This is a genomic window from Kosakonia oryzae, from assembly GCF_001658025.2.
Lineage (GTDB): Bacteria > Pseudomonadota > Gammaproteobacteria > Enterobacterales > Enterobacteriaceae > Kosakonia > Kosakonia oryzae.
Genome location: NZ_CP014007.2, coordinates 4476310 through 4706995, shown reverse-complemented (window position 1 = coordinate 4706995; position 230686 = coordinate 4476310). Strand labels below are relative to the sequence as shown.

General features: G+C 54.0%; 223 protein-coding genes, 3 tRNA genes, 2 pseudogenes, 1 riboswitch and 1 other annotated feature (2 of these 230 running past the window's edge). Of the genes and pseudogenes, 133 read left to right on the top strand and 95 right to left on the bottom strand.

Annotated elements, in window-relative coordinates; all coding sequences use genetic code 11:
- From AWR26_RS22345 to AWR26_RS22295, 11 genes are all read left to right on the top strand, one after another.
- Window positions 1–1105: the 3' portion of an aminomethyltransferase family protein gene (locus tag AWR26_RS22345; RefSeq protein ID WP_064568581.1), read on the top strand. Its footprint begins 56 nt before the window's first position; 1105 of the gene's 1161 nt are visible here — the last part of the coding sequence; the start codon falls outside the window, past its left edge; its stop codon occupies window positions 1103–1105.
- 99 nt (window positions 1106–1204) lie between these two features.
- On the top strand, window positions 1205–3763 hold the full coding sequence (locus AWR26_RS22340; protein WP_064568580.1) for a beta-ketoacyl-[acyl-carrier-protein] synthase family protein: 2559 nt from the start codon (window positions 1205–1207) through the stop codon (window positions 3761–3763).
- 4 nt (window positions 3764–3767) lie between these two features.
- A complete protein-coding gene (locus AWR26_RS22335; RefSeq protein ID WP_064568579.1) occupies window positions 3768–4982 on the top strand; it encodes a beta-ketoacyl synthase N-terminal-like domain-containing protein in 1215 nt (404 codons plus the stop codon).
- A 9-nt stretch (window positions 4983–4991) separates the two neighbouring features.
- The gene (locus AWR26_RS22330) at window positions 4992–5960 is read left to right on the top strand and encodes an ATP-binding protein (RefSeq protein ID WP_082934125.1); all 969 of its coding nucleotides are present in this window, start codon (window positions 4992–4994) and stop codon (window positions 5958–5960) included.
- Between the two features lie 10 nt (window positions 5961–5970).
- Window positions 5971–6678: an ABC transporter ATP-binding protein gene (locus tag AWR26_RS22325; RefSeq protein ID WP_064569087.1), complete on the top strand. Its 708-nt coding sequence runs from the start codon at window positions 5971–5973 to the stop codon at window positions 6676–6678.
- Complete coding sequence (locus AWR26_RS22320; protein ID WP_064568577.1) at window positions 6662–7318, top strand: hypothetical protein; 657 nt, start codon at window positions 6662–6664, stop codon at window positions 7316–7318. The genes AWR26_RS22325 and AWR26_RS22320 overlap by 17 nt, the downstream gene beginning before the upstream one ends.
- Window positions 7319–8623, top strand: coding sequence for an ABC transporter permease (locus tag AWR26_RS22315; protein ID WP_064568576.1), 1305 nt, complete (start codon window positions 7319–7321; stop codon window positions 8621–8623).
- A gap of 13 nt (window positions 8624–8636) precedes the next feature.
- Entirely contained in the window at window positions 8637–9425 is a 789-nt protein-coding gene (locus tag AWR26_RS22310; protein WP_064568575.1) for an outer membrane lipoprotein-sorting protein, read from the top strand.
- Window positions 9422–10810, top strand: a complete 1389-nt coding sequence (locus AWR26_RS22305) for a hypothetical protein (RefSeq protein WP_064568574.1) — start codon at window positions 9422–9424, stop codon at window positions 10808–10810. Before AWR26_RS22310 ends, AWR26_RS22305 begins: the two co-directional genes overlap by 4 nt.
- 13 nt (window positions 10811–10823) lie before the next feature.
- The gene (locus AWR26_RS22300; protein ID WP_064568573.1) at window positions 10824–11753 is read left to right on the top strand and encodes an ACP S-malonyltransferase; all 930 of its coding nucleotides are present in this window, start codon (window positions 10824–10826) and stop codon (window positions 11751–11753) included.
- A 10-nt stretch (window positions 11754–11763) separates the two neighbouring features.
- Window positions 11764–12765, top strand: coding sequence for a hypothetical protein (locus AWR26_RS22295; RefSeq protein WP_064569086.1), 1002 nt, complete (start codon window positions 11764–11766; stop codon window positions 12763–12765).
- A gap of 74 nt (window positions 12766–12839) precedes the next feature.
- Here the strand turns inward: AWR26_RS22295 and AWR26_RS22290 are convergent, their stop codons facing one another.
- Window positions 12840–13358 (bottom strand): hypothetical protein, encoded by a 519-nt coding sequence (locus AWR26_RS22290; RefSeq protein WP_043955215.1) that lies wholly within the window; start codon window positions 13356–13358, stop codon window positions 12840–12842.
- 5 nt (window positions 13359–13363) lie between these two features.
- Window positions 13364–14176 carry an EAL domain-containing protein gene (locus AWR26_RS22285; RefSeq protein ID WP_064568572.1) on the bottom strand — a complete coding sequence of 271 codons (813 nt, stop codon included), beginning with the start codon at window positions 14174–14176 and terminating at the stop codon, window positions 13364–13366.
- Between the two features lie 510 nt (window positions 14177–14686).
- On the opposite strand from AWR26_RS22285, the gene AWR26_RS22280 reads away from it, so the two are divergent.
- Window positions 14687–15307, top strand: coding sequence for a DapH/DapD/GlmU-related protein (locus AWR26_RS22280; RefSeq protein WP_064568571.1), 621 nt, complete (start codon window positions 14687–14689; stop codon window positions 15305–15307).
- Between the two features lie 7 nt (window positions 15308–15314).
- On the opposite strand, the gene AWR26_RS22275 is transcribed toward AWR26_RS22280, so the two are convergent.
- Complete coding sequence (locus tag AWR26_RS22275; RefSeq protein WP_064568570.1) at window positions 15315–16664, bottom strand: MFS transporter; 1350 nt, start codon at window positions 16662–16664, stop codon at window positions 15315–15317.
- Between the two features lie 130 nt (window positions 16665–16794).
- Here AWR26_RS22275 and AWR26_RS22270 point away from each other — a divergent pair, with 130 nt between their 5' ends.
- Both AWR26_RS22270 and AWR26_RS22265 read left to right on the top strand, forming a co-directional pair.
- A complete protein-coding gene (locus AWR26_RS22270) occupies window positions 16795–17703 on the top strand; it encodes a LysR substrate-binding domain-containing protein (RefSeq protein ID WP_064568569.1) in 909 nt (302 codons plus the stop codon).
- 5 nt (window positions 17704–17708) lie between these two features.
- A complete protein-coding gene (locus tag AWR26_RS22265) occupies window positions 17709–18035 on the top strand; it encodes a hypothetical protein (protein WP_064568568.1) in 327 nt (108 codons plus the stop codon).
- Window positions 18036–18097: 62 nt separating this feature from the next.
- Here the strand turns inward: AWR26_RS22265 and AWR26_RS22260 are convergent, their stop codons facing one another.
- Both AWR26_RS22260 and AWR26_RS22255 read right to left on the bottom strand, forming a co-directional pair.
- On the bottom strand, window positions 18098–18646 hold the full coding sequence (locus tag AWR26_RS22260) for a flavodoxin family protein (RefSeq protein ID WP_064568567.1): 549 nt from the start codon (window positions 18644–18646) through the stop codon (window positions 18098–18100).
- 53 nt (window positions 18647–18699) lie between these two features.
- Entirely contained in the window at window positions 18700–19131 is a 432-nt protein-coding gene (locus AWR26_RS22255) for a DoxX family protein (protein ID WP_064568566.1), read from the bottom strand.
- 167 nt (window positions 19132–19298) lie between these two features.
- Here AWR26_RS22255 and AWR26_RS22250 point away from each other — a divergent pair, with 167 nt between their 5' ends.
- Window positions 19299–19697, top strand: a complete 399-nt coding sequence (locus AWR26_RS22250) for a winged helix-turn-helix transcriptional regulator (protein WP_043955207.1) — start codon at window positions 19299–19301, stop codon at window positions 19695–19697.
- 19 nt (window positions 19698–19716) lie between these two features.
- On the opposite strand, the gene AWR26_RS22245 is transcribed toward AWR26_RS22250, so the two are convergent.
- Window positions 19717–20727: an alpha/beta hydrolase gene (locus tag AWR26_RS22245; RefSeq protein ID WP_064568565.1), complete on the bottom strand. Its 1011-nt coding sequence runs from the start codon at window positions 20725–20727 to the stop codon at window positions 19717–19719.
- Window positions 20728–20948: 221 nt separating this feature from the next.
- Here AWR26_RS22245 and AWR26_RS22240 point away from each other — a divergent pair, with 221 nt between their 5' ends.
- Entirely contained in the window at window positions 20949–21470 is a 522-nt protein-coding gene (locus AWR26_RS22240; protein ID WP_064568564.1) for a TetR/AcrR family transcriptional regulator, read from the top strand.
- Entirely contained in the window at window positions 21470–22564 is a 1095-nt protein-coding gene (locus AWR26_RS22235) for an MFS transporter (RefSeq protein ID WP_064569085.1), read from the top strand. Before AWR26_RS22240 ends, AWR26_RS22235 begins: the two co-directional genes overlap by 1 nt.
- Window positions 22565–22583: 19 nt before the next feature.
- On the opposite strand, the gene AWR26_RS22230 is transcribed toward AWR26_RS22235, so the two are convergent.
- The 9 genes from AWR26_RS22230 to AWR26_RS22190 form a co-directional block, all read right to left on the bottom strand.
- Window positions 22584–22793: a zinc ribbon domain-containing protein gene (locus tag AWR26_RS22230; protein WP_407658797.1), complete on the bottom strand. Its 210-nt coding sequence runs from the start codon at window positions 22791–22793 to the stop codon at window positions 22584–22586.
- Window positions 22794–23134: 341 nt separating this feature from the next.
- A complete protein-coding gene (locus AWR26_RS22225) occupies window positions 23135–24457 on the bottom strand; it encodes an ABC transporter substrate-binding protein (RefSeq protein ID WP_064568563.1) in 1323 nt (440 codons plus the stop codon).
- A complete protein-coding gene (locus AWR26_RS22220; protein ID WP_064568562.1) occupies window positions 24450–25523 on the bottom strand; it encodes an ABC transporter ATP-binding protein in 1074 nt (357 codons plus the stop codon). Before AWR26_RS22220 ends, AWR26_RS22225 begins: the two co-directional genes overlap by 8 nt.
- A gap of 4 nt (window positions 25524–25527) precedes the next feature.
- Window positions 25528–26352 (bottom strand): phosphodiesterase, encoded by an 825-nt coding sequence (locus AWR26_RS22215; RefSeq protein ID WP_064568561.1) that lies wholly within the window; start codon window positions 26350–26352, stop codon window positions 25528–25530.
- An 11-nt stretch (window positions 26353–26363) separates the two neighbouring features.
- Window positions 26364–27251, bottom strand: a complete 888-nt coding sequence (locus AWR26_RS22210) for a carbohydrate ABC transporter permease (RefSeq protein WP_064568560.1) — start codon at window positions 27249–27251, stop codon at window positions 26364–26366.
- Window positions 27241–28113 carry a carbohydrate ABC transporter permease gene (locus tag AWR26_RS22205; RefSeq protein WP_064568559.1) on the bottom strand — a complete coding sequence of 291 codons (873 nt, stop codon included), beginning with the start codon at window positions 28111–28113 and terminating at the stop codon, window positions 27241–27243. Before AWR26_RS22205 ends, AWR26_RS22210 begins: the two co-directional genes overlap by 11 nt.
- Window positions 28114–28314: 201 nt before the next feature.
- Window positions 28315–28581 (bottom strand): hypothetical protein, encoded by a 267-nt coding sequence (locus tag AWR26_RS22200; protein WP_139227944.1) that lies wholly within the window; start codon window positions 28579–28581, stop codon window positions 28315–28317.
- A complete protein-coding gene (locus AWR26_RS22195) occupies window positions 28562–29209 on the bottom strand; it encodes a hypothetical protein (protein ID WP_064568557.1) in 648 nt (215 codons plus the stop codon). The genes AWR26_RS22200 and AWR26_RS22195 overlap by 20 nt, the downstream gene beginning before the upstream one ends.
- A 166-nt stretch (window positions 29210–29375) precedes the next feature.
- A complete protein-coding gene (locus AWR26_RS22190; RefSeq protein WP_064568556.1) occupies window positions 29376–31532 on the bottom strand; it encodes a TonB-dependent siderophore receptor in 2157 nt (718 codons plus the stop codon).
- A gap of 433 nt (window positions 31533–31965) precedes the next feature.
- On the opposite strand from AWR26_RS22190, the gene AWR26_RS22185 reads away from it, so the two are divergent.
- Genes AWR26_RS22185 through AWR26_RS22165 form a run of 5 tightly spaced genes read left to right on the top strand, consistent with a single transcriptional unit; the run spans window position 31966 to window position 36729 of the window.
- A complete protein-coding gene (locus AWR26_RS22185; RefSeq protein ID WP_064568555.1) occupies window positions 31966–32790 on the top strand; it encodes an ABC transporter ATP-binding protein in 825 nt (274 codons plus the stop codon).
- Window positions 32787–33812 carry a FecCD family ABC transporter permease gene (locus tag AWR26_RS22180; RefSeq protein WP_064568554.1) on the top strand — a complete coding sequence of 342 codons (1026 nt, stop codon included), beginning with the start codon at window positions 32787–32789 and terminating at the stop codon, window positions 33810–33812. Before AWR26_RS22185 ends, AWR26_RS22180 begins: the two co-directional genes overlap by 4 nt.
- Entirely contained in the window at window positions 33809–34861 is a 1053-nt protein-coding gene (locus AWR26_RS22175; protein WP_064568553.1) for a FecCD family ABC transporter permease, read from the top strand. The genes AWR26_RS22180 and AWR26_RS22175 overlap by 4 nt, the downstream gene beginning before the upstream one ends.
- Window positions 34862–34875: 14 nt before the next feature.
- Complete coding sequence (locus AWR26_RS22170; protein ID WP_064568552.1) at window positions 34876–35823, top strand: iron-siderophore ABC transporter substrate-binding protein; 948 nt, start codon at window positions 34876–34878, stop codon at window positions 35821–35823.
- 12 nt (window positions 35824–35835) lie between these two features.
- Entirely contained in the window at window positions 35836–36729 is an 894-nt protein-coding gene (locus tag AWR26_RS22165) for a MurR/RpiR family transcriptional regulator (protein ID WP_064568551.1), read from the top strand.
- Here the strand turns inward: AWR26_RS22165 and AWR26_RS22160 are convergent.
- From AWR26_RS22160 to AWR26_RS22140, 5 genes are all read right to left on the bottom strand, one after another.
- On the bottom strand, window positions 36726–37163 hold the full coding sequence (locus AWR26_RS22160) for a type II toxin-antitoxin system HicB family antitoxin (protein WP_035943124.1): 438 nt from the start codon (window positions 37161–37163) through the stop codon (window positions 36726–36728). The two genes, AWR26_RS22165 and AWR26_RS22160, sit on opposite strands and share 4 nt — an antisense overlap.
- Window positions 37164–37188: 25 nt before the next feature.
- Complete coding sequence (locus tag AWR26_RS22155) at window positions 37189–37371, bottom strand: type II toxin-antitoxin system HicA family toxin (RefSeq protein ID WP_035886605.1); 183 nt, start codon at window positions 37369–37371, stop codon at window positions 37189–37191.
- Between the two features lie 70 nt (window positions 37372–37441).
- Window positions 37442–38608 carry a multidrug effflux MFS transporter gene (locus tag AWR26_RS22150; protein WP_064568550.1) on the bottom strand — a complete coding sequence of 389 codons (1167 nt, stop codon included), beginning with the start codon at window positions 38606–38608 and terminating at the stop codon, window positions 37442–37444.
- A 66-nt stretch (window positions 38609–38674) separates the two neighbouring features.
- Window positions 38675–39247 carry a TetR/AcrR family transcriptional regulator gene (locus AWR26_RS22145; RefSeq protein WP_064568549.1) on the bottom strand — a complete coding sequence of 191 codons (573 nt, stop codon included), beginning with the start codon at window positions 39245–39247 and terminating at the stop codon, window positions 38675–38677.
- Window positions 39248–39438: 191 nt separating this feature from the next.
- Complete coding sequence (locus AWR26_RS22140) at window positions 39439–40224, bottom strand: NAD(P)H-dependent oxidoreductase (protein WP_064568548.1); 786 nt, start codon at window positions 40222–40224, stop codon at window positions 39439–39441.
- Between the two features lie 86 nt (window positions 40225–40310).
- Here AWR26_RS22140 and AWR26_RS22135 point away from each other — a divergent pair, with 86 nt between their 5' ends.
- From AWR26_RS22135 to foxA, 3 genes are all read left to right on the top strand, one after another.
- Complete coding sequence (locus tag AWR26_RS22135) at window positions 40311–41216, top strand: LysR family transcriptional regulator (protein WP_064568547.1); 906 nt, start codon at window positions 40311–40313, stop codon at window positions 41214–41216.
- Window positions 41217–41334: 118 nt separating this feature from the next.
- A complete protein-coding gene (locus AWR26_RS22130) occupies window positions 41335–42288 on the top strand; it encodes a helix-turn-helix transcriptional regulator (RefSeq protein WP_064568546.1) in 954 nt (317 codons plus the stop codon).
- A gap of 139 nt (window positions 42289–42427) precedes the next feature.
- Window positions 42428–44521: a ferrioxamine B receptor FoxA gene (gene foxA / locus AWR26_RS22125; RefSeq protein ID WP_064568545.1), complete on the top strand. Its 2094-nt coding sequence runs from the start codon at window positions 42428–42430 to the stop codon at window positions 44519–44521.
- 42 nt (window positions 44522–44563) lie between these two features.
- Here the strand turns inward: foxA and murP are convergent, their stop codons facing one another.
- Window positions 44564–46003 carry a PTS N-acetylmuramic acid transporter subunit IIBC gene (gene murP / locus AWR26_RS22120; RefSeq protein ID WP_064568544.1) on the bottom strand — a complete coding sequence of 480 codons (1440 nt, stop codon included), beginning with the start codon at window positions 46001–46003 and terminating at the stop codon, window positions 44564–44566.
- Window positions 46003–46914: an N-acetylmuramic acid 6-phosphate etherase gene (gene murQ / locus AWR26_RS22115; protein ID WP_064568543.1), complete on the bottom strand. Its 912-nt coding sequence runs from the start codon at window positions 46912–46914 to the stop codon at window positions 46003–46005. The genes murP and murQ overlap by 1 nt, the downstream gene beginning before the upstream one ends.
- 489 nt (window positions 46915–47403) lie before the next feature.
- Between murQ and AWR26_RS22110 the strand changes: the two genes are divergently transcribed.
- Window positions 47404–48096 carry a FliA/WhiG family RNA polymerase sigma factor gene (locus AWR26_RS22110; RefSeq protein ID WP_064568542.1) on the top strand — a complete coding sequence of 231 codons (693 nt, stop codon included), beginning with the start codon at window positions 47404–47406 and terminating at the stop codon, window positions 48094–48096.
- An 85-nt stretch (window positions 48097–48181) separates the two neighbouring features.
- Here the strand turns inward: AWR26_RS22110 and AWR26_RS22105 are convergent, their stop codons facing one another.
- Window positions 48182–49597: an aminotransferase-like domain-containing protein gene (locus tag AWR26_RS22105; RefSeq protein WP_064568541.1), complete on the bottom strand. Its 1416-nt coding sequence runs from the start codon at window positions 49595–49597 to the stop codon at window positions 48182–48184.
- A gap of 176 nt (window positions 49598–49773) precedes the next feature.
- Between AWR26_RS22105 and AWR26_RS22100 the strand changes: the two genes are divergently transcribed.
- The 11 genes from AWR26_RS22100 (at window position 49774) to AWR26_RS22050 (ending at window position 59804) form a co-directional block, all read left to right on the top strand.
- Entirely contained in the window at window positions 49774–49938 is a 165-nt protein-coding gene (locus AWR26_RS22100) for a DUF1127 domain-containing protein (protein ID WP_064568540.1), read from the top strand.
- A 90-nt stretch (window positions 49939–50028) separates the two neighbouring features.
- A complete protein-coding gene (locus AWR26_RS22095) occupies window positions 50029–50637 on the top strand; it encodes an ATP-dependent Clp protease proteolytic subunit (protein ID WP_064568539.1) in 609 nt (202 codons plus the stop codon).
- Window positions 50638–50752: 115 nt separating this feature from the next.
- Window positions 50753–51802: a DUF1176 domain-containing protein gene (locus AWR26_RS22090; protein ID WP_064568538.1), complete on the top strand. Its 1050-nt coding sequence runs from the start codon at window positions 50753–50755 to the stop codon at window positions 51800–51802.
- A gap of 132 nt (window positions 51803–51934) precedes the next feature.
- Window positions 51935–52252 (top strand): helix-turn-helix domain-containing protein, encoded by a 318-nt coding sequence (locus tag AWR26_RS22085; RefSeq protein ID WP_175518630.1) that lies wholly within the window; start codon window positions 51935–51937, stop codon window positions 52250–52252.
- The gene (locus AWR26_RS22080; protein ID WP_407658725.1) at window positions 52249–53490 is read left to right on the top strand and encodes a type II toxin-antitoxin system HipA family toxin; all 1242 of its coding nucleotides are present in this window, start codon (window positions 52249–52251) and stop codon (window positions 53488–53490) included. Before AWR26_RS22085 ends, AWR26_RS22080 begins: the two co-directional genes overlap by 4 nt.
- A gap of 22 nt (window positions 53491–53512) precedes the next feature.
- Entirely contained in the window at window positions 53513–53929 is a 417-nt protein-coding gene (locus AWR26_RS22075; protein WP_064569083.1) for a FosA family fosfomycin resistance glutathione transferase, read from the top strand.
- Window positions 53930–53998: 69 nt separating this feature from the next.
- Window positions 53999–56347 (top strand): AAA family ATPase, encoded by a 2349-nt coding sequence (locus AWR26_RS22070; protein ID WP_064568536.1) that lies wholly within the window; start codon window positions 53999–54001, stop codon window positions 56345–56347.
- Window positions 56348–56350: 3 nt separating this feature from the next.
- Window positions 56351–57091, top strand: a complete 741-nt coding sequence (locus AWR26_RS22065; protein ID WP_064568535.1) for an HNH endonuclease — start codon at window positions 56351–56353, stop codon at window positions 57089–57091.
- 116 nt (window positions 57092–57207) lie between these two features.
- Window positions 57208–57675, top strand: coding sequence for a MarR family transcriptional regulator (locus AWR26_RS22060; RefSeq protein ID WP_064568534.1), 468 nt, complete (start codon window positions 57208–57210; stop codon window positions 57673–57675).
- 4 nt (window positions 57676–57679) lie between these two features.
- Entirely contained in the window at window positions 57680–58747 is a 1068-nt protein-coding gene (locus tag AWR26_RS22055; RefSeq protein ID WP_064568533.1) for an HlyD family secretion protein, read from the top strand.
- Window positions 58737–59804, top strand: coding sequence for a DUF2955 domain-containing protein (locus AWR26_RS22050; protein WP_064568532.1), 1068 nt, complete (start codon window positions 58737–58739; stop codon window positions 59802–59804). Before AWR26_RS22055 ends, AWR26_RS22050 begins: the two co-directional genes overlap by 11 nt.
- Before the next feature lie 42 nt (window positions 59805–59846).
- Here the strand turns inward: AWR26_RS22050 and AWR26_RS22045 are convergent, their stop codons facing one another.
- The 4 genes from AWR26_RS22045 to AWR26_RS22030 form a co-directional block, all read right to left on the bottom strand.
- A complete protein-coding gene (locus AWR26_RS22045) occupies window positions 59847–60083 on the bottom strand; it encodes a DUF3343 domain-containing protein (protein ID WP_064568531.1) in 237 nt (78 codons plus the stop codon).
- Complete coding sequence (yjiL, locus tag AWR26_RS22040; RefSeq protein ID WP_064568530.1) at window positions 60083–60847, bottom strand: putative 2-hydroxyacyl-CoA dehydratase activator YjiL; 765 nt, start codon at window positions 60845–60847, stop codon at window positions 60083–60085. The genes AWR26_RS22045 and yjiL overlap by 1 nt, the downstream gene beginning before the upstream one ends.
- 9 nt (window positions 60848–60856) lie before the next feature.
- Window positions 60857–62008, bottom strand: a complete 1152-nt coding sequence (locus tag AWR26_RS22035; protein WP_064568529.1) for a double-cubane-cluster-containing anaerobic reductase — start codon at window positions 62006–62008, stop codon at window positions 60857–60859.
- An 87-nt stretch (window positions 62009–62095) separates the two neighbouring features.
- Window positions 62096–63376, bottom strand: a complete 1281-nt coding sequence (locus AWR26_RS22030; protein WP_064568528.1) for a DUF445 domain-containing protein — start codon at window positions 63374–63376, stop codon at window positions 62096–62098.
- A gap of 85 nt (window positions 63377–63461) precedes the next feature.
- Here AWR26_RS22030 and AWR26_RS22025 point away from each other — a divergent pair, with 85 nt between their 5' ends.
- Both AWR26_RS22025 and AWR26_RS22020 read left to right on the top strand, forming a co-directional pair.
- Window positions 63462–63734: a type II toxin-antitoxin system RelB/DinJ family antitoxin gene (locus AWR26_RS22025; RefSeq protein ID WP_064568527.1), complete on the top strand. Its 273-nt coding sequence runs from the start codon at window positions 63462–63464 to the stop codon at window positions 63732–63734.
- Window positions 63735–63823: 89 nt separating this feature from the next.
- Entirely contained in the window at window positions 63824–64036 is a 213-nt protein-coding gene (locus AWR26_RS22020; protein WP_167351157.1) for a type II toxin-antitoxin system RelE/ParE family toxin, read from the top strand.
- A 5-nt stretch (window positions 64037–64041) separates the two neighbouring features.
- On the opposite strand, the gene AWR26_RS22015 is transcribed toward AWR26_RS22020, so the two are convergent.
- The 3 genes from AWR26_RS22015 to AWR26_RS22005 are packed head-to-tail and all read right to left on the bottom strand — an operon-like array spanning window position 64042 to window position 66423.
- Window positions 64042–64668 (bottom strand): LysE family translocator, encoded by a 627-nt coding sequence (locus AWR26_RS22015; RefSeq protein ID WP_064568526.1) that lies wholly within the window; start codon window positions 64666–64668, stop codon window positions 64042–64044.
- 49 nt (window positions 64669–64717) lie between these two features.
- Complete coding sequence (locus AWR26_RS22010; RefSeq protein ID WP_064568525.1) at window positions 64718–65482, bottom strand: AraC family transcriptional regulator; 765 nt, start codon at window positions 65480–65482, stop codon at window positions 64718–64720.
- A gap of 44 nt (window positions 65483–65526) precedes the next feature.
- Window positions 65527–66423, bottom strand: coding sequence for a LysR substrate-binding domain-containing protein (locus AWR26_RS22005; RefSeq protein WP_064568524.1), 897 nt, complete (start codon window positions 66421–66423; stop codon window positions 65527–65529).
- Window positions 66424–66802: 379 nt separating this feature from the next.
- On the opposite strand from AWR26_RS22005, the gene AWR26_RS22000 reads away from it, so the two are divergent.
- The 3 genes from AWR26_RS22000 to AWR26_RS21990 are packed head-to-tail and all read left to right on the top strand — an operon-like array spanning window position 66803 to window position 69074.
- Window positions 66803–67486, top strand: a complete 684-nt coding sequence (locus AWR26_RS22000) for a nucleoside recognition domain-containing protein (protein WP_064568523.1) — start codon at window positions 66803–66805, stop codon at window positions 67484–67486.
- Window positions 67479–67946: a YjiG family protein gene (locus tag AWR26_RS21995; RefSeq protein ID WP_064568522.1), complete on the top strand. Its 468-nt coding sequence runs from the start codon at window positions 67479–67481 to the stop codon at window positions 67944–67946. Before AWR26_RS22000 ends, AWR26_RS21995 begins: the two co-directional genes overlap by 8 nt.
- Window positions 67947–67970: 24 nt before the next feature.
- Window positions 67971–69074, top strand: a complete 1104-nt coding sequence (locus AWR26_RS21990; RefSeq protein ID WP_064568521.1) for a M20 peptidase aminoacylase family protein — start codon at window positions 67971–67973, stop codon at window positions 69072–69074.
- A gap of 1 nt (window position 69075) precedes the next feature.
- Here AWR26_RS21990 and AWR26_RS21985 read toward each other — a convergent pair whose 3' ends face one another.
- Entirely contained in the window at window positions 69076–69597 is a 522-nt protein-coding gene (locus tag AWR26_RS21985) for a VOC family protein (protein ID WP_064568520.1), read from the bottom strand.
- A 198-nt stretch (window positions 69598–69795) separates the two neighbouring features.
- Here AWR26_RS21985 and AWR26_RS21980 point away from each other — a divergent pair, with 198 nt between their 5' ends.
- From AWR26_RS21980 to AWR26_RS21970, 3 genes and pseudogenes are all read left to right on the top strand, one after another.
- A complete protein-coding gene (locus tag AWR26_RS21980) occupies window positions 69796–71166 on the top strand; it encodes an NAD-dependent succinate-semialdehyde dehydrogenase (protein WP_064568519.1) in 1371 nt (456 codons plus the stop codon).
- A gap of 126 nt (window positions 71167–71292) precedes the next feature.
- A pseudogene (locus AWR26_RS21975) lies at window positions 71293–71574 on the top strand (BrnT family toxin).
- The gene (locus tag AWR26_RS21970) at window positions 71561–71866 is read left to right on the top strand and encodes a BrnA antitoxin family protein (protein WP_064568517.1); all 306 of its coding nucleotides are present in this window, start codon (window positions 71561–71563) and stop codon (window positions 71864–71866) included. The pseudogene AWR26_RS21975 and the gene AWR26_RS21970 overlap by 14 nt, the downstream one beginning before the upstream one ends.
- A gap of 77 nt (window positions 71867–71943) precedes the next feature.
- Here AWR26_RS21970 and yjiA read toward each other — a convergent pair whose 3' ends face one another.
- The 3 genes from yjiA to btsT form a co-directional block, all read right to left on the bottom strand.
- Window positions 71944–72900, bottom strand: coding sequence for a GTPase (yjiA, locus tag AWR26_RS21965; protein WP_064568516.1), 957 nt, complete (start codon window positions 72898–72900; stop codon window positions 71944–71946).
- Between the two features lie 10 nt (window positions 72901–72910).
- Window positions 72911–73114, bottom strand: a complete 204-nt coding sequence (locus AWR26_RS21960) for a YbdD/YjiX family protein (protein WP_007373011.1) — start codon at window positions 73112–73114, stop codon at window positions 72911–72913.
- Window positions 73115–73237: 123 nt separating this feature from the next.
- Window positions 73238–75391 carry a pyruvate/proton symporter BtsT gene (gene btsT / locus AWR26_RS21955; RefSeq protein ID WP_064569082.1) on the bottom strand — a complete coding sequence of 718 codons (2154 nt, stop codon included), beginning with the start codon at window positions 75389–75391 and terminating at the stop codon, window positions 73238–73240.
- Between the two features lie 326 nt (window positions 75392–75717).
- On the opposite strand from btsT, the gene tsr reads away from it, so the two are divergent.
- Window positions 75718–77382, top strand: a complete 1665-nt coding sequence (gene tsr / locus AWR26_RS21950; protein WP_064568515.1) for a methyl-accepting chemotaxis protein — start codon at window positions 75718–75720, stop codon at window positions 77380–77382.
- 86 nt (window positions 77383–77468) lie between these two features.
- Window positions 77469–78281 (top strand): GNAT family N-acetyltransferase, encoded by an 813-nt coding sequence (locus tag AWR26_RS21945; RefSeq protein WP_064568514.1) that lies wholly within the window; start codon window positions 77469–77471, stop codon window positions 78279–78281.
- Window positions 78282–78298: 17 nt separating this feature from the next.
- Here the strand turns inward: AWR26_RS21945 and opgB are convergent, their stop codons facing one another.
- The 9 genes from opgB to AWR26_RS21900 all read right to left on the bottom strand — a co-directional run bounded on the left by opgB (window position 78299) and on the right by AWR26_RS21900 (window position 85801).
- On the bottom strand, window positions 78299–80590 hold the full coding sequence (gene opgB, locus AWR26_RS21940; protein ID WP_064568513.1) for a phosphatidylglycerol--membrane-oligosaccharide glycerophosphotransferase: 2292 nt from the start codon (window positions 80588–80590) through the stop codon (window positions 78299–78301).
- A 241-nt stretch (window positions 80591–80831) separates the two neighbouring features.
- Entirely contained in the window at window positions 80832–81332 is a 501-nt protein-coding gene (locus AWR26_RS21935) for a DUF2501 domain-containing protein (RefSeq protein ID WP_064568512.1), read from the bottom strand.
- 74 nt (window positions 81333–81406) lie between these two features.
- Window positions 81407–82144 carry a DNA replication protein DnaC gene (gene dnaC / locus AWR26_RS21930; protein ID WP_064568511.1) on the bottom strand — a complete coding sequence of 246 codons (738 nt, stop codon included), beginning with the start codon at window positions 82142–82144 and terminating at the stop codon, window positions 81407–81409.
- 2 nt (window positions 82145–82146) lie between these two features.
- Entirely contained in the window at window positions 82147–82686 is a 540-nt protein-coding gene (dnaT, locus tag AWR26_RS21925) for a primosomal protein DnaT (RefSeq protein ID WP_064568510.1), read from the bottom strand.
- Window positions 82687–82845: 159 nt separating this feature from the next.
- Window positions 82846–83274 carry an organic hydroperoxide resistance protein gene (locus AWR26_RS21920; RefSeq protein WP_043955142.1) on the bottom strand — a complete coding sequence of 143 codons (429 nt, stop codon included), beginning with the start codon at window positions 83272–83274 and terminating at the stop codon, window positions 82846–82848.
- Window positions 83275–83359: 85 nt separating this feature from the next.
- Window positions 83360–83809 (bottom strand): MarR family winged helix-turn-helix transcriptional regulator, encoded by a 450-nt coding sequence (locus AWR26_RS21915; protein ID WP_064568509.1) that lies wholly within the window; start codon window positions 83807–83809, stop codon window positions 83360–83362.
- A gap of 44 nt (window positions 83810–83853) precedes the next feature.
- Window positions 83854–84495 carry a TetR family transcriptional regulator gene (locus AWR26_RS21910; protein ID WP_064568508.1) on the bottom strand — a complete coding sequence of 214 codons (642 nt, stop codon included), beginning with the start codon at window positions 84493–84495 and terminating at the stop codon, window positions 83854–83856.
- A gap of 65 nt (window positions 84496–84560) precedes the next feature.
- Window positions 84561–85034: a threonine/serine exporter gene (locus tag AWR26_RS21905; RefSeq protein ID WP_064568507.1), complete on the bottom strand. Its 474-nt coding sequence runs from the start codon at window positions 85032–85034 to the stop codon at window positions 84561–84563.
- A complete protein-coding gene (locus AWR26_RS21900) occupies window positions 85025–85801 on the bottom strand; it encodes a threonine/serine exporter family protein (protein WP_064568506.1) in 777 nt (258 codons plus the stop codon). Before AWR26_RS21900 ends, AWR26_RS21905 begins: the two co-directional genes overlap by 10 nt.
- A 550-nt stretch (window positions 85802–86351) precedes the next feature.
- On the opposite strand from AWR26_RS21900, the gene AWR26_RS21895 reads away from it, so the two are divergent.
- Complete coding sequence (locus AWR26_RS21895) at window positions 86352–87089, top strand: helix-turn-helix domain-containing protein (protein ID WP_064568505.1); 738 nt, start codon at window positions 86352–86354, stop codon at window positions 87087–87089.
- Window positions 87086–87706: a DNA-binding transcriptional activator BglJ gene (gene bglJ / locus AWR26_RS21890; RefSeq protein WP_071892777.1), complete on the top strand. Its 621-nt coding sequence runs from the start codon at window positions 87086–87088 to the stop codon at window positions 87704–87706. Before AWR26_RS21895 ends, bglJ begins: the two co-directional genes overlap by 4 nt.
- A 47-nt stretch (window positions 87707–87753) precedes the next feature.
- On the opposite strand, the gene AWR26_RS21885 is transcribed toward bglJ, so the two are convergent.
- Entirely contained in the window at window positions 87754–88212 is a 459-nt protein-coding gene (locus AWR26_RS21885) for a YbaK/EbsC family protein (RefSeq protein ID WP_064568503.1), read from the bottom strand.
- A gap of 337 nt (window positions 88213–88549) precedes the next feature.
- Here AWR26_RS21885 and AWR26_RS21880 point away from each other — a divergent pair, with 337 nt between their 5' ends.
- Complete coding sequence (locus AWR26_RS21880; RefSeq protein ID WP_043955133.1) at window positions 88550–89890, top strand: PTS sugar transporter subunit IIC; 1341 nt, start codon at window positions 88550–88552, stop codon at window positions 89888–89890.
- Between the two features lie 45 nt (window positions 89891–89935).
- On the opposite strand, the gene fhuF is transcribed toward AWR26_RS21880, so the two are convergent.
- Window positions 89936–90724, bottom strand: coding sequence for a siderophore-iron reductase FhuF (fhuF, locus tag AWR26_RS21875; RefSeq protein WP_064568502.1), 789 nt, complete (start codon window positions 90722–90724; stop codon window positions 89936–89938).
- A 103-nt stretch (window positions 90725–90827) separates the two neighbouring features.
- The gene (locus AWR26_RS21870; protein WP_064568501.1) at window positions 90828–91892 is read right to left on the bottom strand and encodes a GGDEF domain-containing protein; all 1065 of its coding nucleotides are present in this window, start codon (window positions 91890–91892) and stop codon (window positions 90828–90830) included.
- Window positions 91893–92108: 216 nt separating this feature from the next.
- Between AWR26_RS21870 and AWR26_RS21865 the strand changes: the two genes are divergently transcribed.
- Window positions 92109–92387, top strand: a complete 279-nt coding sequence (locus AWR26_RS21865) for a DUF1435 domain-containing protein (RefSeq protein ID WP_064568500.1) — start codon at window positions 92109–92111, stop codon at window positions 92385–92387.
- 33 nt (window positions 92388–92420) lie between these two features.
- Here AWR26_RS21865 and AWR26_RS21860 read toward each other — a convergent pair.
- The 4 genes from AWR26_RS21860 to rsmC form a co-directional block, all read right to left on the bottom strand.
- Window positions 92421–92507: transfer RNA gene (locus tag AWR26_RS21860), tRNA-Leu, on the bottom strand.
- A 32-nt stretch (window positions 92508–92539) separates the two neighbouring features.
- Window positions 92540–92626: transfer RNA gene (locus AWR26_RS21855), tRNA-Leu, on the bottom strand.
- Window positions 92627–92654: 28 nt separating this feature from the next.
- Window positions 92655–92741 (bottom strand) — tRNA-Leu (locus AWR26_RS21850).
- Window positions 92742–92911: 170 nt separating this feature from the next.
- A complete protein-coding gene (gene rsmC, locus AWR26_RS21845; RefSeq protein WP_064568499.1) occupies window positions 92912–93940 on the bottom strand; it encodes a 16S rRNA (guanine(1207)-N(2))-methyltransferase RsmC in 1029 nt (342 codons plus the stop codon).
- Window positions 93941–94080: 140 nt separating this feature from the next.
- Here rsmC and AWR26_RS21840 point away from each other — a divergent pair, with 140 nt between their 5' ends.
- The 8 genes from AWR26_RS21840 (at window position 94081) to AWR26_RS21805 (ending at window position 100576) form a co-directional block, all read left to right on the top strand.
- Entirely contained in the window at window positions 94081–94494 is a 414-nt protein-coding gene (locus tag AWR26_RS21840) for a DNA polymerase III subunit psi (RefSeq protein ID WP_064568498.1), read from the top strand.
- Entirely contained in the window at window positions 94463–94903 is a 441-nt protein-coding gene (gene rimI / locus AWR26_RS21835; protein WP_064568497.1) for a ribosomal protein S18-alanine N-acetyltransferase, read from the top strand. The genes AWR26_RS21840 and rimI overlap by 32 nt, the downstream gene beginning before the upstream one ends.
- A 12-nt stretch (window positions 94904–94915) precedes the next feature.
- The gene (yjjG, locus tag AWR26_RS21830) at window positions 94916–95593 is read left to right on the top strand and encodes a pyrimidine 5'-nucleotidase (protein ID WP_064568496.1); all 678 of its coding nucleotides are present in this window, start codon (window positions 94916–94918) and stop codon (window positions 95591–95593) included.
- A 92-nt stretch (window positions 95594–95685) separates the two neighbouring features.
- On the top strand, window positions 95686–97275 hold the full coding sequence (gene prfC / locus AWR26_RS21825; protein WP_007373035.1) for a peptide chain release factor 3: 1590 nt from the start codon (window positions 95686–95688) through the stop codon (window positions 97273–97275).
- Between the two features lie 385 nt (window positions 97276–97660).
- On the top strand, window positions 97661–98278 hold the full coding sequence (gene osmY, locus AWR26_RS21820) for a molecular chaperone OsmY (protein WP_043955124.1): 618 nt from the start codon (window positions 97661–97663) through the stop codon (window positions 98276–98278).
- A 127-nt stretch (window positions 98279–98405) separates the two neighbouring features.
- Window positions 98406–98567 (top strand): DUF1328 domain-containing protein, encoded by a 162-nt coding sequence (locus tag AWR26_RS21815; RefSeq protein WP_007373037.1) that lies wholly within the window; start codon window positions 98406–98408, stop codon window positions 98565–98567.
- 120 nt (window positions 98568–98687) lie between these two features.
- Window positions 98688–99797, top strand: coding sequence for a patatin-like phospholipase family protein (locus AWR26_RS21810; protein ID WP_064568495.1), 1110 nt, complete (start codon window positions 98688–98690; stop codon window positions 99795–99797).
- Window positions 99794–100576: a TatD family hydrolase gene (locus AWR26_RS21805; RefSeq protein WP_064568494.1), complete on the top strand. Its 783-nt coding sequence runs from the start codon at window positions 99794–99796 to the stop codon at window positions 100574–100576. Before AWR26_RS21810 ends, AWR26_RS21805 begins: the two co-directional genes overlap by 4 nt.
- Here the strand turns inward: AWR26_RS21805 and AWR26_RS21800 are convergent.
- Together AWR26_RS21800 and AWR26_RS21795 are read right to left on the bottom strand one after the other, a co-directional pair.
- Window positions 100565–101428: a YjjW family glycine radical enzyme activase gene (locus AWR26_RS21800; RefSeq protein WP_064568493.1), complete on the bottom strand. Its 864-nt coding sequence runs from the start codon at window positions 101426–101428 to the stop codon at window positions 100565–100567. The two genes, AWR26_RS21805 and AWR26_RS21800, sit on opposite strands and share 12 nt — an antisense overlap.
- The gene (locus AWR26_RS21795) at window positions 101400–102950 is read right to left on the bottom strand and encodes a YjjI family glycine radical enzyme (RefSeq protein WP_064568492.1); all 1551 of its coding nucleotides are present in this window, start codon (window positions 102948–102950) and stop codon (window positions 101400–101402) included. Before AWR26_RS21795 ends, AWR26_RS21800 begins: the two co-directional genes overlap by 29 nt.
- 256 nt (window positions 102951–103206) lie before the next feature.
- Between AWR26_RS21795 and deoC the strand changes: the two genes are divergently transcribed.
- The 4 genes from deoC (at window position 103207) to deoD (ending at window position 107501) form a co-directional block, all read left to right on the top strand.
- Window positions 103207–103986 carry a deoxyribose-phosphate aldolase gene (gene deoC, locus AWR26_RS21790; protein WP_064568491.1) on the top strand — a complete coding sequence of 260 codons (780 nt, stop codon included), beginning with the start codon at window positions 103207–103209 and terminating at the stop codon, window positions 103984–103986.
- 140 nt (window positions 103987–104126) lie between these two features.
- Window positions 104127–105449, top strand: a complete 1323-nt coding sequence (gene deoA, locus AWR26_RS21785; protein ID WP_064568490.1) for a thymidine phosphorylase — start codon at window positions 104127–104129, stop codon at window positions 105447–105449.
- 51 nt (window positions 105450–105500) lie between these two features.
- A complete protein-coding gene (gene deoB / locus AWR26_RS21780; protein WP_064568489.1) occupies window positions 105501–106724 on the top strand; it encodes a phosphopentomutase in 1224 nt (407 codons plus the stop codon).
- A gap of 57 nt (window positions 106725–106781) precedes the next feature.
- Window positions 106782–107501, top strand: a complete 720-nt coding sequence (gene deoD, locus AWR26_RS21775; RefSeq protein ID WP_043955113.1) for a purine-nucleoside phosphorylase — start codon at window positions 106782–106784, stop codon at window positions 107499–107501.
- A gap of 86 nt (window positions 107502–107587) precedes the next feature.
- Here deoD and lplA read toward each other — a convergent pair whose 3' ends face one another.
- A complete protein-coding gene (gene lplA, locus AWR26_RS21770) occupies window positions 107588–108604 on the bottom strand; it encodes a lipoate--protein ligase LplA (RefSeq protein ID WP_064568488.1) in 1017 nt (338 codons plus the stop codon).
- 51 nt (window positions 108605–108655) lie between these two features.
- Window positions 108656–109300, bottom strand: coding sequence for a YtjB family periplasmic protein (locus AWR26_RS21765; RefSeq protein ID WP_043955110.1), 645 nt, complete (start codon window positions 109298–109300; stop codon window positions 108656–108658).
- A 118-nt stretch (window positions 109301–109418) separates the two neighbouring features.
- Here AWR26_RS21765 and serB point away from each other — a divergent pair, with 118 nt between their 5' ends.
- The 3 genes from serB to nadR are packed head-to-tail and all read left to right on the top strand — an operon-like array spanning window position 109419 to window position 113037.
- Window positions 109419–110390, top strand: coding sequence for a phosphoserine phosphatase (gene serB / locus AWR26_RS21760; RefSeq protein WP_007373048.1), 972 nt, complete (start codon window positions 109419–109421; stop codon window positions 110388–110390).
- 8 nt (window positions 110391–110398) lie between these two features.
- Entirely contained in the window at window positions 110399–111781 is a 1383-nt protein-coding gene (radA, locus tag AWR26_RS21755; RefSeq protein ID WP_043956954.1) for a DNA repair protein RadA, read from the top strand.
- A gap of 29 nt (window positions 111782–111810) precedes the next feature.
- Window positions 111811–113037, top strand: coding sequence for a multifunctional transcriptional regulator/nicotinamide-nucleotide adenylyltransferase/ribosylnicotinamide kinase NadR (gene nadR / locus AWR26_RS21750; protein WP_064568487.1), 1227 nt, complete (start codon window positions 111811–111813; stop codon window positions 113035–113037).
- 28 nt (window positions 113038–113065) lie between these two features.
- Here nadR and AWR26_RS21745 read toward each other — a convergent pair whose 3' ends face one another.
- Window positions 113066–113575, bottom strand: a complete 510-nt coding sequence (locus AWR26_RS21745) for a response regulator transcription factor (RefSeq protein WP_064568486.1) — start codon at window positions 113573–113575, stop codon at window positions 113066–113068.
- A 343-nt stretch (window positions 113576–113918) separates the two neighbouring features.
- Window positions 113919–115586: an energy-dependent translational throttle protein EttA gene (gene ettA, locus AWR26_RS21740; RefSeq protein WP_064569081.1), complete on the bottom strand. Its 1668-nt coding sequence runs from the start codon at window positions 115584–115586 to the stop codon at window positions 113919–113921.
- A gap of 214 nt (window positions 115587–115800) precedes the next feature.
- Between ettA and sltY the strand changes: the two genes are divergently transcribed.
- Window positions 115801–117741, top strand: a complete 1941-nt coding sequence (sltY, locus tag AWR26_RS21735) for a murein transglycosylase (protein ID WP_064568485.1) — start codon at window positions 115801–115803, stop codon at window positions 117739–117741.
- Between the two features lie 98 nt (window positions 117742–117839).
- Entirely contained in the window at window positions 117840–118169 is a 330-nt protein-coding gene (trpR, locus tag AWR26_RS21730; RefSeq protein WP_007373056.1) for a trp operon repressor, read from the top strand.
- Here trpR and yjjX read toward each other — a convergent pair.
- On the bottom strand, window positions 118160–118675 hold the full coding sequence (gene yjjX, locus AWR26_RS21725; protein ID WP_043955101.1) for an inosine/xanthosine triphosphatase: 516 nt from the start codon (window positions 118673–118675) through the stop codon (window positions 118160–118162). The two genes, trpR and yjjX, sit on opposite strands and share 10 nt — an antisense overlap.
- Window positions 118676–118774: 99 nt before the next feature.
- On the opposite strand from yjjX, the gene gpmB reads away from it, so the two are divergent.
- Entirely contained in the window at window positions 118775–119422 is a 648-nt protein-coding gene (gpmB, locus tag AWR26_RS21720; protein WP_043955099.1) for a 2,3-diphosphoglycerate-dependent phosphoglycerate mutase GpmB, read from the top strand.
- Here the strand turns inward: gpmB and robA are convergent.
- Window positions 119419–120291, bottom strand: coding sequence for an MDR efflux pump AcrAB transcriptional activator RobA (gene robA / locus AWR26_RS21715; RefSeq protein ID WP_043955098.1), 873 nt, complete (start codon window positions 120289–120291; stop codon window positions 119419–119421). The genes gpmB and robA overlap by 4 nt on opposite strands.
- A gap of 216 nt (window positions 120292–120507) precedes the next feature.
- Here robA and creA point away from each other — a divergent pair, with 216 nt between their 5' ends.
- On the top strand, window positions 120508–120981 hold the full coding sequence (gene creA, locus AWR26_RS21710; RefSeq protein WP_064568484.1) for a protein CreA: 474 nt from the start codon (window positions 120508–120510) through the stop codon (window positions 120979–120981).
- Between the two features lie 50 nt (window positions 120982–121031).
- Here the strand turns inward: creA and arcA are convergent, their stop codons facing one another.
- Window positions 121032–121748: a two-component system response regulator ArcA gene (arcA, locus tag AWR26_RS21705; protein WP_003856501.1), complete on the bottom strand. Its 717-nt coding sequence runs from the start codon at window positions 121746–121748 to the stop codon at window positions 121032–121034.
- Between the two features lie 94 nt (window positions 121749–121842).
- Here arcA and yjjY point away from each other — a divergent pair, with 94 nt between their 5' ends.
- The 7 genes from yjjY to AWR26_RS21670 all read left to right on the top strand — a co-directional run bounded on the left by yjjY (window position 121843) and on the right by AWR26_RS21670 (window position 128594).
- Window positions 121843–121983, top strand: coding sequence for a YjjY family protein (gene yjjY, locus AWR26_RS21700; protein ID WP_086870418.1), 141 nt, complete (start codon window positions 121843–121845; stop codon window positions 121981–121983).
- A gap of 398 nt (window positions 121984–122381) precedes the next feature.
- Entirely contained in the window at window positions 122382–123068 is a 687-nt protein-coding gene (locus AWR26_RS21695) for a tRNA/rRNA methyltransferase (protein WP_064568483.1), read from the top strand.
- A gap of 210 nt (window positions 123069–123278) precedes the next feature.
- On the top strand, window positions 123279–123347 hold the full coding sequence (gene thrL, locus AWR26_RS21690; RefSeq protein ID WP_071532065.1) for a thr operon leader peptide: 69 nt from the start codon (window positions 123279–123281) through the stop codon (window positions 123345–123347).
- Window positions 123286–123403: a sequence feature (Thr leader region), on the top strand. Its footprint overlaps the gene before it by 62 nt.
- 24 nt (window positions 123404–123427) lie before the next feature.
- On the top strand, window positions 123428–125890 hold the full coding sequence (gene thrA, locus AWR26_RS21685) for a bifunctional aspartate kinase/homoserine dehydrogenase I (protein ID WP_064568482.1): 2463 nt from the start codon (window positions 123428–123430) through the stop codon (window positions 125888–125890).
- Between the two features lies 1 nt (window position 125891).
- Window positions 125892–126821, top strand: coding sequence for a homoserine kinase (gene thrB, locus AWR26_RS21680; RefSeq protein WP_064568481.1), 930 nt, complete (start codon window positions 125892–125894; stop codon window positions 126819–126821).
- Window positions 126822–126824: 3 nt separating this feature from the next.
- Entirely contained in the window at window positions 126825–128111 is a 1287-nt protein-coding gene (thrC, locus tag AWR26_RS21675; RefSeq protein WP_064568480.1) for a threonine synthase, read from the top strand.
- A gap of 195 nt (window positions 128112–128306) precedes the next feature.
- Window positions 128307–128594, top strand: coding sequence for a DUF2502 domain-containing protein (locus tag AWR26_RS21670; protein WP_064568479.1), 288 nt, complete (start codon window positions 128307–128309; stop codon window positions 128592–128594).
- Between the two features lie 37 nt (window positions 128595–128631).
- Here AWR26_RS21670 and yaaA read toward each other — a convergent pair whose 3' ends face one another.
- Together yaaA and AWR26_RS21660 are read right to left on the bottom strand one after the other, a co-directional pair.
- Complete coding sequence (yaaA, locus tag AWR26_RS21665) at window positions 128632–129405, bottom strand: peroxide stress protein YaaA (protein ID WP_007373067.1); 774 nt, start codon at window positions 129403–129405, stop codon at window positions 128632–128634.
- A gap of 80 nt (window positions 129406–129485) precedes the next feature.
- Window positions 129486–130916, bottom strand: a complete 1431-nt coding sequence (locus AWR26_RS21660; protein WP_064568478.1) for an alanine/glycine:cation symporter family protein — start codon at window positions 130914–130916, stop codon at window positions 129486–129488.
- Between AWR26_RS21660 and AWR26_RS21655 the strand changes: the two genes are divergently transcribed.
- The 4 genes from AWR26_RS21655 to AWR26_RS21640 all read left to right on the top strand — a co-directional run bounded on the left by AWR26_RS21655 (window position 130867) and on the right by AWR26_RS21640 (window position 134294).
- Complete coding sequence (locus AWR26_RS21655) at window positions 130867–131223, top strand: hypothetical protein (RefSeq protein ID WP_167351133.1); 357 nt, start codon at window positions 130867–130869, stop codon at window positions 131221–131223. The two genes, AWR26_RS21660 and AWR26_RS21655, sit on opposite strands and share 50 nt — an antisense overlap.
- Window positions 131213–132166, top strand: a complete 954-nt coding sequence (gene tal / locus AWR26_RS21650) for a transaldolase (RefSeq protein ID WP_064568477.1) — start codon at window positions 131213–131215, stop codon at window positions 132164–132166. The genes AWR26_RS21655 and tal overlap by 11 nt, the downstream gene beginning before the upstream one ends.
- Before the next feature lie 106 nt (window positions 132167–132272).
- Window positions 132273–132860: a molybdopterin adenylyltransferase gene (mog, locus tag AWR26_RS21645; protein WP_064568476.1), complete on the top strand. Its 588-nt coding sequence runs from the start codon at window positions 132273–132275 to the stop codon at window positions 132858–132860.
- Between the two features lie 126 nt (window positions 132861–132986).
- Complete coding sequence (locus AWR26_RS21640; RefSeq protein WP_064568475.1) at window positions 132987–134294, top strand: MFS transporter; 1308 nt, start codon at window positions 132987–132989, stop codon at window positions 134292–134294.
- A gap of 183 nt (window positions 134295–134477) precedes the next feature.
- Here the strand turns inward: AWR26_RS21640 and satP are convergent, their stop codons facing one another.
- Window positions 134478–135044 (bottom strand): acetate uptake transporter, encoded by a 567-nt coding sequence (gene satP, locus AWR26_RS21635; protein WP_064568474.1) that lies wholly within the window; start codon window positions 135042–135044, stop codon window positions 134478–134480.
- A gap of 296 nt (window positions 135045–135340) precedes the next feature.
- Here satP and dnaK point away from each other — a divergent pair, with 296 nt between their 5' ends.
- The 4 genes from dnaK (at window position 135341) to nhaR (ending at window position 140737) form a co-directional block, all read left to right on the top strand.
- Window positions 135341–137254: a molecular chaperone DnaK gene (gene dnaK / locus AWR26_RS21630; protein WP_043955083.1), complete on the top strand. Its 1914-nt coding sequence runs from the start codon at window positions 135341–135343 to the stop codon at window positions 137252–137254.
- 85 nt (window positions 137255–137339) lie between these two features.
- Window positions 137340–138485 carry a molecular chaperone DnaJ gene (gene dnaJ, locus AWR26_RS21625; RefSeq protein ID WP_064568473.1) on the top strand — a complete coding sequence of 382 codons (1146 nt, stop codon included), beginning with the start codon at window positions 137340–137342 and terminating at the stop codon, window positions 138483–138485.
- A gap of 166 nt (window positions 138486–138651) precedes the next feature.
- On the top strand, window positions 138652–139815 hold the full coding sequence (gene nhaA / locus AWR26_RS21620; RefSeq protein WP_064568472.1) for a Na+/H+ antiporter NhaA: 1164 nt from the start codon (window positions 138652–138654) through the stop codon (window positions 139813–139815).
- 22 nt (window positions 139816–139837) lie between these two features.
- Window positions 139838–140737, top strand: a complete 900-nt coding sequence (gene nhaR, locus AWR26_RS21615; protein WP_064568471.1) for a transcriptional activator NhaR — start codon at window positions 139838–139840, stop codon at window positions 140735–140737.
- 48 nt (window positions 140738–140785) lie between these two features.
- Here the strand turns inward: nhaR and rpsT are convergent, their stop codons facing one another.
- Window positions 140786–141049 carry a 30S ribosomal protein S20 gene (gene rpsT / locus AWR26_RS21610; RefSeq protein WP_043955079.1) on the bottom strand — a complete coding sequence of 88 codons (264 nt, stop codon included), beginning with the start codon at window positions 141047–141049 and terminating at the stop codon, window positions 140786–140788.
- Between the two features lie 104 nt (window positions 141050–141153).
- Between rpsT and AWR26_RS25825 the strand changes: the two are divergent.
- The 11 genes and pseudogenes from AWR26_RS25825 to AWR26_RS21560 all read left to right on the top strand — a co-directional run bounded on the left by AWR26_RS25825 (window position 141154) and on the right by AWR26_RS21560 (window position 154492).
- Window positions 141154–141368: pseudogene (locus AWR26_RS25825) on the top strand (DUF2575 domain-containing protein).
- 7 nt (window positions 141369–141375) lie between these two features.
- Entirely contained in the window at window positions 141376–142314 is a 939-nt protein-coding gene (gene ribF, locus AWR26_RS21605; RefSeq protein ID WP_064568470.1) for a bifunctional riboflavin kinase/FAD synthetase, read from the top strand.
- Between the two features lie 45 nt (window positions 142315–142359).
- Window positions 142360–145176 (top strand): isoleucine--tRNA ligase, encoded by a 2817-nt coding sequence (gene ileS, locus AWR26_RS21600; RefSeq protein ID WP_064568469.1) that lies wholly within the window; start codon window positions 142360–142362, stop codon window positions 145174–145176.
- Window positions 145176–145676, top strand: a complete 501-nt coding sequence (gene lspA / locus AWR26_RS21595; RefSeq protein ID WP_007373088.1) for a signal peptidase II — start codon at window positions 145176–145178, stop codon at window positions 145674–145676. The genes ileS and lspA overlap by 1 nt, the downstream gene beginning before the upstream one ends.
- Before the next feature lie 118 nt (window positions 145677–145794).
- A complete protein-coding gene (fkpB, locus tag AWR26_RS21590) occupies window positions 145795–146265 on the top strand; it encodes an FKBP-type peptidyl-prolyl cis-trans isomerase (protein ID WP_007373089.1) in 471 nt (156 codons plus the stop codon).
- On the top strand, window positions 146246–147196 hold the full coding sequence (ispH, locus tag AWR26_RS21585) for a 4-hydroxy-3-methylbut-2-enyl diphosphate reductase (RefSeq protein ID WP_064568468.1): 951 nt from the start codon (window positions 146246–146248) through the stop codon (window positions 147194–147196). The genes fkpB and ispH overlap by 20 nt, the downstream gene beginning before the upstream one ends.
- A gap of 76 nt (window positions 147197–147272) precedes the next feature.
- On the top strand, window positions 147273–148187 hold the full coding sequence (rihC, locus tag AWR26_RS21580) for a ribonucleoside hydrolase RihC (protein WP_064568467.1): 915 nt from the start codon (window positions 147273–147275) through the stop codon (window positions 148185–148187).
- A 138-nt stretch (window positions 148188–148325) separates the two neighbouring features.
- Window positions 148326–149147 carry a 4-hydroxy-tetrahydrodipicolinate reductase gene (dapB, locus tag AWR26_RS21575; protein WP_064568466.1) on the top strand — a complete coding sequence of 274 codons (822 nt, stop codon included), beginning with the start codon at window positions 148326–148328 and terminating at the stop codon, window positions 149145–149147.
- A 454-nt stretch (window positions 149148–149601) separates the two neighbouring features.
- Window positions 149602–150750: a glutamine-hydrolyzing carbamoyl-phosphate synthase small subunit gene (carA, locus tag AWR26_RS21570; protein ID WP_035886544.1), complete on the top strand. Its 1149-nt coding sequence runs from the start codon at window positions 149602–149604 to the stop codon at window positions 150748–150750.
- 17 nt (window positions 150751–150767) lie between these two features.
- The gene (gene carB / locus AWR26_RS21565; protein ID WP_064568465.1) at window positions 150768–153992 is read left to right on the top strand and encodes a carbamoyl-phosphate synthase large subunit; all 3225 of its coding nucleotides are present in this window, start codon (window positions 150768–150770) and stop codon (window positions 153990–153992) included.
- A gap of 269 nt (window positions 153993–154261) precedes the next feature.
- A complete protein-coding gene (locus AWR26_RS21560) occupies window positions 154262–154492 on the top strand; it encodes a YgdI/YgdR family lipoprotein (protein ID WP_043956953.1) in 231 nt (76 codons plus the stop codon).
- 51 nt (window positions 154493–154543) lie between these two features.
- Here AWR26_RS21560 and AWR26_RS21555 read toward each other — a convergent pair whose 3' ends face one another.
- Genes AWR26_RS21555 through idnO form a run of 3 tightly spaced genes read right to left on the bottom strand, consistent with a single transcriptional unit; the run spans window position 154544 to window position 156316 of the window.
- Window positions 154544–155014 (bottom strand): YhcH/YjgK/YiaL family protein, encoded by a 471-nt coding sequence (locus AWR26_RS21555; RefSeq protein ID WP_064568464.1) that lies wholly within the window; start codon window positions 155012–155014, stop codon window positions 154544–154546.
- Entirely contained in the window at window positions 155011–155541 is a 531-nt protein-coding gene (locus AWR26_RS21550; protein ID WP_064568463.1) for a gluconokinase, read from the bottom strand. The genes AWR26_RS21555 and AWR26_RS21550 overlap by 4 nt, the downstream gene beginning before the upstream one ends.
- A 10-nt stretch (window positions 155542–155551) precedes the next feature.
- Window positions 155552–156316: a gluconate 5-dehydrogenase gene (gene idnO / locus AWR26_RS21545; protein WP_064568462.1), complete on the bottom strand. Its 765-nt coding sequence runs from the start codon at window positions 156314–156316 to the stop codon at window positions 155552–155554.
- Between the two features lie 239 nt (window positions 156317–156555).
- Here idnO and AWR26_RS21540 point away from each other — a divergent pair, with 239 nt between their 5' ends.
- From AWR26_RS21540 to folA, 7 genes are all read left to right on the top strand, one after another.
- The gene (locus AWR26_RS21540) at window positions 156556–157548 is read left to right on the top strand and encodes a LacI family DNA-binding transcriptional regulator (RefSeq protein WP_064568461.1); all 993 of its coding nucleotides are present in this window, start codon (window positions 156556–156558) and stop codon (window positions 157546–157548) included.
- A gap of 209 nt (window positions 157549–157757) precedes the next feature.
- Window positions 157758–158708 carry a 2-hydroxyacid dehydrogenase gene (locus AWR26_RS21535; protein WP_064568460.1) on the top strand — a complete coding sequence of 317 codons (951 nt, stop codon included), beginning with the start codon at window positions 157758–157760 and terminating at the stop codon, window positions 158706–158708.
- 29 nt (window positions 158709–158737) lie between these two features.
- Window positions 158738–160045, top strand: a complete 1308-nt coding sequence (locus AWR26_RS21530; protein ID WP_064568459.1) for an MFS transporter — start codon at window positions 158738–158740, stop codon at window positions 160043–160045.
- A gap of 11 nt (window positions 160046–160056) precedes the next feature.
- Window positions 160057–160551, top strand: a complete 495-nt coding sequence (locus AWR26_RS21525) for a heme-degrading domain-containing protein (RefSeq protein WP_064568458.1) — start codon at window positions 160057–160059, stop codon at window positions 160549–160551.
- A 122-nt stretch (window positions 160552–160673) separates the two neighbouring features.
- A complete protein-coding gene (gene kefF / locus AWR26_RS21520; RefSeq protein ID WP_007373104.1) occupies window positions 160674–161204 on the top strand; it encodes a glutathione-regulated potassium-efflux system oxidoreductase KefF in 531 nt (176 codons plus the stop codon).
- Window positions 161197–163059 (top strand): glutathione-regulated potassium-efflux system protein KefC, encoded by a 1863-nt coding sequence (gene kefC, locus AWR26_RS21515; RefSeq protein WP_064568457.1) that lies wholly within the window; start codon window positions 161197–161199, stop codon window positions 163057–163059. Before kefF ends, kefC begins: the two co-directional genes overlap by 8 nt.
- Before the next feature lie 187 nt (window positions 163060–163246).
- Window positions 163247–163726 (top strand): type 3 dihydrofolate reductase, encoded by a 480-nt coding sequence (folA, locus tag AWR26_RS21510; RefSeq protein WP_064568456.1) that lies wholly within the window; start codon window positions 163247–163249, stop codon window positions 163724–163726.
- A 35-nt stretch (window positions 163727–163761) separates the two neighbouring features.
- Here the strand turns inward: folA and apaH are convergent, their stop codons facing one another.
- The 6 genes from apaH to lptD are packed head-to-tail and all read right to left on the bottom strand — an operon-like array spanning window position 163762 to window position 170537.
- Entirely contained in the window at window positions 163762–164610 is an 849-nt protein-coding gene (apaH, locus tag AWR26_RS21505; protein ID WP_064568455.1) for a bis(5'-nucleosyl)-tetraphosphatase (symmetrical) ApaH, read from the bottom strand.
- Window positions 164611–164614: 4 nt separating this feature from the next.
- The gene (gene apaG / locus AWR26_RS21500) at window positions 164615–164992 is read right to left on the bottom strand and encodes a Co2+/Mg2+ efflux protein ApaG (RefSeq protein WP_043955048.1); all 378 of its coding nucleotides are present in this window, start codon (window positions 164990–164992) and stop codon (window positions 164615–164617) included.
- Between the two features lie 3 nt (window positions 164993–164995).
- Window positions 164996–165817, bottom strand: coding sequence for a 16S rRNA (adenine(1518)-N(6)/adenine(1519)-N(6))-dimethyltransferase RsmA (gene rsmA, locus AWR26_RS21495; RefSeq protein ID WP_035886538.1), 822 nt, complete (start codon window positions 165815–165817; stop codon window positions 164996–164998).
- Window positions 165814–166800 carry a 4-hydroxythreonine-4-phosphate dehydrogenase PdxA gene (gene pdxA / locus AWR26_RS21490; RefSeq protein WP_064568454.1) on the bottom strand — a complete coding sequence of 329 codons (987 nt, stop codon included), beginning with the start codon at window positions 166798–166800 and terminating at the stop codon, window positions 165814–165816. Before pdxA ends, rsmA begins: the two co-directional genes overlap by 4 nt.
- A complete protein-coding gene (gene surA, locus AWR26_RS21485; protein WP_064568453.1) occupies window positions 166801–168087 on the bottom strand; it encodes a peptidylprolyl isomerase SurA in 1287 nt (428 codons plus the stop codon).
- A gap of 53 nt (window positions 168088–168140) precedes the next feature.
- Window positions 168141–170537, bottom strand: a complete 2397-nt coding sequence (gene lptD, locus AWR26_RS21480; protein WP_064568452.1) for an LPS assembly protein LptD — start codon at window positions 170535–170537, stop codon at window positions 168141–168143.
- A 196-nt stretch (window positions 170538–170733) separates the two neighbouring features.
- Here lptD and djlA point away from each other — a divergent pair, with 196 nt between their 5' ends.
- On the top strand, window positions 170734–171561 hold the full coding sequence (gene djlA / locus AWR26_RS21475; RefSeq protein WP_007373114.1) for a co-chaperone DjlA: 828 nt from the start codon (window positions 170734–170736) through the stop codon (window positions 171559–171561).
- Between the two features lie 37 nt (window positions 171562–171598).
- Here djlA and rluA read toward each other — a convergent pair whose 3' ends face one another.
- The 6 genes from rluA to araB form a co-directional block, all read right to left on the bottom strand.
- Complete coding sequence (gene rluA / locus AWR26_RS21470; RefSeq protein ID WP_043955043.1) at window positions 171599–172258, bottom strand: bifunctional tRNA pseudouridine(32) synthase/23S rRNA pseudouridine(746) synthase RluA; 660 nt, start codon at window positions 172256–172258, stop codon at window positions 171599–171601.
- Between the two features lie 11 nt (window positions 172259–172269).
- The gene (rapA, locus tag AWR26_RS21465) at window positions 172270–175176 is read right to left on the bottom strand and encodes an RNA polymerase-associated protein RapA (RefSeq protein ID WP_064568451.1); all 2907 of its coding nucleotides are present in this window, start codon (window positions 175174–175176) and stop codon (window positions 172270–172272) included.
- Between the two features lie 160 nt (window positions 175177–175336).
- Window positions 175337–177694, bottom strand: coding sequence for a DNA polymerase II (polB, locus tag AWR26_RS21460; RefSeq protein WP_064568450.1), 2358 nt, complete (start codon window positions 177692–177694; stop codon window positions 175337–175339).
- A gap of 73 nt (window positions 177695–177767) precedes the next feature.
- Window positions 177768–178463 carry an L-ribulose-5-phosphate 4-epimerase gene (gene araD, locus AWR26_RS21455; RefSeq protein WP_064568449.1) on the bottom strand — a complete coding sequence of 232 codons (696 nt, stop codon included), beginning with the start codon at window positions 178461–178463 and terminating at the stop codon, window positions 177768–177770.
- Window positions 178464–178562: 99 nt separating this feature from the next.
- Window positions 178563–180065, bottom strand: coding sequence for an L-arabinose isomerase (gene araA / locus AWR26_RS21450; protein WP_064568448.1), 1503 nt, complete (start codon window positions 180063–180065; stop codon window positions 178563–178565).
- A 10-nt stretch (window positions 180066–180075) separates the two neighbouring features.
- Window positions 180076–181767, bottom strand: a complete 1692-nt coding sequence (gene araB, locus AWR26_RS21445) for a ribulokinase (protein WP_064568447.1) — start codon at window positions 181765–181767, stop codon at window positions 180076–180078.
- 338 nt (window positions 181768–182105) lie between these two features.
- On the opposite strand from araB, the gene araC reads away from it, so the two are divergent.
- Window positions 182106–182951, top strand: a complete 846-nt coding sequence (gene araC / locus AWR26_RS21440) for an arabinose operon transcriptional regulator AraC (RefSeq protein WP_007373122.1) — start codon at window positions 182106–182108, stop codon at window positions 182949–182951.
- A 127-nt stretch (window positions 182952–183078) separates the two neighbouring features.
- Window positions 183079–183849: a DedA family protein gene (locus AWR26_RS21435; RefSeq protein ID WP_064568446.1), complete on the top strand. Its 771-nt coding sequence runs from the start codon at window positions 183079–183081 to the stop codon at window positions 183847–183849.
- Here AWR26_RS21435 and thiQ read toward each other — a convergent pair.
- The 4 genes from thiQ to sgrR form a co-directional block, all read right to left on the bottom strand.
- Entirely contained in the window at window positions 183843–184544 is a 702-nt protein-coding gene (gene thiQ, locus AWR26_RS21430) for a thiamine ABC transporter ATP-binding protein ThiQ (RefSeq protein ID WP_064568445.1), read from the bottom strand. The two genes, AWR26_RS21435 and thiQ, sit on opposite strands and share 7 nt — an antisense overlap.
- Window positions 184528–186138 carry a thiamine/thiamine pyrophosphate ABC transporter permease ThiP gene (gene thiP / locus AWR26_RS21425; RefSeq protein ID WP_064568444.1) on the bottom strand — a complete coding sequence of 537 codons (1611 nt, stop codon included), beginning with the start codon at window positions 186136–186138 and terminating at the stop codon, window positions 184528–184530. Before thiP ends, thiQ begins: the two co-directional genes overlap by 17 nt.
- Window positions 186114–187097 (bottom strand): thiamine ABC transporter substrate binding subunit, encoded by a 984-nt coding sequence (gene thiB, locus AWR26_RS21420; protein WP_064568443.1) that lies wholly within the window; start codon window positions 187095–187097, stop codon window positions 186114–186116. Before thiB ends, thiP begins: the two co-directional genes overlap by 25 nt.
- Window positions 187098–187129: 32 nt before the next feature.
- Window positions 187130–187230: riboswitch (TPP riboswitch) on the bottom strand.
- A gap of 36 nt (window positions 187231–187266) precedes the next feature.
- Window positions 187267–188922, bottom strand: a complete 1656-nt coding sequence (gene sgrR, locus AWR26_RS21415) for an HTH-type transcriptional regulator SgrR (RefSeq protein WP_064568442.1) — start codon at window positions 188920–188922, stop codon at window positions 187267–187269.
- Window positions 188923–189009: 87 nt separating this feature from the next.
- On the opposite strand from sgrR, the gene sgrT reads away from it, so the two are divergent.
- Together sgrT and AWR26_RS21405 are read left to right on the top strand one after the other, a co-directional pair.
- The gene (gene sgrT, locus AWR26_RS21410; protein WP_007373128.1) at window positions 189010–189162 is read left to right on the top strand and encodes a glucose uptake inhibitor SgrT; all 153 of its coding nucleotides are present in this window, start codon (window positions 189010–189012) and stop codon (window positions 189160–189162) included.
- 353 nt (window positions 189163–189515) lie between these two features.
- A complete protein-coding gene (locus AWR26_RS21405) occupies window positions 189516–190691 on the top strand; it encodes a sugar efflux transporter (protein WP_064568441.1) in 1176 nt (391 codons plus the stop codon).
- A 127-nt stretch (window positions 190692–190818) separates the two neighbouring features.
- Here AWR26_RS21405 and leuD read toward each other — a convergent pair whose 3' ends face one another.
- From leuD to leuL, 5 genes are all read right to left on the bottom strand, one after another.
- A complete protein-coding gene (leuD, locus tag AWR26_RS21400) occupies window positions 190819–191424 on the bottom strand; it encodes a 3-isopropylmalate dehydratase small subunit (protein ID WP_064568440.1) in 606 nt (201 codons plus the stop codon).
- 10 nt (window positions 191425–191434) lie between these two features.
- Window positions 191435–192832, bottom strand: a complete 1398-nt coding sequence (leuC, locus tag AWR26_RS21395; protein WP_064568439.1) for a 3-isopropylmalate dehydratase large subunit — start codon at window positions 192830–192832, stop codon at window positions 191435–191437.
- A gap of 2 nt (window positions 192833–192834) precedes the next feature.
- Window positions 192835–193926 (bottom strand): 3-isopropylmalate dehydrogenase, encoded by a 1092-nt coding sequence (leuB, locus tag AWR26_RS21390; protein ID WP_064568438.1) that lies wholly within the window; start codon window positions 193924–193926, stop codon window positions 192835–192837.
- Window positions 193926–195497, bottom strand: a complete 1572-nt coding sequence (leuA, locus tag AWR26_RS21385; protein ID WP_064568437.1) for a 2-isopropylmalate synthase — start codon at window positions 195495–195497, stop codon at window positions 193926–193928. Before leuA ends, leuB begins: the two co-directional genes overlap by 1 nt.
- A 92-nt stretch (window positions 195498–195589) precedes the next feature.
- A complete protein-coding gene (leuL, locus tag AWR26_RS25915; RefSeq protein WP_107146878.1) occupies window positions 195590–195676 on the bottom strand; it encodes a leu operon leader peptide in 87 nt (28 codons plus the stop codon).
- Between the two features lie 477 nt (window positions 195677–196153).
- Here leuL and leuO point away from each other — a divergent pair, with 477 nt between their 5' ends.
- From leuO to lpxC, 20 genes are all read left to right on the top strand, one after another.
- Window positions 196154–197116 carry a transcriptional regulator LeuO gene (leuO, locus tag AWR26_RS21375; protein WP_043955021.1) on the top strand — a complete coding sequence of 321 codons (963 nt, stop codon included), beginning with the start codon at window positions 196154–196156 and terminating at the stop codon, window positions 197114–197116.
- Window positions 197117–197501: 385 nt separating this feature from the next.
- Complete coding sequence (gene ilvI / locus AWR26_RS21370) at window positions 197502–199226, top strand: acetolactate synthase 3 large subunit (protein ID WP_064568436.1); 1725 nt, start codon at window positions 197502–197504, stop codon at window positions 199224–199226.
- Window positions 199227–199228: 2 nt separating this feature from the next.
- Complete coding sequence (gene ilvN, locus AWR26_RS21365) at window positions 199229–199720, top strand: acetolactate synthase small subunit (RefSeq protein ID WP_007373137.1); 492 nt, start codon at window positions 199229–199231, stop codon at window positions 199718–199720.
- Between the two features lie 177 nt (window positions 199721–199897).
- On the top strand, window positions 199898–200902 hold the full coding sequence (gene cra / locus AWR26_RS21360) for a catabolite repressor/activator (protein WP_043955019.1): 1005 nt from the start codon (window positions 199898–199900) through the stop codon (window positions 200900–200902).
- A 617-nt stretch (window positions 200903–201519) separates the two neighbouring features.
- On the top strand, window positions 201520–201978 hold the full coding sequence (gene mraZ / locus AWR26_RS21355) for a division/cell wall cluster transcriptional repressor MraZ (RefSeq protein ID WP_064568435.1): 459 nt from the start codon (window positions 201520–201522) through the stop codon (window positions 201976–201978).
- Window positions 201979–201980: 2 nt separating this feature from the next.
- Window positions 201981–202922 carry a 16S rRNA (cytosine(1402)-N(4))-methyltransferase RsmH gene (rsmH, locus tag AWR26_RS21350; RefSeq protein ID WP_064569080.1) on the top strand — a complete coding sequence of 314 codons (942 nt, stop codon included), beginning with the start codon at window positions 201981–201983 and terminating at the stop codon, window positions 202920–202922.
- The gene (ftsL, locus tag AWR26_RS21345) at window positions 202919–203284 is read left to right on the top strand and encodes a cell division protein FtsL (protein ID WP_007373141.1); all 366 of its coding nucleotides are present in this window, start codon (window positions 202919–202921) and stop codon (window positions 203282–203284) included. Before rsmH ends, ftsL begins: the two co-directional genes overlap by 4 nt.
- A gap of 25 nt (window positions 203285–203309) precedes the next feature.
- Entirely contained in the window at window positions 203310–205076 is a 1767-nt protein-coding gene (locus AWR26_RS21340) for a peptidoglycan glycosyltransferase FtsI (RefSeq protein ID WP_043955016.1), read from the top strand.
- Window positions 205063–206550, top strand: coding sequence for a UDP-N-acetylmuramoyl-L-alanyl-D-glutamate--2,6-diaminopimelate ligase (murE, locus tag AWR26_RS21335; RefSeq protein WP_064568434.1), 1488 nt, complete (start codon window positions 205063–205065; stop codon window positions 206548–206550). The genes AWR26_RS21340 and murE overlap by 14 nt, the downstream gene beginning before the upstream one ends.
- The gene (gene murF / locus AWR26_RS21330) at window positions 206547–207905 is read left to right on the top strand and encodes a UDP-N-acetylmuramoyl-tripeptide--D-alanyl-D-alanine ligase (RefSeq protein WP_064568433.1); all 1359 of its coding nucleotides are present in this window, start codon (window positions 206547–206549) and stop codon (window positions 207903–207905) included. The genes murE and murF overlap by 4 nt, the downstream gene beginning before the upstream one ends.
- Window positions 207899–208981: a phospho-N-acetylmuramoyl-pentapeptide-transferase gene (gene mraY, locus AWR26_RS21325; RefSeq protein WP_007373145.1), complete on the top strand. Its 1083-nt coding sequence runs from the start codon at window positions 207899–207901 to the stop codon at window positions 208979–208981. The genes murF and mraY overlap by 7 nt, the downstream gene beginning before the upstream one ends.
- A 2-nt stretch (window positions 208982–208983) precedes the next feature.
- Entirely contained in the window at window positions 208984–210300 is a 1317-nt protein-coding gene (gene murD / locus AWR26_RS21320; protein WP_064568432.1) for a UDP-N-acetylmuramoyl-L-alanine--D-glutamate ligase, read from the top strand.
- Window positions 210300–211541, top strand: coding sequence for a cell division protein FtsW (gene ftsW, locus AWR26_RS21315; RefSeq protein WP_064568431.1), 1242 nt, complete (start codon window positions 210300–210302; stop codon window positions 211539–211541). Before murD ends, ftsW begins: the two co-directional genes overlap by 1 nt.
- Window positions 211541–212608, top strand: a complete 1068-nt coding sequence (gene murG, locus AWR26_RS21310) for an undecaprenyldiphospho-muramoylpentapeptide beta-N-acetylglucosaminyltransferase (protein WP_064568430.1) — start codon at window positions 211541–211543, stop codon at window positions 212606–212608. The genes ftsW and murG overlap by 1 nt, the downstream gene beginning before the upstream one ends.
- A 55-nt stretch (window positions 212609–212663) precedes the next feature.
- A complete protein-coding gene (murC, locus tag AWR26_RS21305) occupies window positions 212664–214139 on the top strand; it encodes a UDP-N-acetylmuramate--L-alanine ligase (protein WP_064568429.1) in 1476 nt (491 codons plus the stop codon).
- The gene (locus AWR26_RS21300) at window positions 214132–215052 is read left to right on the top strand and encodes a D-alanine--D-alanine ligase (RefSeq protein WP_064568428.1); all 921 of its coding nucleotides are present in this window, start codon (window positions 214132–214134) and stop codon (window positions 215050–215052) included. The genes murC and AWR26_RS21300 overlap by 8 nt, the downstream gene beginning before the upstream one ends.
- A gap of 1 nt (window position 215053) precedes the next feature.
- Window positions 215054–215902, top strand: a complete 849-nt coding sequence (gene ftsQ / locus AWR26_RS21295) for a cell division protein FtsQ (protein WP_064568427.1) — start codon at window positions 215054–215056, stop codon at window positions 215900–215902.
- The gene (gene ftsA / locus AWR26_RS21290) at window positions 215899–217155 is read left to right on the top strand and encodes a cell division protein FtsA (RefSeq protein WP_007373152.1); all 1257 of its coding nucleotides are present in this window, start codon (window positions 215899–215901) and stop codon (window positions 217153–217155) included. The genes ftsQ and ftsA overlap by 4 nt, the downstream gene beginning before the upstream one ends.
- Before the next feature lie 63 nt (window positions 217156–217218).
- On the top strand, window positions 217219–218367 hold the full coding sequence (gene ftsZ, locus AWR26_RS21285) for a cell division protein FtsZ (RefSeq protein ID WP_007373153.1): 1149 nt from the start codon (window positions 217219–217221) through the stop codon (window positions 218365–218367).
- A 100-nt stretch (window positions 218368–218467) separates the two neighbouring features.
- Window positions 218468–219385, top strand: a complete 918-nt coding sequence (gene lpxC, locus AWR26_RS21280) for a UDP-3-O-acyl-N-acetylglucosamine deacetylase (RefSeq protein WP_043955001.1) — start codon at window positions 218468–218470, stop codon at window positions 219383–219385.
- Window positions 219386–219430: 45 nt separating this feature from the next.
- Here lpxC and AWR26_RS21275 read toward each other — a convergent pair whose 3' ends face one another.
- Window positions 219431–219643: a hypothetical protein gene (locus AWR26_RS21275; protein WP_139227945.1), complete on the bottom strand. Its 213-nt coding sequence runs from the start codon at window positions 219641–219643 to the stop codon at window positions 219431–219433.
- 23 nt (window positions 219644–219666) lie between these two features.
- Here AWR26_RS21275 and secM point away from each other — a divergent pair, with 23 nt between their 5' ends.
- The 3 genes from secM to mutT are packed head-to-tail and all read left to right on the top strand — an operon-like array spanning window position 219667 to window position 223387.
- Window positions 219667–220173, top strand: a complete 507-nt coding sequence (secM, locus tag AWR26_RS21270; RefSeq protein WP_064569079.1) for a secA translation cis-regulator SecM — start codon at window positions 219667–219669, stop codon at window positions 220171–220173.
- Window positions 220174–220232: 59 nt separating this feature from the next.
- Window positions 220233–222938: a preprotein translocase subunit SecA gene (secA, locus tag AWR26_RS21265; protein ID WP_043954999.1), complete on the top strand. Its 2706-nt coding sequence runs from the start codon at window positions 220233–220235 to the stop codon at window positions 222936–222938.
- Between the two features lie 59 nt (window positions 222939–222997).
- Complete coding sequence (gene mutT / locus AWR26_RS21260; protein ID WP_064568426.1) at window positions 222998–223387, top strand: 8-oxo-dGTP diphosphatase MutT; 390 nt, start codon at window positions 222998–223000, stop codon at window positions 223385–223387.
- A gap of 23 nt (window positions 223388–223410) precedes the next feature.
- Here the strand turns inward: mutT and yacG are convergent, their stop codons facing one another.
- Genes yacG through coaE form a run of 3 tightly spaced genes read right to left on the bottom strand, consistent with a single transcriptional unit; the run spans window position 223411 to window position 224978 of the window.
- Window positions 223411–223605, bottom strand: coding sequence for a DNA gyrase inhibitor YacG (gene yacG / locus AWR26_RS21255; RefSeq protein WP_043954995.1), 195 nt, complete (start codon window positions 223603–223605; stop codon window positions 223411–223413).
- Between the two features lie 9 nt (window positions 223606–223614).
- Window positions 223615–224358: a cell division protein ZapD gene (gene zapD / locus AWR26_RS21250; protein WP_064568425.1), complete on the bottom strand. Its 744-nt coding sequence runs from the start codon at window positions 224356–224358 to the stop codon at window positions 223615–223617.
- Window positions 224358–224978, bottom strand: coding sequence for a dephospho-CoA kinase (gene coaE / locus AWR26_RS21245; RefSeq protein ID WP_064568424.1), 621 nt, complete (start codon window positions 224976–224978; stop codon window positions 224358–224360). The genes zapD and coaE overlap by 1 nt, the downstream gene beginning before the upstream one ends.
- Window positions 224979–225301: 323 nt before the next feature.
- On the opposite strand from coaE, the gene AWR26_RS21240 reads away from it, so the two are divergent.
- Entirely contained in the window at window positions 225302–226345 is a 1044-nt protein-coding gene (locus AWR26_RS21240) for a GMP reductase (RefSeq protein WP_043954992.1), read from the top strand.
- Between the two features lie 36 nt (window positions 226346–226381).
- On the opposite strand, the gene hofC is transcribed toward AWR26_RS21240, so the two are convergent.
- The 4 genes from hofC to nadC form a co-directional block, all read right to left on the bottom strand.
- The gene (gene hofC / locus AWR26_RS21235) at window positions 226382–227584 is read right to left on the bottom strand and encodes a protein transport protein HofC (protein WP_064568423.1); all 1203 of its coding nucleotides are present in this window, start codon (window positions 227582–227584) and stop codon (window positions 226382–226384) included.
- Window positions 227574–228962, bottom strand: a complete 1389-nt coding sequence (gene gspE / locus AWR26_RS21230) for a type II secretion system protein GspE (protein WP_064568422.1) — start codon at window positions 228960–228962, stop codon at window positions 227574–227576. Before gspE ends, hofC begins: the two co-directional genes overlap by 11 nt.
- Window positions 228963–228971: 9 nt before the next feature.
- Entirely contained in the window at window positions 228972–229406 is a 435-nt protein-coding gene (gene ppdD, locus AWR26_RS21225) for a prepilin peptidase-dependent pilin (RefSeq protein WP_064568421.1), read from the bottom strand.
- 178 nt (window positions 229407–229584) lie between these two features.
- Window positions 229585–230478: a carboxylating nicotinate-nucleotide diphosphorylase gene (nadC, locus tag AWR26_RS21220; protein WP_064569078.1), complete on the bottom strand. Its 894-nt coding sequence runs from the start codon at window positions 230476–230478 to the stop codon at window positions 229585–229587.
- Between the two features lie 129 nt (window positions 230479–230607).
- Between nadC and ampD the strand changes: the two genes are divergently transcribed.
- A protein-coding gene (ampD, locus tag AWR26_RS21215) for a 1,6-anhydro-N-acetylmuramyl-L-alanine amidase AmpD (RefSeq protein ID WP_007373168.1) crosses the window boundary here: on the top strand, window positions 230608–230686 show its beginning. Its footprint extends 485 nt past the window's final position; 79 of the gene's 564 nt are visible here — the first part of the coding sequence; its start codon is at window positions 230608–230610; its stop codon lies off the right edge, out of view.

The following is a 230686-nucleotide window of genomic DNA, read 5'->3' as shown; positions in this document are numbered from 1 at the left end:
CGATTACTCTATCCCCTTTGCCTATAACGAACCGATGGTCGAATATAAGGCGATGCGCGAAAATGCGCTGCTGGTCGACTATTCTCACATGGCGATTGTCAGCGTAATGGGCGATGACGCATGGGCGCTGGTTAACCATCTGGTTTCCGCCGACGTTTCGATTATTCGTGATGAGCAGGGTATTTACTCTCTGGTGCTGAATGACGATGGCACGATCCGTGGCGATGTTTATGTACTCTGCTCCGCAGACGGTTATTACCTGCTTTCAGAAGATATTCCGGCAGGTGAACTGATTGAACGCCTGAATAAAAGTCTGCAAAAAGCGGATGAACTCGATATCCAGCAGATCCCGGAAATTCGCGCCATGCGTGAAGATAACTGGGGCGCTATCCTGCTGGAGGGGCCATACGCCTGGGAAGTCATGGCTGAAATTCATGGCTTCGATATTATCGGTCTGCCGTATTATGAATATATGAGTACCGATGATGAGCTGATGATTTTCCGCTGTGGCAAGCACGGCGAATTTGCTTACATGGCGATCGGTCAACAGTCTGCGCTGGCGGAAGAGTGGCAGAAACTGGTCGATATTGGCGAAAAATATCAGTTGCAGACCGGCGGCCTTGATTACCAGGTCATCGCGCGAGTAGAGAATCCTTGCTGGGATGGCCGCGCGCTGGCGCACAGCACGCTGAATCCCGTTGAGCTGCAAATGCAATGGGCCGTGCAATACGACAAAGAAGATTTTGTCGGTAAAGAGGCTGTCGAAGCGCTGTCTCACGACACTCATCATTCTAAAATGATTGGTATGATCGCCGAAGAAGCGTGTGCGGGTATTTACGCCGGCGATCGTGTCATCGCGGATGGCAATGAAGTGGGTAAAGTTGTCAAAGCCCTCTTTTCACCCGCCTTACAGCGATATATTGCTCTGGCGCTTATCGATAATGAATATGCATGGTCCGATATTAACGGCTTCCATATTCAAACCGCGAATGAAAAAGTCGCTGCGCAAACGAAAGGTATGCCGTTTATTTATAACCTGAGCATGTTGGTTAGCCCAACTGAGCACAGTTATATTGATGCCAGCAAAAGAAAAAGCGCAGTTTGATTATTGAAAATAACCAGCCGGGAAATAGCACGCGCATCGCGGATATTTCCCGTGCCTGGTTATTTCATGCCTATTCGTCGTTAACTCCAGGTAATATTTATGCAGACAAGCAGGAAAAGGGTTGTCATCACCGGCATCGGAATTTTGTCGTCGCTGGCAGAAAATGTCGCGGATTTCAGAGAGGCGTTGCTGAATAAGAAGTGCGGCGTTGCTGACAGTGAGCGCTTTTCAACATGGTTTGAAAACGCCAGAGCGGCGGAAGTGCTACATGATATCGATTACTCCGGCCTGCCAGAAGGGCTCGTGGACTCACTCGATAACGCTGCGCTGTGGGCTTATAAAGTGGGTAAAGACGCGCTCGATCAGGCGGGGCTGGCGGATAAGGCCGCAAGCCTGCGCGATACCGGCTTAATTGTGGGCGTCTCATCTGCAGGAACTGAAGCGTTTTTACCGCTCTTTGAGCAACGCCTGCAAGATTTTTCCCTGCGCAAGGCGCTCTTTTCCGGCGGCTTCTCTTCCTGCTGCTCCAGCGTCTCCACGCTGCTCGGCCTGAAAGGGGGCGTTGAACTGGTCGCCACCGCCTGTACGGCCAGCCCCAACGCGGTGGGCATGGCATATGATTTTATTCAGAACGGCAAGAGCAAAACCATGCTGGCCGTGGGGACCGAGCCTATCTACCTGCCGACGTTCGCCGGTTTTTATGCGCTGAACGTTATGCATTCGGACTCCTGTACCCCTTTCTCTGGGCAGTCGGGAATGTCGATTGGCGAAGGCGCTGGCGCTGTTGTGCTTGAAGAGTATGAGCATGCGGTTGCGCGCGGGGCGACGATTTACGGCGAGATCCTCTCTTATGCCACCTCCTGCGATGCTTTCCACGAAACCGGGCCGGATCCGCGCGCCAGCGGTGCCGTGCAGGTGATGCACAAAGCGCTGGAGAATGCCGGGCTGAAGCCTGAGCAGATCGATTACGTCAACGCGCATGGCACCGGCACCGAAGCCAACGACCGCATCGAAACGCTGGCAATGAAAAAGGTTTTTGCCAACCACGAAAACCTGCTGATCAGCTCAACCAAATCCTACTTCGGACACAACATCGGCGCGGCGGGCATCGTGGAATTAATCGCCTGCCTGGTGACGCTGCCGGGTCAACAGGTACTGCCGACGCTGAATTTCACGAAAGCGCGTCCGGGATGCGATTTGGACTATGTACCGAATGATTTTCTCGATCGGAAAATCAATATCTTCATGAAGAACAACTATGCGTTCGGCGGTAACAACTGCTGCATGATCGTCAGCATGGAGCCAGCTTCCGTTCCTGTCAGCACCTACGACGCAAAACGCGTGGCGATTTCCGGCATTGGCGCGGTATCGGCTATCGGCCATACACTCAATGAGATCCTCGAAAGCGTCTGGCAAGGCAAGCAAGACATTGAACTGTGCGGAGTAACTTTCCCGGACGATACGCTGGAAGAAGCAAAAGAACTGCTCAAGGTGCTGGATGAGACCGGGCAGTGTGCGGATCTGTTCGGTGACGCATTCTCTTTCAGCAACGCCACGTTGCCGGAGAGCGAAAAGAATTTCAAAACCTTCCAGGTCACCGGCCTTGAGCCACGCAAGCACTTACGTCGTTTTGATCCGCGTAAAGCAACACGTGGCGGTACGTTTGCCCTGATCGCGCTCTGCGAAGCGCTGGAGCAGGGAAAACGTAAAATTAAACGCGATGGCGATGCGCTGGGCCTGATTATGGGGATGTCCCGTGGCCCGCAGGAAACAACCTATAAATATTTGCAGAGCCTGAAACCCGATCCGCGCAAGGTGCGAACCTCGGAGTTTCCGGGTTCATTGATGAACGCGATTCCCACCTTCTGCGGCATTTCAGAAGGGATCAAAGGCTATACCACGACGCTGGCAACCGGTGAAAACGCGGCGCTCGGCGCCTTAACCTACGGCTATGAGATTGTGCGCCAGAACTTGCAACCGCAGGTGATCGTTGGCGGTGCGGATGAATATTTCCCCTCAATGTCGCTCTATATGGATGCGGTCACGCAGAAGATCCAGATGACCGCGTCGGCAAGCGATTATCAGGTCTATGGCAAAGACGCCAAAGGATACGTGCCCGGTGAAGGCGCCTGTATGCTGCTGCTGGAAGATCCGCAGACAGCCGCGGCGCGCGGTGCAGAAGTGCTGGCGGAAGTGGTGGGTTACGGGAAGTCATGCAGCAACAGTTATTTCGATGTTGCCGAGCTGGCGGAAAAATCCTCCTCCATGGCGCTGGCAGTGAGCCGTGCGCTTGCCGACGCTGGCATTAGCGCGCAAGAGATCGATCTGGTGTGCGGCACCAGCAATGGCAGCGACGAGCATTCGCGGATTGAAATTGACGCTATCTGCGAGGTGTTTGGCGAGAAACAACCGAACGTCCCGGTCGTTAACTACAACGCCTGCTTTGGTTTTGTCGCGTCAGCGGCGGGTTTGCTCAACCTTGCAGTAATCATCGATTGCATGAAAAAACAGTCCGTTCCGGCGATTCCTAATACCGTGGCGTTCTTCGATGAACGTGTGAACTTTGTCCGTCAGCCGATGAAACTGGCAATCAAGCATGTCTTGTTGGTAGGGGCAACGGAAGGTGGGAACTATTACGCACTGGTAATTAAGGGATAATACAGTGGAAAATGCTGCCATCATTGCAGGTTACAGCGCACATTTACCCTTTGCCGGGAATAGTGTTCAGCTTATTGAGCATCTTCGACAGGGAAAGCGGGTCGAAAAGAAACCCTGGTTTCGCTCTGACGACGAGGCAAAAACGTGTGGATTTAATGGCAATAAATATGTCGCCAGGCTGGAGCACATTAATGATGGTGCATTAGAGATTGTGTATCAGTTGGTTGAGGAGGCGCTTGCGCAGGCCAAACTGGAAACACATTGTCTTGCGGGAAATAACGTACGGGTTTATTTGACCGGGCTGGGCAGGCGTGTCGATGGCATCGATTATCACTCTTTTTACGATCGCAATGACATTGAAGATATTAAGCTCACCCGCTCATTAACCCGCCTGCACGTATCGAATATGTCGCAGGATACGATAGCGTGCAGCATTGCGCAGAAATACCAGTTGCAGTATTTGCCGCCAAATATGAACTGCACCAGCAATTCATCACTGACGGCCGTTCATCTGGGATGCCAGGCGATCGAGCAGGGCGGTATCGACCTGGTTGTGGTGATTAATTGTTCGAAAATTAAAACCCAGGATATCTGGTTCCTTGATTCTCAGTCGATGCTGGACAGTGAAGTGGTCCAGCCGTTTGGTGAAAACAGCAAATGCGTACTTTTCTCCGAAGGGTTCAGCGTTATTGTTCTGGAGAGCCTGCGCCACCGTCGCGGCAGAGATGTCACGGGCGGCGTGCGTCTGCAATCCTCCTACGCGCAAATTAGCGCGGGCAGAGGTAATGACGCGTCCTGGCTGAGTCTGAACGTCCTGAAAATCATGCGTGCGGTAACCGAGAAAGCCGGCGTTAATGTGCAGGATTTATGCGCCATTATTCCGCATGGCAATGGTTCTTCCGTCAGCGATAAAGCCGAAGCCAAAGCAATTGAAATATTTGCTGATTCGCACGCGATTCCTGTGCTGGCATATAAGGGACAGATCGGTTACTGCGCAACTGGCTCCGGCATTATCGATTTGATTATTGCCCATCACTCATTAATCCGGCACGAATTAATTGCTCCGGTAAGTAATGATGCCATTTTGGATGTAATGGCACCGTTTATGTTGATTGATCGCGGCGTATGTGAGCATGAAAAAAATCATTTGCTGAAAATTGGCGTCGGCGTGGATGGCTCGGTAATTGGGATCGTGATGTCTGCACTTAATCCCGCGTGATGAATAACCATGGAAGGTTTGATGTACTTATCATCGTTTGCTCTTATTGAGCCGGAAGACAAGTTTTATTTCTATCAACCCAGTTGGCTGAATGCCTGGGAAGCGCATTTATATAATCTGGGGCTTAAGTCTACCCGGAAGAAGGGGTGGGGACTTAAACGTTTTGGTACCGATGGCTCGCTCTATGCTGGTGAGATGATCCGTAACCCGCAGTATATAAAATACCTTGATGCGATGGAGCAGACTGCAGATGCTGCGCTACAGGCTTTATCTACGAAAGAACGGATGAAATTATTCAAGTCGCGAACGGCATTTATCTATGCGGATTCGTGGGGAGAAGCCGGGCTACTGGAGAGTATTTCCAGCGCATTGCATATTTCGATGCTCGACACGTTACCGAAAAATCTGGTGAAGAAATTTTCTATTACCGAACCCACCTGCAAAATGCGCGGGGAGAAATATGCATTCACTCAGGCGATGAGCATGGCGCAGGATTATCTGAGCTGGGATGTTTTTGATTATGTGGTGATTTGCTGCGCCTATCGCGCCATCCCGATCATGGTATTTTCTGAGGAAGATATTGCCGTTGCGCGGGGGGCGAAAAGCGCTCAGCAAGCTGATGGGGTTAACCTGACGGTTGAACGCGTGGGATGTTTTATCTTCAGCCGTCACGAAAGCGCATGGAAAGTGAATAGTGGTCACTATATGGCGGCCGGACATGGCGATATTTCGCAGCTCAACGCTGAGGATGTCGAAATTATGGCGTTCGCAGGCTTACGGGAAAAATCATTTCCGGCAGACATGCAGCACAAGGTTATTCGCCTCGCTGATATTTATGGTCACAGTGGTTGTCTGACTCCCGCATTGAGCTTTGAATATTTGCGCCAACATCCTGTTGCTGCCAGAAAAATGCGTACTGTCGTTCCGGATAATTTATCTGGTTATCACTTTTTTGATATTGAATATTCTGCAGGGTAACGGCATCGCGATGAGTAACAAAATCAGAGAACTACCGGCAATATTACTCAGCCATATTTCGAAGAGCTATGGTTCCGGCGAGGGAAAAATCGACGCGCTGAGGGATATTAATCTGGAAATCGCGAAAGGTGAATTTCTGGCATTATGCGGCCCTTCGGGCAGCGGTAAAAGTACATTGCTAAATATCATGTCTGGTATCGATCAGCCGACATCCGGAACGGTGATGTTTTTGAATAAATTACTCCATGTATTACCCGAAGAAGAGTTATCAATGGTTCGCGGTAAGCATCTGGGATTTATTTTTCAATTTTTTAATCTCATTCCGGTTCTGAATGTTTTCGATAACGTTTTTTATCCGCTGATCCTGAATGGTCATTTCGGTAAAAAAGAGGCGCACGAAAGAGCGCGCGACTTACTGTATCGTGTGGGCCTGGACGGTTTTGCCAACCGTAAACCCGGCCAGCTTTCCGGCGGGCAGCAGCAGCGGGTGGCGATTGCCAGAGCCCTGGCGCATGACCCGGCAGTGGTTATCGCCGACGAACCGACCGGTAACCTGGATATGGCGACCGGCGAGGCCATTCTGGAACTTCTGCTGCACATCAATCAGCAGACGAAAACCACATTCATCATCTCCACGCATTCCGCGCAGTTAAAGGAGCGCGCGCGTCGGGTGGTAGAAATTAAGGATGGAGGATTGGTGTATGACTCAAGGGCGTAAATGGCGGGGCGTTATCTGCGCAGGCCTGCTCAGCATTACCTGCGCCGGTGTGGCCAACGCTTCCAGCATACCGGCGGTTGAAAGCGTCATGCAGAGCGGTTTCCCGGCACAGTCCGATCAACTGGCCATCGTAACCAGCGCATTGTTCAAAGAGTATGGCGAAACAAAAAATGTCGTCTCATTAATCTTTTATGCCTGGGGTGTGCTGCGCCAGGCGGAAAACGCCTCAGCGGCGAACGACTATATTAATGCGTCCGAATATGCCAAAACCGGTTTTTTCTACCTGGATGAAGCCATTGACAGCCATGAAGACGATTTACGGGTGCGCTATATGCGTGCGCGCGTCGATGCCTGGCTGGCTCCGGAAATGGGACGCTGTGCGGTCACGATCAAGGATACCGAATGGATGCTGAAAGATAAGACATTCTTTAACCCGGCACAAATTGCACGAATCCACCATATGCGTTATCTCGCGCTCTATAACTGCAAAAAATACCCGCAAGCCACACAGCTTCTGGCGCAAATAAAACGCCAGGACGCTGCCGCGGCAAAGGAACTGGCATTACATAACAACGTTGCGCCTGCGTGGGATGCGAATGAGGTGGCTCAGGTGCTGCTGCCGCTGGTGAAGGGTGAGTAAATGAGCATGATCTTTATTAACGCCATTGTGCTGCTGATTTTGCTTTTTCTGTTGTGGTGTACGGTAATGCACGCGCGGGACGTGAAGTTTGCATTTCTGAATCTCTTCCGACATAAGCGCCGCTCATTTTCGACCCTGTCGGCGATTATTCTGGGGGGCATCGCCATTTTCCTGTATGGCGGATTTATTGATTACTCATTCTGGATCTTAAAAGAGCAAACGGTGCGCACGAATATTGGTCATGTGCAAATCTACAACCAGAATTATTTCGCCACCTCCAATAAAAATAAGAGTCTGATTGAGGATTACCCGTCTTTAAAGCAGGCGATATTAAGCGAGCCGGAACTGGCGGCAGATATTTCTACGCTTGCCGGACAGCTGGAATTTACCGGGGTTATTTCTCATTACGAAAATGAAACTTCGAGCTATTTTTCCGCCCTGGGTGTCGAACCGCTACCGGCATTAAAACTGGGATCCTTTGACAAACTTATTTCCGGCAGTGATTTATCGCGTATAAAAACCGATCACATCACCTTGGGTCGCGGGTTGGCACAAACGCTCGGCGCGAATTACGATGACTGGCTGGATGCTATTACGGTTAACTCGCGAGGCGGGCAGGGCGCATTGTCGTTGAAAATCCGTGGCATTTTTGCATCCGGCATCAAAGATTACGACGACACGGCGTTGAAAATGCCGCTGGAAACCGCGCAGCGCATGATGGAAACCGACGGCGTAAGTAAGGTGTTAATTTTATTGAAAGAGGATAATACCGCTGCTTTCAGTGCCAAGCTGAGGAAATTTATCGAGAAAAACCATCTGCCGCTAATTGTGAAAGAGTGGAAAGATGCGTCGTTATTTTATCAGCAGGTTGAGAGCTTATTATCCGGCATCTATTTCTTTATTAAGCTGATCGTTGCATTGATCGTCATCTTTATGATCGGTAACTCAATGACCATGAATATCGTCGAGCGGACCAGGGAGATCACGACGCTGCGCGCCATTGGTTTAAAACCTCTTCACGTTACCCGGTTGTTTTTACTGGAAGGGATTTTTGTCGGCATCATTGGTGCTGTTGGAAGCCTCGGCATTGGTTTTGCTATCGCTTCAGTGATTAATCTTTACGGTATCGCAATGCCGCCGTCCCCCGGGCAAACTGTGGGCTACACCGCTTTTATTAAAACCAGCAGTTATGATTTGCTGTTTATTACACTGGTGCTGCCACTGTTAACTGCGACTGCCGCTTCTGTTTTACCGGCGTTGCGCGCTTCTCGTCTTAATATATCGGATGCTTTTAAATTTTCTTAGGGAAACTCGTAATATGAAAATTACGTTATTTGGCAAAGGAATTGCCTGTCTTGGGCTTCTTTCAGCCTGTGCCTTCGCGGCGCCTGGCAATAATAACGCTATCGATATTATTCGGCGTGCGGATGAGATCCGTTCGCCCAATAAACCATTTCGCTATACGCTTGTGGTGAGCGAATATAAAAATGGCGAAGAGAAACCAGAAACCAGGCAGGTGCTGGATATCTCCATGCGTTTTATGAAGCCTGAAGGGGAGATGAAAGCGGATGCCCGATCTTTAGTTCGCTTTATTTATCCACCGCGTGATAAAGGCAAAGTGATGCTTTCCGACTGGTATGACTTATGGTTCTATTCTCCAGGTCTACGGCGACCAGTGCCGATTTCTCGCCAGCAAAGATTGATAGGGCAAATATCTAATAGTGACGTGATTGTGACTAACTTTGAATATGCCTATCAGGCGACGCTGCAGGGTATGGAAAAGTGTGGCAATAATCAATGCTATAAACTGGAGCTGACGCGAACCTATGCCGAAGCAACCTGGCCAAAGATTATTTATTACGTTGAAGCTGGCGACGAAAATCGGCCTTATAAAGCTGATTATTACTCTCTTGATAACAAATTACTGAAGGAAGTTCGGTACCTGAATTATCAACCGGTATTAGGGAAGATGAGACCAATGCGAATTATTGTGCAGGATGTACGCCATGAGAAAAGTTTCTCTGTCATGGATTACAGTAATGTTCGCCTGGAGTCGTTACCTGAATCTCACTTTACACGCGAACATCTTCAGCGGGAGGCAAAATGAAATATTCCCTCCCGTTGATTACGCTGGTTTTTTCTGCCATGCCAACAGCCCTATGGGCTGATTGTTTATCCGGCGAAGAAGTCGCGCAGAACACGGATGTTGTGCTCTATGCGCAGACATCGTATGTGAATAAACAACCGTCGATCTGGCAGATCGGTGGCAATAATCCATTCAGCAAAAGCAATATTTATAATAATTTCGGCATCAACCTTAAAGGCGATTGTGCAATCATCGACAATCGGCTGGATCTGAATTTCTCACTGTATGGGCTTACTTACCGCCCGTTTCATGCCAACAGTGATTTTGAAGAAGATCGAAGCCATTCACGCGCTTTGATCGACAGGCTCAGCGTTATTTATAACGTCTCGGACAGCGTTCAGCTTGAGGCCGGCAAGTTCAGCCAAAAATCCGGGCTTTTTTTCCTGCGATCGCCTGCTGACTTACGCAATAGCTACTACGGCGGGTTTAAAAGCACGCGTCTTAACGATCCGCTGATGGAGCCAGTGTTCCAGGAATCGCCGTGGCAGGTGAAGCTATCTGAGGATACACAGGATTATTCGCTCTCGTTCTCAGTCGTTCCGAAATTAGCCGATGCCGGTAAGCGCCATCTCGCTTCTGGCGACTGGTCAGCCAATGTGCGAGGCAATAGCCGTGAAGACTATTTGCTGAATTACACCGATCATCGTTTTGAAAAACACCTTCCTACGGTGAGTTTACTGCTTGGCGAAACGCGCTCTGTTGCTATATCAGATAGCTATAACTTGACGCCGCAACTGGTGATTAACGCGGAAGCGGCTTATCACACCGAGCAGCAGTGGCGTCATTTCTCCCCTGAAAATGCAGCAATGGTCGAAGAGTTTGAGTTCCCTTCCTCCCTTTATAGCGCTGAGGAGAAAGAGGGGGTTGAAGTGGCCGTGGGAGGGCAATATGCGACGGATAACTTTAACTTGTTTGGCCTGGAATATTATTATCAGAGCGAAGGATATTCCCGTGCAGAATGGCGTAAACAGACTGATTTTATTCAGTCATTAAATAGCAGCACCGGTTTTTTCTTCATTGATGATATCCTTGACTCTTATAAATATTTGATGGCCTCAGAGATAAATAATGCTGCGAATAAGAAGATGCTTCAGGGTAAGCATTATCTTAATGCCTGGTCAAGTATTCAAATGGATAACCAGTCAACGCTACAACCTTATATGGTGTTTAACCTTGTCGACCATAGTTCAGTATTGGGCGTTAACTACAGTACACCGCTAAGCTTTATTGATGATCGGCTCGAAGGCTATACCGGCGTATTTATGTCGACGGGTAGTTCTGATTCAGAATTCGCGTTATATGGCGATATGTTCGGTGTTTATTTAGGCCTTAAATACTATATGTAAAGGTAGCAATATAATGACAAATACTCTATCACAACCGGTTGTATTGTTATTTTCTGGTCAGGGTAATCCTGTTATTGGTATGGGCAGCGATCTGTGGGATACCAATGAGACCACTAAAGCCATCTGGGATTGCGCCAGCGATATCGCTGGTGTGGATCTGCGTCGGCTCTGTTTGAAAGGGCCGATGAATCGGCTGATTCAGACCACCGTGCAACAAATTGCCGTGACGGCGATTAACGTCACGTTATATAGCCTCTGGCGCGAACGTTTCGCCGATGTAGCTGTTGTCGGATCTTGTGGGCATAGCGTGGGGGAATACAGCGCGTTATATGCTTCAGGGGCGTTCACGCTGGAAACCGTGTTCGAACTTATACGGTTCAGGGCCAACCTGATGCACCAGCAAAGCGAGAAAAATAAGGGAACAATGCTGGCGCTAAAAGGCGTGGATTACGACACGCTGCGTAACATCATCAGCCGTTCAGGTATTGAGCTGGACATCAGTTGCGATAATACGCCTCGCCAGCAAGTCGTTGGCGGGCAGGCATCGGCGCTGAATGATTTCGCCAGAGTGCTACTCGCTGAAGGCTACGAGGCGATTAAACTGGGGGTGAGTGGCGCATGGCACACGCGTTTAATGGCTGAAGGCGTTCAGCCAATGCGGGATTATCTGGCCGGGGTCGCGATCCTCCCGCCACAGCATGATGTGCTGATGAATGTGACGGCAAAACCCGAAGCGGATCCCGCCATAATCAAAGAAAACTTATCCTTGCATCTGACTCATACGGTGAAATGGAGAGATTCTCTGTCGCACTTTTTACAGCACACGCCGCCCGTTCAGTTTGTGGAAATAAGCAATAAACCGTATCTGGGGCAAATGCTGCAGGATTTTACCGGGTTTGATGCCGGGCAGGTTATCCATTGCCGAAAAGCAATTGCAATGTAGCGGTGTAATGATGATTCCAGATTATTTAACCTTCATCCGCTTCCAGGATAAACGAAATATCTTATTTTTCTATATCGTAACCCTGGTGCTACTTGGCTTTTACTGGCGCAATGCGGATTTCACTCTTTCATTGCATGATGCCGGCTTCATCGGCGGCATCTGCGCGCTGGTGTTTTATAACGTTATCTTTGATCTGAAAGCGTACTGGGCATACAAGTGCGTAATCAAGAATATTGATTTCTCGTACTTCAAAGGTAGAGTGTGCGGCCCGAAAGAGAAGTTGTTCTCGAGCCCGGTTATCGCCGGATCGTTGTCTTTTTTTATTTTTGTGCTATTTTCTGCGGCGCTTATTATGTTGATTGCGCCGGCCGGAGCAGCCATTGCTTTGGTCGTTAGCATTCCACCTGTCATTTATGCCCTGTTCTTTGTTGCACGCCATAGTTATTTAAAGCAGATGCCGACATCCGTTGTTGAAAAGGTGCATTACAAAAATCTGTCACAATATTTACTGCTTTCCGTAGTAGCCAGTGCGGTGTTGAGCCTGTTGACCATCATTCCCTTACGCGATAAGGCACAATTTGATTTGTATGGTAGTTATTTCACACTGAAGTCAATTATTACCATGTGTATTCTTTGCGCAGTCGTTTTGTCGGTTAACCTGCTCTTTTTATGCTTTACAAAACGCTATGTTTTTCTTGGTCGCCTGTTTCTCAACGAGATTAATTTGTTTTTCTCTCCCGCTCTGCCATTGCGCGCTTTGCACGCAAAACCGCTCTGGCAAAGGTTGATATTATTATCGCTTGTGGAATTTTTCTGGGTGACATTTTTAAGCCTGATGATGATGCTGTCCGACATAAAAATCTGGTTTGAGGTCTGGTTTTTATTGTGCTACGCGCCTTGCCTTATCTACTACTATTATCATGCCTACTGGCGATGGCATAACGACTTTATGATGTCATGCGATATGTACCTCCGCTGGGATGAGATTAAAAAGAAATCGGGGTTGTGGTAATTTGTTTTAGCTGTTAATTCCGTCTGTGTATCGCAATGCACAGACGGAATCATTAAGCGCGAGTAGAACTGACTTTATCTACCTATCCATTTCAAAAAAGGGACGAGATTCTGGAAGCTTTTTAATCCGTATATCTCTTTTAATCTATTTATATAGTAGTAGACTTGTTTTTCATTCAGGTTGTACATTTTTGCTACTCTATTAACGTTGCCAATTTGCATGTATTTTTTGAATATCATGAGATAGAGATGGATTTTTTTACGGGGTTTTAAAATGTCGTAATAGTAGAGATAGAGATTTGCCGTCGATTTTCTTTCATTAATTTTCTTCTTAACATCTTCGATGAACTCCACAACTCCCAGACGCGCATTGGTTGTGTAGCTGTTATCCCGTTCCGAAAGGATGATCACCAGCGCGTCAGGGAATTTGATGATACAACTGAGGAGTTCATCGATGATGCCAAATATATCATCGAAATAGATCTCTTCAATGAAGATGAGTGTCTGGTTGTCACCTTCAATATCCATACCCGAAAAAAAGGATTCGATTGCTATTTTTTTGAAAGGGTCGAGGATCTTACATATCACGTTCATAACTGTCATCCATAGTCGAAATAATCTAATCCGTTAAAGTTTTTATAGGCTACAGGAGCTTTGAATAATTCCCCCTGGAACAATGACACGTTTTTATTTAAAAAGTACTGTAAATGATAAACTGAGTCTATGCCGCTAACGATGATAGCTGTGTTCTGTTTGCTTAAACCACTCATTAAATCATCAGCGAAACCATGCATGATGACTTTATCCGTCAACGGGAAAAACATACTTTTATCGATTTTTATATAATCAAAGTCGAAGCCAAAAAGCATTTCAATATTGGAGTGTCCGGCACCAAAATCGCCGAGGGCAAAGAAGGTGTTTTTTTGTATAGTCAACAATGCGGAGAGTAATTTTAATTTATGAATTAAGTCGAACGGAATGCGGGAGTTGACTTCAATGACCAGTTTGGCGTTCAGTTTGTCGAGCTTTTTGGCGGTTTGAATACAATCTTCTGCGAACTCCATAATATTTTCGCTGAATAAATGTAACGGGCTAATTTTTATAAAAAAACGCAAATCACGGCATTTGTCGATATCACTATGGTTGGCCAGATAATCCTGGATTTGCAGCAGTAATTCTTTTGTAATACTGATGATTTCACCACTTTTTTCTGCTGCGGTCAGAAAGTCATGAGGTGAAATAAAATCCGTGCAATTGGAGCCTTTGCTTTGCAGCCACGCCGTTGCATCAATGCCGTATACACGATTCACTCGGGTATCAATGATTGGTTGAAAAAATGTCGTGACATTCCATTTCTCGAAAATGTCATCGAACATGTCATGGTAATCTCTTTCATCATTGAATTGTTTCATAGCTGGTCCATTACGCGCCAACAAACACCAAAAAGCAAATACCTAAAAGGAAACTTGTGTAACCGAATGAGTTTTAAATATTGCAATTTGTATTAGATGGGCATTTTTTGATTTACATCCATTTATTGTATTATGTTTGATTTTGCGAAGCATGCAATCTATGTATGTTATTATCAGATTTTTCAAAAAATGAAGTTAAAAAATATTAAGCATCTGAATAAAGACCCTTAATATATTTTAATTGTGAATTTAAAGTTAAATCATATGTGATTTAATTCTATGTGACTATTAATTTATGTTTTAGATCATGTTTCGTTGTGAAGTATTAGGGTAGGGCAGATAAAAACCGACAGGTTGTTTATTCTTAGTCCTTACATCCCGATATGGGCGGGCTCTTCTGATAATTCTTATCAAGAGGATAGACGCTGCGGATTGCTGCTAGTGGGTCACCGTCATTTGCTCTACACAGAAGCGTTATACAGTAGCGCAACCTGAGAAGAGGAAATCACGATGAAACATGCCAAATTAGCGGAAACCTGGATCGATCCTGGCGTTCGTATGCGCGAATGCAAAATGGGTCAGCAATGTGAAGTGCTGGCCAATAGTCTGATGGAATACAGTACGTTAGGCGATTTTTCCTATATTGGTGAATATTGCACCGTTGCTGATGCTGAGATAGGGAAATTTGTCGCGATTGCCAATAATGTACGTATTGGCGCGCCCAATCATCCGATGGGGCGGCCATCCCAGCACCGAATCACCTATTGTCCGGAGTACTATTCCTCCAGCGCGGCACGCGATCACGACTTTTTTACTCAGCGGCGTGGCGACCGCGTCATCATCGGTAATGATGTCTGGATCGGGCATGCTGCTATTGTGCTGCCCGGCGTGACAGTCGGAGATGGCGCTGTCATTGCGGCTGGCGCCGTGGTCAGTAAGGATGTGGCACCTTACACGATTGTTGGCGGCGTTCCGGCAAAGGTTATTCGTTCGCGCTTCTCACCGCATATTGGCCAGCAGTTACAGCAGATCGCCTGGTGGGAGTGGCCGCTGGAGACCATTATCGAACGGCTGGCCGATTTTCAGGATGAGAATATAGAAGCGTTTTGCGAAAAGTGGGGACATCAGTAAGCCGCGCTCAGCGCGATTTCGCGCAGAGCGCCACCAGCATGCCCAGCAGCGCAGCAGCACCCAGCCCACGAAATACCGCTGACCAGCTTGCCAGATCCGGCTGCATCGCCAGTAAAACGGAGATCATTGCCAGCATCAGTGCTCCGGCAATGTACTGGCTGGTGACCATCAGCGCGCTGGCGCGACCCTGTTGCTGCACTGGTACGGCGCTGAGCCCGACGGCGAACATTGCCGGATAGATCAAGCCGTGGCCGATACCGCTGAGCACGAGGCCAGACATGAACGCGGCAGAAAACGGGGCGCTAAGCGATATCGACAGCAGCCATAAGCCAACTGCTGCGCAGGCAAACCCCACCAGCAGCGCCTTTTGGCTACTAAAGCGCGCAGAGAGTCGGGTGTAAAGCGCATTTCCCGCTACAATCAGCACTGCCAGCGGGGTAAATAACCATCCGGTGGTGACGGCATCAAGCTGTAGCGTTTGCTGCCACAGCAGCGTCATCGCGTAAAACTGGCTGCCGACGCTGGCCATATAGCAGGCGCTGCTGAGCCAGCCTGTCTGCAAACCCGGCACATTACGCAGCGTGCGTGACAACAGCGGCCGCGGCGCAAAACGTTCATGGAGAACCAACAGCAGTAACATGGCTGCCGCCAGCCGATTCGCAAAGAAATCCGGCGCGCCCTGTTCGGCATAACGCATCATTGCCCACACCAGCGTACCGGCCGTCGCACAGCCGATCAGCGCACCAAACCCTGTGTGTTGCACGTCACCTCGTGGCTCTGTTTGCGAAAAGTTGCGCTGCACCAGCCATAGCGCCAGCAGGCCTGGCGGCAGGTTGATGAAAAAAATGGCGCGCCAGCTCAGGGCCGTCAGCACGCCGCCCAGCACCACGCCCGCCACCAGGCCCAGCGCGCCAATTGCGCTCCAGATCGCCAGCGCCCGGCGATGCGATTCCCCCTGAAAACGCTGCGCCATCAGCGCCAGCACTGCCGGTTGCAGCAGCGCGGCGGCGATCCCTTGTCCACAGCGGGCCATCAGTAACAACGTTCCGTTGTCGGCCATCCCGCCCAGCATTGATGAAAAAAGAAACAGCGTCATGCCGATGCTGAAGATCCGGCGCGCACCGAAACGATCGCACAGGCTTCCGCCAGGCAACAGTAGCGCGGCAAAGGTCAAACCGTAGATCGACACCACCCACTGCATTTCGCTCAGTGATAAGTGCAACGCTTGTGCCAGCGTGGGCAGCGCGACATAAATAATGGCGTAATCAAGCGCAATTAATGCCTGCGCGATGCCGGGAGCCAGCAGCGCCTGATAGCGCGGCGATGAGTGCATAGCCAGCGTGTTAATTTGCGTCATGGAGCCTTCCTGTTAATCTGCTTAAGGTGAATAATCCTCATGAATCATTCCCGATGAGAAACAGGCTACCTTCTGTTTTATGACGTAAGCAAAGTCATAGTTTTCAGCTTAAGATGAGTTAAATTCAGCTATGCGAACACGCCGATTGCCACCGCTTTCTGCCATCCGTGCTTTTGATGCGGTGGCCCGTCACACCAGTTTTAAAGCTGCCGCGGAAGAGATTGGCGTGACGCCGACCGCCATCAGCCATCAGATCCGCGTGCTTGAGGCGTCCCTTAACCTGCGTCTGTTTACCCGCTCGGCGCGCGCCGTGGCGCTCACCCACGCCGGAGAAATTCTGTTTCGCGCCTCGGGGAATATTTTTGCCACGCTGCGTGAAGCGGTGGAGGCCATCGACAGTGCCAGGCAACCGGGCGCGCTAACGCTGAGTACCACTTCCAACTTTCTGACTAACTGGCTGGTACCGCGCCTGCCGTCGCTGCATCAACAGCACCCATCGCTGGAGCTGCGTCTACATAGCAGTACCGATCTGGTGGATGTTCGTGGTGATATGGCGGATTGCGCGATCCGCTACAGCATGCAGGCTGATGAAGCGCTGGAGAATACGCTGCTCTACCGCGATCGTTTTGTGCTGGTCGCCAGCCCGCAACTGGAGTTGCGGGTGACGGAAGATCTTTCCCGTTTTACGCTGTTTCATATTGAAAACCGCCGTGTTCCGCAGCCGGAGCCAGACTGGCCACACTGGAAAGCGGCCTTTGGCCCGGCCGATTTACCGGTACATGCTGGTATTCATTTTGATGATGAGACGCACGCCATTCAGGCGGCGATTGCCGGGCAGGGCGTACTACTCGCCAGCGAGTTATTGATCCAAAATGCGCTGGCGCAAGGATTACTGCGCGTTGCCCTGCCGGGAACATTACCCGGCGGGAATTACTATTTCGTGACCAGCCAGCAAAAAGCGCAGCGTGAAGAGGTAAGAATAATGAAAGCGTGGTTGCAGCAGGCATTTGCGAATCTGAACGTGCAAAATAACGAGTGACGATAATGGAAAAACTGACTTTTCTTTTTGCCTTATTTATCTGCGGGGCGGCTCATGCGGATATTTATAAACAGATCACTACCGAACACAAGGCTCGAACGCTGGTGACCGGCCCGGATACTTTCCCACATCGCCTGCGCTACTGGTTCATTATGGAGGATGGCACTCCGTCCGTTTACCAGGTGGTAGAGAAAAAGCATCAGAATGAATGGGTGGATCTGCTACATCCAGGCGACAATCCGGCGCTGATTATTAAAGGAGATACGCTCAGGTTTGAGCGTCGCTTTGCTGGCAAAGTCGTGAGTATTGAGCAATATGAGAAGAAGAATTAGCGAGCTATTATGCGCTGGCGCAAAGGATAAAAGCCGGGTTTCCCCGGCCTTTATATAAGAAATTAACTAAAGCGGCGCGCGACATCGGCCACGCGCTGGCCAAATTTCACCGCGGTATCCAGGTCGCCGGAGGCGATTTTATCGGCGCCGGCATCGGACGGCGATTGCACCAGCAGGCCAACAGAACCGCCGAGATTGTTGATGTCTTCGCGGGTTGCAGCAAGCGTGTTCGCCGGCAGCAGGCCCAGGCTCACCCAAATGCCGCCATGCTGTGATGCCAGCGTTTGCAGGTATTGCAGCGAAACCTGTTTGTCACCGTTCAGGCTGGCGCTGTTGCTGAAACCGGCAAATATTTTGTCCTGCCAGGCGCGGGTAAACCAGGCTTTAGAGCTGGCATCGGCGAATTTCTTAAACTGCCATGGCACGCCGCCCATATACGTTGGAGCACCAAAAATAATGGCTTTGGCATCGTTCAGTAATTGCCAGTCGCTTTCCTGAATATCACCGTTATTATCCACAGCGATCAGCGTTGCATTTGCACCTTCGGCGACTTTCTCGGCTACCACTTTCGTGTGCCCGTAACCCGAATAATAGATCACCACAATAGACATATTTTTCCCCTATCGAAGAGAGATAACGTATAAATGAGTTTGCACGACTGCAATCATTTTTCTTTTCCGGCAAACAGAGTGTATTTCCCTGCACCCAGAAACATAATGCTTAATCCGCCGAGGAAATAGAGGGCTTCACTTTCCAGACCCCATGCACCGACGTTGGTCAGGGTAAAGAATTTCCCCATGCCGACCAATAAGGTGGCAACCAGAATATTAAATGCGTAAATAAATGCCGCCTGGCGCGTGAACAGGCCAATAATAATCAGTATCGGCGTAATAATTTCGCCAACAAATACACCGTAAGCGATAAAGCCTGGTAAACCCTGCGCGATTAACATGTCGGAAATCCAGCCTACACCATGCTGCACTTTGGCTACGCCGTGGAACAGCATCAGCACGCCAAATGTCAGGCGCAGCAATAGCTTGCCAAACTCCGGGTGCGTGGTAAGACTGAGAAATGCGCTGTTCAGCCGACTCATCATCCTTTTATTCCCTTTTATTCCGCAGGAGAACTTTTGCCATTTCTGGCACCTTAGTATCAAATAGAAACTTAGGCTTTGAGTTATACACATCCCGCTCCGGTTGCGGAAGAAGGCACCCAAAGGGCACTACGTTTCCTCAAGGAAACCTACTACGAGAATTTGTCGTTATGATTAAGCCGTCCATTCCTTACGATATTTATGATAACCGCTGCCCGACGCGCGATATGTTGGCAAGGCTGGCGGACAAATGGGCTTTGCTGGTGCTGGCGCGTCTGGAAAATGGGCCCATGCGTTTTAATGGCCTGAAACGGGATATCCGCCTGATTACGCAAAAGGTCTTAACTCAGACCCTGCGCAAGCTGGAGCGCGATGGCATCATCGCCCGTGAAGTGTTTTATACCGTGCCGGTGGCAGTGGAGTACAGTCTGACGCCGCTGGGGCGTACGCTGACGGAAACCGTCTCGGTGCTGGCGCACTGGGTGGAAAACAATATGGATGCGGTGCTGGCGGCGCAGGCTGCGTATGACGAGGCGAATTTGCTCAAAACAAAAGAACCCACCGCATAGGGTGGGTTCCGGGAAGCGCTTATTTCAGATGGACGCGCAGTTCATTGGCGGCCTGGGAAAGCGCGGTGCGAACGGTTGGCTCTTCGCTCAGGGCATTCAGCAGACCATAGTCGTGGATCATGCCGTTATAGCGGGTAACGGTCACCGGCACGCCCGCCGCATCCAGTTTGCGGCCAAAGGCTTCACCTTCATCGCGCAGCACATCCAGCTCGGCGGTCTGGATCAGCGTAGGCGGCAAGCCTTTCAGTTGCTCACTGCTGGCTTCCAGCGGTGAAGCCAGAATGTTGCGGCGATTGCTCTCTTTGGTGGTGTAGTTATCCCAGAACCATTTCATCATGTTTTTACTGAGGAAATAACCATTCGAGAACTGGTTATAGGAACCGGTATCAAAGCGCGCATCGGTGACCGGCCAGAACATCACCTGGTAGCGAATCGCCGGTGTATGGTGCTCTTTGGCCTGAAGTGCCACCGCAGCCACCATATTACCGCCGACGCTGTTACCCGCCAGCGCCAGACGAGAGCCGTCCACGCCAATCTCTTTACCATGTTCGGCAACCCAGCGTGTGGCTTCATACGCCTGATTAATGGCGACCGGGAAGTGTGCTTCCGGTGACGGTGTGTAATTCACGAACACGGCGGCAGCGCCGGATTCGTTCACCAGATCGCGGACAAAACGTTCATGTGTTGGATAATCGCCCAGCACCCAACCGCCGCCGTGGAAGAACATAAATACCGGCAGCGTACCGGTTGCGCCCTGCGGTTTGACGATGGTCAGCGTCAACGGTTTACCGTTCACGGTGATGGTTTTTTCCGTCACATCTGCGGCGGGCAGTTTGGCGCCTTTCTGCGCGCCGATCAGCACCTGGCGAGCATCCGGCACAGAGAGTTGTTCGATAGGTTTGCCACCGCTGCTGTTCAGCACAGAAAGGAATTTCGCGACACCGGCAGTCGGTGCGGGCGCATCGGCGGCCCAGGCAGTGGATACGCTGGCGGCGGTTAAACTCATGGCGATCAGTAATGAACGTGACATCTTTATCTCCTTTGCGATTGTATCGTGCGCTATTTAAATGGTAGTGAAAGCGCGGTTGTGTTTGCGTCTGGGGAGGAATTTAAATAGTGCGCTATTTGATTGCAAGTGAATTTTTAGCGATAAAAATATATTTTCTCTTTATTCATTGAATTTTAAGGTGTTTTATTTTTACTTTTTTATAGTTGCTGGCGAAAGTAAAACGATCGGTTTACTTTTTAAGGATGAAAAAACGACAAGAGATCATTCAGGCCGCCGAGCGGCTGTTTTACAACAACGGTTTTCACGCCACCAGCACCGATCGTATTTGCGAGGAAGCCGGGGTTTCAACGCGCACGTTGTATCGCCATTTCCCTTCGCGAGAGCAATTAACCGCAGCGGTAATGGAAGCTCGCCAGCAGCGTTTTTTCGCCGATCTCTACGCGCCCGAACACCCACAGGCGGTGGAAAAACTTTTTGCCGTGCTCGGGGAATGGATGGCGAGTTACGGCGCGGGCGGGTGCTTTTTCCTGAAAGCCTGGGGCGAGTATGTGCAGGAAAACATACAGCTATGTGCGCTGGCGCTGGATTTTCGCTATGCGCTGCGGGATTACATCGCCACGAGCGTGAAACACAACGCGCTGGCAGATGCTGTCTGGATGCTGTTTGAAGGGGCGATTACCGCGGCGTTAATTCGCGGACCGCAGGCGGCTTATGATGCCGGAAAAGCGGCGGCGATCCTGATGGCCAGCGAGGAGGCGAAATGATGAAGCTCGGCATGGCCGGTTTCGCGCTGATCGCCGTTTCTTATGGCCTCGCCCGTTTCTCATGGGGGCTGATGATGCCCGCTGTGGCGCAGGATATCCCTTTCAGCCCGCGCCTTGCAGGCATCCTTTCGGCCTGTAGTTTCGCGGCTTATTGTCTGTCGATAAGCGCAGCCGCAACGTTGAATCAGCGTTATGGGCCGCGATTTCCCTCGGCGGTTTCTGCGCTGAGTGCCGCGCTTGGCCTGTCGTTGCTCGCCGCAGCCGCTTCCCCCGTAATGCTGGGCGTCGGATTATTTATTGCCGGGATCAGCGCCGGGTTTTCGTCGCCTTCGCTGGCGGCAGCGGTCAGTCGTTGCGTGAGCGCATCACAGCAAACGCAGGTGAATACCCTGATTAACGCCGGAACCGGGGCAGGGATCATCCTTTCCGTGCCGCTCCTGTCGTTTCTGCCGTGGCGAATCGCATGTCTCGTGTTCGCGGTGATTGCACTGCTGTGCCTGTGGCCGGTGCCGCGCTATTTACCGCGTGGTGCGCAGCCGCAGGCGGAGGAGCGAGCAACGCTTTTATCACGCGCGGTTGTCCGTCTTGCGCTAATTGCGTTGCTGAGTGGGATGATGAGCTCCGCGTGGTGGAGTTTTGGCCCGCAAGTATTGCGCCAGCAGATGGTGGTAGCGGATCCGCTCATCAGCATGCTGTGGTGTGTTTGCGGTGCGGCGGGTATTTTGGGCGCCTTCACCGGGCCGATTGCGCGTTATATCGGTATGCACCAGGTTTACCGGCTGGCGCTGGTATTTATGGCCGCACCGTTGCTGTTGATGGCGTTCAGTCACGCATTTTCCTGGTGGTTAATTCCGGCGGTGGCGCTCTGTGGGGCTGGCTATATCACGCTTTCCGGCGTGCTACTGGTGAGTGGTGCAGAAGCCACGCCCGCGACCCCGGCTTCCGGGGTCGGGATGGTGTTTTTTATGCTGGCCGCAGGCCAGGTGGCTGGCGCGGTGATATTGGGTTTGATCTACGCGCAGGCAGGCGTTGCGCTGGCGTTTGGCCTGTTTGCGCTGCTGGGGTTGGTACTGCTGTTTTTTACCCCGGATTGAAGCCGTCAGGCTAATAACTTCAGGCTCTGTCTGCCCACGCAGGCATCGAAGTCAGATAGCGGATTGCGCGTTTACGCGCTTCTTCGTTACCCACTTTCTGCCAGGAGTCAAGGTATTGCGCGAGGCCGGAAACAGCCTCATCCCAGGATTTCAGATTGCCTTCGCTGTCGGTGCAGTACGCGCAATATTTGTCGCTGGCGCCACGGGCATCCGGCGCTGAAAGCGGCATTCCGCAGGAGTGACAGTGCTGTTCGGTGTAAGACATGGTGTGCTCCTTGTCAGTTGAGTGAGCAAGAAATATACAATCCCGGCAAGAAAGTTAATGTCTGACGGATCAATAAACCCTGTCTTCAAAATGGTTATTTGTGGGGCCGTTTGTTCGTTACTCAGAGCACAGCCTGTTGACGTACCGTATTCGTTACTAAGTTAGTAAGCGCTTACAGTTGAGGGTTCTCCGGCTTGATACACTCTCAGCTTTCATAACGACGTGCCGTGTAAGTTATCGGATTCATCATTCCGGGGAATGGGAAGTATAACGATGGGCCCCGCATCCCTGCGGGGAAAAACACCTTATTTCACCGCTTGCAGCGCGGTTTTTTCCACATAGGGTTTCATCAGCGTATCGGCTTCTTTTTGCGCCGCTTCTGCCGCTGCTTCCGGAGTGACTTTCTCATCGTTCACCACGGCTGCCAGTTGGTTTTCCATCGCTTTACGCACGGCAACCGTTTCGTAAGTGGAATACCACGGATGCGCGTACTGCAATTGCTCCAGCGCGATGGCAGCGCGCGGATCCTGCTGCAGATACGCTTTCATTTCCGCCGTATCATAGGATGCTTTGCGCGGTGAGAAGTAACCGGTAAAGCGGCTCCATGCGCCATTCACTTCCGGGCTGACGAGATAAGTCAGGAACTGATACGCCGCTTTTTTCTGCGCATCGTCAATGCCTTTAAAGCTCACCAGGCTGGCGCCGCCAATTGGCACGGCACGTTGTTCCTGCGCTGGCATCATTGCCACGCCCAGCTCGAAATCTTTTGTGTTTTCACGCATAAAGCCCAGCGCGCCGGTACTCAGCATCGCCATTCCCAGTTTGCCGGAGAAGAACGCGGCGCTGATCTGTTTCGAGTTCAGCACGCCGGACGGCATCACTTTGTCTTTGTAGATCATATCCTGCCAGAAACGCAGCGCGCCGATGGTGGTAGGCGCGTTGTAATAGACTTCGCCAGGATAGTTTTCGTTGAAGTAGTTACCGCCGTTGGCGCGTACCAGCGAGGAGAAGATCCAGCCGCCGTAATCGTCGTTGGTAGAAGGCAGCATAATGCCCCACTGGCCTTTGCTCTGGTCGGTCAGCTTTTTCGCATCCTCCAGCAACGCTTTCCAGTTCTGCGGCGGCTGTTTAATGCCCGCCTGGTCGAACATCGTTTTGTTGTAATAGAGGATTGGCGTCGAGTTGTGGAACGGAATGGCGTAGGTCACGCCCATCACCTGGGCGTTTTTACGCATCGCAGGCCAGAACTCGTTTTGCAGGAAATCGCCCGCTTTTTTGTCGCCGTACTGGAACAATTCGTCCATCGGCAGAATTTCATCTTTCAGCGCCAGATCGGTAGTGAAGTTGGCGGACATGATCACCAGCGCAGGCGGTTGGCCAGCTTTCTGCGCCGATTCAGCTTTCATTTTCGTGGTGTCGTAGTTGCCGGTAAAAATCCCGCGCACTTCCACCTCTTTTTGCGAATCGTTAAAGGCTTTGATGATGCGCGTCATTTCCATGGTCAGTTTGCCGTCCACCGGGGCCGGAAACATGAAATCAATCTTCTCCTGCGCCAGTGCGGTGCCGCTCATTGTAAGGGTTATGCTGTAAGTAAGCGCTCGCAATGTTTTTGGCAGAGGCTTATACATGGTCGTTCTCCTGGTGTAAGTTAAGCAAGGTTTGCGCATCAAAAAGATGACAATCAAGGGGTGAAAAACCGACGCTGAGTGTGTCCCCTTTGTTGGGCACATCGCCCCGGTGTCGGCGGATATAACGCAGGTTGCCGATGGGCGTGCTGACGTGAAGCTGATAATCCGCGCCCATCAGTTCCCGCTGTATGACGGTTGCTGGCAACACCAACTGGCCTGCTTCCGGCGTATCGGTCATGTGCTCCGGGCGAATGCCCAGCCACACTTGTGCCGTGCTGCGTGCGTGTTCAGGCAGCGGCAGGCGTTGCTCACCTAATTGCACCTCGCCATTGGCGCAGGAGAGCGACAGCAGGTTCATGGCCGGAGATCCGATAAACCCGGCAACAAACAGATTTGCCGGATGTGCATACAAATGTTCCGGACGGCCAACTTGCTGCACGTGGCCGCCATTCATCACCACAATGCGGTCGGCCATCGACATCGCTTCGGTCTGGTCGTGCGTCACATAAATGGTGCTGGTCTTAAGTTGCTGGTGCATCTCCATAATGCTGTCGCGCACTTCAGTACGCAGGCGCGCATCAAGGTTAGAGAGCGGTTCATCCATTAAGAACAGTTTCGGGTTACGCACGATAGCGCGCGCCATCGCCACGCGCTGGCGCTGGCCGCCGGAGAGTTTGGCGGGTTTTCGTTCCAGCAACGCATCGAGCTGCAACATCTGCGCCACGCGATCGAGGCGCGGCTGCCAACTGGCTTTCTCTTCGTTACGCACTTTCATGCCGAAGGTGATGTTGTCGCGCACGGACAGGTGCGGAAACAGCGCGTAGTTCTGGAAGATCATCGCGAAGTTGCGCTCGCGCGGCGAACGGGCGGTAATGTCATCATTATCGAGCCAGATGGTGCCGTCGCTGACACTCTCCAGCCCGGCAATCAGCCGCAACAGCGTACTTTTGCCGCATCCGGACGGGCCAACCAGCACCACAAATTCGCCATCGTGAATATCCAGCGACAGCGCGTTGAGCGCCGCTTTACCATCAAACTGCTTACTTACATTGTTCAGTCTTAACATGGGATTAGCGCTCGTCCACCGGGCAACTGATGTTTTCGTCATACAGCCACGGGCCCGCGTAATGCGACAGCGAGTGCAGGTAGCTCACCCATTGATCGCCAATTTGGCGGTGCATCAGGCACGACGGCGGTGACATGTCGTAGTACGGGCGAGTATCTTCGTGGCAATACGGTACCTGGTGCATGGTGGCCGGAATGGTGGCAATCGTTGCCTGGCGATATTGCGTCATGGTCAGGCTGTGGTTATGGCCGCAGAAAATGCGCGTCAGCGACGGGAAGCGCTCAACCAGTTTCAACAGCAGATGACCGTTTTCACAGGCGATGCGATCCATCTGCGCGTTACCCAGCGGCAGCGGCGGATGATGCATAAATACCGCAGTCGGTTTGTCCTTGCTGGCGATCAGCTGCGCTTCCAGCCATTGCAGGGTTTCATTCGTCAGCCAGCCTTTTGACTCCCCGGCGAGGCTGGAATCGATAAACAGCAGACGCGTCGCGAAATCCTCAATCGCATAACGCATGTTCTGCGGATCGCTGCCGAGTTGCGGGCACAGCGGGTGCAGATATTCCAGAAAGTGCGCTTTATCGTCGTGGTTGCCCGGAATAATAAACAGCGGGTAATCCAGCCCGCCGAGGATCTGGCGTGCCACGCGGTACTCTTCCGGGCGGCCGCAGTTGACGATATCCCCGCTCACCACCACCGCATCCGGGCGTTCGCGCAGGGCGTTAAGCTGGCACACAACGTCGGCATTCCCGGCGTTGATATCAATAAAACCGTACAGCTTCTCGTTCTGGCTGCGAAAATGGGTGTCGGAAATTTGCGCTAAAAACATAACTACACTCCTTATTTAATACCGGAGAAGCCAAAGCTCCGGAGAAACTGTTTCTGAAAAGCAATAAACGCGACCATCAGCGGCAGGCAAACCATCAGCGTCCCGGCGCTGATCATTCCCCACTGGCCGCCGGATTCTGCGCCCATGGCGAAGGAGACCAGGCCGACCGTCAGCACCTGTTTGTCCGGATCGTTGAGTATCATCAGCGGCCATAAATACTCGTTCCAGTGATAGGTAATACTGACGGTGGCGAACGCCAGCACCGACGGCCACGACATCGGCAACATCACGCGGAACAGCACCTGCCACCAGCGACAGCCCTCCATCAGCGCCGCTTCTTCAATCTCTTTTGGGATAGCGAGAAACGCCTGGCGCATCAGAAAGACGCCGAACGCAGAAGTGAAGTAGGGCATCATCACGCCGGTCAGCGTGTTGAGCAGGCCGAAGGTTTTCAGCGTCAGCATGTTGGGGATCATCATCACCACCGGCATGATCATCAGTTGCACCAGGAACAGGATGAACAGCGTTTTCTTGCCGCGAAATTCGTGGCAGGCGAAGACGTAACCGGCGGTGGTAATGGTGAATAGCTGCACAAAGAACGTGCCGAAGGCGAAGATCAACGTGTTGGCGTACAGGCTGATCCAGTTGGCGCTGTCCCACGCATCGCGGAAGTTATCCAGCGTCAGCGGGAAGCGCGGCAGAATCGACGCCATATCTTCGCCAAAGGTGGTGGCGCTAAACGCGGATGAGAGCATCCAGATAAACGGGCTTACCCACAGCAGCGCCAGGCAAACCATCAGCAGCGCTAGCGTGATCGGGCGCGAATGGCGCAGACGCAACCACAGCGGGCGCGGTACGACGGCGGCCCGGTTGATAACAGGAGTAACCTCAACGCTCATAATGCGCTCCTCTCTCAAGCAGTTTCAGGTTGACCAGCGAGAAGACAAACAGCCCGGCCAGCGTTAAAAACGTGGCGGCAGAGGCTTTACCGAGATCGTGAGTGTCCCAGGCGAGATTCTGGATGTAATAGAGCAGTACGGTGGTGGCATTGTCCGGGCCGCCGCGCGTCATCACGGCGACATGGTCGATTTGGGTAATCGAGTAAATCAATGCGGTAGTGACCACAAAGCTGATGGTCGGGCGCAGTAACGGCAGTGTAACTTTGAAGAAAACTTGCGTGGAGGTTGCGCCTTCCATCACCGCCGCTTCACGCGTGGAGGCGGGAATGCCCTGCAAACCGGCAAGGAAAAACAGCATGTAATATCCGGCAAACTTCCACACGCCAATCAACGCCAGCGCCAACAGCGCGCTATTGCTGCGCCCCAGCCAGTTGTTGTTCATCGGCCCGAAAAGCTGCGCGAGGTAGTGATCGAGCATGCCGAGGCCGGGCATAAAGATAAACAGCCACAGCGCGGCGGCGCTGACCATCGGGATAATCATCGGGAAGAAAAACGCCGTACGTAACCAGCGGTTGATGCGATGGTTTTCCCACAGCGCCACCGCCAGCAGCAGCGCCAGCGTTACCCCCGGAATGACAGTGAGCAGAATGTAGATAAGGTTATTGAACAGCGACTGCCAGAACACCGAATCATCCAGCAGACGAGCAAAGTTGCCCAACCCAACGAATGGCGCATCATTGCTGGCAATGCGGGTGTCGAACAGACTGTCATACACCGAGCGCAGCAGCGGAAAGTAAGTGAACAGCGCCAGGAACAGCAGAGACGGTGACAGGATCAGCCACGGAAGCCAGTATTTTCTCATAAGCCTTGAACCGCGAATTTACGGGTTTTGAAAGCCAGAGAGTCTGTGAAAAAAATGCTGCAAAAGAATGGTGTAAAGGTGACAGTTTAATGAACAGGTGTTCATTGCCGGGCATTTCATGGTGAAAGAGGGGCGTTGCCAGCAGATAGCGGCAAAATAGCATGTCAGAAAAAAGCCCCGCGTTGTGCGGGGCTCGGTTTCTTATATTTTAGTTCGGATGCCGCCTGCGGCTTCAATAATCAGGACGTGTGGTGTATTGATGCTGTTTGCCGACCGGCTAAGAACCGACAAAACTTCTTCACGCGACGCGGTGACAGGAGCTCCAGCCGGAGTCATGCGGTTGAGTTGCTCAGAAGTAATAACGCGTTCGGTTGCCTGATTATGCGCAACAACACCGGATCTCTTCATAATGTAAGCGTCAGAGCGGGAAGTGACCGTTTTCATTGCACTATGCGTTGTTGTTACCATTTTTTCCTCCTGCTCTGTTTTCCGTTGCTGCATTATCGTTCAATTGTTGAACATCCTCAACCGGTTGTTTGTCTCGCTGGAACCATTCGAACAGGCTATTGGCGTCGCGGTAAAGGATCGCTTTTTCACCGTCGGTGAGGTCAATAAAGCCATATTGCTGCATGTAATATTCAGCGACTTCTGTGTTAACCGGAAACATCAGACGAAGCCCGCCGCAGCGAGTATCCGTCATAAACAGCACGGCGATATAGAGGGCGAAACGGAGTGTATTCCCATCAAGCACCGAATTCTGCAGGTGAAAATTTTGAATCATTTCAAGGTTAAGAAAAGGAAAGCCGTCATTTATCGCGGGGCAATATTGAAAAACACAGGCTCCAGCGGGCCGCCACTCAACATCAACAATTTTAAAACTGAACAAGAATGTATCCGGGTCATTCAGAACCGTTCCACTGTGATCCCAGGGTAAACGATACATTTCCGGGAGATCCCGCTGGATCGCAATACACCAGCGTATATCCGCTTCGGTAAGCGTTTGTACCCGAATGTTGTAGCCGTTTTGGGCAAAAATAATATTGGCCTCGTCCATAGCCTGCTGGCTGATGTGTTGGACATCTATTTCCCGGTCCATCGATTTCCCTTTTCATACAACCCCTGACTAATGTCCCAGCCACACCTTGTTTTAAACAATCTGCATTCGTTTTATCGGACCGGTAAATTTCAATACTGGAAAGCGTTACGCAAAAAAAAGCCCCGCGTTGTGCGGGGCTAATTTCTCACGGAGTGACGCTGGAGCCTTAGAACTCCATTTTGACGGTGAACTGCACTTCTCGCGGATCGCCAATCTGGTTGCCCAGGTTATTGGTGGTGATCGAGGAGGTGTAATAGGTCTTGTCGAAGATATTTTTCAGGTTCACCTGTAGCGTTACCGGATATTGCAGCTTCATTTTGTAGGCGGCAAAGGCATCGGCAACAAAATAGCCTGGCAGATAGTAATCCGCGCCGTTGGTGGCTGAACGGCGGCTCACGCCGTGACCGCCACCGCCAAGGGTCAACGTGTTACCGGCAAACACGTTATTGATGTCGTAAGTCAGGAACACGGAACCGGTATGACGCGGCACGTTCGGCAGCGGTTTACCGGCGTAATCCGGATCTTCCAGCACTTTCGCGGCGGTGTAGCTGTAGCTGGCGATGACATTCATATTTGGCGTCAGTGAACCGGCAAGATCCATCTCTACGCCCTGCGAACGGACGCGCCCGGCAGTTTTGGCAACCGTTTCATCACCCACGATTTCACTGTACAGCACGTTGCGTTTATGGATATCAAACATGGTGATATTGGCGGTAACACCGTCGAACAGGTCAAACTTGGCGCCGACTTCGTAAGATGTCGAGGTTTCCGGCGGCAGATCGCCAATATAGCTGGCGATGGAGGACTGCGGCATAAACGCTTTCGCCACGTTACCGAACAACGACACTGAAGGCGTCAGCTTATAGACCAGGCCGAATTTCGGCGTCCATTTCTCATCGCTGCTGTCGGTATTGACGTTGAACGGACGGCCTTTACCGGCGTACTGGGTGTAGTACTGATAACGCATCCCGGCAACGGCGATCCATTTGTCGGTAAGATATAACGCGTCTTGCGCGTAAGCCGAATAGCTCTCCTGCTTAATGGTCTGATCGCTGTCCGATGCGGAGACGGTCGTACATTTGCTGGCGCTGCCATAGCTTGGGTTGTAGATATTGAAGTCTTTCACGTTCTTACAGCGGATCATGTCGGTACGCAGCAGATCGTAATATTCGTACGAAATACCAGTGAGGATCTCGTTGTAGAAGCCGCCGATATCGACATTTCCCTGCAAATCGGCACGTGTCGTGTGCATCCGTTGCGTGGAGCCCTGCGTGGCGTCCACGCGGCGCGTGAGATTACCGGTAGTGGCATTGTAGGCCATCACGCGCGACTGGTTATCGCTGTACTTGTCCTGGCTGTAGCCGTATTCCAGCTTGCCGGTCCAGGCGCTGTTAAAACGATATTCTGCGTTCAACTGCGCAATATCGGATTCGCCATCGGTAATGTTGAACGGCTCATCGAAGCGGGTTTTACGATCGACATTCACCGCCTGTTTAGTGGTGAGATCGAAGATCGTGCCGCGGTCGAATGGCGTCTGATAATCACGGTGTGAATAGAGCACGTTGACGGTGGCGTTATCACCGAACCACGTTAACGACGGAGCAATATAAGTGCTCTTATTTTTGCCGAAATTGCGCCAGTAATCTTCGTTCTGGTATTCGCCGATCAGACGATACGCCAGCCGCGTGCCTTCGATTGGGCCAGTGACATCAAACTGGCCGGTGCCGCCGCCAAAGCTGGAAGAGGTGGCGGAAATAGATCCGCCGAATTGGGTCTGCGGACGTTTAGTGACAACATTGATAAGCCCGCCAGGATCGAGAATGCCATACAGCGTTGAGGCCGGGCCTTTCAGCACTTCCACGCGCGAGGCGTCGGCATTAAAGCTGCGCGGCACCACGGTGCGCAGGCCGTTGGTCATGATCGAACCGTCGCGGTTGGTGCCAAAACCACGGCGCACAAACGAATCCTGCGTCCCGCCCAGCGTGTTGGTTTGCACCACGTTACTGACGTTATACAGCGCTTCATCAAGGCTGGTAGCGTGCTGATCTTCCAACACTTTATCGCTAACGGTATTCACCACTTGCGGAATATCCAGCAGCGGCATTGAGGTCAGCGTCGCGGTAGAGGAATTGATAGGTTGATAGCCGGACGTGGCGGGTTGATCGGCCGATGAGGCATCCGCGTTGACGGTGATAGTGTCGCTATTGGTTTTATTTGCCGTTTCCGCCGCATGCGTAACCGGCGTAAAGCATGATCCCAGAAAGAGCGCAGAGAATAACGCGCGCCCTTTCAGCCCATAGATACCGTGAGTGAACTGAGCCATTTAATCTGTTTTCCCAAAAACTGTGCATAACACAGACGTGAACGTTTCTAAGTTATTGCCCGATTGCGCAAAATCTATCCGTTAAGTCGCCGAATCTGGCATCGGATATGTAATTGAGAATCATTCAAACACGAGCATCTGTAGTAGTAAACGCAAAATGAAAGAATTTTGCTACAACGGCAAAGGGGGAGAAAAGCGCAGCGGAATTATGCGGGGTTGCCTTTTTAACTTTATGAAATAAATGAAATTAATTATTTACGCGATCAATGTCGTTGCCTGTAGTTATCCCTGTTTTGAAGCGGCGGGATTCTGTCATCAGGCTACTTGACTACTACATTGCCAAGCGGCAAAATCGAAAAGAGAATGAGAGTTATTTTTATTTGAAAAGTTAGCGCGCACGGGTTTTCCACGCGGTTGCGGCGCAGGAGTGAACATGCCACAGCGAGTGGAACAGCAAGCTCAGCAGGGGATTGTGCTCGACGGTTTGTCGGCAGGTTATCAAAAGCAGGTCATCGTTGATGACATCTCACTCACTATCCCGCATGGAAAAATGACTGTGCTGGTCGGGGCCAATGGCTCCGGCAAATCCACCTTGCTCGGCACCATCGCCCGCATGCTCAAACCGCTTGGCGGCAGCGTGTTGCTTGATGGCAAAGCCATTCATCAACAGCCAACCAAAGCCGTCTCCCGCCAGTTAGGTATTCTGCCGCAGTCGCCGCTGGTGCCGGAAGGTCTGACCGTTTTTGAACTGGTATCGCGCGGGCGTTTTCCGTGGCAAAGCTTTATGCGCCAGTGGTCGGAAGAGGACGAGCTGGCGGTGCTGGAAGCGTTGCATCTGACCGGCACGGCGGAATTTGCCCACCAAACGGTTGATAGCCTCTCCGGCGGGCAGCGCCAGCGCTGTTGGATCGCGATGGCGTTGGCACAACAAACACCGGTGATCCTGCTGGATGAACCGACGACTTTTCTCGATCTGCGCTATCAGGTCGAGATCCTCGAACTCTTGCAGACCTTAACCCGCGATCATGGCCGCACGGTGGTGGTGGTGTTGCACGACCTTAATTTCGCCGTGAATTACGGCGACACGCTGGTGTTCCTCAAACAGGGCCGATTACAGGGCGTGATCCACGAAGGCGACAGTTGCACGCCTGCACTGATCAAAAACGTGTTCGATGTGGATGTGCAAATGTCGATTAACCCGTTGACCGGAAAACCCTTTTTTATGCCTTTTCGTAAACCGGCAGGTTCCGGCGAATGAGTTCGCTTGCGCTTTCTACCCGACGCGGCGGGCGCATCAGCGCGACGGCATCTGGCTTGCTGCTGTTGTTACTGGCAGCGGCTGTGGCGCATCTCGGCCTTGGCGCGCGCTACATCGCGCCGCCCACGGTGATGCAGGCGATGGTGGATTTTGATCCCAACAATTTCGATCATCGCGTCATTATCAGCCTGCGCTTACTGCGGCTGGTAGCTGCGCTGTTTACCGGCGCGGCGTTAGGGGTTGCCGGATCGTTGTTGCAGTCGGTGATCCGCAATCCGCTTGGCGAGCCGCATATCCTCGGGCTGAATTCGGGGGCGGCACTGGCGGTGGTTGCCACAACGGCGCTGGGGATCAGTTTTGGCGATGCCAGCTTCAGCCGCGCATTTATCGCCGCAGGCGGCGCGGCGCTGCTTTTTTCACTGGTGATGGCGATCTCTGCCGCCGGGCGATCCGGTTTTACGCCCTTAAAAGTGACGCTGTGCGGCGTGGCGATTTCCACTTTTGCTTCCTCCATCACCGCCGCGATCCTGATCCTCGATGAACAGACGCTGCTGAGCATCCGTAGTTGGCTGGCGGGCGATCTCGCCGGGCTAAGCTGGCCTGTGCTGCGGGCGGCATCACTGGTTGCTGGTGGTGGATTTGCCCTGGCGCTGTGGCTCGCGCCAGCGCTGAATATGCTGGCGCTTGGCGACAATATGGCGCGCGGCCTGGGCGTTTCTCTGCTGCGCACTCGCGTGTTGTCGTTGACCGCCATTGCCTTGCTGTGCGGTGCGGCCGTTTCGGTCGCCGGGCCGATAGGGTTTATTGGTCTCGTCGTTCCGCATATGGTGCGACGCCTTGCCGGGGATGATTTGCGCGCGGTCGTCCCGCTGTCGGCGCTCGGCGGCGCATTACTGCTGCTGCTGCTGGCCGATATCGCCGCCCGTACGTTGCTGTCGCCGCAGGAACTCGCTACCGGCGTGATGACTGCGCTGGTAGGCGCGCCGCTCTTTATTCTGCTGGCGGCGAGGTTTTTCAAATGAGTCACCTACCTGAACACGCCGGGCTGCGCAGCTTGCGGCTTGGCGGCTTCTCCCGCTTGCTGCGCCCGCATGCGCTGTGGTGGCTGGCAGGCCTGAGTTTTTTGTCGTTAATGCTGCTGCTTTCCGGTGTGACGCAAGGTTCGTTACCGGTTCCCGCTTCCGCCATTGGCCGGGCGCTGTTGCTGCCCGATGCGCTGAATGCTGAACAGCACTACGTAGTGTGGGATATTCGCCTGCCCCGCGTGCTGATGGCGCTGTTGTGCGGCGCGATGCTGGGTATGGCGGGGGCGGCGATGCAGTCCATCACCCGTAACGGGCTGGCGGATCCGGGGCTGATTGGCGTGAAAGAGGGGGCCAGCGTGGTGGTGCTGACGCTGGTACTCTGCTTTCCGGCGGTCGGGCTGGTCTGGCGTCCGCTGGCGGGCATGGCAGGCGGTTTACTGGCTGCCGGGCTGGTGATGGGGCTGGCGCGTGATGTTTCTCGTCCGCGCTTTGTGCTGCTTGGTATTGGCGTCTCCTGGACCTTCGCCGCCGGTATCGGCGTATTTATGACCACGGCGGATGTGCGTGATGTGCAAACAGCAATGATGTGGCTGGCAGGCAGCCTGCACGCCGCCAACTGGCCGCTGTTGATCGTCGCGCTGTGTTGGGCGCTGCCTGCAACGCTGATTTTGCTGTTAACGGCGCGCGCCGCTGATGTGGCATTGCTGGGTAATCAGGCGGCAACTGGGCTCGGCGTTCGCCTGTCGCACCTTGCATGGCTGCGGGTGTTCGCGCCGGTATTGCTGACGGCTGCCAGCGTTTCCTGCGTTGGCAGCATCGGTTTTGTCGGGCTTATCGCTCCGCATATGGCGCGTTTTCTGCTGCGCGGCGGCCAGCGGGCGCTGCTGTGGGGCAGTGCGCTGCTCGGCGGCCTGCTGGTGCTGGTGGCGGATTCGACAGGCCGTCTGGTGTTTGCGCCGCTGCAAATTCCCGCTGGGATCGTCATCTCACTGATTGGCGGGCCGTTTTTCCTGCTGCTGCTGTGGCGGCGACGCGATCGTTTATAAGCTTAAGGAGCCGTATGCGCCTGATATTTTCGCTGTTATTGCTGGTTGGTCTGAGCGCTGGCGCTGCGGAACCGACACAAACCTTCACCGATGATTTGGGCCGCGTGGTCACGGTACCGCTGCATCCAAAGCGCATCGTGTCGCTGCACGATCTGGATATCACCATTCCTTTGATTGAATTAGGTGTACCGCCGGTCGCCAGCCACGGGCGGACCCGCGCCGACGGCAGCCATACGCTGCGCTCCAGCGGCATGTTGACCGGCGTCGATTTTGATAACTCGAACATTGCGTTTATTGGGACAGCGGATATCGATATTGAAGCGATCGCCGCCGCGAAACCGGATCTGATCATCACCGAGCCGAGCCGCAATACGCCGGTCGAGCAGTTAGAGAAAATCGCGCCAACGGTAAGTATCGATCACTTGCAAGGAGGTGCGCCGGAGATCTACCGCAAGCTGGCGCAGCTTACCGGTACGCAGGCGCGCTTGCAGATCCTTGAGCGCCGTTACCGCGAGCAGATTGCGGCGCTAAAAAGTACGATCGACACCAGCAAAATCACTGTGTCAGTGATCCAGGCGAACAACGGCAAAATCAACGCATTACACAGCTATCATTCGCTGGGGCGCGTGCTGCGTGATGCCGGTTTTCGTTTTCCGAAACTGATCGACAGCATTCCTGAAGGTGGGCGCATTGATGTCAGCGCCGAACGTTTGCCGGAGCTGGATGCGGATTTTGTTTTCGCCACCTGGCGCGGTGATACCGGCGGTAAACCGCAGGATGAGATGGCGGCGATGGATGCGGTGATGCCGGGCTGGTGCAATTTTCTCAATGCCTGCCGTAGCGGGCATTACGTGCTGATCTCCCGTGAAGAGGCGATCTCCAACTCCTATGCTTCTCTGAGCCTGATGGTGGCGCAGGTGCAATCACAAATCGCCGGGCGACCGCTGCCTGCCGCGAAGTAAGGAGCTGCAACGATGCTGAACACAAAAAAAGCGAAAAATCGCGTGGATGTGTACGGTGAACGCTTTCGCGCGCGGGCACACACGCTGTCGCCGCGTTTGCAGGCCGTTGCCCGCTATATCAATGAAAATCGCGATGTGGTGCTGGAACGTACCGCGATTGAGATCGCGGCGGCGACGCAAACTTCAGATGCCACGGTGGTACGCGCCATTCAGGCGCTGGGCTTTGCCGGGCTGCGGGATCTAAAACAGACGCTGGAACACTGGTTTGGCCCGGCCATTTCATCGGCAGAAAAGATGAGCAGCACGGTAAATGCGCTCGCCTGCGATGTAAATTCCGGCATCGATTTTGTGCTCGAAGGGCATCAGTACACCTGCGAAGTGCTTTCAGCGCCGGACAACCGCTATGCGATTGCGCAGGCGGTGGCCTTGCTGGTGGAGGCGCGGCAGGTGGCGATTTTCGGCATCGGCGCGTCGGGGATCCTGGCGGAGTATACCGCGCGGTTGTTCAGCCGCATTGGCCTGCCCGCGACGCCGCTCAACCGCACCGGCATCGCGCTCGCCGAGCAATTGATCAATTTGCAGCGTGGTGATGTGCTGATCATGATGGCGCAAAAATCGGCGCACCGCGAAGGGCTGACCACGCTGAAAGAGGCACGGCGTCTGGGGATCCCGGTGATCCTGCTGACCAATGCGACGGACTCGCGTTTTAGCCAGCAAGCGGATGTGATAATCCAGGTACCGCGCGGCGGCGAGAAGGGTAAGATCCCGCTGCACGGCACGGTACTGCTGTGTCTGGAGATGATTGTTTTGTCGGTCGCGTCCGCCACTTCGCAGCAGGCCATTAAAACGGTGAAACGCATTAATGAGTTTCACCGTGGGTTAAAGCCGGGCGGGAAGAAGGGTTAAGCTCTGTGCTGCGGCGTAATGGTCAGATCAATCTGTCGATTTAACTGATGTAGCGCCAGTTCAACCGTTTCCACCTTCGATGAGTGCTCCACATCGAGCAAGCGGTCAATTTGCGGCCCTTTCTGTCCCAGCTTTCTTGCCAGCTCAGCTTTTCGCGTCCCGGTTTCGATCATGGCGTTATGCAGTGCGGCTTTCATGGCTACGAGCACGGGCAGCGATACGATGTATTCGCCTTTTAGCGGCGCGCTTGCCGCCGGGATTGGACGCCGCTCGTCAATTTCGATAGCAATCGCAACAACAATCCCATCAATCGACTGCAGTAAAGCCTCATCAAGCGTATCGCCAACGGAGTTCATGAGCGGTAGATCGCGGCATGAGACCACGAACTGACCTGTAGCATCGTCTCGTTCAATGTGGACGGGATAATTAAACATTTAACACCTCTTTATCGCTAAGTTCTTACAGGCCTAAGTCCTTCATAATCTTTTTCCTCAACGGCTCAGGAATCTCTTTCGAACCATGAAAAGGGAAAACCGATGCCCTACCATTAAGCCTGACTTTAAAATGGCTTCCTCCACCTGGAGCTTTGGTTAGCTCCGCTCCCTGAGATAACAACCACTTTCTGAACTCGCTGTATTTCATTCGGCATCCTGCCTTATATTTTCCTTTTCAGAGTGCGAAAACTATAACTTAATTGTTTATTAATGCAACTTTAATGTTGTGTTTTTCTGCGCCCGCAAATATGAATCACCAACGCGGCGCTGTAAGCCAGCACAATGGCGAAACTCATCTTCCACATCGCTTCGCCGCCGATACCGGACAACGGCGTGGCGATGCCGCCAAAGACGAACATCAACATGCCCAGTAACGCCGACGCGGTGCCGGAATGGCGGGCTTCGACGCTGTTCATCGCGGCTGAACCGGCAATGGTTGAAACCCCGCTGTTCAGCGCCACGGTGAAGAACAACCCCACCAGCGCCAGCACGGGCATGCCGAATCCGGCAAACAGCGCAGTCAGTACGGCGCTGCAAACGGCCAGTAACAGACCGCGCGTTAATAGCTTTTGCCCATCGATAAACCGCGCCAGCCGGGCAAAGATCAGTGCCGAAATAATCAGCCCACCGCCATTCACCGCGAACAGCAGGCTGAACTGCATCGCCGTCAGGCCATATTCGCTTTGCAGAACGAATGACGATGAACCGATATAAGAAAATAACCCGGCCAGCATAAAGGCCTGAATAAAGCAGAAGGTAGAAAACTGCTTATTTTTAAGCACGATAAGCGAGGTATTGAGCAGCCCGCCGCCGCTGCTTTTCTCCGACAATGTCTCTTTCAGTACCACCATGCTGGAGAGCAGTAATACCACGCCAACCGCCGCCATCGTCCAGAACAGCGCGCGCCAGTGCAGCGTAGAGGCGATATAGCCGCCGAGTACCGGCGAGATGATTGGCGCAATGCCGTTTACCGTCATCAGCAGGGCGAAAAATTGCGTCAGCAGCGTGCCGTGATACTTATCACGAGCAATCGCGCGGGAGAGCACTGAACCGCCTGCGCCCGCCAGACCCTGGATAAAACGCCAGAAGATCAGCCAGTGAATATCCTGCGTGGTCGCGCACAATACGGAAGAGAGGATAAACAACAGCAGGGAGAGCATCAGCGGGCGCTTGCGTCCAAGCCGATCGCTCAGCGGGCCGAAAAAAAGCTGCCCCAGACCCAACCCCAGCAGCGAAGCGGTCAGCGAGAGTTGTGTCAGCGTGGTGGTGGCGCTGAGTTGCCGGGTGATATCCGGCAGCGCGGGAAGATAGAGATCGGTGCAAATCGGCCCAATGGCTGTCAGCATGCCCAGCACTATCGCCCAGGCAAGAGAGATCCGTAGCATAACAACTCCGGTGAGGATACGGCGTCGGCTCCGGTGAAATCACCGCAGAACCGAATCGTCGGGGATTTAATTTTTAAACAGCATGGCGGTGATTTCCTGGTACAGCACCTGCATTTGCGCCGGGTCGCTTTTTTGCGGCGTCAGGCGACGGAAAGTGGTGCCTTCCATCAACGTTGCGAGTAGCTCCACACTGCAGCGAATGCGTTCATCGCTTAATTGCGGATAGCGGCTCCGCATATGGTTGCAGGCATTTTCAAACATCCGGGCGTCGGCCTCGGCCAGCATCTCCTGTACACGTGGATTGCGCGTCGCTTCCGCCGCCATCTCCAGCATCAGCGCATCATCGTCAGGGCTGAGAGTGTGCCGCCAGGCCAGTATTTCCGGCAGGTGTTCGGTTTCGGTTTTACCCTGCATTTCGGCGATGCGGTAGTCGATAATCCGGCGGATCATCTCTTCGATAATGGCGTCTTTATTAACGAAATAACGGTAAATCTGCCCAACGCTGAGCTGAGCTTCGAGGGCGATCTGCGACATGCTGGCCGCGTGGAATCCGCTAATGCGAAAGCGCCGGCGCGCGGCGGCAATAATCTCGTCCTGGCGTTGCTGGTGGCGCTGTTCCTGCGATAGTTTGGTCGGCATCTCTGTCCCTCGCGTCGTTTTTGTTGAGAGTGATCATTCTCATGAGTGATTAAAATAAACGAATCCGCGCGTTCGGGGTAATGTTTTTCTCTGGAACTTATAGAAAGTTACAAAAAAACAGATTGTGGAGAGAAGGTAAAAAAAGGCGGGATAACAATGACCGGCGCGCATGGCACGCACCGGTGAGCAGGTTATTGTTTACGTCGTTGATGGATCGACAACCCGCTTTCGCCGGGGGCAATGTCCGGGCGCAGCGTCAGTTGTGGAATCAGGTAATCGCCGCCGTTCTGCCGACGAAAGGCCAGCGGTTCTGCTGACCAGAGCGTATCCAGCCGCTGTGCCAGCGCCGTACAACATTCGGCAAAGCGCGTTTCATCCATGCGGTGGCTGCGATAAAACACCAGCGGCGGTAGCACTTCGAAGCCAGGATAAAACAGGATCCCATGCTGGATCGGAAACAGCAGATCGTCGATCGGGCCGTTAATACCGCGCGGAGCGTAATGCGATTCCCAGCCACCGGTGGTCACCAGCAGCATCGCCCGTTTCCCCGCCAGGCTCCCTTCGCCGTAACGATCGCCCCAGTGCGTGTCGCTATGTTCGCCCACGCCGTAGGCAAATCCGCAGGCATAAACGCGATCGACCCAGCCTTTCATAATTGCCGGCATGGAGAACCACCACAGCGGAAACTGGAAAATCACCGCATCGGCGCGTTGCAGTTTGGCCTGTTCCCGGGCGATGTCGTCCGCCTGGGTGCCCAGCTCAAATGCCTGTTTTGAATCAGACGAAGGATGATAAAAATCACCCACCGGTGGTGAGCTGCTGTCATCGGCATCAAGCTGCGATTTCCACTGCATGGCATAGAGATCGGAAACCTCGACCTGATGACCAGCATTTTCCAGATGCTGCACGGCAAAATCCTTTAGCGCGCCATTGAGCGAATGGGGCTGCGGGTGGGCATAAACAATCAGTACGTTCATAACAACTCCAGGCAACAAATTGAATATGCAGGGTAGGAGAGTGGCGGATATAGTAGAAATTAATTGCTTATATCACAGGTATAGTCATGGTTAATCTTCACCGGCTGGATCTCAATCTGCTGCGTACTTTGGATGTGCTGTTGAGCGAACAAAATGTGACGCGCACGGCGCAGCGGTTGAATCTTTCTCAGCCTTCCGTCAGCGTGCAGTTGGCGCGGTTGCGGGACATTTTTGCCGATCCGTTACTCCTGCCGGGGCCGCGCGGTATGCAGCCGACCGCCAGGGCCGATGAATTGCGCGAACCGCTGCGTCAGGCGCTGGAAGCGCTGGAACGCGCGGTGGCACCCGTCAGCGCTTTCGATCCTGCCCGCGCCGCTGTCACCTGGCGCGTGGCGGCCACTGATTATACGGAATCGGCGATCCTGCTCCCTTTACTGAGCCGTTTGCGCGCCGCTGCGCCGGGCAGCCGTCTGGCGATATTTGAACTCAGCCCGTTGCAGATCCAGCGCCAGGCCGGGCAGGGCGATATTGATCTCTTTTTTCATCTACGTGAAGGCGCGCCGCCTGCTCTGCACCAGCGGTTATTGTTCACCGAACGCTACGTGCTGGCCGGGCGTTTGCACCATCCGGCGTTAATAAACGGCGGCCCGACACTGGCGCAGTTTTGCCAACTGGAACATGTGGTGGTTTCGCCAGAAGGTGGCGGTTTTCATGCGGCAACGGATATTGCGCTGGCGGAGCGCGGTTTGCAGCGCAACGTGGTGCTCTCCGTTCCCCATTTCCTGTTTATGCTCGATGCGCTCGCTCGCACCGATTTGGTGGCGGTACTGCCGGAGCGGCTGGTCGCGAACAACCGTACTTTGCAGGTGGTCGAGCCGCCGCTTGAACTTCCGGGCTTCGACATGCTAATGCTCTGGCATGAACGGCTGCACCGCGATCCCGGCCACCAATGGCTGCGCCAGCAAATTATCGCCTCGTTGGGGGCGCGCTAATATCTTGTCACACTTATGTGAGAATAATTCTCAATATTATTGAAGCACACCAGGCCGGATGATAAGGTGTAAGCCGTTTCGCCCGGCGTCGGGCACGGGTTCGCGGCGGCTGTTGGCTATGCAAAAAAGAGACTTTTCGGTTGAAGACTTTATCGGTTTTGGCGAGCGCTACGGGATCGACTACCGTTTCCCGGCGCTGGCGTCCGGCCGATCGTTTCACAAAGAGAAGCGCATGGTGATTCAGGGGGAGGTCGAAGAGATGACGCTCTCCTCCGGCCTGAATCTTACCCGCTCGGATATTCGCGTCCTTCAACCCTATGAAACCACATCGCTGCACAGTTGCCCGCTCTATATGCTGGTGGTGCTGGAAGGGTGCGTGCAGCTGCGCCTGAACGGCAAAGCATTTACCGTGCGCGCGGGCATGGCATTCACCTCGCGCCTGAGCGAACAGCAGGTGATGAACGCCAGCCATCAGGCAGATAACCACCTGCGTACGCTGTCGATGGGCGTTGATCCGCTGCGCTGCCGGCAATCACCGCTGCTGACGGCGCTCTTGCAGCAGTGGGAAGCGCACGGTGCGCCGACCTTTTTATGGTCCGTTCCGGCATTTTTGCTTTCCGGGCTGCAACACACGCAGCAGAGCCAGCAACCGGGTTTATCGCGCCAGTTGATTCTTGAAGGCGTGATGCTGCAACTGCTCGGGCATGCGCTGTCGCAACCCTTGCCAGGTAGCGAAAAACGCAGTTCCGCGCCTGGCGGCGAGCAGCACCGGCTGGAAACCGTACGCCGTTTGCTGGAACAGCAGCCGGAAAAAGAGTACACCCTTACCGCATTAGCCCAGCTGGCGGCAATGAGTTCCAGCAGTTTGCGGGTGAAGTTCCGCCAGGCTTATGGCCTTTCCGTGTTTGATTATCTGCGCGACTGCCGCCTTGAACTGGCGCGGCGCTATCTGGCGCAGGGCTATAGCGTACAGCAGGCGGCCTGGATGTCGGGCTATCAGCATGCCACGAATTTCTCTACCGCTTTTCGTCGCCGCTACGGTGTAGCGCCCAGCGAAATGCGCCTCGCCTGATTTCTTGCCATAGACCATGGCGACTTTTTTGCGTGCGTTTTGTCACTGTGCATAGGTGAATCGTCATTGCGCATAGCTATTGCGGAAGCCAAAAGGGTAATAATTCTTATTTACAATAATAACGGCTTCTGGAGATTTCATGTTCGCAAAAACGCGACTGGCGCTAATGATTGGCTGTATTACCGGCGGGATGAACGTATCGGTTCTGGCACAGGAAACTTCAACCACCCACGATACTGTGGTGGTCACCTCACAAATGCAAAGCGGTGCGACCAAGCTGGAGACGCCGGATATCGAAACGCCGCAGGCCGTATCGATTATCACGCGCCAGCAGTATGAAGAGCAGGGCGCAACCAGCGTGCGCCAGGCGGTGAGTTACACGCCGGGCGTCTACAGTAACCAGATCGGCGCCTCGAACCGTTTTGATTACATCGTGCTGCGCGGCTTCTCTGATGGCAGCCTGGATAACGTCTACCTCGATGGCCTGAAACTGATGGGCGACACGAACTCGCACAGCTCGCTGGTTATCGATCCCTGGTTCCTCGACAGCGTGGAAGTGGTGCGCGGACCGGCTTCGGTGCTGTATGGCCGCTCATCGCCGGGCGGGATTGTCGCGCTGAACTCGCGCAAACCGTCGTTTGACCCCGGCGGAGAAGTGAAACTGTTCGCGGGTAATAACAATCAGCGCGGCGCGGCGTTTGATGTCACGGGGCCGGTAGATGATAACGACCGAGTCGCGGTGCGTTTAACCGGCATGACCCGCTATGCGGATTCGCAATTCGATCATTTAAAAGAGCAGCGTTATGCCATTGCACCGAGCCTGACGTGGCGTATCACCGATCAAACGCGCCTTGAACTGATGGCTTATCTGCATCGCGATCCTGAAGGTGGCAGCCACTCTGGTTTGCCGTATGAAGGCACGGTAACCCCGCATGCAGGCAGAAAAATCTCCAATACCTTCTTTGAAGGGGAAGATGATTACGATAAGTATGACCGCCGGGAAAATATGGTCGGTTATAACGTCGAGCACGCCTTTGACAGTGGCTGGTCGGTCCGCCAGAAGCTGCGCTACCTGCACACCAAAGTGAATCTCAACCAGGTGTATGCCGCAGGCTGGATGAATGATACGGAACTGAATCGCGGTTATTCCGGTTCCGACGAATCGCTGTCGGCGATCACGCTGGATAACCAGATTGATGGCAGCGTTGATACCGGCATTATTAACCACCGCCTGCTGTTCGGCGTCGATTATCAGCGCCGCAGCAATAATGTCACCGCTTCGTATGGCAGCTTCCCGGCGATTGATGCATTTAACCCGATTTACGGTGCCGATCCGCTGTCAATTTCGGTCTACAGCCGCGAAAAACACAAACTGGAGCAGACCGGGATCTATTTGCAGGATCAGATGTCGCTCGATCGCTGGCGGCTGACGCTCGGCGGCCGCCACGATCAGGTGAAGATCACCAACGTCAACAAGATCAACGCTACCCGCGATACGCTGGATCAGGATCACTTCAGCAGCCGCGCGGCGCTGATGTACCTGTTCGACAGCGGGTTTGCGCCGTACGTCAGCTACTCAACCGCCTTTACGCCGACCAGTTTTACCGATGAATACGGCAAAATTTTGCAGCCGATGAAAGGCAAGCAGTGGGAAGCGGGGCTGAAATTCCAGCCGGAAGGTTCGCAGACGATGTACAGCGCCTCGGTCTATCGCATCAACCAGAAAAATATCGCCACTAAAGTGGAGCCGACCGATCCGTACCGTTCAATTGGTGAAATCGAATCGGAAGGGGTGGAGCTGGAAGCGGTCGGTCAGTTGACGGACAACCTGCGTTTGCAGGCTGCCTACACCTACAACGACATTCGCTACAAGAAAAGCAGCGCGGAAGAGCAGGGAAAACGTGCGGTGTATGCGCCGCGCAATCAGGCCAGCGCCTGGCTCAGCTATGACGTGAAAACGGGGCTGTTCGACGGGCTGACGGTAGGTTCCGGCGTGCGTTATGTGAATGGCATTACCTCCGATCGCCAGAACACGCATACGCTGCCGTCCTATACGCTGGTGGATCTGGCCGTCGGCTACGATCTGAGCCATGTTGGCCTGAAGGGGATGAGCGCACAGTTGAACGTCAATAACCTGACTGACAAGCGCTACGTAGCCGCCTGTAACTCGCTCTCTTACTGCTATTTTGGTGCGGAGCGCAGCATTGTCGGCAGCGTTTCCTGGGCATTCTGATGCAATACGCCACCCGGCAGTGCGCCGGGTGGTTGCCGGTGATTAGCTGAGATCCACGTTTTTATGGCCAAAGAGCCAGGTGGCAATAAAACCGCACAGATAAGCGATGACGACGCCTGCCGCGTAGACCGCCATCCCGGCGTAAATGCCCTGGCCGGAGGTCATCAGCGGGAGCGCCACCAGCCCGGAAGGGCCAAACACCGTATTCAGGCCGACCGGCAAGCCAAACCACGCGACGGTGCCAATAAAAAATCCCCCGCACGCGCCGCCGATACAGGCGGTGACGAAAGGTTTCACGCGCGGTAAGGTCACCGCGTAAATCAGCGGTTCACCTACGCCCAGCAGGCCGGGAATGATCGCCCCGCGCACCTGGTTACGCAGCACCGAATGTGGCGCCGAGCGGAAATAGAGCGCCAGCGCAGCACCCACCTGGCCACCGCCTGCCATCGCCAGAATGGGGAACAGCGAGTTGAAACCCTGCGCATCCATCAGTGCGAAGTAAACCGGAATAAACCCCTGATGAACGCCAAACACCACGGCGATAAGAAACAGGCCCGCCAGCACCGCGCAGCCAAACGGGTTGCCGTTGAGGTGCAGGAACAGCCACGACATGCCTTTAAACAGCTCGCCGCCAATCGGCATAATCACCACAAACGCCAGCGCGCCGGTGATAAGTAGCGTCAGCAGCGAAGTGAGGATCATGTCGAGATTATCCGGCACCACCTTGCGGATCTGACGTTCGATCCACGCGCCGAGGATCGCGGCGATCAGCACGCCGATAATGTTGCCGCGCGGATCAATGCCCATGCCGAAGAAGTTATCGATACCGGAGAAATAACCGACCGTGGCTTTCGGGTCATAACCCAGCACGAACAGCGCGGCAATAATGGCGCCGTTAACGCCGCTGCCGCCAAAGGCTTTTTGCGCGTTGTAGCCAATCAGAATCGGCAGGAAGGTGAACAGGCCTTTACCAAAAACCTTCATATAGCCGACGAGGTGCGCCACGGTTGTGTTCTTCTCTGCCGCGTTGAGCAGCAGGCTTTGCTCGATTAAAGTGGCAAAACCCAGCAGCATCCCGGCGGCGATAAAACCCGGAATCAGCGGCGTAAAGATGGTGGCGAACTTCGCCAGAAACTGATGCACGCCGCTGGTCTGCTTCGCTTTCATTTGCTGCTTGGTGTCGCTGGCGATGCTTTTCAGCGATGCAGCTTCTACGGGCGCGGCGTGGCCGCCGATCATTGTGTTCAGCATTTCCGCTGCGGTTTGCGCTTTGCCAGGGCCGACGATGATCTGCAATTGATCGTCGCTGTTCACCACGCCCAGTACGCCGGGCAGGGCTTTCAGGCTCTCTGTCTCCACCCGTGAATCGTCGCGGAGCGTCAGGCGCAGGCGCGTCATACAGTTGCCGCAGGTATTGATATTCTCCTTACCGCCGACCTTTTCGATAATTGTCGCGATCAGTTGTTCGCTGATTTTGGCCATTACTTGATCCCCGCATCAACCAGCGCCTGGCGAATAAAACCGCCGTTATCGGCCAGCAGATGTGTTGCCTGTTCCGCGCTGAGCTGTCCCAGCACCATCACGATGGCGGTTTTGCAGCGCCCGCCGCAGGCCTTCAGCGCCTGTTCGGCGATGTCGCGGGTGCAGCCGGTGGCTTCCATCACAATGTTTATCTGACGCTGCACCAGCTTCAGGTTGGTGGCTTCCACATCCACCATCAAATTGCCATAGACTTTGCCGCTGCGGATCATTGCGCCGGTGGTCAGCATATTGAGCACCAGTTTCTGCGCGGTACCCGCTTTCATACGCGAGGAGCCGGTCACCACTTCCGGGCCCACCACTGGCACAATCGCAATATCGGCGATGCGCGCCATTTCGCTGTTTTCATTACAGGTGAGCGCCACGGTTGTTGCGTTCAGGCTTTGTGCGTATTTCATGGCGGCAATCACATACGGCGTGCGCCCGCTGGCGGCGATGCCGACCAGCACATCGCGCGCGGTGAAATTGAGCGCTTTCAGGTCGTCAACGCCCAGCGTCAGGCTGTCTTCGGCGTTTTCCACCGCCTGCAAAATGGCGCGATGACCACCAGCAATCAGGCCGACAACCTGTTCGCGCGGCGTTCCGTACGTTGGGGGACATTCGCTGGCATCAAGGATACCAAGACGCCCGGAAGTGCCCGCGCCGCAATAGATCAAACGACCGCCCTGTTTAAATGCGGCGACAATCACATCCACCGCCTGCGCGATAGCCGGGATCACTTTTTCCACCGCCTGCGCCACTTTCTGGTCTTCACTGTTGATAACCCGCAGCATCGCTTCGGTATCGAGCATATCGATGTTTTCACTGGCGGTATTGCGGCCCTCGGTGGTCAGTCCGGATAGATCAATGTTCATGTCTCGCTCCACGGTTACGGGAAGGGTTGGCCGTTACGCTGCGGTGACGGCGTGCTGTAAGGAATAATATATTATTAAGTAAAACAAAAAGAAGAATAATTTATTCTTGCGCCGAATGAGTGGCAAGAGTGTGACGCTGCTCATGTTGGGCAAAGCGCACGGCCTGGCGATTGGTTGTTATTTTTCATTCATATTGATGTTGAACAATTGTTATTAATTAACGCTGGAAACCAACGTCGGAATATAGTGAGAATCTTTTACCATTCTGAAATATTCAAAATCAGAAATTGTCGTTTTTCGGGTAATTAAAAATAAAGATACTGGTGTATTGTTTTAATTACCAGCTCAGGGGGCATCATTAGTGTGATGTATTTTATTACGCTGCTGGTTTACGCAATTTATCCTTATTTCAGAGTGGTGACTTTGTCGTTTTATATTTTAAAAGACATATTCAAATAAAGCTTACATAACATTTTTGTAGCATAAACAATGAGTTTGACAATTTCAGAAAGCCTGACGCCGCATGATGAAGCGCGCTATATCAGCACTTACTTACCGCTGGTGAATAAAGTGGTCAAACAGTTGGCCTGGCAGCGAAATAGCGTAATGGGCAAAGACGATATGCAGCAAGTTGCCCTGATGGGATTGCTTTCCTCTTTGCGCCGTTATGGGCATCCGGATACGCACTTTTCAGGTTATGCCGCACAGCGTATTCGTGGCGCAGTACTGGATGAATTACGTCAGCAGGACTGGCGTCCTCGCCGCCTGCGGCAAAAGACGCACAAACTCAACGATGCTATTCGTGAAATGGAGCGCGAGCTGGGCCATACACCAGGGTTTGGCGAACTGAATGCGCGCTTTGCCTTAAGCGCAGAAGAGTATCAACAGCATCGTCTGCTCGACACGGCCAGCGAAGTGGAGAGCCTTGATGCGCTGCCTGTCGGTGAAGCGACGCCGGCCGCGCTGGATAGCCGCCTGCTGGAAGATGAAGAGGTGCTCAGCCGGACATTGCGCGACGCGATAGCGAGCCTCGACGGGCGTGAACAGAAGATCTTTGCGCTCTATTACCAGCATGAAATGAGCCAGAAAGAGATAGCCCAGCTCCTTGGCCTGACGGAAGCACGGGTTTGCCAGCTTAACAAGGCGATAAGTCAGAAGATTCAGCGCTTTTTAGCGCAATAACATATTACTTTTTTATCATCCACCTTTACGCCCCAGTCGGAGCTCGCTCCGTACGTTTTGGGGCATTTTTTTTTGCCAAAATTCCTTACTCCTCCAGCGCGGCGTGAATCGCTTCTCCTAACTGTTTGATGACTTCACGGTTTGCATCGGTGAGCGGCAAGGCGCAGTTCAGCCGCAGGCAGTTTCGGTACTTGCCGGAAGCGGAGAACAGCGAACCGGGCGCAATCTGGATTTTCAGACGGCAAAGCATGCGGGAAACGCAAACCATATCCACACTTTCCGGCAGCTCGATCCACAGCAGATAGCCGCCCTGCGGGCGCGTCACGCAGATCCCGCAGGGAAAATACTGGCGCACCCAGCAGGTGTACGTTTCCAGATGCTGTTGGTAAATCTGACGCATACGGCGCACATGGCGGTGATAGTGGCCATCGCGGATAAACGCCGCCATCGCCAGTTGTGGGCCGGGCGTGTTGGTGCCGATAGCGGCATATTTTTTGTGCAACACCCGGTCGAGATAACGTCCTGGCGCAATCCAGCCCACCCGCAAACCCGGCGCTACGGTTTTGGTAAAGGAGCTGCACAGCAGCACGCGGCCATCGATATCCAGCGATTTGATGGTGCAAGGGCGCGGATAAACTGCCGCCAGCTCGCCGTAAATATCATCTTCAAAAATCACAATGTCATGACGTTGCGCCAGCGCCAGCACCGCCTTTTTGCGCGCTTCCGGCATGATAAAACCGAGCGGGTTATTGCAGTTAGGTACCAGGATCACGCCTTTAATCGGCCACTGTTCCAGCGCTAACTCCAGTGCTTCGATGCTGATGCCGGTTTCCGCATCGGTCGGAATTTCAATGGCTTTAATATCCAGCCCGCGCAGCAACTGCATGGTGCCGTAATAAGAAGGCGATTCAACCGCGATAATATCGCCCGGCTGGCAGACGGCCAGCAGCGCCAGCGACAGCGCGGGGTGGCAACCGCTGGCGATCACAATTTCATCAGCGGTGATGGCCGCACCGCCATCCAGCATCAAGCGGGCGATCTGCTCGCGTAATTCGCGGCGGCCAGGCAGCGTATCGTAACGCAGCACGTCCTGGATTTGATGTTGCACCACGCGCTGCATTTCCCGCCACAGTGGTTTAAGCGTCGGTTGGCTGATATCCGGTGCGCCGCCGCCGAAGGTGGCAAGCGTTTTGTCTTCACGCCCTTCTAACAGCGTCAGCACTTCGTCCCACTGCGTGACATCCACCGGGCGCTGAACCGGGCGCGACATCGCCGGGATGGGCGGCTTCGCTTTGCTTGGCGCGACAAAATAGCCGGAGCGCGGCTGCGGGGTGATTAGCTGCAGATTTTCCAGCACCTGATAAGCCTGCTGCACGGTACTGATACTGACGCCATGCTCCTGGCTGAGGCTGCGCACTGAGGGCAACTTTTCGCCGTGGCGATATAAACCTTGTTCAATACGCCCGGCCAGCAGGGTAGCCAGATGTTGGTAGCGGGTCATGCTGTATCCCTTTTCTTTGCCATACAGATTTGAAAACCAGTACAGATTCGCGGAGAAAATGCCGTTCAGATGCTGTTTTAAGCGATCTGTATGTTAAAGAAAAGTGTTTTCTGAATCTGTATTGTAGGGCGGGATTACAGAGAAAATGGGGCTCTGTTCAGGCGAGGAGAGCACCGATGGAATTCTTTGAAAATCGACACAAAAGCCCTTTTAGCGGGTTTATTTTTCTCTGGCGCAAGTTTCAGGCGCTGCGCTTACGCTGGCAAACGCGCAAGATTTTGCGTGCCTTAAGCGACGAACAGCTTAAAGACCTCGGGTTGCGTCGTGAAGAGCTGGGTTAATGATAGAAAATGCGGAGATAACATCTTGTTATTTCCGCCCCTTCGGCGTTGGGCTATGCTTAGCTCCATAACCTGAAGGGGAGAGAGCAGATGCACTTTATTAACAGCAACGATGAAGACGATAAAAAAGAAGAGAAGGGCGGCAACGCTTCACAACTGATGCAGCAAAAGCTGCTGGACGCCCGCTCCATCATTATCTCCGGCGAGATCAACCAGGCGCTGACCGAGAAAGTGGTCACCCAGCTTCTGCTGTTGCAGGGCATCAGCGACGCGCCGATCAAGATCTATCTCAACAGCCAGGGCGGTCACGTCGAAGCGGCCGATACCATTCACGACATGATTAAGTTCATCACCCCGGAAGTGCACATTATCGGCACCGGCTGGGTGGCCAGCGCCGGGATCACCATCTTCCTTGCGGCGAAAAAAGAGCACCGCTACGCGCTGCCGAACACCCGTTTTATGATCCATCAGCCGCTGGGCGGCGTACGGGGTCAGGCGAGCGATATTGAGATTGAAGCCAAAGAGATCATCCGCACGCTGGAACGCGTTAACCAGCTGATCGCCAATGCAACCGGTCAGCCGGTCGAAAAAGTGAAGCAGGATACCGATCGTAACTACTGGATGAACACCAAAGAGGCGATCGACTACGGCATCGTTTCCCGCGTGGTGAAATCCTACAGCGACCTTAACCTCGATTGATCTATTGGGGCGGGAAATGTTTCTCGCCTCATTTCGCTTTATCCCGCCAAAATAGACTTCTCCCCAATCGATAATTTCTGCACACTGTCGGCATTTCTCATTACGGAGTGATGGCATGAACAGTGGTATCAGAGCGGCGCTGGTGATGGCAGCGACGCTGAGTACGCCAGCGCTGGCGGAGCAGTCGGGCATCTCGTTTGATCATAAAGACTGGGAAGTGGTGTGCGACAACACGCTCACCTGCCGCGCAGCGGGTTACAGCGCGGAAGAAGAAGCCAGCGGATCGGTACTGATCACCCGTAAAGCCGGGCCGGGCACGCCGGTTACCGTGGATGTGGTGCTGGCGGAGATGGATGCGGATGAAACCGCGCCGCAAGCGGCACTCTCGCTGTGGATCGATGGTAAGTCACAGGGCGAAATCGCCACTGAAGATAATGATACCTGGCGCTTATCGGACGCGCAGGCGCAGAGCATGATTGATGCAGTGAAAGGCAGCGCAAAAGTAGAATTCAAAGGCGCGGCAAAACCCTTTGTGCTCTCCGGCGACGGCGCGTATGCGGTGCTGCTGAAATTTGATGATGTGCAGGGACGCGTCGGCACGCCTGGCGCGCTCAGTAAAAAAGGCGATAAAGCCGAAAACACGGTGACGCCTGCGGTGGCCGCGCCGGTCATTCAGGCGGCAAAAGTAGAAAGCGGCGAAGACCGCGCGCTGACCGCAGCGGAAGTTAACGCGCTGAAGCCGCGCCTGCTGGCGGCGCTCCCTGAGAATAACGAGTGCGAAGGTCTTGCATCACCGCAAGAACCGGCCATTGATGGCGATAATGACGTGACGCTAACGCCACTCGACCGTAAGCATGTGCTGATCTCCGCCCTTTGCTGGCGCGGCGCGTACAACGAAGGTTACGGCTATTGGGTGCTGGATAAGGCCTTGAAAGGTAACCCGCAATTTATCACCAACTCGGCGTCCGACTATGCCGACGGCATCATTTCGCTGGGGCAGCGCGGTCGCGGTATCGGTGATTGCTGGGCCTCCGCAGAGTGGGTGTGGGACGGCGAAACCTTCCGTAAAAGCAGCGAATCCACCACCGGCATGTGCCGCTATATCCGCGCGGGCGGCACCTGGGATCTGCCGGAGTTCGTCACCGAGGTGAAAGAGGCGCAGTAAATAGATATATGGACACTGCACTTATCAAAATCATGCTTTTTGGTAAGTGTAGTGTTCATTATTTATTCTCCCTTGAGAACTTATTGGATACTATACTTACCAAAATTCATGATTACGGTAAGTATAGTATCCATGCCATCAGCTGAAAAACGTAGTGCGGTTGTCTTTCCCCGTAACCAAAAGATTCTCCAGCAGTTAGGTGAAAACATCACGCTTGCCTGCAAGCGCAGAAAACTCACCCAAACCATGCTTTCTAAACGCACGGGGTTAAGCCGCATAACTATCCGCAAAATCCAACAGGGCGATCCTGGCGTGTCGCTTGGGCACTATGTGGCCGTGCTTGCTGTTCTTGGACTGGTCGAAGATTTTCTTGATGTGGCAAAGGATGATGAGTTGGGGCGCAAGTTGCAGGATATTGAACTTTTAAGGAAGAAAGGAGAAGCACATTGATGGCGACAGACGTTTTTGTTTTTGCAGACTGGCAGGACTTTGCAGAGCCAGGGCTGGTTGGCACACTGCGTTCGGAAGTGATACGTAATAGCGAGCATTTTAGTTTTCGCTATGATGATGCGTGGCTGCTTTCGCCCTTCGTGCAGAAAGTCGATCCCGATCTTGAGCTTTATTCCGGGGAACAACATAGCGCTGTATCGCGAAACTTTAGAGTGTTTCTTGATTCATGCCCGGATCGCTGGGGGCGGGTATTGATGAAAAGGCGGGAAGCGATTCTCGCCCGCCAGCAAGCGCGTCGCCCCAGGTTGCTGGGAGAAATTGATTTCTTATTGGGAGTGCATGATTTTCACCGTCAGGGAGCTCTACGTTTTAAACGTGCTCTTACGGGTCCCTTCCTCGATGATAACGACCGGCTCGCCGCACCGCCGATGGCCTCGCTGAGAGAGTTAGCATGGGCAGCGAAGCAAATCGAAAGTAATGACAATCGTGACGATGCTGAATACCTGCAATGGCTCAATATGTTGATGTCGCCAGGTTCATCTTTAGGCGGCGCGCGGCCTAAAGCCAGCGTACGTGATGAGAAAAACCAACTGTGGATTGCAAAATTCCCCAGTCGTTATGATGACTATGATATTGCGGCCTGGGAGTTTTTAACTTCACAACTGGCACGGAATGCGGGAATCGAAATGGCGGAATGTCGCATCGAACGCTTTGATCGTGAGCATCATACCTTTTTAACGAAACGCTTTGATCGCACGCCTGATACCCGGCTGCATTTTACATCCGCCATGACGCAACTCGGTTATTACGATGGCGATTACGAAGCTTCATACCTTGAACTGGCGCAGTTCCTGACTGAACGTGGTGCGCGTAGCCGCGAGGACTTGTCTCAACTGTGGCGACGCATCGTTTTTAATATTGCTGTGTCGAATAATGACGATCATCTGCGAAATCATGGCTTTATTTTCCAAAATGGTGGCTGGATTCTTTCTCCGGCTTACGATATCAATCCTGTGCCGGATGCGCAGGGGTTACATCTCAATATCAGTGATGTCGATAATCAACTGGATTATGAACTGGCAATGTCGGTGATTGATTTTTTCCGGCTCACGTTCGCACAAGCCAAAGAAGTGATGGAAGAGGTCACGTCCAGCGTCCGCAAATGGCGTGAGATCGCTGAATCTATGAATATTTCGCGTGCTGAGCAGGAAAGAATGGCTCCAGCATTTAATGTCTGAACATTTTCGGGGGAAACAGACCATGTTGCAGGGGCTCAACCATTTAACACTCGCAGTCAGCGATCTGGCCCGCAGCGTTGATTTTTACCATCGGCTGCTCGGCTTGAAACTGCATGCGCGCTGGGACAACGGCGCTTACCTTACCTGCGGCGAACTGTGGCTGTGTTTGTCGGTGGATGCGCAGCGTGAATATGTTCCGCCGCAGCGCAGCGATTACACCCATTACGCCTTTAGCATTAGCGAAAGCGATTTCGCCGGTTTTGTTGCGCGCCTCGAACAGTCTGGCGTTGTAAACTGGAAAGCCAATAAAAGCGAAGGCGACTCCTGGTATTTTCTCGATCCGGACGGACACAAACTCGAAGCGCACGTCGGTGACCTCGCCCAACGGTTGGCGGCCTGCCGCGAGAAACCCTACAAGGGAATGGTATTTTTTGATTGAAGGGGCAAGCTGAACGCTTTGTCGTAGACCGTTTAATTTTTAATGAACTTCTACAAGGAAGGCCCAATAATGGATACATTTACTGATCTTGATATAAAAAAGAGCAGTTTAATAAAAAAAATAAAATCTATTGCGGAGATGTATTCGCATTCATTTGACGACGTATGCAATTCATTCTTACTCCTTTTTTTTACTCAGGATTTATTGCAGCGAATATCCTATTCCGCCATAACGGAAACGGAGAACACAAAGCGTATAATCGATGACCTTTCCATCCGATTCTCTTCTTTCAAAAAGAGTTTAATGAACTACAGGTTTGACGTTTCATCTTTTTATTCTTTATTTGAGCTAGTTTATGAGTATACCACTCTTATAGTTAAGACCAGACGCCCGGAACTATCCGTTAACAGAGAGGAGGCATTGAGGGATCTTTTTTACTTATCAGAGGATTGTGTAAATGATGAACATCGATTCGAGCTCTTTGATGTTGTTTTTAAACGGGGTAAATACGAAAAAATAGACGACTTTATCCGACATTTTGCTGTTGCGACCAATCCCAGCTCCAGATTTTCATTTCAGGAAATTCCTCTTGTTGCCGGAGAGGCTGCTATTACCGGAAAAGTAGCTGAGTTAGCTATCGATCCGGATGAGGATATTTCTTTTTATATGGTTCTACGCGCACTTTTTCATAATGTCCATATGATTCAAACCGAACAAGCAGATGTTCTGTTTGTAAGAGATTTTCGCGCGCCTTTTTTCAGGAAAGAAAATCATCGACACAATCACGATGGTAATGCATTTGAATATGTGACTAATAAGTTAAGATACTCAACAATGCGTCGCTCTTGGTCGATGGTTCTCGGTAGCGGAAAAATAAAGGACTATGAACGAAGGTCCCTATACTTATTTGATCTTTTGTACGCAGTTATCGAGTTGCCTAAGCAATATAAAAGCAGGCTGAAGAATCTTTATCTTTTTGGTTCTCGAAAAAATACATCCGCTAATGTTTTTTTTATCAAAACAGATCTTATCTACCCAGTTTTACAGCAGCGAGATGATCTTTTGGCTGTCTTTTTGGCACAATTGTTAAATATTGAAGATTCAACCAAGTCCCCTTTTTTGTTAAATATCGATGATAATAAAAAAATGGATTATTTTATCAATCGATTTTTCCCTTCTGGCTATAAAGATGTTCCAGGATTAGTTAGCGAAGTTCCTGTTGAAGTGTTAAGGGATACATCTTCATTTTCGGTTGATAAATTTGTTTCGAAGTCTGTTGAGAGTGAAGCACTATTTTCTCCATTGGACGATCAGCTCATTTACTCAAGCTTTTCTGACATAGATAAAGTACGAGGATGTTACATTATTGGTAATAATGGCGTGGGTAAAAGTCTTTTACTCTTTCGCCTTGCCAACCGATTGCTAAGCGCTGGCGGGAGGAATATTTTACTGCTTTCTTCAGGGCTTTCGGACAGATTTTATATGCTAAGGAACAAACCTCATGCAAAATATCTGGGGGATAAGCAGAGTGGGGGAAGGATCTCTTTTCAAAGAAGAAACCTTGAAATTACGCAGCGTGTTATTGCCATTCATAAGAATAGCGCAGTTAAGCCCTTTTTCGAAGAAATCTTATCTGAGATTGGTTTCACTGCTGAGTTATATTACGTTCCCGTTTCTTTTTCTCTGAATAGTAAACATCTTTACGATCTAAGCGATATTGTTAAATTCAGTTCTGCATATTCAGAAAATATTGATGAGAAAAAATATATAATTGCTATCAAACGGAAGGATAATGAGCAGATATTGGCTTTTGATAACTTAAGTTCTGGCGAACAGCAGCTTCTTTTGATGTTTGCAAGAGTTATTTCAGTTATTACTAAGGGCGATATGCTGATTATTGACGAACCAGAGGTTAGTATGCATGTTGCCTGGCAACAGAAGCTACCTTATATTTTTGATCTTATTGCTAAAAAGTTTGCTTGTCATTTTGTCGTCGCAACTCACTCACCTTTATTGATTAATAGTGTTGAGCCCGATAATAATCTCTCTTTTATCGCGGAAGATGGGATCTTGTCAAAACTTCCTCAGTCACCAGTGCGAAATGTTGAAGCCACTATCTTCGATAAATTCCATGTCGTTACCAGAAACAATCGCAGTATTTATGAAAAATGTGCAAAAATTGTTTCTGATTTTATGAGTATCGTCAATTCCCATGTCCAGTCTGAGGACGTAATAAGCTCTGATGATTTGTATTATATTGAAAATGAAAAAATAAAAGCACAGGTAAAAATAGATGATATCTTAAAGATGCTTAATGAAAACAAATATCAAAATCTTGAAAATGAAATAGCGTTAGTTTCTACGTCACAACGTGCTATTGACGAACTCTACAAAAACATAAGCAATGGAAGGGGATGAGTTATGGATAGCCATCTTGAGTCTTTTTACGAGACATTGCCATACAGGAAAAACAAAAAACAAGCTGTAATTAAGTTAATGGATGCATTGTATCTTAAATCTGTTAATAATAACGTCGATGTTTGGCCGGAGCTATATGCAGTGGATATTCCAGCCGGGAACGGCGTGACTAAAATCGAAGGACCGAAAATAATATCGAAACTTAGGGAGTTCTTAGCAAGTAAGCAGAAGTATCGGTGCTGTTATTGTCAACGTTATCTTTATAATATAGCCTATGCTCGCCCGGTGGAACATATATTACCACGTGCCCATTTTCCTCGGTTCTCTCTCGTTATGGACAATCTTGCAATATCCTGTTTCGATTGTAATTCAAAGAAAGATGACAATATCTGGTGGCCGACTATAAATAAATTGGGGGATTATCCAACCAAAAATGAACTTGCTGGTGCGTTTCATTATAATCGTCATGATTATGATGAGCATATAGCTTGGGTGAGCTATGCTACCAACAGTTTTGCTTTTAGTATTTATACGGGGATATCTCTCGAAGGAAAGAAATTATATACAGATCTGCTACAGGACATTTCTAAAACAGATATTCTATTAAGCAGAAAAGACAGCCTCAAGTCATCGATGGATGCGTTAAAGTTATTTCGTGAAAATGGCCTTGGCGGCACATACGTACAACAATTTATCGCTGAACTAGAAGCAAATCTCATGAGAGATGCCGGAACGGAAGACTAATCTTTCCTGGCGGAGCACGAAGTGATTTTCACAATCCATGCTGTTCGCTCTCCCGTTTCTTGATACTTACCGTGATAACTATTATCTTTCCCTGCCTGTGAATTAAGGGAACTCCTATGACCGAAGATGAGCTGTTTGCCCGCCGGCCGCTGGGAATGCGTATGGCGATGGTGGTGCGGCAGTGGCGCGCGACCATCGACCACGCGCTGAGCGATACCGGTATCACCCAGGCGAGCTGGACGGTACTGATGCAATTGCGCCAGTTGGGGGACAACGTTTCGGTCAGCGAACTCGCGGAAGTGCACGGCATTGAGTTGCCGCCGCTGATGCGCACCTTGACGCAGCTGGAAAATCAGGGGCTGATTGTGCGTACGACATCGCCGTACGACAAACGCATTCGCCTGTTGACGCTCACCGCTGAAGGCCAACGTCTGCTGGAGACGATCACGCAGGTGATTGAAGTGTGCCAGCAGCGGGCGGCGGAAAATATCCCACCAGCGCAGATGCTCGCTTTTAGCGACACCCTGAATCAAATCGCCTGTAACTTGCGCGTGATGCGCGAAGAAGACAATAAAACCGAATAAGAAAATGATGACGCCAGAACAAAAGTTTGCCCGCTGGGTAAGGGTGAGTATTGCCTCTTTCCTGCTGATGTTTGTCTATTTTATCGTTGCCGATATCTGGATCCCGCTGACGCCGGACTCCACCGTCATGCGCGTAGTGACGCCGGTTTCCGCGCGCGTTTCCGGCTATGTGGCAAAGGTTCACGTGCAGAACAACAGCCAGGTAAAAAAAGGCGATCTGCTGTTTGAACTGGATGCGACGCCGTTTAATAACCAGGTCGAAGCGGCGGAAATTGCGCTGGAACAGGCGCGCCTCAGCAACCAGCAACTGGATGCGCAAATCGTTGCCGCGCAGGCCAGCCTGAAGACCGCGCAGATCACCGCGCAAAACGATCGCGTTACCTTTGAGCGCTACCAGAATCTCGGTGCGATGCACAATGTTTCGCAGTCCGATCTGGATAAAGCCCGCACCACCTGGCAGACCAGCGTGCAATCGGTGAATAACATTAATGCCAGCATCAATGCGTTAACCATTGAGCGCGGCGATCGCGATGACGCGCGCAACGTAACGCTGCAAAAATATCGCAACGCGCTACAGCAGGCGCAGCTGAACCTCGGCTGGACGCAAGTCCGCGCGGAAGTAGATGGTACCGTCAGTAACCTGCAATTAAGCCCCGGTTTTTACGCCGCTGCCGGCAGCGCTTCACTGGCGCTGGTGCATGATAAAACCGATATCGTGGCGGATTTCCGCGAGAAGAGCCTGCGTCATACCCATGCCGGAACCGATGCCTCTGTGGTTTTCGATGCCCTGCCAGGGCACGTATTTAAAGCGCATGTGACCAGCAACGACGCGGGGATTCTGGCGGGCCAGGAAGCGGTGAATGGCGAGCTTTCCGCGCCGGAAACGTCGAACCGCTGGGTGCGCGATGCGCAGCGGATGCGGATCCACGTCGCACTCGATGAACCATTGCCGAAGCCGTTGCCGACCGGCGCACGCGCAACGGTGCAGCTCTACAACAGTGAAGGGGTCTTTGCCCGCTTCTTCTCCGGCCTGCAAATCCGTCTGGTAAGTTTGCTGCACTATGTCTATTAACACGCTGGCGCGCGTATTTACGCCCCACGGCAATATTGTCTATACGCCGAATGATTTTCGCCAGACGCTGCGTATTGTCTTCGCCGGGATGATCGCCCTGAGCGTGTCGAGTTTTTACAACACGCAATATGGCGTGTTTTACGTGGTCTATCCGGTCATGTTGTTATCGCTGGTGCCGGTGTTTAACCGCCATGTCGCGAAGCAGTTTATCTTTAGTGCGGTGCTGAATTGCATCGAAATGGTAGTTATCATCGGCTATCTGTCGCGCTGGCCGGTGATTATGACGCTGGTGGTTTTCGGGCTGTACGTGATGCGTTTTCGCTTTATGAGCAAAGGCGCGCTGTTTCTGTTCGGTTCAGCGGGCGTGGTGTGCCAGAGCACGATGCTCAACTTTATGAGTTATCCCACCAGCGACTGGCACACGCTGCTGTTTTCCAATATTGAAGCCAGCGTGATGGCGGTGGCGCTGAGTGCGCTAATGAATTACCTGATCCCGGATGTGGAACCGCGCACGCGTCCGCCGTTGATTGAGAAAAACGCTGCCCGCGTGCGCCATGAATCGCTGCTTTCTGGCACCGTGGCGACCATCATTTTTGTCGTTTTTCAGATCAGTGATTTAAGGGATTCGCTGTCGGCGCTGATGGCGGGCATCTTGATCCTGTTCCCGATGCATTATCGCGGTTCGGTGCTCAGTTCGCTGTGGCGCGTGGTGGGCGTAGCGCTCTCCTGCCTCTATATTCTGCTGGTGCAACTGATCCTGTATAACCACAGTAGCCATATGCTGCTGATGATGCCGCTGATTGGGCTTGGGCTGGCGTTCAGCGCCCGGTTGCATGTGATGGAAAAAGTCGGCGCGGGCGTCGGGTTCGCCAGTGTTACCACCATTGGCATTATGTTTGGTCAAAACCTCCATCCTGATACGGACCTGGTGTTCAGCGATCTCTACCGCATTGTATCCGTCACCGTGTCGCTGGTGGCGACCTTAACCATGGTCTGGCTGGTGCACCTTATTTTGAACCGTTTCGAAGCAACCCGGTTTGTGATTGAGGAGCAGTAAGGCCGGGATTTGCCGGATAAGGCAAAGCCGCCACCCGGCGAATTACACCACCGACGTGAAATCCTCGCCTTCGCAGCGATAAACCGCCTGCGTCACGCCGGGGATAAGCCACTGTTTTTCCTCACCGGCCTGGCAGTGAAAACGGATGCACAACCCACATCCGCCGCGTAACTGGCGGGGAATATCCTGCACCCGAAATGCCACGCCTGCGGCCTGCATCGCTTTGCGGGTTTGCAGCACACCGGGCGTATTGTGAAACAGCAGCAGATATTCGTTCATCACCGTTTTCCCTGCCGCTGGCCTATCAGCGCGGCGCCGAGCGCGCCCGCATACTGCGCATCATCATGAGTAAACACCGCGCTATTCAGGTGCCCGGCCAGCATGCGGCGAAAGCTGGCGCAGTGGCTGACGCCGCCGGTAAACAGTAGCGGGCCTTGCGTGGAGAGACGCGCGACAAAATGCGCGCTGCGCCGTGCCATGGCGTTGATGACTCCGGCGAGGATCGCCTCTGGCGCGATGCCCGCCGAGCGCAGGCTGATCACTTCCGATTCGGCAAACACCGTACACATGCTGGTGAGCGGATGCGGCTCCACGCCGTCGGTAATGGCATCCAGTTGTTCCACCTGGGTGCCCAGCGTGCGCGAGATAACGTCCAGAAAACGGCCGGTACCGGCAGCGCATTTATCATTCATTAGAAAATCGGTGAGGTTTCCGTTCTCATCGAGGGCGATCACTTTGCTGTCCTGGCCGCCGATATCGATAACGGTGCGGGTATCCGATCGCAGCAACCGCGCGCCGAGGCCGTGACAAGAAATTTCGGTGACCTGCTTATCGGCGAAATCCACCAGTTGCCGACCGTAACCGGTGAGCGTCAAAAAAGGTTTTTCCGCCACACCGGCACGCAATGTTTCCCAGGCCTCGCTAATCGAATCCGCAGGGCGAAACGAGGTCGGGCAGAGAAAGCGCCGCACAATGCTGTCGCCCTCCAACAGGATGCCTTTCGTGGTGGTCGAGCCGGAATCAATGCCTATGGTCAGTGCCACAACAGCTCCTTACAGCATCTCAATAAACGCGGCGACGCGGGTGCTGAGCTGCCCGATGTCGGATGTCGAGTAATCTGTCTCAATCGCCATATAAGGAATGTTGTGCTGCTGGCGTACGTGGCGTTTGATCGCCAGCGATTCGACCGCATAGGTGTGGCAGGCCTGCAAAATCACATCGATCACACCATCGGCCTGGTACTCGTCCACCATCTGGCTGAGCAGCTTCAGGCGTTCGTCGTTGGGGGAGATGCACGAGCAGCCAATCGCCAGGTATTTGTCAGTCAATGCATCATAGACATCGCCGTTCTCGTCAACGCAGCGTTCGGTTGCTTTCGCCCCGGTGCAGTTTTCGTAACCGACCACCCAGCCGCCGTTCTCTTCAATGGCACGCACCACTTTTTCCGCCGCGCCGCCAATCGGGCAGCCGGTGATCAAAATGCGCGGGCGGGCATCGAGGCGTTTTCCGGCCTGCCAGTCGGCTCTGACCTGTTCGGCCATGGCGTTCAGTTCGCTAATCAGTGCCTCTTTATCGAAGCGGAAGGTCGCGCCGTAGACCACTTTCAAAATATCGGCACCGCTAAGCGCAGGAGGATTAAGCTGCCCGACGCGATAGAAGTTCGCCAGCGCCTGGCGTTCGCGGTTTTTCAGCGCGATGGCCTCGCGCAGCGCGGCCTCGCTAATTGGCTGACCAAAACGTTGTTCGATAACCTGCTGCAGCCGCAAAATTTCCGCTTTCCAGAGTGCGCGGGAAGCGGTATCCGCGGCGCTGTTCGGCAGTTGCATCACGTGTACGGCTTTGAATTCTGCCATGTACTCGTACATTTTTTTCTTGCCGTCGCAGGTGGTTTCGCCCACGACCAGATCGGAAAAGTAGAAGTAGGGGCATTTGTCGGTTTTACCGAAGCCGTAGCTACTTTTGATTAACGGGCAGAGGTTGCGCGGCAGATCTTTTTCCGCTTCTTCAATGGTTTCATCGTTGGTGGAACAGAGCGAAACTACCACCGCTCCGGCCGCCATGGCGATCTCTTGCGGCATAAACGTGCAGTAGGTGCCGACCAGCGGAATACCCTGTTCTTTTAGTTCCATTACGGTGAGAAAGCCTTTCTGGCGGGCGGCGGAGAATTGCTCGAAAACATCCGGGAGTGCGGTGATAAGCGACATGATTTTCCTTCCCCGTGACACGGGAGATGATAAAAAGATGCCGCATTATAGCCGCGATAAATAGGTGGTTTTGTTGATCGCGACGGCTCAAAAAGGAGAAAAGTGCAGCAGCGTCGGCAACTGTGACAGCAGATAAAGGATCAGGCCAATGCAGCCGCCAACCAGCGTGCCGTTGATGCGGATAAACTGCAGGTCCTTACCAATGTTCAGTTCCACCTGGCGCGACATGTCCCGCGCGTCCCAGCTTTTTACCGTGTCGCTGATATGGCGCGTTAAAAAAGCGGCAAAATCAGGCGCGACGCGATATGCCGCCTGCTCCAGATGCTCATTCAACGAGGCGCGCAGCGCAGCGTCCGCCAACAGGGTTTCGCCGAACCACAGCCCGGCATCGCTGATACGCTTTTTCATGCGCGAGTCAGTGGACTGCATATCCGCTTTCATCCAGCCGCGCAGATCCGCCCACATCTCGCCGACATAGCGGTTAAAGGCTTCGTCATTCTTCAGATACTCTTTGATGTTGTCTGCGCGCTCGGCGATTTCCGGATCGGTTTTCAGATTGGCGATCAGCTTAATGGTTGCGCGATCAAAGGCCTGGCGGATCTGATGCGCGCGGTCTTCGTTAATATCATCCAGCAGAGAATTCACTGCCTCGGAGACCAGATCCGCGCTCTGCTCGCCGAGCCATTCCGTTGGCAGCAGCTTTGCTTTCATCGGGTGATCGGTCTCCAGCCAGTGCACAACCTGGCGGGCAATAAAGGTGCGGGTGCTCTGCCGCTGCAGCAGAGCGATAAGCTGGGCGATTAAGGTATCGAGCAGCTTCTGGTGTCGATTGTTGCGCGTCAGGCTCTCCAGCATGATGGCGCTGGTTTCGGTCAGATCGACTTTATCGATAGCTTTATGCACCGCGCGGCGCAACAGGCGCTGAATGCGGGAGTCATCGGCCATTTCCAGAAAACCGCTCATGACCTGCAACAGATGCTGGCCGACGCGCTGCGCGTTTTCCGGCTGGCTAAACCAGACGCCGATCATCTGCGCCGGTTGATGGCGCTGGATCAGCGCCACCAGCGACTGCGTATCGAGAAACTTCTCCTGCACGAACTGGCCAAGATTGTCGCCGATCCGATCTTTATTGCGCGGGATGATCGCCGTATGGCGGGAAATAAACGGTAACGGCACGCGATGAAACAGCGCCACCACCGCAAACCAGTCCGCCAGCGCGCCAACCATTGCCGCTTCGGCAATGGCTTTGATCCCGCTCACCCAGAACCCCGGCGGCAGGAACAGCGTAGTGATAAACGTTGCGGCTGCAACCAGCAACAGCGAGAGCGCCAGACGCTTGGCGCGCTTAAGTTCGGCTAATTTTTCCATGACTTAAGCATAGAGCGAGACGCAGGGATGGTGCAAAGAATGAATTTTGTAGCTACAATGTGGCTACAAATGCACAGGAGGTTGTATGGATTCTGTTATCCGATCGCGTATCGACAGCGAACTCAAAGCGCGAGCCGGGCTGGTGCTGGAAAGCTGCGGGCTTAACTGGAGTACGGCGATACGTCTGTTTGCTGAGCAAATTGTCAAAAACGAGGGTATCCCGTTTGAGGTCACCCGCAAACCCACGGCACGGTTACGCAACGCAATGAGCGAAGCCGAAGAGATCACCGCACACCAACATGGACGTTTTGAAGGTGTCGACCAGCTAATGGATAGCTTAAACGATGGGAAAGAGTAAACGCGCGCCACTTCCTTACCGTTCTGATTACACAAAAACGTTCATCAAGGCCTGGGAACGTTACAACAAAGCGGGCCGCAGAGATATGTATGAGACTGCGGCAATTATGTCGATGGTACTTTCTGGCAGCCCGCTTCCCGCGCAATATCGCGCAATATAACGATCATGCATTAACCGGCGATATGCTCGGTTTTCGCGAACTGCATATTGGCGGCGATTACTTACTGGTTTATCGCGTGGATGAAGACAAGCATCTGGTGGTGTTTACCGATCTCGGGACACATGCTGAGCTTTTCGAATAGCCACATCACAGCGCTTTCCACAAAATCCACACCCCAAACACAATCAGCACTGCGCCAGCGCTGCGTTCTATCCAGCAGATGCTGCGGCTCAGGCGTTGCTGCACGGTGGGCAGGCCAATCAGCGTGACCAGCGCCAGATCCCACAACAGCACCACCAGCACCATCCAGATGCCGCTGACCGATTGCTGAAGCAGCGTCACCTCCGGCCCCAGCAGTGCGGTCATCAGCGCCAGATAAAACAGCGCGTTTTTCGGGTTCAACAAAGCGGAACCAAGACCAAGCAGGCACTGTTTTCGCCATGACGGGCGCTGCTGCTGCGTGTGTGTGATGGCCAGTGTTTGCGGGCGACTACGCAGCAAATGGACGCCAATCCACAGCAAATAGAGCGCACCGAGCAGTTCGATGGCGGTGAACAGCGGCGCGAACTGGCGCAGCGCACTGGACCCCATAATCACCAGCACAATATAGAGCGCATTGCCGGTGGCGATGCCGACGCATAACCCGGCGCTGCCGCGCAGGCGGTAACGAATGGCAAAGCCGATCAGCAGGAAGAAATCGGGACCTGGGCTAAGCAGCGCAACAAAATGCGCCAGCGCCAGTGCGGGAAAAGCAGAGGGAAACAGCGATTCCATAGTGACCTCAACAGGAAAAAACAGAGGTCACCGTAGCGCAGAGGCAGCGCTATTTATTGTCGGATATTGATCGGGCGTACTGGCGCGGCGTGGCGGCGGTGTAGTTCACAAAGGTGCGGTGAAAGTGGCTCTGATCGGCAAAACCGCTCTGGTAACTGACGTCGGCCAGCGCTTCCCCGGCGCGCAGGCGGCTTTTGGCAAACTCCACGCGGGCGATATTCAGAAAGCTGCCGGGCGTCAGGCCGGTGTCCTGCTTAAAAGTGCGGATCAGCGTCTCTTTGCGCAACGAAAAGCCGTACGCCAGCGCATCCAGCGTCGGTGGAGATTGCAGGTTATCGGTTAACGCCGCCTGCAACTGCTGGCTCAGCGGGCGCAGTGCGGAAGGAGGATTACCGCTGGCGGGCAGCGCATTCAGCAAGCAATGGATTGCTGAAGATAAATCCCGCGTTTCCCCGCGCTCAATAAGCGCCACAATGTGCTGATACTGGTGGAAAAGTTGCGGGTTGCGGATTACCTGCAATGCAGGCTGAGGGCGGACTTCCTGCGCCAGATACAGCATATGGTAGCTGCGTGGTTGCCCGGCAAGCGGATTGCAACTGTGCGGCGTTGAGGCCGGAATCACCATCAGATCGCCCGTCTGCAGCAGGTATTCCTGTTGATGGCAGACGCAGCGGGTTTGTCCGTCGAGTATCGCGCCAATCGACAGTTGCGGATGGCTGTGGCATTTATAAGCCTGCTGGCTGCGCCAGGTGCTGCGCAACTCGACGCCGGGCAGACGGCGGAACGTTTGTTGAATATCGCGGATGATCGACATAGCTGTCCCGGTGAGTGATGTGATTTCAGGTATATCACAGGCGGCTATTTGTCGCTAAACGCATTGCGCAGTAGCTGCCACATATGGTGGGCCGCCGGGGTAAAGCGGCGGTCAGAGCTACGCAGCAGATGGCATTGCGCGCTGCTGGCAATCGGATGATCGAGCGGCACGGCCACCAACGATCCCTGGCGAATAGGATCGGCGGCGGCATAAGCGGTCATAAACGAAATACCCAGCCCGGCCTGGCTCATGCCCATGGCGGTGGAAAACTGGTTGCAGCGGTATGCCGGGTGAAACTGCAATCCCTGGCTTTTAAACATCGCATTCATATGGCGTTGCAGGCCAAAATTCTCCGTCAGCGCGATCAGCGGGTAATCCGCCAGCTCTTCAATGGTGATACTGCTGCGCCCGGCGATCGGATGTTGCGGTGACACGACCGCGCAAATCGGCCCCCACTGGAAGCTATGGCGTTTGAGTTCCGGCGTGCCGATCGGGCCGAATGCCAGCGCCATATCGGCTTCGCCGCTGACAATATCGTTGAGCATCTCCTGCATGCTACCCACCACAATGTCGACAAACACTTGTGGATACGATTGGGCGAATTCACGCATCACGCCTTCGATAAAGGCGGTAATCAGCCCGCCGCCAATGCGGACCGAAATCGTGCCGCCGCGCATATGACGCAGATCTTTTAGCTGGCTTTCCAGTTTCTCCCGCCGCTGACGGCTGGCGAAATAGTCCTCGGCCAGCAGGCGGCCAGCTTCTGTCAGCACCACGTTTCGTCCGCGCCGTTCCAGTAACGGTAGCTGGAGCGCGCGTTCAAGCTGGGCTATCTGACGGCTAATCACCGACGGGTTAACGCCGAGAATATCCGCCGCGCGGCGAATGCCGCCCTGGATGCCCACTTCATACAGATAACCGACCGGTTTGTCCTGAAACATGCGCCGTTTCCTCGCTCAACTGTTGACCTGAAGGCAACAATAACATTCATTTGCAGGCATTTATCATGCCGGTTTAATAGAGATAATCAAAATAACGCTTAATTTATTCTGCCGGGAGGAAATGAAAAACCACGCCGATAAAATTGCACTAAAACAGTGCCCAAAAACGGTGAGAGGTTATTTTATTGGGGCGGTGTCAGGGCTTAATTAAATAACTTTTCGCGAACTTTGCTTTTTATTCTCGGTATTTTTCGGGAAGGTTTTTTATTGCGTTAAAAAATGCAATGTCAGCTATTTATTTTAGTATTTTGTTATTCAGGCACGGATCCTGCTTATTCATACAACATGGCCATCTAATTTATATTTAAAGAGAGATGTTATGAGCGAATCTAAAATGCTGGAGCAACCAGCAAAAGAAGAAGCAAACGAGTGGAAAGTGGGGCCGGGCGCCTGGATCTCCTTGATCATTGTGCTGCTGGTTTTCTCCGGTTTCTTTTTTAAAGTGGACGGTATGGCGTGGCTGGGCGCCTTCGATTTCACCACGCTGGGCGGTAGTTTTGGCACCATGAAGTCGCCGGAAACCAGCACCTTTATCGGCAGCGGCGGCATCAGCGCCAAAGCGGGCTTTCTGTTTGCGCTGTCGCTGGTGCCAACGGTGATGCTGGCGCTGGGGCTGCTGGAGATCTTCACCCACTATGGCGCTATCCGCGCGGCGCACAAGTTACTGACGCCGCTGCTTAAACCGTTGCTGGGTATTCCGGGTTACACCGGGCTGGCGTTGATCACCGACCTGCAAAGCACCGATGCCGGTGCGGCGCTCACCAAGGAACTGTACGACAGTGGGAAAATTGCCCGCAAGGATGTGGTGATTATGGGCGCGTGGCAATATTCCGGTGCCGGATTAATTAATAATTACTTCTCGATTGGGTCGGCGATGTTTGCCTCATTAACCATTCCGATCATTATTCCGCTGGTCTTAATGTTTGTCCTGAAATTCGTTGGCGCCGCCGTGGTTCGCCTGACATTAAATACTGTCTATAAGAGAGATTTCGACCATGAATAATACCGCCAAAGTCTCCGGCAACCCGTTTGATATTTTCGTTATCGGCGCACGCAAAGGTTTTAATATTGCCATTAATAACCTGATGCCGAATGTCGTAATGGCCTATGTGATTGCTGAAATGCTCAACTTACTGGGCGTGATGCAGATTATTGGTCATCTCTTCGCACCGCTGATGGGCGTGTTCGGCCTGCCGGGCGAAGCCGTGACCGTGCTGCTCACCGCCTGGCTCTCCTCTTCTGCAGGAACCGGCGTGGCGATCAGCCTGCTGACTAAAGGCCAGCTTGATGTCGGGCAGATCACTATTCTCGCCCCGGCCATCTTTTTAATGGGTTCGCAGCTACAGTATATGGGCCGCCTGTTGGGGGTGGCCGATGTCCCGAAGAAGTACTGGCCGTTACTGATGGCCGTCAGCATTCTTAACGCGATTATTTCTATGCTGGTCATGCGCGTTATTGCCTGAGTAAAGAATACCAAGGAGTAAGACGTGTCACGCACATTAGAACACTTTAATTACCTGCATCAGATCCCGGAGCTGGGCTTCGAAGAGTACAAAACCTCCGCCTATATCGCAGGCGTACTGGAGGCGGCGGGCTACCAGGTCACGCGCCAGGTGAATAACACCACTGGCATCGTGGCTGTGCTGGACAGCGGTAAGCCTGGCCCGGTGCTGGCGTTGCGCGCCGATATGGACGCGCTGGGGCATATCATCAACGGCGAGCATGTTGCGCGCCATACCTGCGGCCACGATGGTCACTCTTCCGTGGTGCTGACTACCGCCCAGGAAGTGATGGCGGAAGGCGTAGTGAAAAAGGGCAAGCTGAAATTTATCTTCCAGCCGGCCGAAGAGCTGGGCACTGGGGCGATTGCCCTTACCGAGGGCGGCGTGCTGGAAGATGTCGATATGCTGCTTGGTTTCCACCTGCGCCCACTGGAAGAGTGCCCGATGGGGCAGGCTGTTCCGGCGATGTACTACTCGGCATCCGCCACCGTTGAAGTGATGTTCCACGGTAAAGCGGCGCACGCCGCACGCCCGCATTTAGGGGTGAACGCGCTGGATGCCGCAGCGCACGCGGTGCAGGCGGTGAACGGCATTCACCTTGCGCCGTCGCTGACCTGGAGCGCGAAAGCCACACGTTTTCTCTGCGATGCCGGGGTGACGAACTCTATTCCCGATAAAGCGCAGGTGTGCTGGGATCTGCGGGCGGCGCAGAACGAATCCATGGAGACGCTCAAGCAGCAGGTAGTGCGCGCTATCGAAAGCAGCGCTGCGGCGTATGGCGCACGGGCGGAGATCCGCATCCTGAAAGAGATGCCCGCCGCCATCATTGATGATGGGGCAACGGAAGTGGTTTCCCGCGCTATCCGCAGCGTGTTTGGCGACGCCGGATTGACCGAAGCGAAATCAACGCCAGGCAGTGAAGATTTCTTCCACTACCTGCGTCTGCGTCCGCAAGTGAAAGGCGGTTTCTGGGGGCTAGGCGCCAACCTGACGCCGGGGCTGCATCACCCGGAAATGCATTTTGACCGCGAAGCATTAGCGCTCGGCGTGAAAGTGTTTAAAGCCTGCGTGCAGGACGTGCTGGGCTGAGTCACGGCTTCCAGCGGCGCAGTGGCGTTTCGCGCTCATAGGGCATCGGCGAGGGCCGGGAGATAAACTCGACGATGCTGCCCCACGGCGTGCGGCCGTAGCAAAACAGATTGCCGTCGCCTTTTTCGGTGGCAAAACTCAGCGGCTGCGGCGCGGTAAACACTTCGCCGCCCGCCGCGCGAAAACGCTGTAACGCGCGTTCAATATCGTCGCTGTAAACCGCAAAGTGTTGCAGGCCAAAATCATTGGCCCGCTGCGCTTCCCGCTGTGATGGTCCCTGCATTTCAAACAGCTCAATGCCGGGGCCATGCGCGAGTTTCAACATTCTCACCGCTTTCACCACCGTGCCTGGCACCAGGCCTAACGTCTTCTGCTGCGCATCGTTATCAAGATCTTTATCTTCCGGCGAAACGGACTGATAAATCAGTTCGGCACCCAGCCCCTGGGTGAGAAATTGCGTGGCTTCCTCGATATCCGGAACGGTAATACCAATATGATCGATCCCGCGAACGGTCTGCTGCATGCTGCCTCCTGTGATGTTCATCGCATAAGCATAGCGCAACGTACGTCTGCCAAAATCAACGCTATAACCTGCCGGTTAATCATTATCTTTACTTATCTTTATCCTGCTTATTTTTATAAGGCGTTGCATATCAACTAGTCTTAAAGCTTGTGCCAGCGTTTAAAACTTAATGAATGACGATACCAGGAGACATGTAATATGGCTTATAAGACAGTGAATCCTTTTAACAATCAGCTCATTAAAGAGTACGCGAACCACAATGATGCCGAGATTGAAGTGGCGCTGACAAAAGCGGATGCGCTGTACCACTCTTCGTGGTCGAAGGGTGATATTGAGCAGCGGCTTACGGTGTTACACAAACTGGCCGATCTGATTGATAACCAGCAGGAAGCGCTGGCAAAAATCGCCAGCCGTGAGATGGGGAAACTGATTGCGCAAAGCCGCAGTGAAGTACAGCTCTGTGCGCAGATCGCCCGCTACTACGCCGATAACGCGAAAACCTTCCTGGCACCGGTGAAATACCCGTCTGAACTCGGCGAAGCGTGGGTTGAGCACCATCCGATTGGCGTGATCATGGCCGTGGAGCCGTGGAATTTCCCGTATTACCAGTTGATGCGTGTACTGGCACCAAACTTCGCCGCCGGTAACCCGGTTCTCTGTAAACATGCCAGCATCGTGCCGCAGTGCGCCGAAGCTTTTGCCCATCTGGTGCGGGAAGCGGGCGCGCCGGAAGGGGCGTGGACTAATCTGTTTATCTCTTCCGATCAGGTATCGGCCATTATTGCCGATCCACGCGTGCAGGGTGCGGCGCTGACCGGTTCGGAAAAAGCCGGTAGCGCGGTAGCGGCGCAGGCGGCGAAACATATCAAAAAATCGACGCTGGAACTGGGTGGGAATGATGTGTTTATCGTGCTGGATGACGCCGATCTGGAGAAAGCGGTGGAAACCGGCGTGCAGGCGCGCCTGGCGAATGCGGGCCAGGTTTGTACGGCAGCCAAACGCTTTATTATTCATCAGGACATTGCCGATCAATTCCTGCGTAAGTTCACGGACGCTTTCCGCCAGGTGAAGCTGGGCGATCCGCTGGATGAAAGCACCACGCTTGGCCCGCTCTCGTCAAAAGAGGCGCTCGATACGCTGAGCCAGCAGGTGAGCGAAGCGGTGCAAAAAGGGGCGAAACTGCATCTTGGCGGTAAACCCGCTAAAAGCGAAGGCAACTTCTTTGAACCGACCATTCTGACCCATATTACGCGCGATAACCCGGCTTACTTTGAAGAGTTCTTCGGCCCGGTGGCGCAAATTTATGTGGTGAATAACGATGATGAAGCCGTTCGACTGGCCAATGATTCGCACTATGGCCTCGGCGGGGCAATCTTCAGCCGCAATATCAAGCGCGCGAAACAGATGGCTTCGCGCATTGAAACCGGGATGGTGTGGATCAACTGGCTGACCGATACCGCCGCAGAATTGCCGTTCGGCGGGGTGAAGCGCTCCGGCTTTGGCCGCGAACTCTCTGATTTAGGCATTAAAGAGTTTGTGAACCAAAAACTGGTGGTGGTGCGGCAGTAATTTTCCCTTTCCCCCTCCAGCGGGGAGGGGGAATCTTTACATTCCATGATGAAAAAAACAGCAGATCAAAATACAAAAATGTATATACTTTTCTGTATATACACTCAAGGATGAGAAAAGCATGTCATGGAGTTTGAATGGGACGTCACTAAAGCAAGAAATAATCAACGCAAGCATGGCATTCGCTTTGAAGAAGCCGTATCGGTTTTCGAGGATCCTTACCATTTGTCCATCCAGGACCGGTTCGAGAATGGATAATATCGATGGCAAACTATCGGTCTGATGTACGGTATCGTTATTATTTTGGTGGCCCATACCGTACGTTTTGAAAGTGGGCACGAAATTATCCGTATCATCAGTGCCCGCAAGGCTGACAAAAAAGAAAGGGATCGTTATGAGCATGGTTAAACATAAATCGGGTGAGTTGCCAGCGCTCAACAAGCAGCGTGAAGCTGAATTAAAAGCGCTGGCAGATAAACCGGACGAAGAGATTGATTACAGCGATATTCCGTCCACAGATGACGTATTATGGGCTGGCGCTGTGCGCGGCAAGTTTTTTCGCCCGTTAAAAACGCAGGCATCGGTGCGTATTGATGCTGATGTGATGGAGTGGTTAAAGCGACCGGGGAAAGGGTATCAGACCCGGCTCAATGCCATTTTGCGTGAGGCGATGATGCGCGATTTGCAGAGCAAGAAGTAACGGATAATTGCCGGATGGCGCTGCGCTTATCCGGCCTGCATTCGGCTCTGCAAACCCCTGGCCGGATAAGTTAGTGGCTATTTCTTTAACCCCGCAAAAGCTTCGCGGATCTCCTCTTCCGGCAGTTGCACACCGATAAACACCAGCGTGCTGTGCGGGGTTTCATCGCCCCACGGGCGATCCCAGTCGGCGCTGTAGAGGCGCTGCACGCCCTGGAACAGCAGGCGGTTTGGCTCGCCATCGATCCACAGCATCCCTTTGTAACGTAATAGCTTTTCGGCAAAACTCAGCAGCAGGCTCTCCATCACGCGCGACACCTCGCTGATGTCCACCGGGTAATCGAGCTCTACCACAATCGAGCTAATGTCATTCTGCTTGTCGGCCATAAAGTGGAAGCGCGGCTTCGCGGCGACCACATTCTCTTCCAGCATAAATCCGTTGGTATTAAACAGGTTCGCCAGCTCGATATCACCGTGAGTAACGGTGTAAATCGGCGCGCGGGCGTTGATGCGGCGCAGGCGTTCGCGCAGTTTTTCACTCTCGCCGGCAACATCGGTTTTGCTCAGCAGAATGCGGTCGGCATAGCCGATCTGCGATTGCGCCAGCGTAAACTGATTCATCTGTTCATCGGCGTGGACAGCATCGACCAGTGCGATCACCCCGTCGAGCAGATAGCGCTGGCAGAGGATCTCATGGGCGAAAAAGGTCTGAATGATCGGGCCGGGATCCGCCATGCCGGTGCACTCGATCACCAGCCGATCGAAGGCGATATCGCCGCGATCGAGGCTATCGAGCAGATCCAGCAACGCATCCTCCAGCTCGTTGGAGCGGCTACAGCAGATACAACCGTTAGTCAGGGTTTTGATCTGCGTGGCGCGATCGCCAATTAATTGATCGTCAACGGAGACTTCACCGAATTCGTTTTCGATGACCGCGATTTTGTAGCCGTGCTGTTCATTGAGGATATGGCGTAAGAGGGTGGTTTTGCCTGCGCCGAGGAAACCGGTCAACAGTGTGACTGCAATTGGGGTCATAACATCTCCTTTAGCAACAGCGGACACCGCCCTTGCCGTCGCCGCCGTAACGCGCCTGCTGGCGTTCGCGGAAGAACTCTTCGTAAGTCATGTACGGTTTGTCGGGATGGTTGGTCTTCATATGGTCAACATAGTTGTCATAGTCGGGAATACCAATCAGCATTTTTGCCGCCTGACCGAGGTATTTTTTGGCTTCGCCTAAGTTACCAAACATTATTCTTCCCGGATATTGATTATGCCGGATGGCTGCGGAACTCATACAGAACCCCGCTCTGCGGGGTTCTGCATCATGATGTTTTGTTAAGCCGGATAAGCGTAGCGCCATCCGGCATCAGGTTTAATGGTGTGAAGACGTTTTCACGCCGCCTTCCGGCACCGGAACATACGGTGTTTCTTTGTCGGTACGCACTTTGTTGTTACGTACGTTCAACCAGGTTTTGATGCCGTAGAAGATGATGCTGTAAACCACCACCAGGAACAGAATACTCAAACCCGCGTTGGTGTAGTTGTTCACCACGATATGGTTCATGTTGGCAATCTGTTGCGCAGTCAGGTCACCGCCGCCCGCGGCAATCTTCTCTTTGTACTGGTTAGCCATATACAGGAAGCCTTCCAGTTGCGGGTTGGTGCTGAACAGTTTCAGGCCCAACGCCCAGGTGGTGCACAGCAGCAGCCACAGAGCCGGAACCACGGTCACCCAGATGTATTTGGTGCGCTGCATTTTCACCAGCACCACCGTGCCCAGCATCAGCGCCACCGCGGCCAGCATCTGGTTAGAGATACCGAACAGCGGCCACAGGCTCTTCACGCCGCCCAGTGGATCGACCACGCCCTGATACAGCAGGTAACCCCACAGACCCACGCAGCCCGCCGTACCGATAACGCCTGCTACCAGTGAATCGGTTTTCTTCAGGAACGGTACGAAGTTGCCCAGCAGATCCTGCAACATAAAGCGACCGGCACGCGTGCCCGCATCCAGCGCGGTAAGGATAAACAGCGCTTCAAACAGAATACCGAAGTGGTACCAGAAGCCCATGTCCGCCATCGGGATGATTTTGTGGAACACATGAGCGATACCAACGGCCAGCGTTGGCGCGCCACCTGCGCGGTTCAGTACCGACGGTTCGCCGATATCTTTTGCGGTTTGCAGGATCTGCTCAGGGGAAATCACAAAGCCCCAGGAGCTGACGGTTGCCGCCGCGTGCGCGGTTACATCTTTCAACTGCGCCAGAATCATCGGCGCGTTTTCACCGCCCAGCTCATGCAGGTTCGGCATGGTGATGCCCAGACCGGCTGGCGGGGTGTTCATTGCGAAGTAGAGACCCGGTTCAATAATCGATGCTGCAACCAGCGCCATTACCGCAACGAAGGATTCCATCAGCATGGCGCCATAACCGATAAAGCGCGCATCGGTTTCGTTGGCCAGCAGTTTCGGCGTCGTACCGGAAGCGATCAGCGCATGGAACCCAGATACGGCGCCACAGGCGATGGTGATAAACAGGAACGGGAACAGCGCACCTTTCCACAGCGGGCCAGTACCGTCGATGTACTGCGTCACCGCAGGCATTTTCAGTTCCGGGTTGAGGATCACGATGCCCAGCGCCAGACCGACAATCACGCCGATTTTCAGGAAGGTTGCCAGATAGTCACGCGGTGCGAGGATCAGCCAGACCGGCAGCAGCGCGGAAACAAAGGCGTAACCAACCAGCGCAAAGGTGATGGTGGTGTCTTTGAAGGTCAGCGCCGGTCCCCAGTACGGGTCGTGGGCGATCACACCGCCAAACCAGATGGAAGCCACCAGCAGCACAATACCGATCACCGACACTTCACCCACGCGGCCAGGGCGCAGGAAGCGCATGTAAATCCCCATAAACAGGGCAATCGGCACGGTAGAGCAAACGGTGAACACGCCCCACGGGCTTTCCGCCAGTGCTTTCACCACGATCAGCGCCAGCACCGCGAGGATGATGATCATGATCAGGAAGCAACCGAACAGCGCGATGGTGCCCGGCACGCGGCCCATCTCCTCTTTCACCATCTCACCAAGAGAGGCGCCGTTACGACGGGAGGAGATAAACAGCACCATAAAATCCTGTACTGCACCGGCCAGCACTACGCCTGCCAGCAGCCACAATGTGCCGGGCAGGTAACCCATCTGCGCGGCCAGCACCGGGCCGACCAGCGGGCCTGCGCCAGCAATAGCAGCAAAGTGGTGACCAAACAGCACGTAGCGGTTGGTTGGCACATAGTTAAGGCCGTCGTTATTGATCACCGCCGGAGTTGCGCGGGTCGGATCGAGTTTCATCACCTTTTGCGCGATGTAAAGGCTGTAGTAGCGGTAAGCCACCAGATAGACGGAGACGGATGCAACAACGATCCACAGAGCACTAACGTGCTCACCCCGGCGTAAGGCGACAACAGAGAGACAGAAAGCACCGATAATCCCGAGAATCACCCAGGGTATGTGCTTGAAAAGTTTTTTAGTATCCATATCAGACCTGGTTTTTTGCAGAATGAGTGAACTGGACTTGAAGTGTTGTTTTGGCTGAATGCTGGCAGCGATCATGACAAATTACGCGCGCAAAGCGGCGATGATTTGACTCAGTGGTCATAAATGGTTGCTGAGCGGTAAAGGAGTGGCGGTGAGCGGTTTCAATGGTGCGTAAGTGCCGGAAAATATGTGATTTTGATCACGTGGAGATAAACGGCTGGTTGTCTTTTGTTCGGTAAAAAGCGAGCAAAAATAGCACGATGCACCATAAAGTTTTTCTTATGCAGGCCGAAAACCTAACGTCTGTCTATAAGGAAAGAGAAAACATGTTAACTCGCATCAAACTTGTCACCAGTTTATTGCTGGTGCTGGGATTATTTGGCCTTTTACAACTCACTTCCGGCGGCTTGTTCTTTAACGCGCTGAAACACGACAAAGAAAACTTCACCGTTCTGCAAACCATCCGCCAGCAACAGTCCACGCTGAACGCCAGCTGGGTTGCGCTGCTGCAAACCCGTAATACCCTTAACCGCGCCGGGATCCGCTACATGATGGATCAGAACAATATTGGCAGCGGCGCGACGGTGTCCGATCTGATGCAGATTGCCAGCACCTCGCTGAAACAGGCAGAAGCAAGCTGGAATGCTTACCAGGCGCTGCCGCGCGATCCGCGCCAGAGCGAAGAGGCTGCGGCAGAGATCAAGCGTAACTACGATATCTACCACAACGCGCTGGCCGAGCTGATCCAGTTGCTGGGCGCAGGCAAAATTAACGCCTTCTTCGATCAACCGACCCAGAGCTATCAGGATGGTTTTGAGAAGCAGTACCTCAATTACTTGCAGCAGAACGATCATCTGTATGAAAAGGCGGTCGGCGATAGCGAAAGCTCTTACGACTCCGCCATCTGGATCATTATTACGGTGCTGATCGTTGTGCTGCTGGTGATCATCGGCGTCTGGGCCGGGATTAAACGAGCGCTGATCGGGCCGTTGAACCACCTGATCGACAACATTCGTCATATTGCCGGCGGCGATCTGGTGCAGCGCATTGATGTCCATGGCTCCAACGAGATGGGTGTGCTGGCTGACAGCCTGCGTCATATGCAGAGCGAACTGGTGCGCACCGTCAGCGATGTGCGTAATGGCGCCAATGCGATTTACAGCGGGGCCAGTGAAATTTCGGTGGGAAATAACGATCTTTCCTCCCGTACCGAGCAGCAGGCCGCTTCGCTGGAAGAGACGGCAGCCAGCATGGAAGAGCTGACAGCAACGGTGAAACAGAACGCCGATAACGCCCGTCAGGCGAGCCACCTGGCGCTGAGCGCCTCCGAAACCGCGCAGAAAGGCGGTAAAGTGGTGGATAATGTTGTGCAGACGATGCGTGATATTGCCGCCAGTTCGCAGAAAATTGCTGACATCATCAGCGTAATCGACGGTATTGCCTTCCAGACCAATATTCTGGCGCTCAACGCCGCCGTTGAAGCTGCGCGTGCCGGCGAGCAGGGGCGTGGCTTTGCGGTAGTCGCGGGCGAAGTTCGCAACCTGGCGCAGCGCAGCGCCCAGGCCGCTCGTGAAATCAAAAGCCTGATTGAAGACTCTGTCGGTCGCGTTGAACTGGGTTCTACGCTGGTGGAAAGCGCCGGGGAAACCATGGGTGAAATCGTGAATGCGGTGACCCGCGTGACCGACATTATGGGTGAAATCGCGTCTGCCTCCGATGAGCAGAGCCGCGGTATCGACCAGGTGGGGCTGGCGGTTTCCGAGATGGATCGGGTGACACAGCAGAACGCCTCGCTGGTGGAAGAGTCCGCTGCTGCTGCGGCGGCGCTTGAAGAGCAGGCCAGCCGTCTGACGCAGGCGGTTTCCGTATTTCGCATTAGCCAGCAACAGCGCAAGCTGGACCGCACGACGCCAACCCAGCCCGCTCCGGCAAGCGTGCAGCCGCGTAAAGCGGCGGTGACCGATACCGGTGATAACTGGGAAACTTTCTGACGGTTATTTGCGCCCTGTCATGCAGGGCGCGTTTTCCCCCCGCTTCCCCGTGCTATGCTCACTGCATCATTTCGTGGAGAAGCCTTATGAACTTCGTCGCTATCCCTGCCATTCACTACAGTTGCACGCAACTTGCCGCCCTGGTTGGGCAATGTTTTGAAGGTTACAGCATGCCGTTTTCGTTGCCGCCAGCGGTATTTGCCCAGCGTTTTAGCGCCGAAGGGCTTAGCCTCGTGGACTCCTGCGTCTGGCTGGATGGCGAGGAGCCAGCGGCAGTGGCCCTGATCACCCGGCGCGGCGCATCGGCGAGGCTGGCAGCGTTCGCCATTCGCCCGCAGTATCGGGCGCAGGGGCTGGGCAAACGTCTTCTTCCGCCCTTAATAACCGCATTACGCGATAAAGGCGTGCGGTTGCTGCGGCTGGAAGTCATTCAGGATAATCATCCGGCGGTTGCTCTGTATCACTCACTCGGCTTTACCACAGTCCAGCCACTGTATGGCTTTCAGGGCGCGAAAGAGGTAGATGGCGAAGATAACGCGTTGCGGGAAATTGATCCGCTGATTGTGGTGCGTAAAGCGGTCTGCGAGAGTAATGCCGCGCTCTCCTGGCTGACCGATCCGCTCTCCGCCGTATCATTACCGGCGCGGGCGTTTGAGTACCGCAATCATGCGCAGGCGGTGATTGCCATGCACATGGAGGCGCCGCAGCTACGGTTTATTTATGTGGAGCCGGAGTACCGGCGCAGAGGATTTGCCAGTGAACTCCTGCGGGCGTTGAATCAGCATTTCCCCGGTCTGAGCACCTCAGTGGTGGTGCCCGGCGCGTTTGCGCCGCTGTTCGATCGTGCGGGTTACAGCAGGCTTGCGCTGAGCCAGTATGAGATGAAGGCTGACCTGTAACGGCCAGCCTTCGATTTTTAACCTTCGTCACTCAGCACTTTGATTTCCGCCAGCCCGATTCCAAGCTGACGCGGCGAGTGGCCGAGAATATTCCCTTCGTTGGTGGATTGCGGGTCCGGCGGGACAATCACCAGCGTGCTGCTGCGGGACGGATTATTGAAGCGCAATCTCGTGGTGCTGAGCGTGTTATCCAACGTCAGGGTTTGCTCTTCATCGCCGACACGCACCGGAATAGGGCGGTTGGCGTTCGGGCCATACGCTTTAGCGGTAATGACCAGCTCGAAATGTTCCGGCAGCGGCTGGTTATATTCAATCGACACTTCTTTGCCCAACTGCGCGTTGGACCAGCGCCCCCAGCTTTCCGGGCGGGAAATGCCGTTGAATGATTTCACCTCTTCCGGCGCGCCGGGAACGTTAAAGACAAAGCTGTCGGCTTTGTAGCGAATATTGTTATCGAGGGTCTTCAGCGTATCGACGTTATTCCGGTAACGATCGGCGCTGATTACGCTCTCTTTAAACGCAGTTTTGCCTTTCCACAATGCCTTATCGATATGCTGAACCTGCTGCTCGCCGCCAAGTTGCCCCTGCGAGACGCACCAGTCGGTAGAGAGCGCCAGTTCTGGCGACCACAGGCGCGCCATTTTGTAGCACTGATCGATCCACACGAAGTTATCGCGCGGCGCAAAATCGGCAAGCTGGAAGCGCAGCGGCGCGGAGTATTCGCTTTCCGGCAGCGGTTCAACACGATGACTGGAAACGCGCACCAGCAGCGGTAAACGGAACTGGCTGCCGGAGAAGGCGACCATCTGTTTCTGGCTATCCACCGTGAACTCTTTCATTGTTTTCGGGAAGTTCCACAGGCGAATGACGTCCGGTTTCCACGCCAGCACTTTCTCTTTCATATTCAGGAAGACACCGGAGAGCGACTGGCCGGAAATACTGCTGCGCCCAAGGCCGAGGAAGTTGTCGCCGCCGAGGATATCGAGCACGGTTGCGCCGTTATCCAGCGTGCTGCGTTTGATCCCGGAAACATCTGCCTGGCGCTCATCGCCGCGCATCACAAAGAACAGATCGCTGCGATCTTGTTTGTTGAGGTATTTCCATGCCGTGTTGTTCATCGCCAGATGATCGGAAGAGACTACGATCACCGTGTCTTTAAACCACGGCGACGCTTTGATCTTATTGATCAACGCCGCGATATGTTGCTGGCTACAGGTAACGGCGCTGAATGACTGGTTCGGCTTGCCATCATAGCTGTAACTTTTTCGCTCGCAGGTGCGCGAGATAAAACCATCTGGATGGTGCGTATCGACGGTCAGCGCGAACAGCGAGAAGCGTTTGCCCGCGCGCGACAGCTCTTCGTAGCGTTTCCAGACGGCATCCAGCACCGTATCATCATAGAAACCCCAGTCATTACGGTAGTGGGGATCGGCGACCTGGCTTTTCAGCTCTTCTGCCCCAACGAGGTAATCAAAGCCGTGCGATTTCAGGAACACATCTTTCCCGGCAAAGCGCAGATTCGCTCCCTGGATAAAATGGTTCTCGTAGCCGGAATTTTTCAGAATGTCGCCGAGGCAAAGATTCTGCGGGAAGAAACTGGACACCGACGCGGAAGCGTTGCCTTCAAAAGGCGCGAACAGTGGAATGCCGCACTGCGAGGCGACCATGCCAGCGATGGTGTAATCCGTACCGGGGAGTTGTTCCGTATGGCTAAAGTCGAGGCTTTGCGCCTTCAACGCGCCCAGTTCCGGCGTCAGGCCAGGAAATGCCTCTTCATTGAAGTAGGTACGCTCCAGACTTTCGGCGTAGATGTAGACCAGGTTGAGTTTCGGTTCCGGGATCTTCTTCGCCGGGACTTTATAAAACGTGGCGAAGTCGGGATCGCCCTCGCGCGTCTGGGATTTCACCAGTTCGGTGATCTGGCGGAATGCCGGGCTGGCATCGACCGAACCCAGCGCCAGCACCAGTGCCAGCAGGCTGTAGCCAAAATGATGGGGTAGATGGCGACGGCGGCGCAGTACCCAACCCAGCGCGCAGAACAACGCCACCAGCGCGAGAACCAGCCCCGCTCCGGGTAACAGGTATTTGCTGATGCCCGCACCGGTCAGGCTGTTGGTGAGGGTGTATAACACTGCATCGTTAATGCCATCGCCGGTAAAGTAATTGCTGGCGTACAGCGTGATATTCAAAATAATAAACAGACCCAATACCAGCAGCGTTGCAGTAAACCACCAGCTATTTCGCCCCGCCTTACAGGCGTAAATCACGACCGAGGCGAGAAACAGCACAATAGAGAGCAACTCGGACAACCGTCATTCCTCATCAAGACCAGACATATTGCTGGTTAATAAATTTTGTAACAGGAAAACTAATTTAATAGTGATGTCACACTGCTGCAATTGTAGTGTCACTTTATTCTGGGTTGATTAAGAAATGGTTTAGAAAACGACAATTTTGTGGTGCATCACGTCTGTGAACTGGCGGAACGACGGAGAGAAAGAGGGGGAAATGCCGCGTTCAGGCCGACAAAGCGCTCAACGCGGCAGAAGATCAGGAAAGGAAGTTGACGCCCTGTTTCAGAACAATATCGCAGGCTTTTGATTTCACTTTTTCTGCCAGCGGCGTGCTGCCGATGTTGCTCAGGTTCAACTGCTCTCCGTTTTTGGTGTTCAGCATACCCTGAAGGCCATCCAGATAATTGGTGTCCTGTTTCTGCTGGCTGGCGCCGAGTCCCAGTTTATCCAGCACCTGGTTTTTCACATTCTCGGTGTTGGTGAGCGAGGAGAGCTTGTTTTTGGCGCACCAGGTCATTACGCCTGCCGCATTGTTCATGGTATTTGAACTGAGTGCCTGGTTACCGCCGTTAAGCAGGCCGGTCAGGGAGGAGAGCGACAACCCCCCCTGCTGCGAAGCGGTGCTGCTCTGGTTTTTCTGGCTGAGCTGGCTGGCGGCGCTGGAGAGCGTATCCTGCCAGGAAGCGGCGTTGGCAAAGCTGGTTAGCAAGGCGCTGCTGATGGCAGCAGCGCAGAGCAGGCGTTGGGCGAATTTCATATCGTGCAGATCCTGATGTTTCAGTAAAGCGCTGAGTATACACCGGCGCCGATCCGCCACGGAGGTGAAAACTCTCAATACTCTTTACCGGTGACGCGGCTACGGTAGCTCTCCCAGTTGAAGATCACCCACAAACTGTTGCCGAGGCGCATCCTGTCCATTACGCGCTCGCCCAGCAGCTTATTCATCTCTTCCAGATTGCTGTTAGTGAGCATGCCGGTCGGACGTTTGGACGAAGAACGCCTGTCGACTATCTGGTTGATAATGACTTTTTCGTAGCGAGATTCTGTTTGCATGCCGATTTCGTCAATCACCAGCAGATCGACGCTGCTTAAATCGTTCAGTAACTGTTCTTCGCTGCTTTCACGGTTGCCGAACGTCTCTTTCATGGCAGACATAATGTCGGCAACGGTGATGATCAGCGCCGATTTCCCGCGCAGCAACAGTTCATTACAGATGGCGGCGGCGAGGTGATTCTTGCCGGTGCCTGGTTTGCCGGAAAAGATAAAACTGGCGATATTGCCTTCAAACTCTTCGACATATTGACGCGCCTGGCTGAGGGCGCGCATCTGGCCCTCCGTTTCGACCCGGTAATTTTCAAACGAGCAGTTCTGGTGCAGCGGACGAATGCCGGAGCGATTAAAAGTGCGCTGCATTTTCATTGCGCGGTTTTCTCGCTCCAGCGCCGCCGAACGGATTGCGCCCTGTTCTTTCTGCCAGGCCATTAACTCCTCGCCCGTTTTAAAGGCGGGCACGGTGTTGGCGGGCATCATCTTTTGCAGTCGCTTCATCAATTCGCCGACGTTTTTCATCGTTATCCTCTAAAGCCTGGTGGGATTTGATTGTCCGGTTCTGACAGTGCATTGATATCGCGCTTCGCCGCGCCATTCTGGCTGCTACGACCGATTTGTACGCTGCGCGCCAGCTTTTGCTGCCACTGCACATGGTGGAATACTTTGCCTTCGGCCTGCCAGTAGGCAACAAACGCGGCCAGTTCTTCGGGTGTAACGGGTTGCGTTAACGCAATGCCCCACAATGCAGCCAGACGCTGGAAGTCTGCATCCGGTTGCCAGCCGGCGTACATGGCGAATTTGCCCATCGGCACATTCACCGGCGCGGCGGTGGGTTCTTCATAAAATTGCGCATCAAGGGCAATGTCGCTAGCTGGTCGTGCAAGGCGCGCTTCAAGCGCCAGTAATTGCTCAAGGCGCTGCGGCGTAACGGCATAAAACGCGGGGCTGTTATTGGCAAAAACAGCGACAGCGCCGCCTTCCGTGCGGGCCAGGACACTGGCGTGATCGCGCACAAATTCATCAATGCCGATGACATTCGATGTCAGGATTCTGGAAGACATAACGCGTTCTCAAACAGAATTACTACGGATAAGGCGCTCTGTGTTTTTTTCGCACAGGCATAATGACACATAGTAACACAGTGAGCGGAAAGGGCAGTACAGCATGAAAAAAGCCGGGTTTCCCCGGCTGTTGATTTTCCCGAATTGTCGGCTTGCGCGTTACGCAATAATGTTTAGCGTAACGTCGATGTTGCCACGGGTGGCGTTGGAGTAAGGGCAAACGATGTGCGCGGCATCGACCAGTTTTTTCGCTTCGGCTGCGTCCATACCGGGCAGATGTATATTCAGTTTCGCTTCGATACCGAAACCGGTAGGCAGCGGGCCAATGCCGACTTCACCTTCGATAAAGGCATCTTTCGGTATGGCGATTTTGTCGCGGCCAGCAACGAACTTCATGGCGCCCAGGAAGCAGGCGGAGTAGCCCGCAGCGAACAGTTGTTCCGGGTTGGTCACTTCACCGCCTGCGCCGCCCATCTCTTTTGGCACGCCCAGTTTGACATCCAGAACGCCGTCTGAAGAGATTGCGCGGCCGTCACGGCCTCCGGTGGCTTTCGCTTTAGCGGTGTAGATGACTTTTTCTAATGACATGGCAGGTTCCTTAATTATCTTGAGAGTTTGCTATAAAATAGCGTGCTATTTAGTTGCTTGAGATAAACTCCCTGCGAGGGGGAGTTCACGCCCGTTGAAAGTTCTGGCGAAGCTGTTCCAGTTGCTGCTTGATATCGTGCAGCGTCGTGTTATCGCAGGCCATGGCGCAGCCTACCGCTTCCGGAATGGACGTCGCTTGCTGCTGCAATGCGCGCCCGCTTTCGCTTAACGTAATCACCACTTGCCGCTCATCCTCGCGTGAACGCTGACGGCGGATCAGCCCTGCGCTTTCCAGCCGTTTAAGCAGCGGCGTCAGCGTTGCTGAATCCAGAAACAGGCGCTCACCAATCTCTGACACGGTGATATCGTCCTGCTCCCACAGCACCAGCATGACCAGATACTGTGGATAGGTAAGGTTCAGCGGAGCCAGAAGCTGCCGGTAGAGCTTATGCAGCGCCAGATTTGTTGAGTAGAGCGCAAAACAAAACTGGTTATCTAAGGCGAGCTGTGCGTTTTTTGTCGGTGTCGTTTTCATGTTTTTTAATATAAGTAGTGTGCGATTTAATTGCAAGATATTTTTTACGGGCAGGTATAACGCAGCACAACGTCGACTGCCATTTCCCGATAGTACTGGCGCTGCGCAGTTGCATCAGGGTTTTCTTCAAACAGCATGGAAAAAGAGTAGCTGTTGGCGACGTAGTGAAAGCTGAAACTGCTCATCAGGCGGTGAACATCGCGGGCATTGACGTTTTTATTAAACAGCCTTTTTTGTTGGCCGCGGCGGAGAATGTCTTCCAGTAAGGTCAGCGCGCTGCGGTTCACATCGCGCAGCAGGACCGATTGCTGGATAAAGCGCCCGCGCTGCATGTTCTCCATACAGATAATACGAATGAAATCAGGGTGATCGGCATGGTAATCGAAAGTGCTTTCGACCAGTTGCACCATCGCCTCTACGGGCGGCATATCCGCAAGATTCAGCTTTTTCTCGCTGCGGCGAATCATGGTGTAAACGTATTCAAGTACCTGTAAATAGAGATTTTCTTTGGTTTTGAAATGGTACACCACCATGCGTTTTGTGGTGCCGGCGCGCTCGGCGATTTGCTCCATGCGTGCGCCTGCCAGGCCGTATTCGGCAAACAGAGCGATGGCGCTGATGAAAATTTTGTCTTTCAGGTTGGATTCGTCAAAACGTTCGGAAAGATCGCTGCCATGGTGTTCCACATCCACTCCTTACTGGCCGTCATTTGTCTGTGGATTATCACCATGGCCGCGACAGAAAACAAATCTCAAACGCGCGGGCGTTTGCGGTATATCCACAGCCCGGGAATTGACAGGCCAATAGAAAGCGCGCCAACGATCGATGAGGCTTTCAGGAAATTCGTGAGTAGCAGGATCATTAACTCTTCGCTGTAACCGAAGTGGCCGATTTTTACAGCGGAAACCATCGCTGTGTAGGCAGAGATGCCCGGAAACATCGGAATGACTGCTGCCACGGTAAACACTTTAGGATGCGCCAGATACCATCGCGACCAACGAATGCCTATCGATCCGACCAGCATGGCGGCAACAAAGGTTGACCATTCGATATTAAAACCCCAGGACATCAGCGCAAAGCGGGAACCGTGGCCCAGTGCGCCAAGGAGCGCACACCAGGGCAGGGCGCGATGCGGAACGTTGAAAACCATGGCAAACCCGACGGCAGGGATCGCGGCCAGCAACATATCTTGCATAAGTGCCAGAACAAAGGCGATTACATCCATCCTCGTAGCCCCCACAGTGTCATTGCCATCACCACGCCGATACAGGTGGCGAGGGTTAATAAGCTGGCGATGGCCCAGCGCGCAAGACCGGTGTTGATATGGCCTTTGAACATATCGGCAACCGCGTTGATCAACGGAAAACCGGGCACCAGCAACAGCACGCTGGCGGCCATGGCGACAGTTGATGAATGAATAAAGGCAGGAAGAGTCAGCATCAAGCCGGAAACGGTGGTGGCCACAAAGGCGGTAATACAGAAATTAATCTGTGGATGCATATGGCGGTTCGCCAGTAGAAGCCGCACATACATCGCCACGCTGCTGGCGCAAAACGTAATAAATGCGCCGTCCCAGCCGCCTTTATTGAGTTTGCAGAAACAGGCGCAGGAAAGACCAACCATAAGCGTGACCAGCCAGCGTGGATAGCGCAGCGGTTTAACCTGGGCAAACCGCTTTTCAACGTCCCTGGCATCCAGCAGCTTATGTTCGGTCATGATCACGATATGCTGTATCTCCGTTACTACATGCATATTGATACCGCGATCGCTATTTTTACGCGTTGAAGTCAGGCATTGCCCATCTTTGATGGTTGTCAGAACGATGGCGTTAGAGGAGATGAGACTTTCAACGCTATCCATACCCAGCGCGATGCCCAGGCGTGTTGATAGCTCCTCCACCAATGCGCTCTCTGCGCCATGCTGCAATAAAAAAAGGCCACACTGAATACACAGCCGCGTAATAACGCGCTGTGATGACTGGTCTGTTTGCATGATTACCCTGGTATCTGTTAACTCAACGCTCGCGAAGGATGGAGCGTAAAAGATAGTTTTAGCACAGGTGACAGGCAGAATGGCGCTCAGGTAGATCAAGATTTGTGCAGTAAGTCACGCTGAAGTTTGCCCGGAAGTTTTCTTAAATTATCCCATTAAGAATTCATTTAAGGTTTTTTTATAAAAAATTATGTGAAAAGAAAAGGGCAGTATTATTTGCGACTAACGGTCTGGTTTTCGTAAAGTATTTCTTAAATATTTGTTAAGATTATTATTTTTATCTTAATTATATTGTCTTTGATTATTTTAAATTTCCTTTTTATTTTTTAATAATACGCGAGATAATCTGGCGGGCGATATGTTATATTGACATGTAAGTTGGTAATACTATAATTCCGGCTCTTTATGTTTGACCCCAACTCATAAATTTCGCCAATTCTTACGGCGACGCTTATCCAGATAATGTCATTATCTGTGGTTATTATTGGTTCCTATTGGAAAAAAGTCATCGTGCGGATTGATAGAACTCGCAAATGGACGTGGAGATTTTATGTTATCAGCAGACAACACTCATGGGATTGTTATTAGCCAGACTCCGGTTCTCAGGGCCGGGATTGGCGGTATACTTGAACGTCATTTTCCTGAATACATCCTCAATTATTATTCCTGTGTAGAAGAGATAGATCTGCTGCAATTAAAGAGCGCTCGCCTGGTTATTATTGATATCTCTGACGAACTTTTCTACGCGAGAAGACGCTGTCAGAATTATTATTCTCTTTTTTCTCAATGTGATAGCTCACACTGGATCTTTTTCACTCCACGTACGGTGCTGCCTGTGGCCATGGAGTTTTTGTTACGCCCACGTATCACTTTACTCTCCAGCCAGGAACCCGTTGAAGGGGTGATTAATGCTATTCGCCACGGATATGGGAGTGAGGGAGAAATTAGCCAGGCGCTTATGCCTGAGGGAATGAGCAGAAGTGCCACTGATGCTCCCCTAAGTAAAATACTTACCTTATCTGAACGTAACGTGTTACGTCTGCTTGGAAAAGGCTGGGGAATAAACCAAATTGCTATGCTGCTCAAAAAAAGTAATAAAACAGTGAGCGCGCAGAAAAATAGTGCAATGAGGCGGTTATCATTACGGAGTAATGCAGATTTATATATATGGATTAATAGTAGTCAGGGAATGGCTGAGTTGAATTCAGGCGCGATGTATGGAGACCGGAATGAATGGAAAATAGCTACAAAAAGGGAAATGTCGCCATTATTGAAAAGTGCGCAATGAGTCGGGAGGGATTACGACATTTATTTAGTGAATCGTCTATTAATCAGTATTCGTTTCATTTTTTTAAAGAGCATTCGGTGTTTCATCAGGCACTGAAGCACACGCCTTTTTTTTCCGTCATCTATTCACTTTTTGGGCACCGGAAAGAGCGGCGGGAGTGCCTGATGTGTTTGCACTGGCTTTCGCTTTCTCACCCGGGTGTTCAGCATATTGTTCTGGCGGGAGACGATCGGGAAGCCCAGCTGGTCGGGCATCTCTCTCCCTCGCGGCTGCATGGTATTTTGAGCAAATCCTCCCCGCTGCCTGTGTTACAGGAGCAACTGGGGATGCTACTGGGTGAAACCCGGCGCATTAATGAGAACATGATTAATAATTGGTACGTGAGCCAGTGCCGGATGCTCAGCCCTACAGAGTGGGAGATCCTGAATTACCTGACGCGCGGTTTTTCGCTGGCCGAGATAGCCTCACTGCTGGATCGGAATGTGAAAACCATCCGCGCGCATAAATTCAATGCGATGACGAAGCTGGGCGTTACCTCTGACGTCGGATTATTGGATGCTGCAGATATTCTGACCTGGAGGCCGCCAACTCCTCGTTCAGCGTCGGAGTTGATGTAGTTCAGAGACGTTTAAGCGCCAGGCGTGCTGCACCTGGCGCTGAGACATTACAGGCAAACGTCAATCCATTTTGCGCGGGTAAGTTCAGCCATTCGCTCAGGAGAAATGCGGACTGCGCTGTGGATGGCTCCCGCAGCGGGCAGGACTTCCGGATACTGTTTTAGTGAGATATCACAATAGATTGCCAGTGGATTTTCTAACCCGAACGGACAGACACCGCCCACCGGATGCCCGGTAATCATGACAACCTCATCGCTGCTCAGCATGCGCGCCCTCGCGCCAAAGGTATTTTTCAGTTTTTTGTTATCCAGGCGCGCGTCGCCTTTAGCAACCACGAGAATGACTTCGTTTTTCACTTTTAATGACAGCGTCTTGGCGATTTGCCCTGGTTCAACATGGTGCGCGGCGGCGGCCAGTGCAACAGTCGCGGTACTTTGGTTCAGTTCAATAATATCGATATCGGGGGCGTTGTCGGCAAAGAATTGCCGCACGGACTGCAAACTCATGATGTTCTCCTGCCTGGGACCGCCATTAATCTGTCATAAGCCTGTTATCCATGTAAATATCCCGATGTAACAAACCTCTCTACAAAGTTTCTCGATCGCCTTCACAATCGCAGAAACCGGTTACAGTAACCGGTTGCAGTGTCCACATCGCGGGTTAATACTGATTTTGTCCTTCCTTCTGTACATAAAATCAAATAAAGAGCCGTCTATGAAACCTACACTGCTTTGTCGTAATGCTGGTTTAAAAAACCGCATGGTTTCAAACCTAAAAATGGATCGCTGCACGGCAAAACATTCGCTGATGCGCTTATTTTTTTAGCCTGACAGGAGAGCTGATATGTCTGCTAACCATGCTGCGTTTAACCTGATTTTCCGGTTTATAGAAAACTACGTCAGCCCGATCGCCGGGCGGATCTCTTCTCAACGTCATGTTATGGCCATCCGTGACGGCTTCATTTCTGCGATGCCGTTTATGATTGTTGGCTCATTCTTATTGGTCTTTGCCTATCCGCCCTTTTCACCGGATACCACCTGGGGCTTTGCGCGCGCCTGGCTGGATCTGGCGAAACAGTATGAAGGTCGGATCCTCACGCCTTTCGATATGACGATGGGCATTATGTCCATTTATATCTGTGCGGCGATTGCTTATAACCTCGGTAAGCACTACGTGAAATCGCACCAGCTCGATCCTTTCATGTGCGCAATGCTCTCGCTGATGGCGTTTTTACTGGTTGCGGCACCGAAAACCAACGGTACGCTTCCGGTGGACAGCCTGGGCGGAACCGGTATTTTCACCGCAATACTGGTGGCGATTTACTGTGTCGAAATGATGCGTTTCCTGAAGGCACACAACATTGGCATTCGCCTGCCGGACCAGGTGCCGCCAATGATCAAAAACTCGTTTGATCTGCTGATCCCGGTGCTTGTCGTCGTATTGACGCTCTACCCGTTAAGTCTGCTGATCCAGTCGCAGTTCAATATGCTCATCCCACAAGCGATTATGGCGCTGTTCAAACCGCTGGTGGCGGCGGCGGATTCTCTTCCGGCGATCCTGCTGGCGGTAATTATTGCTCATCTGCTGTGGTTTGCAGGGATTCACGGTGCGGCTATTGTTTCGGGCATGCTGCAAATGTTCTGGTTAACTAATCTGGGGATCAACCAGAGTGCGCTGGCCCAGAGCGCGCCGCTGCCGCATATCTTTATGGAAGCGTTCTGGACTTTCTTTATCGTGATAGGCGGCTCCGGCGCAACAATGGGGCTGGTGTTCTGCTATTTACGCAGCCGCTCGGTTCACCTGCGTTCGATTGGCCGGTTGAGCGTCGTACCCAGCATCTTCAATATCAATGAACCGGTAATTTTCGGCACCCCGATCGTTATGAATCCGGTGTTCTTTATTCCTTTCCTGCTGGCGCCGACGGTCAATGCCATTATTGCGTGGGCAGCCATGAAACTGGATCTTATCGGCAGAGTGATTTCTGTTGTGCCGTGGACCGCGCCTGCACCGATTGGCGGAGCGTGGGCGCTCGGCTGGGATTTCCGTGCCGCGATTCTTGTCGTACTGCTGGCCTGTATTTCTGCCGTCATCTATTTCCCTTTCTTTAAAGTGTATGAGAAACAGCTCCTGGAGCAGGAAGCGGAAGAGGCACAGCGTACAGAGGATGAAAAACAGGTCGCTTAAAACAGGATCAAGGAGAATCATGAGGGAGGCGTAATGCCTCCCTGATTATTTCAGCGTGCAGTCACCGCACTGTTGCACATCCGGCAACCGGTAGCGCTGGCAGCAGGTACGACGTACCAGCGCGCCATCGCGCAGTACAACAGTGCGCCACAGCGGATTGTCGCTGCCATCGGAAAGTTGTTTTTCGAAGAAGCAGGTCTGGCGTAATGCCGCAACGCGTGCTTCACCCAACAGCGGGATCATCTCACCCAGACACCAGTTGATCAGATAGCCGGTGTTGCTCCAGATAAGTTTGCCATTGATATCGCCCGTGGATTCCAGTGCCTGAACTACCGGGAGCATCGCCTGCGAAACCAGCGCGGTAATCCGCTGCGCATCATTTTGTGAAGTCAGTTGATGGTCCTGCTGCACATCAATCCAGAAACAGGCCGCGCGGCCCGTTTCATGAAATTCAATGTGAAAATGTTCAGGCGCGAGGTTAATAGCGGTTTTTTGCGTTAACAATGCCAGTAACAGGGGTGGCACCATTAATCCCAGATACCATTGCGCCCATAGTGACAGCAGCGGTTTGTTTTCGCGCGGCTGCGCCAGTTGATGACGGTAAATATGATCGGAATAGATCGCAATCAGCGATTGCAGCGCGGCAGGCCGTGACCATTCCGCCAGCGTCTGTGCTTGCCAGGGCGCTGGCTCATTAAGGCGAATAAAATCGAGCAGGTGAGCGCGCGTACTGGCGATGGTTTCCCGCATAGCATTAGCCAGCGAATCACGTTCATCAACGAGACGGCTTCGCCAGATAACATGTTCAGTAATCGATGCGGTACGGTAGGTCATGGCGCCAGCTGGATTTCAGAATCTAAATGATAATGATTGCTAATCCTAGCCAGAGGTAAAATCGATAGCAAGATTTTTATCGTAAAGTTAGCGCGGCTACGCCTCAGGCGAGGCGCAATTCCCCGCTGACCAGAATATTGTTGCGGCCCAAATGCTTGGCTTCGTATAACGCTTTATCTGCCCGCTCAATGGCGGCGTCGATATTGTCATCCAGCAACGGCGCAATACCAATGCTGACAGTGACATTTGTGGCGACACTTTCATTAAACATATGTGGGATCTTCAGATCGTACACTTTCTGACGAATGCGCTCGGCAGCCAGGCGCGCATGTTCCAGATCGGTATTATTCATCAGGATCATGAATTCTTCACCGCCAAAGCGCGCGACGATATCGCGGGAACGCACGGCATCACGCAGTGCAGCAGAGACGCGAATCAGCGCCTGATCGCCCATCATATGGCCGTAGTGGTCGTTATAAGCCTTGAAGTGGTCAATATCCAGCAGCAGCACAAACCGCGAACTATCATCCAGTGCCAACAGGTTATCGATTTTGGATTGTAGGCCACGGCGGTTATATAACCCGGTAAGGGGATCCAGCATGCTCAAATCATTCAGGGTTTTCCGTTCCTGCATTAAACGGTTCATTAATGCCTGAGCGAAATTATCATTACGCTTCTGAATCGCATGTTGTATGGAGATACCTAATACCGGCAAAGCAAAACTAAATATTAATCGGAGCTCGCTCTCCGATCCGGAGAAATAGAGACAAGCGGCGAATACCGGCAATGAGTGCAGCAGAAATGCGGCAATGTTATTAGAAAAAGCAATCGACCCAATAAAAAGAACATTCAATAGCGCGATCAACAAATACGATGAGGCATTGTGCTGGAGTAAACCGCTTCTCACGATCACATGCCATGCCCAAAGGCTGCCAAACATAAGAGAAATCAATGGGATACTGACTTTCTTTTTCGGATAGTATTTGTGCCATACGGGCAACATGACACTCACCACAAAAATAATACACGCTGGCAGCGTGAAGGCGCGCAGGTTATAGAGCGGCAAAGCCATGGCGAACATTGCTGAGAGTGCATTGAGCAGCAAGAAGAGTCGCAGAGACAATCGATATCTCTTGTTACACAGAGATTGCCAGGTTTGTAATGTCATACCTAAAAATCGTTATTTATCCGCAATGTACATTACGCAGTGAGTCGATAAGAAAAGAAATAACGCGAGGAAACAGTCATCGCGAAAAATTAGTGATTTGGATTTTTATTTAAGTAGCGCTTAATTTATCACCTTAAGGAATGTCTGTCATCAGAAGATGAGCGATCTTCATACTGTGGTATCGGCAACATGCAGACAAATGAGAAATCATGTCATATGATATTGGTTATCATTATCGATATCAGAGATAAAAACATGTTGCAGCGAGTGCTGGGAAGTGGTTGGGGGATCGTCTTACCGGGCATCATTGTTGTTGTTCTGGCACTGGCTGATCTTTCGATCGACGCATGGAGAATGGTGATTTTGTTGGGTTTATTGCTGACTCCGGCAATGCTTTACCATAAGCAGTTACGACATTTTGTTTTATTGCCTTCGGGTGTTGCGCTGGTTGGGGGAATGATAATGATGCTGCTGAATTTGAAAATGATGATGTAACAGAGGAGTCATACAGGGAGAGTATAAGATATCTGGTGCGAGGGGGGGGACTTGAACCCCCACGTCCGTAAGGACACTAACACCTGAAGCTAGCGCGTCTACCAATTCCGCCACCTTCGCACAGTCATCTTACTTTTTAGATATCGCCTCGTTGGTGCGAGGGGGGGGACTTGAACCCCCACGTCCGTAAGAACACTAACACCTGAAGCTAGCGCGTCTACCAATTCCGCCACCTTCGCACAGTGCGAGCGATATCTGCGTGGTTTATGGTGCGAGGGGGGGGACTTGAACCCCCACGTCCGTAAGGACACTAACACCTGAAGCTAGCGCGTCTACCAATTCCGCCACCTTCGCATACCATCGATACCGTTGAAGTATCGTTACCACGGAGGCGCATTCTAGATGTTTTCAACTTTTCGTCAATAGTTAATTGCTGAGAGCAACACTGATTGCTGCAAAAATGGGCGCTATGAATGGGTAAACCGGAGAGACCCGGCGAATGGCGATCGCCGGGAGAATAGCGATTATTTCAACGCCTGGCGCGTCATCACTGTGCGGTAAACCTTGAAACGTCCGGTCTGGGCGAGCACTTCATGGAAACCGAAGGTCTGATCTAATAGGTCCGGGTACGGCAGGAAGGCGTTAGCGACAATGCGCAGCTCGCCGCCGCTGTTCAGATGGCGCACCGCGCCGCGTATCAATGTCTGCGCGGCTTCAAGACTGGTTTGCAGGCCATCGTGGAACGGCGGATTGGAGATAATCATATCGAAGCGACCAGTGACTTCGGAGAAGACATTGCTGGCAAAGACCTCTCCTTCAAAGCCATTGGCGGCAAGCGTCGCGCGGCTGGCTTCTACCGCCGGAGCGGAAACATCGCACAGGGTTAAACGCACTTTCGGCGAATGGCTCGCCAGTACTGCCGCCAGCACACCGGCGCCGCAGCCAACATCCAGCACTTTGCCCTTCGTGTGCGGCGTCAGGGTCGAGAGCAACAACTGGCTGCCCACATCTAATCCGTCACGGCTAAAGACGCCCGGTAGGGTTTTGATCGTCAGAACGCCCAGCGCATACTCGCCCCAGAAACCATTCGCATCAAAGTCAGATTTCTTCTCCAGGCGGCCGTAATACAGGCCGCAACGACGCGCGCTGTCTATTTTGTTAAGCGGGCAATACGCAGCCAGCATCTGCTCGGCGCTTCGTACGCCGCTACGGTTTTCGCCGACGACGAAAATATCGCAGCCCACTGGCAGCAGCGACAGCAGGTTCATTAATTGAAACTGAGCTTCAGGTTTGTTTTTGGGCCAGTAATAGATCAGCGTATCGACCTCGCCGACCGTCTCGCTGTCAGCGACCAGGCTGTAGCAGGCGCGTTCGCCCATCTGCTGGCTTAAGGTTTGCCATTGGTGAAACTGTTGCGTCCACGCACGGCTTTCAGCCGTCTCCAGACGAGCGGGCAGGTCATCCTGCAAATCACCGGCAAACAGAATGCGGTTGGTTTCGAAATCGTCACTGTGGCGCAGCAAGACTTCACTTGCCGGGGTAAAAGCAGACATGAATGGGGTTCCTCGTTTAATTCAGGCGGCGATTATACACGTTATCCTGCAAACTGCCTCTTTGTTGACGAACGTCGTTGATGGCGAATTTTCGCCGGGTTTGCTATATTTGCGCGCCTGACACACAGGAGTGTTTCGCTATGACTTCCCGACGCGACTGGCAATTACAGCAACTGGGCATTACTCAGTGGAGCTTGCGACGCCCGGCGGTGTTGCAGGGCGAAATCGCTATTTCGCTACCTGCGCATATTCGTCTGGTGATGGTCGCTTCCGAACCGCCGATGCTTGCCGATCCGCTGGTGAGCGACGTACTGAGTGCGCTTACTGTTACGGCGGATCAGGTATTACAGTTGACGCCGGATCGCGTCGCGATGCTGCCGCCGGGCAGCCAGTGCAATAGTTGGTGGCTGGGCGTCGATGAACCGCAGTCGCTGCCGGGCGCACAGGTCGCAACGCCCGGCGTGGATGAATTACGCGCTAACCCTGCGGCACGCGCCGCGTTATGGCAACAAATCTGCGAACATGAACACGATTTCTTCCCTCAGCACGGCTGATTTAGCCCGCGCATACCAGATTGAAACACGGGCGCACGCCTTCCCCTGGAGCGAAAAGACCTTCGCCAGCAATCAAGGGGAGCGCTACCTCAACTACCGGCTGATGGTGGGCGATGAGATGGCGGCTTTTGCCATTACGCAGGTTGTGCTGGATGAAGCCACATTGTTCAACATCGCGGTTGATCCTGCCTGGCAACGGAAAGGGTTTGGCCGCCAGTTGCTGGAACATCTGATCCGCGAGCTGGAAGCCCGCGAAGTATTAACCCTGTGGCTGGAAGTGCGCGCTTCCAACGTGGGCGCGATTGCACTGTATGAAAGTTTAGGTTTTAACGAGGCGACAATCCGCCGCAATTACTATCCCACCGCCAACGGCCGTGAAGACGCGATAGTGATGGCCCTGTCAATTTAAAAAGGTGATGTAATGAAATGGGACTGGATACTCTTTGATGCTGACGAAACGCTGTTCACTTTTGATGCGTTTGGCGGCTTACAACGGATGTTTCTTGACTATAGCGTGACATTCACCGACCAGGATTTTCTTGAGTATCAGTCAGTTAATAAGCCACTGTGGGTTGATTACCAGAATGGCGCCATCACCGCACTGCAACTGCAACACCGCCGTTTTCAGGGCTGGTCTGAGCGCCTGAACGTTCCGGCGGGTTCGCTGAACGAGGCGTTTCTTAATGCGATGGCTGAGATTTGCGCTCCGCTGCCGGGCGCCGTTTCGCTGCTCGACAGCCTGAAAGGCAGGGCGAAGCTGGGTATCATTACCAACGGTTTTACCGCGTTGCAGCAAATCCGCCTGGAACGCACCGGCTTACGTGACTATTTTGATTTATTGGTGATCTCCGAAGAAGTCGGTGTCGCCAAGCCCGATCGCCGCATCTTCGATCACGCGCTACAACTGGCCGGCAACCCGGATCGCGATCGCGTCATGATGGTGGGCGATACGGCAGAATCTGACATTCTGGGCGGCATCAACGCCGGGCTGTCCACCTGCTGGCTAAATGCGCACAATCGCGCACTGCCTGAAGGCATTAACCCGACCTGGACCGTAACGTCCCTGAACGAACTGGAGCAACGCCTGTGTAAACATTGATTGTCTGCACTTCGCTGTTGAGTACAATAGCCGCATTTTTCGTATTTCATCGCGTGGCCTGAAGCCGCGCAATTACACAGAAGATTTTTATTATGACGTTGTCTCCTTATTTACAAGAGGTGGCGAAGCGCCGTACGTTCGCCATCATCTCGCACCCCGATGCGGGTAAAACCACCATCACCGAAAAGGTCTTGCTGTTCGGACAGGCAATTCAGACCGCCGGTACGGTAAAAGGTCGCGGCTCCAGCCAGCATGCGAAATCCGACTGGATGGAGATGGAAAAACAGCGTGGGATCTCCATCACCACTTCCGTGATGCAATTCCCGTATCGCGAATGTCTGGTGAATCTGCTGGATACCCCGGGGCACGAAGACTTCTCCGAAGATACCTACCGTACATTAACGGCGGTGGACTGCTGCCTGATGGTTATCGATGCGGCAAAAGGTGTAGAAGATCGAACCCGCAAGCTGATGGAGGTGACCCGTCTGCGCGATACGCCGATCCTGACCTTTATGAACAAACTCGACCGTGACATCCGCGATCCTATGGAATTGCTGGATGAAGTGGAAAACGAGCTGAAGATCGCCTGTGCGCCCATCACCTGGCCGATTGGCTGCGGTAAGCTATTTAAAGGCGTTTACCATCTTTATAAAGATGAAACCTATCTTTATCAGACCGGGCAGGGCCATACGATTCAGGAAGTGCGTATCGTTAAAGGGCTGAACAACCCGGATCTCGACAAAGCGGTGGGTGAAGATCTGGCGCAGCAACTGCGTGATGAGCTGGAACTGGTACAGGGCGCATCCAACGAGTTCGATAAAGAGCTGTTCCTGAGCGGTGAAATCACTCCGGTCTTCTTCGGTACTGCGCTGGGTAACTTTGGCGTTGACCATATGCTGGACGGTCTGGTTGAGTGGGCGCCAGCGCCCATGCCGCGTCAAACGGATCTGCGCGAAGTGAAAGCGGACGACAGCAAATTTACCGGCTTCGTCTTCAAGATCCAGGCGAATATGGATCCGAAACACCGCGACCGCGTCGCATTTATGCGCGTGGTGTCAGGCAAATACGAAAAAGGGATGAAGCTGCGTCAGGTGCGCACCGGTAAAGATGTGGTGATCTCTGACGCGCTGACCTTTATGGCCGGCGACCGTTCTCACGTTGAAGAAGCTTATCCAGGCGACATCATCGGGCTGCACAACCACGGCACCATTCAGATTGGCGATACCTTTACTCAGGGCGAAATGATGAAGTTCACCGGTATTCCGAACTTCGCCCCGGAGCTGTTCCGCCGTATCCGTCTGCGCGATCCGCTGAAGCAAAAACAGTTGCTGAAAGGCCTGGTGCAGCTTTCAGAAGAGGGCGCGGTGCAGGTATTCCGGCCCATCGCCAACAACGATCTGATCGTGGGCGCAGTCGGTGTGTTGCAGTTTGACGTCGTCGTGTCGCGCCTGAAAAGCGAGTACAACGTCGAAGCGGTGTATGAATCCGTTAACGTGGCGACGGCGCGCTGGGTTGAAAGCAGCGACGTGAAGAAATTCGAAGAGTTCAAGCGTAAGAACGAGATCCAGCTGGCGCTGGATGGCGGCGATAACCTGACCTATATCGCGCCGACGATGGTGAACCTGAACCTGACGCAGGAACGCTATCCGGAAGTGACTTTCCATAAAACTCGCGAGCATTAATCCCCCTCGGAGCACGGTATTCGCCGTGCTCCGGCACTTTTCCTGTCTTTTTAGCCCCTTGCGGAATGTTCTTAAAACCCACTCTTTTTCCCCTCTCTGTTCGTTTTTTAACCTGTGAGCCAGGATTTTTATCGATAGTGTTCTATATTTAACAAAGTGATGACATTTCGGGTGGGTAAAAGTCCTGTTCATTGCGTGTTTAATAGTCTTTTATCCACCCGTACTCTCACTAAAGGAGATTAATAACTGCCTCGGCCCGATAAGTAGCGGCATTGTATCCGCAACTATCCGGCGCTGGATTAGGTGATTTTTCGCTACGGCAGTTAAGCAGCCTGAGTTGCTGCAAGCGGCCCAAATTGTGGGCAAACCAACAGGAACGACATCGATGACTATGACAAAACTGAAGATTTCTAAAACTCTGCTGGCCGTCGTGCTGGGCTCTGTAGTGGCAAGTGGTTCCGCTTTTGCGGCAAACACCACCACCGACAAAGCACAAAACGCCGCATCCAGCGCGGGGGAAAAAATCGACAGCTCGATGACTAAAGTCGGTGGATTCATGGATGACAGCTCCATCACTGCAAAAGTGAAAGCGGCGCTGGTGGATCATGAAAGCATTAAAAGCACCGATATTTCCGTCAAAACGGACAACAAAGTCGTCACGCTGAGCGGCTTCGTTGAAAGCCAGGCACAGGCCGAACAGGCTGTTTCTGTGGCCAAAAGTGTGGAAGGTGTGGCTTCGGTAAGCGACAAGCTGCATGTCCGTGATGGGAAAAACCAGTCAATGAAAGGTTATGCGGGCGACACCGCTACAACCAGTGAAATCAAAGCCAAATTGCTGGCCGATGACGTTGTACCGTCTCGTAAGGTGAAAGTTGAAACCACCGACGGCGTTGTGCAGTTGTCCGGTACGGTTGATTCTCAGGCCCAAAGTGAACGCGCCGAAAGTATCGCAAAAGCGATTGAGGGCGTTAAAAGCGTCAAAAACGATCTAAAAGTTAAGTAACAATTCCTGAAAACGTCAGCGCCCGCGTGGACGGGCGCGACGTATACGTGCCGGGAAAACATCGCAGATGAGCAACCTGAGCGCTCATCGCAAGCGGTCGACATTAACTATGGTAAAGGAGAGTCTTATGTTTCGTTGGGGCATTATATTTCTGGTTATCGCGTTAATTGCCGCCGCTCTGGGCTTTGGTGGTCTGGCGGGGACGGCAGCAGGTGCAGCGAAAATCGTCTTTATCGTCGGTATCATCCTGTTCCTGGTCAGCCTGTTTATGGGCCGTCGGCGTCCATAGCATAGTTAGCGCTTAAATTTCGCTTACATTAAAGCCAGTCCTCGTGACTGGCTTTACTATTTCGGCCCGGCAGAAATTGCGTTACTTTGACAGATACAACGCAGCCAAAAGGAAAGCAGGGTGGGGCAATATATTCCAATAACGCTGGGCAATATTGCGCCCCTGGCGATAAAACCGTTTCGTCCGGGCCGTCTCGCACTGGTGTGTGAAGGCGGAGGTCAGCGTGGCATTTTCACCGCCGGGGTACTGGACGAGTTTATGCAGGCGAACTTTAACCCCTTCGATCTCTACTTTGGTACCTCTGCCGGTGCGCAAAACCTCTCGGCTTATGTCTGTAACCAGCCCGGCTACGCCCGCAAAGTGATCATGCGCTACACCACCACGCGTGACTTTTTTGATCCGGTGCGCTTTGTGCGCGGCGGTAACCTTATCGATCTCGACTGGCTGGTTGATTCGACCTCCCGCCAGATGCCGCTGGCGATGGATTTTGCCGCGCGTTCTTTTGATGCCGGTAAAGCATTCTATATGTGTGCCTGCCGCCAGGATGACTATACCGCGGAATACTTTGCGCCGACCCACCAGACGTGGCTGGATTTGATCCGCGCGACCAGCGCAATTCCGGGTTTTTACCGTTCAGGGGTGGCACTCAATGGCGTGAACTATTTCGATGGTGGCGTCAGCGATGCGATCCCGGTTCAGGAAGCGGCTAAGCGCGGAGCGAAAACCATCGTGGTGATCCGCACCGTGCCTTCTCAGATGTACTACACGCCGCAGTGGTTTAAACGTATGGAACGCTGGCTGGGCGACAGTAGCTTGCAGCCGCTGGTAAACCTGGTGCAGCACCACGAGAAAAGTTATTCGGCGATTCAGCGGTTTATCGAAACGCCGCCGGGAAAACTACGCATACTTGAAATCTATCCGCCGAAACTTTTACATAGCATGGCGCTGGGCAGCCGCTTACCGGCGCTGCGCGATGATTATAAAATCGGCCGGCTGTGTGGACGTTATTTCCTCGCGACGGTGGGAAAACTGCTGGCGGAAACCCCGCCGCTGATTCGTCATACTCTGGTGCCGGCTCCCCTTATTGTGCCGCCTGAGGTCGTTGCCGCGCCCGTTCCTGCTACCCGCGTGGTGCCGCCTGCCGCTGTCGCCAATGATGTGCTGGATGCGCCGCTGGTTAGCGCGGTACAAGCCAACGACTTACCCATTAATAAAGAGGATACGGCGTGAGTTTCCGCTTTATCGATACGCACTGTCATTTTGATTTTCCGCCCTTCATGGGCGATGAAGTCGCCAGTATTGCCCGCGCGGCAGCCGCTGGCGTCGGGTGCATTATCGTACCCGCCATCGCCGCGCGCTATTTTGATCGCGTTTGTTCTCTGGCGCGCGAGCATTCCGCGCTGTATGCCGCGTTGGGGCTGCATCCAATTGTGATTGAAGAACACACGGCACAAAGCCTTGAGCAGCTTGAGCAGGCGCTGGCCGCCAGGCCGGAAAAGGTGCTGGCGATTGGCGAAATTGGCCTCGATCTCTATCGCGATAATCCGCAGTTTGAACGCCAGCAGCAGGTGCTGGATGCGCAGTTAAAACTGGCGAAACGCTTTGATTTGCCAGTGATCCTCCATTCGCGTCGCACCCATGACAAACTGGCGATGCATCTGAAAAAGCAGGCGTTGCCGCGCACTGGCGTGGTTCACGGATTTTCCGGTAGCCTGCAACAGGCGCAGCGTTTTATCGAACTGGGGTATTACATTGGCGTCGGCGGAACGATCACTTATCCACGCGCCAGTAAAACCCGTGATGTAATGGCGCGGCTGCCGCTATCCGCGTTGTTGCTGGAGACCGATGCGCCGGATATGCCGCTGAACGGCTTCCAGGGGCAGCCTAACCGGCCGGAACAGGCGGCGCGGGTTTTTGCCACGCTGTGTGAACTGCGCCCTGAAGCTCCGGATGTGATCGCCCAAACGTTACTGGACAATACGCAGCAGCTTTTCGCTTTACAGATATAGTGCCGGGCGCAGCACGGTGGTGACGCCGCGCTGTTGCAACGCTTCCGCCAGCGGTTCGATATCTTCCTCGGTTGCGCTGCGCCAGCTTTTTGCTTCGCCGTAAACGCCGTGCGCGTGGAATGCGTTGAGCCGCACCGGAATACGTCCCAGTTCACAGATAAACGCCGCCAGCGCATCGATATGCAGCAAATAGTCGCTATGTTGCGGGATCACCAGCAAACGCAATTCGGCCAACTTGTTCTGTGCCGCCAGCAGACGCAGGCTATTTTTCACCGGCGCATTATCCCGCCCGGTGAGAAAACAGTGGTGTTCACTGCCCCAGGCTTTAAGATCGATCATTGCCCCGTCGCAAACCGACAGCAACTTATGCCAGCCGGTTTCGCTCAGCATTCCGTTACTGTCGACAAGACAGGTCAGATGGCGCAACTGCGGATCGGCACGCAGCGCGGAAAATAGCGCGAGCAGAAACGGCAGTTGTAACGTGGCCTCGCCGCCGCTGACCGTGATGCCTTCAATGAATAACGCGGCTTTGCGGATCTTCGCCACCACCTCTTCCACAGACATCGATTGTGCCATCGGCGTTGCCTGTTGCGGACACATTTGCAGGCAGGTATCGCACTGCTGGCAGGTTATGGCATTCCACACTACTTGCCTGCCGTCAAACGCCAGCGCCTGATGCGGACAAGCTGGCACGCAGTCGCCGCAATGATTGCAGCGGCCGATGGTCCATGGATTGTGGCAGCTCTTACAGCGCAGATTGCAGCCCTGTAAAAACAGCGCCAGCCGACTGCCCGGCCCGTCGACGCAGGAGAAGGGGAGCAGGTTACTGACGAAAGCGCATCTGCTGCTCATGGCTTACCACACGGGGTTGTCGCTCAAGAATATGCGTATTGCGCGCGGCTTCTTCACCCAGCCAGGTGGTGTTGGTGCGCGAACCTTCGGCGCGGAATTTCTCCAGGTCCGACAGGCGCACCATATAACCGGTCACGCGCACCAAATCATTGCCTGCGACGTTGGCGGTAAACTCGCGCATTCCGGCATTAAACGCGCCAAGGCAGAGCTGCACCACGGCCTGCGGGTTGCGTTTGACGGTTTCGTCGAGGGTTAAAATATCGCTGATCCCGGCTTTGTACCAGGCGTGGTGCGGCGCAACGGCCAGCAAATGGGTAATCGGATCGGGTTCATCGCCATAAGGCAGACGCGCGCCCGGCGTAGTACCGATATCGGAACTGATGCCGGATTGCGCATGCAGCAGCGCACGTTGTTTCCATCCATGTTTGACCGGTGTGTTTTCAACAAACGCCGACAGTTGCTCGCTGATGCGGTAGCCAAGAGCATTGGCCTGCTCATCTTTGCCGTAGCGCCCTGCGATGTTCGCTTTCTCGCACAGAATATTGACCGCTTCAGCCAGCCCGTAGATGCCGAACATTGGCGCAAAACGATCGGCGGCAATCAGCCCCTCCTGCACAAGGAAGCTATGCTCAAAGAAACCGGATTGTTGATACAGGAAGTCGCAGCGCGCATCGATAATGGCCAGTTGTTGCTGGCAATAATGTGGCAGCCGCTGGGTAAAGAATTCTTCCAGAGAACGGCTGCCTTCAGCGATGACTTTCAGGTTCAGCCGTACCAGCGTACTGCCGCCGCCGCCCAGAGGCAGCGAGTTGTAACAACTGACAATGCCATAACCGCCTTTTGTGAAAATATTATCATGCAGAGGGCCATTGGCGATATGCGGCTTGCTGCATGCGCAGATGTTACGGGCAACGTCCAGCAGCAGATCATCCGGCGTGATCTGCGGATCATAAATAAATGTCAGATTCGGTGCGACCTGCTTTAACTCAGCGTCGGCGCGTAAGATAGCGCGGGTGACTGGCGTGTCATAAGGGCCGATATTGGCGTGGACAAAGGCATCCGGCAAGGTTCTGTCGAGATAACGCCAGAAGCGTTTTATTCGAATATCGATTTCTTCTTGTGTTAGAATTCTAACATATGGTTGCAGTAACGCATCCAGTTGCCCAAGGTAAACCGGCATACCGGTAACAGAGGGAACATGGTGATAAAGAATGGTCAGCAAAGAGAGCGCATCATCGAGAGCCTTTGCCCCTTCCAGCTCCAGCCACGCGGATCCGTTAGCCAGAAATTTGGCGTAATCCGGCAGGACGTAGCGCGGTTTGTAAGGCGCATGCCCTTCAAACATATCGCAAATTGCCCCCTCGTCGAGCGCCTCCCGTGCGGCTTGCGGCAGTGCCGGATAGGGGAGGTTATTTTCCGCCTCCAGCGCGAGAAAATGGTGTTTCTGCTGCGGCGTGAGCGTTGGGCTGGTCACAATCTGCTGGCAGCGTGTCTGTAATCCTGGCGTAACCGGTATCGACATGATCTTCCTCTTTATCCCGTGCGTTCAGGGCGAGGAGTGTAAGACACCGGCGAATAACCTCTTTTGATCCATACGCACCTTAGCGGTAATCACGACCGCTTTTGCGTTTTAAAGTTTGATGAATATCTCATTATGGTTTTGCAAACGTGCATTAAGTTTTCATTAACTGTGATGGGTATCGAAGTGTAATTGTGGGTTGATGTTAGAATATTAACAAACCCGAACAGAAAATCGGCATTACGCCGTCGGAGAGAATATGAGTGATTTAACGGCAAGCAGCCTGCGCGCGTTGCAATTAATGGATCTGACCACCCTGAACGACGATGACACCAACGAGAAAGTCATTGCGCTGTGTCATCAGGCCAAAACCCCGGTGGGGAACACCGCCGCCGTTTGTATCTATCCGCGTTTCATCCCGATTGCCCGTAAGACGCTGAACGCGCAGGGAACGCCGGATGTACGTATTGCGACGGTAACCAACTTCCCGCACGGCAACGATGATATCGACATCGCGCTGGCAGAAACCCGCGCGGCAATTGCCTACGGTGCTGATGAAGTTGACGTGGTATTCCCGTACCGCGCGCTGATCGCCGGTAACGAGCAGGTCGGTTTTGATCTGGTCAAAGCCTGTAAAGAGGCGTGTGCCGCAGCCAACGTGCTATTGAAAGTGATCATCGAAACTGGCGAACTGAAAGAAGAAGCGCTGATCCGTAAGGCGTCAGAAATCGCGATTAAAGCGGGCGCTGACTTTATCAAGACCTCAACCGGCAAAGTACCGGTTAATGCCACGCCGGAAAGCGCGCGCATCATGCTGGAAGTGATCCGCGATATAGGCGTTGAGAAAACCGTGGGCTTTAAACCGGCGGGCGGCGTGCGCAGCGCGGAAGACGCGCAGCAGTATCTGGCGATTGCCGATGAACTGTTTGGCGCCAACTGGGCCGATGCCCGTCACTATCGCTTTGGCGCATCCAGCCTGCTGGCAAGCCTGCTGAAAGCGCTGGGACACGGCGACGGTAAGAGCGCAAGCAGCTACTGATGGCTTCATTTACCCGGCCTGCATCTCTACCTCGCTGGCCGGGTAAGGTATCGCCGCCATCCGGCGGTATATGCTGATGACACCATGTTTTGCCGGGTCACTTTGCTTGCCCGGTCGTATCATTCCTCAGGGGGGTTACCTTGTTTCTCGCTCAAGAAATTATTCGTAAAAAACGCGATGGTCTCGCACTGAGTGATGAAGAGATCCGTTTCTTTATCAGCGGGATTCGCGATAACACCGTTTCTGAAGGCCAGATCGCCGCGCTTGCCATGACCATCTTTTTCCATGACATGACCATGCCAGAACGCGTGTCGTTGACCATGGCAATGCGCGATTCCGGTTCGGTTCTGGACTGGAAACTCCTTAATCTCAACGGCCCGGTTGTTGATAAACACTCTACTGGCGGCGTTGGGGATGTGACCTCATTGATGCTTGGCCCGATGGTTGCCGCCTGTGGTGGTTATATTCCGATGATTTCCGGGCGCGGGCTGGGGCATACCGGCGGCACGCTCGATAAACTGGAAGCCATTCCCGGCTTCGACATTTTCCCGGACGATAGCCGCTTCCGCGACATTATTAAGGATGTTGGCGTGGCGATTATCGGCCAGACCAACTCACTGGCCCCGGCCGATAAACGTTTTTATGCCACCCGCGATATCACCGCGACGGTGGACTCGATCCCGCTGATCACCGCTTCCATTCTGGCGAAAAAACTGGCTGAAGGCCTTGATGCGCTGGTGATGGACGTGAAAGTCGGCAGCGGCGCGTTTATGCCGACTTATGCGCTCTCCGAACAACTGGCGGAGGCGATTGTGGGCGTGGCGAATGGCGCAGGCGTGCGCACGACCGCACTGCTGACCGATATGAATCAGGTGCTGGCTTCCAGCGCGGGCAATGCGGTGGAAGTGCGTGAAGCGGTGCAATTCCTCACCGGCGAATACCGTAACCCGCGCCTGTTTGATGTCACGATGGCGCTGTGCGTGGAGATGCTGATTTCCGGCAAACTGGCGAAAGATGACGCGGAAGCCCGGGCGAAACTGCAAGCGGTGCTGGATAACGGAAAAGCGGCAGAGATCTTTGGCCGCATGGTTGCGGCGCAGAAAGGGCCGACGGATTTCGTTGAGAACTACGCCAACTATCTGCCCTCCGCCACGTTGAGCAAAGCCGTTTACGCCGACGACGAAGGCTTTATTACCGCAATGGATACCCGCGCGCTGGGCATGGCGGTGGTGTCGATGGGCGGCGGCCGTCGCCAGGCAACGGACAGTATCGATTACAGCGTTGGTTTTACCGATATGGTGCGTCTGGGCGAGCGCGTGGATGGTCAGCGTCCGTTGGCGGTCATTCATGCGAAGGATGAAGCCAGCTGGCAGGACGCGGCGCAGGCGGTGAAGGCCGCCCTTGTTGTCGAGGACATCGCCGCAAAAGAGACACCAACGGTCTATCGCCGCATTACTGAATAACGGTATACTGATCTGATCGCTTTTTTACAAAGCACAAGGTACGGAGAACATATGAAACGTGCATTTATTATGGTGCTGGACTCTTTCGGCATCGGCGCGACTGAAGACGCGGAGCGCTTCGGCGACGCGGGTTCCGACACGCTCGGCCACATCGCTGAAGCCTGTGCGAAAGGTGAAGCCGATACCGGGCGTAAAGGGCCGTTGCATCTCCCTAATCTGACCCGTCTGGGGTTGGCAAAAGCCCATGAAGGCGCGACCGGTTTTATCCCGGCCGGGATGGACGGTAACGCAGAAATCACCGGCGCTTACGCGTGGGCGCATGAGCTCTCTTCCGGCAAAGATACGCCGTCAGGCCACTGGGAAATCGCCGGTGTGCCGGTGCTGTTCGATTGGGGCTATTTTAGCGATACCGAAAACAGCTTCCCGCAGGCGCTGCTGGATAAACTGGTAGAACGTGCAAATCTGCCGGGTTATCTCGGCAACTGCCACTCTTCCGGGACGGTGATCCTCGATCAACTGGGCGAAGAGCATATGAAAACCGGAAAACCGATTTTCTATACCTCTGCGGACTCTGTCTTCCAGATCGCCTGTCATGAAGAGACGTTTGGTCTCGATAAGCTGTATGAACTGTGCGAAATCGCCCGCGAAGAGCTGACCGAAGGGGGTTACAACATTGGTCGCGTGATTGCGCGTCCGTTTGTCGGTGATAAGGCGGGTCACTTCCAGCGCACCGGTAACCGCCATGATCTGGCTGTTGAGCCGCCGTCAGCCACCGTGCTGCAAAAACTGGTGGAAGAGAAAGACGGCCAGGTGGTTTCCGTGGGCAAAATCGCCGATATCTATGCCAACTGCGGCATCACCAAAAAAGTGAAGGCGACCGGGCTGGATGCGCTGTTTGACGCCACCGTGAAAGAGATGAAAGAAGCGGGCGATAAGACAATTGTCTTTACCAACTTCGTTGACTTTGACTCATCATGGGGCCATCGCCGCGATGTCGCCGGTTATGCGGGCGGGCTGGAGCTGTTTGACCGTCGTCTGCCGGAGCTAATGGAACTGGTGGGTGAGGACGATATCCTGATCCTTACCGCCGATCACGGCTGCGATCCGACCTGGAAAGGCACCGATCATACCCGTGAGCACATCCCGGTGCTGGTTTACGGCCCGAAAGTGAAACCCGGTTCGCTTGGCCACCGTGAAACGTTCGCGGACATTGGTCAGACGCTGGCGAAATACTTTGGCGTTTCTGATATGGACTATGGCAAAGCCATGTTCTGATGATTTTGGGCGGGAGCTTCCCGCCCTTTCTGTTCTACCGACATAAAGGAATTAACGATGGCTACCCCACATATTAATGCAGAAATGGGCGATTTCGCGGATGTTGTGCTGATGCCGGGCGATCCGCTGCGTGCGAAGCACATTGCCGAAACATTCCTCGAAAATTACCGCGAAGTGAACAACGTGCGCGGCATGCTGGGTTATACCGGTACTTACAAAGGCCGCAAAATCTCGGTAATGGGCCACGGTATGGGCATTCCGTCCTGCTCCATCTATACCAAAGAGCTGATCACCGATTTCGGCGTGAAGAAAATCATTCGCGTCGGTTCCTGCGGTGCGGTGCGTATGGATGTGAAACTGCGTGATATCGTGATTGGTATGGGTGCCTGCACCGATTCCAAAGTAAACCGCATGCGTTTTAAAGATCACGACTTTGCGGCGATTGCTGATTTCGACATGGTGCGTAACGCCGTTGATGCGGCGAAAACGCTGGGCGTTGACGCGCGCGTGGGGAACCTGTTCTCTGCCGATCTGTTTTACTCTCCGGACGGCGAAATGTTCGATGTGATGGAGAAATACGGCATTCTCGGCGTGGAAATGGAAGCGGCGGGTATTTATGGCGTGGCGGCAGAATTCGGTGCGAAAGCGCTGACTATCTGCACCGTTTCCGACCATATCCGCACCCATGAGCAGACCACCTCTGCTGAGCGTCAGACGACGTTTAATGACATGATCAAAATTGCGCTGGAATCTGTCCTGCTGGGCGATAAAGCGTAAGTCTTTATTGTGCCGGGTGGAGGCGATGCCTTACCCGGCCTGTATTCCCCTGGCCTGATAAACGCAGCGCCATCAGGCAGCTAAAGTTAACGCACCGCTTTGACAATCCACGCCGACAACTCGCGCAGCTCCTGTTCCTGATCCGGAAAATCCACCAATAACGCATCGCACTCCTGCGCCAGCATATCCGCCCGGTACAGACAGCCCTGCAGACGCGCTGCCAGCGCTTCGAGCGGTGCCGGGTTCAGGCTGTCGGTAAACACCTGCGTGCGGGTGATATGGCCTTTCTCAACGTCGAAATGCAGCTCCACGCCGCCCCAGGTAAAGCGCTCATCCAGTAAATGGCTGAAGGCTGGCGCCTGACCGAAGTTCCACTCCCAACTGCTCTGGCGGGCAAAAGTTTCGGCGAAATTGGGCAGATCCGGCGTTTTCTCCGGCGAGATAATTTCGGCCGCCACGCGTTCGCCGTAGTGGCTGAAGAAGGCCTCCGTTACCGCCTGGCAAATCTTTTCGTGGGTGATGCCCGGCAGTAATTCCACCAGGTTGGCGACGCGTCCGCGCACGGAAGTAATGCCTTTCGCTTGCAGCTTTTTCTTGTCCGGATTGAGGTAATTAGCCAGACGGCTGAGATCGGCATTTAACAGCAGCGTACCGTGGTGGAAGCCGCGATCGCGGGTTTCACGGTAGGCGGAGCCAGACACTTTGCGGTCGCCGTCTGCGGTCTTTACCACCAGATCGTTACGCCCGGAAGCTTCCGCCGTTACGCCAAGCGCATTCAGCGCCGCGAGCACAATACCCGTGGAGATGGTTTTGTCGTATTCGGGTTTCCCGGCCATAAAGGTAAAGCAGGTGTTGCCGAGATCGTGGAAAACCGCGCCGCCGCCGCTGCTGCGCCGGGCCAGCCGCACGTTATCTTCTTCCATGCGCCGCGTATTGCACTCTTTCCACGGGTTCTGCGCCCGGCCGATAACCACCGTATCGGTGTTGCGCCATAAAAACAGCACGCGCTGGGTTGCCGGCATCTGGCGGAAAATACACTCCTCCACCGCCAGGTTGAACCACGGATCGTAGGATTCAGAGATAAGCAGACGAAGCGTTGACATAGCCGGTTTCCTTTCTTTGATTTTTCAATAGATTACCGTTAGCGGTAGCCGCTACTCTTTCTTTTCGTGCTCTTCTTCTTCCGGCACGGATTTATTAGCCGTCAGCAGGAACGGCGACTGTTGCCAGCGAGTGCGTTTGCCCTGCAAAAGCGTACGCGTCAGCACGACGCCAATGGCCAGCGACAGCAGTAGCATCAGGCGCAGAATATTGGTGGTGTTATCAACCTGCTTCGCTTCCGTCGCCAGCGTGTGGGTATCCAGCGTCAGGCGCAGGTAACCCAGCGGGCCGCTTTTCCCCTGAATGGGTTCGACAATTTGTTGATTGAAATAGCCGCCGGCTTTCTTGCCGTCGAGCGCCAGCCGGTCGCGAACGTCAATGCTTTCGCCCGAACGTGCGATGAGATCGCCCTGTGCGTCATATACGCCGGCATCGAGGATTCGGCTCCCTTCCGTAAGCTGGCGTAGCACGATATCAATACGTTTTTCATCCGGCGTTTCGGTACGCATCAGCGGGGTAAGGTTGAGCGTCACCTGGCGCGCCAGGGTTCTGGCCAGCTCTTCAAACTGTGGATTGCGCTGGCGCTGATGGTTCTGGCTGAACCAGGATGCGCCCTGCATCAGCGCGACCAGCAATGCCAGACAGATGAGGACTGTTACGGCGCGATGCAGCCGAAATTTAAGTTTTGCGCGAGCCATATTCCACCTGTTGAAAATTTGAGGCTTAATGTTGCCAGAAGCGCTGGTTACAAGGTAGCCTCATGCGTTATTTTCCCCTCCGATGCTTTCTGGCGCGAATGTTTTTACAGGAGCTTTAATGCTTAACAGTTTGACCTGGTGCGATCTGCCCGACGATGTTTCTCAGTGGCCAGGGTTGCCGCTCTCTTTAAGTGGTGATGAGGTCATGCCTCTGGACTATCACGCTGGTCGAAGCGGCTGGCTCCTGTATGGGCGCAATCTTGATAAAACGCGCCTGACGACCTACCAGCGCAAACTGGGTGCGGCAATGGTGATTGTGGCGGCCTGGTGCGTCGATGATTATCAGGTGATCCGCCTGGCGGGTTCGTTAACGCCGCGAGCGTCGCGTCTGGCGCATGACGAAGGCATGGATGTAGCGCCGCTGGGTAAAATCCCGCATTTGCGCTCGCCAGGGCTGCTGGTGATGGATATGGATTCCACCGCGATTCAGATCGAGTGTATTGACGAGATTGCGAAGCTTGCCGGGACGGGCGAGATGGTGGCGGAAGTGACCGAACGCGCGATGCGCGGCGAGCTTGATTTCACTGCCAGCTTGCGCAGTCGCGTGGCAACGCTGAAAGGGGCGGATGCCAATATCCTGATGCAAGTTCGTGAGTCGCTGCCGCTGATGCCGGGTCTGGTGCAACTGGTGTTGAAGCTGGAGACGCTGGGCTGGAAAGTGGCGATTGCCTCCGGCGGTTTTACCTTCTTTGCGGATTACTTGCGCGATAAGTTGCACCTCACGGCGGCAGTGGCGAATGAACTGGAGATCATGGACGGCAAATTCACCGGCCAGGTGCTGGGCGATATCGTCGATGCCCAGTATAAAGCCAACACATTGAAAGCGCTGGCTGAGAAGTACGAGATTCCGGTCACGCAAACCGTTGCCATTGGCGATGGCGCGAATGACCTGCCCATGATCAAAGCCGCCGGGTTGGGGATTGCCTTCCACGCGAAACCCAAAGTGAATGAGAAAGCGGAAGTCTCCATTCGTCACGCCGACCTGATGGGCGTATTTTGTATTCTTTCCGGCAGTATTAATAAGAAGTAGAGGTGATTGTGGCGAAAGCTCCCAAACGTGCGTTTGTCTGTAATGAATGCGGCGCGGATTATCCGCGCTGGCAGGGGCAGTGCAGCGCCTGTCATGCATGGAACACCATTACTGAAATCCGTGTGGCCGCTTCGCCCACCGTGGCGCGTAATGAGCGCCTCTCCGGCTACGCCGGGAGCGCGGGCGTCTCGAAAGTGCAGAAACTTTCGGAAATCAGTCTGGAAGAGCTGCCGCGTTTTTCGACCGGTTTTAAAGAGTTTGACCGCGTGCTCGGCGGCGGTGTTGTGCCGGGGAGCGCCATTCTGATTGGCGGTAACCCGGGCGCAGGGAAGTCAACGTTGCTGTTGCAGACGCTGTGTAAGCTCGCCGAACAGATGAAAACCCTCTATGTCACCGGTGAAGAGTCGTTGCAACAGGTGGCGATGCGCGCCCATCGTCTGGGGCTGCCGACGGGCAACCTGAATATGCTTTCGGAAACCAGCATCGAGCAAATCTGCATGATTGCTGATGAAGAACAACCTAAATTGATGGTGATCGACTCGATTCAGGTGATGCATATGGCGGACATTCAGTCGTCGCCCGGTAGCGTTGCCCAGGTGCGCGAGACGGCAGCATATCTGACGCGGTTCGCGAAAACCCGCGGCGTGGCGATTGTTATGGTCGGCCATGTCACGAAAGATGGTTCGCTGGCGGGGCCAAAAGTGCTGGAGCACTGTATCGACTGTTCGGTGCTGCTCGACGGCGATGCCGATTCCCGTTTTCGCACCTTGCGTAGCCACAAAAACCGCTTTGGTGCAGTGAATGAGCTCGGCGTGTTTGCGATGACCGAACAGGGGCTGCGTGAAGTCAGCAACCCTTCGGCCATTTTTCTTAGCCGCGGGGATGAAGTGACCTCCGGTAGCTCGGTGATGGTGGTATGGGAAGGGACGCGCCCGCTACTGGTTGAGATCCAGGCGTTGGTGGATCACTCGATGATGTCGAACCCGCGCCGCGTGGCGGTGGGTCTTGAGCAGAACCGCCTGGCGATTCTGCTGGCGGTATTGCATCGCCACGGCGGCTTGCAGATGGCGGATCAGGATGTGTTCGTGAACGTTGTCGGCGGGGTGAAAGTGACCGAAACCAGTGCCGATCTGGCGCTGCTGCTGGCGATGGTTTCCAGCCTGCGCGACAGACCGCTGCCGCAGGACCTCGTGGTGTTTGGCGAAGTGGGGCTGGCCGGTGAGATCCGTCCGGTGCCGAGTGGCCAGGAGCGTATTTCTGAGGCGGCCAAACACGGTTTCCGCCGCGCGATTGTTCCGGCGGCAAATGTGCCGAAAAAAGTGCCGGAAGGGATGCAGATTTTCGGTGTGAAGAAGCTCGCGGATGCGCTAAACGTCTTTGACGACTTATAATTGGCTAAAGATTTTTGCAGGAGGCAACAATGTCGTCATTTGATTATTTAAAAACCGCGATTCGCCAGAAGGGCTGTACCTTACAACAAGTGGCCGATGCCAGCGGTATGACCAAAGGCTATTTAAGCCAACTGCTGAATGCCAAGATTAAAAGCCCCAGCGCGCAAAAGCTGGAGGCGTTGCACCGCTTCCTCGACCTTGAATTTCCCCGGCGGCAGAAAAATATTGGCGTGGTATTCGGTAAGTTTTATCCGCTGCATACCGGCCATATCTATTTAATCCAGCGCGCCTGTAGCCAGGTTGATGAATTGCACATTATCCTCGGCTACGACGAAACGCGCGATCGCGAGCTGTTTGAAGACAGCGCCATGTCGCAGCAACCGACGGTCAGCGATCGGCTGCGCTGGCTGCTGCAAACCTTTAAGTATCAGAAAAATATTCGTATTCATGCTTTTAATGAAGAGGGCATGGAGCCGTATCCGCACGGCTGGGATGTCTGGAGTAAAGGCATCAAAGCGTTTATGACAGAGAAAGGCATTACGCCAAACTGGATCTACACCTCGGAAGAGTCTGATGCGCCGCAGTATTTGCAACATTTAGGCATTGAGGCCGTGCTGGTAGATCCGCAGCGTACGTTTATGAATATCAGCGGCTCGCAGATCCGCGAAAATCCATTCCGCTACTGGGATTATATTCCGACGGAAGTAAAACCTTTCTTTGTCCGCACCGTGGCTATTCTGGGCGGTGAATCCAGCGGTAAATCGACGCTGGTGAATAAACTTGCCAATATTTTTAACACCACCAGCGCGTGGGAATATGGCCGGGACTACGTATTTTCTCATCTCGGCGGCGATGAGATTGCGCTGCAATATTCTGATTACGATAAAATTGCTTTAGGCCATGCGCAATATATCGATTTCGCGGTGAAATATGCGAATAAAGTGGCGTTTATCGATACGGATTTTGTCACCACGCAGGCGTTTTGCAAAAAATATGAGGGGCGTGAGCATCCCTTCGTGCAGGCGTTAATTGATGAATATCGCTTCGATTTAGTGATCCTGCTGGAAAATAATACGCCGTGGGTGAATGATGGCTTAAGAAGTCTGGGCAGTTCGGTTGACCGGAAAGAGTTTCAGGATCTGTTGGTTTCTATGCTACAGGAAAACCATATTGATTTTGTCCGTGTCGAATCTGCTGACTATGATTCACGGTTTTTGCAGTGTGTCGAATTGGTGAAGAAACTGATGGGCGCGTAAGTGCAGCTACTGGCCGGGTATTTTCACTTTACCCGGCAAGCGGATAACAGGTCGGCTGGTTACACAAACTTTCCCAGTGATAGTAAACCTGATTCAGCGTCGCGACAGAAGGCTGGTTCACTTTCTTCAGCATATTATATTTGTGGGTGCTGAACGTTTTTACATCCATTTCGCCGTTGCTGAATATATCGGTCTGCGTTTCTCTATTAATAATATGTTTAAGTAGCACTCTTTCTTTTCGGGTCAGTGCTAATTTCCCCTCGAGCCTCTTTTTATTTCGCCAGGCCTTTTGTTGTAGGGTCCGTTGGAAAACGTCGATTGGCAGGCTTTTACTTATTTTGAAAAAGGGATACAGCAGAAATTTTTCAAATGAATTATCACTTTCCGTAATTTCTTTCAGCGTCGTCAAGGTGGTGATAACAAGCAGATGATTATCAAAATCTATAATCACATCATCCGCATTCAGTTTTATCGCGTGCTGCTGAATAAGTGTTTGCAGACCGCATTTTAAATATGCATTTTCCGTAATGATCTGCATTGAATATAACCATATATTGATTCGGCTTTAGGGGAGATCAATATTATCCGGTGGCTTTTTCGTTAAGCAATAGCGTGGTTTTTTCATAAATCATCAAAATATAAAACCATTTATTTATATTTTTGTGTGTTTTTATTCTGCATCGATGTTTTTTTGCTGTGTTTTTGTTTTGATTCGCCGTGAGCAATGCGTGCGCGAATACCTGGGTTTAATGTGGATATTATGCAAAAACGAAAACACTTTATTTGCTCAGTGTTGCAGATGAATTCTCTGCGCATTTCGGGGGGAAGCGTGGCGGGGGAGGGGATAAAGCGGATGGGAAATCCATCCGCTTAGACGGCGCTTATTTAGCGATACGTTTGTATTTAATACGTTTTGGCTCCAGCGCGTCAGCGCCAAGCGTACGTTTTTTATACTCTTCGTATTCGGTGAAGTTACCTTCGAAGAACTCGACTTTACCTTCATCCTGGTAATCCAGAATGTGGGTGGCGATACGGTCAAGGAACCAGCGGTCGTGCGAGATAACCATCGCACAGCCCGGGAATTCGAGCAGGGCGTTTTCCAGCGCGCGCAGCGTTTCGATATCCAGGTCGTTGGTCGGTTCATCGAGCAGCAATACGTTGCCGCCTACCTGCAGCAGCTTCGCCAGATGCAGACGACCGCGCTCACCACCGGAGAGTTCGCCAACGCGTTTGCCCTGATCGGTGCCTTTAAAGTTAAAGCGACCCACATAAGCACGGCTCGGCATTTCGGTATTGCCGATACGCATGATATCCAGCCCGCCGGAAACTTCTTCCCACACGGTTTTGCTGTTATCCATCGCGTCACGGAACTGGTCAACCGAGGCCAGTTTCACGGTATCACCCAAGGTGATGGAGCCGCTATCCGGCTGCTCCTGACCGGACATCATACGGAACAGCGTCGATTTACCCGCGCCGTTTGGACCGATAATGCCGACAATGGCACCTTTCGGTACGGAGAAGGACAAATTGTCAATCAACTGGCGATCGCCGTAGGATTTGCTGAGATTGCTGACCTCAACCACTTTGTCACCCAGACGTGGTCCAGGCGGAATAAACAGTTCGTTGGTTTCGTTACGTTTCTGGTATTCCGTGTTGTTAAGTTCTTCAAAGCGCGCCAGACGGGCTTTGCCCTTCGACTGACGGCCTTTCGCTCCCTGACGAACCCACTCCAGCTCTTTCTCAATGGATTTCCGGCGAGCCGCTTCCTGAGAGGCTTCCTGCGCCAGACGCTGATCTTTTTGTTCCAGCCAGGAGGAGTAGTTACCTTCCCATGGAATGCCTTCGCCGCGGTCGAGTTCGAGGATCCAGCCGGCGACGTTATCAAGGAAGTAACGGTCGTGGGTGATCGCCACCACGGTGCCTTCGAAGTCGTGCAGGAAGCGTTCCAGCCACGCCACGGATTCAGCATCAAGGTGGTTAGTCGGTTCGTCGAGCAGCAGCATGTCCGGCTTTTCGAGCAGCAGGCGGCACAGCGCGACGCGGCGGCGTTCACCACCGGAAAGATTAGCGACTTTGGCATCCCAGTCCGGCAGACGCAGGGCATCCGCCGCGCGCTCCAGTTGCACGTTCAGGTTGTGACCGTCGTGCGCCTGGATAATCTCTTCAAACTTACCTTGCTGTGCGGCCAGCTTGTCGAAGTCTGCATCGGGTTCCGCGTACTTCGCGTACACTTCATCCAGACCTTTCAGCGCGTTAACCACTTCGGAAACGGCTTCTTCAACCGATTCACGGACAGTATGTTCCGGGTTCAGTTGTGGTTCCTGCGGCAGATAACCAATTTTGATGCCGGGCTGCGGGCGGGCTTCACCTTCGATGTCTGTATCGATGCCGGCCATGATGCGCAGCAGGGTAGACTTACCGGCACCGTTAAGACCCAGCACGCCGATTTTTGCGCCCGGGAAGAAGCTTAGCGAGATATTTTTCAGAATATGACGTTTCGGCGGGACAACTTTGCCGACACGATGCATGGTATATACGAATTGAGCCACGTTGGACTTCGCCTCTTTGTCATGAGAGTAGTATTCAACAGCGGAGTGTAGCGGTTTTCGGCGCTTAATCCCAGCCAACAGCACCCACACTGTTAAATCACCACAAAAAGGTAAAAAAGTGTGCAGAACATGGCGCGTAGCGGCATGCCCGGTTAGCATTAACTCATTACGCGGCATGATGCTGCCAATAACGTGACAGAAAGAGGAAAGAGCTGTGCAGAGAGCTAAACATGCCGCCTGGCGATTTGCGGCGGCCTGCGTTTGTTTGCTGTCCCTCAGCAATATGGCGCGCGCAGATTCACTGGATGAACAACGTAACCGTTATGCGCAGATCAAAAGCGCATGGGATAACAAGCAAATGGATGTGGTGCAGCAACTGCTGCCTACGCTGACTAATTATCCGCTGTATCCCTATTTGCAATACCGCCAGATTACCGATGATCTGATGAATCAACCGGCCATCACGGTAACCAATTTCGTGCAGCAGAACCCGACGCTGCCGCCAGCACGTGCTCTGAAATCCCGTTTTGTTAACGAACTGGCGCGGCGTGAAGACTGGCGCGGACTGCTGGCTTTCAGCCCGGAAAAACCAGCGACTACCGAAGCGCAATGTAACTACTATTTCGCCAAATGGAGCACCGGGCAGGCAGATGAGGCGTGGGCGGGAGCAAAAGAGCTCTGGTTGAGCGGTAAAAGCCAACCGAATGCCTGTGACCGGCTGTTTGGTGCCTGGCGTGCTTCCGGAAAGCAGGATCCGTTGGCATTTCTTGAACGTATCCGGCTGGCCATGAAAGCCGGTAATACGCAACTGGTGACGCTGCTGGCCGGGCAGATGCCCGCTGATTATCAAACTATTTCCCAGGCCATCATTAATCTTGCCAACAATCCCAATAGCGTCATGACGTTCGCCACCACCACCGGCGCGACCGACTTTACCCGGCAAATGGCGGCGGAAGCGTTTGAAAGCGTTGCCCGGCAGGATGTGGAAAATGCCCGTTTGCTGATCCCTTCGCTGGCGCAGGCGCAGCAACTGACGGAGGATCAAATCCAGACGCTGCGTGATATTGTTGCCTGGCGTTTGATGGGAAATGACGTGACCAGCGAACAGGCGCGCTGGCGCGATGATGCGGTGATGCGTTCGCAATCCACATCGCTTCTGGAACGGCGAGTGCGGATGGCGATCGGCGCCGGCGATCGTCGCGGTCTGAATACCTGGCTTTCCCGTTTGCCGATGGAGGCGAAAGAGAAAGATGAGTGGCGTTACTGGCAGGCTGATTTGTTGCTGGAGCGCGGTCGCGATGAAGAGGCCAAATCGATCCTGCATGCGTTGATGCAGCAGCGCGGATTTTATCCGATGGCCGCGGCGCAACGCTTAGGGGAAGATTATCAACTTCAGATCGATAAAGTGCCTGGTAACCCCGATCCGGCGTTGGTTCAGGGCGCTGAAATGGCTCGCGTGCGCGAATTGATGTACTGGGGGCTGGATAATACCGCCCGCAGTGAATGGGCGAATCTGGTCACCAGCCGCTCGCAGCAAGAGCAGGCGCAACTGGCACGCTATGCATTCAACCAGCACTGGTGGGATCTCAGCGTGCAGGCCACCATTGCCGGTAAATTGTGGGATCATCTGGAAGAACGATTCCCGCTGGCCTACAGCGATTTGTATGCGCGTTACACCAACGGCAAAGCCATTAGCCAGAGCTATGCGATGGCGATTTCCCGTCAGGAGAGCGCATGGAATCCAACGGCGCGTTCGCCGGTTGGCGCGAGCGGGTTAATGCAGATTATGCCCGGCACTGCCACCCATACAGTGAAGATGTTTAACATTGCCGGTTATCGCAATCCCAGCCAGCTTTTCGATCCGGAAACCAACATCAACATTGGCACCAGCTACCTGCAATATGTTTATCAGCAGTTCGGCAACAACCGGATTTTCTCCTCGGCGGCGTATAACGCCGGGCCGGGCAGGGTACGTAGCTGGTTGAACAACAGCGCCGGAAAACTGGACGCCGTGGCGTTTGTAGAAAGTATCCCGTTCTCGGAAACCCGCAGCTATGTGAAAAACGTCCTCGCTTACGATGCCTACTACCGTTATTTCCTCGATGGTGGCAAACCTGTCATCTTTACTGACGCCGAGTGGCAGCGCCGTTACTGATTTCTAAGGTTTATGCTATGCTGTGTACTCTTTAACGAGTACACTCTTTTCGGAAGCCTGCCTAAAGGGCTTCCGAAACCAACGAATGGCGGAAAACTATGACTCAGCAATCTCCTTATTCAGCAGCAATGGCCGAACAGCGCGACCAGGAGTGGCGACGTTTTGTCGAGTTGGTCAGGCAGTCATATGAAAAGGATCTGCACCTTCCGCTGCTTAATTTGATGCTTACGCCGGATGAGCGCGAGTCGTTGGGGACGCGAGTGCGCATTATCGAAGAGTTGTTGCGCGGCGAGATGAGCCAGCGTGAGCTGAAAAGCGAACTGGGCGCGGGCATTGCGACCATTACCCGCGGCTCAAACAGCCTGAAAGCGGCGCCTGCCGATTTGCGTCTGTGGCTGGAGCAGACGCTGCTGAACGATCAGCGGTAAACCGCGTTATGAAACGGGCTTAGCGCCAGAATTACCGCCTGGTGGTAAACGCTCTCGCGGGTGAGTTTTCCGGCAGTGAAAACACCAATTGCCCCCTCTTTACGGCCAATCTCATCAATGCCGGTGTAGTGTGACATCACCGGTCCGAGCGCTTCACCGGCGCGAACTCTCTGCAAAATGATCTCTGGCAGCGGTAACGTGGCTGAGCGTGCTTCGCCCTGCATTTCTGGGGTTTCGATGACGACCCAGCTAAACGTACTGCCTTCATCAATGCCTGCTTCAATGGCCACCCAGAAATCAGCGTCAGGCCGTAGCTTGCGGGCATTGCTCACGCGATTACGTGCGCCAGCCCGCGTTTCCTGACTGCCAAACGGCTGTTCAGGCACGCCGCTATCGACGGAGACAGATTCTATATGGCAGGATCCTTCGCCGAAGATCTCGTTAAAAGCGTGCTGAATTGCCCGAATTTTCGCGGGATTTGTGGTAGCTGAGACAACATGGTGCATAATCTATAATTGGCTTGTCCGAAACGAGACGCGTTCTTTATCCCGGACAGAGGCCTTCCTCAGATAATAAATTCATCGCAGTATAATGGATAAAAAAGCATGTTACAGGTATACCTTGTTCGCCACGGTGAAACGCAGTGGAACGCCGAGCGTCGTATTCAAGGCCAGTCAGACAGTCCGTTAACCGAAAAAGGGGAAACGCAGGCGTGGCAGGTGGCTGAACGCGCGAAAGCGCTGGGCATCACCCATATTATTGCCAGCGATCTGGGGCGTACCCGTCGCACGGCGGAGATCATCGCTGATGCCTGCGGTTGCGAAATTACGCTTGAGCCGCGTCTGCGCGAGCTTGACATGGGCGTGCTCGAACGCCGCCATATCGATTCCCTGACGGAAGAAGAAGAGGGCTGGCGTCGCCAGTTGGTGAATGGCACGGCAGATGGCCGTATTCCTGACGGAGAGTCGATGCAAGAGCTGAGCGATCGTATGCACGCCGCGCTGGCTACTTGTCTGGAGCTACCGGAAGGAAGCCGCCCGATGTTGGTCAGTCACGGTATGGCGCTGGGCTGCCTGGTGAGTACCATTCTCGGGCTTCCGGCTTATGCAGAACGCCGTCTGCGGCTGCGCAACTGCTCCATCTCCCGCATCGATTACCAGCACAGCCCGTGGCTGGCATCCGGCTGGGTGGTGGAAACCGCAGGCGATGTTTCGCATCTCGACGCCCCTGCGCTGGATGAGTTACAGCGTTAACGGCGGATAGGCACCAGATATTCGCAACGAATGTGTAACGGCGGCTCACGGTCGCGTGAGTCGTCATGCTGCGGGTAGAAATGCTCAATATCCTGGCCTTTGCGGCGCGTAAGGTTGAGCATTGGCATGCACGTGCCATAAACGGTCAGAATAAAATTCTGTAATCCGTCCGGAGAGCCTTCAAAAGAGAAGGCCACGTAATCGCCGCCCTCCAGTAATACCGGCTGCGCATGGCTCAAATAACCATTCGCCATTTCCGGCGTCAGCGCCGTGGTGTAAAACACCTCCTGCTCATCATCTTTCTCGAGGCTCGGGCGTGGTTCGTGCAGCCCGAACAACTCCTGAGGAAGCGTCGGCGCATTGCTTAAAAATTCACGCCAGAACTGGATGCGCATTTGATTACGGAAATCGGAGATCTCCTCCAGCGAGCAGGTGTAGCTCTGCGTTGTACCGATTAGGTGCATCTGCGGCAGCGTTACAAATTCATGTTTGGGCAAGGTAAACTCGCCAAGACGCAGCGGCGGGCGGATGCCAAAGGCGCTCCAGTCCGGCGAACGGCGATAGAGCGCTGGCGTGACGGTAAACTGTTTTTTAAAAGCCCGGGTGAACGTTTGCTGTGAATCGAAACGATACTGTAGCGCAATATCAAGAATGGGACGGGCGGTAAGCCGTAAGGCGACTGCGGATTTTGACAGGCGACGAGCGCGGATATAAGCGCCAATGGCCTGGCCAGTGACGTCTTTGAACATCCGTTGCAAATGCCACTTGGAATAGCCCGCTTTTGCCGCCACATTATCTAATGAGAGTGGCTGATCCAGATGGCCTTCCAGCCAGGCGAGTAGGTCGCGAATGATCCCAGCCTGATCCATACAATATCCTCTTCCTTAAATACAGCGATGAACACCTGATACCAGGGGACGGATAATAGCGGGTTTTTAAGGCTTTAGCATTCGGTGTTTTTTTTGTGCATAAATGCGCATTGTGACTGATTTTCATCGTAAATTTTGTAAATCGGTGATCTGCAAACAGTTTCTCATTTGGAAACTGAATAGTTGCTAAACGTAATATTCAAAAATGGTAACAATATGAAATACACGAAGTTATGCATTCCTGTGTTGATGTTGGTGGCGTGGAGTTCAGCCCATGCGGAACAGATTGGTTCTGTGGATACGGTCTTTAAAATGTTTGGCCCGGATCACAAAATTGTAGTTGAGGCATTTGACGACCCGGACGTTAAAAACGTGACCTGCTATATCAGCCGGGCGAAAACCGGCGGTATCAAAGGCGGGCTGGGGCTGGCGGAGGACACTTCGGATGCTGCCATTTCTTGCCAGCAGGTTGGGCCGGTTGAACTGAGCGATAAAATTAAAAATGGCAAGGCGCAGGGCGATGTGGTCTTCCAGAAACGGACTTCGCTGGTATTTAAAAAATTGCAGGTAGTACGTTTCTATGACGCAAAACGTAACACTTTGGCATACTTAGCCTACTCCGACAAAGTGGTCGAAGGTTCACCGAAGAATGCTTTAAGTGCAGTTCCTATCATTCCGTGGAACAAATAGTGGAAATAAAAAAGCGGCGCCTGAGCGCCGCTTTTTTTATTAATCTTCGCTTATTCCTGCAGATCGCCGCAGAAACGGTAACCTTCACCGTGAATGGTGGCGATGATTTCCGGCGTGTCCGGCGTGGATTCAAAATGTTTGCGAATGCGACGAATCGTCACGTCCACGGTGCGGTCGTGCGGCTTCAGCTCGCGGCCGGTCATTTTTTTCAACAGTTCGGCACGGGACTGGATTTTCCCCGGATTTTCGCAGAAGTGCAGCATCGCGCGGAATTCACTGCGCGGCAGCTTATACTGTTCGCCGTTTGGGCTGATCAGTGAGCGGCTATTGATATCCAGCTCCCAACCGTTGAACTTGTAGCTGTCAACGCTGCGGCGTTCTTCGCTGACCGTGCCCAGATTCATGGTGCGGGACAGCAGATTGCGTGCGCGGATCGTCAGTTCACGTGGGTTAAACGGCTTCGTGATGTAGTCGTCGGCACCAATTTCGAGGCCCAAAATCTTATCGACTTCGTTATCACGTCCGGTCAGGAACATCAGTGCGACGTTCGCCTGCTCACGAAGTTCGCGTGCCAGCAAAAGACCGTTTTTACCTGGCAGGTTAATATCCATAATCACCAGGTTGATATCATTTTCAGAAAGAATCTGATGCATTTCAGCGCCATCAGTCGCTTCAAAGACATCGTAGCCTTCTGCTTCGAAAATGCTTTTTAACGTGTTGCGTGTTACCAACTCGTCTTCAACAATAAGAATGTGCGGGGTCTGCATGTTTGCTACCTAAATTGCCAACTAAATCGAAACAGGAAGTACAAAAGTCCCTGACCAGCCTGGTGCATGTCGAAAATTAACATGACGGCATAACATGACTAAAGTACGTAATTGCGTTCTTGATGCACTTTCCATCAACGTCAACAACATCATTAGCTTGGTCGTGGGCACTTTCCCTCTGAACCCGACAGTGTCAAAAACGGCTGTCATCCTAACCATTTTAACAGCAACATAACAGGCTAAGACGTAAATGACACCCAATAAAACTACGCTTCGTTGACATATATCAAGTTCAATTGTAGCACGTTAACAGTCTGGCGAAATCCTCATGACCAAATGCCAGCGCTTGCGACTATTTATCAATAAACCAATTAGTTGCGCATATTAATTGATAAATATGATTAATCCAATACAAGAACGAAATACTGTCATAAAATACTATTTATAAACATAGGGATAAGTCCCTTCTGTTAACATCTTAGCAGGTACGATTGCTGATAAACAGTTTAGCTTTTTTTTAATGTGCGAAATCTGAAAATCAGTGATTTGTGTTAGAAAATTGTAAATTCGCTCTGCGTAGTATGTTGATGTATGTCACATTCTCCTGCGGAATCAGTAAGAAGAGAAAGTAAAATGCAATTGGCTGTTGTACTCGTTTGCCCTGCGAGGCCCGAAAACGTCGGAGCCGCTGCCCGGGCGATGAAAACCATGGGGTTTCATGATTTGCGCATCGTCGATAGCGAGGCGCATTTGCAGGAAGGTGCACGCCGTGTTGCCCACGGTTCCGGCGATATTCTTGATAATGTTAAAAGTTATGCGACGCTTGCCGACGCGCTGGCGGATGTTCAGTTCACCATTGCGACCACGGCACGTAGCCGGGCGAAGTTTCACTATTACGCGACGCCAGCAGAACTGGTGCCGCTATTGCAGGAGAAGCGTACGTGGCTTGGCAGCGCTGCGCTGGTCTTTGGCCGTGAAGATTCCGGTTTAACCAATGAAGAGCTGGCGCTGGCGGACATCTTAACCGGCGTGCCGATGGCGGCGGATTATCCATCGCTGAATCTGGGGCAGGCAGTAATGGTTTTTTGCTATCAATTAGCATCATTAATGCAACAGGCACCTCAGCAAGCGGCTCCAGTTGATGATAATCAGTTGCGCGCATTGCGCTCACGAGCCCGTGAATTACTGGAAAAACTTGGCGTTGCGGACGATATAAAAATGGTGGACTGGCTGGATCAGCGTCTTGGTCTGCTTGAACAACGCGATACGGCAATGTTGCATCGATTGCTTCATGATATTGAAAAAAAACTCGCCGAGTAAGTCACTGCGATAAGTTTGTTTTATAGTTAAAGCCGCTGAAATCTATTGTTGTAATGACCCTGTCGCGCTGAAATTAACTGTCGTTTCAGCGCAGCCGGGAAGGCGAATAAAAACGTAAAAAATAAAAATAAATTGACTTAAGCGGGCAGATACTTTAACCAATATAGGCATACAGCACAGACAGATAATATTACAGAGCACACAACATCTATGACACGCATCAGCACCATTACCATTATTACAACCATCACCATTACCACAGGTAACGGTGCGGGCTGACGCGTACAGGAAACACAGAAAAAAGCCCGCACCTGAACAGTGCGGGCTTTTTTTTCGACCAAAGATCAAGGGGTAAAACCATGCGAGTGTTGAAGTTCGGCGGTACATCAGTGGCAAATGCAGAACGTTTTCTGCGTGTTGCCGACATTCTGGAAAGCAATGCCAGGCAGGGGCAGGTAGCGACCGTACTTTCTGCCCCCGCGAAAATTACCAACCATCTGGTGGCGATGATCGAAAAGACCATCAGTGGCCAGGATGCAGTACCGAATATTAGCGATGCAGAACGCATTTTCGCCGGCCTGTTGCAAGGGCTGGCCGATGCGCAACCTGGATTTCCCCTCGCACAGTTAAAAACCTTCGTCGAACAAGAGTTCGCGCAGATCAAGCATGTCCTGCATGGTATCAGCCTGCTGGGCCAGTGCCCGGACAGTATCAATGCGGCGCTGATCTGCCGTGGCGAAAAACTCTCTATCGCCATCATGGCCGGCTTGCTGGAAGCGCGTGGTCATAAAGTCAGCGTTATCGATCCGGTGGAAAAATTACTCGCCGTTGGTCACTATCTGGAATCGACTGTTGATATTGCAGAATCAACTCGCCGCATCGCTGCCAGCCGCATTCCGCAAGATCATATGGTGCTGATGGCTGGTTTCACTGCCGGTAACGAAAAAGGTGAGCTGGTCGTGCTGGGGCGCAACGGTTCGGATTACTCTGCCGCCGTGTTGGCCGCCTGTTTACGCGCCGATTGTTGTGAGATCTGGACGGATGTCGATGGCGTTTATACTTGCGACCCGAGGCAGGTGCCGGACGCCAGGCTGCTGAAGTCAATGTCGTATCAGGAAGCCATGGAGCTTTCCTACTTCGGCGCCAAAGTTCTTCACCCCCGCACGATTACCCCGATTGCCCAGTTCCAGATCCCTTGCCTGATTAAAAATACCGGTAACCCGCAAGCTCCCGGCACACTCATTGGTGCAACGTCGGACGAAGATGGTCTGCCGGTGAAAGGGATCTCCAACCTGAACAACATGGCGATGTTTAGCGTTTCAGGCCCGGGCATGAAAGGCATGGTCGGCATGGCTGCCCGCGTATTTGCGGCGATGTCACGCTCAGGGATTTCCGTCGTCTTGATCACCCAATCCTCCTCGGAATACAGCATCAGCTTCTGTGTGCCGCAGTCCGATTGTGTTCGCGCTCAGAAAGCGATGAATGAAGAGTTCTATCTGGAACTCAAAGAGGGGCTGCTGGAACCGCTGGCAGTGATGGAGCGTCTGGCGATCATCTCCGTGGTCGGCGATGGCATGCGTACCTTGCGCGGTATCTCGGCGAAATTCTTTGCTGCTCTGGCGCGCGCCAATATCAACATTGTGGCGATTGCTCAGGGCTCCTCTGAACGTTCTATTTCGGTTGTAGTGAGCAATGATGATGCGACGACCGGGGTGCGCGTTACTCACCAGATGTTGTTTAACACCGACCAGGTGATTGAAGTTTTTGTCATTGGCGTTGGTGGTGTCGGTGGTGCGCTGCTGGAGCAGTTGAAGCGTCAGCAAGGCTGGTTGAAAAACAAGCATATCGATCTGCGCGTCTGCGGCGTGGCGAATTCAAAAGCGTTGATGACCAATGTGCATGGCCTGAATCTGGAAAACTGGCAGGCCGAACTGGCGGAGGCGAAAGAGCCTTTCAATCTGGGGCGCTTGATCCGTCTGGTGAAAGAGTATCATCTGCTTAACCCGGTGATTGTTGACTGTACCTCCAGCCAGGCGATGGCCGATCAGTACGCGGATTTCCTGCGGGAAGGTTTCCACGTTGTCACGCCGAATAAGAAAGCCAACACTTCGTCGCTGGATTACTATCACCAGTTGCGTCGCGCAGCGGAGAAATCTCGCCGTAAGTTCCTGTATGACACCAACGTTGGTGCAGGCCTGCCGGTGATTGAAAACCTGCAAAACCTGCTCAACGCCGGCGATGAGTTGCAACACTTCTCCGGGATCCTTTCTGGTTCACTGTCGTTTATTTTCGGCAAACTGGATGAGGGAATGAACCTCTCGGAAGCCACGGCGCTGGCGCGTGAGTTGGGTTACACCGAACCGGACCCGCGGGACGATCTCTCCGGGATGGATGTCGCGCGTAAACTATTGATTCTGGCTCGTGAAACCGGACGAGAACTGGAGCTTTCTGATATTGTCATTGAGCCCGTCTTACCCGCAACGTTTGATGCGTCCGGCGATGTTGAGAGCTTGATGGCGCGCCTGCCGCAACTGGATGACGAGTTCGCCTCTCGCGTGGCGCAAGCCCGTGATGAAGGAAAAGTGCTGCGTTATGTCGGTAATATTGAGGAAGATGGCACCTGTCGGGTGAAGATCGCCGCTGTTGACGGTAATGATCCGCTCTACAAAGTGAAAAATGGTGAGAATGCGCTGGCGTTCTACAGCCACTATTATCAGCCGTTGCCGTTGGTATTACGCGGTTACGGCGCGGGTAACGATGTAACAGCAGCTGGCGTATTCGCAGACCTGCTGCGTACCCTGTCCTGGAAGTTAGGAGTCTGACATGGTGAAGGTGTATGCTCCGGCTTCAAGCGCCAATATGAGTGTTGGCTTTGATGTGCTGGGCGCGGCGGTAACGCCGGTAGATGGAACTTTGCTGGGCGATAATGTTTCGGTGGAAGCCGCAGAACATTTCAGCCTGAAAAATATTGGCCGTTTTGCCAGTAAATTACCGACTGAACCGCAGGAAAATATCGTTTATCAGTGCTGGGAACTGTTCTGCCAGACGATTGGCAAGCAAGTCCCGGTGGCAATGACGCTGGAAAAAAACATGCCGATTGGCTCGGGGCTCGGTTCCAGCGCGTGCTCCGTTGTCGCCGCGCTGGTGGCGATGAACGAGTATTGCGGTAAACCGCTGGATGATTCGCGCATGCTGGCGCTGATGGGCGAGCTGGAAGGGCGTATTTCAGGCAGCGTGCATTACGATAACGTCGCACCTTGTTTCCTCGGTGGTATGCAGTTGATGATCGAGGAAAGCGGCATTATCAGTCAGCAGGTGCCTGGCTTTGATGAATGGTTGTGGGTGCTGGCCTATCCGGGTATTAAAGTCTCAACGGCGGAAGCGCGCGCTATTTTGCCCGCGCAATATCGCCGTCAGGATTGCATCGCTCACGGGCGGCATCTGGCGGGCTTTATTCACGCCTGCTACACCCGCCAGCCCGCGCTGGCGGCAAAATTGATGAAAGACGTGATTGCCGAGCCGTACCGCATGAAATTGCTGCCGGGCTTTGGCGAAGCGCGTCAGGCAGTGGCCGATATTGGCGCGCTGGCCTGTGGGATCTCCGGTTCCGGGCCAACGCTGTTTGCTTTGTGCGATAAGCCGGATACCGCCCAGCGCGTAGCCGACTGGCTTGGCAAACACTATCTGCAAAATCAGGAAGGCTTTGTTCATATTTGCCGGCTGGATACGGCGGGCGCACGAGTAGTGGGATAACCAATGAAACTCTACAACTTAAAAGATCACAACGAGCAGGTCAGCTTTGCGCAGGCCGTAACGCAAGGGCTTGGCAAAAATCAGGGCCTGTTTTTCCCGCACGATCTGCCAGAATTTAACCTGACGGAAATCGACGCCATGCTGGAGCAGGATTTTGTCAGCCGCAGCGCGAAAATCCTTGCCGCTTTTATTGGCGACGAAATTCCGCAGGACGAACTGGAAGCGCGGGTACGCGCCGCGTTTGCTTTCCCGGCGCCGGTTAAACCGGTAGAAAGCGATATCGGCTGCCTGGAGCTGTTCCATGGGCCAACGCTGGCGTTTAAAGATTTCGGCGGACGTTTTATGGCGCAGATGCTGAGCGCCATCAGCGGCGACAAACCGGTGACCATTCTGACGGCTACTTCGGGTGATACTGGCGCTGCGGTTGCTCATGCTTTCTACGGCATGAAAAATGTGCGCGTGGTGATCCTCTATCCGCAAGGCAAAATCAGCCCGTTGCAGGAAAAACTGTTCTGCACGCTGGGCGGTAATATCGAAACTGTGGCAATTGATGCCGACTTCGATGCCTGCCAGGCACTGGTGAAACAGGCTTTTGACGATGAAGAACTGAAAGCCGCGCTGGGGCTGAACTCGGCGAACTCGATCAATATCAGCCGCTTGCTGGCGCAGATTTGTTACTACTTCGAAGCGGTTGCGCAGTTGCCGCAGGAAGCACGTAACCAGCTGGTGGTTTCCGTTCCGAGCGGTAACTTTGGCGATCTGACCGCAGGTTTGCTGGCGAAATCGCTGGGGCTGCCGATCAAACGCTTTATCGCAGCGACCAATGCCAACGATACCGTGCCGCGTTTCCTCAAAGAGGGGCAATGGCAGCCGAAAGCAACGCAAGCGACGCTCTCAAACGCCATGGATGTTAGCCAGCCGAACAACTGGCCGCGTGTTGAAGAGCTGTTCCGCCGTAAAATCTGGCGTCTGAATGAGCTGGGCTATGCTGCCGTGGACGATGAAACGACGAAAGCGGCCATGCGCGAGCTGAAGGATAAAGGCTATGTTTCAGAGCCGCATGCTGCGATTGCATACCGCGCCCTGCGCGATCAGCTGAATCCGGGCGAGTACGGACTGTTCCTCGGTACGGCTCATCCGGCGAAATTCAAAGAGAGCGTGGAAGAGATTCTGGGCGAACCGTTGCCGCTGCCGAAAGAGCTGGCGGACCGCGCGGATCTGCCGCTGCTTTCCCACCAGTTACCTGCGGATTTCGCGGCATTACGCGAGTTGATGATGCGCCACGCGTAATTTCTCTGCTTCCCCTGCCTGTAAGCGGGGGAATCAGGGAGAAATTATGTAGAAAAATGGCAGGGAAAACGGATGAATTCCCATTAAATGCGGGGGTTCAGAGATTAGGATTGCGGACAATAACAACATCATATGGCGTTGCGTAATCTCCTGACATCGGCCCATAACGGGCAAGATGATGCGAAGGAGTAACCTATGTTGAAACCTGTGATGTTAGCGCTTTCCATGATGTTGGTGGCTCCTCTGGCGGTTCAGGCCGCAGAAATCACCCTTGTGCCGGCAGTGAAACTGCAAATCGGCGATCGCGACCGCAGTGGAAACTACTGGGATGGCGGCCACTGGCGCGATCGTGAATGGTGGCAGAGACACTACGAATGGCGTGAGCACCGCTGGCAGCCGCACGGCCACTTTGACGGCTGGCATGATGATCGCCATGACGATCATCATGGCGGGCCGGATGATGACTGGCATCGCCATCCATAACCTTGCTGACCCTCTCCCGACCAGGAGAGGGTTTTTCTTACTGTTCGTGCCGCTTAAACACCAACTCTTCCTGCGACGAAACTTCCCGATCAAAGAAATAGCCTTCGCTGTTAAACCCGGTTAATTGCTCCGGTTTCGTCAGGCGATTCTCAATAATAAAACGGCTCATCAGACCGCGTGCCTTTTTGGCATAGAAGCTGATGACTTTGAACTTGCCGTTTTTCTCGTCAAGAAACACTGGCTTAATGATCCGGGCGTTCAGCTTTTGCGTTTTGACCGATTTGAAATACTCATCAGAAGCCAGGTTGATAACAATCTCATCGCCTTGTGCCGCAATGGCTTCGTTGAGTTTGTGAGTGATCACGTCGCCCCAGAATTGGTAAAGATCTTTCCCTTTGGCATTTTCCAGGCGAATGCCCATCTCCAGGCGGTACGGCTGCATCAGATCCAGCGGACGCAGCACGCCGTATAAACCGGAAAGCATACGCAGGTGTTGCTGCGCGAAATCGAAATCCGCATCGCTAAAAGTTTCTGCCTGCAAGCCGGTATAGACATCCCCTTTAAATGCCAGGATAGCCTGGCGCGCATTTTCCGGGGTGAAATCAGGCTGCCAGTCGTGAAAACGCGTGGCGTTCAGATCGGCCAGCTTGTCGCTGATGCCCATCAGCGCTTTGATTTGCGGTGCAGAGAGCTTACGTGCGCTGTTAATCAGTTGCTGCGAGTGATCCAGCAGTTCCGGCTGGGTAAAACGCGTGGTCGCCAGCGGGCTTTGGTAATCGAGTGTTTTGGCAGGTGAAATCAGAATCAGCATACTCAGTCCTTGCTGTGCGAGAAATTTCCGCTGACTTTAGCAAAAAAACCGACAGACTTGATCGATAGTTGCGATTAGCGCTACGAGCGGGGAATGTCATCCCAACTGCCTGGCGCCAGTTGACGCTTTATTTCCGGATAACGCTGCGGGTCGAAGACCGGCATGACTCCCAGTTTGCGCTGGCGCAGATAGTCGCGGGCCAGCACTCTGACCACCGGCGAAAGCAGCAAAATAGCGGTCAGGTTGATCATCGCCATCAGCGCCATCACGACATCGGCAATGTGCCAGATAAGGGGGACGCTGGATAGGGTACCTATCACTACCATCAATAAAATACCGATGCGCAGTAGCCAGAGGTTTCGATTGCTGTCGCAGCGTAAAAAGATCAGATTATTTTCCGCATAAATGTAATTCGCGACGATCGAAGTAAATGCGAAGAGCACGACGATACAGGCGACAAACCCCGCCCCCCAACCACCGGTCAGTGAGGTCATGGCTTGCTGCAGCTGTTGGATGCCACCAAATGCATCGCTTAGCGGAACCGTACCCGGCAGCAACAGTACCAGCGCGCTGGCGGTGCAGACCAGGAAGGTATCCGTCAGCACGCCGATCATTTGCACAATTCCCTGCGCTACCGGATGCGGTGGCCATGAGACGGCCATAGCGGCGACGTTAGGCGACGATCCCAGCCCGGCTTCATTGGCAAACATACTGCGCTGAAAACCGCTGGTCATCGCCTGACTCAGGGTGTAAGCCATCGTGCCGGTCGCCGCTTCCTGCCAGCCGAAAGCGCTTTTAATGATGGTGGCAAAAATCCCGGGCAGTAAGTTTGCATGCCAGAGGCTGAGGCACAGACTGACCAGGATCCAGGCAAGCCCGATCACTGGCACCAACCACTGCATCAGCCGGGCGGCAGGTTTTAATCCCCGAACGATGAAAAAGAGGACGCAGAGCGCCAGTACCATGCCGCTGACGATTCCCGGAACGCCCCACGCAAAGTGCATGGCCCGTGCAACGGCGCTGGACTGAATGGTATTAAACACCAGGCCATATGTGAGCAGCAGGAACACGGAGAAAAGCACGCCCATCCAGCGCATGCCTAAACCGCGCGCCATATACCATGCCGGTCCGCCGCGAAACTGATTTTCCGTATCACGCTCTTTATACAGCTGTGCCAAAGAGCATTCGGCAAAGCTAATCACCATACCGATGAGCGCGGCGATCCACATCCAGAAAACGGCGCCTGGCCCACCGGAGGTTAATGCAAAAGCCACGCCCGCCAGGTTGCCGCTACCCAGCCGTGTTGCCATGCTCAGACAGAGAGCCTGGTAAGCGGTGAGCGCGTTAGGTTGTGGCGTGCGGTTGCTCTTAAGGCTTTTCCCAAAATCGCGCAGAAAACGAAAGGGGACAAATTGGCTGCGGACAGCAAACCAGATCCCTGCTGCTGCCAGCAGGTACACCATGAATGAGCCCCAGAGTATTTCACTGATAAACGAGAAAAATTCAGGCATTAACATTCCTCTTGTTGATGCCGGGTTTGTAACCTGGGGCGAGGCTGTCGTTGGAAGCACATCACTTCGCAGGCAATTAATTAGGAGAGTTTACCATACTATTTACACAGCATTGTCTGCGGTTGCGCTGGCAGGTCGTCGTGTTATCATCAGGGCAGACCGGTTACATCCCCCTAACAAGTATACTCGTCATACTTCACGTTCAGGTGCGCTGGCTGCGGTTGTGCTTCAGGGGCGCAAACGTGTCGTGAGCCTGACATGGATTATTCAGGGTATCTTTAAAGAGAAATACTATCATGACGGATAAATTGACCTCCCTGCGTCAGTACACAACAGTCGTGGCTGATACCGGAGATATTGCGGCAATGAAACTGTACCAGCCGCAGGATGCAACAACGAACCCTTCTCTAATCCTTGGCGCTGCGCAAATTCCGGAATACCGTAAGCTGATCGATGACGCCGTAACATGGGCACGCGCTCAGAGCAACGATCGTGCGCAGCAGGTTGTTGACGCGACAGATCGCCTGGCGGTGAACATTGGTCTGGAAATCCTCAAACTGATCCCTGGCCGTATCTCTACCGAGGTTGATGCTCGTCTCTCTTACGACACCGAAGCCTCTATCGCCAAAGCGAAACGCCTGATCAAGATGTATAACGATGCCGGTATCAGCAACGATCGCATCCTGATCAAACTGGCCTCTACCTGGCAGGGTATTCGCGCTGCTGAACAACTGGAAAAAGAGGGCATCAACTGTAACCTGACGCTGCTGTTCTCCTTCGCGCAGGCGCGTGCATGTGCCGAAGCGGGTGTATTCCTGATCTCCCCGTTTGTGGGTCGTATCCTCGACTGGTACAAAGCCAACACTGACAAGAAAGAGTACGCGCCGGCAGAAGATCCGGGTGTGGTTTCCGTAACCGAAATCTACCAGTACTACAAACAGCACGGTTATGAAACCGTGGTGATGGGCGCCAGCTTCCGTAATACCGGTGAAATCATCGAACTGGCCGGCTGCGACCGTCTGACCATTGCTCCGGCGCTGTTGAAAGAGCTGTCCGAAAGTGCTGGCACCATCGAACGCAAACTGGCGTATACCGGTGAAGTGAAAGCGCGTCCGGAACGCATCACCGAAGCGGAATTCCTGTGGCAGCATAACCAGGATCCGATGGCGGTGGATAAACTGGCGGATGGTATCCGTAAGTTTGCCGTTGACCAGGAAAAACTGGAAAAAATGATCGGCGATCTGCTGTAATCCTCAGGCGTGGCCGGTTTTCCGGTCACGCTTCTTCTCTCCCTACTGTCTGCCTTTCCCCTCAGCGTGTATCATTTCGTTAAATAGTTTTTTGAACGGAATGAATATGGACACACTACGCATTGGTTTAGTTTCGGTTTCCGATCGCGCATCCAGCGGTATTTACCAGGACAAGGGTATTCCTGCGCTTGAGGAGTGGCTGGCGAGCGCGCTGACAACCCCGTTTCAGATTGAGACCCGATTGATTCCGGACGAGCAAAGCATCATCGAACAAACACTGTGCGAGCTGGTGGACGAAATGAGTTGCCATCTGGTATTAACGACCGGCGGCACCGGGCCTGCGCGACGCGACGTAACGCCGGACGCGACGCTGGCGGTTGCCGATCGCGAAATGCCGGGGTTTGGTGAGCAGATGCGACAAATCAGCCTCAATTTTGTACCGACAGCAATTCTCTCCCGCCAGGTTGGCGTGATCCGCAAACAGGCATTGATCCTGAATTTGCCCGGCCAGCCCAAATCGATTAAAGAGACGCTGGAAGGCTTAAAAAGCGCGGACGGCGAAGTAAAAGTGCCCGGTATTTTTGCCAGTGTACCGTATTGTTTACAGTTGCTTGACGGTCCTTACGTTGAAACCAATCCGCAAGTCGTAGCATCTTTCCGGCCTAAAAATGCAAGGCGCGAAACATTATCCTAAAAGTTAATCTTTTCTGAAATAAAGACGGCGAACCATGGCGTGTTGATTCATTTACGGTATAGTAAGTTTTAATTTACACAATTCGTAATAATTAAATCAGCACTTCCTATTTACAAATGGTTCGCTATGTCAAATATCACTCGTCCTCTGAACAGACAGGATTATAAAACGCTGACCCTTGCTGCCCTCGGCGGCGCGCTGGAGTTTTACGATTTCATCATTTTCGTCTTCTTCGCTGCTGTCGTTGGCGAGCTTTTCTTCCCGGCGGATATTCCGGAATGGCTGCGCCAGGTGCAAACCTTTGGCATTTTTGCTGCCGGTTATCTGGCGCGTCCGCTTGGCGGCATTGTCATGGCGCACTTCGGCGATCTGGTCGGGCGCAAAAAGATGTTTACCCTGAGTATTCTGCTGATGGCGTTGCCGACGCTGGCGATTGGCTTGCTGCCAACGTTTGCCTCAGCAGGCATTGTGGCACCGCTGTTGCTGCTCTTGATGCGCGTTTTACAGGGCGCGGCCATCGGTGGCGAAGTGCCTGGCGCGTGGGTGTTTGTCGCGGAACATGTTCCGGCGCGTCGTATCGGTATCGCTTGCGGTACGTTGACAGCGGGCCTGACCGTGGGAATTTTGCTCGGTTCGGTGGTGGCAACGCTGGTTAATACCAGCATGACTCAACAAGCTATTCATGATGGCGGCTGGCGTATTCCGTTCCTGCTGGGTGGCGCATTTGGCCTGGTAGCGATGTATCTGCGACGCTGGTTGCAAGAAACACCGATCTTTCTTGAGATGCAGCAACGTAAAGCGCTGGCGCAGGAATTACCTGTTAAATCGGTCGTGCTGAAACATAAAAAAGCGGTGGTGATTTCCATGCTGCTGACCTGGCTGCTTTCCGCCGGGATTGTGGTGGTCATTCTGATGTCACCGGTCTGGCTGCAAAAACAGTATGGCTTTGCTCCGGCCCTGACGTTGCAGGCCAATAGCATTGCGACCATTATGCTTTGCTTCGGTTGCCTGGCCGCCGGGCTGCTGGTTGATAAATTTGGCGCCAGTCGCACCTTTATTTTTGGCAGCGTGCTGCTTGCCTGTACCAGTTGGTTTTTCTACCACCTGGTGGGAGCACACCCTGAGCAGCTTTTCGTCCTGTATGGCCTTGTGGGATTGTGCGTTGGCGTGGTCGGTGCGGTTCCTTACGTAATGGTGCGAGCGTTTCCGGCGGAGGTTCGTTTCACGGGAATCTCATTCTCGTATAACGTCTCATACGCTATTTTCGGCGGCCTGACGCCAATTGCGGTGACCATGCTGATGGGAGTTTCACCGATGGCGCCTGCCTGGTATGTACTGGCGCTGTCGCTTATTGGTCTGGCACTGGGGATCTGGCTGCGTCAGGATCTCCATCACCAGGATAACGTAGCAGAGCGGCCGATAGAGCAAGCATAAACAAACGGAGCCTGAGGCTCCGTTTTCAGTTTGAGTGAGTAAAGGATAATTAACAGCGAAGAGTTCCGCTTTTAGGCATCGAGTTAATAAAAGAGTGTAACGGTTGGGACGGGAGAGTATCAGGGAGAGGGATACAGAAGAAATGCGAAGCCAGGCTTCGCATTTTAGCATTCAGTGCAGGAATTAATGCTTTTCACCAATTGGCAGAACTGTGCGTTCGAACTGTTCGTTCAGCACTTCGCCCATCGCCAGGTAGATGGCGCTCGCGCCGCAAACCAGACCGATCCAGCCCGCGATATGTACGATGCTTTCGTTATCAGCCAGATGACCTACCGCCAGCAGGGCGAACAGTACGGTCAGGCTCAGGAAAACGAACTGCAGCGCACGCGCGCCTTTCAGCGTGCCGAAGAACATAAACAGGGTGAAGACGCCCCAAATCCCCAGATAAACGCCCAGGAAATGGCCGTTTGTCGCATCCGCAAGACCCATTTTCGGAAACAGCAGAATCGCGACCAGCGTCAACCAGAAAGAACCGTAAGAGGTGAACGCAGTTAAACCAAAGGTGTTGCCTTTTTTATATTCAAGCAGGCCCGCGAGAATTTGCGCGATACCGCCATAGAAAATGCCCATCGCCAGAATAATGCCGTCCATTGGGAATAAACCAATATTGTGCAGGTTAAGCAGAATAGTGGTCATGCCGAAACCCATTAAGCCCAGCGGAGCCGGATTAGCCAACTTAGTGTTGCCCATAATTCCTCAAAATAAATCAATATGAAAAGGGAGAAATGAAAGCCCCCGCACCCTGTTGAACTGGCGGGGCGCGGCATCATAAATAGCGGTAATGGGCCTGTCTATGATCTGAACAGGTGTAAATTAAAAAATTTTTTATCGTTTGCCCCTTGATGAGTGGCTTAGCGACCCCATCTTGTAGTCAACCGCAGTATGTGGCCTGAAAAAAAACGATACAGGGTGGTTGAAACAGCACGTTTCGCCCTTATTACAGGTTCACAACCACATGATGACGAATTTTTAGTGGAGACGTTTAGATGGGTAAAATTATTGGTATCGACCTTGGGACAACCAACTCTTGTGTAGCCATTATGGATGGCACTCAGGCTCGTGTGCTGGAGAATGCTGAAGGCGATCGCACCACTCCTTCTATCATTGCTTACACACAGGATGGTGAAACTCTGGTAGGTCAGCCGGCTAAACGTCAGGCCGTGACGAACCCGCAAAACACCCTGTTTGCGATCAAACGCCTGATCGGCCGTCGCTTCCAGGACGAAGAAGTCCAGCGTGACGAAGCCATCATGCCGTACAAAATCATTGCTGCTGATAACGGCGATGCATGGCTTGATGTAAAAGGCACCAAAATGGCACCGCCGCAGATCTCTGCCGAAGTGCTGAAAAAAATGAAGAAAACTGCTGAAGATTACCTGGGTGAGCCGGTAACTGAAGCGGTTATCACCGTACCTGCTTACTTCAACGATGCTCAGCGTCAGGCAACCAAAGATGCTGGCCGTATCGCAGGTCTGGAAGTAAAACGTATCATCAACGAACCGACAGCAGCAGCGCTGGCTTACGGTCTGGATAAAGAAACCGGCAACCGCACCATCGCGGTTTACGACCTGGGCGGTGGTACGTTCGATATCTCTATCATCGAAATCGATGAAGTTGACGGCGAAAAAACCTTCGAAGTACTGGCTACCAACGGTGATACCCACCTGGGTGGTGAAGACTTCGACAGCCGTCTGATCAACTACCTGGTGGAAGAGTTCAAGAAAGATCAGGGTATCGATCTGCGTAACGATCCGCTGGCGATGCAGCGTCTGAAAGAAGCGGCAGAAAAAGCGAAAATCGAGCTTTCTTCCGCACAGCAGACCGACGTGAATCTGCCGTACATCACCGCAGACGCGACCGGTCCGAAACACATGAACATTAAAGTGACTCGCGCGAAACTGGAAAGCCTGGTGGAAGATCTGGTTAACCGTTCCATCGAGCCGCTGAAAGTCGCACTGCAGGATGCTGGCCTGTCCGTATCTGACATCAACGACGTGATTCTGGTCGGCGGTCAGACTCGTATGCCGATGGTGCAGAAAAAAGTGGCTGAGTTCTTCGGTAAAGAGCCGCGTAAAGACGTTAACCCGGATGAAGCCGTTGCTATCGGTGCTGCGGTTCAGGGTGGTGTTCTGACAGGTGAAGTTAAAGACGTTCTGTTGCTGGACGTTACCCCGCTGTCGCTGGGTATCGAAACCATGGGCGGCGTGATGACTGCGCTGATCAACAAAAACACCACCATCCCGACCAAGCACAGCCAGGTGTTCTCTACTGCGGAAGATAACCAGTCCGCTGTAACCATCCATGTGCTGCAGGGTGAACGTAAACGTGCGTCCGATAACAAATCTCTGGGTCAGTTCAACCTGGATGGTATCAACCCGGCGCCGCGCGGTATGCCGCAGATTGAAGTCACCTTCGATATCGATGCTGACGGTATCCTGCACGTTTCCGCGAAAGACAAAAACAGCGGTAAAGAGCAGAAGATCACCATCAAGGCTTCTTCGGGTCTGAACGAAGAAGAAATCGCGAAAATGGTTCGTGAAGCAGAAGCGAATGCGGAATCTGACCGTAAGTTCGAAGAGCTGGTGCAAACCCGTAACCAGGGCGACCACCTGCTGCACAGCACTCGCAAGCAGGTTCAGGAAGCAGGCGATAAACTGCCGGCAGAAGACAAAACGGCTATCGAGTCTGCGCTGAGCGAGCTGGAAGTTGCGCTGAAAGGCGAAGACAAAGCTGAAATCGAAGCGAAAATGCAGGCGCTGGCGCAGGTTTCCCAGAAACTGCTGGAAATCGCACAACAGCAGCACGCACAGCAGCAAGCGGGCGCTGATGCTTCCGCGAACAACGCGAAAGATGACGATGTTGTCGACGCCGAGTTCGAAGAAGTCAAAGACAAAAAATAATCGCCCTGATGCAGGGTAGATAACCAGCACGGGCGTCGGAGTTTTCTCCACGCCCGTGCTCGTATGTTAAGGGGCAGATAAACCGATGGCGAAGCAAGATTATTACGAGATTTTAGGCGTTCCGAAAACAGCGGAAGAGCGTGAAATCAAAAAGGCGTACAAACGCCTGGCCATGAAATATCACCCGGACCGCAACCAGGGCGATAAAGAGGCCGAAGCCAAATTTAAAGAAATAAAAGAAGCCTACGAAGTCCTGACCGATGCCCAGAAACGTGCGGCTTACGATCAGTACGGCCATGCTGCATTTGAGCAGGGCGGAATGGGCGGCGGTGGATTCGGTGGCGGCGGTTTTGGCGGCGGCGCTGACTTCAGTGACATTTTCGGCGATGTGTTCGGCGATATCTTCGGCGGGGGGCGTGGCCGTCAGCGTGCAGCCCGTGGCGCAGACCTGCGCTACAACATGGATCTGACGCTGGAAGAAGCGGTACGCGGCGTGACCAAAGAGATCCGCATTCCGACGCTGGAAGAGTGCGACATTTGCCACGGCAGCGGTGCTAAACCCGGCACTCAGCCGCAAACCTGTCCGACCTGTCATGGTTCCGGTCAGGTACAGATGCGCCAGGGGTTCTTCGCCGTACAGCAGACCTGTCCGCACTGTCAGGGGCGCGGTACGCTGATTAAAGATCCGTGCAATAAATGTCACGGTCATGGCCGCGTGGAGAAATCCAAAACCCTGTCCGTTAAAATTCCGGCAGGTGTGGACACCGGCGATCGCATCCGTCTGAGCGGTGAAGGTGAAGCGGGTGAGCATGGTGCACCGGCAGGCGATCTGTACGTTCAGGTACAGGTGAAACAGCACCCTATCTTCGAGCGTGAAGGCAATAACCTGTACTGCGAAGTGCCGATCAACTTTGCCATGGCGGCGCTGGGCGGTGAAATCGAAGTGCCGACGCTGGATGGCCGCGTGAAGCTGAAAGTACCCAGCGAAACCCAGACCGGCAAACTTTTCCGCATGCGCGGCAAGGGTGTGAAGTCCGTCCGTGGCGGCGCTCAGGGCGATCTGTTGTGCCGCGTCGTTGTTGAGACGCCGGTTGGCCTGAACGAAAAACAGAAGCAACTGCTGAAAGATCTGCAGGACAGTTTTGGCGGCCCGACGGGCGAAAACAACAGCCCGCGCTCCAAGAGCTTCTTCGACGGCGTGAAAAAATTCTTCGACGATTTGACGCGCTAAGTCTTCCGCATCGCATATATCAGGCCCGGCTTTATGCCGGGCTTTTTTTGTCGTTTTTGGCACTATTCGGAAAAAGAGAATCTATACCCAATTATAATCTGTTTTTATCGAGGATTCGCGAGGGGTAAGATAGCCCGCACAACGGAATAGTGAACGAGAGAATAACATGAAGCTTTTACAGCGTTTCTTTAGCAGTGATGCCGCTGGGGGCATCGTTCTTATCATTGCGGCAGCGCTCGCAATGCTGTGCGCCAATCTTGGAGTGACACAGGATCTTTACCACAACTTCCTGTCGACGCCCGTCGAATTGAAGTTCGGTTCGCTGGAAATCAATAAAAACATGCTGCTATGGATCAACGATGCGTTGATGGCTGTATTTTTCCTGATGATTGGCCTGGAAGTGAAATATGAACTGGTACAGGGTGCGCTTGCCAGCCGTCAGCAGGCCGTATTTCCGGTGATTGCCGCCCTTGGCGGTATGGTTGCACCCGCGCTGATCTTCCTGCTATTCAATTTCCACGATCCACTGGCGCGACACGGTTGGGCTATTCCTACCGCGACGGATATTGCCTTTGCTCTCGGTGTCCTTGCTTTGCTGGGCAATCGCGTACCTGTGGTGCTGAAAGTGTTTCTGATGGCGCTGGCGATCATCGACGATCTGGGGGCGATTATCATTATTGCCTTGTTCTACACCAGCGATCTCTCAACCACTGCGCTGGGTGTGGCGGCGGCATCCATTGCCATACTGGCGATACTGAATGCCTGCAATGTGCGGCGCATCGGCATCTATATGCTGGTTGGGATAGTGCTGTGGACGGCGGTGCTAAAATCCGGTGTCCACGCGACGCTCGCCGGGGTGGTTGTCGGTTTCTTTGTTCCGTTGCGCGAGCAGAACGGTGTTTCTCCGGCTCGCCAACTGGTCAATGCGATTCATCCGTGGGTTGCATGGCTAATCCTGCCGTTATTTGCTTTTGCGAATGCCGGCGTATCGCTGAGCGGAATGTCTGTATCCGGGCTGGGAGATGTGCTGCCGTTAGGCATTATTGCCGGGCTGGTTCTTGGTAAGCCGCTGGGTATCACAATCTTCTGCTGGCTGGCGTTACGTTTAAAGCTGGCGAAGTTACCGCAGGGCGCTGCATTTAAACAGATTATGTCGGTCGGCGTGCTGTGCGGCATTGGCTTTACGATGTCGATTTTTATCGCCTCGCTGGCCTTTGGCGATGCCCATGAGGAAATGATTGCCTGGAGTAAATTGGGGATCCTCACCGGCTCGATTATCTCGGCAGTGGCGGGTTATTGCCTGCTGCGTACTCGTATCGTTCGCGCTTAGCGACGGAAGTGAGTAGAGGGCTATGTCGTATATCAATTACAACCATTTGTATTACTTCTGGCACGTCTACCGTGAAGGCTCCGTCGTTGGTGCGGCGGAGTCGCTCTTTCTGACGCCGCAGACCATCACCGGGCAAATTAAATCTCTCGAGGAGCGTCTACAAGGCAAGCTCTTCAAACGTAAGGGCAGGGGGCTGGAACCGACAGAACTGGGTGAACTGGTGTTTCGCTACGCGGATAAGATGTTTACGCTCAGCCAGGAGATGCTCGATATCATCAACTACCGCAAAGAGTCCAGCCTGTTATTTGATGTCGGCGTGGCGGATGCGCTCTCCAAGCGGCTGGTCAGCAATATCCTCAGCGCAGCGGTAAGTGAGGGCGAGCCGATCCATTTGCGCTGTTTTGAATCGACGCATGAACTCCTGCTGGAGCAGCTAAGCCAGCATAAACTTGACATGATTATCTCTGACTGTCCGATCGATTCCACGCAGCAAGAGGGGCTTTTTTCGGTGAAAATTGGCGAATGCAGCGTCAGTTTCTGGGGCAGTAATCCGCAGCCGCAAACGCCTTTTCCGTTTTGTTTGCAGGAACGGCGCTTATTGATTCCTGGGCGACGGTCAATGCTGGGACGCAGGCTGCTGAACTGGTTCAATGCGCAAGGTTTGCAAGTGGAGATTCTGGGGGAGTTTGATGATGCCGCGCTGATGAAGGCGTTTGGTGCCGTGCACAATGCTATTTTTGTTGCCCCGACGCGCTACGCTCACGATCTTTTTACCGATGAAAGCATGGTTGAAATTGGTCGGGTGGATAGTGTGATGGAGGAGTATCATGCGATTTTTGCCGAGCGGATGATTCAGCATCCTGCAGTGCAGCGTATCTGCAATCAGGATTACTCAATACTTTTCGACCCGCCGCAGAAATAAAAAAACCCGCCGAAGCGGGCTTTTTCACAAAGCCAGGAAACGTAGCGATTAAGCCAGTTTGCTGATCTGCGCGGTCAGGTTAGCCTTATGACGCGCTGCTTTGTTTTTATGGATCAGACCTTTAGCGGCCTGACGATCCACGATCGGTTGCATGTCGTTAAATGCTTTCTGCGCAGCCGCTTTGTCGCCAGCTTCAATTGCTGCGTATACTTTCTTGATGAAAGTACGCATCATTGAGCGACGGCTTGCGTTGTGCTTGCGGGCCTTTTCAGACTGAACGGCACGCTTCTTAGCTGATTTGATATTAGCCAAGGTCCAACTCCCAAATATGATCTTTATGGACAATTCAAAGGCCGGGGAATATGCCCTTTTAGCCTTCTTTTGTCAATGGATTTGTGCAAATAAGCGCCGTTAAGATACAACGCTCGTTACGTAGTGATGGCGCAAGATTCTAACAGCTTGCTTGTCGCGAATACAGCTTTTCCACCAGAAAAATCGCTTACGATGCCAGATTTTCATGCCAGCGGCGGGCAGCCTGATGAAAACCTTCTCCTTTCTGCTGTGTGAAGGCAATCGTCGGTTAACGTTGCCCGTTGTACAAGGTATAATCCGACGATTTTCACTGTTTTGAGCCAGACATGAAGCTGATACGCGGCATACATAACCTCAGCCAGGCCCCCCACGGGTGTGTGCTGACGATTGGTAATTTCGATGGCGTGCATCGTGGCCATCAGGCGCTTTTACAAGGGCTTGGCGCAGAAGGCCGGGCGCGTAATCTGCCGGTGGTGGTGATGATCTTTGAACCACAACCGCTGGAACTGTTCGCCGGGCAGAAAGCCCCTGCGCGCCTTACCCGGCTGCGTGAAAAGCTGCATTGGCTGGCGGGTTGCGGCGTGGATTACGTGCTATGCCTTCGTTTTGACCGCCGTTTTGCGGCGCTCACCGCACAAACCTTTGTCAGCGATCTGTTGGTTGACCGCCTTGGTGTGAAATTTCTCGCAGTGGGTGACGATTTCCGTTTTGGCGCTGGTCGCCAGGGGGATTTCTTGTTATTACAGAAGGCCGGTCAGAAATATGGCTTTGACGTCACCAGCACGCAAACTTTCTTTGATGGCGGCGTCCGTGTGAGCAGCACGGCGGTGCGTCAGGCATTGGCTGACGACAATCTTGAGCTGGCTGAACAATTGCTTGGACATCCGTTCAGTATCTCCGGGCGCGTGGTGCACGGTGATGAACTGGGGCGCACCATTGGTTTCCCGACGGCGAATTTACCGCTGCGCCGTCAGGTCTCCCCGGTAAAAGGGGTCTATGCGGTGGAAGTGGCTGGACTGGGCGATACGCTTTACCAGGGCGTTGCCAATATCGGCACTCGTCCGACGGTTGCAGGCGTGCGCCAGCAGCTGGAAGTGCATCTGTTGGATGTTGTAATAGACCTCTACGGGCGCCATATAGATGTAGTGTTGCGTAAAAAATTACGCAATGAACAGCGATTTGCCTCGCTCGATGAGCTGAAAGCGCAAATCGCCCGCGATGAGGTAGCGGCCCGCGAGTTTTTTGGGCTATCTAAACCGGCTTAAGGCCTGGTGGTATTAATCAAACCGAAATACGGAACCGAGAATCTGATGAGTGACTATAAATCTACCCTGAATTTGCCGGAAACAGGGTTCCCGATGCGCGGCGATCTCGCCAAGCGTGAGCCGGGAATGCTGGCGCGTTGGACTGATGATGACCTGTACGGCATCATCCGTGCAGCGAAAAAAGGCAAAAAAACCTTCATTCTGCATGATGGCCCTCCATATGCGAATGGCAGCATTCATATTGGTCACTCGGTTAACAAGATTCTGAAAGACATTATTGTGAAGTCCAAGGGACTCGCAGGTTATGACTCTCCCTATGTTCCGGGTTGGGACTGCCACGGTCTGCCTATCGAGCTGAAAGTTGAGCAGGAGTTCGGCAAGCCGGGAGAGAAGTTCACCGCCGCGGAGTTCCGCGCCAAATGCCGTGAATATGCCGCAACGCAGGTTGACGGTCAGCGCAAAGACTTTATCCGTCTCGGCGTGCTGGGCGACTGGTCGCACCCGTACCTGACCATGGACTTCAAAACCGAAGCCAATATTATCCGCGCACTGGGCAAAATCATCGGCAATGGCCACCTGCTTAAAGGTGCCAAGCCGGTGCACTGGTGTGTCGACTGCCGTTCCGCGTTGGCGGAAGCGGAAGTGGAGTATTACGACAAAACGTCGCCGTCCATCGACGTAGCTTTCCACGCTGTTGACCAGGACGCAGTAAAAGCCAAATTTGGCGTTGCAACTGTTAATGGTCCGGTTTCACTGGTTATCTGGACCACTACGCCGTGGACACTGCCGGCTAACCGCGCAATTTCTCTCGCGCCGGAATTTGAGTATGCCCTGGTGCAGATTGATGGTCAGGCGCTGATCCTGGCGAAAGATCTGGTCGAAAGCGTGATGAAACGCATCGGTACCGCAGAATACAACGTGCTGGGTACGGTGAAAGGCGCAGAGCTGGAGCTGATGCGCTTTAAACATCCGTTCCTGGATTTTGATGTTCCTGCGATCCTCGGCGATCACGTTACGCTGGAAGCCGGTACCGGTGCGGTTCATACCGCTGGCGGTCACGGCCCGGACGACTACACCATCAGCCTGAAATACGGTCTGGAAATCGCCAACCCGGTTGGTCCGGACGGCACCTATCTGCCGGGTACTTACCCGACGCTGGATGGCGTGAATGTGTTCAAAGCGAACGACATCATCGTGGCGCTGCTGACGGAAAAAGGCGCGCTGTTGCACGTTGAAAAAATGCAGCACAGCTACCCATGCTGCTGGCGTCATAAATCGCCGATTATCTTCCGTGCGACGCCGCAGTGGTTTGTCAGCATGGACCAGAAAGGTCTGCGTGCGCAGTCGCTGAGCGAAATCAAAGGTGTGCAGTGGATCCCGGACTGGGGCCAGGCGCGTATCGAATCGATGGTCGCCAACCGTCCTGACTGGTGTATCTCCCGCCAGCGTACCTGGGGCGTTCCAATGTCGCTGTTCGTGCATAAAGACACCGAAGAGTTGCATCCGCGTACGCTGGAGCTGATCGAAGCCGTTGCCAAACGCGTTGAAGCCGACGGTATTCAGGCTTGGTGGGATCTCGACCCGCGCGACATCATGGGCGATGACGCTGACAACTATGTCAAAGTGCCGGATACGCTGGACGTCTGGTTCGATTCCGGTTCAACTCACGCTTCCGTTGTTGACGTGCGTCCGGAGTTTGCCGGTCACGCGGCGGATATGTATCTGGAAGGTTCGGATCAGCATCGCGGCTGGTTTATGTCCTCGCTGATGATCTCCACGGCGATGAAGGGTAAAGCGCCTTACCGTCAGGTGCTGACTCACGGTTTCACCGTGGATGGTCAGGGCCGCAAGATGTCTAAATCCATCGGCAACACCGTTTCCCCGCAGGATGTGATGAACAAACTGGGTGCGGATATCCTGCGCCTGTGGGTCGCTTCCACGGATTACACTGGTGAAATGGCGGTTTCTGACGAGATCCTGAAACGCGCAGCGGACAGCTATCGCCGTATCCGTAACACCGCGCGCTTCCTGCTGGCGAACCTTAACGGCTTCGATCCGGCGAAAGACATGGTGAAACCGGAAGAGATGGTGGTGCTGGATCGCTGGGCGGTGGGCTGTGCGAAAGCGGCTCAGGAAGATATTGTTCAGGCTTATGATTCCTATGATTTCCACGAAGTGGTGCAACGCCTGATGCGTTTCTGCTCCATCGAAATGGGGTCGTTCTACCTCGACATCATCAAAGACCGCCAGTACACCGCGAAAGCGGACAGCGTGGCGCGTCGTAGCTGCCAGACCGCGCTGTACCACATCGCGGAAGCGCTGGTGCGCTGGATGGCGCCGATCATGTCCTTTACCGCTGATGAAATCTGGGGCTACCTGCCGGGCGATCGCGAGAAGTATGTCTTTACCGGCGAGTGGTACGAAGGCCTGTTCGGCCTGGCGGAAAGCGAAGCGATGAACGACGCCTTCTGGGACGAGCTGCTGAAGGTTCGCGGCGAAGTGAACAAGGTGATTGAGCAGGCGCGCGCTGACAAGAAAGTCGGTGGCTCTCTGGAAGCGGCTGTTACGTTGTTTGCCGAGCCGGAGCTGGCGGCGAAGCTGACCGCACTGGGCGACGAATTGCGATTTGTCCTGTTGACCTCGGGGGCGAAAGTTGCGGATTATGCCAGCGCTTCAGCGGACGCTCAGCAGAGCGAACTGTTTAAAGGGCTGAAAGTCGCGCTGAGCAAAGCCGAAGGTGATAAATGCCCGCGTTGCTGGCATTACACCAATGATGTCGGCCAGGTGGCGGAACACGCAGATATCTGCGGACGCTGTGTGAGCAACGTCGCCGGTGACGGCGAAAAACGTAAGTTTGCCTGATGAGTAAGCCTCTCTGTTCTACAGGACTGCGCTGGCTGTGGCTGGTTGTGGTTGTGCTGATTATCGATCTGGGCAGTAAATACCTGATCCTCCAGAACTTTGCTCTGGGGGATACGGTGTCGCTGTTTCCGTCGCTCAATCTGCACTATGCGCGTAATTATGGCGCGGCATTCAGTTTTATGGCGGACAGCGGCGGCTGGCAGCGCTGGTTTTTTGCCGGTATCGCTATTGGTATCTGCGTGGTGCTGACGGTACTGATGTACCGTGGGAAAGCCGCGCAAAAGCTGAATAACATCGCTTATGCGCTGATTATCGGCGGTGCGCTCGGTAATCTCTTCGACCGCTTATGGCATGGCTTCGTCGTCGATATGATCGATTTCTACGTCGGCGACTGGCATTTTGCTACCTTTAACCTTGCCGATAGCGCAATTTGTATCGGCGCGGCGCTGATTGTGCTGGAAGGCTTTTTGCCTAAACCTGCAGCGAAAGAGCAGGTTTAAATGTAAATACCGGGCGGCGCTTTGCTTGCCCGGCCTACAGAATTTGTGGCCGTCTGTTTGCCCGGTAAGCAAATCGCTACCGGGAAAACGGGTGAGTCAAAACAAGCGAGCAACCTGCATGTCTAAATCCGTACAGAGCGATAGCGCAGTGCTGGTGCACTTCACGCTCAAGCTCGAAGATGGCTCTCTTGCTGAGTCAACCCGCAACAACGGCAAACCGGCGCTGTTTCGTTTGGGCGACGGTTCGCTCTCCGAGGGGCTGGAGCAACATCTGCTGGGTCTGAAAGCCGGGGAGAAAAAGGTTTTCTCTCTCGAACCGGATGCCGCTTTCGGTACGCCGAGCCCGGACCTGATTCAGTACTTCTCCCGCCGTGAGTTTATGGATGCCGGTGAGCCTGAAATCGGGGCGATTATGCTCTTTACCGCAATGGATGGCAGCGAAATGCCGGGCGTGATCCGTGAAATTAACGGCGACTCTATCACCGTCGATTTCAACCATCCGCTGGCGGGCAGAACCGTCCACTTTGATGTCGATGTACTGGAGGTTGATCCAGTACTGGAGGAAACGAATGCAGATCCTGTTGGCTAACCCGCGCGGTTTTTGCGCTGGCGTTGACCGCGCTATCAGCATTGTTGAAAACGCGCTGGCTCTGTATGGCTCGCCAATTTATGTGCGTCACGAAGTGGTGCACAACCGTTATGTTGTTGATAGCCTGCGCGAGCGCGGCGCTATTTTTATTGAGCAGTTAAGTGAAGTGCCGGATGGCGCAATCCTGATTTTCTCTGCCCACGGTGTTTCCCAGACGGTGCGTAACGAAGCGAAAAGTCGCGATCTGACGGTTTTCGACGCCACCTGTCCGTTGGTAACAAAAGTGCATATGGAAGTCGCTCGCGCCAGTCGACGCGGTGAGGAAGCAATTCTGATCGGCCATGCCGGGCATCCGGAAGTGGAGGGTACCATGGGGCAGTACAGCAACCCGAAAGGGGGCATGTACCTGGTCGAATCGCCTGCCGATGTTGCTACGCTCAACATCAAAGATGTGGGCAAACTGTCATTTATGACGCAGACCACGCTCTCGGTGGACGATACTTCTGATGTCATTGACGCGCTGCGCGCCCGTTTCCCGCAGATTGTTGGCCCACGTAAAGATGACATCTGTTACGCCACGACCAACCGCCAGGAAGCGGTGCGAGCGCTGGCCGAACAGGCGGAAGTGGTGCTGGTGGTCGGCTCGAAAAATTCCTCCAACTCCAACCGCCTGGCCGAACTGGCGCAGCGGATGGGCAAACGCGCTTATTTGATCGATGACGCTTCTGATATCCAGGAAGCCTGGGTTAAAGACATCAAATGTGTAGGCGTAACCGCCGGAGCCTCCGCGCCGGATATTCTGGTGCAGAACGTGATTGCCCGCCTGCAGGAGCTGGGCGGCGGTGAAGCCATTCCGCTTGAAGGCCGCGAAGAAAACATTGTCTTTGAAGTGCCAAAAGAGCTAAGGGTTGATGTTCGCGAGGTCGAATAACATTTTGCTCTAAACGTTATGCGAAGATGCCAGACTCAGTCTGGCATTTTTTATGGATTTCACTTCAGGAGGCACTATGCGTTTGCCAATGATTCTCGACACCGATCCGGGTATTGACGATGCCGTTGCCATTGCTGCCGCGTTGTATGCGCCGCAGTGCGAACTCAAACTGATCACCACTGTTGCCGGTAATGTCTCGCTGGAAAAAACCACTCGCAACGCCTTGCAACTGCTCAACTTCTGGCAGGCCGATATCCCGCTGGCACAAGGTGCGGCGATACCCTTATTGCGCCCGCTGCATAGCGCCGCCGAAGTGCATGGGGAGTCCGGCATGGATGGCTACGACTTTATCGAGCATCAGCGCCAGCCGCTGGCTAAACCAGCATTTCAGGCAATACGCGATACGCTGATGGCATCTGCTGAACCCGTTACGCTGGTGACCATCGGCCCGTTGACCAATATCGCGCTGCTGCTGTCGCACTACCCGGAGTGCCAGTTCAATATCCGTCGACTGGTGATGATGGGCGGCTCAGCCGGGCGGGGTAACTTCACGCCAAATGCTGAATTCAATATTGCTATCGATCCCGAAGCTGCTGCCCGTGTGTTTCAGAGCGGCCTTGAGATCGTGATGTGCGGGCTGGATGTCACGAATCGGGCGACGCTGACGCCTGAGTTCCTCGCGACGTTACCCGCGCTCAACAAAACCGGGCATATGCTGCACGCGCTGTTTAGTCACTATCGTAGCGGTAGCATGGCAACCGGGCTGCGCATGCACGATCTCTGCGCGATTGCCTGGCTGGCCCGCCCTGAACTGTTTACGCTGAAATCCTGTTTTGTGGCGGTGGAGACGCAGGGGCAATACACCTCTGGCACGACGGTGGTAGATATCGACGGCAAACTGAAGCAGAAACCAAATGCACAGGTTGCGCTGGATATTGATGTGGAGGGTTTTCGTCACTGGGTGGCAGAAGTGCTGGCGCTCGCGCCCTAATGAATCATGCCTTTTACTGATATTTTCGGCTGTATATCATTAATTTCTAATTATCGGTGTTTTCGGCTGGTGGCCCCGACGTGGGCTGGTTAATCTGGAAACGATTCTTACGCATTTTTTTAACAAAAGAGTACAACTATGCATGATGCACCAATCCGCGTAGCCATCGCGGGTGCTGGCGGGCGTATGGGCCGCCAATTGATCCAGGCCACACTGGCTATGGAAGGCGTGGCGCTTGGCGCGGCACTGGAACGTGAAGGATCTTCCCTGATAGGTGTCGATGCGGGTGAACTGGCCGGTACGGCGAAAACCGGTGTTACGGTACAGAGCAGTCTTGATGCAGTGAAAGACGATTTCGACGTATTTATTGATTTTACTCGCCCGGAAGGGACGCTGGCGCATCTGGCCTTTTGCCGCCAGCAGCGCAAAGGCATGGTGATTGGCACGACCGGATTTGACGACGCGGGCAAACAGGCAATTAGCGATGCCTCGCAAGATATCGCGATTGTCTTCGCGGCGAACTTTAGCGTTGGCGTAAACGTGATGCTGAAGCTGCTGGAGAAAGCAGCGAAAGTGATGGGCGATTACACCGATATCGAGATCATTGAAGCGCATCACCGCTACAAAGTTGATGCGCCGTCGGGCACGGCGCTGGCGATGGGCGAAGCCATCGCGAAGTCGCTGAATAAAGATTTAAAAGAGTGTGCGGTTTATTCACGTGAAGGACATACCGGTGAGCGCGTCGCTGGCACGATTGGCTTTGCCACAGTACGTGCAGGTGACATCGTCGGCGAACATACCGCTATGTTCGCCGATATTGGCGAACGTGTAGAAATTACGCATAAAGCATCCAGCCGCATGACTTTCGCCAATGGTGCCGTGCGTTCCGCTTTGTGGCTGAAAGGAAAGCATAATGGGCTTTTTGATATGCGAGATGTGCTTGATCTCAACAATTTGTAAGAGTTATTACCCATCGTGATGTGGTTGTTGCAGTCGTAATTACTTGATTGCAAAGGGCAGTATTTTATTGCCCTTTTATTTTCTCTTTTTTCCCCGGTTTCTCAGGCCAGAATGGTCTAATCTTCACTTATCGTCTGTTTTTTTCGCGCTGAAATGTAAATTTTGACCATTTGGTCTACTTTCTTGTGCCTGGAACGCCTCTCTTGAAGTTTTCTGGCTACGAAAGCGTTTTCGTGGCTGCTTTTTTTGATCTTTTTATCTGTTAAATCCAGTAATGAAGGGCAGTGGCGTAAAAGACTAAGAAAAATATGTGAGAAAAGTTGACTTTTAACCGACATCTCTCCAGAATGCCGCCGTTTGCCAAAAATCCACGGCCAGCAAATTTGCATTGATTGATCATCTCAATATGAATTAATATGCAAATAAAGTGAGTGAATATTCTCTGGAGGACGTTTTGATTAAGTCAGCGCTATTGGTTCTGGAAGACGGAACCCAGTTTCACGGTCGGGCCATTGGGGCAACGGGCACGGCAGTTGGGGAAGTCGTTTTCAATACTTCAATGACCGGTTATCAAGAAATCCTCACTGATCCTTCCTATTCCCGCCAAATCGTCACTCTTACTTATCCTCATATCGGCAATGTCGGCACCAACTCCGCTGACGAAGAATCCTCTCAGGTACATGCGCAAGGCCTGGTCATTCGCGACCTGCCACTGATTGCCAGTAATTACCGCAATACCGAAGACCTCTCTTCTTATCTGAAGCGCCATAACATTGTGGCGATTGCCGATATCGATACCCGTAAGCTGACGCGTTTGCTGCGCGAAAAAGGCGCGCAAAACGGCTGCATCATTGCCGGCGATAATGTCGATGCCGCAGTGGCACTGGAGAAAGCGAAAGCATTCCCGGGCCTGAACGGAATGGATCTGGCAAAAGAAGTGACGACAGCGGAAACCTACAGCTGGACGCAAGGCAGCTGGACGCTGGCAGGCGAGCTGCCGCAGGCGAAAGCGGCGAGCGAATTACCGTTCCACGTTGTCGCTTACGACTACGGCGCGAAACGTAATATCCTGCGTATGCTGGTCGATCGCGGTTGCCGTTTAACGGTCGTACCGGCGAAAACCCCGGCGGCAGACGTACTGAAGCTCAATCCGGACGGTATCTTCCTTTCCAACGGTCCTGGCGACCCGGCGCCGTGCGATTACGCGATTGAGGCGATTAAAACCTTCCTTGAAACGGATATTCCGGTGTTTGGCATCTGTCTTGGCCATCAACTGCTGGCGCTGGCGAGCGGCGCGAAAACCATGAAGATGAAATTCGGCCACCACGGCGGCAACCATCCGGTAAAAGATATTGATAACAATACCGTGATGATCACCGCGCAGAACCACGGTTTTGCCGTAGATGAAGCCTCAATGCCTGCCAATTTGCGGGTGACGCACAAATCGCTGTTCGACGGCACGCTGCAAGGCATCCATCGCACCGACAAACCGGCGTTCAGTTTCCAGGGCCACCCGGAAGCCAGCCCGGGGCCGCACGATGCCGCACCGCTGTTTGACCATTTTATTGAGCTCATTGAGCAGTATCGCAACACCGCCAAATAATCAGGAGAAGAAGAGCCATGCCAAAACGTACAGACATAAAAAGTATCCTGATCCTTGGCGCTGGTCCGATTGTTATCGGCCAGGCGTGTGAGTTCGACTACTCCGGCGCGCAGGCGTGTAAAGCGCTGCGCGAAGAGGGTTACCGCGTTATCCTGGTGAACTCCAACCCGGCGACAATAATGACCGACCCTGAGATGGCGGATGCCACTTATATCGAGCCAATCCACTGGGAAGTGGTACGCAAAATCATCGAAAAAGAGCGTCCGGATGCCGTACTGCCAACGATGGGCGGCCAAACCGCGCTGAACTGTGCGCTGGAACTGGAACGTCAGGGCGTGCTGGAAGAGTTCGGCGTCACCATGATTGGCGCGACCGCCGATGCGATTGATAAAGCAGAAGATCGCCGTCGTTTCGACATTGCGATGAAGAAAATCGGTCTCGACACCGCGCGTTCCGGTATCGCACATACCATGGACGAAGCGCTGGCCGTCGCGGCTGACGTGGGTTTCCCGTGCATCATCCGTCCTTCCTTTACCATGGGCGGCACCGGTGGCGGCATCGCCTATAACCGTGAAGAATTTGAAGAGATTTGCGCCCGCGGGCTGGATCTCTCGCCAACCAATGAGCTGCTGATTGATGAATCGCTGATTGGCTGGAAAGAGTACGAGATGGAAGTGGTGCGTGATAAAAACGACAACTGCATCATCGTCTGCTCGATTGAAAACTTCGACGCCATGGGGATCCACACCGGTGACTCCATCACCGTGGCGCCAGCACAGACCCTGACCGATAAAGAGTACCAAATCATGCGTAACGCCTCGATGGCGGTACTGCGTGAAATCGGGGTGGAAACCGGCGGCTCCAACGTACAGTTCGCGGTGAACCCGAAAAACGGTCGTCTGATTGTGATTGAAATGAACCCGCGCGTATCCCGCTCTTCTGCGCTGGCCTCAAAAGCGACCGGCTTCCCGATTGCGAAAGTGGCAGCCAAGCTGGCGGTGGGTTATACGCTGGATGAATTGATGAACGACATCACCGGCGGTCGTACTCCGGCGTCGTTCGAACCGTCCATCGACTACGTTGTGACCAAGATTCCGCGCTTCAACTTCGAGAAATTTGTCGGCGCCAATGACCGTCTGACCACACAGATGAAATCCGTTGGTGAAGTGATGGCCATTGGTCGCACGCAGCAGGAATCGATGCAGAAAGCGTTGCGCGGTCTGGAAGTGGGCGCGACCGGCTTTGACCCGAAAGTGAGCCTTGACGATCCGGAAGCGCTGACCAAAATCCGCCGCGAACTGAAAGACGCAGGCGCAGAGCGTATCTGGTATATCGCCGATGCATTCCGTGCGGGTCTCTCCATCGACGGCGTGTTCAACCTGACCAATATTGACCGCTGGTTCCTGGTGCAGATTGAAGAGCTGGTGCGTCTGGAAGAGCAGGTTGCTGCGGTGGGCATTAACGGTCTGGACGCAGACTTCCTGCGCACCCTGAAACGTAAAGGCTTTGCTGATGCGCGTCTGGCGAAACTGGTTGGCGTACGCGAAGCGGAAATCCGTAAACTGCGCGATCAGTACGATCTGCACCCGGTCTACAAACGTGTGGATACCTGTGCGGCAGAGTTCGCCACGGATACAGCTTATATGTACTCCACTTATGAAGATGAGTGTGAAGCTAACCCGAGCCAGGATCGCGAAAAAATCATGGTGCTGGGCGGCGGTCCAAACCGTATCGGCCAGGGCATTGAATTCGACTACTGCTGTGTACATGCGTCGCTGGCGCTGCGTGAAGACGGTTACGAAACCATCATGGTTAACTGTAACCCGGAAACCGTTTCGACCGATTACGACACCTCTGACCGCCTCTACTTTGAGCCGGTGACCTTCGAAGACGTGCTGGAAATCGTTCGTGTCGAGAAGCCGAAAGGCGTCATCGTGCAGTATGGCGGCCAGACACCGCTGAAACTGGCGCGTGCGCTGGAAGCTGCGGGCGTGCCGGTTATCGGTACCAGCCCGGATGCGATTGACCGTGCGGAAGACCGTGAACGCTTCCAGCAGGCGGTTGACCGTCTGAAGCTGAAACAGCCAGCGAACGCCACCGTCACGGCGATTGAGCAGGCTATAGAAAAGGCGAAAGAGATTGGTTACCCGCTGGTGGTGCGCCCATCCTACGTGCTGGGCGGCCGTGCGATGGAAATCGTCTATGACGAAGCCGACCTGCGTCGCTACTTTATGACGGCGGTCAGCGTTTCCAACGATGCGCCGGTTCTGCTTGACCGTTTCCTCGATGATGCGGTGGAAGTGGATGTTGACGCCATCTGCGATGGTGAAATGGTGCTGATTGGCGGCATCATGGAGCACATCGAACAAGCGGGCGTTCACTCCGGCGACTCCGCCTGCTCCCTGCCGGCTTACACGCTGAGCCAGGAAATTCAGGACGTGATGCGCCAGCAGGTGCAGAAACTGGCGTTCGAGTTGCAGGTTCGCGGTCTGATGAACGTGCAGTTCGCGGTGAAAGACAACGAAGTTTACCTGATTGAGGTGAACCCACGTGCGGCGCGTACTGTACCGTTCGTCTCCAAAGCGACCGGCGTGCCGTTAGCGAAAGTGGCGGCGCGCGTGATGACCGGCAAAACGCTGGCGCAGCAGGGTCACACCAAAGAGATCATCCCGCCGTACTACTCAGTGAAAGAAGTGGTGCTGCCGTTTAACAAGTTCCCTGGCGTTGACCCGCTGTTAGGCCCAGAAATGCGCTCTACCGGTGAAGTGATGGGCGTCGGGCGCACCTTCGCTGAAGCCTTTGCCAAAGCGCAGCTCGGCAGCAACTCGACGATGAAGAAATACGGTCGCGCACTGCTCTCTGTTCGCGAAGGCGATAAAGAGCGCGTAGTGGATCTGGCGGCTAAGCTGCTGAAACAGGGCTTTGAACTGGATGCAACCCACGGTACAGCGATTGTGCTGGGCGAAGCCGGTATCAACCCGCGCCTGGTGAACAAAGTGCATGAAGGTCGTCCGCACATTCAGGATCGTATCAAGAATGGCGAGTACACCTACATTATCAACACCACGGCAGGCCGTCAGGCGATTGAGGATTCCAAACTGATTCGCCGCAGCGCGCTGCAATACAAAGTGCATTACGACACCACGCTGAACGGCGGCTTTGCCACCGCGATGGCGCTGAATGCGGATGCCACCGAGAAAGTGATTTCCGTGCAGGAAATGCACGCGCAAATCCGCAAGTAAGCCTGACACCGGCCCGTTTCGCGGGCCGGTTTTCCTTTCCCGACTTCTACGTTTTGTAGGCCTGATAAGCGAAGCGCCATCAGGCATGATCCTGCTCCTGCGTTGCGGTTAGTCGCCGGATGGCGGCGTTGCCTTATCCGACTTACAACAGCTTTCTGTTATTGCCAACCTTCAGAAGGTTCTGCATTTCCCCACGCTTACAGAGCGTTAACCTAAAATGGGTTAACAGACAAATGAAATTCACTGAAAGCAGGGAGATAACCATGCAAATGAACAAACTTCTGATGACGTCGATTTTTACTGCCGCAGCGCTGTTCACCGTTGCCGGTTGTTCTTCAAATCAGGCAGTTCGCACCACGGATGGCCGCACCATTGTGACCGATGGTAAACCGAAGGTGGATGATGACACCGGGATGGTTTCCTATAAAAATGCTGAAACCGGTAAAACCGAGCAGATTAACCGTGACCAGGTGAAAAACATGAGTGAGCTGGATAACTGATCCGGCTTGCTGTGAGAAGGAGTCCCGCTGCGGCGGGACTTTTTTATGCGCTTATTTCAGCAGTGCGGCGTCGATTTTCACCACGATTTTACGCAGCACGGCGGGCGACGTCAGGCTGCACATTGGGCGGTGTAGCTCCAGCGGGAAGATAATTGCCAGTTCTTCAGGCTGTAAATGGATCAGCGTCTCGCTGGCAATGTGCTGACAAAAACCGAGATCGTACGCGTCATTAAACGGCTCGCTAAGTTCAAGCGGTAAGCCGGCCACGCCCGCGCCAACCACCTCTTCACCGCTTAATACAATATGGATATCAATATATTGGCGATGAAATTCCGGGCGCTGCTCAGCCAGCAGCCGGGTATGCCCTTCAACCACTGAGAAGAAAACGCTGTCGCCCTGCAACGGATATTTTCCCGCCGCCAGCGAGTGCGGTTTCTTATCGAGAATGGCCTGGAGCGTCTGGCGAATAACTGCCGGATAGAGCGGATTCATCGCGCCAGCGGATAAGGTATCAATGATCATGCGGGGGCATCCTGGTTAACGTAGTTTTGTAACAGGGAAAGGCTTTGCGAAACGATGGTGGCCACCGGCGGTGCGATATCCACCGCCAGAACGTCGGGTTCGTCATCGGCGGGAACTTCCAGCGCGGCGAACTGGCTTTGCAGCAGCGCTTCGGGCATAAAATGCCCCTGGCGCTGGCGCATTCTCTCCAGCACGCAGGTGTAATCTCCTTTGAGCCAGAGAAAACAGAGATTGTTGTTGCCTCTGCGAAGCTGGTCGCGATAGCGTTTTTTCAGCGCCGAGCAGACCAGCACGCCAGATTCATTTTTCTGTTCCAGACTAAAAATAACGTCGGAAAGGCGTTCCAGCCACGGCAGGCGATCGTCATCATCCAATGCCTGGCCCGAGGCCATTTTACGAATATTCTGTCGGGGATGCAGATCGTCACCATCGATAAACTTCGCCTGCATTACCTGCGCAAGCGCCAGACCTACCGTGCTTTTCCCGGTACCGGAGACGCCCATTAAAATCACGCACTGACCAGCCATCATGCGCTCCTTACACTGCAACCAACATGCCGCCATCGACGAACAGTAAATGTCCGTTAACGAAGTCGGAGGCTTTGGAGGAGAGAAACACCGCGGCGCCAACCAGCTCCTGCGGATCGCCCCAGCGTGCGGCAGGGGTGCGTTTGCATAACCAGTCGGTGAATGCTTTGTCATCCACCAACGCCTGCGTCATGGCGGTTTTAAAATAGCCAGGCGCAATGCCGTTGACCTGAATATTGTGGCGCGCCAGTTCAACGCACATGCCGCGCGTCAGCATTTTCACTGCGCCTTTCGCGGCGGCATATGGCGTAATGGTGTCGCGGCCCAGTTCACTCTGCATTGAGCAGATGTTGACGATTTTGCCCTGCTGGCGCGCCATCATGCGTTTAGCGACGGCCTGCGATACCAGGAAAACGGCGGTCTGGTTAACGGCAATAACCGCGTTCCACTCATCCACCGGGAACTCGGTAAAAGGATGACGACGCTGGATGCCTGCGTTATTGAACAGCACGTCGATGGCGCCGATATGGCGTTCAATATTGTCAATCGCCTGCTCAACGGATTCGGCATCGGTCACGTTGAATACCGCGACATGCGCGGTTGCGCCTTCATCGCGCAGTTTCATCGCGGCCTGTTCGGCGCGTTCCGCAGAGATATCGTTAATAATGATTTCCGCGCCGTACTGTGCCAGCCCCTGCGCCATAACAAAACCGATCCCCTGACCAGAGCCGGTAATTAAAATGCGTTTGCCGTTTAAACTGAAAAGATCGTTCATTGGTATTTCCTGAGCGAATGATGTGGCCTCTATCTCACGGTTTTTACCCTCGCTGAACTGTGACGCAGATCACTCAAATCCATGTTACGAAAAGGGGTTACTTTTAGTGTGAAGCCGGGCGGAAAACTGAGGGCAATCCGGCAGTTAACTGCACGTTGCAGCGCGGCTGGGCAATTCTCTTTTTCGGCGACAAGGGGCATAATAACGGGCTCGGGCTGGCGTCAGGACAGGTAGCAACCATGAAGGCACAACGTATTACTTTGCATGATATCGCTGCGCTGGCGGGCGTAACTAAAATGACGGTCAGCCGCTATCTGCGCACGCCGGAAAAGGTGAAGCCCGACACGGCTGAGCGGATCGCCAGCGTCATTGCTGAAGTGGGTTACCAACCCGACCCGGATAACCCGGCGATGTCTGCCAACGTGCTGCCGCGCATCGGCGTGCTGATCCCCTCTTTTAATAATCAAATCTTTGCCGACTTGCTCGCCGGGATTGAATCGGTCACTTCTGCGCAGGGTTACCAGACGCTGGTGGTCAATTATGACTACGACAGCCAGCGCGAAGAGGAGCAAATTGCTACGGTTTTAGCCTTTAATGTCAAAGGGTTGCTGCTTACTGAGTCGGTTCATAGTCTGCGGGCGGAAAAGTATCTGAAAGCGGCCAAAATTCCGATTGCCGAAGTGATGGGGCTGTCGTCGAATGCCGATCGGATCAATGTCGGTTTCGACAATATGAAGGCCGGTTTTGATATGACCACCATGCTGCTGGCCAGCGGCAAGCGGCGCATTATCTACTTCGGCTCGATGTCTGACGTGCGCGACGAGCAACGCTATAACGGTTACTGCCAGGCGATGGAAGCGCAGGGGTTACCGGTCGGACGCATTGCGCCAAATAAGGTGTCCTCGATTTCTATCGGTACCGGCATGATGACGCTGGCGCGGCAAATGTACCCGGATATGGACGGTATTTTATGTACTAACGACGACCTTGCCGTTGGGGTGTTACAGGAGTGCCTTACTTCCGGGATCAAAGTGCCTGCTGAGATCGCGATTGCCGGGTTCCACGGTCTGGAGATTGGGCAGGTTATCAGCCCACGTCTGGCCAGCGTTTTGACCCCCCGCTTTGAGATGGGAAAGGTCGCGACCGAAATCCTGCTCAAGAAAATCAAAGGGTTGCCAACCATTGAACACGTCGATTTGCACTATCGCCTGTCGATGGGCGAAACCATCTGAACCTTTCTGTCGCGCGGGCTGTTGTTAGTATTTTGTTGTGCTTATGTCGCACCTTTTCAGGGGGAATGCGGCATTTTACCCGCGCCGATCACGAAGAAGGTAACACGTTTTTTTAACACAATTCAGCGTGATGGAGATCGCAAAAATACCCGCCGAAAACCCGTTTGATAAGACCCAGGACGTACTGAAACTTTCAAACAGGTATCACGATGAATACAAAAACGAACCAGACCGTACTGCTGATCGCTCCTGTTGTAGACAGCCTGCTCGATCGCCTCTCCACTGCTTTCACGGTGCATCGCCTTTATGAACAAGCTGACGCAGAGGCTTTTCTGCAACGCGTTGGGGCCGATATTCAGGTCGTCGTGACGCGAGGCGATATCGGCGTCACCCATCATGTGCTGGAAGCCTTGCCGCAGGTGGGGCTGGTGGCACTGTTCGGGGTAGGTACTGATGCCGTTGATCTGAACTACACCCGCAAACGCAATATTGCTGTCACCATCACCTCTGGCGTGTTAACGCAAGGGGTGGCCGATCTGGCGATGGGGTTGCTGCTGGCGGGGGCGCGTCAGCTCTGCCAGGGCGATCGTTTTGTCCGCGAGGGGCGCTGGTTAATTTCTGCGCCAGCGCTGGCAACGCAGGTCAGCGGCAAACGCATTGGCATCTTCGGTATGGGCAATATCGGCCAGGCCATCGCCCGTCGGGCCAGCGGTTTCGATATGGAGATCCTCTACAACGACCGGCAGCCGATTGTCGGGCTGGATTATCACTGGTGTGCAGATCTGCATACCCTCGCTCATGAGAGCGATTTTCTGGTGATTGCGGCTTCTGCCGGAGCAGCAAACCACAAACTGATCGATGCCTCAGTATTTAATGTGATGCCGAAACATGCCTGGTTAATTAATATCGCGCGCGGTTCACTGGTCGATGAAACGGCATTGATCCACGCGCTACAAAACGGTGTTATCGCCGGTGCTGGTCTGGACGTTTATGAAGATGAACCGAATGTCCCGGCAGGGCTGATCGCGCTCGACAACGTTGTACTGCAACCGCACGTTGCCAGCGCAACGCATGAAACCCGACAAAAAATGAGCGATGTGGTGTACGCCAACGTTGCCGCTTATTTTGCTCAGGCACCGCTGCCCAATGTGATTGCCTGATCCTCACCTCTGCCTCAGAGAGAAAATATATGAACACTAAAATACCCGGCACGCGCTGGTGGCGGATCATTGCGCCTGTGCTTATTGCCTGCATTATTTCGTTTATGGACAGGGTTAATATCAGCTTCGCGCTGCCAGGCGGTATGGAAGCGGATTTAGGCATCACCAGCCAGATGGCTGGCGTCGCCAGCGGGATCTTTTTTATCGGTTATCTGTTCTTGCAAATTCCCGGCGGGCGTAGTGCGGTAAACGGCAGCGGCAAGCGTTTTATCGCCTGGTCGCTGCTGGCGTGGGCGGTGGTTTCTGTCGCCACCGGCTTCGTAACGCATGAGTATCAACTGCTGGTACTGCGCTTTATCCTCGGCGTTTCCGAAGGTGGAATGTTGCCGGTGGTGCTGACGATGGTCAGCAACTGGTTCCCGGAAAAAGAGGTGGGCCGGGCGAATGCGTTTGTCATGATGTTTGCCCCGCTTGGCGGCATGCTGACCGCGCCGGTTTCCGGGGCGATCATCGCGGCGCTCGACTGGCGCTGGCTGTTTATCATCGAAGGGCTGCTTTCACTGGTGGTGCTGCTGGTGTGGTGGCGGCTGATCAGCGATCGGCCGGAAGAGGCGCACTGGTTGCCAGCCAGCGAACGCGAATATCTGGTCACCACGCTGGCGCGCGAGCGCGAAGCGCGGCTGGCGGAAGAGGCGGTCAGCAATGCGCCGGTAAAAGATGTGTTTCGCAATGCCGGTCTGATGAAGCTGGTGGTGCTCAACTTCTTCTACCAGACCGGGGATTATGGCTACACACTGTGGCTGCCGACGATCCTGAAAAATCTGACTGGCGCCAATATGGCTGGGGTCGGAGTTCTGGCGATCTTACCTTTTGTTGCCACGCTTGCCGGGATCTATACCATCTCGCTGTTCAGCGATCGCAGCGGTAAACGTCGCGCCTGGGTGCGTCTCTCCCTGTACTGTTTCGCCGCCTCACTGCTGGCTTCGGTATTGTTACGTGAACATGTGGTGGCGGCTTATATTGCGCTGGTGATGTGCGGTTTCTTCCTCAAGGCGGCGACCAGCCCATTCTGGTCTATTCCCGGAAGAATTGCCTCGCCGGAAGTGGCCGGTAGCGCGCGTGGCGTGATCAACGGTCTGGGCAATCTGGGCGGTTTCTGCGGCCCGTATCTGGTCGGCGTGATGATCTACTTTTATGGGCAGAATGTGGCCGTCTGCGCCCTGGCGGGTTCACTGATTATTGCCGGGACGATCACCTTCCTGTTGCCGAAGAAATGCGATCTGCAAGCCGATGATCGGGTTCTGGTCAGCAGCGACGATCAGCCGCATCGTGCATAGCGGAGAGCACCATGACACTGGAGCAACAGATCGCATTATGCGAAAGCCACCGTGCCACATTGCGCTTTCCGGCCTTCGATTATGCGGATGCCTGGACGCTGGGGAATGCGTTATACCAGGCGGCACTGCGCCGCGATTATGCGCTGGCAATTGAGATCCGGGTCAATCAACTGTGCCTGTTCAGCGCGCTAATGCCCGGCGCGACGGCAGAAAATGTGGATTGGGTACGGCGTAAACGTAATCTGGTGGATTTTCTCGGCATCAGCTCCTGGGCTGCCGGGTTGATGCTGCAATCCCGTGGTACGACGTTGAGTGAACGTTATGGCGTGAATGCGCGAGACTATGCAGCATTTGGCGGCAGTTATCCGCTTTATCTGACCAGCGGTTGCCTGATTGGTACGGTGACGGTCTCGGGCGCACCGCAGCGTGATGATCATAACCTTGTGCTGACTACGCTGGCACAGAGGCTGAATGTCGCGCCACTGACGCTCGTCCCTCCGATATAACTCCCTTCACTGGCAGGTGCGTGGGTTGCACCTGCCATTCCCGCACAGATTGTCGCTTTAAGCCGGACGATTAACTGTCTACACTCTCAAGCAAAAGAGCGCAGTGAAAAACAGGTTGATCGATGATCCTTATAATTTATGCCCATCCTTATCCGCAGCATTCGCATGCGAATAAGCGAATGATTGAGCAGGCAAGGACGCTGGAAGGCGTCGAAATCCGTTCTCTCTATGAGCTATACCCTGACTTTAATATTGATGTGGCCGCCGAGCAGGAGGCGCTTTCCCGCGCTTCGCTGGTTATCTGGCAGCATCCAATGCAGTGGTACAGCGTTCCGCCGTTACTGAAACTCTGGCTGGATAAAGTGTTGTCGCATGGCTGGGCCTATGGTCATGAAGGCACCGCGCTTAAAGGCAAAAACGTGATGTGGGCTGTGACCACTGGCGGCGGCGACCACCATTTTGATATTGGATCGCACCCCGGTTTTGATGTGCTTTCGCAGCCGTTACAGGCAACCGCCATTTACTGCGGGATGAACTGGTTACCGCCTTTTGCCGTGCACTGTACCTTTATTTGCGACGATGAAACCCTGCAGGCGCAGGCGCGTCATTACAAACAACGTTTGCTGGAGTGGCAGGAGGCGGCACATGGATAGCCATTCATTAATACAGGCGCTGATCTACCTCGGTTCGGCCGCGCTGATTGTCCCCATCGCCGTACGGTTGGGGCTGGGGTCGGTGCTTGGCTATCTGATTGCCGGCGGCATTATTGGGCCGTGGGGATTGCGCCTGGTGACCGATGCCGAATCCATTCTCCATTTCGCCGAAATTGGCGTGGTGCTGATGCTTTTCGTGATTGGCCTTGAGCTGGATCCGCAACGATTGTGGAAGTTGCGCGCCTCGGTGTTTGGCGGCGGCGCGCTGCAAATGGTGAGCTGCGGCCTGCTACTTGGCGTGTTTTGCGCCCTGCTGGGGCTGGCGTGGCCGGTGGCGCTGCTGATTGGTCTGACGCTGGCGCTCTCTTCCACTGCGATTGCCATGCAGGCGATGAATGAACGCAACCTGACGGTTTCGCAGATGGGGCGCAGCGCCTTCTCGGTGCTGCTATTCCAGGACATCGCTGCCATCCCGCTGGTGGCGATGATTCCGCTGCTGGCGGCCAGCGGCGGTGCGATGACGTTAAGCGCTTTTACCCTTTCAGCGCTGAAAGTGGTGGGCGCGCTGGTGCTGGTGGTGCTGATTGGGCGTTATGTCGCGCGTCCTGCGCTACGCTTTGTTGCTCGTTCCGGGCTGCGGGAAGTGTTCTGCGCCGTGGCGCTGTTTCTGGTATTTGGCTTTGGGTTGTTGCTGGAAGAGGCGGGATTGTCGATGGCGATGGGGGCCTTCCTTGCCGGGGTGTTACTGGCCAGCTCTGAATATCGTCACGCGCTGGAAAGCGACATCGAACCGTTTAAAGGCCTGCTGCTTGGGCTGTTCTTTATTGGCGTCGGTATGTCCATTGACTTCGGTACGCTGGTGACGCACCCGCTGCGTATCCTGCTGTTGCTGGTGGGTTTCCTGGTGATTAAAAGCGTGGTGCTGTGGCTGATCGCCCGCCCGTTACGCGTTCCGGGTAAACAGCGGATGTGGTTTGCCGCGCTGCTGGGGCAGGGGAGTGAATTCGCCTTTGTGGTGTTTGGTGCCGCGCAAACCGCGCAGGTGCTCGATCCGGAATGGGCGAAAGCGCTAACGCTGACCGTCGCGTTATCAATGGCGGCGACGCCAGTCCTGCTGGTGCTGCTGGCACGGCTGGAGAGTGCCGGTGCACAGCAGGAGCGCGAAGCTGATGAGATCGATGAAGAAGAAGCGCGGGTGATTATCGCCGGATTTGGTCGTTTTGGTCAGATCGCCGGGCGTCTGCTGCTTTCCAGCGGCGTGAAAATGGTGGTACTTGACCACGATCCCGATCATATCGAAACGCTGCGTAAATTCGGCATGAAAGTCTTCTATGGTGATGCCACGCGCGTCGATCTGCTGGAGTCCGCTGGCGCCGGGCGTGCTGAGGTGTTGATTAATGCGATTGATGATCCACAGGCCAACCTGCAATTGACTGAGCTGGCAAAAGAGCACTTCCCGGATCTGCGCATTATTGCCCGCGCCCGCGATGTCGATCACTATATCCGCCTGCGACAGGCGGGCGTCGACAGACCGGAACGTGAAACCTTCGAAGCGGCGCTGAAAACCGGGCGTCTGGCGCTGGAAGGGTTAGGATTAGGTGCCTATGAAGCCCGCGAGCGCGCCGACCATTTCCGCCGTTTCAATACGTCGATGGTGGAAGAGATGGCGCAGGTCGAGAATGATGCGCAGGCGCGTGCTGCCGTGTTTAAGCGCACCAGCGCCATGTTGACAGAAATCATCGCAGAGGATCGCGCCCATCTTTCGTTAACACAGCGCCATGGCTGGCAGGGAACGGAAGAGGGACGGCATACGGACGATCCGGCAGACGAACCGGAGGTGAAACCGCAGGCGTGAACCTGTTCAGGCTGGTTTACGGGTAACGTTTTGAATTAAAGCGAGTGGAAAGCTGGCGGTGCAGCAACAGGTTGCGGTATCGCCAGCAGAATGAAAAATTTTCTTATCCTTTGCCTTGCCCCCCATCGACGAAAGATTGTGCTTTCCGTATAGTGGCGACAATTTTTTTGCATCCAGGAATGAATGAATGATCAGTCTGATTGCCGCGCTAGCCGTGGATCGCGTGATTGGTATGGAGAACGCCATGCCGTGGAATTTACCGGCCGATCTCGCCTGGTTTAAGCGCAATACCTTAAACAAACCGGTGGTGATGGGGCGTCTGACGTGGGAATCCATCGGCCGTCCGTTACCGGGGCGCAAAAACATTGTGATCAGCAGCCAGCCGGGTACTGACGATCGTGTCGAATGGGTGAAATCCGTGGATGAAGCGATTGCCGCCTGCGGCGATGTGGAAGAGATCATGGTGATCGGCGGCGGGCGAGTTTACGAACAGTGTCTGCCGAAGGCGCAGCGCCTCTACCTGACGCACATTGATGCTGAAGTGGAAGGTGATACCCACTTCCCGGATTACGAGCCGGACGACTGGGAATCCGTATTTAGCGAATTCCATGATGCTGATGCGCAGAACTCGCATAGCTACTGCTTTGAGATCCTCGAGCGCCGCTAAGATGTCCCCCCGGCGGGTCGCCGCCGGGGAGTCCTTTAAGAGGCTATCGCCTCGCCATCTCCTAAATCCATCTGGCGATTTGACTGTTGCGTGAAGTACATTTTGTCTTCCCAGCGCAGGCAGGTCAGTACGCCGCCCCAGCAGCAACCGGTATCCAGCGCGTAAATCCCTTCCGGTGTGCCAGCGCCTTCCAGCGATGCCCAGTGGCCAAAGGCGATGCTGTACTCCTGCGAAACCGGTCCCGGAATCGAGAACCACGGTTTAAGCGGTGCAGGAGCACGCTCGGGAATATCTTTGCAGTACATATCCAGTTGCCCGTTCGGGAAGCAGTAACGCATACGCGTGAAGGCATTAGTGATAAAGCGCAGGCGGGCAAGCCCACTGAGTTCCGGCGTCCAGTGGTTTGGCAGATCGCCGTACATGGCATCGAGGAATAGCGGATAGGAATCGCTGGACAGCACCGCTTCGACATCGCGTGCGCAGTGTATCGCCGTCGGCAAATCCCACTGCGGGGTGATCCCGGCGTGCGCCATTACCAGCTTTTTCTCTTCGTCGATTTGCAGCAGCGGCTGACGGCGCAACCAATTGATCAGCTCATCGGCGTCGGGCGCTTCCAGCAATAAATTGAGGCGGTCTTTGGGCTTATTGCGGCTGATACCGGCAAAAACGGCCAGCAGATGCAGATCGTGATTGCCCAGTACGATACGCACGCTGTCGCCCAATGATTTTACGTAACGCAGTACATCCAGCGACCCCGGCCCACGGGCAACTAAATCGCCGGTAAGCCATAGGGTGTCTTGCTCTGGTGAAAATTCAACCTGTTTTAACAGCGCGATCAGTTCATCATAGCAACCATGAACGTCACCAATCAGATATGTAGCCATTGGATTAATGAATCAGTATTGGAACGGCGAGTCGGAAGACCGGGACGGCAATGCGAAACGCAGTGCCCTGCGCGTCGATCATTTCGTAGTGGCCCTGCATGGTGCCCATCGGCGTCTCGATAACCGCGCCGCTGGTGTATTGATATTCGCCGCCCGGCTCAATGTGCGGCTGTTCACCGACGACACCTTCGCCCTGCACTTCCGTTTCGCGGCCATTTCCATTGGTGATCAGCCAGTAGCGTTTCAACAACTGGACAGGGGTTCGCCCCAGATTCCGGATGGTGATGGTGTAAGCAAACACATAACGTTCATCGTCGGGAGCTGACTGAGACTCAATGTAGACGCTTTGTACCTGAACACAAACTCGGGGCGAATTGATCATGAGTTAACTCTCCTTCGGCGGCGCATTTTCCGTCAGGTAGTTGGCTAACTGACAGTACTGCGCAACAGAGATATTTTCCGCGCGCATCGTCGGGTCGATCCCCAGCGATGCCAGCACCTCAACCGTAAATACATTGCCGAGGCTATTGCGGATGGTTTTACGACGCTGGTTAAAGGCTTCGGTGGTAATGCGGCTCAGCGTGCGAATCTCTTTGACCGGATGCGGCAACGTAGTATGCGGCACCAGACGAACCACAGCAGAATCCACCTTCGGCGGCGGCGCGAAAGCTGTCGGCGGCACTTCCAGCACCGGAATAACCTGACAGTAGTACTGCGCCATCACGCTTAACCGACCATACGCCTTACTGTTTGGTCCTGCAACCAGACGATTTACCACCTCTTTCTGCAACATAAAGTGCATATCGGCAATGGCATCAGTATAGCTAAACAGATGGAACATCAATGGCGTGGAGATGTTATACGGCAGGTTGCCGAAAACACGCAGCGGCTGGCCGAGCGTCTGCGACAGCTCGCCAAAATTCATGGTCATCGCATCTTGCTGATAAATTGTCAGTTTTGGCGCGAGGAACGGATGTGTTTGCAGGCGGGCTGCCAGATCGCGGTCAAGTTCGATAACTGTTAGCTTATCCAGACGTTCGCCAACCGGCTCGGTCAGTGCGCCCAGGCCCGGACCGATTTCAACCATCGCCTGACCCTTTTGCGGGTTGATGGCCGATACAATGCTGTCGATCACGAACTGGTCGTGGAGAAAGTTTTGCCCGAAGCGTTTACGGGCTAAGTGGCCCTGATGGACTCGATTAGTCATTGAGTATTAACAATCATTTTGATGGCGAGGTTAAGCGCCGTAATAAAACTGCCGACATCTGCTGTTCCATGGCCCGCCAATTCCAGCGCGGTACCGTGGTCAACGGATGTGCGAATAAAAGGTAAACCGAGGGTGATATTCACGCCGCGGCCAAAGCCCTGGTATTTTAGCACGGGCAGGCCCTGATCGTGGTACATCGCCAGTACCGCGTCGGCATTATCAAGGTATTTGGGCTGAAACAGCGTATCTGCAGGCAGTGGACCGCTCAAATTCATACCGCTGGCCCGCATTTCTTCCAGTACCGGAATGATCGTATCGATCTCTTCCGTCCCCATATGCCCGCCTTCACCTGCGTGTGGATTCAGCCCGCAGACCAGAATGTGTGGATGGCGGATACCAAATTTCTGCTGCAAATCCCCGTGCAGAATATGAATAACCTCGCGCAACAGGGCAGGCGTAATAGCTTGTGCAACCTCTTTGAGCGGCAAATGGGTGGTTGCCAGCGCAACGCGTAGCTCTTCGGTGGCCAGCATCATCACCACTTTGGCGGCGTGCGAGCGCTCCTCGAAAAACTCCGTGTGTCCGGTAAACGGCGTACCCGCGTCGTTGATCACCCCTTTATGCACCGGGCCAGTTACCAGCGCAGCAAATTCGCCGTTCAGGCAGCCGTCGCAGGCGCGGGCAAGGGTTTCCACAACATAAGGGCCGTTAAGAGGGGTGAGTACGCCCGGCGTCACCGGCGCATGCAGCGGGAGAGACAGCACGGTTAAGGTACCGGCTTGCTGCGCAACCGCAGCAGCTTCGGGATCGTAATCCCGAAGCTGCAACGGCAGACCGAGCAGTGCTGCCCGGTCGGCTAACAGCGTTGCGTCTGCACAGATAACCAGTTCAACCGGCCAGTCGCGTTGGGCGAGCTGAACCACCAGATCCGGACCAATCCCGGCGGGCTCGCCGGGAGTGATAACGACACGCTGTGTTTTCATTTAGTTGCTCAGGATTTTCACGTAGGCGCTGGCGCGTTGTTCCTGCATCCAGGTGGCCGCCTCTTCAGAGAATTTGCGGTTCATCAGCATGCGATACGCTCTGTCTTTCTGCGCGGCGTCTGTTTTATCAACGTTACGCGAATCGAGCATTTCGATCAGGTGCCAGCCGAAGGAGGAGTGTACCGGGCCGCTCATCTGGCCGCGTTTCAGCTTCATCAGCGCATCGCGGAATGCCGGATCGTAAATATCTGCTGCCGCCCAGCCCAGATCGCCGCCTTGGTTTGCAGAGCCCGGATCCTGGGAGAACTCTTTCGCTGCATTAGCAAATGTGGTTTTACCGCTCTTAATGTCCGCGGCGATCTCTTCCAGTTTCACGCGAGCCTGATCGTCGCTCATAATGGGTGACGGTTTCAGCAGGATGTGACGAGCGTGAACTTCGGTTACAGAGATGTTCTGAGACTGGCCGCGCAGATCGTTAACTTTCAGGATATGGAAACCGACGCCGGAACGAATCGGCCCAATGATATCGCCTTTTTTCGCCGTGCTCAGCGCCTGAGCGAAGATGCTTGGCAGTTCCTGAATGCGTCCCCAGCCCATCTGACCGCCTTTCAGCGCCTGCTGATCGGCAGAGTAGGTGATCGCCAGCTTGCCGAAATCATCGCCTTTACGCGCTTGATCGACAATGGAACGCGCCTGGCTTTCAGCTTCGTTAACTTGATCCGACGTCGGGTTTTCCGGCAGCGGGATCAGGATGTGGCTCAGGTTCAGCTCGGTGCTGGCATCGTTCTGGTTCCCCACCTGCTGCGCCAGAGCATCCACTTCCTGCGGCAGGACGGTTACACGACGGCGCACTTCGCTGTTGCGCACTTCAGAGATGATCATCTCTTTGCGGATCTGGTTGCGATAGGTGTTGTAATTCACCCCATCGTAAGCCAGACGGCTGCGCAATTGATCCATAGACATATTGTTCTGTTTGGCAATGTCGGCGATGGCGGCATCAAGCTGCTCGTCCGTCACTTTGACACCCATTTTGGTGCCCATCTGCAGAATGATTTGATCCATGATCAAACGTTCAAGGATCTGATGGCGCAGCGTGGCGTCGTCCGGCAGTTGCTGACCCGCCTGGCCCGCATTAGCCTTTACGGACTGCATCATGCTATCAACGTCACTTTCAAGCACTACGCCGTTATTGACGACGGCAGCGACTTTATCAACAACCTGAGGCGCAGCAAAACTGGTATTCGCAACCATAGCGATACCGAGAAGCAGCGTTTTCCAGTTCTTCATACCTTTTCCATTTCAATTAACCGCAATGCGGATTACGTTGCAAATCAAACAGATCACATTGAACTACGGTACGGCAGAATGTTTGAACGCAGCATTTGTTGCGTACCCAAACCGTAGTTAGAACTCAGACCGCGCAGCTCAATGTTGAAACCGATGACGTTGTCATACTTGCTTTGGTCATTTTGCCAGCCGTTAATTTTCCGCTCATAGCCGACGCGGAGAGCATAACAGCAGGAGTTGTACTGCAAGCCAACCATCTGGTCAGCGGATTTGTGTGTATTGGTGTCGAAATAGTAAGCCCCGACGATCGACCAGCGGTCGGCAATCGGCCAGCTTCCGGCAGCACCCACCTGCGAAATACCATCTTTATACTGCGCAGACGTCGCGTAGTTTGGCAGCGTTGCCTGAATGTATTCCGGGCTGGCGTAACGGTAGCTCAGTTGCAGCATACGGTCTTCATCACGACGGTATTCCAATGACGAACTGCTGTTGGCGATGGCATTCAGACGCGTGTCGTACTGCACGCCGCCGCGCAGACCCCAGCGATCCGAGATACGCCAGTAGGTATCACCCGCCCAGACCAACGACCCCGTTTTGTTGTCTTTCTCCCAGTTAATGTTGTCATCACCGGTGCGGGACTCGGTGAAATAGTAAATTTGACCAACAGAAACGTTAAAACGTTCAACTTCCGCATCATCATAAATGCGCGTTGTGACGCCGGTAGTAACCTGATTTGCAGAGGCAATACGGTCAAGCCCACTGTAGGTGCGGTCGCGGAACAGCCCGCTATAGTCGGATTGTAAGAGCGTTGAGTCATAGTTATTGATATGGCTCTGATCGCGATACGGCACATACAGATACTGCGCACGTGGCTCCAGCGTCTGGGTATAACCTTCCGCCCAGTTCATATCACGTTCAAACACCATCTTGCCGTCCATCTTAAACTGCGGCATGACGCGGTTGACGTTATCTTTCAACTTATTCGCCGCTTCCAGCGCCGTCTGGTTGGTGTCACTCTGGTTGTTGTTGTACTGCTGCTGCGCGTAGTTACGATAGGTATCAAGATTGCTCTGCTGGTAATGAGTCGCCAGCAGCTTAACTTCGGTATTCAGGCTGCCCCAGTCATTAGAGACCGGCAGGTTTAACGTCGGCTCCAGATGAACACGGGTCGCTTCCGGGCGGTCCGAGTTGGTGTTGGTAAAGTGCACCGCCTGTCCATAAATATGCGCATCGAACGGCCCTAAATCGTTGTGATACCAGTTCACATCTAACTGCGGTTCGGCAGCATAGGAATTGCTGTTTTCGGTGTTAAATACCTGGAACTGTTTCGTCGATACCGTAGCATTGAAGTTTTCTACTGCATAACCCGCGCTAAAGATCTGGGTAGCGTATCCATCGGTACTGGAACCGTATTTCGATGAGAAATCATTAAAGTAATGAGGATCGCTGACTTTGGTGTAGTTAGCATTAAAACGCCACACCTGATCCATTACACCAGAATGCTGCCAGAAGAATAACCAGCGGTGGCGGTTGTTCTCCGTCGGATACTCATCTTCGAAGACTTTGTCGGACGGCAGATAGTCAAATTCAACCAGGCCAGCCCCGGCCTGTGACAGATAGCGGAATTCGTTTTGCCACTGAATATTGCCACGTTTATGGATGTAGTGCGGCGTGATGGTCGCATCCATATTTGGCGCAATGTTCCAGTAGTACGGCAGGTAAAACTCGAAGTAGTTACTGGTGCTGTACTTGGCATTCGGAATCAAGAAACCGGAGCGGCGTTTGTCACCGATTGGCAGCTGCAAGTACGGGCTATAGAACACTGGCACGGGGCCGAGTTTAAAGCGCGCGTTCCAGATCTCCGCGACCTGCTCCTGGCGATCCTGAATCACTTCGCTACCCACGACGCTCCAGGTATTAGAACCCGGCAAGCAGGAGGTAAAGGAGCCGTTATCCAGAATCGTATAGCGGTTTTGCCCGCGTTGTTTCATCAGGTCGGCGGTGCCACGCCCCTGGCGACCCACCATCTGGTAATCACCCTGCCAGACGTTGGTATCTTTGGTATTCAGGTTTGACCAGGCTTTAGGACCTTTCAGGATGACCTGGTTATCGTCATAGTGCACATTACCCAGTGCATCCACTGTGCGTACCGGGTCTGTCTGACCTTCCGGCTGCTGTTGATGAAGCTGCACCTCATCGGCCTGCAAACGGCTATTCCCCTGATTAATATCGACATTACCGGTAAAAACGGCATCGTCAGGGTAGTTGCCTTTTGCGTGATCGGCATTGATTGTCACCGGCAGGTTATTGGTATCACCCTGCACCAGCGGGCGATTATAGCTGGGGACGCCAAGCATACATTGCGAGGCAAGATCGGCAGCCATTCCCTGCTGACTATAAAGGGCGGAGCCAATCATGGTGGCCAGGAGGGTGGGGATACGTTTTTTCATACGTTGTATTTGTTGTTCCGTCATCTGTGGCTTTACGCTGGCAAACGGTCTGAGACTAACTTACTCGCCTTTGCAACGCTAGTTTTAATCCTGCCCGCGTTCGAGCCAGGGAGAGAAGACTGCGCCTGTGCATGGCATAGAATGACGGGTATGATAAAGCAAATTTTAGCCGACGGCATGACGATTTGGGGAGTATATGCAGTATTGGGGAAAAGTGGTTGGTGTGGTCATCGCTCTTTTCATGGGCGGCGGCTTTTGGGGCGCGGTTCTGGGGCTGATTATCGGTCATATGTTTGATAAGGCGCGCAGCCGTAAAATGGCCTGGTTTGCTAACCAGCGTGAACGTCAGTCGCTCTTCTTCGCCACCACCTTTGAGGTGATGGGGCATCTGACCAAATCGAAAGGCCGCGTCACCGAAGCTGACATCCAGGTCGCCAGCCTTTTTATGGATCGCATGAATCTGCATGGCGAATCGCGTATGGCGGCACAACGCGCGTTTCGCGACGGTAAAGCGGATAATTACCCGCTTCGCGACAAAATGCGTCAGTTCCGCAGCGTCTGTTTTGGCCGCTTCGATTTGATTCGGATGTTTCTGGAAATTCAAATCCAGGCCGCCTTTGCCGATGGCTCCCTGCACCCCAGCGAACGCGAAGTGTTGTATGTGATTGCTGAGGAGCTGGGCATCTCGCGCCTGCAATTCGATCAATTCCTGCGCATGATGCAGGGCGGCGCGCAGTTTGGCGGCGGTTACCATTATCAGCAACAGGCAGGCGGTAACGGCGGCGGCTGGCAGCAGGCGCAGCGTGGTCCGACGCTGGAAGATGCCTGTAATGTGCTGGGCGTGAAACCGACAGACGATGCGACAACCATCAAGCGCGCTTACCGTAAATTGATGGGCGAACACCATCCGGACAAACTGGTGGCAAAAGGTTTGCCGCCGGAGATGATGGAGATGGCGAAACAAAAAGCGCAGGAAATTCAGAAAGCTTACGAGCTGATTCGCGAGCAGAAGGGTTTTCGCTAAGCGTAATACTCCCCCGGCGCGCGGTCGGGGGAGAGTATTAAAAATCTACCGGTGCTTTGAACGTCATGCTATTGCCGAATTGCGGATGGGTAATCGTCAGTGTTTCGGCATGCAGCAGTAAACGTGGCGCCAGCGCCAGCGCTTGCGGCGGCGCATAAAAGCGGTCGCCGAGAATCGGATGGCCAATAGCCAGCATATGCACACGCAGTTGATGCGAGCGACCCGTAATCGGCTTCAGCCGCACGCGGGCGTTACCATCATCATCCAGCGATAACACTTCATACTCGGTCTGCGCCGCTTTGCCGGTTTCGTAACACACTTTCTGCTTCGGGCGATTCGGCCAGTCGCAAATCAGCGGTAAATCCACCAGCCCTTCCGCTTTCTCCGGGTGGCCCCAGATGCGCGCCAGATACTGCTTTTTCGGCTCGCGCTCGCGGAACTGGCGCTTGAGCTCACGTTCGGCATTTTTGGTAAGCGCCACCACAATCACGCCGCTGGTGGCCATATCCAGGCGATGCACGGATTCAGCCTGCGGAAAGTCGCGCTGAATACGCGTCATCACACTGTCTTTGTGCTCATCAAGACGACCCGGTACCGACAACAAGCCGCTGGGCTTGTTGACGACCATAATGTGCTCATCCTGATAGAGAATAACCAGCCAGGGATCCTGCGGCGGATTGTAGGGCTCCATCACCATAAACAGCTCCGTTATTGATGCGTCACAACGATCAGTCGCAGCGCGTCCAGCCGCCAGCTCGCCTGATCCAGGCTTTCCAGCACTTGCTGGCGATTACTTTCAATAGCGGCCAGTTCATCGTCACGAATGTTAGGGTTCACCGCACGCAGCGCTTCCAGACGCGACAGTTCAGCAGAGAGTTTCTCGTCCGCTTCGCTGCGAGCGGCATCAATCAGCGTGCGCGCTGCGCTCTCAACCTGCATTTCACCTTTTTGCAGAATGTTGTGTACATCCTGATGCACCGCATTCACCAGCTTACTGCCGGTATGGCGGTTCACGGCGCTGAGCTGACGGTTGAAACTCTCAAACTCCACCTGTCCAGCCAGGTTGGTGCCGTTTTTATCCACCAGAAGGCGGATCGGCGTCGGCGGCAGGAAGCGGTTGAGCTGCAACTGTTTCGGCGCCTGTGCTTCCACAACGTAGATCAGCTCCAGCAACAGCGTACCAACCGGCAGCGCTTTGTTTTTCAGCAGCGAAATGGTGCTGCTGCCGGTGTCGCCGGAGAGGATCAGATCCAGGCCGTTGCGGATCAGCGGATGTTCCCAGGTGATGAACTGCGCATCCTCACGGGAGAGCGCGACATCGCGATCAAAAGTAATCGTGCAGCCATCTTCCGGCAGGCCCGGGAAATCCGGCACCAGCATATGATCGGACGGCGTCAGAACGATCATATTTTCGCCGCGATCGTCCTGGTTAATCCCCACGATATCAAACAGGTTCATGGCGAAGGTGATAAGCGCAGTGTCATCATCCTGCTCTGCAATGCTTTCAGCCAGGGCTTGCGCTTTTTCGCCACCGTTAGAGTGGATCTCCAGTAAACGGTCACGCCCTTGTTCGAGCTGCGCTTTCAGCGCGTCATGCTGCTCGCGGCAGGATTTGATCAGCTCTTCAAACCCGTCGGTGTTTTCCGGTGCGGCCAGATAGTTAATCAGCTCGCCGTGGACGCTGTCGTAAATCGTGCGGCCGGTCGGACAGGTATGTTCAAAGGCATCCAGCCCTTCGTGATACCAGCGAACCAGTACGGACTGCGCGGTTTTCTCCAGATACGGCACATGGATCTGAATATCATGCGCCTGGCCGATACGATCCAGACGACCGATACGCTGCTCCAGCAGATCCGGATTAAACGGCAGATCGAACATCACCAGCTGGCTGGCGAATTGGAAGTTACGGCCTTCAGAGCCGATCTCTGAGCACAGCAGTACCTGCGCGCCGCTGTCTTCTTCGCCAAACCACGCGGCTGCACGGTCGCGTTCGATAATCGACATGCCTTCATGGAACACGGCCGCGCGAATGCCTTCGCGTTCACGCAGAACCTGCTCCAGTTGCAGCGCGGTCGCCGCTTTGGCGCAGATCACCAGCACTTTCTGGGAACGGTGGCTGGTCAGGTAGCCCATCAACCACTCTACGCGAGGGTCGAAGTTCCACCAGGTGCCGCTATCGCCTTCGAATTCCTGATAAATCTGTTCCGGATAGAGCATGTCGCGGGCGCGTTCTTCCTGACTCTTGCGTGCGCCCATAATGCCGGAAACTTTAATGGCGGTTTGATACTGGGTCGGCAGCGGCAATTTAACCGTATGCAGTTCGCGTTTCGGGAAGCCTTTCACGCCGTTGCGGGTGTTACGGAACAGCACGCGGCTGGTGCCGTGTCTGTCCATCAACATGGTGATCAGCTCCTGGCGCGCATCAGCCGCACCGTCGCGGTCGCTGTTGGCGGTTTGCAGCAGCGGTTCGATATCCTGTTCGCCCACCAGATCGCTCAGCGTATTCAGATCGTCATTGCTAAGCCGTTCACCTGCCAGCAGTAGCGCCACTGCATCAGCGACCGGACGATAGTTTTTCTGCTCTTCGACAAACTGGGCGAAGTCATGGAAACGGTTTGGATCAAGCAGGCGCAGACGGGCAAAGTGGCTCTCCATGCCCAGTTGTTCCGGCGTGGCGGTCAGCAGCAAAATGCCCGGTACGCGCTCGGCCAGTTGCTCGATGGCGAGATATTCGCGGCTGGCTTCGTTTTCGCTCCACACCAGGTGATGCGCTTCGTCCACCACCAGCAGATCCCACTCGGCATCGCAAAGATGCTCAAGGCGCTGCTTGTTGCGGCGGACAAAATCGAGGGAGCAGATCACCAGTTGTTCGGTCTCAAACGGGTTGTCTGCATCGTGTTGCGCTTCGGCATAGCGTTCATCGTCGAACAGGGCGAAGCGCAGATTGAAGCGACGCAGCATCTCCACCAGCCACTGGTGTTGCAGGGTTTCCGGCACCACAATCAGCACACGTTCCGCTGCGCCAGAGAGCAGTTGTTGATGCAGGATCATCCCGGCTTCAATGGTTTTTCCGAGGCCGACTTCATCCGCCAGCAGCACGCGCGGCGCATAGCGGCGACCCACATCGTGAGCGATGTGCAATTGATGAGGGATCAGATTCGTGCGCTGGCCACGCAGGCCGCTCCACGGCATACGGTATTGCGCGCTTTGATAGTTACGGGCGCGAAAACGCAGCGCAAAACGGTCCATGCGGTCGATCTGCCCGGCAAACAGGCGATCCTGTGGTTTGCTGAATACCAGTTTGCTGTCGAGCAGCACTTCGCGCAGGATGACGTCTTTTTCCTGGGTATCCAGACGCGTTCCGGTGTAGGCAAGCAGTCCGTTTTCTTCTTTTACGTCTTCAATCGTTAACTGCCAGCCTTCATGGCTGGTAACTGTATCACCGGGGTTGAACATGACGCGGGTAACCGGGGAATCGCTACGGGCATACAGGCGATTTTCTCCGGTGGCGGGGAAAAGGAGTGTAACCGTGCGTGCATCGATGGCAACGACTGTACCAAGTCCGAGTTCGCTTTCCGTGTCGCTAATCCAGCGTTGACCAAGTGTAAAGGGCATAAATGAACTCTATATCTCAAATTGCAGGCAATAGTTCGTCGCCGCCTGATGGGAGGCGGGGGCGAACAAAATTGGGACCAGAAAAAGGAAGGGCGCTATGGTACTGGATGATGTCACATTCGTATAGCCTGAAAAGCGCAGCTTTAATGCAAATGCGCCATCAAAACAGCCCCAGTTGCCCCGTAAGAAGTGTAGCAAAATCGTCGTCAATGAAAGGGAGAATTCCGTCGGCGACCGGCTGTAACTGTTTACTGAGATAGTGATCGTAATCGAGCGGCGAGCGCTGATAATCCACCGGCTCAGGGCCGCTGGTGGTCCAGACGTATTTAATGGTGCCGCGATTCTGATATTGCGCCGGGCGGCCGCGTTTGAAGTTCTCTTCATCGGCCAGCCGGGCCGCGCGTACATGCGGCGGCACATTGCGTTCATATTCGCCCAGCGCTCGGCGCAGACGCTTACGGTAGACCAGTTGCTCATCCAGTTCACCCGCCATCAGGCTGGCGATCGTCTCCCGGACGTAATCCTGATACGGTTCGTTACGAAATACACGCAGATAGAGCGTTTGCTGAAACTGCTGCGCCAGCGGTGTCCAGTCGGTGCGCACCGTTTCCAGCCCCTTAAACACCATGCGCTGGTTGTCGCCTTCCTGAATCAGCCCGGCGTAGCGTTTTTTACTGCCCTGATCGGTGCCGCGAATGGTCGGCATCAGAAAACGGCAAAAGTGGGTTTCAAACTCCAGCTCCAGCGCACTCTCCAGCCTCTCATTTTGCAAATGCGCCGCCCACCAGGCGTTGACGTGTTCCACCAGTGATTTACCGATGCGCGCCGCTTCTTCTTCGCTGTGCGCCTTCTTCAGCCAGACGAAGGTCGAATCGGTATCGCCGTAAATAACATCAAAGCCCTGTTCTTCAATCAGCGCTTTGGTCTGGCGCATGATCTGATGGCCGCGCATGGTGATCGATGACGCCAGGCGGGGATCGAAAAAGCGGCACGCGCTGGTGCCGAGCACGCCGTAAAAGGCGTTCATAATGATCTTTAATGCCTGCGACAGCGGTTTATTACCCTGTCGTTTGGCATCATCGCGCCCGTGCCAGATTTGGCCGACAATTTCCGGCAGACAGTGTTTTTCGCGGGAAAACCACGCGCCAAGAAAGCCTTCGGTGCTGTATGCGGGCTCCGGCTGCGCCATGCCTTCCACCAGACCAACCGGATCGATGAGAAAGGTACGGATAATCGAGGGATACAGACTTTTGTAATCCAGCACCAGCACCGAATCGTAAAGCCCCGGACGGGAATCCATTACGTAGCCGCCAGGGCTTGCCTGCGGCGGCACATCACCGAGATTCGGCGCCACGAAACCTGCGCGGTGCATGCGCGGAAAATAGAGATGGCTGAAAGCAGCGACCGAACCGCCATGTCGGTCTACCGGTAATCCGTTGACCGTGGCCCGCTCCAGCAGAAACGGCATAATCTCCGTTTTATGGAAGATGCGCGTTACCAGCTCGCAATCCTTCAGGTTATAGGTGGCGAGCGCCGGTTTATTTTCGGCAAACCGGCGGTCGATCTCGTCCATGCGATCCCACGGATTGTCGATGGCTTTGCCTTCGCCGAGCAGCTCCTGTGATACCGCTTCCAGCGAAAAAGAGGAGAAATTCCAGAACGCGGACTTCAGCGCTTCGATGCCGTCGATAATCAACCGACCGGTGGCCTGCGCGAAGAAGACGCCATTTTTAAAACCGTGCTCGCGCCACTCCAGCTCGCTGCCGTGCCGTCCAAGGATAAGCGGCACGCGGTAACGCTCGGCGCTTTTTTGCAATACGCGCAGATCGAATTGCACCACGTTCCAGCCGATGATGACATCCGGATCGTGCGCGGCGAACCAGGCGTTGAGTTTTTCCAGCAGTTGCGGGCGGCTGGAAACATATACCAGATCGAAATCCAGCCCCTGCGCGCTGCCGTTTTCCGGCCCCAGCATATAAACCGTACGCTGTCCGCAGCCTTCCAGCCCGATGCAGTAAAGCTCGCCGTGGCGGCTGGTTTCGATATCCAGCGACACCCATTTCAGCGGCGGGCGATAGTGGGGATTAGGTTTGAGGCGCGCATTGATCAGCGCGTCGCCCTGCGGTTCGCCATCTACCCATACTGGCGCGGTGATAAAGCGCTCCATCAGAAAGCGCTCCGGCGGACGAACATCGGCTTCGTAGAGCGTTACGCCGCCTTCGCGCAGCAGCTTTTCCAGGCGCATCAGTTGGCGATGAGCGCGGCAATAGAGGCCGAACACAGGCTGGCGGTGGAAATCGCGCAGTTCGAGCGGCGTGAGCCGCCACTGTTTTTCATTGCTTAACAGGCGGCGGGCCATTTCCACCTGCGCGGCGGGGATAAAGGCCACTGACTCCTGTGGCGGCAGCACGATGCGCAGCGGGCCGTTATCCGTCGCCAGCCAGAATTCCACCTCGGTTCCGCCAGGAGTATCCCGCCAGTGCCGGGTTAATAAAAAGCCTTCTCGCGCCTGCGCCACAGCGTTCTCTCATAAAATAAAACCAGGCGAGATTATAGCCTGGTTTATGCAGTTATGCTGTGGTTTTATACAGTTATTGGCCGTAGTAGGCTTTGGCGCCGTGTTTGCGCAGGTAGTGTTTATCCAGCAGCGTTTGCTGCATGGCGGGCAGGCGCGGGTCGAGCTGGCGACAAAAGATGCCCATATACGCCACTTCTTCCAGCACAATCGCGTTATGCACCGCGTCATCGGCGTTTTTCCCCCAGGCGAAAGGCCCGTGAGAATGCACCAGTACGCCGGGCATTTGGGCGGGATCAATACCCTGCTTTTCAAAGGTTTCGACAATCACATTGCCGGTTTCCCACTCGTATTCCCCGTTGATTTCCTCATCGGTCATCTTACGGGTGCAGGGGATCTCGCCGTAAAAATAGTCCGCGTGCGTGGTGCCGGTTGCCGGAATCGGCTGGCCGGCCTGCGCCCAGATGGTGGCATGGCGGGAATGGGTATGCACGATGCCGCCAATGCCAGGAAAAGCCTGGTATAACAGGCGGTGCGTTGGGGTATCCGACGACGGTTTTTTGTTGCCTTCCACCACTTCTCCGGTCGTGATATTGACGACCACCATATCGTCAGCGGTCATCACGCTGTAATCGACGCCAGACGGTTTGATCACCAGCACGCCGCGCGCGCGATCAACCGCGCTGACATTACCCCAGGTCAGCGTCACCAGATTGTGTTTCGGCAGCGCGAGGTTGGCTTCCAGCACCTGACGTTTAAGATCTTCGAGCATTTCGTTCTCCTGCTATTGCCGGATGGCACTAGCGTTTACCCGGCCAGGGAAACCCGCAGGCCCGGTAACCGAAGTGCCACCGGGCGCGGATATCTGGCGTTAGCGTTTTGAACCGTAATAGACTTCGTTCCAGCGCAGCGCATCTTTAAATGCCGGCAGGCGGGTATCGTTGTCGATGACCGTCAGTTCGATGTCATGCAGCTCGCTGAACTGGCGCATATCATCCAGCGTCAGAGCGTGGCTAAAGACGGTGTGGTGTGCGCCGCCCGCAAGGATCCAGGCTTCGGAAGCGGTTGGCAGATCCGGCTGCGCTTTCCACAGCGCGTTCGCCACCGGCAGCTTCGGCAGATCGTGCGGGGTTTTGACTGCATCGATGCAGTTCACCAGCAGGCGGAAGCGATCGCCCAGATCGATCAGGCTGGCATTGATCGCCGGTCCTGTTTTGGTCGAGAAGATCAGACGTGCCGGATCGGCTTTACCGCCAATACCCAGGTACTGCACATCCAGCGTCGGTTTCTCATCGAGGGCGATAGACGGGCACACTTCCAGCATGTGAGAACCCAGCACCAGGTCATTGCCTTTCTCAAAGTGGTAGGTGTAATCCTCCATAAAGGAGGTGCCGCCGCTTAAACCACCGGACATCACTTTCATGATGCGCAGCAGCGCGGCGGTCTTCCAGTCGCCTTCGCCGGCAAAGCCATAGCCTTGCTGCATCAGACGCTGCACCGCCAGACCTGGCAGTTGTTTCAGGCCGTGCAGATCTTCGAAGGTGGTAGTAAAGGCATGGAAACCGCCCTCCTCAAGGAAGCGTTTCAACCCCAGTTCGATGCGCGCGGCATCCAGCACGTTCTGGCGTTTGTCGCCGTGAACCTGCGCCGCAGGTGTCAGGCGGTAGCTGCTTTCGTACTCATCCACCAGCGCGTTGACGTCCCCATCGCTAACCGCGTTCACTACCTGCACCAGATCGCCAACGCCCCAGGTATTCACCGAGAAGCCAAACTTGATCTGTGCGGCGACTTTATCGCCGTCCGTCACTGCCACTTCACGCATGTTGTCGCCAAAGCGCACCACTTTCAGATGGCGGGTATCCTGTTTGGAAACCGCCTGACGCATCCACGCGCCAATGCGTACATGGGCATGGCGATCCTGCCAGTGGCCGGTGACCACGCTGTGTTGCAGACGCATGCGCGCGCCGATAAAGCCGAACTCGCGGCCGCCGTGCGCGGTCTGGTTCAGGTTCATAAAGTCCATATCGATGCTGTCCCACGGCAGGGACGCGTTGAACTGGGTGTGGAATTGCAGCAGTGGTTTATTGAGGATGGTCAGGCCGTTAATCCACATTTTGGCCGGAGAGAAGGTGTGCAGCCACACCACCATCCCGGCGCATTTGTCATCGTAGTTGGCGTCGCGGCAGATTGCGGTGATCTCATCCGGCGAGGTTCCCAGCGGCTTCAGCACCAGCTTACAGGGCAGTTTCGCTTCTGCATTAAGGGCGTTGACCACCTGCTCGGCATGCTTTGTCACCTGTTTCAGGGCTTCCGGGCCGTACAGGTGCTGGCTGCCAATAACGAACCATACTTCATAATTGTCGAAAATAGTCATGATCTTGTCCTTAATGAGTTAACGCGGCCTGCGAGGTTGTCGCGGCGGAAGGGAGATAGTGCTGTTCGGCGCTTTTCGCCCACTGTTGGTAGCGGCGGTAGAGCCGTTCAAACTGTGGCGCCTGCGCCGAAGGCTGTAGGGTTTTCTCGATGGCGCTGGCCATCGAGCGCTGTGCTGCCGGGATATCCGCATGCACTTCTGCCGCTACAGCGGCGAAAATCGCGGCACCCAGTGCGCAGCACTGTTCAGAGGCCACGACCTGCAATGGGCGGTTAAGTACGTCGCAGCAGGCCTGCATCACGCCGAGGTTTTTGCGGGCAATACCGCCGAGCGCCATCACGTTATCCACGGCGATACCTTGCTCGGTGAAGCACTCCATAATGGCGCGCGCGCCAAAGGCGGTCGCGGCGATCAGGCCACCGAACAGCGCGGGCGCATCGGTCGCCAGATTGAGATCGGTGATCACCCCTTTCAGACGCTGGTTGGCGTTGGGTGTGCGGCGGCCGTTAAACCAGTCAAGCACCACGGGCAGATGCTCGAGCGACGGGTTTTTCACCCAGGCATCAGTCAGGGCGGGCAGCAACTGTTTCTGCTGCGCTTTGATTTGTGCTTTCAGCTCCGGATGCTGCTGCGCCAGTTGTTCCAGCGGCCAGCCGAGGACGCGACCAAACCAGGCATAGATATCGCCAAAGGCGGATTGCCCGGCTTCAAGGCCGATAAAATCGGGCACGACGCTGCCATCCACCTGACCGCAAATCCCTTTCACCGCGCGAGTACCGACGCTCTGTTTATCGGCAATCAGGATGTCGCAGGTCGAGGTGCCAATCACTTTCACCAGCGTGTTGGGCTGTGCGCCCGCGCCGACGGCACCCATATGGCAGTCGAATGCGCCACCGGAAATCACCACCGATTCGGAAAGCCCCAGCCGCTGCGCCCATTCGGCGGTCAGCGTGCCGACCGGCAGGTCTGCGGTGTACGTGTCGGTAAACAGTGGCCAGCGCAGGTGTTTATTGATAATCGGATCCAGCTCGTCAAAGAAGGCTGCCGGCGGCAGGCCGCCCCAGCTTTCATGCCACAGCGATTTGTGCCCGGCGCTGCAACGTCCGCGACGAATCGCCTGCGGGCGCGTCGTGCCGGAGAGCAGGGCTGGCACCCAGTCGCACAGTTCAATCCAGGAAACGGCCGCCTGAGCAACGGCGCTGTCGGCGCGGGTGACATGCAGGATTTTGGCCCAGAACCATTCGCTGGAATAAATGCCGCCAATGTAGCGTGAGTAGTCAGTTTTACCGGCGCTATGGCACAAGCGGGTGATGGCTTCTGCCTCTTCGACGGCGGTGTGATCTTTCCACAGCACAAACATGGCGTTCGGGTTGTCGGCGAACTCCGGGCGTAACGCCAGCACGCGCCCTTCCGCGTCTATCGGCGCTGGCGTTGAGCCGGTGCTGTCCACGCCGATGCCTTTAATCGATGCGCGCTGTTCGGCGCTGAGTTCAGCCAGCACGCTTTTCAGCGCGGCTTCCATCGACTCGATGTAGTCGCGCGGATGGTGGCGAAACTGATTGTTCGGCGCATCGCAATAACGCCCCTCCTGCCAACGCGGATACCACTCAACGCTGGTGGCGATCTCCGCCCCGGATGTGCAGTCTACCGCCAGCGCACGTACTGAATCGCTGCCGAAATCGAGGCCAATTGTGATTGCCATGTGTGTTGCTCCAAGAAGAATAACCGTTAGGAAAACCATAGTGAGCGGCGCTTAAAACCGTCAGGCAGGATTCGCTAATCTTATGGATAAAAATGCTATGGCAATGCAAAGTGTGACGCCGTGCAAAAATTCGATGTGGACATATCTGCCACCTTTATAGACACTTTCGTTATCCCTTTTCAGCCCATTTCAGGGCGAAAAAGAGGCGTAATTGCTTTTGTCTGGCGGGATTGATCCGTACCCGTGTGCAACGCCTCAGGGCGGCGGGCCGCCGCAGAATGAGGGGTTTATCAATATGGACAATTGGTTTCCTTGTCGGGTATGGGAGTATTGCGTTTATGGCTGAATCACAAAACGATCCACTGTTGCCTGGGTACTCGTTTAACGCGCATCTGGTTGCGGGGTTAACACCGATTGATTCGGAAGGCTATCTCGACTTTTTCATCGATCGTCCGCTGGGGATGAAGGGCTATATCCTCAACCTGACGGTGAAGGGAGAAGGGGTGGTAAAAAACGGCGGTAAGCAGTTTATCTGCCGTCCTGGCGATATTTTGCTGTTTCCCCCGGGGGAAATTCACCACTACGGTCGTCATCCCGATGCGTCGGAGTGGTATCACCAGTGGGTTTACTTCCGCCCGCGTGCCTACTGGCACGAGTGGCTTAACTGGCCGACATTGTTTTCCCAGACGGGATTTTACCGTCCTGATGACGGCAATATGCAATGTTTTCGCGATCTTTTTGCGCAAATTATCGATGCCGGGCAAAGTGGCGGGCGTTACGCTGAACTGCTGGCAATCAACCTGCTGGAGCAGTTATTGCTGCGGCGCATGGAGGCGATCAACGAATCGTTGCATCCACCGCTGGATAACCGCGTGCGCGACGCTTGCCAGTACATCAGCGATCACCTGGCAGACAACCATTTTGATATCGCCAGCGTAGCGCAACATGTCTGTCTGTCACCGTCGCGGCTGTCGCACCTTTTTCGTCAGCAACTGGGCGTGAGTGTGCTGAGCTGGCGCGAGGATCAGCGCATCAGTCAGGCAAAATTGCTGCTTAGCACCACGCGAATGCCGATAGCCAGCGTTGGGCGCAATGTTGGCTTTGACGATCAGCTCTATTTTTCCCGGGTATTTAAAAAATGCACCGGCGCCAGCCCCAGCGAATTCCGCGCAGGGTGCGAATAAAACGTAAAGTTTGGCAATAAAGGGTTCGGCATTACGACATAACCTGTAAAACTTTCAGATAATTGAAAGGTTGACGCTCACGGAGTCGCTCCGGAGAATCCAGCCTTCATTCTGAACAGGACGGGTTATGGAAGCACTGCTGGATCATTTTATTACGCAATCGGCAATATACTCGCTGACGGCCATTGCGCTGGTGGCATTTTTTGAATCGCTGGCGCTGGTCGGGTTGATTCTGCCCGGTACGGTGATGATGGCCGGGCTGGGCGCGCTGATTGGCAGCGGCGAAGTCAATTTCTGGCAGGCGTGGCTGGCGGGCATTATCGGTTGCTTGCTGGGTGACTGGATCTCATTCTGGCTGGGCTGGCGCTTTAAAGCGCCGCTGCACCGCTGGTCCTTTATGAAAAAGAACAAAGCGCTGCTGGATAAAACTGAACACGCGCTGCATCAACACAGCATGTTTACCATTCTGGTTGGGCGCTTTGTCGGGCCAACCCGTCCGCTGGTGCCGATGGTCGCAGGTATGCTCGATCTGCCGGTACGCAAATTCCTGCCGCCGAACATTATTGGCTGCCTGTTCTGGCCGCCGTTCTATTTCCTGCCCGGTATTCTGGCCGGCGCGGCGATTGATATTCCTGCCGATATGCAAAGCGGCAGCTTCAAATGGCTGCTGCTGCTGACCGCCGTGTTGCTGTGGCTGGCGGGCTGGCTGTGCTGGCGTCTGTGGCGTTCCGGCAAGGCGGGCGTGGATAAGTTAACCCGTTACCTGACGCGTCCGCGTTTGCTGTTGCTGGCACCGGGAATGCTGGTAGCTGGTGCGGCGGCTGCGGTGGCGCTGATTAATCACCCGTTGATGCCAGTGTATCTCTCGATTCTGGGGAAAGTGATCCGCGGTCACTGACCGCGAATACCCAGTAGCCCGGAGGCCGATGATCTGCCGCTCAGCAGGTCATCCGTTTTCCCATCCCAGGCAATGCGTCCATCGGCAACCACCAGCGAGCGTTCAGCGATGCGCGCCGCATCCTCAACGCTGTGCGAAACCATCAACAATGTCAGTTGCTGGCGGCGGCACACCTCCTGCACCAGCGACAACATTTCCTGGCGCAGTGCCGGGTCGAGCGCGGAAAACGGCTCATCCAGCAGTAGCACCGGCTGCTCGCGCACCAGGCAGCGGGCGAGGGCGACACGCTGGCGCTGGCCGCCGGACAACTGTTCCGGCAGGCGATCCAGTAATTCTTCCAGCCCCATCGTTTCGGCGATCTGGCGCAGCGTTTGCTGCTGTTCGCTGTTTAACTTCAGTCCCGGATTAAGCCCCAGCCCAATGTTCTGCCGCACCGTCAGATGCGTGAACAGATTGTTCTCCTGAAACAGCATGGATACCGGACGCTGCGACGGCGGCGTGTAGGTATGATCGTTGCCTGCAATGGTTATTGTGCCGCTTGCCGGGGTAAGAAAACCGGCAATCAGATTCAGCAAGGTGCTTTTCCCCGCGCCGCTCGGCCCGAGAATGGCTATCTGCTCGCCCGCTTGCACCGTCAGGGTGAAACGCATCGGCAGATGCTGATAAAGCCAGGTGACATCAATCAGTCTTAGCATGGCGACCCGGAAGTTTTTCAATCACAGTGAATAAGATAAAGCAGAGCAGCAGCAGGATCAGTGCCGTTACCGCACCGTCCTGGCTGCGATAGGAACCAATTTGCTGATAAAGGTAAAACGGTAGCGTGCGGAAGTCGTCATTACCAAACAGCGCCACCACACCGAAATCGCCAATCGACAATACGCAGGCGAATGCCAGTGCCTGCGTCAGCGGGCGTTGCAGCGCGCGCAGCTCCACCACCCGCAGCCGACGGAAGCCCTGCATTCCGAGCGACTGGCACAGCATGCTGTAACGGGCGGTTATGTCGCGCATCGGGTTTTCCAGCACTTTTAATGCGTAAGGGATGGCCATCAGCGCATTGGTGAAAATCACGATGCCGTCGGCGGAAGCGGGCAACCCGATACTGTTATTGAGCAGCAGGAAGAAGCCGGTTGCCAGCACAATCCCCGGCATCGCAAGGATCAACATACCGCTCAGCTCCAGCGCCTGGCCAGCCATTATCTGCTGGCGGGCGCGCAGCTCGCGGCTGCTCCACAGCAGCATCATCGTCAACACGACACACAGCAACCCGGCGGCCAGCGCGATGCGTAGCGATGTGGCTGTTGCCTGCCAGAGAACCGGTTCGCTCAGCACTTTCAGCAGACTCAAATTGAGGCCATCAACGATCACCGCCAGCAGCGGTGGCAGCAGTAACAGCAGTGCCAGCACAATCAGGGCGACATCAGATATTCGGCTGAATAAGCGATCTTCCGGATTGCGCCAGCCCTGGATCTGGTGGCTGCCGACGGCAATGGCTTTACTCATGCGCTGGCTTAACAGTACCAGACCGAGGCAGCAGATCATCTGCATCAGCGCCAGCAGCGCAGCGCGGGCCGGATCAAAATCGAAACTCAGCGCCTGATAGATCGCCAGCTCAATGGTGGTGGCCTGCGGTCCGCCGCCCAGCGACAGCACCGTGGCGAAGCTGGCGAAACAGAGCATAAAGATCAGCGCTGCGGTTGGCGGAATCTGGCGGCGCAGCCACGGCCATTCAACCAAGCGGAAAAAGGCCCAGCCGCGCATGCCTAACTGCGCGGCAAGCTGGCGCTGCTCGCCGGGGATCTGCTCCAGCGCTTGCAGCAGCAACCGCGCGGCCATCGGCAGGTTAAAAAACACATGCGCCAGCAAGATGCCTTGCAGGCCATAGGGTGAGAAATGCCACTCCAGCCCGAAAATATGCCACAGCGAGGCCAGCCAGCCCTGGCGGCCATACACGCTGAGAATGCCGAATACTGCCACCAGCACTGGCAGAATCAGCGTCATGGCGCACAGGCGCAGCAGCGCAAGGCGGCCAGGAAAACGCCGTCGGTACAGGGCGCGAGCGAGGAAAATCGCCGGGAAAACGGAGAGCAGGGCAGAGAGAAAAGCCTGCCAGAAGGAGAAACGCACCACATGCCACAGATAGCTGTCGTGCCAGAAGGCCGACAGATCGGTTAGCGGTGCGTTTTGCCACAGCGCCAGAAAAGCTGCCACCGCCACCGCCACCATTAGCGCGGCGGCGGTGAGGCCGGGAAGCAGCCAGCCGGCAATCAGCGGCTGACGGCGCGTTGCCATGCATTAATCCATGGTGCGCGTTGAGCAGCGACTTCTTGCGGCGTGAATTCAAGCGAGGGTTGCGGTTTTTGCAGCGTATCAAACCCTGCCGGTAGCGGTACGTTGCTGACCGGGTACATCCAGTTGCCGGTGGCGATGGTGTTCTGGAATGCCGGAGAAACCATAAATTTCAAAAATTTCTCCGCCAGTTCCGGCTGTTTGCTGGCGGCAGTGCGGGCGGCAACTTCGACCTGCAAATAATGCCCTTCGCTGAAATTCGCCGCTGCGTAGTTGTCTTTTTTCTCTTCTATCAGATGGTAGGCTGGCGAGGTGGTGTAACTCAGCACCAGATCGCTTTCCCCTTTCAGGAACAAGCCGTAGGCTTCGCTCCAGCCTTTGGTGACAGTCACCGTTTTGGCTGCCAGCTTGTGCCAGGCGTCCGGGGCTTTGTCGCCGTACACTTTTTGCATCCACAACAGCAGACCAAGGCCCGGCGTACTGGTGCGGGGATCTTCGTAGATCACGCGCCATTTCTGATCGCTTTCCACCAGTTCTTTCAGGCTTTTCGGCGGGTTTTTCAGTTTGTTTTTATCGTAAACGAAGGCGAACCAGCCGTAGTCGAACGGCACAAAGGTGTCGTTTTTCCAGCCGCCAGGCACGTTGACGGCATCCGTCGCTACGCCGCTTTTGGCGAACAGTTTGGTTTGCGTTGCCGCTTCCAGCAGATTGTTATCCAGCCCAAGCACCACATCCGCTTTGCTGTTTTTGCCTTCCATACGCAGACGGTTGAGCAGCGAGACGCCATCTTCCAGCGCCACAAATTTCAGCTCGCAGTTGCAGTCGCTTTCAAAGGCTTTCTTCACTGCCGGGCCGGGGCCCCAGTCCGCGGAGAAGGAGTCGTAGGTGTAGACAGTGAGTACAGGTTTGGCAAAAACGGGAGCGGCAATCAACAGCAGTAATGGCAATGATTTTTTTAACACTTTGCACCTCAAAAAATGGGTGGCAAAGGATTTTGAGAGGCAGCCTCAAATCCCTTCGCCGGCGTTATCCGGATCAGGTTCGACGGGTATTTTCTCAGCACACGCCGTTGGCGCAGCACCCCGTTGAGAACGCCGCTATTGTAATGATTTGGTAAAAAATGCGAAAGCGTTATGGATCGGGCGGCGCATACCAGGCCGATTTAAAGTCAAACCAGCCCAGCGTATTCATGCGCAGCCCGCGCATACTGCGCTGCCCCTGGATCCTTAGCCAGTGATGGATTAATGGCACCATCGCTTTACTGGCCAGTAACTGCTGAGACCAGGCGGCGAGGTTCATCTTCCCGGCACGCCACTCGGTAGCGGCGGCCTGCCAGTCGATCGGAATACAGTGCTGCAACAACGGCACTTCATACAGGTTGGCAAAGACCGAGAAGTTGAGCGGCAGGGTAAAGTTAGCGCTGTTCAGCCACAGGTCGCTGGTCGCTTCACCCCGGTGCCACTCGGCGTACTCCACCCTTTGTACATGAAGTTTTACCCCCTGTTCTGCCAGTAAGTCGCTCATGATACGGGAGAGCGCCTCGTGCTCGTTGTGTTCGCGATAGAAGGTGAGCGTCAGGGATTCCAGCCCGGCAGGCTTCTCGCCGACGCCGGGACGGGCATGATGCCAGTGCGGCAGCAGGCCGTAGGCCGGGAACCAGTAACGTTGGTAGCGCTCGTCAGCATGCCATAACAGGCTGGCGGGGGAGAGGATCTGGCTTACCCACTCCCTGACCGCCGGGCTGGCACCGCGGCTGGAACGCGCGTCAAACAGCAGATAGTAGCAGCCCTCTTCCAGGCGGCTTTCGACCGCTTTTTCATCGCCGGTTGGCCCCTCCAGCGTCAGCCCGCAGGTTGGATCGTCGCTGAGATCCGGCAGCACCCAGACATTCACTTCATCAATCAGGGCACGGAAGCCGAAATAGTCATCAAAGGCATGAATTTTTAATTGGTTATTGGTATTGCGCACCACGGCATACGGGCCGGTGCCAATCGGCTGGCTGGAGAAATGGGGGAGAGTGTTCCACTTTTGCGGCAGGATCATGGAGGGCACATGCCCCATCAACCAGGGGAGCCAGTTATCCGGCTGCCAGAGATGAATATCCAGCGTCCAGGGGGTTGGAGAGACGACCTCGCGGATATGCGAATAGAGCGGCAGGGCGGTTGCCCGTTGCAGGGACGCAATCACATCGCTCATTTCCAGCTCGCGGCCGTTATGAAAGTGGATGCCAGGGCGTAAATAAAAACGCCAGTGTAAAGGGGAAATCGCCTTCCAGTGATGAGCGATATCCGCTTCCAGTTCCCCATTTTCCTCATTTATGCGCGTCAACGCGCTGAAGATTTGCCGCGCCATATGGGTTTCGGAGCGTCGCAAGGGCGTGCCCGGTAGCAGGTTGCGCAGCGGGCGATAATAGAGCACGCGCAGGATATGTCGCCCCTGGCGAAAGGTGCGTCCAAGATGGGAAACCAGCATCTGGCGGACGGCTTCTTTATCGCCCACCAGTTGAACCAACTGATCGATACGATCCTGCTCCAGCAGATCCTCTGCCCGTTGCTGCTGGAGCGCCAGCCCGGTATAGAGGAACGTCAGGCGCGAACGCTTGCCGCGCCCTGCTTCCGCATCCCATGTCAGCCAGCCGCGCTCCTGCATGGTATTCAGCAGCGTGCGCATATGACGGCGCGAGCAACTGAGCAGTTCGGCCAGCTCATTAAGCGTGGTTTCCTGGGATTTTCCGTCGCAGCATTGCCACAAACGGATGAACTGCTGTTGCAGGCGGCCAGAGGACATAAAAGGGGAACTCCTGATAAAAACTCAGCAATTTATTTATCCCTATATTAAGCCAATACTTCTCTTCGATGAAAGCGAGGAGGTGGTATGCAGAGATCATCCATACGACGGTTTTATCTGGCTTATTTTCGCGCCACGCAGGATGTGTGCTGGCTCGCCCGTCAGAGTGCAGGGCAGCGCCTGAAAATGCTGGAAGAACTGATGCAGTGGGAAGTGACAACGCCGATCTCGAAGGACTGAATCGCGGCCATCATGTGTGACTGAGTATTGTGTAGGCTGTATCCCACAATATCATCTGTACGTCGCTGGCGGCTTTTTTTGCACAGGACAAGGCGCGAGTAACGCAGTAATGTGCAAAAAAAGCCCCAGCCCTTCGGGACGCGTGCTAAAAAAGCGTACTCTGCGTTGTCAGGCTTGAACATAGTCCCGCTATGTCCTGCGCCCTCCGCCTTGATTACGCTTTTTTGGCTCAGCGTCGCCGTCAAATGATATTGTGGGATACAGCCTCTTGCACCCGCCAGCAAAACATTTTTTGCTGGCTTTTTTCGTTTATGATTTCAGCGGCTTTTACTGCTTTTGAAAAGGAAACGTTCATGCTCTGGTTAATGACGATGGGACGTCGTCTCAACGGTGTTTACATCGCTTTTATGATCGTTGCGTTTATGATGGGCGTTGCCGGCGCGGTGCAGGCGCCGACGCTGAGCCTGTTTCTCAGCCGCGAAGTGGGGGCGCAGCCTTTCTGGATCGGGCTGTTTTATACCGTCAACGCGGTAGCCGGGATCCTGGTCAGCCTGTGGCTGGCAAAACGTTCCGATAATCAGGGCGATCGTCGCAAGCTGATCCTCTTTTGTTGCCTGATGGCGGTGGGCAACGCGCTATTGTTTGCCTTCAATCGTCACTATCTGACGCTTATCACCTGCGGCGTGCTGCTGGCCTCGCTCGCCAATACCGCGATGCCGCAACTCTTTGCGCTGGCGCGCGAATATGCCGACAGCTCCGCGCGGGAAGTGGTGATGTTCAGTTCGGTGATGCGTGCGCAGCTCTCGCTGGCGTGGGTGATTGGCCCGCCGCTGGCGTTTATGCTGGCGCTCAATTACGGCTTTACTGCTATGTTCACCATTGCCGCCGGGCTTTTTGTGGTAAGCCTGGTGATGATTGCCTTCTGGCTGCCCTCGGTGCCGCGCGTGGCGCAACCCGCTGTCGCAGTGACGGAAGTGAGCGGCTGGGGCGATAAGAACGTGCGCATGCTGTTTATCGCCTCAACGCTGATGTGGACCTGCAACACCATGTACATCATCGACATGCCTCTGTGGATTAGCCAGGAGCTGGGGCTGCCGGATAAACTCGCCGGGATCCTGATGGGCACTGCGGCGGGCCTGGAGATCCCGGCGATGATCCTGGCCGGGTATTTTGTTAAACGCCTGGGCAAGCGGCGGATGATGTTGGCAGCCGTTGCTGCAGGCGTGGTGTTTTATCTGGGGCTGATCTTCTTCCACAGCCAGACGGCGCTGCTGGTGCTGCAACTGTTCAATGCAATCTTCATCGGTATCGTCGCCGGTATCGGCATGCTGTGGTTTCAGGATTTAATGCCGGGGCGTGCCGGTTCGGCGACAACACTGTTTACTAACAGTATTTCAACCGGGGTGATTCTTGCCGGGGTGATTCAGGGCGCGTTGGCGCAGAGTTTTAGTCACGGGGCGGTGTACGTGGGGATTGCGGCGATTTCCGTGGCGGCGCTGCTGCTGACCAGCCGCGTGAAGAATGTGTGAGTTTTGTTGGCCAGGCACCTGGTCGGCTCATGCCGGATAACGGCTTCGCCTTACCCGGCCTACAAACCACATTCAGGATCGTAGGCCGGAAAAGCGTTAGCGCTATCCGGCAAGCACTCTGCTGCTGTTAGCCCATAAACGCCGGTTGCTTGCCTTCGTACGCGGCAATCGCGTCTTCATGCTGAAGCGTCAGGCCAATGCTGTCCAGACCGTTCAGCATGCAGTGGCGGCGGAAGGCATCAATGTTAAAGCTGTAGGATTTACCGCCCGCGTTTACCACCTGCGCTTCCAGATCCACCTCAAAGGTCGTGCCCGGGTTGTTCTGCACCAGCGTGAACAGCGCATCAACATCCTCTTCGCTCAGCGTCACTGGCAGCAATTGGTTGTTAAAGCTGTTGCCATAGAAGATATCGGCGAAGCTCGGCGCAATCACCACTTTGAAGCCGTAATCGGTCAGCGCCCATGGCGCATGCTCGCGCGAGGAACCGCAGCCAAAGTTTTCGCGCGCCAGTAAAATCGATGCGCCTTTGTATTGCGGAAAGTTCAGCACGAACTCCGGGTTCGGCTGCTCACCTTTATCATCAAGGAAGCGCCAGTCATTAAACAGATGGGCGCCAAAACCGGTACGCGTAACCTTCTGCAGGAACTGTTTCGGGATAATCGCGTCCGTATCGACGTTGGCGGCATCCAGCGGAACAACCAGGCCGGTGTGTTGGGTAAATTTCTCTGCCATGGTGAGCTCCTTACAGGCTACGAATATCGGCGAAATGACCGGTTACTGCCGCAGCGGCAGCCATTGCCGGGCTGACCAGATGCGTGCGTCCGCCGCGGCCCTGACGGCCTTCAAAGTTACGGTTACTGGTGGAAGCGCAACGCTCGCCGGGGTTCAGGCGGTCGTTGTTCATTGCCAGGCACATAGAGCAGCCAGGTAAACGCCATTCAAAACCGGCTTCGATAAAGATCTTATCCAGACCTTCCGCTTCCGCCTGCGCTTTCACCGGACCAGAGCCAGGTACTACCAGCGCCTGTACGCCCGGCGCGACTTTGCGGCCTTTCGCGATCTCCGCTGCGGCGCGTAAATCTTCGATACGCGAGTTTGTGCAGGAGCCGATAAAGACTTTGTCAATCGCCACTTCGGTCAGTGGAATGCCCGGTTTCAGGCCCATGTAAGCCAGCGCTTTTTCCGCAGAGGCGCGCTCAACCGGATCGGCGAACGATGCCGGATCGGGGATGATATCGGTCACCGAAATCACCTGGCCCGGGTTGGTGCCCCAGGTTACCTGCGGCGCAATCTCTTCTGCCTGCAAGGTCACAACGGTGTCGAAAGTTGCCCCTTCGTCAGTGTGCAAGGTTTTCCAGTAAGCAACGGCTTCATCAAAATCTTTGCCTTTCGGCGCATGCAGACGGCCTTTCACGTAGTTAAAGGTGGTCTCGTCCGGCGCGACAAGCCCGGCTTTCGCGCCCATCTCGATGGCCATGTTGCACAGCGTCATGCGGCCTTCCATGCTCAGCGCGCGAATTGCATCGCCGCAAAATTCCACCACGTGGCCAGTACCGCCAGCGCTACCGGTTTTGCCGATGATCGCTAACACGATATCTTTGGCGGTGATGCCCGGTGCCGCAGTGCCTTTCACTTCGATCTTCATGGTCTTAGCACGGCCCTGTTTCAGGGTCTGCGTTGCCAGCACATGCTCAACTTCCGACGTGCCGATACCGAAGGCCAGCGCGCCAAACGCGCCGTGGGTTGCGGTATGCGAGTCACCACAAACAATGGTCATGCCCGGCAGGGTAATGCCTTGTTCAGGCCCCATCACGTGGACAATCCCCTGGTACGGGTGATTCAGGTCATACAGCTCAACGCCGAATTCGTTGCAGTTTTTGATCAGTTCCTGCATCTGGATACGCGCCATTTCGCCGGAGGCGTTAATGTCTTTGGTCTGCGTGGAGACGTTATGATCCATGGTAGCGAAGGTTTTACCCGGCTGACGCACCGGACGTTTGTGCGCGCGCAGGCCGTCAAATGCCTGCGGCGAGGTCACTTCATGCACCAGATGGCGATCGATATACAACAATGGGGTTTCGTTTGGCGCTTCATACACAACGTGCGCATCAAACAATTTTTCGTACAAACTCTTAGCCATGATTACACCCCTTCGGCGACATAACGGGCAATGATGTCGCCCATTTCATCGGTACTGACAGCTGCGGCGCCACGGGCTAAATCACCGGTACGCACGCCTTCTTCTAATGCGCGGTTGATTGCGCTTTCGATAGCGGAAGCCGCTTCACCCGCGTCCAGGCTGTAGCGCAGCAGCAGCGCTAGCGACAGGATCTGCGCAATCGGGTTCGCAATATTTTTACCGGCGATATCCGGGGCTGAGCCACCCGCCGGTTCGTACAGACCAAAACCCTGTTCGTTCAGGCTTGCTGAAGGCAGCATGCCCATCGAACCGGTGATCATCGCACACTCATCGGAGAGGATGTCGCCGAACAGGTTGGAGCACAACAGCACATCAAACTGGGACGGATCTTTAATCAGTTGCATGGTGGCGTTGTCGATATACATGTGCGCCAGTTCAACATCCTGATATTCGCTGGCGATTTCGTTGACGATTTCGCGCCACAGCAGCGAGGTTTGCAGAACGTTGGCTTTATCAATCGAGTGCACTTTTTTACGGCGTTTACGCGCCGATTCAAACGCAATACGCGCGATACGCTCGATTTCAAAACGGTGATAGACCTCGGTATCGAAGGCCTTCTCGTGCTGGCCGCTGCCTTCACGGCCTTTCGGCTGGCCGAAGTAGATGCCGCCAGTCAGTTCACGTACGCACAGAATATCGAAGCCGTTAGCGGCGATATCTTCACGCAGCGGGCAGAAAGCTTCCAGCCCCTGGTACAGTTTGGCCGGGCGCAGGTTGCTGAATAATTTGAAATGCTTACGCAGCGGCAGCAGGGCACCGCGCTCCGGTTGCTGTGCTGGCGGCAGATTTTCCCATTTCGGGCCGCCGACGGAGCCAAACAGAATGGCATCGGCCTGCTCGCAGCCTTCAACGGTTGCCTGCGGCAGCGGATTGCCATGACGATCGATGGCGATACCGCCCACGTCATAATGGCTGGTGGTAATGTGCATGCCAAAACGGCTACGCACGGCTTCCAGTACTTTCAGGGCTTGTGTCATGACTTCCGGACCGATACCGTCGCCCGGTAACACAGCAATATGATAATTCTTCGACATCACACGGTTTCCTTGTTGTTTTCTTTGTTCTGCGCTTTGCGTTGCAACTCTTTTTCGACTTCGGCGGCGCGCCAGATATTGTTCAGCACGTGCACCATGGCTTTGGCTGAGGACTCAACGATATCGGTCGCCAGACCCACACCGTGGAAGCGGCGGCCATTATAATTGGCGACGATATCAACCTGTCCCAGCGCATCTTTGCCGTGGCCTTTGGCGCTGAGACCATATTTCACCAGCTCGATGTCGTACTCGGTGACGCGGTTAATCGCCTGGTAGATGGCATCGACCGGGCCGTTACCGTTGGCGGCTTCGGTTTTGATTTCATCGCCACAGGCCAGCTTGATGGAGGCGGTTGCGATGTCGTTGGAGCCGGACTGCACGCTGAAGTAGTCCAGACGGAAATGTTCTGGCTCTTCCTGCTGTTTGTTAATGAATGCCAGCGCTTCCAGGTCGTAATCGAAGACCTGGCCTTTTTTATCCGCCAGTTTCAGGAACGCTTCGTACAGGTTATCCAGGTTGTAATCGGCTTCCTGGTAACCCATCTCTTCCATCCGGTGTTTCACTGCCGCACGGCCGGAACGAGAGGTCAGGTTTAACTGCACCTGATTCAGGCCAATGGATTCCGGGGTCATGATTTCGTAGTTTTCGCGGTTTTTCAGCACGCCATCCTGGTGAATACCGGAGGAGTGGGCGAAAGCGCCGGTACCGACAATCGCTTTATTCGCCGGAATCGGCATATTGCAGATCTGGCTGACAGTCTGGCTGGTGCGCCAGATTTCAGTGTGATTGATGCGGGTGTGCACGTTCATAATGTCTTTGCGCACCTTAATCGCCATGATCACCTCTTCCAGCGAGCAGTTACCGGCACGTTCGCCGATACCGTTCATCGCACCTTCAACCTGGCGCGCACCGGCGTGTACCGCTGCGATGGCGTTGCCAACGGCCAGACCTAAATCATCATGAGTATGTACGGAGATAATGGCTTTATCGATGTTCGGTACGCGGTCATACAAGCCGGTGATGATATTGGCGAATTCAAACGGCATGGTGTAGCCGACGGTATCCGGGATGTTGATGGTTTTCGCCCCGGCGTTGATGGCGGCTTCGACCACTCGCGCCAGATCATCGATTGGCGTGCGGCCTGCATCTTCACAAGAGAATTCCACGTCATCGGTATAGTTACGTGCGCGTTTGACCATATAAATCGCACGTTCAATCACTTCATCCAGCGTGCTGCGCAGCTTGGTGGCGATATGCATCGGCGAGGTGGCGATAAACGTATGGATACGGAACGCTTCAGCGACTTTCAGGGATTCTGCGGCGACATCAATATCTTTTTCAACACAGCGGGCGAGGGCGCAAACGCGGCTGTTTTTCACCTGGCGCGCGATGGTTTGTACGGATTCAAAATCACCCGGGGAGGAAACCGGAAAGCCGACTTCCATTACATCTACGCCCATACGTTCCAGCGCCAGGGCGATTTGCAGCTTCTCTTTCACGCTCAGGCTCGCCTGTAACGCCTGTTCACCATCACGTAATGTGGTATCGAAAATAACGACTTGCTGGCTCATGGTTTAGGTCCTTGTTATCTGAGGTCGCCTCGCTACGAGCATAAAAAAACCCGCGCCAAGGCGCGGGTTTTCTGTCTTAACTGGCAGACAATTCAGCTCTGAATGTCGTCCACCGGTCTACCGCGCACAAGAGATGCGTTTAGTAGTAGTAGACCAGCGAAACCGACGTTGCGAATCATGAATCAAGCTCCAGGAAAAACGATATGCTTTTAGTGGTACTGGATACGCCTGTTAAAGTCAACCCCTGTTCCTGAAAACCATCTTCAGAACAGATGGATTGTAGGGCTGCTTTTCAGTTAATTATCCTGTACCTTAGAATGAAATGCGTATTTCGTGCGAATCACTTTTGAGTATTTTTTAGTGGGCGATCACTAATTTAAAGATAAATTTACAGAACAACCTTTTTACGCTTTGCGTTATGGAATGGATGCCTGTTATCTTTATCATCAGATGAGTTGCGGAATGTTTGATAAAGTAAAAATATATTAACTCTCTACTGATTTTCTCATTATTTATCGGCGCAATTATCCTTGAAAAAAATATAAAAAGGGAGCTTTAAATATTCCTAATTTTTCACGCTATGCTTCTAATAATGCTATATGCATGATAAATCATCTTCCTGAATATTATTATTACACAGTTAAGGGAGTTTTATCATGACGACGGATTGCAATGTTCCAGGGGAAGCTATTGATAATCATCAGATTGTCGATGTGGACAAACCACAGTTGCGTTCAGTAGATCTTAATTTGCTTACCGTTTTTGATGCGGTGATGCAGGAACAAAACATTACCCGTGCGGCGCACGCGCTGGGAATGTCACAACCCGCAGTGAGTAATGCCGTTGCGCGACTTAAAGTCATGTTTAACGATGAGCTCTTTGTCCGCTATGGCCGTGGGATTCAGCCCACTGCGCGTTCATATCAACTGTTTGGCTCAATCCGTCAGGCATTGCAGTTGGTACAAAATGAGCTGCCCGGCTCGGGATTTGATCCATTGAGCAGTGAGCGTGTATTTAATCTTTGTGTATGCAGCCCGCTGGATAATCTCTTAACGTCAGTTATTTACAATAGCGTTGAAAAGGCTGCGCCTAATATTAATCTGGTGTTTAAAGCCGATCTTAATCACAGTACTGAGCATCAATTGCGTTACCAGGAAATTGAATTTGTGATCGGCTACGAAGAGTTTCGTCGTCCGGAATTCTCTTGCGTTCCATTATTTAAAGACGAAATGGTACTGGTGACCAGTAAAGAACATCCGCGCAGTGCGAATCTTGTTACGGAAGCCGATGTATTCAATGAACAACATGCAGTGGTTTCGCTGGACCGTTATGCTTCCTTTAGTCAGCCCTGGTATGATACGGCGGAAAAGAAGAGCCGTATTGCCTATCAGGGGATGGCAGTCACCAGCGTATTAAACATTGTCGCGCAAACGCATTTAGTGACGATTGCGCCGCGTTGGTTGGTTGAACGGTTTGCTCATGGTCTGCCATTGCAGGTATTGCCTTTGCCGCTGGCGCTTAATACACGGACTTGTTATCTCTCGTGGCATGAAGCTGCAGGACGCGATAAAGGCCATCAGTGGATGGAAGAGTTACTGACCTCGGTTTGTACGCTGTAATACGCTCGCAGAATAGACCGGCTTGTTTAGTCGGTTTATTCTGCTTAATCTTGCCTGGGTAGTATTTTATTTTAATTTCGGTCGTCAGCGACTTCCCCTCGTTGTGCTAAAAATGCATGATTTTCTGTACAACCTGCCATTTGGATGATGAATGGTCATCGTCTTTCCTTATTACAGATGTTTTCACCAAATCTGCTGTTCTCGCGTTGTTTTTCCTCTTTTGTACGTTATTGACCCCGGCAGTTTGCTAATTGCCTGCCAGATTTTGAGCGGTTATGGTAACTGCCATTCATAATCAGAATGCAGGATTTCCTGCTCTGAACAGAGCGACAGCGCGGAAATGAGTTCCGCCGCCAGTCGACAAATATAAGCCTGGAGGCAAAGCATGGAGATGTTGTCTGGAGCCGAGATGGTCGTCCGATCGCTTATCGATCAAGGCGTAAAGAAAGTATTCGGCTACCCCGGAGGCGCGGTCCTTGATATCTACGATGCCCTGCATACTGTTGGCGGTATTGAACATGTGTTGGTACGTCATGAGCAGGCGGCTGTGCATATGGCCGATGGGCTTGCGCGGGCAACGGGTGAGGTTGGGGTGGTACTGGTCACGTCTGGCCCTGGTGCGACGAATGCAATCACGGGTATCGCTACTGCTTATATGGATTCCATCCCGCTGGTGGTGCTTTCCGGGCAGGTTGCGACGTCGCTGATTGGCTATGACGCGTTCCAGGAGTGCGACATGGTGGGGATTTCCCGTCCGGTGGTGAAGCACAGTTTCCTGGTCAAACAAACCGAAGACATTCCCGGCGTATTAAAGAAAGCGTTCTGGCTGGCTGCCAGTGGGCGTCCGGGGCCGGTGGTGGTGGATCTGCCGAAAGATATTATGAACCCGGCCAACAAGCTGCCCTATTTCTGGCCGGAATCGGTCAGCATGCGATCTTATAACCCGACGACGCAGGGGCACAAAGGGCAAATCAAGCGCGCTTTGCAAACGCTGGTGGCGGCGAAGAGGCCGGTGGTCTATGTGGGCGGCGGTGCGATTAACTCCGCGTGCGAAGCTCAGTTGCGCCAGTTGGCCGAAAAATTGAATTTGCCCGTGGTCTCTTCCTTGATGGGGCTGGGCGCGTTTCCGGCGTCGCATCGACAGGCGCTGGGTATGCTGGGCATGCACGGGACTTACGAAGCCAATATGACGATGCACCACTCCGATGTCATTTTCGCGGTTGGCGTGCGTTTTGACGATCGCACTACCAATAACCTGGCGAAGTACTGTCCGGATGCGACGGTTCTGCATATCGATATCGACCCCACCTCCATTTCCAAGACCGTACAGGCGGATGTGCCAATTGTCGGCGATGCGCGGCTGGTTCTGGAACAGATGCTCGAACTGCTGGAGCAGGAAGAGCAGCCGCAGCCGCTGGATGAGATCCGTGACTGGTGGTTGCGCATTGAACAGTGGCGCGCGCGTCAGTGCCTGAAATATGACACCCAGAGTGAAAAGATCAAACCGCAGGCAGTGATTGAAGCTATCTGGCGTTTGACGAATGGCGACGCTTACGTTACTTCCGATGTTGGCCAGCATCAGATGTTTGCCGCACTCTATTACCGTTTTGATAAACCGCGCCGCTGGATCAACTCCGGTGGGCTGGGCACGATGGGTTTTGGTTTACCCGCCGCGCTCGGCGTGAAGATGGCACTGCCCGAGGAGACGGTTATCTGCGTGACCGGCGATGGCAGTATCCAGATGAACATTCAGGAACTCTCTACGGCCTTGCAGTATGAACTGCCGGTGTTGGTATTGAACCTCAATAACCGCTATCTGGGGATGGTGAAGCAGTGGCAGGACATGATCTATTCCGGCCGCCATTCACAATCTTATATGGAGTCGCTGCCTGATTTTGCGCGCCTGGCAGAAGCTTATGGCCATGTGGGAATCCGTATTACGCGTCCGGATGAGCTGGAGGCGAAGCTGGCGGAAGCGCTGGAGCAGGTGAAAAACAATCGCCTGGTGTTTGTTGACGTTACCGTTGATGGTAGTGAACACGTTTATCCGATGCAGATCCGCGGCGGCGGCATGGATGAGATGTGGTTAAGCAAAACGGAGAGAACCTGATTATGCGCCGGATACTGTCTGTACTACTGGAAAATGAATCGGGCGCGTTATCGCGCGTGATTGGCCTGTTCTCTCAGCGCGGTTACAACATAGAAAGCCTGACCGTTGCGCCGACTGACGATCCCACCTTATCGCGGATGACGATCCAGACTGTCGGCGATCAAAAGGTTCTGGAGCAGATCGAAAAGCAACTGCACAAGCTGGTCGATGTGTTACGTGTGAACGAGCTGGGGCAGGGGGCATATGTTGAGCGTGAAATCATGCTGGTGAAGATTCAGGCCAGCGGCTACGGTCGCGAAGAGGTGAAACGCAACGCTGAGATCTTCCGCGGACAGATCATTGATGTTACGCCGTCGATTTACACGGTTCAGCTCGCGGGCACCAGTGACAAGCTGGATGCGTTTTTAGCCACGATTCGTGATGTGGCGAAGATTGTTGAAGTTGCGCGCTCCGGTGTGGTGGGGTTGTCGCGCGGCGATAAAATCATGCGCTGAATAGAATAACCTTCCATATTTACAGGCCCGGTGTTCTACGCCGGGCTTTTTTTTGCGAAATCCGCCGGAACCAGACACGAAAGCGGTTGCCGGACTGAGTATTCTGCGCTTAGATGTTAAGGGTTTTAACCTATATCCCTAAAAAGGTTATGGAGTACATCAATTTAAGGGGCAATTGTGAAACTGGATGAAATCGCCCGGCTAGCCGGCGTCTCACGAACCACGGCAAGCTACGTCATCAATGGTAAGGCGAAGCAGTATCGTGTCAGCGACAAAACCGTTGAGAAAGTGATGGCGGTTGTTCGTGAGCATAACTACCACCCGAATGCGGTGGCGGCTGGCCTGCGCGCAGGACGCACTCGTTCGATTGGGCTGGTGATCCCCGATCTTGAAAACACAAGTTACACCCGCATAGCCAACTATCTGGAGCGCCAGGCGCGTCAGCGCGGTTACCAGTTGCTGATCGCCTGCTCGGAAGATCAACCCGATAATGAAATGCGCTGTATCGAGCACCTTTTGCAGCGGCAGGTGGACGCTATTATTGTTTCCACCTCATTGCCGCCAGAGCATCCGTTCTATCAGCGCTGGGCCAATGATTCCTTCCCGATTGTCGCACTGGATCGCGCGTTGGATCGTGAACACTTCACCAGCGTTGTTGGCGCCGATCAGGATGATTCGGAGATGTTGGCCGCAGAGCTGCGTAAGTTTCCGGCGGAGCGCGTGCTTTACCTTGGGGCGTTACCAGAGCTCTCTGTCAGTTTCCTGCGCGAGCAAGGCTTCCGCACGGCGTGGAAAGATGACCCGCGTGAAGTGCAGTATCTCTATGCCAATAGCTACGAGCGTGAAGCCGCCGCTCAGCTATTTGATAAATGGCTGGAAACCAACCCGATGCCGCAGGCGATGTTTATAACCTCGTTTGCATTATTGCAGGGCGTGCTTGACGTTACGTTACGTCGCGACGGTAAATTGCCGTCGGATCTGGCGATCGCGACTTTTGGCGATCACGAGCTGCTCGATTTCCTGCAATGCCCGGTACTGGCGGTGGCGCAGCGCCATCGCGATGTTGCGGAGCGGGTTCTGGAAATTGTACTGGCAAGCCTCGACGAACCGCGTAAGCCGAAAGCGGGGCTTAGCCGTATCCGGCGTAATCTCTATCGTCGCGGGATATTAAGTCGCGTATAAGTTCAGATAAAGGCAGCGTAAGTTGCCTTTTTTGTTTGTTGTTTTACCTTGAATCAAATTATTCCCTGTTGGCTCCTAAGATAAATCCTTAATTTTTAAACGGGGCGAGATGAGTTAATTCTAATTGCTCTTTAAATGTGGTTTTAAAAGGATATTTTTAAAGCAGTAATCATGATTTCTGTCTTAAATTGTTACATCTCAGAAAAGTGTTACCTTTCTCCTTAGCATCCATTATCGGCGTATGGCTATTTCCTTAGTGGATCAGCCGTCGCGCTCAATGTGAACGAATGCAACTGGTGCTGTTCAGTTGGGTCGATATGTCTTAAAATGCCGCCCGCGTCGCAAACTGACACTTTATATTTCGCGCGCAGGAATCAAATGGTTTTAAACGCGGATACGCATATTCTGTTTTTTTTCTTGCAAATATTCATGACGTTAATTTGCCTCGTAAGTTGAGCACTATTTCACCTTTGCAGATATTCGCTGCAAATAAGAGATCTTTTGTTCTGGTTAGCCTTTGTGCTGGCTTGACAAGCTTTTCCTCCGCTCCGTAAACTCCGTTGGTGGGGATTTGTGGGATAAAGTGGTGAAAAGGGTCACTTGGGGGTGAATCGGACATGTTCCGTGGCGCGACGTTAGTCAATCTCGACAGCAAAGGGCGGTTAGCCGTTCCGACCCGTTATCGGGATATGCTGCTGGAGAATGCCTCCGGTCAGATGGTGTGTACCATCGACATTCGCCATTCATGTCTGCTGCTTTATCCCCTTCCTGAATGGGAAATTATTGAGCAAAAACTGGCGCGCCTGTCGAGCATGAACCCGCTTGAGCGACGCGTACAACGTTTATTGCTGGGGCATGCCAGCGAGTGCCAGATGGATAGCGCCGGGCGTTTATTGATTGCGCCTGTTTTACGGCAGCATGCCGGGCTAACCAAAGAAGTGATGCTGGTCGGGCAGTTCAATAAATTTGAGCTGTGGGACGAAACGACCTGGTATCAACAGGTCAAGGAAGATATCGACGCTGAGCAATCGGGTTCTGAAGCACTTTCAGATCGGTTGCAGGATTTGTCTCTGTAATGATGATGGAAAATTTTAAACATACGACGGTGCTGCTGGATGAGGCCGTTAATGGCCTGAATATTCGTCCGGATGGCATCTACATCGATGGCACTTTTGGTCGCGGTGGTCACTCGCGCCTGATCCTCTCCCGTTTGGGTGCGGAAGGACGCTTGTTGGCGATCGATCGCGATCCACAGGCAATTGCTGTAGCCCAAACCATTGATGATCCCCGCTTCTCCATCATTCATGGTCCTTTCTCTGCGCTTGCTGATTATGTCAGCGAGCGCGAACTTGTTGGCAAGATCGACGGTATTCTTCTCGATCTTGGTGTCTCTTCACCGCAGCTTGACGATCCTGAGCGCGGTTTCTCCTTTATGCGCGATGGCCCGCTCGATATGCGGATGGATCCCACCCGCGGCCAGTCTGCTGCCGAATGGCTGCAAACAGCTGAAGAGGCGGACATCGCCTGGGTGCTGAAAACCTTTGGCGAGGAGCGTTTTGCTAAACGTATCGCGCGCGCCATTGTAGAGCGCAACCGCCTCGAGCCGATGACCCGCACTAAAGAGCTGGCGGAAGTCGTTGCGGCGGCAACACCGGTGAAAGACAAGTTCAAACATCCCGCGACCCGTACCTTCCAGGCGGTGCGCATTTGGGTAAACAGTGAACTGGAGGAAATAGAGCTGGCGCTAAAAAACTCGCTCGGCGTGCTTGCCCCGGGAGGGCGGCTTTCGGTCATTAGCTTCCATTCACTGGAAGACCGCATTGTGAAACGCTTCATGCGTGAGCAAAGCCGCGGCCCGCAGGTTCCTGCCGGGTTGCCGATGACCGAAGAGCAACTCAGGAAACTGGGTGGCCGTCAGTTGCGAGCCTTAGGAAAGTTGATGCCGGGTGAAGAAGAAGTGGCTGAAAACCCACGTGCCCGTAGTTCAGTTCTGCGCATTGCAGAGAGGACGAACGCATGATCGGCAGAGTGACAGAAACCCTAAGCAAAGTGAAAGGATCGTTAGGAAGCAACGAGCGCCATGCCTTGCCTGGCGTGATCGGCGACGATCTTTTGCGATTTGGGAAACTGCCACTCTGTCTGTTCATTTGCATCATCATGACGGCAGTGACGGTTGTCACTACCTCTCACCACACACGTTTATTAACCGCGCAGCGTGAACAACTGGTTCTCGAGCGCGACGCGCTGGATATCGAATGGCGCAACCTGATTCTTGAAGAGAATGCGCTTGGCGATCATAGCCGGGTGGAACGGATTGCGACGGAAAAGCTGCAAATGCAGCACGTGGATCCCTCTCAGGAAAATATCGTAGTGCAGAAATAGGCATGAATAAGGAATTACGCGACGCATGAAAGCAGCGGCGAAAACGCTTAAACCGAAACGCCAGGAAGAACAGGCCAACTTTGTGAGTTGGCGTTTTGCGTTGCTTTGCGGTTGCATTCTGCTGGCGATGGCGTTTCTGCTTGGGCGTGTCGCCTGGCTGCAAGTTATCAATCCGGAGATGCTGGTGCGCGAAGGGGATATGCGTTCTCTGCGCGTGCAGGAAGTTGCAACGTCGCGTGGAATGATTACCGACCGTTCCGGGCGTCCGCTGGCTGTCAGTGTGCCGGTGAAAGCGATTTGGGCCGATCCAAAAGAGTTACACGATGCTGGCGGCGTCACGCTGGATAACCGCTGGAAAGCGCTCTCTGACGCGCTGAACATGCCACTGGATCAGTTGGCTTCCCGCATTAACGCCAACCCGAAGATGCGTTTTATCTATCTGGCGCGCCAGGTGAACCCCGACCTCGGCGATTACATTAAGAAGCTCAAGTTGCCGGGGATTCATCTGCGTGAAGAATCCCGCCGTTATTACCCTTCCGGGGAAGTGACCGCTCACCTTATCGGTTTTACTAACGTCGATAGTCAGGGGATCGAAGGCGTCGAGAAGAGCTTTGACAAATGGCTTACCGGTCAGCCTGGCGAACGTATTGTGCGTAAAGACCGCTACGGGCGCGTTATCGAAGATATCTCCTCCACCGACAGTCAGGCTGCGCATAACCTGGCGCTGAGCATTGATGAACGCTTGCAGGCGCTGGTTTACCGCGAGCTGAATAACGCGGTGGCGTTTAACAAGGCAGAATCAGGAAGCGCAGTGCTGGTCGATGTGAACACCGGCGAAGTATTGGCAATGGCCAACAGCCCTTCCTACAACCCGAACAACTTCACCGGTACGTCGAAAGATGCAATGCGTAACCGCGCGATCACCGACGTTTTTGAACCAGGTTCGACGGTGAAACCGATGGTGGTAATGACGGCGCTGCAGCGCGGTGTCGTCACGCCAAATACGGTGTTGAACACCGTGCCATACCGAATTAACGGCCACGAAATCAAAGACGTGGCGCGCTACAGCGAATTGACCCTTACCGGGGTGCTACAAAAGTCGAGTAACGTCGGTGTATCGAAGTTGGCGTTAGCGATGCCCTCCTCAGCGTTAGTAGATACTTACTCACGTTTTGGACTGGGAAAAACGACCAATTTGGGGATGGTCGGGGAACGCAGTGGCTTATTTCCTCAAAAACAACGGTGGTCTGACATAGAGAGGGCCACCTTCTCTTTCGGCTATGGGCTAATGGTAACGCCGTTACAGTTAGCGCGAGTCTACGCAACGATTGGCAGTTACGGTATCTACCGTCCTCTGTCGATTACCAAAGTTGACCCGCCCGTGCCGGGCGAACGCATTTTCAATGAGTCTATCGTGCGCACCGTGGTGCATATGATGGAGAGCGTTGCGCTGCCTGGCGGCGGCGGGGTGAAAGCGGCCATCAAAGGCTATCGCATTGCTATCAAAACCGGGACGGCGAAAAAAGTCGGCCCGGATGGTCGTTATATCAACAAATATATTGCTTACACCGCTGGCGTCGCGCCTGCCAGCCGCCCGCGCTTTGCGCTGGTGGTGGTGATTAACGATCCGCAAGCGGGTAAATACTACGGTGGTGCCGTGTCCGCACCGGTCTTCGGTGCCATCATGGGCGGCGTTCTGCGCACCATGAACATTGAGCCGGACGCGCTGACCACGGGCGAAAAAAGTGAGTTTGTAATTAATCAAGGCGAGGGTACAGGTGGCAGATCGTAATTTGCGCGACCTTCTCGCTCCGTGGGTGCCAGGCGCACCGGAGCGAGCACTGCGGGAGATGACACTCGACAGCCGTGCGGCTGCATCGGGCGATCTCTTTGTGGCGGTGGTCGGTCATCAGGCGGACGGGCGTCGATATATCCCGCAGGCGATTGCGCAAGGTGTTGCTGCCATTATTGCTGAAGCGAAAGACGAAGCAAATGACGGTGAAATTCGTGAAATGCACGGTGTTCCGGTCATTTACCTCAGCCAGTTGAATGAGCGCCTTTCCGCGCTGGCGGGCCGTTTTTACGGCGAGCCATCTGAACAATTGCGCCTGATTGGCGTAACTGGCACCAACGGCAAAACCACGACCACTCAATTGCTGGCGCAGTGGAGCCAATTGGTGGGCGAAACCAGTGCAGTGATGGGGACGGTCGGAAATGGTCTGCTGGGGAAAGTCATCCCGACGGAAAACACCACCGGCTCTGCGGTGGATGTTCAGCATGTGATTGCCGGGCTGGCTGCGCAGAAAGCGACGTTTGCCGCGATGGAAGTCTCTTCCCATGGTCTGGTGCAGCATCGCGTGGCGGCGCTGAAGTTTGCCGCAGGCGTATTTACCAATTTAAGCCGCGATCACCTCGATTATCACGGCGATATGGCGCACTACGAAGCGGCGAAATGGCTGCTGTTCTCCTCTCACCACTACGGGCAGGCGATTATCAATGCCGATGACGAAGTGGGCCGCCGCTGGTTAGCGAATCTGCCTGATGCGGTTGCGGTATCGATGGAAGACCATATCAACCCGGATTGTCACGGCCGCTGGCTCAAGGCGACCGGCGTGGAATACCACGATAGCGGCGCGACTATTCGTTTTGACTCTTCATGGGGTCAAGGTGAAATCGAAAGCCGCCTGATGGGGGCGTTTAACGTCAGTAACCTGCTGCTGGCGCTGGCAACGCTGCTGGCGCTGGGGTATCCGTTAAGCGATTTGCTGAAAACCGCTTCACAGTTGCAGCCGGTTTGTGGACGCATGGAAGTATTTAGTGCGCCGGGTAAACCGACGGTGGTGGTGGATTATGCCCATACGCCGGATGCGCTGGAAAAAGCCTTACTGGCTGCACGCCTGCACTGCACCGGTCAACTGTGGTGTGTGTTTGGCTGCGGTGGCGATCGCGATAAAGGTAAACGTCCGCTCATGGGCGCGATTGCCGAGCAGTTCGCCGATGTGCCGGTGGTGACGGACGATAACCCGCGCACTGAAGAGCCGCGCGCCATTATCAACGATATTCTCGCTGGCATGCTGGATGCGGGGCGTGCGCATGTGGTGGAAGGCCGTGCCGAAGCCGTAACCAACACCATTATGCAAGCGAAAGAGAATGATGTGGTTCTGCTGGCCGGCAAAGGCCATGAAGATTATCAAATTGTCGGGACGCACCGACTGGATTACTCCGATCGCGTCACCGCCGCACGTTTGCTGGGGGTAGTGGCATGATTAGCGTAACCCTTAGCCAGCTTGCCGGCATTCTGCACGGTGAATTGCACGGTCAGGATGCGACGATTGATGCGGTGACCAGCGATACCCGCAAACTAACGCCTGGCTGCCTCTTTGTGGCGTTGAAGGGAGAGCGTTTCGACGCCCATGATTTTGCCGATCAGGCTAAAGCGGGCGGCGCGGGCGCGCTGCTGGTTAGCCGTAAGCTGGACTGCGATCTGCCGCAACTGCTGGTCAAGGACACTCGTCAGGCGTTTGGCGAGCTGGGCGCCTGGGTTCGTCAGCAGGTACCGACGCGTGTGGTAGCGCTAACCGGCTCTTCCGGTAAAACCTCGGTGAAAGAGATGACGGCCGCCATTCTGAGTGAATGTGGCAACACGCTTTATACCGCAGGAAACCTGAACAACGATGTCGGCGTGCCGATGACGCTGCTGCGTTTAACCAAAGAACATCAATACGCGGTGATTGAGCTGGGTGCGAATCACCAGGGCGAAATCGCCTGGACCGTCGGGCTTACCCGCCCGGAGGCGGCTCTGGTCAATAACCTGGCGGCGGCGCACCTGGAAGGTTTTGGATCGCTTGCGGGCGTGGCGAAAGCTAAAGGTGAAATCTACACCGGCTTGCCTGCCAACGGTGTGGCAATCATGAATGCTGACAATAACGACTGGCTGAACTGGCAGAGCATTATTGGCGATCGCAAAGTGTGGCGCTTCTCGCCAAATGCGGCGAACAGTGATTTTACGGCTACCAACATTCATGTGACCTCTCACGGAACTGAGTTCACGCTGCAAACCCCGATGGGCAATGTGGATGTGACGCTGCCGTTGCCGGGACGACACAATATTGCTAATGCGCTGGCAGCGACCTCGCTGGCGATGGCAGTGGGTGCCAGCCTGGCGGCAGTGAAACAAGGGTTGGCAAACCTGAAAGCGGTGCCGGGGCGTCTGTTCCCGGTGCAACTGGGTGAAAATAAATTGCTGCTCGATGACACCTACAACGCCAACGTCGGTTCAATGACCGCCGCTGCACATGTGCTGGCGGAAATGCCGGGTTACCGGGTGATGGTGGTGGGCGATATGGCAGAGTTAGGCGATGAGAGCGAAGCCTGCCACATTCAGGTGGGTGAAGCGGCGAAAGGCGTCGGTATCGATAAAGTGCTGAGCGTCGGTAAGCTGAGCAAGGCTCTGAGCGCTGCCAGCGGTGTTGGCGAACATTTTAACGATAAAGCGGCAGTGGTGGCGCGTTTGAAGGCGCTGATCGCTGAACAGCAGATTATTACCATTTTGGTGAAAGGTTCACGTAGTTCCGCCATGGAAGAGGTGGTGCGCGAATTACAGGAGAATGGAACATGTTAGTGTGGCTGGCCGAACATTTGGTCAAATATTATTCCGGCTTTAACGTCTTTTCCTATCTGACGTTTCGCGCCATTGTCAGCCTGCTGACCGCGCTCTTCATCTCTCTTTGGATGGGGCCGCGCATGATTGCCCGTTTGCAAAAACTCTCTTTCGGCCAGGTTGTGCGTAACGACGGTCCGGAGTCGCATTTCAGTAAACGCGGCACGCCAACGATGGGGGGAATTATGATCCTCACGGCAATCGTGGTTTCCGTACTGCTGTGGGCTTATCCCTCTAACCCGTATGTCTGGTGCGTGCTGGTTGTACTGGTAGGTTACGGTGCGATTGGTTTCGTTGACGATTACCGCAAAGTGGTGCGTAAAGATACCAAGGGCCTGATTGCTCGCTGGAAATATTTCTGGATGTCACTGATTGCGCTGGGCGTTGCGTTTGCGCTTTACCTGGCGGGGAAAGATACGCCAGCGACAGAGCTGGTGGTGCCGTTCTTTAAAGATGTGATGCCGCAACTGGGCCTTTTCTACATTCTGCTGGCTTACTTTGTGATTGTCGGCACCGGCAACGCCGTTAACTTGACGGACGGTCTTGACGGTCTGGCAATTATGCCGACGGTGTTTGTCGCCGCGGGCTTTGCGCTGGTGGCCTGGGCTACCGGTAACATGAATTTTGCTAACTACCTGCATATCCCTTATCTGCGTCACGCGGGCGAGCTGGTGATCGTCTGCACGGCGATTGTCGGTGCCGGGCTGGGCTTTTTGTGGTTCAACACCTATCCGGCGCAGGTTTTCATGGGGGATGTGGGTTCACTGGCTCTCGGCGGCGCGTTGGGAATTATTGCCGTGCTGCTGCGCCAGGAGTTCTTGCTGGTGATTATGGGCGGGGTGTTCGTGGTGGAAACTCTGTCGGTGATTTTGCAGGTGGGGTCGTTTAAATTGCGCGGTCAGCGTATTTTCCGCATGGCGCCGATTCACCATCACTATGAACTGAAAGGCTGGCCGGAACCGCGCGTGATCGTGCGCTTCTGGATTATTTCGCTGATGCTGGTGCTGATTGGCCTGGCAACGCTGAAGGTACGTTAATCATGGCAGATTACCAGGGTAAAAAAGTCGTCATTATCGGTCTGGGTCTGACAGGTCTTTCCTGCGTTGACTTTTTCCTCGCGCGCGGCGTGACGCCACGCGTTATGGACACGCGCGTTTCGCCACCGGGGCTGGATAAGCTGCCGGAGACGGTAGAGCGCCATCTTGGTAGTCTCAATGATGACTGGTTGCTGGCGGCTGACCTGATTGTCGCAAGCCCTGGCATCGCACTGGCGCATCCTTCTCTGAGCGCGGCAGCCGATGCTGGCGTTGAGATCGTCGGCGATATCGAACTCTTCTGCCGCGAAGCGCAAGCGCCAGTCATTGCGATTACCGGTTCAAACGGTAAAAGCACCGTCACCAAACTGGTGGGTGAAATGGCAGAAGCGGCAGGCGTTAATGTGGGCGTTGGCGGCAATATCGGCCTGCCTGCACTAATGCTGCTTGATGAAGCCCGCGAACTCTATGTGCTGGAGCTTTCCAGTTTCCAACTGGAAACCACTTTCAGCCTGCACGCTGCGGCGGCAACCATCCTGAACGTGACGGAAGATCATATGGATCGCTACCCGTTCGGGCTGCAACAGTACCGTGCCGCAAAACTGCGCGTTTACGAAAATGCGAAAGTATGTGTGGTCAACGCGGACGACGCGCTGACCATGCCGGTGCGGGGCGCCGATGAACGTTGCGTGAGCTTCGGCGTTGACGTCGGCGACTATCACCTGAACCGCCAGCAGGGGGAAACCTGGCTGCGTGTAAAAGGTGAAAAGGTTCTGAATGTTAAAGAGATGAAGCTGAGTGGCCAGCACAACTATACCAACGCGCTGGCAGCGCTGGCGCTGGCGGATGCCGCTGGTTTACCGCGGGCAAGCAGCCTGAAGGCGCTGACAACCTTCACCGGGCTGGCACACCGCTTCCAGTTGGCGCTGGATCATAACGGGGTGCGTTGGATCAACGACTCGAAAGCGACCAACGTCGGCAGTACAGAGGCGGCGCTGAACGGCTTGCAGGTTGACGGTACGCTGCATCTGCTGTTGGGCGGGCACGGTAAGTCAGCCGATTTCTCACCACTGAAGCGCTATCTCGGCGGCGATCGTATTCGTCTTTATTGCTTTGGCCGCGATGGTGGCGAGTTGGCGGATTTACGTCCGGAAATCGCCGATCGGGTTGAAACGATGGAAGAGGCAATGCGTCTGATCGCCACGCGTGTGCAGCCGGGCGACATGGTGCTGTTGTCGCCAGCCTGCGCCAGCCTCGATCAGTTTAAGAATTTCGAACAACGGGGTGATGTCTTTACCCGTCTGGCGCAGGAGTTAGGCTGATGCGTTTAACGCTCCCACGCCCGAGAATGCCGCGCCTGCCAGGATTTAGCCTCCTGGCATGGTTGTTTGCGGCATTGAAAGGTTGGGTTATGGGATCACGGCAAAAAGATTCCGACAGCCTGGTGATGTACGACCGCACGCTGTTGTGGTTGACGCTGGGCCTGGCGGCGATCGGTTTCATTATGGTGACCTCGGCGTCGATGCCGGTAGGGCAACGCCTGACGGACGATCCTTTCTTCTTTGCTAAACGTCATGCGCTGTATCTGTTCCTGGCGTTTTGTATGTCGATGATCACGCTGCGTTTGCCGATGGATTTCTGGCAGAAATACAGCTCGGCGATGTTGATTGCCGCGATCATTATGCTGCTGGTGGTACTGGTGGTTGGTAGCTCGATCAACGGGGCCTCTCGCTGGATCGACCTCGGCGTCATGCGCTTCCAGCCAGCAGAGTTCACCAAGTTGTCGCTGTTCTGTTACCTGGCTAACTACCTGGTACGTAAGGTGGATGAAGTGCGTAATAACCTGCGCGGCTTCCTCAAACCGATGGGCGTGATTCTGGTGCTGGCGGTTCTGCTGCTGGCGCAGCCGGATCTCGGTACGGTGGTGGTGCTGTTTATCACTACGCTGGCGATGTTGTTCCTCGCCGGGGCAAAACTGTGGCAGTTCATTGCCATCATCGGTATGGGGATTTCAGCGGTTGTGCTGCTGATCCTCGCCGAACCGTATCGTATTCGCCGCGTAACCTCTTTCTGGAACCCGTGGGAAGATCCCTTCGGTAGCGGTTACCAGTTAACGCAGTCGCTGATGGCATTTGGTCGCGGTGAGCTGTGGGGGCAGGGGCTTGGAAATTCCATACAGAAGCTGGAGTATCTGCCTGAAGCACATACCGACTTTATCTTCTCCATTATCGGGGAGGAACTCGGTTATATCGGTGTGGTAGCGGCGCTTTTAATGGTATTCTTCGTCGCTTTCCGCGCCATGTCCATCGGGCGAAAAGCGCTGGAAATCGATCATCGTTTCTCTGGTTTCCTGGCCTGCTCGATTGGTATCTGGTTTAGCTTCCAGGCGCTGGTTAACGTTGGTGCGGCGGCAGGCATGCTGCCGACCAAAGGGCTGACTCTGCCGCTTATCAGTTACGGTGGTTCCAGCTTACTGATTATGTCAGTGGCGATTACGCTGCTGCTACGCATCGATTATGAAACGCGTCTGGAAAAAGCCCAGGCGTTTACACGAGGTTTGTGATGAGTGGTCAACCAAAGCGGTTAATGGTGATGGCGGGCGGTACCGGCGGGCATGTCTTCCCCGGGCTTGCAGTTGCGCACCATTTGATGGATCAGGGCTGGCAAGTGCGCTGGCTCGGAACCGCCGATCGCATGGAGGCCGATCTGGTGCCCAAACACGGCATCGAGATCGATTTTATCCGTATCTCCGGCCTGCGTGGCAAAGGGATCAAAGCGCAGTTGCTGGCCCCGGTACGTATTTTTAACGCCTGGCGACAGGCTCGCGCCATTATGCAGCGCTTTAAACCGGATGTGGTGCTGGGGATGGGCGGTTATGTCTCTGGTCCTGGCGGGCTGGCTGCCTGGTCACTCGGTATTCCGGTAGTGCTCCATGAGCAGAATGGAATTGCTGGTTTAACCAATAAATGGCTGGCGAAAATCGCTACCAAAGTGATGCAGGCGTTTCCCGGCGCTTTTCCAAAAGCGGAAGTCGTTGGAAATCCGGTGCGTGTTGATGTGCTGGAACTGCCACTACCGCAGGAGCGTTTACCTGGTCGTGAAGGGCCGGTTCGTGTGCTGGTTGTTGGCGGCTCTCAGGGCGCGCGCGTGTTGAACCAGACAATGCCGCAGGTCGCGGCGAAGCTGGGCAATGCTGTGACCATCTGGCATCAGAGCGGCAAAGGTGCGCAGCAGGATGTTGAGCAGGCGTATGCTGCTGCGGGCGAACCGCAGCATAAAGTGACGGAATTTATTGACGATATGGCGAAAGCCTACGCGTGGGCGGATGTAGTGGTGTGTCGGTCAGGCGCACTGACGGTCAGCGAAATCGCAGCCGCAGGTTTACCGGCGCTGTTTGTGCCTTTCCAGCACAAAGATCGTCAGCAGTACTGGAATGCATTACCGCTGGAAAAAGCGGGTGCCGCGAAGATCCTCGAACAGCCGCAGTTCACCGTTGATGCGGTAGCCGCGACGCTGGCGGGCTGGGATCGCGAAGCATTGCTGGAGATGGCGGAACGCGCGCGCGCGGCGGCCATCCCGGATGCCACCGAGCGCGTGGCGAATGAAGTCAGCCTGGCAGCTCAGGCGTAAATACTGGCGGCGCGTTGGCGTCGCGCAAATTTAAGTAGTCGATGGCGTTTAGAGAATGAATACACAAGAACTGGCGAAACTGCGTTCAATAGTGCCCGAGATGCGACGTGTCCGGCACATTCACTTTGTCGGCATTGGCGGTGCTGGCATGGGCGGTATTGCCGAAGTGCTGGCCAATGAAGGCTACCAGATTAGCGGTTCCGACCTGGCGCCAAATCCTGTGACGCAGCAGCTGGCGGCACTTGGCGCCACTATTTATTTCAATCATCGCCCGGAAAATGTGAGCGATGCCAGTGTTGTTGTGGTCTCCAGCGCCATTTCCGCCGATAACCCGGAAATTGTCGCGGCGCATGAAGCGCGTATTCCGGTTATCCGCCGTGCGGAGATGCTGGCTGAATTAATGCGTTTCCGTCATGGCATCGCAATTGCCGGTACCCATGGCAAAACGACTACGACTGCCATGGTGGCCAGTATTTATGCGGAAGCCGGGCTGGACCCGACTTTTGTTAACGGTGGGCTGGTGAAAGCCGCTGGGGTGCATGCGCGCCTGGGTCACAGCCGTTATCTGATTGCAGAAGCCGATGAGAGCGACGCCTCCTTCCTGCATCTGCAACCGATGGTGGCGATTGTCACCAATATCGAAGCCGATCATATGGATACCTACCAGGGCGACTTCGAAAATTTAAAAACGACGTTTATCAACTTCCTGCACAACCTGCCGTTCTATGGCCGTGCGGTAATGTGTGTGGACGATCCGGTTATCCGCGAATTGCTACCGCGCGTGGGACGTCAGACGACTACGTACGGATTTAGCGATGATGCTGATGTTCGGGTAGAAAATTACCGCCAGGTCGGGCCGCAGGGGCACTTCACTTTGGTGCGCCAGGATAAACCGGAACTGCGTGTCACGCTGAATGCGCCAGGCCGCCACAATGCGCTGAACGCGGCGGCGGCGGTAGCAGTAGCGACAGAAGAGGGGATCGAAGATGAAGCGATCCTTCGCGCACTGGAAAGCTTCCAGGGTACCGGGCGCCGTTTTGATTTCCTAGGTGAATTCCCGCTGGAAGCGGTGAATGGCAAAAACGGTACCGCCATGCTGGTGGATGACTATGGTCATCACCCGACAGAAGTGGATGCCACCATTAAAGCAGCGCGCGCGGGCTGGCCGGATAAAAACCTGGTCATGCTGTTTCAGCCGCACCGTTTTACGCGTACCCGCGACTTGTACGATGATTTCGCCAATGTGCTGACGCAGGTTGATTCTTTGCTGATGCTGGAGGTTTATCCGGCTGGTGAAGCGCCTATCCCGGGCGCTGACAGCCGTTCGCTGTGCCGTACTATTCGCGGACGCGGCAAAATTGATCCGATCCTCGTGTCCGATCCGGCACAGGTCGCGACGATGCTGGCGCCGGTACTGACCGGTAATGACCTGATCCTGATTCAGGGCGCTGGGAATATTGGCAAGATTGCCCGCAGCCTGGCCGAGTGCAAACTGAAACCGCAGAGCACAGAGGAGGAGCGCCGTGGCTGAGAAAGTAGCGGTTCTGCTGGGCGGAACCTCCGCCGAGCGTGAAGTTTCGCTTAATTCCGGTGCAGCGGTGCTGGTGGGTTTGCGGGAAGGCGGAGTGGATGCGCACGGTGTGGATCCGCGTGATGTGGATGTCACCCGCCTGAAAGAGATGGGTTTTAGTAAAGCTTTTATTGCGTTACATGGTCGTGGCGGCGAAGACGGCACCCTGCAGGGGCTGCTTGAACTGACCGATATGCCATATACCGGCAGCGGTGTTATGGCATCCGCTCTTTCCATGGATAAACTGCGCAGCAAATTGTTGTGGCAGGGTGCCGGATTACCGGTTGCGCCATGGGTCGCGCTCGAACGCAGTGAGTTTGAATCAGGCCTAAGTTTTGATGATATTCAACGCATTGATGGACTGGGGTTACCTGTTATTGTCAAGCCCAGCCGTGAAGGCTCCAGCGTTGGAATGTCGAAGGTCGATAAAAGTGAGGATCTGCATGCGGCATTAGCGCTTGCATTTCAACATGATGATGAAGTTCTGATCGAAAAATGGCTAAGTGGCCCGGAATTTACCGTGGCGATACTTGGGAACGAAATTTTACCGTCGATTCGTATCCAGCCAGCGGGAATCTTCTATGATTATGAGGCAAAGTATCTCTCTGATGAGACAAAATATTTCTGCCCATCAGGTCTGGAAGTGGAGCGAGAGGCGGCATTACAGTCCCTGGTAGTGAAAGCCTGGCGTCTTTTAGGTTGCCGTGGCTGGGGACGAATTGATGCCATGCTGGATAGCGACGGTCAGTTTTATTTGTTGGAAGCGAACACCTCGCCAGGGATGACGAGCCACAGCCTGGTGCCGATGGCTGCTCGCCAGGCGGGTTTGAGCTTCTCGCAACTTGTTGTTCGCATTCTGGATCTGGCGGAGTGATATGTCACAGGCTGCGCTGAACACGCGAAACCGCGAAGCGGAGGCTGTAACCACCTCCCGCCGCAACAATGGAACGCGTCTTGCAGGGATTTTGTTCCTGCTGGCGGTGCTGTGCACCGTGTTTGTTAGCGGCTGGGTGGTTTTGGGTTGGATGGATGATGCACAACGCTTGCCGTTGTCGAAGCTGGTGGTGACGGGCGATCGTCATTACACCCGCAATGATGATATTCGTCAGTCTATTCTGGCGCTGGGAGCACCCGGCACCTTCATGACGCAGGACGTCAATATTATTCAGAGTCAGATTGAGCGTCTGCCCTGGATAAAGCAGGCAAGCGTCAGAAAGCAGTGGCCAGACGAATTGAAGATTCATCTGGTTGAATACGTGCCGATTGCGCGGTGGAATGATCAGCATATGGTCGATGCCGACGGTAATGCGTTCAGCGTGCCGTCCGAACGAACCAGTAAGCAGGTTTTGCCCATGTTGTATGGCCCTGAAGGCAGTGAAAGCGAAGTATTGCAAGGCTACCGCGATATGGGGCAATTGTTGGCGAAGGATAAATTCACGTTAAAAGAAGCGGCGATGACGGCGCGACGTTCATGGCAGGTCACGCTGACTAACGACATCAGGCTCAACCTGGGTCGTGGCGATACAATGAAACGCCTGGCGCGCTTTGTGGAGCTCTATCCGGTTCTGCTGCAACAGGCGCAAACGGATGGTAAGGCGATCAGCTACGTGGATTTACGGTATGACTCAGGCGCGGCTGTAGGCTGGAAAGCCGCCCCTGTTCAGGAACCGAATCAGCAGCAAAATCAGGCACAACAGAATCAGGCACAGGCAGAACAACAATGATCAAGGCGACGGACAGAAAACTGGTGGTTGGACTGGAGATTGGCACCGCGAAGGTAGCCGCTTTAGTAGGGGAAGTTCTGCCCGACGGTATTGTGAATATCATTGGCGTGGGCAGTTGCCCGTCTCGTGGTATGGATAAAGGCGGCGTGAACGATCTGGAATCGGTAGTGAAATGCGTACAGCGCGCTATCGATCAGGCTGAATTGATGGCGGATTGCCAGATCTCTTCTGTCTACCTGGCGCTTTCGGGGAAGCACATTAGCTGCCAGAACGAAATTGGGATGGTGCCGATTTCGGAAGAGGAAGTGACGCAGGAAGATGTAGAGAACGTTGTGCATACCGCCAAATCGGTGCGTGTACGCGATGAACACCGTGTTCTGCATGTGATTCCGCAGGAATACGCCATTGACTACCAGGAAGGGATCAAAAACCCGGTTGGGCTGTCTGGCGTACGTATGCAGGCAAAAGTACATTTGATTACTTGCCATAACGATATGGCAAAAAACATCGTTAAAGCCGTTGAACGATGTGGGTTGAAAGTTGACCAACTTATTTTCGCCGGACTGGCCTCCAGCTATTCGGTGTTGACGGAAGACGAACGAGAACTGGGCGTCTGCGTTGTTGACATCGGTGGTGGTACAATGGACATGGCGGTCTATACTGGCGGCGCGCTGCGCCACACGAAAGTAATCCCTTATGCAGGGAACGTGGTCACTAGCGATATTGCTTACGCTTTCGGTACGCCGCCCAGTGATGCAGAGGCGATCAAAGTTCGCCACGGTTGTGCGCTGGGGTCGTTAGTCGGTAAAGATGAAAGCGTTGAAGTACCCAGCGTGGGTGGTCGTCCGCCGCGCAGTTTGCAGCGTCAGACGCTGGCAGACGTGATTGAGCCTCGCTATACCGAGTTGCTCAATCTGGTTAACGATGAGATTTTGCAGTTGCAGGAACAGCTTCGCCAGCAGGGTGTTAAGCATCACCTGGCGGCGGGGATTGTGTTGACCGGCGGCGCGGCGCAAATGGAAGGCCTTGCGGCCTGTGCACAGCGCGTTTTCCATACGCAGGTGCGTATTGGTGCGCCGCTCAACATTACTGGCTTGACCGATTATGCCCAGGAGCCGTATTACTCAACGGCTGTAGGGTTGCTGCACTACGGAAAAGAGACGCATCTCAGTGGTGAAGCAGAAGTGGAAAAACGCGCGTCAGTAGGGTCATGGTTCAAACGAATCAACAGCTGGCTGCGAAAAGAGTTTTAATTTTTTTCAGAGAGCGCAGAAAATTAGCGGTCTCAGGCGACAGGCACAAAACGGAGAGAAATTATGTTTGAACCGATGGAATTAACCAACGACGCGGTGATTAAAGTCATCGGCGTCGGTGGCGGCGGTGGCAACGCCGTAGAGCATATGGTGCGCGAGCGCATTGAGGGTGTGGAATTCTTCGCCGTGAATACCGACGCGCAGGCGTTGCGTAAAACAGCGGTGGGACAAACCATTCAGATCGGCGGTGGCATCACTAAAGGTCTGGGCGCTGGAGCAAACCCTGAAGTTGGTCGCAATGCGGCTGAAGAAGATCGTGAAGCCCTGCGCGCTGCGCTCGAAGGCGCTGACATGGTCTTTATCGCGGCAGGCATGGGTGGTGGTACCGGTACGGGTGCGGCTCCTGTCGTGGCTGAAGTCGCTAAAGATTTAGGTATCCTGACGGTTGCTGTGGTGACTAAGCCTTTCAATTTTGAAGGCAAGAAGCGCATGGCATTTGCTGAGCAGGGTATCACTGAGCTGTCCAAACATGTGGACTCGCTGATCACTATCCCGAACGACAAGTTACTGAAAGTGCTTGGCCGTGGCATTTCTCTGCTTGATGCATTCGGTGCAGCGAACGATGTACTGAAAGGCGCTGTGCAGGGTATTGCTGAGCTGATTACTCGTCCAGGCCTGATGAACGTTGACTTCGCTGACGTGCGCACCGTAATGTCCGAAATGGGCTATGCGATGATGGGCTCCGGTGTAGCCAGCGGTGAAGATCGTGCGGAAGAAGCGGCAGAAATGGCGATTTCCAGCCCGCTGCTGGAAGATATTGATCTTTCTGGCGCTCGCGGTGTACTGGTTAACATTACTGCTGGCTTCGACCTGCGTCTGGATGAGTTCGAAACGGTGGGTAACACTATCCGTGCTTTCGCATCTGATAACGCGACTGTGGTTATCGGTACGTCCCTTGATCCGGATATGAACGATGAGCTGCGTGTGACCGTTGTTGCGACAGGTATCGGCATGGACAAACGTCCGGAAATCACGCTGGTGACTAACAAACAGGCACAGCAGCCAGTGATGGATCGCTATCAGCAGCATGGTATGCAGCCGATGCAACAGGAGCAGAAACCAGCGAAAGTGGTTAACGATAATACGCCGCAAACCACTAAAGAACCTGATTATCTGGATATTCCGGCGTTCCTGCGTAAGCAAGCGGACTAAGAATTTACTGGAAGTTGGGCTTCTTCGCTCTTTGTGCTAAACTGCCCCACCGATTGTGTTATACACTTCGGTTGGATTGGTAATAAGGCGAGATTATACGATGATCAAACAAAGGACTCTTAAACGTATCGTTCAGGCGACTGGCGTCGGTTTACATACCGGCAAGAAAGTCACACTGACGTTGCGCCCTGCGCCGGCAAATACCGGGGTCATCTATCGTCGCACTGACTTGAATCCACCGGTAGATTTTCCGGCTGATGCTAAATCTGTGCGTGATACTATGCTCTGTACTTGTCTGGTCAACGAGCATGACGTGCGGATTTCCACCGTTGAGCACTTAAATGCTGCTCTGGCGGGGCTGGGTATCGACAACATTATTGTTGAAGTCGATGCGCCGGAAATTCCCATTATGGATGGCAGTGCTGCACCTTTCGTTTATCTGCTACTGGATGCAGGGATCGAAGAGCTTAACAGCGCCAAAAAATTCGTTCGTATCAAAGATACGGTGCGTGTTGAAGACGGTGATAAATGGGCTGAGTTCAAACCTCACAACGGTTTCTCGCTCGACTTTACCATCGATTTTAACCACCCGGCGATTGATGCAAGCACTCAACGCTACGCGATGAACTTCTCTGCCGACGCATTTATGCGCCAGATTAGTCGTGCGCGTACCTTCGGTTTCATGCGTGATATCGAATACCTCCAGTCTCGCGGATTGTGCTTGGGCGGTAGCTTCGATTGTGCCATCGTAGTTGACGATTATCGCGTACTGAACGAAGACGGACTTCGTTTCGAAGATGAATTTGTTCGCCATAAAATGCTGGATGCTATCGGCGACTTGTTCATGTGTGGTCACAATATCATTGGTGCGTTTACCGCATATAAATCGGGCCATGCATTAAACAATAAACTGTTGCAGGCTGTTCTGGCAAAACAGGAAGCCTGGGAATATGTGACCTTCGAAGACGACGCCGAATTGCCGCTGGCATTTAAAGCACCGTCAATGGTTCTGGCATAACACCATAACCATAAAATCGACTGGTTAACCTGGCACTCTCTCCGGTCAGGGAAACCAGTCGTTTTTTATTTGCTTTTCTCCCGCCAGGCCTTTCTCCCACTTCGATGTAGAACTTTCTCTTTTTTCGCTTTGAGCGGTGTGTTTGCTGCTTTCCTGGTCAATTTCGCCCTTCTGAAGCCTGAATACTACTGCGGTGCTGGCGGCTTTAGTGGTAAGATTTGGGCGCAAAATGGCACCGACAGAAGCAAAATCGGACAAGCGTGATTTTTTGGGTGGAGCAGGTGAACGGAATACTGACGTGCTGGCGACAATTTGGCAGACGCTATTTCTGGCCGCATCTCTTATTAGGGATGGTCGCGGCAAGTTTTGGCTTGCCTGCATTTGCCAGTAGCGCTGAGCCACATCAGCCTGCGCGCGAAACAACCCGCAATCACGATGGCGTCAATAACGTCAATTTCACCAGTTTCTCCTTGCTGGAAGCGAAACGGCGCCCGAACTTTACTGTCGATTACTGGCATCAACACGCCATTCGTACCGTGATTCGTCATCTTTCGTTCGCTATGGCGCCTCAGGCGCTACCTGTAGCAACGGAAGAGCCACTGCCTATTCAGGCACATCATCTGGCATTGCTGGATTCACTCAGCGCACTGCTGATGCTGGAAAGCAAGCCGCCGACGATTGTTCGCCTGGCCGTTTATATCCCTTCTACGCCTCAAGCCGCGTTTAGCGTGCTCGCCTGGGTGAGCCAGGTGCAGGGTATTCGCGCAGGCCCTCAACGCTTCAGCTAAAAAAAGAGCCTTTTATCCATTTTTTAGTTCCGCCGTGCGGAGCGTTTGAGATTTTTATTATGCTAATCAAGTTATTAACGAAAGTATTCGGTAGCCGCAACGATCGTACACTGCGTCGCATGCGTAAAGTTGTCGCTCAGATTAATGCCATGGAACCGGCCATGGAGCAGCTCAGTGATGAAGAGCTGAAAGGTAAAACCGCAGAATTTCGCGCCCGTCTGGAAAAAGGCGAGGCGGTAGATAATCTATTGCCTGAAGCTTTTGCGGTGGTTCGCGAAGCGAGCAAGCGTGTGTTTGGCATGCGCCACTTTGACGTACAGTTATTGGGCGGTATGGTACTGAACGATCGCTGTATCGCGGAGATGCGTACTGGTGAAGGTAAAACCCTGACAGCGACGCTGCCGGCTTACCTGAATGCCCTGAGCGGTAAAGGCGTTCACGTTGTGACGGTGAACGATTATCTGGCGCAGCGTGATGCCGAAAACAACCGTCCATTGTTTGAGTTCCTCGGCCTGACAGTGGGTATTAACCTGCCAGGTATGCCTGCTGTTGCCAAGCGTGAAGCTTACGCAGCCGATATTACCTACGGCACCAACAACGAATACGGCTTTGACTACCTGCGCGATAACATGGCGTTCAGCCCTGAAGAGCGCGTACAGCGTAAACTGCACTATGCGCTGGTGGATGAGGTTGACTCCATCCTCATCGATGAAGCGCGCACCCCGCTGATCATCTCCGGGCCTGCAGAAGACAGCTCTGAGCTCTACAAAAAAGTGAACAAAATCATTCCTTACCTGGTTCGTCAGGAGAAAGAGGATTCTGACACTTTCCAGGGCGAAGGCCACTTCTCGGTGGATGAGAAAGCGCGTCAGGTAACGCTGACTGAACGCGGCCTGGTGCTGATTGAAGAGCTGCTGGTAAAAGAAGGCATTATGGAGGAGGGCGAGTCACTCTACTCCCCGGCCAACATTATGCTGATGCACCACGTCACCGCTGCGCTGCGTGCTCATGCACTGTTCACCCGCGACGTGGATTACATTGTTAAAGATGGCGAAGTGATCATCGTTGATGAACACACCGGCCGTACAATGCAAGGGCGTCGCTGGTCTGACGGTCTGCATCAGGCTGTTGAAGCCAAAGAAGGCGTGGAAATTCAGAATGAAAACCAGACGCTGGCTTCCATTACCTTCCAGAACTATTTCCGTCTGTATGAAAAACTGGCCGGTATGACCGGTACGGCAGATACCGAAGCATTTGAATTCAGCTCGATCTATAAACTGGATACGGTTGTTGTGCCGACAAACCGTCCGATGATCCGTAAAGATATGGCGGATCTGGTCTACATGACCGAAGCGGAAAAAATCCAGGCCATTATCGAAGATATTAAAGAGCGTACCGCCAAGGGCCAACCGGTGCTGGTGGGGACTATCTCCATTGAAAAATCAGAGGTTGTCTCTCAGGAACTGACCAAAGCGGGTATCAAGCACAACGTACTGAACGCCAAATTCCACGCCAAAGAGGCCGATATCGTTGCTCAGGCGGGTTACCCAGGCACGGTAACCATTGCTACCAACATGGCGGGCCGTGGTACGGATATTATGCTGGGCGGTAGCTGGCAGGCAGAACTGGCTGAGATTGAAAACCCGACCGAAGAGCAAATCGCAAAAGTGAAAGCGGACTGGCAGGTACGCCATGATGCCGTACTGGCCTCTGGCGGTCTGCACATTATCGGTACCGAGCGTCACGAATCTCGTCGTATTGATAACCAGTTGCGCGGTCGTTCCGGTCGTCAGGGCGATGCCGGTTCTTCCCGTTTCTACCTCTCCATGGAAGATGCGCTGATGCGTATTTTCGCCTCCGATCGTGTTTCCGGCATGATGCGTAAGCTGGGGATGAAACCGGGCGAAGCGATTGAGCACCCGTGGGTTACCAAGGCGATTGCCAACGCGCAGCGTAAAGTGGAAAGCCGCAACTTCGATATTCGTAAGCAGCTGCTGGAATATGATGATGTTGCCAACGATCAGCGCCGTGCTATTTATACTCAGCGTAACGAACTGCTGGATGTGTCTGACGTGAGCGAAACCATCAACAGCATTCGCGAGGACGTTTTCAAAGCGACCATCGACGCGCATATTCCGCCGCAGTCTCTGGAAGAGATGTGGGATATCCCGGGTCTGCAGGAACGCCTGAAAAACGATTTCGATCTCGATCTGCCGATTGCTGAATGGCTGGATAAAGAGCCGGATCTGCATGAAGAGACGTTGCGCGAGCGCATCCTGCAGAACGCCGTTGAAACTTACCAACGTAAAGAAGACGTGGTAGGTGCGGAAATGATGCGTCACTTTGAAAAAGGCGTGATGTTGCAGACGCTGGATTCCCTGTGGAAAGAGCATCTGGCAGCCATGGATTACCTGCGTCAGGGTATCCATCTGCGTGGCTACGCGCAAAAAGATCCGAAGCAGGAGTACAAACGCGAATCCTTCGCCATGTTTGCCGCGATGCTGGAGTCGCTGAAATATGAAGTGATCAGCACGCTGAGCAAGGTGCAGGTACGTATGCCGGAAGAGGTGGAAGCGATGGAGCAGCAGCGTCGCCAGGAGGCTGAGCGTCTGGCACAAATGCAACAGCTGAGCCATCAGGATGATGAATCTGCAGCGGCCGCAGAACTTGCTGCGCAGACGGGCGAGCGTAAAGTGGGGCGTAACGATCCATGCCCTTGCGGTTCGGGTAAAAAATACAAACAGTGCCACGGCCGTTTAGCATAACCTTTTGATAAAAATGTAAAAGGCGCAGATATCTGCGCCTTTTTTATGGAGCCTGCCTAATGAAAATACTCAACATCGCAGTCGGGATCATTCGCAACCCGCAAGGAGAAATCTTTATTACGCGCCGTGCTGCGGATGCGCACATGGCGAATAAACTGGAGTTTCCGGGCGGTAAAATAGAAGAGGGTGAAACGCCGGAACAGGCGATGAGCCGTGAATTACAGGAAGAGGTCGGTATTACGCCGCTGAGCGCAACACTGTTTGATAAGCTGGAGTATCAGTTTCCCGATCGCCATATCACGCTGTGGTTCTGGCTGGTTGAGAGCTGGGAAGGGGAACCGTGGGGAAAAGAGGGACAGCCGGGAGAGTGGATAGCACAACAGATGCTGAAAGCGGAAGATTTCCCGCCGGCTAACGAACCCATTATTAACCGGCTGGCGCAGCGTTAAGCGGTGCGCCAGCGGCAAAAATATTACTGTTGCTCTTCGCTCCATTCATCGCTGTCTGACAGGTCGCCAGAGCTGGGGATGCGTTTCTCTTCCGCGGCCCATTCTCCCAGATCGATGAGCTGGCAGCGTTTGCAACAGAAGGGGCGAAACGGGCTGATTTCGCCCCAGACGACAGATTTCCCGCAGGTTGGGCAGTTAACAATGGTTGTTTCAGTCATATTGGCTCCTTAACAACAGGCCAGTTCAAAATCCAGCCGTTCCGGCACGATCCCGTTTTCGCTGTCGAGGGGTAAAAAGCGGATAGCAAAACGGCTCTTATGCCCGGAAATTTGCGGATACAGCCGATCCCGTAGCGTCAGTTTCAGACGCAGTAAATCAGCATCTTCGCCATTATCCTGATAAAAACCATTCAGGCTCGTCTGATGGCGGAACGGCGCGGCATTGCGGATCAGATCGAGAATTAATTGCAGCGTTGATTTGAGCGGATCGAGGCTTTCCAGCCAGACCGCGACCTGCGCATCACGTTGCTCCTGCGGCAAATGCAGCCACATATGCAGCGTGGGCAGATCAAAACTGCAACACCCGCCGGGGATACTCAGACGCTGGCGCACCAGCGCAATTAATCGGTCTTCACGTAAAAGCTGGCCAATGCGTGGCGCAGCCATCAGGATATTGCCGCTCTGTTTCAGTTGCTGGCGCAGGGATTCGATACGATTGAGATCGACACCCTCCACTTCGCTCCAGGCTCGCAATTTGCGCTGCTGACGTTCCAGCTCTTTCAGTAATTCTGTACGCGTATCGCCGCGTTCGAACACATCCAGTAAATCACCGACGTTACGGAAAAAGTGCAGTGCATCAGCATGGTCGCCCAATGGTAAACGGGCGGTGAGTTGCTGAAGCAGAAATTCGACACGCAGCCAGGTGCGCATCTTTTCGTTAAGCGGGTGTTCAAAAAGGATGTGGGTGTGCATTACGGTTTTTCCTGTGATACGGCCTGCGAAGCATATTCCAGATACGCTGAGTGCAGGCGGGCAACATCCGATGCTATCGCACCTGGTGCGCCATTATTATCAATAACATCATCAGCGACGGCAAGCCGCGCTTCGCGTGTGGCCTGGGCAGCAAGAATATGTTCTGCATGTTCGCGGCTAACGCCATCACGCTGCGTGGTGCGTGCAATTTGAGTCTCAACCGGGACATCCACCACCAAAACCCGATTGGCTTTACGATATAGCTGATTTTCCACCAGCAGGGGAACAACCCACAGTACATAAGGCGACGTTGCCTGCGCAATCTCACGCTGGGTCTGCTGATGAATTAACGGATGGAGCAGACCATTGAGCCACTCTTTATCAGCCGGAGAAGCAAAAATACGTTCCCGTAATGCTCGACGGTTTAGCGAGCCGTCGGCGAGAAGCATTTCTGCCCCAAAACGTGCTGTAATGGCGCTTAATGCTTGCGAACCCGGTTCCACGACCTGACGCGCAATAATATCCGCATCGACAACGTTAACCCCAAGCTGTGCGAAAGCATCCGCTACGGTGCTTTTCCCACTGCCGATGCCACCGGTTAACGCGACCGTATACCCCATAACACCTCATCCCAAAATGGGTCTGCCTGAAATCACAATCCACGTTCTCTTTCGCCATACTCATGGCGCTTTTTTATCGCCTGCACGAGGGAAGAAAAACGTAAAAGGTCGAATATATTTATTAATATAATCAACGCTTTGTGAATTAATCAAGCGACAATGAAATCGATTAACCTAAACTTGCCGATTCACCAGGTAAATTTATAGGATTGTAGCGTAAAAAAAGAGAAATTCGCAGTCTTGCGCAGCCCTTATTAGCGCGTATGATAGCGTCACTGGAGTTGTGAGTTTGTATTTTCGCCATTAACCCCAGGAATCCGCACATGCGTATCGAAGAAGATCTGAAGTTAGGTTTCAAAGACGTTCTTATCCGCCCTAAACGTTCTACCCTTAAAAGCCGTTCCGATGTTGAGTTGGAGCGCGAGTTTACCTTCAAGCATTCAGGAATGAACTGGTCTGGCGTACCAATTATTGCCGCAAATATGGACACGGTTGGCACGTTTATGATGGCAAAAGCGCTGGCCTCATTCGACATTCTCACTGCCGTGCATAAACACTATTCCGTTGAAGACTGGAAAGGTTTTGTTGAGCGCGAATCTGCAGATGTGCTGCGCCATGTAATGGTTTCCACCGGAACATCTGACGCTGATTTTGATAAGACCAAACAGATCCTTGCGCTGCATCCCGCGCTGAATTTTGTCTGCATTGATGTGGCGAATGGCTATTCCGAGCATTTTGTACAATTTGTTGCGAAAGCGCGTGAAGCCTGGCCGAATAAAACTATTTGCGCCGGTAACGTTGTGACGGGGGAAATGTGTGAAGAGCTGATCCTCTCCGGCGCTGATATCGTTAAAGTGGGTATTGGCCCGGGTTCTGTGTGCACCACGCGTGTGAAAACCGGTGTTGGCTATCCGCAGCTTTCTGCGGTAATCGAATGTGCTGATGCTGCGCATGGCCTGGGTGGGCAGATTGTCAGTGATGGCGGTTGTACCGTTCCAGGCGATGTAGCGAAAGCTTTTGGCGGCGGCGCAGATTTCGTGATGCTGGGCGGTATGCTGGCAGGTCATGAAGAGAGTGGCGGCACCGTGGTTGAAGAGAACGGTGAAAAATTCATGCTGTTCTATGGCATGAGCTCTGAATCTGCAATGAATCGCCACGTTGGCGGCGTTGCCGGTTACCGTGCTGCAGAAGGTAAAACCGTCAAGCTGGCGCTGCGTGGGCCTGTAGAGAATACCGCGCGCGACATTCTGGGCGGTCTGCGCTCGGCTTGCACTTACGTTGGCGCGTCTCGTCTGAAAGAGCTGACCAAACGCACGACCTTCATTCGCGTTCAGGAACAGGAAAACCGCGTTTTCAACAGCCTGTGATCGCTAAACAGGCGCAGCATTATGCCGCGCCTGTGCTCACCTCGCACCGCTCATCGCATCCCCCAGGTGGAAGATGGGCAGGTACATTGCCACAACCAGCACCCCGATAATCAAGCCTGTCACCACCAGCAACAACGGCTCAAGCACGGCTGCCAGTCCATCTGCCTGACGCTGAGTTTGTTCGCTGTGATGCTGTGCCAGGTTATACAGCATCGTATCCAGCGCGCCGGAAACCTCGCCCGTGCGAATCAACTGAATACACAGCGTCGGGAATTCACCGCTTTCTTTCAGGGCAGCGGCTATCGACATACCCTGAGTTATCTCCTGATGCGCCCGTTGCAGGATATCGCGCCAGTAAGGGCAGGTAAGCGTCTCTTTGACACTTTCCAGCCCCTGCAAAAAGGCGATGCCCGCACGCTGCGTCAGCGACAGGACGGTAAATATCTGGCTGAGCCGCTGCCCGCGTATTAACTGACCCATCACCGGAGTGGCCAGTAGCAGCCGCTGTCGGTAACGAAGCCAGCCGGGGTGATGACGTAGCGATCTCATGACGCCAAGTACCAACGCCATAAATACGACCAGCGGCAGGGCGCAGCGTTGCATAACGTCAGCGGTGGCAATGACTCCCCGCGTGAGCGCGGGAAGCGGTGTGTTAAACGTCTGGTAGATGGCCGAGAACTCGGGTAATACCAGATATATCATTGCCAGCACCACTGCTGCTGTCAGGGAGAGAATGATCAGCGGATAGCGAAGCGCTTTTTTCACTTTCAATGCCAGCTCCCTTTGCGCTTGCTGCTGGCTGACGAGCTTGAAGCAGCACTCATCCAGTTTGCCGGTTAACTCACCGGTGCGAATCATTGCCAGCCAGAGCGGAGGAAACACATCAGGCCACTGGCGTAGCGCAGCCGAAAACGTTTCTCCCTGCTCCAGCGTTTGGGCAAGCTGGCGCAACAGCGCCTGCCACTGTCTGGCGGGGTGTTGTTCCGCCAGCAGTTGTAACCCTTCCGGTAATGTCAGCCCGGCCTGCAGAAGAGTAGCAAGTTGCTGCAAAACGGCGCATCCATGCTCCGCTTGCCAGAGCGCGCGACGAACCGGACAGCGTTTCAACGACAGCAAATGGATTTGCCGCTGATGCAACAGTAACACTACGCTGTCGCGATTTTCGTTCCAGTGTGTACCGCTTTGCAGGGCACCGCTGTCATCAAGCCCGGACCACAGCCAAAGGTGTTTACTCGCCATCAGGAAAACCCAGGATGCGTACCAGTTCGTCAAAGGTGGTCAACCCTTGTTCCACGGCCTGGCAACCATGCTCAAATAGCGTGGTCATGCCACTTTGCCGCGCCAGTAGCCCAATCTCTTCCGCGCCCATATTGCCAGCGATGGCCTGGCGTATTTCCGGTGTGATGGCGAGGACTTCAAACAGTGCCAGGCGCCCGTAAAAACCGTGATAGCACTGTTCACAGCCTTCGGCCCGCCAGCGCGGCAGCGGACGTGGCCATAGCGTACCGGGAAGATGGATATTCTCCACGGCAAGTTTTCGGCAGTGCGGGCAGAGTTTACGCACCAGGCGTTGCGCTACCACCAGCGACAGTGCTGAGGAGATCATCCAGCGGGCAACGCCCATTTGTTGAATGCGTACCAGCGTTTCGCTGGTGGAGTTGGTATGCAGCGTCGACAGTACCAGATGCCCGGTCTGGGAGGCTTTTATCGCGATTTCGGCGGTTTCGCCATCGCGAATTTCGCCAATCATGATGATGTCCGGATCCTGGCGTAACAGAGCGCGCAATACGCTTTGAAAAGTCAGCCCGCTGCGCGGATTGATTTGTGTCTGTGTTAGCCCGGCGAGCGGGATCTCGACGGGATCTTCCACGCTGGCAATGTTAACTTCCGGTTTATTTCGCGCCTGCAATGCGCTGTAAAGCGTGACGGTTTTACCGCTGCCTGTAGGGCCGGTAACCAGCAACAAACCTTGCGGTTGCGCCAGCGCGGCGGCAAACAGCTCCCGTTGTTGAGTGGTCATTCCCAGCGCTTCCAGTTCCAGCGGTTGGTTAACCTGATGCAGCAAGCGCAGAACCACTTTCTCTCCGTGACGGCAGGGCAGGGTGGCGATGCGAAATGAGATCGATTGCCCGCAAAGTTCCTGATTGAACTGACCATCTTGCGGTAAACGGTGCTCGGCGATATCGAGATTGCCGAGTACTTTTAGCCTTGCGGTGAGCGTGCTGGCGAGCGTGCCGGGCAGAGGCGAAAGCGCGTGCAGAACGCCATCGACGCGCAGGCGTATGACATAGTGCGTTTCACCGGGCTCAAAATGGATATCTGAAGCGCGCAGCATCAGCGCTTGTTGAAGCGTATGTTCCACGATCTCCATCGCGGTGGTACTGCTCTCTTCCTGGACCACCGGCACCACGGTTTGCGCTGTCAGCTGTAAATGTTTATCCATTTGCTCTGGTGTCCAGCAGCGAATATCGACCCGCTTCTGGGCGGCAAAAGTGAGTGATTCCATTAATTCGGTGCTGGGTGTTTCAACCACCGCAATCGTTAACAGATCGTTTTCGCTTTTAAGCACGACCGCATTATGGCGCTGGCATAGCGCACTGAGTTTATCGGGTTGCATTAGCGCTCCTTACTTGCCGGTCCGGAAAACGTCTTCACAAGCCTGCTGAAGCGAGCTGTCTGCCTGAATGTTGCAACTGCGCGCCCAGCCTTGCATTCCGTCGGCGTTGCTCCACTGGGGCGTCATCACCACGCTCAGCCCATTCAGGCTCTCTTGCCCGGTTAGCGAGACCACGCCTTTTGTTACGCTCATCGCCGAAACATAGCGGGTAGTGGTGGGGGCGGGTATGCCGTTGCTGCTGGCATCGCAGCTCTCCACGCCGCCACGATCCAGCGCGCAAAGTTCAACGGCCGTACGGTACGGAATAAACGTTTGCAACATATCGGTGAGGGCGGCTTTACGCAGGTAGTTTTGGTAGGCAGGAATACCGATGGCGCTCAGGATCGCAATGATGCCAATTACCACCATCAGTTCGATTAAGGTAAATCCTTGTTGTCGTTTCATTAAACAGCTCCTTATGCAGAGCCGTTACTGTGTCAGCGGATGAATCAGTGGACGAGAGGCAAAAATGATTTTGGGAAAATGGCTTCCGGCACTTTTATCGCTTTTGCAAAGTGTCACATTATTCGTGGAAGGGCGCTCGCAAAAACGGGCCAGTGGCCCGTTTCTTTGAAGGGTCGATTCAGCGAAAACGCATCGACAAATCGAGGGCGCGCACATGTTTGGTCAGTGCGCCAACGGAGATATAATCGACGCCGGTTTCGGCGAATTCACGCAGCGTTTCGTTCGTTACATTGCCGGAAACTTCCAGCCGCGCCTGGCCATTGGTGCGTTTAACCGCTTCGCGCATCTGTTCGGTTTTGAAGTTATCCAGCATGATGATGTCAGCGCCTGCTTTCAGCGCGTCGTCCAGCTCTTCCAGTGTTTCAACTTCCACTTCCACCGGAACATCGGGGTGCAGCCAGAACGCTTTTTCCACCGCCTGGCGAACGGAGCCAGCAGCAATGATATGGTTCTCTTTGATCAGAAACGCGTCGGAAAGTCCCAGACGGTGGTTGGCGCCGCCGCCGCACAGCACAGCATATTTCAGCGCGGTGCGCAGGCCCGGCAGCGTTTTACGCGTATCGAGAAGCTGGGTTTTGGTGCCGCTGAGCAAATCCACATAGCGCCGTACTTCGCTGGCTACGCCGGAGAGCGTTTGCACAAAGTTCAACGCCGTGCGTTCGCCAGTTAGCAGTACGCGGGAAGGGCCTTCCAGTTCAAAAAGCGGTTGATCGGCGCGGATCGTGTCGCCATCTGCAACGTGCCAGGTCAGCGTTACGTCGTCGCCGGCCAACTGGATAAAAACCTCTTCAACCCAGCGTTTACCGCAAAATACGCCGTCTTCACGGGTAATAACCACTGCATGCGAGCGGTTCTCTGGCGGTAATAATTGCGCGGTAATGTCGTTATTGGCGTCAACTTCTCCGCCCAAATCTTCACGCAGCGCCTGGGCGACAGCGGCGGGAATATCCAGTTCGATGCGTTTTTGCAGCGCGTCACGTCGAAGATCGGGGTTATAGCGGCGAGGCGGCATGATAAACTCCAAAAAGGGTAACGAATCACAAAGTTAGGCGATGTCCTGTTCGGGAGACCATTACGGGGCACCGCCCGGACATGCTACTCTGAAGCGTGTTTTAGCACCATCCTCTTAAAGGAGTTCCTTATGCCGTTACGCAAGGGCTGGCTGGTAGAAGCGCGGCACGTGCCGTCTCCCCATTTTGATTGCCGCCCGGACGATGAAC

Bases quoted from the DNA above. Each gene is read 5' to 3' on its own strand.
- AWR26_RS22340 (WP_064568580.1), top strand. From the start codon at position 1,205: ATGCAGACAAGCAGGAAAAGGGTTGTCATCACCGGCATCGGAATTTTG.
- AWR26_RS22330 (WP_082934125.1), top strand. From the start codon at position 4,992: ATGGAAGGTTTGATGTACTTATCATCGTTTGCTCTTATTGAGCCGGAA.
- AWR26_RS22325 (WP_064569087.1), top strand. From the start codon at position 5,971: ATGAGTAACAAAATCAGAGAACTACCGGCAATATTACTCAGCCATATT.
- AWR26_RS22320 (WP_064568577.1), top strand. From the start codon at position 6,662: ATGACTCAAGGGCGTAAATGGCGGGGCGTTATCTGCGCAGGCCTGCTC.
- AWR26_RS22315 (WP_064568576.1), top strand. From the start codon at position 7,319: ATGAGCATGATCTTTATTAACGCCATTGTGCTGCTGATTTTGCTTTTT.
- AWR26_RS22310 (WP_064568575.1), top strand. From the start codon at position 8,637: ATGAAAATTACGTTATTTGGCAAAGGAATTGCCTGTCTTGGGCTTCTT.
- AWR26_RS22305 (WP_064568574.1), top strand. From the start codon at position 9,422: ATGAAATATTCCCTCCCGTTGATTACGCTGGTTTTTTCTGCCATGCCA.
- AWR26_RS22300 (WP_064568573.1), top strand. From the start codon at position 10,824: ATGACAAATACTCTATCACAACCGGTTGTATTGTTATTTTCTGGTCAG.
- AWR26_RS22295 (WP_064569086.1), top strand. From the start codon at position 11,764: ATGATTCCAGATTATTTAACCTTCATCCGCTTCCAGGATAAACGAAAT.
- AWR26_RS22290 (WP_043955215.1), bottom strand. From the start codon at position 13,358: ATGAACGTGATATGTAAGATCCTCGACCCTTTCAAAAAAATAGCAATC.
- AWR26_RS22285 (WP_064568572.1), bottom strand. From the start codon at position 14,176: ATGAAACAATTCAATGATGAAAGAGATTACCATGACATGTTCGATGAC.
- AWR26_RS22280 (WP_064568571.1), top strand. From the start codon at position 14,687: ATGAAACATGCCAAATTAGCGGAAACCTGGATCGATCCTGGCGTTCGT.
- AWR26_RS22275 (WP_064568570.1), bottom strand. From the start codon at position 16,664: ATGACGCAAATTAACACGCTGGCTATGCACTCATCGCCGCGCTATCAG.
- AWR26_RS22270 (WP_064568569.1), top strand. From the start codon at position 16,795: ATGCGAACACGCCGATTGCCACCGCTTTCTGCCATCCGTGCTTTTGAT.
- AWR26_RS22265 (WP_064568568.1), top strand. From the start codon at position 17,709: ATGGAAAAACTGACTTTTCTTTTTGCCTTATTTATCTGCGGGGCGGCT.
- AWR26_RS22260 (WP_064568567.1), bottom strand. From the start codon at position 18,646: ATGTCTATTGTGGTGATCTATTATTCGGGTTACGGGCACACGAAAGTG.
- AWR26_RS22255 (WP_064568566.1), bottom strand. From the start codon at position 19,131: ATGATGAGTCGGCTGAACAGCGCATTTCTCAGTCTTACCACGCACCCG.
- AWR26_RS22250 (WP_043955207.1), top strand. From the start codon at position 19,299: ATGATTAAGCCGTCCATTCCTTACGATATTTATGATAACCGCTGCCCG.
- AWR26_RS22245 (WP_064568565.1), bottom strand. From the start codon at position 20,727: ATGTCACGTTCATTACTGATCGCCATGAGTTTAACCGCCGCCAGCGTA.
- AWR26_RS22240 (WP_064568564.1), top strand. From the start codon at position 20,949: ATGAAAAAACGACAAGAGATCATTCAGGCCGCCGAGCGGCTGTTTTAC.
- AWR26_RS22235 (WP_064569085.1), top strand. From the start codon at position 21,470: ATGAAGCTCGGCATGGCCGGTTTCGCGCTGATCGCCGTTTCTTATGGC.
- AWR26_RS22230 (WP_407658797.1), bottom strand. From the start codon at position 22,793: ATGCCGCTTTCAGCGCCGGATGCCCGTGGCGCCAGCGACAAATATTGC.
- AWR26_RS22225 (WP_064568563.1), bottom strand. From the start codon at position 24,457: ATGTATAAGCCTCTGCCAAAAACATTGCGAGCGCTTACTTACAGCATA.
- AWR26_RS22220 (WP_064568562.1), bottom strand. From the start codon at position 25,523: ATGTTAAGACTGAACAATGTAAGTAAGCAGTTTGATGGTAAAGCGGCG.
- AWR26_RS22215 (WP_064568561.1), bottom strand. From the start codon at position 26,352: ATGTTTTTAGCGCAAATTTCCGACACCCATTTTCGCAGCCAGAACGAG.
- AWR26_RS22210 (WP_064568560.1), bottom strand. From the start codon at position 27,251: ATGAGCGTTGAGGTTACTCCTGTTATCAACCGGGCCGCCGTCGTACCG.
- AWR26_RS22205 (WP_064568559.1), bottom strand. From the start codon at position 28,113: ATGAGAAAATACTGGCTTCCGTGGCTGATCCTGTCACCGTCTCTGCTG.
- AWR26_RS22200 (WP_139227944.1), bottom strand. From the start codon at position 28,581: ATGGTAACAACAACGCATAGTGCAATGAAAACGGTCACTTCCCGCTCT.
- AWR26_RS22195 (WP_064568557.1), bottom strand. From the start codon at position 29,209: ATGGACCGGGAAATAGATGTCCAACACATCAGCCAGCAGGCTATGGAC.
- AWR26_RS22190 (WP_064568556.1), bottom strand. From the start codon at position 31,532: ATGGCTCAGTTCACTCACGGTATCTATGGGCTGAAAGGGCGCGCGTTA.
- AWR26_RS22185 (WP_064568555.1), top strand. From the start codon at position 31,966: ATGCCACAGCGAGTGGAACAGCAAGCTCAGCAGGGGATTGTGCTCGAC.
- AWR26_RS22180 (WP_064568554.1), top strand. From the start codon at position 32,787: ATGAGTTCGCTTGCGCTTTCTACCCGACGCGGCGGGCGCATCAGCGCG.
- AWR26_RS22175 (WP_064568553.1), top strand. From the start codon at position 33,809: ATGAGTCACCTACCTGAACACGCCGGGCTGCGCAGCTTGCGGCTTGGC.
- AWR26_RS22170 (WP_064568552.1), top strand. From the start codon at position 34,876: ATGCGCCTGATATTTTCGCTGTTATTGCTGGTTGGTCTGAGCGCTGGC.
- AWR26_RS22165 (WP_064568551.1), top strand. From the start codon at position 35,836: ATGCTGAACACAAAAAAAGCGAAAAATCGCGTGGATGTGTACGGTGAA.
- AWR26_RS22160 (WP_035943124.1), bottom strand. From the start codon at position 37,163: ATGTTTAATTATCCCGTCCACATTGAACGAGACGATGCTACAGGTCAG.
- AWR26_RS22155 (WP_035886605.1), bottom strand. From the start codon at position 37,371: ATGAAATACAGCGAGTTCAGAAAGTGGTTGTTATCTCAGGGAGCGGAG.
- AWR26_RS22150 (WP_064568550.1), bottom strand. From the start codon at position 38,608: ATGCTACGGATCTCTCTTGCCTGGGCGATAGTGCTGGGCATGCTGACA.
- AWR26_RS22145 (WP_064568549.1), bottom strand. From the start codon at position 39,247: ATGCCGACCAAACTATCGCAGGAACAGCGCCACCAGCAACGCCAGGAC.
- AWR26_RS22140 (WP_064568548.1), bottom strand. From the start codon at position 40,224: ATGAACGTACTGATTGTTTATGCCCACCCGCAGCCCCATTCGCTCAAT.
- AWR26_RS22135 (WP_064568547.1), top strand. From the start codon at position 40,311: ATGGTTAATCTTCACCGGCTGGATCTCAATCTGCTGCGTACTTTGGAT.
- AWR26_RS22130 (WP_064568546.1), top strand. From the start codon at position 41,335: ATGCAAAAAAGAGACTTTTCGGTTGAAGACTTTATCGGTTTTGGCGAG.
- foxA (WP_064568545.1), top strand. From the start codon at position 42,428: ATGTTCGCAAAAACGCGACTGGCGCTAATGATTGGCTGTATTACCGGC.
- murP (WP_064568544.1), bottom strand. From the start codon at position 46,003: ATGGCCAAAATCAGCGAACAACTGATCGCGACAATTATCGAAAAGGTC.
- murQ (WP_064568543.1), bottom strand. From the start codon at position 46,914: ATGAACATTGATCTATCCGGACTGACCACCGAGGGCCGCAATACCGCC.
- AWR26_RS22110 (WP_064568542.1), top strand. From the start codon at position 47,404: ATGAGTTTGACAATTTCAGAAAGCCTGACGCCGCATGATGAAGCGCGC.
- AWR26_RS22105 (WP_064568541.1), bottom strand. From the start codon at position 49,597: ATGACCCGCTACCAACATCTGGCTACCCTGCTGGCCGGGCGTATTGAA.
- AWR26_RS22100 (WP_064568540.1), top strand. From the start codon at position 49,774: ATGGAATTCTTTGAAAATCGACACAAAAGCCCTTTTAGCGGGTTTATT.
- AWR26_RS22095 (WP_064568539.1), top strand. From the start codon at position 50,029: ATGCACTTTATTAACAGCAACGATGAAGACGATAAAAAAGAAGAGAAG.
- AWR26_RS22090 (WP_064568538.1), top strand. From the start codon at position 50,753: ATGAACAGTGGTATCAGAGCGGCGCTGGTGATGGCAGCGACGCTGAGT.
- AWR26_RS22085 (WP_175518630.1), top strand. From the start codon at position 51,935: ATGCCATCAGCTGAAAAACGTAGTGCGGTTGTCTTTCCCCGTAACCAA.
- AWR26_RS22075 (WP_064569083.1), top strand. From the start codon at position 53,513: ATGTTGCAGGGGCTCAACCATTTAACACTCGCAGTCAGCGATCTGGCC.
- AWR26_RS22070 (WP_064568536.1), top strand. From the start codon at position 53,999: ATGGATACATTTACTGATCTTGATATAAAAAAGAGCAGTTTAATAAAA.
- AWR26_RS22065 (WP_064568535.1), top strand. From the start codon at position 56,351: ATGGATAGCCATCTTGAGTCTTTTTACGAGACATTGCCATACAGGAAA.
- AWR26_RS22060 (WP_064568534.1), top strand. From the start codon at position 57,208: ATGACCGAAGATGAGCTGTTTGCCCGCCGGCCGCTGGGAATGCGTATG.
- AWR26_RS22055 (WP_064568533.1), top strand. From the start codon at position 57,680: ATGATGACGCCAGAACAAAAGTTTGCCCGCTGGGTAAGGGTGAGTATT.
- AWR26_RS22050 (WP_064568532.1), top strand. From the start codon at position 58,737: ATGTCTATTAACACGCTGGCGCGCGTATTTACGCCCCACGGCAATATT.
- AWR26_RS22045 (WP_064568531.1), bottom strand. From the start codon at position 60,083: ATGAACGAATATCTGCTGCTGTTTCACAATACGCCCGGTGTGCTGCAA.
- AWR26_RS22035 (WP_064568529.1), bottom strand. From the start codon at position 62,008: ATGTCGCTTATCACCGCACTCCCGGATGTTTTCGAGCAATTCTCCGCC.
- AWR26_RS22030 (WP_064568528.1), bottom strand. From the start codon at position 63,376: ATGGAAAAATTAGCCGAACTTAAGCGCGCCAAGCGTCTGGCGCTCTCG.
- AWR26_RS22025 (WP_064568527.1), top strand. From the start codon at position 63,462: ATGGATTCTGTTATCCGATCGCGTATCGACAGCGAACTCAAAGCGCGA.
- AWR26_RS22020 (WP_167351157.1), top strand. From the start codon at position 63,824: ATGAGACTGCGGCAATTATGTCGATGGTACTTTCTGGCAGCCCGCTTC.
- AWR26_RS22015 (WP_064568526.1), bottom strand. From the start codon at position 64,668: ATGGAATCGCTGTTTCCCTCTGCTTTTCCCGCACTGGCGCTGGCGCAT.
- AWR26_RS22010 (WP_064568525.1), bottom strand. From the start codon at position 65,482: ATGTCGATCATCCGCGATATTCAACAAACGTTCCGCCGTCTGCCCGGC.
- AWR26_RS22005 (WP_064568524.1), bottom strand. From the start codon at position 66,423: ATGTTTCAGGACAAACCGGTCGGTTATCTGTATGAAGTGGGCATCCAG.
- AWR26_RS22000 (WP_064568523.1), top strand. From the start codon at position 66,803: ATGAGCGAATCTAAAATGCTGGAGCAACCAGCAAAAGAAGAAGCAAAC.
- AWR26_RS21995 (WP_064568522.1), top strand. From the start codon at position 67,479: ATGAATAATACCGCCAAAGTCTCCGGCAACCCGTTTGATATTTTCGTT.
- AWR26_RS21985 (WP_064568520.1), bottom strand. From the start codon at position 69,597: ATGCAGCAGACCGTTCGCGGGATCGATCATATTGGTATTACCGTTCCG.
- AWR26_RS21980 (WP_064568519.1), top strand. From the start codon at position 69,796: ATGGCTTATAAGACAGTGAATCCTTTTAACAATCAGCTCATTAAAGAG.
- AWR26_RS21970 (WP_064568517.1), top strand. From the start codon at position 71,561: ATGAGCATGGTTAAACATAAATCGGGTGAGTTGCCAGCGCTCAACAAG.
- yjiA (WP_064568516.1), bottom strand. From the start codon at position 72,900: ATGACCCCAATTGCAGTCACACTGTTGACCGGTTTCCTCGGCGCAGGC.
- AWR26_RS21960 (WP_007373011.1), bottom strand. From the start codon at position 73,114: ATGTTTGGTAACTTAGGCGAAGCCAAAAAATACCTCGGTCAGGCGGCA.
- btsT (WP_064569082.1), bottom strand. From the start codon at position 75,391: ATGGATACTAAAAAACTTTTCAAGCACATACCCTGGGTGATTCTCGGG.
- tsr (WP_064568515.1), top strand. From the start codon at position 75,718: ATGTTAACTCGCATCAAACTTGTCACCAGTTTATTGCTGGTGCTGGGA.
- AWR26_RS21945 (WP_064568514.1), top strand. From the start codon at position 77,469: ATGAACTTCGTCGCTATCCCTGCCATTCACTACAGTTGCACGCAACTT.
- AWR26_RS21935 (WP_064568512.1), bottom strand. From the start codon at position 81,332: ATGAAATTCGCCCAACGCCTGCTCTGCGCTGCTGCCATCAGCAGCGCC.
- dnaC (WP_064568511.1), bottom strand. From the start codon at position 82,144: ATGAAAAACGTCGGCGAATTGATGAAGCGACTGCAAAAGATGATGCCC.
- dnaT (WP_064568510.1), bottom strand. From the start codon at position 82,686: ATGTCTTCCAGAATCCTGACATCGAATGTCATCGGCATTGATGAATTT.
- AWR26_RS21920 (WP_043955142.1), bottom strand. From the start codon at position 83,274: ATGTCATTAGAAAAAGTCATCTACACCGCTAAAGCGAAAGCCACCGGA.
- AWR26_RS21915 (WP_064568509.1), bottom strand. From the start codon at position 83,809: ATGAAAACGACACCGACAAAAAACGCACAGCTCGCCTTAGATAACCAG.
- AWR26_RS21905 (WP_064568507.1), bottom strand. From the start codon at position 85,034: ATGGATGTAATCGCCTTTGTTCTGGCACTTATGCAAGATATGTTGCTG.
- AWR26_RS21900 (WP_064568506.1), bottom strand. From the start codon at position 85,801: ATGCAAACAGACCAGTCATCACAGCGCGTTATTACGCGGCTGTGTATT.
- AWR26_RS21895 (WP_064568505.1), top strand. From the start codon at position 86,352: ATGTTATCAGCAGACAACACTCATGGGATTGTTATTAGCCAGACTCCG.
- bglJ (WP_071892777.1), top strand. From the start codon at position 87,086: ATGAGTCGGGAGGGATTACGACATTTATTTAGTGAATCGTCTATTAAT.
- AWR26_RS21885 (WP_064568503.1), bottom strand. From the start codon at position 88,212: ATGAGTTTGCAGTCCGTGCGGCAATTCTTTGCCGACAACGCCCCCGAT.
- AWR26_RS21880 (WP_043955133.1), top strand. From the start codon at position 88,550: ATGTCTGCTAACCATGCTGCGTTTAACCTGATTTTCCGGTTTATAGAA.
- fhuF (WP_064568502.1), bottom strand. From the start codon at position 90,724: ATGACCTACCGTACCGCATCGATTACTGAACATGTTATCTGGCGAAGC.
- AWR26_RS21870 (WP_064568501.1), bottom strand. From the start codon at position 91,892: ATGACATTACAAACCTGGCAATCTCTGTGTAACAAGAGATATCGATTG.
- AWR26_RS21865 (WP_064568500.1), top strand. From the start codon at position 92,109: ATGATATTGGTTATCATTATCGATATCAGAGATAAAAACATGTTGCAG.
- rsmC (WP_064568499.1), bottom strand. From the start codon at position 93,940: ATGTCTGCTTTTACCCCGGCAAGTGAAGTCTTGCTGCGCCACAGTGAC.
- AWR26_RS21840 (WP_064568498.1), top strand. From the start codon at position 94,081: ATGACTTCCCGACGCGACTGGCAATTACAGCAACTGGGCATTACTCAG.
- rimI (WP_064568497.1), top strand. From the start codon at position 94,463: ATGAACACGATTTCTTCCCTCAGCACGGCTGATTTAGCCCGCGCATAC.
- yjjG (WP_064568496.1), top strand. From the start codon at position 94,916: ATGAAATGGGACTGGATACTCTTTGATGCTGACGAAACGCTGTTCACT.
- prfC (WP_007373035.1), top strand. From the start codon at position 95,686: ATGACGTTGTCTCCTTATTTACAAGAGGTGGCGAAGCGCCGTACGTTC.
- osmY (WP_043955124.1), top strand. From the start codon at position 97,661: ATGACTATGACAAAACTGAAGATTTCTAAAACTCTGCTGGCCGTCGTG.
- AWR26_RS21815 (WP_007373037.1), top strand. From the start codon at position 98,406: ATGTTTCGTTGGGGCATTATATTTCTGGTTATCGCGTTAATTGCCGCC.
- AWR26_RS21800 (WP_064568493.1), bottom strand. From the start codon at position 101,428: ATGAGCAGCAGATGCGCTTTCGTCAGTAACCTGCTCCCCTTCTCCTGC.
- AWR26_RS21795 (WP_064568492.1), bottom strand. From the start codon at position 102,950: ATGTCGATACCGGTTACGCCAGGATTACAGACACGCTGCCAGCAGATT.
- deoC (WP_064568491.1), top strand. From the start codon at position 103,207: ATGAGTGATTTAACGGCAAGCAGCCTGCGCGCGTTGCAATTAATGGAT.
- deoB (WP_064568489.1), top strand. From the start codon at position 105,501: ATGAAACGTGCATTTATTATGGTGCTGGACTCTTTCGGCATCGGCGCG.
- deoD (WP_043955113.1), top strand. From the start codon at position 106,782: ATGGCTACCCCACATATTAATGCAGAAATGGGCGATTTCGCGGATGTT.
- lplA (WP_064568488.1), bottom strand. From the start codon at position 108,604: ATGTCAACGCTTCGTCTGCTTATCTCTGAATCCTACGATCCGTGGTTC.
- AWR26_RS21765 (WP_043955110.1), bottom strand. From the start codon at position 109,300: ATGGCTCGCGCAAAACTTAAATTTCGGCTGCATCGCGCCGTAACAGTC.
- serB (WP_007373048.1), top strand. From the start codon at position 109,419: ATGCTTAACAGTTTGACCTGGTGCGATCTGCCCGACGATGTTTCTCAG.
- nadR (WP_064568487.1), top strand. From the start codon at position 111,811: ATGTCGTCATTTGATTATTTAAAAACCGCGATTCGCCAGAAGGGCTGT.
- AWR26_RS21745 (WP_064568486.1), bottom strand. From the start codon at position 113,575: ATGCAGATCATTACGGAAAATGCATATTTAAAATGCGGTCTGCAAACA.
- trpR (WP_007373056.1), top strand. From the start codon at position 117,840: ATGACTCAGCAATCTCCTTATTCAGCAGCAATGGCCGAACAGCGCGAC.
- yjjX (WP_043955101.1), bottom strand. From the start codon at position 118,675: ATGCACCATGTTGTCTCAGCTACCACAAATCCCGCGAAAATTCGGGCA.
- gpmB (WP_043955099.1), top strand. From the start codon at position 118,775: ATGTTACAGGTATACCTTGTTCGCCACGGTGAAACGCAGTGGAACGCC.
- robA (WP_043955098.1), bottom strand. From the start codon at position 120,291: ATGGATCAGGCTGGGATCATTCGCGACCTACTCGCCTGGCTGGAAGGC.
- creA (WP_064568484.1), top strand. From the start codon at position 120,508: ATGAAATACACGAAGTTATGCATTCCTGTGTTGATGTTGGTGGCGTGG.
- arcA (WP_003856501.1), bottom strand. From the start codon at position 121,748: ATGCAGACCCCGCACATTCTTATTGTTGAAGACGAGTTGGTAACACGC.
- yjjY (WP_086870418.1), top strand. From the start codon at position 121,843: ATGACTAAAGTACGTAATTGCGTTCTTGATGCACTTTCCATCAACGTC.
- AWR26_RS21695 (WP_064568483.1), top strand. From the start codon at position 122,382: ATGCAATTGGCTGTTGTACTCGTTTGCCCTGCGAGGCCCGAAAACGTC.
- thrA (WP_064568482.1), top strand. From the start codon at position 123,428: ATGCGAGTGTTGAAGTTCGGCGGTACATCAGTGGCAAATGCAGAACGT.
- thrB (WP_064568481.1), top strand. From the start codon at position 125,892: ATGGTGAAGGTGTATGCTCCGGCTTCAAGCGCCAATATGAGTGTTGGC.
- thrC (WP_064568480.1), top strand. From the start codon at position 126,825: ATGAAACTCTACAACTTAAAAGATCACAACGAGCAGGTCAGCTTTGCG.
- AWR26_RS21670 (WP_064568479.1), top strand. From the start codon at position 128,307: ATGTTGAAACCTGTGATGTTAGCGCTTTCCATGATGTTGGTGGCTCCT.
- yaaA (WP_007373067.1), bottom strand. From the start codon at position 129,405: ATGCTGATTCTGATTTCACCTGCCAAAACACTCGATTACCAAAGCCCG.
- AWR26_RS21655 (WP_167351133.1), top strand. From the start codon at position 130,867: ATGAATGAGCCCCAGAGTATTTCACTGATAAACGAGAAAAATTCAGGC.
- AWR26_RS21660 (WP_064568478.1), bottom strand. From the start codon at position 130,916: ATGCCTGAATTTTTCTCGTTTATCAGTGAAATACTCTGGGGCTCATTC.
- tal (WP_064568477.1), top strand. From the start codon at position 131,213: ATGACGGATAAATTGACCTCCCTGCGTCAGTACACAACAGTCGTGGCT.
- mog (WP_064568476.1), top strand. From the start codon at position 132,273: ATGGACACACTACGCATTGGTTTAGTTTCGGTTTCCGATCGCGCATCC.
- AWR26_RS21640 (WP_064568475.1), top strand. From the start codon at position 132,987: ATGTCAAATATCACTCGTCCTCTGAACAGACAGGATTATAAAACGCTG.
- satP (WP_064568474.1), bottom strand. From the start codon at position 135,044: ATGGGCAACACTAAGTTGGCTAATCCGGCTCCGCTGGGCTTAATGGGT.
- dnaK (WP_043955083.1), top strand. From the start codon at position 135,341: ATGGGTAAAATTATTGGTATCGACCTTGGGACAACCAACTCTTGTGTA.
- dnaJ (WP_064568473.1), top strand. From the start codon at position 137,340: ATGGCGAAGCAAGATTATTACGAGATTTTAGGCGTTCCGAAAACAGCG.
- nhaA (WP_064568472.1), top strand. From the start codon at position 138,652: ATGAAGCTTTTACAGCGTTTCTTTAGCAGTGATGCCGCTGGGGGCATC.
- nhaR (WP_064568471.1), top strand. From the start codon at position 139,838: ATGTCGTATATCAATTACAACCATTTGTATTACTTCTGGCACGTCTAC.
- ribF (WP_064568470.1), top strand. From the start codon at position 141,376: ATGAAGCTGATACGCGGCATACATAACCTCAGCCAGGCCCCCCACGGG.
- ileS (WP_064568469.1), top strand. From the start codon at position 142,360: ATGAGTGACTATAAATCTACCCTGAATTTGCCGGAAACAGGGTTCCCG.
- lspA (WP_007373088.1), top strand. From the start codon at position 145,176: ATGAGTAAGCCTCTCTGTTCTACAGGACTGCGCTGGCTGTGGCTGGTT.
- fkpB (WP_007373089.1), top strand. From the start codon at position 145,795: ATGTCTAAATCCGTACAGAGCGATAGCGCAGTGCTGGTGCACTTCACG.
- ispH (WP_064568468.1), top strand. From the start codon at position 146,246: ATGCAGATCCTGTTGGCTAACCCGCGCGGTTTTTGCGCTGGCGTTGAC.
- rihC (WP_064568467.1), top strand. From the start codon at position 147,273: ATGCGTTTGCCAATGATTCTCGACACCGATCCGGGTATTGACGATGCC.
- dapB (WP_064568466.1), top strand. From the start codon at position 148,326: ATGCATGATGCACCAATCCGCGTAGCCATCGCGGGTGCTGGCGGGCGT.
- carB (WP_064568465.1), top strand. From the start codon at position 150,768: ATGCCAAAACGTACAGACATAAAAAGTATCCTGATCCTTGGCGCTGGT.
- AWR26_RS21560 (WP_043956953.1), top strand. From the start codon at position 154,262: ATGAACAAACTTCTGATGACGTCGATTTTTACTGCCGCAGCGCTGTTC.
- AWR26_RS21555 (WP_064568464.1), bottom strand. From the start codon at position 155,014: ATGATCATTGATACCTTATCCGCTGGCGCGATGAATCCGCTCTATCCG.
- AWR26_RS21550 (WP_064568463.1), bottom strand. From the start codon at position 155,541: ATGGCTGGTCAGTGCGTGATTTTAATGGGCGTCTCCGGTACCGGGAAA.
- idnO (WP_064568462.1), bottom strand. From the start codon at position 156,316: ATGAACGATCTTTTCAGTTTAAACGGCAAACGCATTTTAATTACCGGC.
- AWR26_RS21540 (WP_064568461.1), top strand. From the start codon at position 156,556: ATGAAGGCACAACGTATTACTTTGCATGATATCGCTGCGCTGGCGGGC.
- AWR26_RS21535 (WP_064568460.1), top strand. From the start codon at position 157,758: ATGAATACAAAAACGAACCAGACCGTACTGCTGATCGCTCCTGTTGTA.
- AWR26_RS21530 (WP_064568459.1), top strand. From the start codon at position 158,738: ATGAACACTAAAATACCCGGCACGCGCTGGTGGCGGATCATTGCGCCT.
- AWR26_RS21525 (WP_064568458.1), top strand. From the start codon at position 160,057: ATGACACTGGAGCAACAGATCGCATTATGCGAAAGCCACCGTGCCACA.
- kefF (WP_007373104.1), top strand. From the start codon at position 160,674: ATGATCCTTATAATTTATGCCCATCCTTATCCGCAGCATTCGCATGCG.
- kefC (WP_064568457.1), top strand. From the start codon at position 161,197: ATGGATAGCCATTCATTAATACAGGCGCTGATCTACCTCGGTTCGGCC.
- folA (WP_064568456.1), top strand. From the start codon at position 163,247: ATGATCAGTCTGATTGCCGCGCTAGCCGTGGATCGCGTGATTGGTATG.
- apaH (WP_064568455.1), bottom strand. From the start codon at position 164,610: ATGGCTACATATCTGATTGGTGACGTTCATGGTTGCTATGATGAACTG.
- apaG (WP_043955048.1), bottom strand. From the start codon at position 164,992: ATGATCAATTCGCCCCGAGTTTGTGTTCAGGTACAAAGCGTCTACATT.
- rsmA (WP_035886538.1), bottom strand. From the start codon at position 165,817: ATGACTAATCGAGTCCATCAGGGCCACTTAGCCCGTAAACGCTTCGGG.
- pdxA (WP_064568454.1), bottom strand. From the start codon at position 166,800: ATGAAAACACAGCGTGTCGTTATCACTCCCGGCGAGCCCGCCGGGATT.
- surA (WP_064568453.1), bottom strand. From the start codon at position 168,087: ATGAAGAACTGGAAAACGCTGCTTCTCGGTATCGCTATGGTTGCGAAT.
- lptD (WP_064568452.1), bottom strand. From the start codon at position 170,537: ATGAAAAAACGTATCCCCACCCTCCTGGCCACCATGATTGGCTCCGCC.
- djlA (WP_007373114.1), top strand. From the start codon at position 170,734: ATGCAGTATTGGGGAAAAGTGGTTGGTGTGGTCATCGCTCTTTTCATG.
- rluA (WP_043955043.1), bottom strand. From the start codon at position 172,258: ATGGTGATGGAGCCCTACAATCCGCCGCAGGATCCCTGGCTGGTTATT.
- rapA (WP_064568451.1), bottom strand. From the start codon at position 175,176: ATGCCCTTTACACTTGGTCAACGCTGGATTAGCGACACGGAAAGCGAA.
- araD (WP_064568449.1), bottom strand. From the start codon at position 178,463: ATGCTCGAAGATCTTAAACGTCAGGTGCTGGAAGCCAACCTCGCGCTG.
- araA (WP_064568448.1), bottom strand. From the start codon at position 180,065: ATGACTATTTTCGACAATTATGAAGTATGGTTCGTTATTGGCAGCCAG.
- araB (WP_064568447.1), bottom strand. From the start codon at position 181,767: ATGGCAATCACAATTGGCCTCGATTTCGGCAGCGATTCAGTACGTGCG.
- araC (WP_007373122.1), top strand. From the start codon at position 182,106: ATGGCTGAATCACAAAACGATCCACTGTTGCCTGGGTACTCGTTTAAC.
- AWR26_RS21435 (WP_064568446.1), top strand. From the start codon at position 183,079: ATGGAAGCACTGCTGGATCATTTTATTACGCAATCGGCAATATACTCG.
- thiQ (WP_064568445.1), bottom strand. From the start codon at position 184,544: ATGCTAAGACTGATTGATGTCACCTGGCTTTATCAGCATCTGCCGATG.
- thiP (WP_064568444.1), bottom strand. From the start codon at position 186,138: ATGGCAACGCGCCGTCAGCCGCTGATTGCCGGCTGGCTGCTTCCCGGC.
- sgrR (WP_064568442.1), bottom strand. From the start codon at position 188,922: ATGTCCTCTGGCCGCCTGCAACAGCAGTTCATCCGTTTGTGGCAATGC.
- sgrT (WP_007373128.1), top strand. From the start codon at position 189,010: ATGCAGAGATCATCCATACGACGGTTTTATCTGGCTTATTTTCGCGCC.
- AWR26_RS21405 (WP_064568441.1), top strand. From the start codon at position 189,516: ATGCTCTGGTTAATGACGATGGGACGTCGTCTCAACGGTGTTTACATC.
- leuD (WP_064568440.1), bottom strand. From the start codon at position 191,424: ATGGCAGAGAAATTTACCCAACACACCGGCCTGGTTGTTCCGCTGGAT.
- leuC (WP_064568439.1), bottom strand. From the start codon at position 192,832: ATGGCTAAGAGTTTGTACGAAAAATTGTTTGATGCGCACGTTGTGTAT.
- leuB (WP_064568438.1), bottom strand. From the start codon at position 193,926: ATGTCGAAGAATTATCATATTGCTGTGTTACCGGGCGACGGTATCGGT.
- leuA (WP_064568437.1), bottom strand. From the start codon at position 195,497: ATGAGCCAGCAAGTCGTTATTTTCGATACCACATTACGTGATGGTGAA.
- leuL (WP_107146878.1), bottom strand. From the start codon at position 195,676: ATGATTCGCAACGTCGGTTTCGCTGGTCTACTACTACTAAACGCATCT.
- leuO (WP_043955021.1), top strand. From the start codon at position 196,154: ATGACGACGGATTGCAATGTTCCAGGGGAAGCTATTGATAATCATCAG.
- ilvI (WP_064568436.1), top strand. From the start codon at position 197,502: ATGGAGATGTTGTCTGGAGCCGAGATGGTCGTCCGATCGCTTATCGAT.
- ilvN (WP_007373137.1), top strand. From the start codon at position 199,229: ATGCGCCGGATACTGTCTGTACTACTGGAAAATGAATCGGGCGCGTTA.
- mraZ (WP_064568435.1), top strand. From the start codon at position 201,520: ATGTTCCGTGGCGCGACGTTAGTCAATCTCGACAGCAAAGGGCGGTTA.
- rsmH (WP_064569080.1), top strand. From the start codon at position 201,981: ATGATGGAAAATTTTAAACATACGACGGTGCTGCTGGATGAGGCCGTT.
- ftsL (WP_007373141.1), top strand. From the start codon at position 202,919: ATGATCGGCAGAGTGACAGAAACCCTAAGCAAAGTGAAAGGATCGTTA.
- AWR26_RS21340 (WP_043955016.1), top strand. From the start codon at position 203,310: ATGAAAGCAGCGGCGAAAACGCTTAAACCGAAACGCCAGGAAGAACAG.
- murF (WP_064568433.1), top strand. From the start codon at position 206,547: ATGATTAGCGTAACCCTTAGCCAGCTTGCCGGCATTCTGCACGGTGAA.
- mraY (WP_007373145.1), top strand. From the start codon at position 207,899: ATGTTAGTGTGGCTGGCCGAACATTTGGTCAAATATTATTCCGGCTTT.
- murD (WP_064568432.1), top strand. From the start codon at position 208,984: ATGGCAGATTACCAGGGTAAAAAAGTCGTCATTATCGGTCTGGGTCTG.
- ftsW (WP_064568431.1), top strand. From the start codon at position 210,300: ATGCGTTTAACGCTCCCACGCCCGAGAATGCCGCGCCTGCCAGGATTT.
- murG (WP_064568430.1), top strand. From the start codon at position 211,541: ATGAGTGGTCAACCAAAGCGGTTAATGGTGATGGCGGGCGGTACCGGC.
- murC (WP_064568429.1), top strand. From the start codon at position 212,664: ATGAATACACAAGAACTGGCGAAACTGCGTTCAATAGTGCCCGAGATG.
- ftsQ (WP_064568427.1), top strand. From the start codon at position 215,054: ATGTCACAGGCTGCGCTGAACACGCGAAACCGCGAAGCGGAGGCTGTA.
- ftsA (WP_007373152.1), top strand. From the start codon at position 215,899: ATGATCAAGGCGACGGACAGAAAACTGGTGGTTGGACTGGAGATTGGC.
- ftsZ (WP_007373153.1), top strand. From the start codon at position 217,219: ATGTTTGAACCGATGGAATTAACCAACGACGCGGTGATTAAAGTCATC.
- lpxC (WP_043955001.1), top strand. From the start codon at position 218,468: ATGATCAAACAAAGGACTCTTAAACGTATCGTTCAGGCGACTGGCGTC.
- secA (WP_043954999.1), top strand. From the start codon at position 220,233: ATGCTAATCAAGTTATTAACGAAAGTATTCGGTAGCCGCAACGATCGT.
- mutT (WP_064568426.1), top strand. From the start codon at position 222,998: ATGAAAATACTCAACATCGCAGTCGGGATCATTCGCAACCCGCAAGGA.
- yacG (WP_043954995.1), bottom strand. From the start codon at position 223,605: ATGACTGAAACAACCATTGTTAACTGCCCAACCTGCGGGAAATCTGTC.
- zapD (WP_064568425.1), bottom strand. From the start codon at position 224,358: ATGCACACCCACATCCTTTTTGAACACCCGCTTAACGAAAAGATGCGC.
- coaE (WP_064568424.1), bottom strand. From the start codon at position 224,978: ATGGGGTATACGGTCGCGTTAACCGGTGGCATCGGCAGTGGGAAAAGC.
- AWR26_RS21240 (WP_043954992.1), top strand. From the start codon at position 225,302: ATGCGTATCGAAGAAGATCTGAAGTTAGGTTTCAAAGACGTTCTTATC.
- hofC (WP_064568423.1), bottom strand. From the start codon at position 227,584: ATGGCGAGTAAACACCTTTGGCTGTGGTCCGGGCTTGATGACAGCGGT.
- gspE (WP_064568422.1), bottom strand. From the start codon at position 228,962: ATGCAACCCGATAAACTCAGTGCGCTATGCCAGCGCCATAATGCGGTC.
- ppdD (WP_064568421.1), bottom strand. From the start codon at position 229,406: ATGAAACGACAACAAGGATTTACCTTAATCGAACTGATGGTGGTAATT.
- nadC (WP_064569078.1), bottom strand. From the start codon at position 230,478: ATGCCGCCTCGCCGCTATAACCCCGATCTTCGACGTGACGCGCTGCAA.